Annotated in this window: 235 protein-coding genes, 1 pseudogene and 1 riboswitch (2 of these 237 only partly in view); of the genes and pseudogenes, 60 read left to right on the top strand and 176 right to left on the bottom strand. The window is 42.3% G+C overall.

What is annotated here, in order from left to right; translation table 11 throughout:
* On the bottom strand, window positions 1–376 hold the 5' end (the start) of the coding sequence (locus ACFQWC_RS09565) for a phytoene desaturase family protein (RefSeq protein ID WP_341357793.1). The gene continues 1148 nt to the left of window position 1, outside the view; only the first 376 of its 1524 coding nucleotides appear in the window; it begins with the start codon at window positions 374–376; the stop codon falls past the left edge of the window.
* Between the two features lie 604 nt (window positions 377–980).
* Window positions 981–2837: an asparagine synthase (glutamine-hydrolyzing) gene (gene asnB, locus ACFQWC_RS09570; protein ID WP_377106996.1), complete on the bottom strand. Its 1857-nt coding sequence runs from the start codon at window positions 2835–2837 to the stop codon at window positions 981–983.
* Between the two features lie 148 nt (window positions 2838–2985).
* On the opposite strand from asnB, the gene ACFQWC_RS09575 reads away from it, so the two are divergent.
* Window positions 2986–3549 (top strand): DUF2777 family protein, encoded by a 564-nt coding sequence (locus ACFQWC_RS09575; RefSeq protein ID WP_299740149.1) that lies wholly within the window; start codon window positions 2986–2988, stop codon window positions 3547–3549.
* Window positions 3550–3627: 78 nt separating this feature from the next.
* Here the strand turns inward: ACFQWC_RS09575 and ACFQWC_RS09580 are convergent, their stop codons facing one another.
* The 3 genes from ACFQWC_RS09580 to ACFQWC_RS09590 all read right to left on the bottom strand — a co-directional run bounded on the left by ACFQWC_RS09580 (window position 3628) and on the right by ACFQWC_RS09590 (window position 6161).
* The gene (locus ACFQWC_RS09580) at window positions 3628–3999 is read right to left on the bottom strand and encodes a YisL family protein (RefSeq protein ID WP_044337728.1); all 372 of its coding nucleotides are present in this window, start codon (window positions 3997–3999) and stop codon (window positions 3628–3630) included.
* 72 nt (window positions 4000–4071) lie between these two features.
* On the bottom strand, window positions 4072–4941 hold the full coding sequence (locus tag ACFQWC_RS09585; RefSeq protein WP_377106998.1) for a fumarylacetoacetate hydrolase family protein: 870 nt from the start codon (window positions 4939–4941) through the stop codon (window positions 4072–4074).
* Between the two features lie 32 nt (window positions 4942–4973).
* Entirely contained in the window at window positions 4974–6161 is a 1188-nt protein-coding gene (locus ACFQWC_RS09590; protein WP_377107000.1) for a DUF418 domain-containing protein, read from the bottom strand.
* A gap of 130 nt (window positions 6162–6291) precedes the next feature.
* Between ACFQWC_RS09590 and ACFQWC_RS09595 the strand changes: the two genes are divergently transcribed.
* The 6 genes from ACFQWC_RS09595 to ACFQWC_RS09620 all read left to right on the top strand — a co-directional run bounded on the left by ACFQWC_RS09595 (window position 6292) and on the right by ACFQWC_RS09620 (window position 8259).
* Entirely contained in the window at window positions 6292–6513 is a 222-nt protein-coding gene (locus ACFQWC_RS09595) for a spore germination protein (protein ID WP_138777268.1), read from the top strand.
* 12 nt (window positions 6514–6525) lie between these two features.
* Window positions 6526–6753 carry a spore germination protein GerPB gene (locus tag ACFQWC_RS09600; protein ID WP_377107003.1) on the top strand — a complete coding sequence of 76 codons (228 nt, stop codon included), beginning with the start codon at window positions 6526–6528 and terminating at the stop codon, window positions 6751–6753.
* A gap of 32 nt (window positions 6754–6785) precedes the next feature.
* Window positions 6786–7415 (top strand): spore germination protein GerPC, encoded by a 630-nt coding sequence (gerPC, locus tag ACFQWC_RS09605; RefSeq protein ID WP_299740136.1) that lies wholly within the window; start codon window positions 6786–6788, stop codon window positions 7413–7415.
* Window positions 7390–7566, top strand: a complete 177-nt coding sequence (locus ACFQWC_RS09610) for a hypothetical protein (protein ID WP_044337734.1) — start codon at window positions 7390–7392, stop codon at window positions 7564–7566. Before gerPC ends, ACFQWC_RS09610 begins: the two co-directional genes overlap by 26 nt.
* A complete protein-coding gene (locus ACFQWC_RS09615; RefSeq protein ID WP_299740133.1) occupies window positions 7566–7973 on the top strand; it encodes a spore germination protein GerPE in 408 nt (135 codons plus the stop codon). Before ACFQWC_RS09610 ends, ACFQWC_RS09615 begins: the two co-directional genes overlap by 1 nt.
* A gap of 67 nt (window positions 7974–8040) precedes the next feature.
* Window positions 8041–8259, top strand: a complete 219-nt coding sequence (locus ACFQWC_RS09620) for a spore germination protein (RefSeq protein ID WP_044337736.1) — start codon at window positions 8041–8043, stop codon at window positions 8257–8259.
* Window positions 8260–8302: 43 nt separating this feature from the next.
* Here ACFQWC_RS09620 and ACFQWC_RS09625 read toward each other — a convergent pair whose 3' ends face one another.
* The 3 genes from ACFQWC_RS09625 to addB all read right to left on the bottom strand — a co-directional run bounded on the left by ACFQWC_RS09625 (window position 8303) and on the right by addB (window position 15947).
* The gene (locus ACFQWC_RS09625; protein WP_341357791.1) at window positions 8303–8605 is read right to left on the bottom strand and encodes an HNH endonuclease; all 303 of its coding nucleotides are present in this window, start codon (window positions 8603–8605) and stop codon (window positions 8303–8305) included.
* Window positions 8606–8701: 96 nt separating this feature from the next.
* On the bottom strand, window positions 8702–12469 hold the full coding sequence (gene addA / locus ACFQWC_RS09630; protein WP_377107007.1) for a helicase-exonuclease AddAB subunit AddA: 3768 nt from the start codon (window positions 12467–12469) through the stop codon (window positions 8702–8704).
* Window positions 12462–15947 carry a helicase-exonuclease AddAB subunit AddB gene (gene addB / locus ACFQWC_RS09635; protein WP_377107009.1) on the bottom strand — a complete coding sequence of 1162 codons (3486 nt, stop codon included), beginning with the start codon at window positions 15945–15947 and terminating at the stop codon, window positions 12462–12464. Before addB ends, addA begins: the two co-directional genes overlap by 8 nt.
* 164 nt (window positions 15948–16111) lie before the next feature.
* Here addB and ACFQWC_RS09640 point away from each other — a divergent pair, with 164 nt between their 5' ends.
* Window positions 16112–17269: an MFS transporter gene (locus ACFQWC_RS09640; RefSeq protein WP_377107011.1), complete on the top strand. Its 1158-nt coding sequence runs from the start codon at window positions 16112–16114 to the stop codon at window positions 17267–17269.
* Here the strand turns inward: ACFQWC_RS09640 and ACFQWC_RS09645 are convergent.
* The 13 genes from ACFQWC_RS09645 to ACFQWC_RS09705 form a co-directional block, all read right to left on the bottom strand.
* On the bottom strand, window positions 17266–17652 hold the full coding sequence (locus ACFQWC_RS09645) for a VOC family protein (RefSeq protein WP_377107013.1): 387 nt from the start codon (window positions 17650–17652) through the stop codon (window positions 17266–17268). The two genes, ACFQWC_RS09640 and ACFQWC_RS09645, sit on opposite strands and share 4 nt — an antisense overlap.
* Window positions 17653–17945: 293 nt before the next feature.
* Window positions 17946–18482 (bottom strand): GNAT family N-acetyltransferase, encoded by a 537-nt coding sequence (locus tag ACFQWC_RS09650; protein ID WP_377107015.1) that lies wholly within the window; start codon window positions 18480–18482, stop codon window positions 17946–17948.
* A gap of 50 nt (window positions 18483–18532) precedes the next feature.
* Window positions 18533–20020 (bottom strand): class I adenylate-forming enzyme family protein, encoded by a 1488-nt coding sequence (locus ACFQWC_RS09655; protein WP_299740117.1) that lies wholly within the window; start codon window positions 20018–20020, stop codon window positions 18533–18535.
* A 123-nt stretch (window positions 20021–20143) separates the two neighbouring features.
* Window positions 20144–21271: an endonuclease gene (locus ACFQWC_RS09660; RefSeq protein ID WP_299741276.1), complete on the bottom strand. Its 1128-nt coding sequence runs from the start codon at window positions 21269–21271 to the stop codon at window positions 20144–20146.
* Window positions 21272–21551: 280 nt separating this feature from the next.
* Window positions 21552–22730 carry a thiolase family protein gene (locus ACFQWC_RS09665; protein ID WP_299740115.1) on the bottom strand — a complete coding sequence of 393 codons (1179 nt, stop codon included), beginning with the start codon at window positions 22728–22730 and terminating at the stop codon, window positions 21552–21554.
* A 24-nt stretch (window positions 22731–22754) separates the two neighbouring features.
* Window positions 22755–23498, bottom strand: coding sequence for a 3-oxoacyl-ACP reductase FabG (gene fabG / locus ACFQWC_RS09670; RefSeq protein WP_299740113.1), 744 nt, complete (start codon window positions 23496–23498; stop codon window positions 22755–22757).
* Window positions 23495–24406 carry an intracellular short-chain-length polyhydroxyalkanoate depolymerase gene (gene phaZ, locus ACFQWC_RS09675; RefSeq protein WP_299740111.1) on the bottom strand — a complete coding sequence of 304 codons (912 nt, stop codon included), beginning with the start codon at window positions 24404–24406 and terminating at the stop codon, window positions 23495–23497. The genes fabG and phaZ overlap by 4 nt, the downstream gene beginning before the upstream one ends.
* Window positions 24407–24422: 16 nt before the next feature.
* Entirely contained in the window at window positions 24423–25427 is a 1005-nt protein-coding gene (locus ACFQWC_RS09680; RefSeq protein ID WP_299740109.1) for a 3-oxoacyl-ACP synthase, read from the bottom strand.
* Window positions 25428–25442: 15 nt separating this feature from the next.
* Window positions 25443–26438, bottom strand: a complete 996-nt coding sequence (locus ACFQWC_RS09685; RefSeq protein ID WP_377107018.1) for a branched-chain amino acid ABC transporter permease — start codon at window positions 26436–26438, stop codon at window positions 25443–25445.
* Between the two features lie 4 nt (window positions 26439–26442).
* Entirely contained in the window at window positions 26443–27303 is an 861-nt protein-coding gene (locus ACFQWC_RS09690) for a branched-chain amino acid ABC transporter permease (RefSeq protein WP_377107020.1), read from the bottom strand.
* A 12-nt stretch (window positions 27304–27315) separates the two neighbouring features.
* Entirely contained in the window at window positions 27316–28023 is a 708-nt protein-coding gene (locus ACFQWC_RS09695) for an ABC transporter ATP-binding protein (protein ID WP_299740104.1), read from the bottom strand.
* Window positions 28007–28771, bottom strand: a complete 765-nt coding sequence (locus ACFQWC_RS09700; RefSeq protein WP_299740102.1) for an ABC transporter ATP-binding protein — start codon at window positions 28769–28771, stop codon at window positions 28007–28009. Before ACFQWC_RS09700 ends, ACFQWC_RS09695 begins: the two co-directional genes overlap by 17 nt.
* 101 nt (window positions 28772–28872) lie before the next feature.
* The gene (locus tag ACFQWC_RS09705) at window positions 28873–30066 is read right to left on the bottom strand and encodes a substrate-binding domain-containing protein (protein WP_299741275.1); all 1194 of its coding nucleotides are present in this window, start codon (window positions 30064–30066) and stop codon (window positions 28873–28875) included.
* A gap of 195 nt (window positions 30067–30261) precedes the next feature.
* Between ACFQWC_RS09705 and ACFQWC_RS09710 the strand changes: the two genes are divergently transcribed.
* Window positions 30262–30480, top strand: coding sequence for a hypothetical protein (locus ACFQWC_RS09710; RefSeq protein WP_377107023.1), 219 nt, complete (start codon window positions 30262–30264; stop codon window positions 30478–30480).
* A gap of 166 nt (window positions 30481–30646) precedes the next feature.
* On the opposite strand, the gene ACFQWC_RS09715 is transcribed toward ACFQWC_RS09710, so the two are convergent.
* The 4 genes from ACFQWC_RS09715 to ACFQWC_RS09730 form a co-directional block, all read right to left on the bottom strand.
* A complete protein-coding gene (locus tag ACFQWC_RS09715; protein WP_299740098.1) occupies window positions 30647–33877 on the bottom strand; it encodes an AfsR/SARP family transcriptional regulator in 3231 nt (1076 codons plus the stop codon).
* A gap of 140 nt (window positions 33878–34017) precedes the next feature.
* Complete coding sequence (lepB, locus tag ACFQWC_RS09720; RefSeq protein ID WP_299740096.1) at window positions 34018–34578, bottom strand: signal peptidase I; 561 nt, start codon at window positions 34576–34578, stop codon at window positions 34018–34020.
* On the bottom strand, window positions 34575–35216 hold the full coding sequence (locus ACFQWC_RS09725; RefSeq protein ID WP_299740094.1) for a TVP38/TMEM64 family protein: 642 nt from the start codon (window positions 35214–35216) through the stop codon (window positions 34575–34577). The genes lepB and ACFQWC_RS09725 overlap by 4 nt, the downstream gene beginning before the upstream one ends.
* 523 nt (window positions 35217–35739) lie before the next feature.
* Window positions 35740–37707 carry a S9 family peptidase gene (locus tag ACFQWC_RS09730; protein ID WP_377107026.1) on the bottom strand — a complete coding sequence of 656 codons (1968 nt, stop codon included), beginning with the start codon at window positions 37705–37707 and terminating at the stop codon, window positions 35740–35742.
* 206 nt (window positions 37708–37913) lie between these two features.
* On the opposite strand from ACFQWC_RS09730, the gene ACFQWC_RS09735 reads away from it, so the two are divergent.
* Entirely contained in the window at window positions 37914–38303 is a 390-nt protein-coding gene (locus tag ACFQWC_RS09735; protein ID WP_299740090.1) for a YhjD family protein, read from the top strand.
* A gap of 6 nt (window positions 38304–38309) precedes the next feature.
* Here the strand turns inward: ACFQWC_RS09735 and ACFQWC_RS09740 are convergent, their stop codons facing one another.
* Window positions 38310–38879, bottom strand: a complete 570-nt coding sequence (locus tag ACFQWC_RS09740; protein ID WP_377107028.1) for a competence protein ComK — start codon at window positions 38877–38879, stop codon at window positions 38310–38312.
* Between the two features lie 197 nt (window positions 38880–39076).
* Between ACFQWC_RS09740 and ACFQWC_RS09745 the strand changes: the two genes are divergently transcribed.
* Both ACFQWC_RS09745 and ACFQWC_RS09750 read left to right on the top strand, forming a co-directional pair.
* A complete protein-coding gene (locus ACFQWC_RS09745) occupies window positions 39077–39313 on the top strand; it encodes an IDEAL domain-containing protein (protein WP_299740086.1) in 237 nt (78 codons plus the stop codon).
* A gap of 137 nt (window positions 39314–39450) precedes the next feature.
* A complete protein-coding gene (locus ACFQWC_RS09750) occupies window positions 39451–40116 on the top strand; it encodes a DUF421 domain-containing protein (protein WP_377107030.1) in 666 nt (221 codons plus the stop codon).
* 169 nt (window positions 40117–40285) lie between these two features.
* Here the strand turns inward: ACFQWC_RS09750 and ACFQWC_RS09755 are convergent, their stop codons facing one another.
* The 4 genes from ACFQWC_RS09755 to ACFQWC_RS09770 form a co-directional block, all read right to left on the bottom strand.
* Window positions 40286–40522 carry a hypothetical protein gene (locus tag ACFQWC_RS09755; RefSeq protein WP_299740082.1) on the bottom strand — a complete coding sequence of 79 codons (237 nt, stop codon included), beginning with the start codon at window positions 40520–40522 and terminating at the stop codon, window positions 40286–40288.
* Between the two features lie 298 nt (window positions 40523–40820).
* Entirely contained in the window at window positions 40821–42092 is a 1272-nt protein-coding gene (locus ACFQWC_RS09760; protein WP_377107033.1) for a M48 family metallopeptidase, read from the bottom strand.
* Window positions 42093–42222: 130 nt separating this feature from the next.
* Complete coding sequence (locus tag ACFQWC_RS09765) at window positions 42223–42534, bottom strand: AzlD domain-containing protein (RefSeq protein ID WP_299740078.1); 312 nt, start codon at window positions 42532–42534, stop codon at window positions 42223–42225.
* A complete protein-coding gene (locus ACFQWC_RS09770; RefSeq protein ID WP_377107035.1) occupies window positions 42527–43249 on the bottom strand; it encodes an AzlC family ABC transporter permease in 723 nt (240 codons plus the stop codon). Before ACFQWC_RS09770 ends, ACFQWC_RS09765 begins: the two co-directional genes overlap by 8 nt.
* 102 nt (window positions 43250–43351) lie before the next feature.
* On the opposite strand from ACFQWC_RS09770, the gene ACFQWC_RS09775 reads away from it, so the two are divergent.
* On the top strand, window positions 43352–43909 hold the full coding sequence (locus ACFQWC_RS09775; RefSeq protein WP_377107037.1) for a helix-turn-helix domain-containing protein: 558 nt from the start codon (window positions 43352–43354) through the stop codon (window positions 43907–43909).
* A 55-nt stretch (window positions 43910–43964) separates the two neighbouring features.
* On the opposite strand, the gene ACFQWC_RS09780 is transcribed toward ACFQWC_RS09775, so the two are convergent.
* The 7 genes from ACFQWC_RS09780 to ACFQWC_RS09810 all read right to left on the bottom strand — a co-directional run bounded on the left by ACFQWC_RS09780 (window position 43965) and on the right by ACFQWC_RS09810 (window position 52319).
* Window positions 43965–45215, bottom strand: a complete 1251-nt coding sequence (locus ACFQWC_RS09780) for a YeeE/YedE family protein (protein ID WP_299740072.1) — start codon at window positions 45213–45215, stop codon at window positions 43965–43967.
* Window positions 45216–45360: 145 nt separating this feature from the next.
* The gene (locus tag ACFQWC_RS09785) at window positions 45361–46266 is read right to left on the bottom strand and encodes an AEC family transporter (RefSeq protein ID WP_377107039.1); all 906 of its coding nucleotides are present in this window, start codon (window positions 46264–46266) and stop codon (window positions 45361–45363) included.
* Between the two features lie 70 nt (window positions 46267–46336).
* Window positions 46337–47659: a 2-hydroxycarboxylate transporter family protein gene (locus ACFQWC_RS09790; protein ID WP_377107042.1), complete on the bottom strand. Its 1323-nt coding sequence runs from the start codon at window positions 47657–47659 to the stop codon at window positions 46337–46339.
* Between the two features lie 29 nt (window positions 47660–47688).
* Window positions 47689–48879, bottom strand: coding sequence for an NAD(P)-dependent malic enzyme (locus ACFQWC_RS09795; RefSeq protein ID WP_341357779.1), 1191 nt, complete (start codon window positions 48877–48879; stop codon window positions 47689–47691).
* A 123-nt stretch (window positions 48880–49002) separates the two neighbouring features.
* Window positions 49003–49710 carry a response regulator gene (locus tag ACFQWC_RS09800; protein WP_299740064.1) on the bottom strand — a complete coding sequence of 236 codons (708 nt, stop codon included), beginning with the start codon at window positions 49708–49710 and terminating at the stop codon, window positions 49003–49005.
* Window positions 49703–51304 (bottom strand): DcuS/MalK family sensor histidine kinase, encoded by a 1602-nt coding sequence (dcuS, locus tag ACFQWC_RS09805; protein ID WP_341357778.1) that lies wholly within the window; start codon window positions 51302–51304, stop codon window positions 49703–49705. The genes ACFQWC_RS09800 and dcuS overlap by 8 nt, the downstream gene beginning before the upstream one ends.
* A 238-nt stretch (window positions 51305–51542) precedes the next feature.
* A complete protein-coding gene (locus ACFQWC_RS09810; RefSeq protein ID WP_299740060.1) occupies window positions 51543–52319 on the bottom strand; it encodes an enoyl-CoA hydratase-related protein in 777 nt (258 codons plus the stop codon).
* 151 nt (window positions 52320–52470) lie between these two features.
* On the opposite strand from ACFQWC_RS09810, the gene ACFQWC_RS09815 reads away from it, so the two are divergent.
* Complete coding sequence (locus ACFQWC_RS09815; RefSeq protein WP_299740058.1) at window positions 52471–52803, top strand: hypothetical protein; 333 nt, start codon at window positions 52471–52473, stop codon at window positions 52801–52803.
* 42 nt (window positions 52804–52845) lie between these two features.
* Here ACFQWC_RS09815 and ACFQWC_RS09820 read toward each other — a convergent pair whose 3' ends face one another.
* The 20 genes from ACFQWC_RS09820 to ACFQWC_RS09915 all read right to left on the bottom strand — a co-directional run bounded on the left by ACFQWC_RS09820 (window position 52846) and on the right by ACFQWC_RS09915 (window position 72675).
* Complete coding sequence (locus ACFQWC_RS09820; protein ID WP_377107045.1) at window positions 52846–54402, bottom strand: fatty acid--CoA ligase family protein; 1557 nt, start codon at window positions 54400–54402, stop codon at window positions 52846–52848.
* 150 nt (window positions 54403–54552) lie between these two features.
* On the bottom strand, window positions 54553–56955 hold the full coding sequence (locus ACFQWC_RS09825; protein ID WP_299740054.1) for a M14 family zinc carboxypeptidase: 2403 nt from the start codon (window positions 56953–56955) through the stop codon (window positions 54553–54555).
* Between the two features lie 167 nt (window positions 56956–57122).
* Window positions 57123–58403 (bottom strand): TRAP transporter large permease, encoded by a 1281-nt coding sequence (locus ACFQWC_RS09830; RefSeq protein ID WP_377107048.1) that lies wholly within the window; start codon window positions 58401–58403, stop codon window positions 57123–57125.
* The gene (locus tag ACFQWC_RS09835) at window positions 58404–58877 is read right to left on the bottom strand and encodes a TRAP transporter small permease (RefSeq protein WP_341357773.1); all 474 of its coding nucleotides are present in this window, start codon (window positions 58875–58877) and stop codon (window positions 58404–58406) included.
* A gap of 26 nt (window positions 58878–58903) precedes the next feature.
* Complete coding sequence (locus tag ACFQWC_RS09840) at window positions 58904–59929, bottom strand: TRAP transporter substrate-binding protein (protein ID WP_377107050.1); 1026 nt, start codon at window positions 59927–59929, stop codon at window positions 58904–58906.
* A 65-nt stretch (window positions 59930–59994) separates the two neighbouring features.
* On the bottom strand, window positions 59995–60534 hold the full coding sequence (locus ACFQWC_RS09845; protein ID WP_341357771.1) for an FAD synthetase family protein: 540 nt from the start codon (window positions 60532–60534) through the stop codon (window positions 59995–59997).
* A gap of 35 nt (window positions 60535–60569) precedes the next feature.
* A complete protein-coding gene (locus ACFQWC_RS09850) occupies window positions 60570–60749 on the bottom strand; it encodes a tautomerase family protein (RefSeq protein WP_341357770.1) in 180 nt (59 codons plus the stop codon).
* Window positions 60750–60751: 2 nt separating this feature from the next.
* Window positions 60752–61552 (bottom strand): 2-keto-4-pentenoate hydratase, encoded by an 801-nt coding sequence (locus tag ACFQWC_RS09855; protein WP_341357769.1) that lies wholly within the window; start codon window positions 61550–61552, stop codon window positions 60752–60754.
* 13 nt (window positions 61553–61565) lie between these two features.
* Window positions 61566–62582 (bottom strand): 4-hydroxy-2-oxovalerate aldolase, encoded by a 1017-nt coding sequence (dmpG, locus tag ACFQWC_RS09860; RefSeq protein WP_341357768.1) that lies wholly within the window; start codon window positions 62580–62582, stop codon window positions 61566–61568.
* 36 nt (window positions 62583–62618) lie between these two features.
* On the bottom strand, window positions 62619–63494 hold the full coding sequence (locus tag ACFQWC_RS09865; protein ID WP_341357767.1) for an acetaldehyde dehydrogenase (acetylating): 876 nt from the start codon (window positions 63492–63494) through the stop codon (window positions 62619–62621).
* 12 nt (window positions 63495–63506) lie between these two features.
* Window positions 63507–64304 carry a 2-keto-4-pentenoate hydratase gene (locus ACFQWC_RS09870; protein WP_377107054.1) on the bottom strand — a complete coding sequence of 266 codons (798 nt, stop codon included), beginning with the start codon at window positions 64302–64304 and terminating at the stop codon, window positions 63507–63509.
* A gap of 16 nt (window positions 64305–64320) precedes the next feature.
* Window positions 64321–65796 carry an aldehyde dehydrogenase gene (locus ACFQWC_RS09875; RefSeq protein WP_341357766.1) on the bottom strand — a complete coding sequence of 492 codons (1476 nt, stop codon included), beginning with the start codon at window positions 65794–65796 and terminating at the stop codon, window positions 64321–64323.
* Window positions 65797–65875: 79 nt separating this feature from the next.
* On the bottom strand, window positions 65876–66346 hold the full coding sequence (locus ACFQWC_RS09880; RefSeq protein ID WP_341357765.1) for a RidA family protein: 471 nt from the start codon (window positions 66344–66346) through the stop codon (window positions 65876–65878).
* Window positions 66294–67352 carry an amidohydrolase family protein gene (locus ACFQWC_RS09885; RefSeq protein WP_377107057.1) on the bottom strand — a complete coding sequence of 353 codons (1059 nt, stop codon included), beginning with the start codon at window positions 67350–67352 and terminating at the stop codon, window positions 66294–66296. The genes ACFQWC_RS09880 and ACFQWC_RS09885 overlap by 53 nt, the downstream gene beginning before the upstream one ends.
* On the bottom strand, window positions 67343–67894 hold the full coding sequence (locus ACFQWC_RS09890) for a 3-hydroxyanthranilate 3,4-dioxygenase (protein WP_377107059.1): 552 nt from the start codon (window positions 67892–67894) through the stop codon (window positions 67343–67345). The genes ACFQWC_RS09885 and ACFQWC_RS09890 overlap by 10 nt, the downstream gene beginning before the upstream one ends.
* A 28-nt stretch (window positions 67895–67922) precedes the next feature.
* Window positions 67923–68675: an IclR family transcriptional regulator gene (locus ACFQWC_RS09895; RefSeq protein WP_377107061.1), complete on the bottom strand. Its 753-nt coding sequence runs from the start codon at window positions 68673–68675 to the stop codon at window positions 67923–67925.
* A 106-nt stretch (window positions 68676–68781) separates the two neighbouring features.
* Entirely contained in the window at window positions 68782–70260 is a 1479-nt protein-coding gene (locus tag ACFQWC_RS09900; protein ID WP_341357761.1) for a 4-hydroxyphenylacetate 3-hydroxylase family protein, read from the bottom strand.
* Window positions 70261–70280: 20 nt separating this feature from the next.
* Window positions 70281–70763 carry a flavin reductase family protein gene (locus tag ACFQWC_RS09905; RefSeq protein WP_341357760.1) on the bottom strand — a complete coding sequence of 161 codons (483 nt, stop codon included), beginning with the start codon at window positions 70761–70763 and terminating at the stop codon, window positions 70281–70283.
* 179 nt (window positions 70764–70942) lie between these two features.
* Window positions 70943–71929, bottom strand: a complete 987-nt coding sequence (gene lplA, locus ACFQWC_RS09910; protein WP_341357759.1) for a lipoate--protein ligase — start codon at window positions 71927–71929, stop codon at window positions 70943–70945.
* A gap of 11 nt (window positions 71930–71940) precedes the next feature.
* Window positions 71941–72675 (bottom strand): MBL fold metallo-hydrolase, encoded by a 735-nt coding sequence (locus ACFQWC_RS09915; protein WP_299740050.1) that lies wholly within the window; start codon window positions 72673–72675, stop codon window positions 71941–71943.
* Between the two features lie 192 nt (window positions 72676–72867).
* Here ACFQWC_RS09915 and yhfH point away from each other — a divergent pair, with 192 nt between their 5' ends.
* A complete protein-coding gene (gene yhfH / locus ACFQWC_RS09920; protein WP_079533738.1) occupies window positions 72868–73002 on the top strand; it encodes a protein YhfH in 135 nt (44 codons plus the stop codon).
* 62 nt (window positions 73003–73064) lie between these two features.
* On the opposite strand, the gene ACFQWC_RS09925 is transcribed toward yhfH, so the two are convergent.
* The 3 genes from ACFQWC_RS09925 to ACFQWC_RS09935 form a co-directional block, all read right to left on the bottom strand.
* Window positions 73065–73817, bottom strand: a complete 753-nt coding sequence (locus ACFQWC_RS09925; protein WP_299740040.1) for a FixH family protein — start codon at window positions 73815–73817, stop codon at window positions 73065–73067.
* A gap of 150 nt (window positions 73818–73967) precedes the next feature.
* The gene (locus ACFQWC_RS09930; RefSeq protein WP_299740038.1) at window positions 73968–76166 is read right to left on the bottom strand and encodes a YhgE/Pip domain-containing protein; all 2199 of its coding nucleotides are present in this window, start codon (window positions 76164–76166) and stop codon (window positions 73968–73970) included.
* Between the two features lie 121 nt (window positions 76167–76287).
* Window positions 76288–76863, bottom strand: coding sequence for a TetR/AcrR family transcriptional regulator (locus ACFQWC_RS09935; protein ID WP_299740036.1), 576 nt, complete (start codon window positions 76861–76863; stop codon window positions 76288–76290).
* A gap of 187 nt (window positions 76864–77050) precedes the next feature.
* Here ACFQWC_RS09935 and ACFQWC_RS09940 point away from each other — a divergent pair, with 187 nt between their 5' ends.
* Entirely contained in the window at window positions 77051–78457 is a 1407-nt protein-coding gene (locus ACFQWC_RS09940; RefSeq protein ID WP_341357758.1) for a LysM peptidoglycan-binding domain-containing protein, read from the top strand.
* Window positions 78458–78552: 95 nt separating this feature from the next.
* Here the strand turns inward: ACFQWC_RS09940 and hemY are convergent, their stop codons facing one another.
* From hemY to hemE, 3 genes are all read right to left on the bottom strand, one after another.
* Window positions 78553–79950 carry a protoporphyrinogen oxidase gene (hemY, locus tag ACFQWC_RS09945; RefSeq protein WP_341357981.1) on the bottom strand — a complete coding sequence of 466 codons (1398 nt, stop codon included), beginning with the start codon at window positions 79948–79950 and terminating at the stop codon, window positions 78553–78555.
* Between the two features lie 115 nt (window positions 79951–80065).
* Window positions 80066–80995 carry a ferrochelatase gene (hemH, locus tag ACFQWC_RS09950; RefSeq protein WP_299740032.1) on the bottom strand — a complete coding sequence of 310 codons (930 nt, stop codon included), beginning with the start codon at window positions 80993–80995 and terminating at the stop codon, window positions 80066–80068.
* Window positions 80996–81085: 90 nt separating this feature from the next.
* Entirely contained in the window at window positions 81086–82117 is a 1032-nt protein-coding gene (gene hemE / locus ACFQWC_RS09955) for a uroporphyrinogen decarboxylase (protein WP_377107065.1), read from the bottom strand.
* Window positions 82118–82392: 275 nt separating this feature from the next.
* Here hemE and ACFQWC_RS09960 point away from each other — a divergent pair, with 275 nt between their 5' ends.
* Both ACFQWC_RS09960 and ACFQWC_RS09965 read left to right on the top strand, forming a co-directional pair.
* The gene (locus ACFQWC_RS09960) at window positions 82393–82899 is read left to right on the top strand and encodes an antibiotic biosynthesis monooxygenase family protein (RefSeq protein ID WP_341357757.1); all 507 of its coding nucleotides are present in this window, start codon (window positions 82393–82395) and stop codon (window positions 82897–82899) included.
* A 175-nt stretch (window positions 82900–83074) separates the two neighbouring features.
* On the top strand, window positions 83075–83650 hold the full coding sequence (locus ACFQWC_RS09965; protein ID WP_299740026.1) for a cysteine hydrolase family protein: 576 nt from the start codon (window positions 83075–83077) through the stop codon (window positions 83648–83650).
* A 107-nt stretch (window positions 83651–83757) separates the two neighbouring features.
* Here the strand turns inward: ACFQWC_RS09965 and ACFQWC_RS09970 are convergent, their stop codons facing one another.
* From ACFQWC_RS09970 to liaF, 3 genes are read right to left on the bottom strand one after another with little or no spacing between them, the layout of a single operon-like run.
* Window positions 83758–84411: a response regulator gene (locus ACFQWC_RS09970; RefSeq protein WP_299740024.1), complete on the bottom strand. Its 654-nt coding sequence runs from the start codon at window positions 84409–84411 to the stop codon at window positions 83758–83760.
* 18 nt (window positions 84412–84429) lie between these two features.
* Window positions 84430–85458, bottom strand: a complete 1029-nt coding sequence (locus tag ACFQWC_RS09975) for a sensor histidine kinase (protein WP_341357756.1) — start codon at window positions 85456–85458, stop codon at window positions 84430–84432.
* Window positions 85459–85495: 37 nt separating this feature from the next.
* Window positions 85496–86311: a cell wall-active antibiotics response protein LiaF gene (gene liaF / locus ACFQWC_RS09980; RefSeq protein WP_299740020.1), complete on the bottom strand. Its 816-nt coding sequence runs from the start codon at window positions 86309–86311 to the stop codon at window positions 85496–85498.
* Window positions 86312–86553: 242 nt separating this feature from the next.
* Between liaF and ACFQWC_RS09985 the strand changes: the two genes are divergently transcribed.
* On the top strand, window positions 86554–87951 hold the full coding sequence (locus ACFQWC_RS09985) for a hypothetical protein (RefSeq protein WP_377107069.1): 1398 nt from the start codon (window positions 86554–86556) through the stop codon (window positions 87949–87951).
* A gap of 38 nt (window positions 87952–87989) precedes the next feature.
* Here the strand turns inward: ACFQWC_RS09985 and ACFQWC_RS09990 are convergent, their stop codons facing one another.
* On the bottom strand, window positions 87990–88589 hold the full coding sequence (locus ACFQWC_RS09990) for a phosphatase PAP2 family protein (RefSeq protein WP_299740016.1): 600 nt from the start codon (window positions 88587–88589) through the stop codon (window positions 87990–87992).
* Between the two features lie 95 nt (window positions 88590–88684).
* On the opposite strand from ACFQWC_RS09990, the gene ACFQWC_RS09995 reads away from it, so the two are divergent.
* The gene (locus ACFQWC_RS09995; protein ID WP_299740014.1) at window positions 88685–89890 is read left to right on the top strand and encodes a M20 family metallopeptidase; all 1206 of its coding nucleotides are present in this window, start codon (window positions 88685–88687) and stop codon (window positions 89888–89890) included.
* A gap of 50 nt (window positions 89891–89940) precedes the next feature.
* On the opposite strand, the gene ACFQWC_RS10000 is transcribed toward ACFQWC_RS09995, so the two are convergent.
* From ACFQWC_RS10000 to ACFQWC_RS10015, 4 genes are all read right to left on the bottom strand, one after another.
* Complete coding sequence (locus tag ACFQWC_RS10000) at window positions 89941–90348, bottom strand: DoxX family protein (protein ID WP_299740012.1); 408 nt, start codon at window positions 90346–90348, stop codon at window positions 89941–89943.
* Window positions 90349–90487: 139 nt separating this feature from the next.
* On the bottom strand, window positions 90488–91192 hold the full coding sequence (locus ACFQWC_RS10005) for an EcsC family protein (protein ID WP_299740010.1): 705 nt from the start codon (window positions 91190–91192) through the stop codon (window positions 90488–90490).
* Between the two features lie 66 nt (window positions 91193–91258).
* Entirely contained in the window at window positions 91259–92485 is a 1227-nt protein-coding gene (locus tag ACFQWC_RS10010; RefSeq protein ID WP_377107072.1) for an ABC transporter permease, read from the bottom strand.
* Window positions 92478–93221, bottom strand: coding sequence for an ABC transporter ATP-binding protein (locus ACFQWC_RS10015; protein WP_299740006.1), 744 nt, complete (start codon window positions 93219–93221; stop codon window positions 92478–92480). Before ACFQWC_RS10015 ends, ACFQWC_RS10010 begins: the two co-directional genes overlap by 8 nt.
* Before the next feature lie 708 nt (window positions 93222–93929).
* On the opposite strand from ACFQWC_RS10015, the gene ACFQWC_RS10020 reads away from it, so the two are divergent.
* Together ACFQWC_RS10020 and ACFQWC_RS10025 are read left to right on the top strand one after the other, a co-directional pair.
* Window positions 93930–94352: an HIT family protein gene (locus tag ACFQWC_RS10020; RefSeq protein ID WP_299740005.1), complete on the top strand. Its 423-nt coding sequence runs from the start codon at window positions 93930–93932 to the stop codon at window positions 94350–94352.
* Window positions 94353–94510: 158 nt separating this feature from the next.
* Window positions 94511–95047, top strand: coding sequence for a tryptophan transporter (locus ACFQWC_RS10025; RefSeq protein WP_299740003.1), 537 nt, complete (start codon window positions 94511–94513; stop codon window positions 95045–95047).
* Between the two features lie 67 nt (window positions 95048–95114).
* On the opposite strand, the gene yhzF is transcribed toward ACFQWC_RS10025, so the two are convergent.
* Entirely contained in the window at window positions 95115–95309 is a 195-nt protein-coding gene (gene yhzF / locus ACFQWC_RS10030) for a membrane protein YhzF (protein ID WP_044337786.1), read from the bottom strand.
* Between the two features lie 164 nt (window positions 95310–95473).
* On the opposite strand from yhzF, the gene ACFQWC_RS10035 reads away from it, so the two are divergent.
* Both ACFQWC_RS10035 and ACFQWC_RS10040 read left to right on the top strand, forming a co-directional pair.
* Window positions 95474–95845 carry a YtxH domain-containing protein gene (locus ACFQWC_RS10035; protein WP_299739997.1) on the top strand — a complete coding sequence of 124 codons (372 nt, stop codon included), beginning with the start codon at window positions 95474–95476 and terminating at the stop codon, window positions 95843–95845.
* Window positions 95846–96227: 382 nt separating this feature from the next.
* Window positions 96228–96803, top strand: coding sequence for an HTH-type transcriptional regulator Hpr (locus ACFQWC_RS10040; RefSeq protein ID WP_044337788.1), 576 nt, complete (start codon window positions 96228–96230; stop codon window positions 96801–96803).
* A 1-nt stretch (window position 96804) separates the two neighbouring features.
* On the opposite strand, the gene ACFQWC_RS10045 is transcribed toward ACFQWC_RS10040, so the two are convergent.
* Window positions 96805–97134, bottom strand: coding sequence for a DUF1878 family protein (locus ACFQWC_RS10045; RefSeq protein WP_299739993.1), 330 nt, complete (start codon window positions 97132–97134; stop codon window positions 96805–96807).
* Window positions 97135–97327: 193 nt separating this feature from the next.
* Between ACFQWC_RS10045 and ACFQWC_RS10050 the strand changes: the two genes are divergently transcribed.
* Complete coding sequence (locus ACFQWC_RS10050; RefSeq protein WP_299739991.1) at window positions 97328–97864, top strand: DUF3267 domain-containing protein; 537 nt, start codon at window positions 97328–97330, stop codon at window positions 97862–97864.
* 230 nt (window positions 97865–98094) lie between these two features.
* Window positions 98095–98274, top strand: a complete 180-nt coding sequence (locus tag ACFQWC_RS10055; protein WP_299739989.1) for a hypothetical protein — start codon at window positions 98095–98097, stop codon at window positions 98272–98274.
* 66 nt (window positions 98275–98340) lie between these two features.
* Here the strand turns inward: ACFQWC_RS10055 and ACFQWC_RS10060 are convergent, their stop codons facing one another.
* The 3 genes from ACFQWC_RS10060 to ACFQWC_RS10070 form a co-directional block, all read right to left on the bottom strand.
* The gene (locus ACFQWC_RS10060; protein WP_082051156.1) at window positions 98341–98427 is read right to left on the bottom strand and encodes a YjcZ family sporulation protein; all 87 of its coding nucleotides are present in this window, start codon (window positions 98425–98427) and stop codon (window positions 98341–98343) included.
* A gap of 125 nt (window positions 98428–98552) precedes the next feature.
* Complete coding sequence (locus ACFQWC_RS10065) at window positions 98553–98636, bottom strand: YjcZ family sporulation protein (RefSeq protein WP_060670486.1); 84 nt, start codon at window positions 98634–98636, stop codon at window positions 98553–98555.
* An 84-nt stretch (window positions 98637–98720) separates the two neighbouring features.
* Window positions 98721–98807, bottom strand: a complete 87-nt coding sequence (locus tag ACFQWC_RS10070; protein WP_299741273.1) for a YjcZ family sporulation protein — start codon at window positions 98805–98807, stop codon at window positions 98721–98723.
* A 187-nt stretch (window positions 98808–98994) separates the two neighbouring features.
* Between ACFQWC_RS10070 and ACFQWC_RS10075 the strand changes: the two genes are divergently transcribed.
* Window positions 98995–99951 carry a peptidylprolyl isomerase gene (locus ACFQWC_RS10075; protein ID WP_299739987.1) on the top strand — a complete coding sequence of 319 codons (957 nt, stop codon included), beginning with the start codon at window positions 98995–98997 and terminating at the stop codon, window positions 99949–99951.
* Between the two features lie 57 nt (window positions 99952–100008).
* On the opposite strand, the gene ACFQWC_RS10080 is transcribed toward ACFQWC_RS10075, so the two are convergent.
* From ACFQWC_RS10080 to ACFQWC_RS10110, 7 genes are all read right to left on the bottom strand, one after another.
* Window positions 100009–100188 carry a sporulation YhaL family protein gene (locus ACFQWC_RS10080; protein WP_299739985.1) on the bottom strand — a complete coding sequence of 60 codons (180 nt, stop codon included), beginning with the start codon at window positions 100186–100188 and terminating at the stop codon, window positions 100009–100011.
* A gap of 131 nt (window positions 100189–100319) precedes the next feature.
* On the bottom strand, window positions 100320–101261 hold the full coding sequence (gene yhaM, locus ACFQWC_RS10085) for a 3'-5' exoribonuclease YhaM (protein ID WP_044337794.1): 942 nt from the start codon (window positions 101259–101261) through the stop codon (window positions 100320–100322).
* Window positions 101262–101461: 200 nt separating this feature from the next.
* Window positions 101462–102667, bottom strand: a complete 1206-nt coding sequence (locus ACFQWC_RS10090) for an MFS transporter (RefSeq protein ID WP_299739981.1) — start codon at window positions 102665–102667, stop codon at window positions 101462–101464.
* A gap of 140 nt (window positions 102668–102807) precedes the next feature.
* Window positions 102808–105783, bottom strand: coding sequence for an AAA family ATPase (locus tag ACFQWC_RS10095; protein WP_377107078.1), 2976 nt, complete (start codon window positions 105781–105783; stop codon window positions 102808–102810).
* Between the two features lie 17 nt (window positions 105784–105800).
* Window positions 105801–107009, bottom strand: coding sequence for a metallophosphoesterase family protein (locus ACFQWC_RS10100; RefSeq protein ID WP_377107080.1), 1209 nt, complete (start codon window positions 107007–107009; stop codon window positions 105801–105803).
* Between the two features lie 147 nt (window positions 107010–107156).
* Window positions 107157–108407, bottom strand: a complete 1251-nt coding sequence (locus ACFQWC_RS10105) for an ABC transporter permease (RefSeq protein ID WP_299739975.1) — start codon at window positions 108405–108407, stop codon at window positions 107157–107159.
* On the bottom strand, window positions 108400–109299 hold the full coding sequence (locus ACFQWC_RS10110; RefSeq protein ID WP_299739973.1) for an ABC transporter ATP-binding protein: 900 nt from the start codon (window positions 109297–109299) through the stop codon (window positions 108400–108402). The genes ACFQWC_RS10105 and ACFQWC_RS10110 overlap by 8 nt, the downstream gene beginning before the upstream one ends.
* 184 nt (window positions 109300–109483) lie before the next feature.
* Here ACFQWC_RS10110 and ACFQWC_RS10115 point away from each other — a divergent pair, with 184 nt between their 5' ends.
* Window positions 109484–109669 carry a YhzD family protein gene (locus tag ACFQWC_RS10115; RefSeq protein ID WP_113971251.1) on the top strand — a complete coding sequence of 62 codons (186 nt, stop codon included), beginning with the start codon at window positions 109484–109486 and terminating at the stop codon, window positions 109667–109669.
* Between the two features lie 120 nt (window positions 109670–109789).
* Here the strand turns inward: ACFQWC_RS10115 and ACFQWC_RS10120 are convergent, their stop codons facing one another.
* The 6 genes from ACFQWC_RS10120 to ACFQWC_RS10145 form a co-directional block, all read right to left on the bottom strand.
* Window positions 109790–110584: an enoyl-CoA hydratase gene (locus ACFQWC_RS10120; RefSeq protein ID WP_299739967.1), complete on the bottom strand. Its 795-nt coding sequence runs from the start codon at window positions 110582–110584 to the stop codon at window positions 109790–109792.
* Window positions 110585–110700: 116 nt separating this feature from the next.
* Window positions 110701–112314: a long-chain fatty acid--CoA ligase gene (locus ACFQWC_RS10125; protein ID WP_377107083.1), complete on the bottom strand. Its 1614-nt coding sequence runs from the start codon at window positions 112312–112314 to the stop codon at window positions 110701–110703.
* A gap of 255 nt (window positions 112315–112569) precedes the next feature.
* Window positions 112570–114066: a coproporphyrinogen III oxidase gene (locus tag ACFQWC_RS10130; RefSeq protein ID WP_377107085.1), complete on the bottom strand. Its 1497-nt coding sequence runs from the start codon at window positions 114064–114066 to the stop codon at window positions 112570–112572.
* Window positions 114067–114202: 136 nt separating this feature from the next.
* Window positions 114203–115075, bottom strand: a complete 873-nt coding sequence (locus ACFQWC_RS10135) for an HAD-IIB family hydrolase (protein WP_366141282.1) — start codon at window positions 115073–115075, stop codon at window positions 114203–114205.
* Between the two features lie 176 nt (window positions 115076–115251).
* Window positions 115252–115605, bottom strand: a complete 354-nt coding sequence (locus ACFQWC_RS10140; RefSeq protein WP_299739960.1) for a YlbF/YmcA family competence regulator — start codon at window positions 115603–115605, stop codon at window positions 115252–115254.
* 95 nt (window positions 115606–115700) lie between these two features.
* Window positions 115701–116840: a DUF445 domain-containing protein gene (locus ACFQWC_RS10145; RefSeq protein WP_299739958.1), complete on the bottom strand. Its 1140-nt coding sequence runs from the start codon at window positions 116838–116840 to the stop codon at window positions 115701–115703.
* Window positions 116841–116971: 131 nt separating this feature from the next.
* On the opposite strand from ACFQWC_RS10145, the gene ACFQWC_RS10150 reads away from it, so the two are divergent.
* From ACFQWC_RS10150 to ACFQWC_RS10165, 4 genes are read left to right on the top strand one after another with little or no spacing between them, the layout of a single operon-like run.
* Window positions 116972–118309: a YheC/YheD family endospore coat-associated protein gene (locus ACFQWC_RS10150; protein WP_299739956.1), complete on the top strand. Its 1338-nt coding sequence runs from the start codon at window positions 116972–116974 to the stop codon at window positions 118307–118309.
* A gap of 4 nt (window positions 118310–118313) precedes the next feature.
* Window positions 118314–119402 carry a YheC/YheD family endospore coat-associated protein gene (locus ACFQWC_RS10155; RefSeq protein ID WP_377107089.1) on the top strand — a complete coding sequence of 363 codons (1089 nt, stop codon included), beginning with the start codon at window positions 118314–118316 and terminating at the stop codon, window positions 119400–119402.
* The gene (locus ACFQWC_RS10160; RefSeq protein WP_377107091.1) at window positions 119402–120775 is read left to right on the top strand and encodes a YheC/YheD family endospore coat-associated protein; all 1374 of its coding nucleotides are present in this window, start codon (window positions 119402–119404) and stop codon (window positions 120773–120775) included. Before ACFQWC_RS10155 ends, ACFQWC_RS10160 begins: the two co-directional genes overlap by 1 nt.
* Window positions 120772–121959 carry a YheC/YheD family endospore coat-associated protein gene (locus tag ACFQWC_RS10165; RefSeq protein ID WP_299739950.1) on the top strand — a complete coding sequence of 396 codons (1188 nt, stop codon included), beginning with the start codon at window positions 120772–120774 and terminating at the stop codon, window positions 121957–121959. Before ACFQWC_RS10160 ends, ACFQWC_RS10165 begins: the two co-directional genes overlap by 4 nt.
* Before the next feature lie 38 nt (window positions 121960–121997).
* On the opposite strand, the gene ACFQWC_RS10170 is transcribed toward ACFQWC_RS10165, so the two are convergent.
* Window positions 121998–122396, bottom strand: coding sequence for a ferritin-like domain-containing protein (locus tag ACFQWC_RS10170; protein ID WP_299739948.1), 399 nt, complete (start codon window positions 122394–122396; stop codon window positions 121998–122000).
* Window positions 122397–122523: 127 nt separating this feature from the next.
* Between ACFQWC_RS10170 and ACFQWC_RS10175 the strand changes: the two genes are divergently transcribed.
* Both ACFQWC_RS10175 and ACFQWC_RS10180 read left to right on the top strand, forming a co-directional pair.
* Window positions 122524–122733 carry a YheE family protein gene (locus ACFQWC_RS10175; protein ID WP_341357745.1) on the top strand — a complete coding sequence of 70 codons (210 nt, stop codon included), beginning with the start codon at window positions 122524–122526 and terminating at the stop codon, window positions 122731–122733.
* 101 nt (window positions 122734–122834) lie between these two features.
* Entirely contained in the window at window positions 122835–123023 is a 189-nt protein-coding gene (locus ACFQWC_RS10180) for a hypothetical protein (protein WP_341357744.1), read from the top strand.
* 418 nt (window positions 123024–123441) lie between these two features.
* Here the strand turns inward: ACFQWC_RS10180 and ACFQWC_RS10185 are convergent, their stop codons facing one another.
* Window positions 123442–123702 (bottom strand): metal-sensitive transcriptional regulator, encoded by a 261-nt coding sequence (locus tag ACFQWC_RS10185; RefSeq protein WP_299739942.1) that lies wholly within the window; start codon window positions 123700–123702, stop codon window positions 123442–123444.
* Window positions 123703–123850: 148 nt separating this feature from the next.
* Here ACFQWC_RS10185 and ACFQWC_RS10190 point away from each other — a divergent pair, with 148 nt between their 5' ends.
* Together ACFQWC_RS10190 and ACFQWC_RS10195 are read left to right on the top strand one after the other, a co-directional pair.
* Complete coding sequence (locus tag ACFQWC_RS10190; protein WP_377107094.1) at window positions 123851–124768, top strand: PucR family transcriptional regulator; 918 nt, start codon at window positions 123851–123853, stop codon at window positions 124766–124768.
* A gap of 96 nt (window positions 124769–124864) precedes the next feature.
* Complete coding sequence (locus tag ACFQWC_RS10195; RefSeq protein ID WP_299739938.1) at window positions 124865–125962, top strand: ABC transporter ATP-binding protein; 1098 nt, start codon at window positions 124865–124867, stop codon at window positions 125960–125962.
* A gap of 50 nt (window positions 125963–126012) precedes the next feature.
* Here the strand turns inward: ACFQWC_RS10195 and ACFQWC_RS10200 are convergent, their stop codons facing one another.
* The gene (locus ACFQWC_RS10200; RefSeq protein ID WP_299739936.1) at window positions 126013–126264 is read right to left on the bottom strand and encodes a hypothetical protein; all 252 of its coding nucleotides are present in this window, start codon (window positions 126262–126264) and stop codon (window positions 126013–126015) included.
* A 294-nt stretch (window positions 126265–126558) separates the two neighbouring features.
* On the opposite strand from ACFQWC_RS10200, the gene ACFQWC_RS10205 reads away from it, so the two are divergent.
* On the top strand, window positions 126559–126777 hold the full coding sequence (locus ACFQWC_RS10205; protein ID WP_064091756.1) for an alpha/beta-type small acid-soluble spore protein: 219 nt from the start codon (window positions 126559–126561) through the stop codon (window positions 126775–126777).
* Window positions 126778–126891: 114 nt separating this feature from the next.
* Here the strand turns inward: ACFQWC_RS10205 and fumC are convergent, their stop codons facing one another.
* The 4 genes from fumC to ACFQWC_RS10225 form a co-directional block, all read right to left on the bottom strand.
* Window positions 126892–128277: a class II fumarate hydratase gene (gene fumC / locus ACFQWC_RS10210; protein ID WP_377107097.1), complete on the bottom strand. Its 1386-nt coding sequence runs from the start codon at window positions 128275–128277 to the stop codon at window positions 126892–126894.
* Between the two features lie 183 nt (window positions 128278–128460).
* Complete coding sequence (locus tag ACFQWC_RS10215) at window positions 128461–129195, bottom strand: amino acid ABC transporter ATP-binding protein (protein WP_299739931.1); 735 nt, start codon at window positions 129193–129195, stop codon at window positions 128461–128463.
* Window positions 129196–129228: 33 nt separating this feature from the next.
* Window positions 129229–129924, bottom strand: a complete 696-nt coding sequence (locus ACFQWC_RS10220; RefSeq protein ID WP_113971234.1) for an amino acid ABC transporter permease — start codon at window positions 129922–129924, stop codon at window positions 129229–129231.
* Window positions 129908–130732 carry an amino acid ABC transporter substrate-binding protein gene (locus tag ACFQWC_RS10225; protein ID WP_299739926.1) on the bottom strand — a complete coding sequence of 275 codons (825 nt, stop codon included), beginning with the start codon at window positions 130730–130732 and terminating at the stop codon, window positions 129908–129910. The genes ACFQWC_RS10220 and ACFQWC_RS10225 overlap by 17 nt, the downstream gene beginning before the upstream one ends.
* A 207-nt stretch (window positions 130733–130939) precedes the next feature.
* On the opposite strand from ACFQWC_RS10225, the gene ACFQWC_RS10230 reads away from it, so the two are divergent.
* The gene (locus ACFQWC_RS10230; protein WP_299741271.1) at window positions 130940–131548 is read left to right on the top strand and encodes an NAD(P)-dependent oxidoreductase; all 609 of its coding nucleotides are present in this window, start codon (window positions 130940–130942) and stop codon (window positions 131546–131548) included.
* A gap of 75 nt (window positions 131549–131623) precedes the next feature.
* Here ACFQWC_RS10230 and ACFQWC_RS10235 read toward each other — a convergent pair whose 3' ends face one another.
* The 14 genes from ACFQWC_RS10235 to yfcC form a co-directional block, all read right to left on the bottom strand.
* Window positions 131624–132118, bottom strand: coding sequence for a hypothetical protein (locus ACFQWC_RS10235; RefSeq protein ID WP_377107100.1), 495 nt, complete (start codon window positions 132116–132118; stop codon window positions 131624–131626).
* On the bottom strand, window positions 132115–132492 hold the full coding sequence (locus ACFQWC_RS10240; protein WP_377107102.1) for a hypothetical protein: 378 nt from the start codon (window positions 132490–132492) through the stop codon (window positions 132115–132117). Before ACFQWC_RS10240 ends, ACFQWC_RS10235 begins: the two co-directional genes overlap by 4 nt.
* A gap of 40 nt (window positions 132493–132532) precedes the next feature.
* Window positions 132533–132763: a hypothetical protein gene (locus ACFQWC_RS10245; protein ID WP_299739920.1), complete on the bottom strand. Its 231-nt coding sequence runs from the start codon at window positions 132761–132763 to the stop codon at window positions 132533–132535.
* A gap of 3 nt (window positions 132764–132766) precedes the next feature.
* The gene (locus ACFQWC_RS10250) at window positions 132767–133786 is read right to left on the bottom strand and encodes an ABC transporter permease subunit (protein ID WP_299739918.1); all 1020 of its coding nucleotides are present in this window, start codon (window positions 133784–133786) and stop codon (window positions 132767–132769) included.
* Complete coding sequence (locus ACFQWC_RS10255; RefSeq protein WP_299739916.1) at window positions 133779–134681, bottom strand: ABC transporter permease subunit; 903 nt, start codon at window positions 134679–134681, stop codon at window positions 133779–133781. Before ACFQWC_RS10255 ends, ACFQWC_RS10250 begins: the two co-directional genes overlap by 8 nt.
* A gap of 124 nt (window positions 134682–134805) precedes the next feature.
* Entirely contained in the window at window positions 134806–136824 is a 2019-nt protein-coding gene (locus ACFQWC_RS10260) for an ABC transporter ATP-binding protein (protein ID WP_377107105.1), read from the bottom strand.
* Window positions 136821–138578 (bottom strand): ABC transporter ATP-binding protein, encoded by a 1758-nt coding sequence (locus tag ACFQWC_RS10265; RefSeq protein WP_299739912.1) that lies wholly within the window; start codon window positions 138576–138578, stop codon window positions 136821–136823. Before ACFQWC_RS10265 ends, ACFQWC_RS10260 begins: the two co-directional genes overlap by 4 nt.
* 552 nt (window positions 138579–139130) lie before the next feature.
* Window positions 139131–139445 carry a YbjQ family protein gene (locus tag ACFQWC_RS10270; protein ID WP_299739910.1) on the bottom strand — a complete coding sequence of 105 codons (315 nt, stop codon included), beginning with the start codon at window positions 139443–139445 and terminating at the stop codon, window positions 139131–139133.
* A complete protein-coding gene (locus ACFQWC_RS10275; protein WP_113971228.1) occupies window positions 139442–139654 on the bottom strand; it encodes a sigmaY antisigma factor component in 213 nt (70 codons plus the stop codon). Before ACFQWC_RS10275 ends, ACFQWC_RS10270 begins: the two co-directional genes overlap by 4 nt.
* Window positions 139651–139971 carry a YxlC family protein gene (locus ACFQWC_RS10280; RefSeq protein ID WP_299739908.1) on the bottom strand — a complete coding sequence of 107 codons (321 nt, stop codon included), beginning with the start codon at window positions 139969–139971 and terminating at the stop codon, window positions 139651–139653. The genes ACFQWC_RS10275 and ACFQWC_RS10280 overlap by 4 nt, the downstream gene beginning before the upstream one ends.
* Complete coding sequence (gene sigY / locus ACFQWC_RS10285; protein WP_299739906.1) at window positions 139949–140488, bottom strand: RNA polymerase sigma factor SigY; 540 nt, start codon at window positions 140486–140488, stop codon at window positions 139949–139951. The genes ACFQWC_RS10280 and sigY overlap by 23 nt, the downstream gene beginning before the upstream one ends.
* A gap of 369 nt (window positions 140489–140857) precedes the next feature.
* Window positions 140858–142129, bottom strand: coding sequence for an MFS transporter (locus tag ACFQWC_RS10290; protein ID WP_377107109.1), 1272 nt, complete (start codon window positions 142127–142129; stop codon window positions 140858–140860).
* A gap of 415 nt (window positions 142130–142544) precedes the next feature.
* Window positions 142545–143717 carry a beta-aspartyl-peptidase gene (iadA, locus tag ACFQWC_RS10295; protein WP_299739902.1) on the bottom strand — a complete coding sequence of 391 codons (1173 nt, stop codon included), beginning with the start codon at window positions 143715–143717 and terminating at the stop codon, window positions 142545–142547.
* Window positions 143718–143793: 76 nt separating this feature from the next.
* Window positions 143794–145296: a putative basic amino acid antiporter YfcC gene (gene yfcC, locus ACFQWC_RS10300; protein WP_299739900.1), complete on the bottom strand. Its 1503-nt coding sequence runs from the start codon at window positions 145294–145296 to the stop codon at window positions 143794–143796.
* 193 nt (window positions 145297–145489) lie between these two features.
* Here yfcC and ACFQWC_RS10305 point away from each other — a divergent pair, with 193 nt between their 5' ends.
* The gene (locus ACFQWC_RS10305) at window positions 145490–147547 is read left to right on the top strand and encodes a sigma-54 interaction domain-containing protein (protein WP_377107112.1); all 2058 of its coding nucleotides are present in this window, start codon (window positions 145490–145492) and stop codon (window positions 147545–147547) included.
* 245 nt (window positions 147548–147792) lie between these two features.
* Here the strand turns inward: ACFQWC_RS10305 and ACFQWC_RS10310 are convergent, their stop codons facing one another.
* Window positions 147793–148083 (bottom strand): hypothetical protein, encoded by a 291-nt coding sequence (locus ACFQWC_RS10310; RefSeq protein WP_299739897.1) that lies wholly within the window; start codon window positions 148081–148083, stop codon window positions 147793–147795.
* Between the two features lie 139 nt (window positions 148084–148222).
* On the opposite strand from ACFQWC_RS10310, the gene ACFQWC_RS10315 reads away from it, so the two are divergent.
* Window positions 148223–148747, top strand: coding sequence for a universal stress protein (locus ACFQWC_RS10315; RefSeq protein ID WP_299739895.1), 525 nt, complete (start codon window positions 148223–148225; stop codon window positions 148745–148747).
* Between the two features lie 55 nt (window positions 148748–148802).
* On the opposite strand, the gene ACFQWC_RS10320 is transcribed toward ACFQWC_RS10315, so the two are convergent.
* On the bottom strand, window positions 148803–149255 hold the full coding sequence (locus tag ACFQWC_RS10320) for a helix-turn-helix transcriptional regulator (RefSeq protein ID WP_299739893.1): 453 nt from the start codon (window positions 149253–149255) through the stop codon (window positions 148803–148805).
* Window positions 149256–149411: 156 nt separating this feature from the next.
* Here ACFQWC_RS10320 and ACFQWC_RS10325 point away from each other — a divergent pair, with 156 nt between their 5' ends.
* Complete coding sequence (locus ACFQWC_RS10325; protein WP_377107115.1) at window positions 149412–150818, top strand: cryptochrome/photolyase family protein; 1407 nt, start codon at window positions 149412–149414, stop codon at window positions 150816–150818.
* Between the two features lie 61 nt (window positions 150819–150879).
* Here the strand turns inward: ACFQWC_RS10325 and ACFQWC_RS10330 are convergent, their stop codons facing one another.
* Window positions 150880–152124, bottom strand: coding sequence for a dicarboxylate/amino acid:cation symporter (locus ACFQWC_RS10330; RefSeq protein WP_299739890.1), 1245 nt, complete (start codon window positions 152122–152124; stop codon window positions 150880–150882).
* A gap of 386 nt (window positions 152125–152510) precedes the next feature.
* On the opposite strand from ACFQWC_RS10330, the gene ACFQWC_RS10335 reads away from it, so the two are divergent.
* Entirely contained in the window at window positions 152511–152939 is a 429-nt protein-coding gene (locus ACFQWC_RS10335) for a low molecular weight phosphatase family protein (protein WP_299739888.1), read from the top strand.
* A 46-nt stretch (window positions 152940–152985) separates the two neighbouring features.
* On the opposite strand, the gene splB is transcribed toward ACFQWC_RS10335, so the two are convergent.
* The 8 genes from splB to ACFQWC_RS10375 all read right to left on the bottom strand — a co-directional run bounded on the left by splB (window position 152986) and on the right by ACFQWC_RS10375 (window position 159227).
* Entirely contained in the window at window positions 152986–154014 is a 1029-nt protein-coding gene (splB, locus tag ACFQWC_RS10340; protein WP_299739887.1) for a spore photoproduct lyase, read from the bottom strand.
* 12 nt (window positions 154015–154026) lie between these two features.
* On the bottom strand, window positions 154027–154272 hold the full coding sequence (locus ACFQWC_RS10345) for a transcriptional regulator SplA domain-containing protein (RefSeq protein ID WP_299739885.1): 246 nt from the start codon (window positions 154270–154272) through the stop codon (window positions 154027–154029).
* A 125-nt stretch (window positions 154273–154397) separates the two neighbouring features.
* Window positions 154398–155177: a TatD family hydrolase gene (locus ACFQWC_RS10350; RefSeq protein WP_341357735.1), complete on the bottom strand. Its 780-nt coding sequence runs from the start codon at window positions 155175–155177 to the stop codon at window positions 154398–154400.
* Window positions 155170–155907: an ABC transporter ATP-binding protein gene (locus tag ACFQWC_RS10355; RefSeq protein WP_299739881.1), complete on the bottom strand. Its 738-nt coding sequence runs from the start codon at window positions 155905–155907 to the stop codon at window positions 155170–155172. Before ACFQWC_RS10355 ends, ACFQWC_RS10350 begins: the two co-directional genes overlap by 8 nt.
* 1 nt (window position 155908) lies before the next feature.
* Window positions 155909–156670 carry an ABC transporter permease gene (locus tag ACFQWC_RS10360; RefSeq protein WP_299739879.1) on the bottom strand — a complete coding sequence of 254 codons (762 nt, stop codon included), beginning with the start codon at window positions 156668–156670 and terminating at the stop codon, window positions 155909–155911.
* Complete coding sequence (locus tag ACFQWC_RS10365) at window positions 156667–156960, bottom strand: thiamine-binding protein (protein WP_044337844.1); 294 nt, start codon at window positions 156958–156960, stop codon at window positions 156667–156669. The genes ACFQWC_RS10360 and ACFQWC_RS10365 overlap by 4 nt, the downstream gene beginning before the upstream one ends.
* Window positions 156961–156972: 12 nt before the next feature.
* Complete coding sequence (locus tag ACFQWC_RS10370; protein ID WP_299739875.1) at window positions 156973–157959, bottom strand: ABC transporter substrate-binding protein; 987 nt, start codon at window positions 157957–157959, stop codon at window positions 156973–156975.
* 175 nt (window positions 157960–158134) lie between these two features.
* Window positions 158135–158244, bottom strand: a riboswitch (TPP riboswitch).
* 77 nt (window positions 158245–158321) lie between these two features.
* Entirely contained in the window at window positions 158322–159227 is a 906-nt protein-coding gene (locus tag ACFQWC_RS10375) for a phosphotransferase enzyme family protein (protein ID WP_299739873.1), read from the bottom strand.
* An 86-nt stretch (window positions 159228–159313) separates the two neighbouring features.
* On the opposite strand from ACFQWC_RS10375, the gene ACFQWC_RS10380 reads away from it, so the two are divergent.
* Entirely contained in the window at window positions 159314–160216 is a 903-nt protein-coding gene (locus ACFQWC_RS10380; protein ID WP_299739871.1) for an aldo/keto reductase, read from the top strand.
* A 53-nt stretch (window positions 160217–160269) separates the two neighbouring features.
* Here the strand turns inward: ACFQWC_RS10380 and ACFQWC_RS10385 are convergent, their stop codons facing one another.
* From ACFQWC_RS10385 to ACFQWC_RS10405, 5 genes are all read right to left on the bottom strand, one after another.
* Complete coding sequence (locus tag ACFQWC_RS10385; RefSeq protein ID WP_299739869.1) at window positions 160270–160455, bottom strand: Fur-regulated basic protein FbpA; 186 nt, start codon at window positions 160453–160455, stop codon at window positions 160270–160272.
* 91 nt (window positions 160456–160546) lie between these two features.
* A complete protein-coding gene (locus ACFQWC_RS10390) occupies window positions 160547–161440 on the bottom strand; it encodes a cation diffusion facilitator family transporter (protein WP_299739867.1) in 894 nt (297 codons plus the stop codon).
* Window positions 161441–161450: 10 nt separating this feature from the next.
* Window positions 161451–163562 (bottom strand): heavy metal translocating P-type ATPase, encoded by a 2112-nt coding sequence (locus ACFQWC_RS10395; protein ID WP_299739865.1) that lies wholly within the window; start codon window positions 163560–163562, stop codon window positions 161451–161453.
* Complete coding sequence (locus ACFQWC_RS10400; protein WP_299739863.1) at window positions 163552–163923, bottom strand: ArsR/SmtB family transcription factor; 372 nt, start codon at window positions 163921–163923, stop codon at window positions 163552–163554. Before ACFQWC_RS10400 ends, ACFQWC_RS10395 begins: the two co-directional genes overlap by 11 nt.
* A 323-nt stretch (window positions 163924–164246) precedes the next feature.
* Window positions 164247–164576: a hypothetical protein gene (locus tag ACFQWC_RS10405; protein WP_299739861.1), complete on the bottom strand. Its 330-nt coding sequence runs from the start codon at window positions 164574–164576 to the stop codon at window positions 164247–164249.
* Window positions 164577–164884: 308 nt separating this feature from the next.
* Here ACFQWC_RS10405 and ACFQWC_RS10410 point away from each other — a divergent pair, with 308 nt between their 5' ends.
* From ACFQWC_RS10410 to ACFQWC_RS10420, 3 genes and pseudogenes are all read left to right on the top strand, one after another.
* Entirely contained in the window at window positions 164885–166180 is a 1296-nt protein-coding gene (locus ACFQWC_RS10410; RefSeq protein WP_377107276.1) for a hemolysin family protein, read from the top strand.
* 167 nt (window positions 166181–166347) lie between these two features.
* On the top strand, window positions 166348–167634 hold the full coding sequence (locus ACFQWC_RS10415) for a GntP family permease (RefSeq protein ID WP_299739859.1): 1287 nt from the start codon (window positions 166348–166350) through the stop codon (window positions 167632–167634).
* A gap of 18 nt (window positions 167635–167652) precedes the next feature.
* A pseudogene (locus ACFQWC_RS10420) lies at window positions 167653–168429 on the top strand (3-hydroxybutyrate dehydrogenase).
* A gap of 44 nt (window positions 168430–168473) precedes the next feature.
* Here the strand turns inward: ACFQWC_RS10420 and ACFQWC_RS10425 are convergent.
* Window positions 168474–170078, bottom strand: a complete 1605-nt coding sequence (locus tag ACFQWC_RS10425) for an SLC13 family permease (RefSeq protein ID WP_377107123.1) — start codon at window positions 170076–170078, stop codon at window positions 168474–168476.
* Between the two features lie 264 nt (window positions 170079–170342).
* Here ACFQWC_RS10425 and ACFQWC_RS10430 point away from each other — a divergent pair, with 264 nt between their 5' ends.
* On the top strand, window positions 170343–170972 hold the full coding sequence (locus ACFQWC_RS10430) for a YczE/YyaS/YitT family protein (RefSeq protein ID WP_377107126.1): 630 nt from the start codon (window positions 170343–170345) through the stop codon (window positions 170970–170972).
* 37 nt (window positions 170973–171009) lie between these two features.
* Here the strand turns inward: ACFQWC_RS10430 and ACFQWC_RS10435 are convergent, their stop codons facing one another.
* The 4 genes from ACFQWC_RS10435 to ACFQWC_RS10450 all read right to left on the bottom strand — a co-directional run bounded on the left by ACFQWC_RS10435 (window position 171010) and on the right by ACFQWC_RS10450 (window position 174972).
* On the bottom strand, window positions 171010–171354 hold the full coding sequence (locus tag ACFQWC_RS10435) for a hypothetical protein (RefSeq protein ID WP_299739850.1): 345 nt from the start codon (window positions 171352–171354) through the stop codon (window positions 171010–171012).
* Between the two features lie 135 nt (window positions 171355–171489).
* On the bottom strand, window positions 171490–172902 hold the full coding sequence (locus tag ACFQWC_RS10440) for a SpoVR family protein (RefSeq protein ID WP_341357730.1): 1413 nt from the start codon (window positions 172900–172902) through the stop codon (window positions 171490–171492).
* A gap of 161 nt (window positions 172903–173063) precedes the next feature.
* A complete protein-coding gene (locus ACFQWC_RS10445; RefSeq protein ID WP_377107129.1) occupies window positions 173064–174254 on the bottom strand; it encodes an MFS transporter in 1191 nt (396 codons plus the stop codon).
* A gap of 415 nt (window positions 174255–174669) precedes the next feature.
* Entirely contained in the window at window positions 174670–174972 is a 303-nt protein-coding gene (locus tag ACFQWC_RS10450; RefSeq protein WP_148968280.1) for a DUF3889 domain-containing protein, read from the bottom strand.
* Window positions 174973–175138: 166 nt separating this feature from the next.
* Here ACFQWC_RS10450 and ACFQWC_RS10455 point away from each other — a divergent pair, with 166 nt between their 5' ends.
* A complete protein-coding gene (locus ACFQWC_RS10455) occupies window positions 175139–175393 on the top strand; it encodes a YhdB family protein (protein WP_299739838.1) in 255 nt (84 codons plus the stop codon).
* Window positions 175394–175513: 120 nt separating this feature from the next.
* Here the strand turns inward: ACFQWC_RS10455 and ACFQWC_RS10460 are convergent, their stop codons facing one another.
* From ACFQWC_RS10460 to ACFQWC_RS10485, 6 genes are all read right to left on the bottom strand, one after another.
* Window positions 175514–176053, bottom strand: a complete 540-nt coding sequence (locus ACFQWC_RS10460; protein WP_377107131.1) for an NADPH-dependent FMN reductase — start codon at window positions 176051–176053, stop codon at window positions 175514–175516.
* Window positions 176054–176074: 21 nt separating this feature from the next.
* Window positions 176075–176710, bottom strand: coding sequence for a response regulator (locus tag ACFQWC_RS10465; protein ID WP_299739834.1), 636 nt, complete (start codon window positions 176708–176710; stop codon window positions 176075–176077).
* Between the two features lie 17 nt (window positions 176711–176727).
* Window positions 176728–177843, bottom strand: a complete 1116-nt coding sequence (locus ACFQWC_RS10470) for a GAF domain-containing sensor histidine kinase (RefSeq protein ID WP_377107134.1) — start codon at window positions 177841–177843, stop codon at window positions 176728–176730.
* 193 nt (window positions 177844–178036) lie between these two features.
* Window positions 178037–179788 carry a phospho-sugar mutase gene (locus ACFQWC_RS10475; RefSeq protein WP_341357726.1) on the bottom strand — a complete coding sequence of 584 codons (1752 nt, stop codon included), beginning with the start codon at window positions 179786–179788 and terminating at the stop codon, window positions 178037–178039.
* A gap of 191 nt (window positions 179789–179979) precedes the next feature.
* Window positions 179980–181521, bottom strand: a complete 1542-nt coding sequence (locus tag ACFQWC_RS10480; RefSeq protein WP_299739829.1) for a bifunctional GNAT family N-acetyltransferase/carbon-nitrogen hydrolase family protein — start codon at window positions 181519–181521, stop codon at window positions 179980–179982.
* Between the two features lie 235 nt (window positions 181522–181756).
* On the bottom strand, window positions 181757–183430 hold the full coding sequence (locus ACFQWC_RS10485) for a glycoside hydrolase family 13 protein (RefSeq protein ID WP_299739827.1): 1674 nt from the start codon (window positions 183428–183430) through the stop codon (window positions 181757–181759).
* 165 nt (window positions 183431–183595) lie between these two features.
* Here ACFQWC_RS10485 and ACFQWC_RS10490 point away from each other — a divergent pair, with 165 nt between their 5' ends.
* Complete coding sequence (locus tag ACFQWC_RS10490) at window positions 183596–184021, top strand: disulfide oxidoreductase (RefSeq protein WP_299739825.1); 426 nt, start codon at window positions 183596–183598, stop codon at window positions 184019–184021.
* A gap of 1 nt (window position 184022) precedes the next feature.
* On the top strand, window positions 184023–184496 hold the full coding sequence (locus tag ACFQWC_RS10495) for a thioredoxin family protein (RefSeq protein ID WP_299739823.1): 474 nt from the start codon (window positions 184023–184025) through the stop codon (window positions 184494–184496).
* Window positions 184497–184683: 187 nt separating this feature from the next.
* Here the strand turns inward: ACFQWC_RS10495 and ACFQWC_RS10500 are convergent, their stop codons facing one another.
* On the bottom strand, window positions 184684–185079 hold the full coding sequence (locus ACFQWC_RS10500; protein ID WP_377107137.1) for a YhcU family protein: 396 nt from the start codon (window positions 185077–185079) through the stop codon (window positions 184684–184686).
* A gap of 177 nt (window positions 185080–185256) precedes the next feature.
* Between ACFQWC_RS10500 and ACFQWC_RS10505 the strand changes: the two genes are divergently transcribed.
* Window positions 185257–186141, top strand: a complete 885-nt coding sequence (locus tag ACFQWC_RS10505) for an RluA family pseudouridine synthase (protein WP_377107139.1) — start codon at window positions 185257–185259, stop codon at window positions 186139–186141.
* Window positions 186142–186202: 61 nt separating this feature from the next.
* Here ACFQWC_RS10505 and wrbA read toward each other — a convergent pair whose 3' ends face one another.
* The 8 genes from wrbA to ACFQWC_RS10545 form a co-directional block, all read right to left on the bottom strand.
* Entirely contained in the window at window positions 186203–186817 is a 615-nt protein-coding gene (gene wrbA, locus ACFQWC_RS10510; RefSeq protein ID WP_299739818.1) for an NAD(P)H:quinone oxidoreductase, read from the bottom strand.
* 209 nt (window positions 186818–187026) lie between these two features.
* On the bottom strand, window positions 187027–187434 hold the full coding sequence (locus ACFQWC_RS10515) for a DoxX family protein (RefSeq protein ID WP_299739816.1): 408 nt from the start codon (window positions 187432–187434) through the stop codon (window positions 187027–187029).
* 282 nt (window positions 187435–187716) lie between these two features.
* Window positions 187717–188547, bottom strand: coding sequence for an aldo/keto reductase (locus ACFQWC_RS10520; RefSeq protein WP_299739814.1), 831 nt, complete (start codon window positions 188545–188547; stop codon window positions 187717–187719).
* 125 nt (window positions 188548–188672) lie between these two features.
* A complete protein-coding gene (helD, locus tag ACFQWC_RS10525; RefSeq protein WP_377107142.1) occupies window positions 188673–190940 on the bottom strand; it encodes an RNA polymerase recycling motor HelD in 2268 nt (755 codons plus the stop codon).
* 245 nt (window positions 190941–191185) lie between these two features.
* Window positions 191186–192454: an ATP-binding protein gene (locus tag ACFQWC_RS10530; protein ID WP_377107278.1), complete on the bottom strand. Its 1269-nt coding sequence runs from the start codon at window positions 192452–192454 to the stop codon at window positions 191186–191188.
* Between the two features lie 140 nt (window positions 192455–192594).
* The gene (locus ACFQWC_RS10535) at window positions 192595–193527 is read right to left on the bottom strand and encodes an ATP-grasp domain-containing protein (RefSeq protein WP_341357723.1); all 933 of its coding nucleotides are present in this window, start codon (window positions 193525–193527) and stop codon (window positions 192595–192597) included.
* 91 nt (window positions 193528–193618) lie between these two features.
* Window positions 193619–194080: a large conductance mechanosensitive channel protein MscL gene (mscL, locus tag ACFQWC_RS10540; RefSeq protein ID WP_299739806.1), complete on the bottom strand. Its 462-nt coding sequence runs from the start codon at window positions 194078–194080 to the stop codon at window positions 193619–193621.
* Window positions 194081–194285: 205 nt separating this feature from the next.
* Complete coding sequence (locus ACFQWC_RS10545; RefSeq protein WP_299739804.1) at window positions 194286–195245, bottom strand: LacI family DNA-binding transcriptional regulator; 960 nt, start codon at window positions 195243–195245, stop codon at window positions 194286–194288.
* Window positions 195246–195408: 163 nt separating this feature from the next.
* On the opposite strand from ACFQWC_RS10545, the gene ACFQWC_RS10550 reads away from it, so the two are divergent.
* A complete protein-coding gene (locus tag ACFQWC_RS10550) occupies window positions 195409–195549 on the top strand; it encodes a hypothetical protein (RefSeq protein ID WP_299739802.1) in 141 nt (46 codons plus the stop codon).
* Between the two features lie 27 nt (window positions 195550–195576).
* On the opposite strand, the gene ACFQWC_RS10555 is transcribed toward ACFQWC_RS10550, so the two are convergent.
* Complete coding sequence (locus ACFQWC_RS10555; protein WP_299739800.1) at window positions 195577–195885, bottom strand: winged helix-turn-helix transcriptional regulator; 309 nt, start codon at window positions 195883–195885, stop codon at window positions 195577–195579.
* 150 nt (window positions 195886–196035) lie between these two features.
* Between ACFQWC_RS10555 and ACFQWC_RS10560 the strand changes: the two genes are divergently transcribed.
* Window positions 196036–196647, top strand: coding sequence for a nitroreductase family protein (locus ACFQWC_RS10560; protein ID WP_299739798.1), 612 nt, complete (start codon window positions 196036–196038; stop codon window positions 196645–196647).
* 46 nt (window positions 196648–196693) lie between these two features.
* Here ACFQWC_RS10560 and cydC read toward each other — a convergent pair whose 3' ends face one another.
* Window positions 196694–198412 (bottom strand): thiol reductant ABC exporter subunit CydC, encoded by a 1719-nt coding sequence (gene cydC, locus ACFQWC_RS10565; RefSeq protein ID WP_341357721.1) that lies wholly within the window; start codon window positions 198410–198412, stop codon window positions 196694–196696.
* Window positions 198413–200143: a thiol reductant ABC exporter subunit CydD gene (gene cydD / locus ACFQWC_RS10570; protein ID WP_377107146.1), complete on the bottom strand. Its 1731-nt coding sequence runs from the start codon at window positions 200141–200143 to the stop codon at window positions 198413–198415.
* Between the two features lie 238 nt (window positions 200144–200381).
* On the opposite strand from cydD, the gene ACFQWC_RS10575 reads away from it, so the two are divergent.
* The gene (locus ACFQWC_RS10575; RefSeq protein WP_377107148.1) at window positions 200382–200513 is read left to right on the top strand and encodes a hypothetical protein; all 132 of its coding nucleotides are present in this window, start codon (window positions 200382–200384) and stop codon (window positions 200511–200513) included.
* A gap of 122 nt (window positions 200514–200635) precedes the next feature.
* Here ACFQWC_RS10575 and ACFQWC_RS10580 read toward each other — a convergent pair whose 3' ends face one another.
* Window positions 200636–202279: a M20/M25/M40 family metallo-hydrolase gene (locus ACFQWC_RS10580; RefSeq protein ID WP_299739791.1), complete on the bottom strand. Its 1644-nt coding sequence runs from the start codon at window positions 202277–202279 to the stop codon at window positions 200636–200638.
* 244 nt (window positions 202280–202523) lie between these two features.
* Between ACFQWC_RS10580 and ACFQWC_RS10585 the strand changes: the two genes are divergently transcribed.
* The gene (locus ACFQWC_RS10585; protein WP_341357719.1) at window positions 202524–203825 is read left to right on the top strand and encodes an NCS2 family permease; all 1302 of its coding nucleotides are present in this window, start codon (window positions 202524–202526) and stop codon (window positions 203823–203825) included.
* Window positions 203826–203851: 26 nt separating this feature from the next.
* On the opposite strand, the gene ACFQWC_RS10590 is transcribed toward ACFQWC_RS10585, so the two are convergent.
* The 3 genes from ACFQWC_RS10590 to ACFQWC_RS10600 all read right to left on the bottom strand — a co-directional run bounded on the left by ACFQWC_RS10590 (window position 203852) and on the right by ACFQWC_RS10600 (window position 205548).
* A complete protein-coding gene (locus tag ACFQWC_RS10590) occupies window positions 203852–204442 on the bottom strand; it encodes a histidine phosphatase family protein (RefSeq protein ID WP_299741269.1) in 591 nt (196 codons plus the stop codon).
* 68 nt (window positions 204443–204510) lie between these two features.
* On the bottom strand, window positions 204511–204996 hold the full coding sequence (locus ACFQWC_RS10595) for a tetratricopeptide repeat protein (RefSeq protein ID WP_299739787.1): 486 nt from the start codon (window positions 204994–204996) through the stop codon (window positions 204511–204513).
* A 15-nt stretch (window positions 204997–205011) separates the two neighbouring features.
* Complete coding sequence (locus ACFQWC_RS10600) at window positions 205012–205548, bottom strand: GNAT family N-acetyltransferase (RefSeq protein WP_299739785.1); 537 nt, start codon at window positions 205546–205548, stop codon at window positions 205012–205014.
* 315 nt (window positions 205549–205863) lie between these two features.
* Between ACFQWC_RS10600 and ACFQWC_RS10605 the strand changes: the two genes are divergently transcribed.
* The 3 genes from ACFQWC_RS10605 to ACFQWC_RS10615 all read left to right on the top strand — a co-directional run bounded on the left by ACFQWC_RS10605 (window position 205864) and on the right by ACFQWC_RS10615 (window position 208013).
* The gene (locus ACFQWC_RS10605) at window positions 205864–206814 is read left to right on the top strand and encodes an L-lactate dehydrogenase (protein WP_377107151.1); all 951 of its coding nucleotides are present in this window, start codon (window positions 205864–205866) and stop codon (window positions 206812–206814) included.
* An 87-nt stretch (window positions 206815–206901) separates the two neighbouring features.
* Window positions 206902–207351 (top strand): hypothetical protein, encoded by a 450-nt coding sequence (locus tag ACFQWC_RS10610; RefSeq protein ID WP_299739782.1) that lies wholly within the window; start codon window positions 206902–206904, stop codon window positions 207349–207351.
* 8 nt (window positions 207352–207359) lie between these two features.
* Window positions 207360–208013, top strand: coding sequence for an SIMPL domain-containing protein (locus tag ACFQWC_RS10615; RefSeq protein ID WP_299739780.1), 654 nt, complete (start codon window positions 207360–207362; stop codon window positions 208011–208013).
* A 172-nt stretch (window positions 208014–208185) separates the two neighbouring features.
* Here ACFQWC_RS10615 and ACFQWC_RS10620 read toward each other — a convergent pair whose 3' ends face one another.
* The 14 genes from ACFQWC_RS10620 to ACFQWC_RS10685 all read right to left on the bottom strand — a co-directional run bounded on the left by ACFQWC_RS10620 (window position 208186) and on the right by ACFQWC_RS10685 (window position 219679).
* Window positions 208186–208725, bottom strand: coding sequence for an NAD(P)H-dependent oxidoreductase (locus tag ACFQWC_RS10620; RefSeq protein ID WP_341357715.1), 540 nt, complete (start codon window positions 208723–208725; stop codon window positions 208186–208188).
* A gap of 75 nt (window positions 208726–208800) precedes the next feature.
* Window positions 208801–209226 carry a MarR family winged helix-turn-helix transcriptional regulator gene (locus ACFQWC_RS10625; RefSeq protein ID WP_299739776.1) on the bottom strand — a complete coding sequence of 142 codons (426 nt, stop codon included), beginning with the start codon at window positions 209224–209226 and terminating at the stop codon, window positions 208801–208803.
* 72 nt (window positions 209227–209298) lie between these two features.
* The gene (proC, locus tag ACFQWC_RS10630; protein WP_377107155.1) at window positions 209299–210105 is read right to left on the bottom strand and encodes a pyrroline-5-carboxylate reductase; all 807 of its coding nucleotides are present in this window, start codon (window positions 210103–210105) and stop codon (window positions 209299–209301) included.
* A 118-nt stretch (window positions 210106–210223) separates the two neighbouring features.
* A complete protein-coding gene (locus ACFQWC_RS10635; protein WP_299739772.1) occupies window positions 210224–210427 on the bottom strand; it encodes a hypothetical protein in 204 nt (67 codons plus the stop codon).
* On the bottom strand, window positions 210424–211446 hold the full coding sequence (locus ACFQWC_RS10640; RefSeq protein ID WP_377107158.1) for a phosphotransferase enzyme family protein: 1023 nt from the start codon (window positions 211444–211446) through the stop codon (window positions 210424–210426). The genes ACFQWC_RS10635 and ACFQWC_RS10640 overlap by 4 nt, the downstream gene beginning before the upstream one ends.
* An 11-nt stretch (window positions 211447–211457) precedes the next feature.
* The gene (locus tag ACFQWC_RS10645) at window positions 211458–211778 is read right to left on the bottom strand and encodes a YciI family protein (RefSeq protein WP_341357714.1); all 321 of its coding nucleotides are present in this window, start codon (window positions 211776–211778) and stop codon (window positions 211458–211460) included.
* 200 nt (window positions 211779–211978) lie between these two features.
* The gene (locus ACFQWC_RS10650) at window positions 211979–212695 is read right to left on the bottom strand and encodes a DUF421 domain-containing protein (RefSeq protein ID WP_377107161.1); all 717 of its coding nucleotides are present in this window, start codon (window positions 212693–212695) and stop codon (window positions 211979–211981) included.
* Between the two features lie 111 nt (window positions 212696–212806).
* Window positions 212807–213298 carry an STAS domain-containing protein gene (locus ACFQWC_RS10655; protein WP_299739764.1) on the bottom strand — a complete coding sequence of 164 codons (492 nt, stop codon included), beginning with the start codon at window positions 213296–213298 and terminating at the stop codon, window positions 212807–212809.
* Between the two features lie 150 nt (window positions 213299–213448).
* Window positions 213449–214609, bottom strand: a complete 1161-nt coding sequence (yhbH, locus tag ACFQWC_RS10660; RefSeq protein WP_377107280.1) for a sporulation protein YhbH — start codon at window positions 214607–214609, stop codon at window positions 213449–213451.
* A gap of 286 nt (window positions 214610–214895) precedes the next feature.
* Window positions 214896–215069 (bottom strand): multidrug ABC transporter ATPase, encoded by a 174-nt coding sequence (locus tag ACFQWC_RS10665; protein ID WP_299739760.1) that lies wholly within the window; start codon window positions 215067–215069, stop codon window positions 214896–214898.
* A gap of 78 nt (window positions 215070–215147) precedes the next feature.
* Window positions 215148–215330 carry a hypothetical protein gene (locus ACFQWC_RS10670; protein WP_299739758.1) on the bottom strand — a complete coding sequence of 61 codons (183 nt, stop codon included), beginning with the start codon at window positions 215328–215330 and terminating at the stop codon, window positions 215148–215150.
* A gap of 98 nt (window positions 215331–215428) precedes the next feature.
* Window positions 215429–217324, bottom strand: a complete 1896-nt coding sequence (locus tag ACFQWC_RS10675; protein WP_044337899.1) for a PrkA family serine protein kinase — start codon at window positions 217322–217324, stop codon at window positions 215429–215431.
* A 400-nt stretch (window positions 217325–217724) separates the two neighbouring features.
* Window positions 217725–219011 (bottom strand): purine/pyrimidine permease, encoded by a 1287-nt coding sequence (locus tag ACFQWC_RS10680; protein ID WP_377107164.1) that lies wholly within the window; start codon window positions 219009–219011, stop codon window positions 217725–217727.
* A complete protein-coding gene (locus tag ACFQWC_RS10685) occupies window positions 219008–219679 on the bottom strand; it encodes an ankyrin repeat domain-containing protein (RefSeq protein WP_341357711.1) in 672 nt (223 codons plus the stop codon). The genes ACFQWC_RS10680 and ACFQWC_RS10685 overlap by 4 nt, the downstream gene beginning before the upstream one ends.
* Before the next feature lie 105 nt (window positions 219680–219784).
* On the opposite strand from ACFQWC_RS10685, the gene ACFQWC_RS10690 reads away from it, so the two are divergent.
* Complete coding sequence (locus ACFQWC_RS10690; protein ID WP_377107167.1) at window positions 219785–220681, top strand: LysR family transcriptional regulator; 897 nt, start codon at window positions 219785–219787, stop codon at window positions 220679–220681.
* Between the two features lie 68 nt (window positions 220682–220749).
* Here ACFQWC_RS10690 and nfsA read toward each other — a convergent pair whose 3' ends face one another.
* The 4 genes from nfsA to queG all read right to left on the bottom strand — a co-directional run bounded on the left by nfsA (window position 220750) and on the right by queG (window position 224232).
* Window positions 220750–221499: an oxygen-insensitive NADPH nitroreductase gene (nfsA, locus tag ACFQWC_RS10695; RefSeq protein ID WP_377107169.1), complete on the bottom strand. Its 750-nt coding sequence runs from the start codon at window positions 221497–221499 to the stop codon at window positions 220750–220752.
* Between the two features lie 86 nt (window positions 221500–221585).
* Window positions 221586–222059, bottom strand: coding sequence for a tRNA (uridine(34)/cytosine(34)/5-carboxymethylaminomethyluridine(34)-2'-O)-methyltransferase TrmL (gene trmL / locus ACFQWC_RS10700; protein ID WP_299739745.1), 474 nt, complete (start codon window positions 222057–222059; stop codon window positions 221586–221588).
* Window positions 222060–222125: 66 nt separating this feature from the next.
* Window positions 222126–223004 carry an amidase domain-containing protein gene (locus tag ACFQWC_RS10705; RefSeq protein WP_377107171.1) on the bottom strand — a complete coding sequence of 293 codons (879 nt, stop codon included), beginning with the start codon at window positions 223002–223004 and terminating at the stop codon, window positions 222126–222128.
* 94 nt (window positions 223005–223098) lie between these two features.
* Window positions 223099–224232, bottom strand: coding sequence for a tRNA epoxyqueuosine(34) reductase QueG (queG, locus tag ACFQWC_RS10710; RefSeq protein ID WP_377107173.1), 1134 nt, complete (start codon window positions 224230–224232; stop codon window positions 223099–223101).
* 110 nt (window positions 224233–224342) lie between these two features.
* On the opposite strand from queG, the gene ACFQWC_RS10715 reads away from it, so the two are divergent.
* Window positions 224343–225014, top strand: coding sequence for a B3/B4 domain-containing protein (locus ACFQWC_RS10715; protein WP_299739740.1), 672 nt, complete (start codon window positions 224343–224345; stop codon window positions 225012–225014).
* A 379-nt stretch (window positions 225015–225393) separates the two neighbouring features.
* Here the strand turns inward: ACFQWC_RS10715 and ACFQWC_RS10720 are convergent, their stop codons facing one another.
* The 5 genes in view from ACFQWC_RS10720 to ACFQWC_RS10740 are tightly spaced (at most 21 nt apart) and all read right to left on the bottom strand, a layout consistent with a single transcriptional unit that may run on beyond the window.
* On the bottom strand, window positions 225394–226362 hold the full coding sequence (locus tag ACFQWC_RS10720; protein WP_299739738.1) for a sugar phosphate isomerase/epimerase family protein: 969 nt from the start codon (window positions 226360–226362) through the stop codon (window positions 225394–225396).
* 12 nt (window positions 226363–226374) lie between these two features.
* Window positions 226375–227415, bottom strand: a complete 1041-nt coding sequence (locus tag ACFQWC_RS10725) for a Gfo/Idh/MocA family protein (RefSeq protein ID WP_299739736.1) — start codon at window positions 227413–227415, stop codon at window positions 226375–226377.
* Between the two features lie 17 nt (window positions 227416–227432).
* The gene (locus tag ACFQWC_RS10730; protein ID WP_341357709.1) at window positions 227433–228458 is read right to left on the bottom strand and encodes a Gfo/Idh/MocA family protein; all 1026 of its coding nucleotides are present in this window, start codon (window positions 228456–228458) and stop codon (window positions 227433–227435) included.
* Window positions 228459–228479: 21 nt separating this feature from the next.
* Entirely contained in the window at window positions 228480–229205 is a 726-nt protein-coding gene (locus tag ACFQWC_RS10735; protein ID WP_299739732.1) for a ThuA domain-containing protein, read from the bottom strand.
* A gap of 15 nt (window positions 229206–229220) precedes the next feature.
* Window positions 229221–230686, bottom strand: partial view of a response regulator transcription factor gene (locus ACFQWC_RS10740; protein ID WP_377107177.1) — the 3' portion only. It continues 109 nt past the right edge of the window; 1466 of the gene's 1575 nt are visible here — the last part of the coding sequence; its start codon lies off the right edge, out of view; the stop codon is at window positions 229221–229223.

Raw genomic sequence — 230686 nt, forward strand, 5'->3', positions numbered from 1 at the left:
TCATAAAACGCGTATACCCTTCTGCATTCCCCGGATAATGACGTTCAATTTCCCGGGATAGTCTCTCCGGGTCTTTAAACATTTGCACTCTTTTATCTTTAAAAAGCAGTTCATACATCATTGAGAGCTCTTGTAAATCCACATAGTCGTGAAGATTTCTCCCTGCTGCCTCGAATAATTCTTCAGCAATTTCCGGCATGCTCAAGAACGTTGGACCAATATCGAACGTATACCCATCCATGGTGACAGACCCGTTTCGTCCCCCAATGAATGTTTGCTTTTCATATACTTCTACGTCGTACCCCTTGCCGGCTAAAAGCATCGCTGCCGCTAGACCTCCTGGACCAGCACCTATGACGATCATTTTTTTGGCCATCGTTACTGCCTCCGATATTTTTTATTTGTACATTTATTATACAATACTTATACAAATATAGTATACAATTCTTTTTTACTAGAAACAAAGTTTAAGCACTCATTTTCCAGAAAAATTTGATTCACAAAAAATGACTGGGCTTGTCTCTTATAAAATTTTCGCAAATCTTGAGTATTGAGATCCGTTTACCTTCGCTGTTTTACCATGGATAGATCACTACGATGAATTGATTGGAAATACAACAAGGAGACATATAAAAGGTACCCTCCTTTTACTATGCCTCCTTTTTAAATCATTATTACTTAAAATCTATGTTTGTACCTGTCTCTTAATTCTTATTGGTTTTTTAACCTGGAGTTTCTCGAGAAATTCCGGCCGTTTTAATGGAAAATCCAGCCACTTTCATGAAAAATGCGGCCGTTACGACCAAAAATCCGGCCATTACCAAATGTAATCCAGCCGAAATCAATAAAAATCCAGCCGTTTCACTTATTTTTCCAAAAGATACCGCATAGGAACCCCCTATCCAAATTCTCTTATCGTTCTAACTCACACAAAAAAGGTAAGCCCCTTTATAAAAGAAGCTCACCTTTTCAAATAGCTATTATTCTACAATTTGAACATTATAATCCTTAAACCAAACATGAATCTGTGCCAGGTGGGCAAGTAGTTGGGGACCGGTCATAAGTTGGCCATACCATGGTACCTCGAAGGCAGATCCACCTGTTGCAACGATTTCTTTCAGTTTTTCTTCATCGAACAATTCATAGAGAACACTTGATTTGTCTTCGAGTATTTCATTCAACCAGACACTTACCAGTTTCGTGTACACAGGGTGATGTGTTTTCGGGTAGGGACTCTTCTTCCGATAAAGGACTTCGTGTGGGAGCACTCCCTCAAGTGCCTTTCGCAGGATCCCCTTTTCTCTTCCTTCGTACATTTTCATCTCCCATGGAATGTTCCAGACATATTCTACGAGTCTGTGATCAGCAAATGGCACACGGACCTCCAAGCTTGCACCCATACTCATGCGATCCTTGCGATCTAACAATGTCGTCATGAACCATAGTAAATTCAGATAGAATAGTTGCCTTCTTTTCGTTTCAACTTCACTTTCCCCTTCTAATAATGGGGTTTCTGCCACTGTCCGATCATATTGCTCCAGCACATACTCTTCCAGATTTAATTTCTTACTCCATTCTTCCTTCAGAAGGCCTTGACGCTCAGCTGTGGAGCGCATCCATGGAAATCCTCTGCGGTCGAAATCTTCTGGACGGTGAAACCAAGGGTATCCCCCGAATATTTCATCCGCACATTCTCCTGATAATCCAACCGTGAAGTCCTGTTTAATTTCCCGGCAGAACCATAATAGGGATGAATCAACATCAGCCATTCCCGGTAAATCTCTTACATGAACCGCCTCAGTCAGATAGTCCTTCAATTGTTGTTGACTAATGATACTGCGATGATGCACTGTTTTAAATTCAGAAGTCATCTTATCAATCCACGGCGCATCGGAATTCGGCTGGAAATCGTTCGCTTTAAAGTATTGATCATTTTCTTCATAGTCGATGGAGTACGTATGAAGACTGCCTTTTCCCTCTTCTTTATAGCAATTCGCTGCTACCGCTGTAATTGCACTGGAATCAAGTCCGCCGGATAAGAAAGTACAGAGGGGTACATCGGAAACAAGCTGTCTTTGGATGGCATCGGTTACCAGGAAGCGAACTTTCGCAACTGTTTCAATAAAAGAATCTGTATGCTTTTCACTCTTCACATTCCAGTATCTCCATATTTTCAAGCCCTTTTTAGAGAATAGTAACGCATGAGCCGGACGGAGTTCCTTCACCCCTTTGAATACACCATTTCCAGGCGTACGGGATGGTCCGAGTCCCAATACCTCCGCTAATCCTTGATGATCCACCTGAGGCAAAACATCCGGATGAGCCAGTAACGCTTTAATTTCCGAACCGAAAAGGATTCCTTCTTCCTTTTCAAAATAAAATAAAGGCTTAACGCCCATTCGGTCCCTGCCTATAAACACGTGCTCCTGTTCACTGTCCCAAACCGCAAATGCGAAAATTCCATTTAAATGATGGACACATTCCTCTCGCCACTCAATATAAGACGTTAACAGGACCTCCGTATCAGAATGGCCTTTGAAGGTATAACCCTTAGAAATAAGTATCTTTCTTAAATCTTCTGTGTTGTAAAGTTCACCATTGTAGCAGATGGTGAAAAGGTGGTCGTTATGCTGAATGCTCATGGGCTGCCTGCCACCTGCAGGATCTACTACAATTAATCGTTTATGACCAAACGCAACATGTTCATCAATCCATACATTCGTTTCATCAGGTCCTCTTTTAGAAAGGGTTTCAGCCATTTTTTCTACTACTTCTTTTTGATCCGACAAATCTCGTTTATAATGGATCCAACCTGTAATTCCGCACATTGTGATCATCCTCACTTTCTAATCAAACAAACTGGGCTCACGGACACATAAATTATTCTATGCTCTGAGCTTTAAATGGTTAATTGTCTCAATCAATCTTTACATGAATGAAATATGATAATTATGACAAGAAATGTAGTTAAGGAGGGATATTCACTTGAGCAACATATTTCGATCAAACATTTTAAAATCCCAAAAAAGGTCCTTCTCCGAGGGCACTGCTCTTTTCGAAGAGGATACGTGGTACTTTTTCGAAATCGATGCCGAGGAAGAGTCCGAGCTCGAATTTTACCTCAATCATGAATTAAAAGTATATAGAGATGGGGACTGGCTTACAGGTGTTCTGTTGGAAGACGGAATTATCGTGACACCGTATGAGCGATTAAGAATCGAGAATGGCGATCGAATTCAAATAAAGAAGAATATATTGTATTCGTTGGAGAATTTATTGGAAGAGATTTCTGATGATGCTTTTCATCAGTTTACAACAGCCTTAAACAATCTGGGTTATTCTATTTATGATAGTATCTTTTGCCATAACCACCTGGTTTTCCTTGGAAATCAAAAGATTAAAGAAGGGGTTAACTTCATCACCTTCGATAACGGTGTAGAAGTATGTGCTGTCCAGCATCACTTCACCTATTACAAAAAGAAGCGGGACCGCTTTGAATTCACATTAAGTACGGGGAGACGAATTGTGATTGAGAGTTTTAATATTTAATCCATTCATAAACCCAAATAGAAAAAAGCAAATGCCTGCCGGTATCCGACAGACATTTGCTTTTTTTCTATTCCTTCTTTATCCAAGGAAATTCAAGCCCAAAGGCAATCGTAATCCCAAATAAAGAACAATGATTAAAGCGATGATCAATTGAATCCAGAACATCTTCGTACTCTTGCCTTTATTCATGCGAACCAGGACCATCTCGAACATCCCGATGACCCAAATACCAACCAATCCTTTAATGCCATATAGGGCAGGATTAATTCCCTGATGCTTCCAGAATAATAGGGCACCCGTTAAAATAATGAGCAGGTAGAATAACCGTAAAATCATATGTACAACTTTCATGCCTTTTTTCTTCCCTGCATTATGTAAGCCAACCGCTACAAAGAAAAGAATAATCGCAATCACCCAAGTTGTAATATGGGCATGTGTATTATCAAACATAATGAACCTCCTACATGTAGATAGTTTACGTTCATAATATTACCATAGTCTTAACTCCAACAGAAATTTTAACTAGGCCTGTAACTGATTTGTCAAAATTCCGAGAGATTCAATTTCGATTTCCACTCTGTCACCTTTCTTCAGGAAAAGCGGAGGCTTGAAGCCTTTTCCAACTCCAGCAGGGGTCCCGGTAGCAATGATATCACCAGGCTCAAGGGTCATCCCCTTTGATAATGTAGAAATGATGGTGGGGATGTTGAATATCATTTCACTTGTGTTTGAAGACTGACGGATTTCATCATTTACCCTCGTCTTGATTTCCAGATTCTGCGGGTCGGCGATTTCATCCTTCGTGACAAGATAAGGACCGATCGGACATGTTGTATCAAGGCTCTTACCGATAAAAAATTGGCCATGCTTTTTCTGCAGATCCCTGGCGGTTATATCATTGAGTATCGTATATCCAAATACGTAACCCAAGGCGTCTACCGGGGAAATCCCTTTCCCTCTCTTGCCAATCACAACAGCAAGCTCTCCTTCATAATCAAGCTGCTCCGTCACTTCACCATGATGCAGCACCGTTTCACCATGACCGATTACGGTATTGGTGGCTTTAGTGAAGATCATGATGTCTTTCGGGATATCCTGTTCGCTGCCCATTTCGATGGCATGATCACGATAATTTTTCCCTACACACATAATATTCCTCTGCACTTTCGGAAGCGGTGAAAGCCACTTTATCTCAGCATGCGAATAATAGCGGGGTTCTGCCGAATCTTCCTGAAGAACTCTTTTTACCTTTTGAAGAAAACCATCCCCCTCTTCTATCCCGCCAAGTAAATCCTGAGGCAAGCCGTGCAAACCTGCTAACTCTATAATTCCGGCATTTCGTTCCACACCATACGTCTGTCTATCCCCAACCTGAAAGCTAACAAATTTCATTCCTTACTCATCCCCTTCATTTAATTGATAAACTATAACTCTCCTTTTTTCACCACAGTGCTTCTTCCATAGCTAAATACACGCCACAGCTTCTCAACAGGACCGTATTTAAACTTGGATAACCAAATCTCTGATAGGATGACTTGAATGATATAAATCCCAACTGCCAGCATAGTCCCCGTCGTTAACGTCACTTCTCCGTATAGTCCAAATCCATACGAATAGAATATCAGGGTGCCGAGGATCGATTGCATAAGGTAGTTCGTCAAGGACATTTTCCCTACTGAGGCTAAAGGCTTGCTCCACTTCATGATTTTTTCATTCAACAATAATAATGAGAGGATTATTGCATAAGATACTGATAAGAACGGACCTCCCAAAAAGTCTTGAATGTATGCATATGCAAAATTGGACTGGATGAATAATGGCATTGTTTTAATGAAAATCCCCATCGCCAAAGTACAGATTCCTATTATAATCCATGCCTTCTTATAAGCTCTTACCTTTTCCAGTAGTTGCAGTTTACTAGCCCCTGCACCAATCATCATCATTGGCAATATAGAAAGTAATAAAAATATGAGATTACCAGGTGAATTCACAGCATACCAGTCCTGAAAACGCTGTTCCATTATACTGCCGAAGCTTCCTGATGCATAAGCGGCAACAGAATCCTGCAATGACTGGATATCAGTGAACTGCGTTACGCCAGTCGGATCTGCAAATGTCATTAAAACGAGCAGAATACTGAAAAATAATTGAGGCACCAGAAATAATAATCCTCCTAACCATAATAATCCCTTTCCAGACAGCCTCATAAAAACGAGCAGCAGCAGCCCGAATACGGCATAGTTGATTAAGATATCCCCAGACCAAATCAGGAAAGCATGGATACAGCCGATCACTAATAAGATAAGAAGCCTTCTGATTCCAAATAGATAGAAAGAAGTTCCTTTGGCAGTTGCCCTTTGCTGCTGAATCCCTAAACCATAACCAAACATCATGGCGAATAGAGGATAGAAGCTTGCTTGGACCAATACATCTATCCATGGATACAAGGCGACATCTTCAGGTGTTTTCCACCAGGAATAGGGGTCAAGATAAAGAAATGGTGAATGAAAGGAAATCATATTGATGATAAAGATCCCAAGCAATGAAAATCCTCTGATCACATCAAGACTTACAATACGTTCTGAATGTTCAGTTGGCGATAAAGAGTCCATTAATTGTTCCTCCGAAAAAATAATCTTAGTTCCATTTTAACTCTAAATGTGAAATTAGGCGATTATCACCTATTCGTTCTTCTCACATAGAATAACAATAATTAACTTTGTCTTAAAGGTGTGAGTCGATATGCCCGCAATCGTAGGAATTGCTCAAGTCGTAAGCGTCGGTTCAAGTGCCGTCTTCCATATTGGAGATGTATTTAACATTAGTCCGATTTCCACAGCCAAGACTTTCGCAGGGGCAGGTTCGTTCATAACAGGAAAGGGGATTTCTGTTTACAATGAAAGCTCCTTGACCTATACCGTGGACGATGATGGAATGGACCAAGGAATAAACTTTAACCTATGAGTGTGATGCCGAATGACGAATTATTATGTTCAACAATCCATACAGATTCAATTCATTAAAATCGGGGGGATGTCCAATTCTTCCATCTTTCAAATCGGAACATGCGGTCAAATCACAACAAATGACTTCCTTTATAATACAGGGGGCTTCACGGAGCCTGCTCCGGAAGCGGAGAAAAACGGCAATGGAAAACCGCCTCCCTCTATAACCCCCCTCGTCCCCCTGCAAACGCCAAGTTAACCTAAATCGCGACAAAAGAAAGAGGTGGCAGTATGAACAATTACTATATGACCCCACAACAACTTTATCAGTATATCGAGATGTTGAACACGAAAATTGTCGCGTTGGAAAAAAAAGTGAATGAGCTGTCACAAGAGGTAATAACTCTAAAGGATGCACCGAAAATCAATGTTGAAAGAATCGAATACAAATTTGATCAGCTCAAAGTGGAATCTCTTGATGGCACCTTGAATATTGGATTAAATCCAAATAACCTAAAAGAAACCATAGAGGATCTCGCCGTCGAGCAAAATGTGGATGTCAAATCAATCAAGGACATCAAGCCCTATAAAGAAAGAATTACTGCTGAAATTAAAGCGTATATCGATTCAGAATTACCAAGTCTTATTCAGGATAATGAAATGCAATTTCAGCGGTCTCTGGATCCATCTTATTACGAGATGATTCAGCAGGATTTATTGAACCAGATGCCACAAAGAATCGATTTCTATTTACAGAACATCCCCTATATTGAATCAAAACAACAAGAAGGAGAATGGGAACGGAAAATCATCAGCAAAATCAAAAAGGATATCGAAACGGCCCTCTTCTCCTTCATGTCACAAATCCCAAATAATATGGAAGGAATGAAGAACAATGAACCTCCAAGTAATCAATCGTGAACTATCGGTTGGGAATATTGAAATTGCCGGGGTTACGAGTTCCTCTCTCGTTCTCGTAGGTGATGCTGATGTCATTCAGCTCGCCTCAGCATTCGATACGCCACCTGAATCACTGATCATCGGTCCATTCGTTCCTCTTACACCTAAGTAATGCTTAAGCGTTACTCGATTGTTAATCATTTGGAAGGAATCACACTAGCCTTTAGCTCGCTTTATCAATTAGGGGATTCTCAAAACATTTATGCCGTGTCGAAGGCATTTGCGGTGCAGCGTGAAAGAGAGTTTTTCTTAACCAGTGAAGGAAGTTTTGATTCATCCGTATTTACCGGGCCAATCGACCTCCCTCGCATTAACCCGGATATCAGGGTAAACAGGCTAAATCTTTGTCCCATCAAAGTAAATAACATGTATATACGGGCAACGTCGTTCTCATCCATCATCCACGTCGGAAATACATCCAACGTATATATGGAAGCCAGGGTAAAAAATATCCGTCAGCTGGAAAAAGAAAAAGATACCGAACCACTCACGTTTGAGACGATTGAAAGTCCAAACTAGATGAAGAACCTTCCCCAGAAGTTCACATAGGCTAACATTATAGACAAATAAAAAGAGGATGTTGATTATGCCCGCTTTAGTAGGTCCTGTCGCTATTCTTAACGTTGGTGGAGGAAATGTCCAGTTTGGGGATACGGCGATTATTTCACCTAAGTCTGCTTCTAAGACATTCGGAGGTGCCGGCGGCTTCAATACTGGTCCATTTCAGTTAAGCTATAATGTATTCAGTGTAAGTACCACATTTGATTGTAATGTCGTCGATCAACCCATTACCGGAAATAATTAGAATAACAAAAAGCCCACATTGTGGCTTTTTGTCTTTTATACCCTTATCCCTTTTTCCGCCGCTCATTGCTTTTCTTTGTTTTCACCAATTTTGAGGAGGGCTGCTTTCGTATCCACTTAATGAACTTATGAATCTTTTCATCTCGTCGCAAGTCTTCGATGGTGTTCAACCTTATGCCCAATTCATCATTTGTATAGAGGGAATGAACTTGCTTATGACACGGTATACAAAGCTGTGCCGTGGGAAGGAAAGTTCCCCCAACCTCTTTGGGTGTCAGGTGATGAATCGTGGTTTCCACATTCTGCCGCGAACATAATTCACATGTACCAATCGACTTTTTACTCATCTAACCCACCCCCCTAAATATCATTAGTATAGGTATTCCCTAATTTTCACACCTTAAAAAACCACTTTGAAGACCAGGCTTCAAAGTGGTTTTCTATTATAGCTCCAACACATGCCCTCCATCGAAGAAGTAAAGATACTTTTCAGAAACTGTTTCTTTCCAAATGGATTCTAATGCACGGGTATATAATTCAATTTGCACCCTGTATCGTTCTTCAAGAACGGGCTTCGCCTCGGCAAACCCATCTTTATATCGGTCATGAATGCCGTCGGTTTTGTAATCCAGCAGTACGATTCCAAACTCATCCCGGAATACACAATCGATGACCCCTTGAACAAGAATCGTTTCTTCCGGGGCACCTTCCCCTGTTTCCGAAATCTCACTTAGAGGGACGCTCATGCTGAAAGGAATTTCCCGTTGTATATTCGTTGCACGGGCCATACGCTGACCGAGGTCGCTTTGGAAAAATCCAACGATGTTTTCTAATGAGATTGCCCTTTTCTGTTCTTCCGTCAGAATTTCTTTGTGTACCAGATTTAACAATAACTCTGCGACATCTTGTTCTGTGGGTACACCATCTGCAATAGAGATATGCTGCATGACGGTGTGCATGGCTGTTCCTCTTTCAGCAGGAGACAGCTCTTTAGACTGCATAAATTTTGGCCGGTTGTACACAGGCTTTTGATGGCGCCGAAGAATATCAATACTCGATGCTTCATCCCTTATTTCCACCATTCGCTTCAGCTCAGAAACCGACTGCTTCGAGCGAAGGTTAGTAGCGCTCAGATGTGGATACTTCCACGACAAACGGTGCAATACCTCTTCTTTATGTTTGGACTCCATTTCCACTTCCCCGCCATTCTTCACCTGCTCTTTCCAATTGTCATCTTCATCCAATGACTCATCGGCTTCTGCATCCATCTCAGACTTATGAATCGTCGTGATATTCCAACAAGAAGGATGCTTTAGAATTTCTTCATTGATCCCACTTCCTTCTAAAACCGCCTCTCCTCCAAGGTCTCCACAATGGGGGTGCCGCATGAGGGACGGACCTATCCAATCAAGATAAGAGCTGGCCCCGGCCCGGTCAAAGTCAGATAACAACCATTCTGTCTGTCCTAAAGCCCCCCTCCATTTCTTAAGTGATTTCTCTAAGCTTTTCACGGTTCCCACTAAGAATAGTTTCTCTTTTGCACGGGTTAACGCAACATAGAGCACCCGCATTTCCTCTGAGATGGCCTCCATGCGCTTCTTCCGCTTAAATGCCAGCTGGGGAAGGGATGGATAACTGATTCGCTTCCCCGGGTCTGTATACTTTGTAGCCAAACCTAGATCTTTATCTAATAAATAGGAAGCGTTCAAGTCCATAAGATTGAATTGCTTCGACGTGCCAGCGACAAAGACAACCGGGAACTCAAGCCCTTTACTGGAGTGAATGGTCATTAAGCGGACCACATCTTCCTGTTCACTGAGAGCTCTCGCAACCCCGAGGTCATCTCCTCTTTCCCTCATCCGATCAATGAATCGCAGGAAGCGGAATAACCCTCTGAAGGACGTTGATTCGTATTGGCGGGCACGGTCGTATAGTGCCCGAAGATTTGCCTGACGCTGTTTCCCGCCGGCCATTCCTCCGACATAATCATAGAATCGGGTGTCCCGGTACAATTGCCAGATCAGCTCCGTAACCGAACCTTGTCTAGCCTTTGTCCGCCAGTTTTGCAGATGATACAGAAACACTTTGACCTTTTCAAATGTTTCTTCTTCACGAGAGTTACTTGGTTTTTCACTTGCAAATTTCTTCAAGGCTTCGTAATACGTTCCCGCTCTAGAATGGATTCGAATGCTTGCAAGCCCCTGCTCATCCAGTCCAACAATCGGGGAACGAAGAACCGATGCCAGGGGGATATCCTGATAAGGATTGTCAATCACTTTCAGGAGTGAAAGCATAATCGCGATCTCGGTTGCTTCAAAATAGCCAGTAGACAGATTTGCATAAATCGGAATTCCCTGCCGTTTGAATTCTTCCATGATTTCTGCCGCCCAAGGCATGGAACGAAGCAAAATCACAATATCCTTGTACTGAATCGGACGCTCGGTTTTCGTTTTGGCATCATAGATCGGTGTACGCCCTTCAATCATGCTCTTCACTTTATTTGCCATATAGCGGGCTTCAAGTACGGATTTCTCAATATCACCCTCGTCAAAAATGGAGAGTTCCACTTCATTACCAGCCGATGAAGCTTCCTCTGATTCCTGATCAATGATCGCTACTTCGATCGGATACTCTTTCTCTTCAGGATAAGGAGCACCTTTCACAAGCTCTGCTTCCCGGTTGTATCCCATCTCACCAACCGAGGATCCCATTATTTGCTTAAATAAAAAATTTGTTCCCTCTAATACTTCCTTCCTGCTTCTGAAGTTTTGAGATAGATCGATCTTTAATCCCGCTTCCCCGCTTACTGGAAGAAAGCGGGTATACTTTCCTAAAAACAAATTCGGTTCAGCCAATCGGAAGCGATAAATGGACTGCTTTACATCTCCTACCATGAAACGGTTCCCTACTTCTTCCCGTTCTTCAGTGATTAGAAGAAGAATTGATTCCTGTACCATATTCGTATCCTGATATTCATCGACGAGTACTTCTTTGAATTTCTTTTTATATTGCTTTGCAGCCTCTGAAGGAAGTAAAGCATCTGATGCAGGGTCACGTAAAATATCGAGACAAAAATGCTCTAAATCGGCAAAGTCAACAAGTCCCTTCTCTTCTTTCACTTGCCGGAAACGTTTGCCGAATTCCACGACCACTTCTGCCAATGTGTGAATCACTTCCTTCATCTTTTTCATGTCTTCGATGAATGACTCCGGCCTTCTCGAAAAGAAATCCTCCTGGAGCTTCTCCAACGTCTTCTTTCCTTGATCGCGAAGTTTTTTCGCTTCATCAACGATATCCTTGTTATAATCGTCCCCCCGGCAAGCTTTTAGCTTGGTGAAGGGTAAGGTTTGAATGGTTTCATATATAGTATTCCAAGAAATGTGCAAGCTTTCCTCGAGGCTCTCGACAATCTCTATATCGCTTAGAAAGTTTTCCGCTCTCGGGCCCGGCCCTCCAGGAACCCGTGTCAGATCCATTGCACGCTGAAACAAGTTTTTCGCCCCATGAAGCTGTAAGCGAATATCTGTCAGAAGCGGCTGAATGAAGGAAAGCTGATCGATTTCTACACCTTCTTGGATGTCATACATCTCTTCCAGCCCTCTCAGCCATTCGTCCGGGTTCGGATGTGAGCGTGAAAAGTCATACAGCTTACGGATCATATCCTGTAGGGCCCCGTCACTTCTATCATTGGTAAATGTATCTACCAGTGTAAAGAAATCATGATTATGTTCTTTGCCGTATTCCTCCTCAAACAGCTCATCAAGCACTTCATCCCGGAGCAGATCGCCTTCTGTTTCATCGGCAATCCGAAAACCCGGGTCTATATCGATAAGATAATAATATTTACGAATCACTTCAAGGCAAAAAGAGTGAAGAGTCGAAATGGAAGCCCGGTTCAGTAAGCTCAGCTGCTTTCTTAAATGATGGGAATGGGGATCGTGATCAATCGCTTTTTCCAATGCCTGCCCGATCCGATGTCTCATCTCAGCGGCCGATGCATTGGTAAAAGTTACAACCAATAGTTCATCCACATCCATTCTGTCTTCTTCAGAAAGGATTTTCTGAATGATCCTCTCTACAAGAACCGCGGTTTTCCCTGATCCTGCAGCAGCTGCTACGAGAATGTCCTGGCCTTTCGCCCAAATTGCTTTCCACTGATCGTCTGTCCATGTAACATGATCAGGCTTCGCTGGAATCGTACCATTACTCATTGGACTCTACCTCCTCTCTTACTTTCTTTAATAGATCTTCTGGTTTTGCCGTTGGCAGCACTCTGTACTCATTTTCCTCCAGGGACTGATCGAATTGACAAACGGAACGGAACGAACAGAATTGACAAGGTGTCCGATCCTTAAGCTTGTAAGGTGTAATATTGGTCTCGCCTGAAATGATCCGGTTCCCCGACGCTTCGTAGAGCTTTCTCAGATGCTTGCGCATATAGTGAAAGTCTTCCTGTGAAGCAGCCTTCGAACGGGAGGATAATGATCCATCCTTCTTGATCCCGGCAGAGATGATATCTGAGTTCCCCGTATCTAGCGTTTGATCCATTAACCGAACGATGTCAGAGTCTCCCAGAACGAGTCCCTTCATCTTAAAACTCTTAAAGATTTCCTTTTCAATCTGATCCATCGTCAAGATTTTCTTACTATTGATCATAGGGTTATGAACGTGGAAATAGAGCACACCTGCAGGCTTTGCTTCCTTCCCTACAAATTGTTTAGAGTTCGTTAACACAATGTCTAAATACGTCAGCATCTGAAGCGCTAATCCATAGTACACTTCCGTCATATCCAAATCTCTCGCACTCGATTTGTAATCAACAATTCTAAGGTAAACTCCACTTGTATCCTCTGCTTTGTCTACCCGGTCGATTCTTCCCTGAAGCTCCATTTTCGTTCCATTCCTCAGTTGGAACTGGAACGGAGGGAGGGTCGCATGGGGACCAAATCCAAGCTCCACCCCGACAGGAACAAATCCACTCGCCTTCGCATGCTCACTAAGAATGAGGCTCGCACGGCTTATGATTTGCTCAAGCTTCTGAGCGATATAATAATGGCGGTTTGAGCTTAATAGAATCTGGTGCTGAAGCTTCGGTGCCAGCATCAAGACCGCTTCTTTAGCTAGCTTGAGACACTGTGCTTTTGATAAAGATGCCCAGGTCAGACCATGACGTTCGACTTCTTCTGATATCCATTTAAGAGCGGAGTGGAACATCTCCCCGATATCAGGAGCCTCCAGTTTAAAGAAATCCCGTTCTCTAAGCTTCAATCCGTGACTGGCGAAATGGGAAAACGGACAGCTATGGAAAAGCTCCATTCGGGATACACTCGCTAAAATATGGTCACCATACAGATCCCTGCTCGTATCCTCTGAAAGCTGATTCGCCCGATTCTGGTAGAAGAGACTGGATAAAATATGCTGTGAGTGCCATTTCCAATCGTTTGACGTTGCATAGAAATTATACACATCCCACCAGAAATCATAGATCGGATATTCCCGTTTCTTCATCTGTAATTGCGATGTTAAATGAGAAATCGTCACATTGGGATGACACACATAATGAAGCTGCTCTTCCTCAGAAAGCTCCGATGGTTCATTAAACAGAAGCTTCGTATTTGCATCCGGAAACATTTCATTCAGCCTTTTGATGAACGAGGATGCTAATAACGCTTTTCCTTCTTCATTGGCAATCGGATAGCTGACGAATAATCGTTCACTCGGAGTCGTAAAGGCTTTATATGCCACAAACTCCTCGTCCAGCAGCTTTGTCCTGTTACTGGGAGCTATCTTGAAGCCCCTATTGATCAACGATTCACGGTCTTCATCAGACAGGACTCCGTCTTCATTCATTTTCGCCGGCAGCACACCATCATTCACTCCGATGATGAAGGCTGCTTTAATGTCTCCGAGTCTTGATTTCTCAAGATCTGCAATAATGACCTGATCGATGGCAGGGGGAACTAACGAGAACTGCATCGTTTCGATTCCTGCATCCAAAATGGAAGAGAATTTCTTCATCGTTGTTTCCTCATCGCAGAGCATTTCTACATATTGATCAAGCAGGTCCATCACGGCTGACCACGCTTGATCGTGCTCCCTTGCCGCAATCAAGTCGCCTTTTTCTTCTGCTTCAATACGCATACGTTCAAGCTTAGCCGGAATATCCAACTCTTCCAGATACAGATAGAGAGTTTCACAGAATTCCCGTCCCGTGGATTGCTTTTTCAATCGTTTTCCGAGACGTATGATCGGCGCAGAAATAAATAAACGAAGCTCATTAATTTCATGCTCAAGTTCCTTTTCACGGTCGGTTTGTGGTGCATCTACATGCTCAAGACCACGGAAGCGACGGTATTTCCAGCGATCTTTCTTCGTCCAGCGGTCCCCTTTGATCCCATATGCCAGCACATAGTTCTCCAATCGGTCCATCTTTTCACGCAGATCGGTTGGATTTTTCTGATAAGGAAACAAGAGGTCTGTTTTCACCGCCCGGAAGACAGGCTCGTATCTCCAATTCGTGTTCATGATTTCCATAGTCGAACGAATCAACTCAATTAAAGGGTGATTCAACATCGTCCGCTTCTGGTCAAGGAAAAATGGAATACTATAGTCTTGAAAAATGGTTTCGACCTTATCACGGTAATCCTGACTGTTTCGAACCAGCACCGCGATATCCTTGTAGCGATATCCCTTTTCCCGGGCAAGCTTCCTTATTTCCCTTGCTATCCCTTCGACCTCTGCCCGGCGATTAGAGGCTTCCAGAAACTCAATGGATCCTTTTGCTTCTTCGCATGGAACAGTTGGCCGGTCCTCAAAATGACGTTCCAGATGCAGCATCGTGTCGTTATGATAACGAATCGGCTTCACTAACACATCTTCCTCTACGGATTTCCCTGCTCCATAGCAAATATCCTTAAGAGTGTGGTAGGTTTCGTTCGTCATCCGATACAAGCTTAATTGGTTCATAGCACCCAATTGCTGTTCCGGATCGGTGGTGAGGGCAACCGTCACCTTCTTGCTGTGCTGGATGAGCTGATCGATAATGAGATATTCCTGCGGTGTAAAACTATGAAAGCCGTCTATGTAGATCTCTGCCTTACTGAGAAGTTCAGAGTTTTTCACATTATCAGCCAACAATTGAAAGTAATCTTCTGAATCAATGTATTTGCCCAGGAGCTTCTCTTCAAAAGTTTCATAAATCAGTTCAAGATCATGAAGCTTATCCTTCAGCACCTTTGACTCCCGCTCATCTTCCCCATCAAGATGCCGGAGATCCTGTGGCGAAATACAATAGCGCTTAAATTCCGTCAACATAGTTTCTACATGATGAATGAAACCCGGCTTATCCGCGGCCTTCGAGAAAATAAGGAGTCGATCTTTGTTTTCATCTATAATCTTTCGAATCATCATATTTAAGCCAACATCGGATAGGTGATAGCGGCTCATTCCGCCCGTTTCCTGCAGAATCTTCCACGCGAGCCTGGTGAAACTGAACACTTGTCCACGAATCATCCCATTTAAACCGGGTGTATTGACAAGATCGTATTCCGATATAAATGACATCTGATCAGGTACGATATAGATGATGGGATCCCCATTCGGCTCTTCCAATAAGCTCTGCTTCATCTCATTTAATATGCGATGTGTTTTCCCCGTACCAGAGCGCCCGAGAATAAAACGTGCAGCCATCCTCTCACTCCCTTTCTTATTCTAATATCTATTGTAACCATGAGGCAGGTTGAATTTTTGTATAGGTTCATTATAGTACACAGGAACAAATCTTTCCCGTCTCAATCTTTATTGAAAAAATTTGGAACATCCGCATACAGTAAAAAGAGGTAGGTGATGGGATGATGAATCAATATTTTAACAGAATCGCCTCTGTTCTTGTTGTGATGGCGATTATGGTAGCCTGTAATATTTACACGTTCATTCCAATCTACAGGAATATCGCTTCCTCCCTGTCCATCGCACAAAGTGAAGTCGTTATTGCAGGAAGCTCATTTATCTTTTTTTACGCCTGTGGACTTCTTACCTTTGCGAATGGCGCAGATCGTTTTGGAAAGAAAGAGATTCTCGTTTGGGGAATGCTTGCCTCTGCAATTTCAACAGGCTTGGTGGGGATTGCAGGTGACTTCTGGAGTTTATTTTTCATACGGGGATTTCAAGGGTTTTGTTTGGGGAGTTTTGCCCCCGTCGCCTTTGCTTATACGTATGATTTGTTTTCTGAAAAAAAACGAACCCTGCTTCTAGCATTTATCAATTCCGGATTTCTTTTCGCAGGCATCCTCGGGCAATTGCTAAGTGAAGGAATCACCCGCTACAGCAACTGGACGACTGTGTTCTTCTTTTTCGCAGTGGTGTACGCCTCCTTATTTTTCATAGGAAAACAAACGCTACCTACAACGTCCACTCGATCCGTTTCCGTCACACACCAAATCGTCACGATTTATAAGCTCCTTTTGAGAAAGGAACTCCTTTACTGCTACGGTATCGTGTTCACCCTTCTTGCCTCTTTTGTTGCTTATTATGACAGCTTGACCAGATACTTGTTTGGAAGTCCCGATGTACTCTTCCTCATCAGGGCAGTCGGAATGATCGGTGTCGGCTTATCGCTCTTTACCGGTCGTCTTCTTGAAGCCATTGGGGTCTATAAAACTCTTTTTATGGGTGTAGCCATTTCCATTACGAGTTTATCCATCGCTTTCATTTATGTGTATATGAGCGAACCGTTTATCATCGTTGTATCTTCTGTCCTCTTTGTTTCCGGCATTTCATTGTTGATTCCAACGGTGATTACCCTAATTGGAGATATGAGTGGTGATGACCGAAGCCAGGCTCTTAGTCTTTACTCCTTTATTTTATTAGGAGGAACCAGCTTAGCTCCTTTAGTGATCATGCAGCTTACTTACGTTCAATCGTTGTTTCTGTTACTGGGATGCTTTTTGTTTCATGCCTGGATGGGAGTGTTGTTGTATGTTGAGCGGAGGAGACGGGGGACGGGGGATTAGTACCAGTCCTCCATTCTCTCCTGAAGATTTGAGGTGTGGAGCTCGAATTGGATATTGTCCGTGGCAAGGAAATTGACACTCCACCCTTTCCCTCTTCTTAAAGGTCCCCTTACAATACACACTTCCTTCTCCTTCAATCGTTGAACAGCCTTAAAAAACTCTTGTTCATTGATGGAAAAGGCGATGTGATCGACCCCATATCCCCTGGACGTTCCGAGGCTGTCTTTTTCCTGGAGACAGATCCAAATCGGACCCCATTCCAGATAAGCATCCATTCTCCCTTTATGTACAAGTACTGCCTGCAGGATTTCCATATAAAAAGTCAGCGATTCTTCTAAACTACTAACGTTGATTGTCAGATGATTAAAGCCGGTTATGTTCACATATTGTCCTCCTTTCGTTTGGATATGTCCGTTTATTATGTCAGCAGGATAAATTGAGGAACTTTGTAGTGAATTTATACCTACCGACCTATCCATCGGGTAGTTAATTGCGTCTTTTGGGAAGGGTATTGCGTCTTTTTTTGATTAATTGCGTCCTTTGGGAAGGGTATTGCGTCTTTTTTTGATTAATTGCGTCATTCCGTATGGTTATTGCGTTATTTAACAAATAAAGGAAGTTGACTGAGCGCTCGATCCCACCACCCCACCCACACACCAAAAAAAGAAGGACACCATCATCCTTCTTTCCACTCATCTACTAATAACCCATACAGGATCATGTCATAACGATTCCCGTCTCTTTGCAGGAACTGACGGAAACTTCCTTCTTTTGTGAATCCAAGTGATTCATATAAACGGATCGCTCTCTCATTATACGAAAATACCGTTAACTGAAGACGGTGTAAATTCAACTCATGAAAGGCATACGCCAAGAGACACTGCATGGCTTCCCTGCCGAATCCATTCCCCCATGACTGCTCGTCACCGATGGATATTGAAATCCAGCCCACACGATGGGTCCAGAGAATTCCGTCCAACTCAACAAATCCGATGATCCTTCCGTCATCCTTCAGCCGGACCGCAAAACGAAAGGCGTTGTCTCCCGGATCCCCCATCCATTTTTTAATCTCTTCATCTGTTTTAGGCTTATGGGGGAGAGCATCCAGTAATCTCTGAACTTCTTCATTTTGATTCCATTCCCTTATGGCCGTAACATCTTCTTCCTGAAATCCGGAAAGATAAATTCTTGTACCCGTCAATAACCGTTTCATGTCTTTTTCACCTCGACGTATGTATTTCGGGGCGTACCTCTCCGATTCCTTTATTGCCCTTGAAAAAGTTTCGTGAGTGCCTTTTTGTTTACTTTTCCCACATCGGTTTTAGGAAGTTCTTCGATGAAATGATAGTTTTTAGGAATCTTAAACTTCCCAAACTTCTGCAAGCAATACGTTCTCACATCCTCTGCTGTCATGGACTCGCCTTTTCGAATCCTGATATAGGCCGTGACCACCTCTCCCCACTTTTCATGAGGGAGTCCAATGACCGCACACTCAAGTATGGCTGGATGCTCACATAACCAATGCTCGATCTCTTGAGGATAAATATTTTCCCCCCCGGAAATGATCATGTCTTTTTTTCGACCAACAATATAATAATCTTCATCCACATCATATTTCGCCAGGTCACCTGTATGTAACCACCCGTCTTTGAGAACCTCTTTCGTCTGCTTAGGATTCTTCCAGTACTCCTTAAATAAATGGTCTCCTCCTAACAGCAGCTCCCCCACCTCTCCCTGACCGACAGGATTTCCGGCTTCATCAATCACCTTTACCCGATTCAACATCATCGCTTTACCCACAGAACCCTTTTTCATCCGGGAAGGATCAATATAAAAATTATTAGGTCCCGCTTCGGTTAAACCATATCCTTCTTTAAACGGTATCTTCTTTTCCTTAAAGAACTCATATACCTTTCCGGGGCAAGGGGCTCCTCCTGAAAGAAACACCTTCATTTTTGGAAATGGAGTATGTTTAAAATCCTCATTTTCCATAAGCAAGTGATACATTGTCGGGACAAGTAGAACAATGCTGCATCCGTATTCGTTCAGGACATGTATCACTTGGTCGGGGTCAAACCTTTCAGCAATCACGACCTTCCCTCCCACCATCAAAAGAGGGATTGACAGAGCATTTAACCCTCCCGTGTGAAAGGTAGGTAAATACGTCAGCGTGCAGTCTCCCTCTGTCAAGTTCCAGCTCACCACTGTGTTCAGGGCATTAGCAGTTACCGATCGATGAGAAAGAACCACTCCCTTGGGACATCCCGTCGTTCCACCTGTATAAATCATCACCCAAGGATCCGAGGCTGACAGAGTAGCAGATTGAGGTATACCCTGTTTTTGGGAGTAAACAAAGGTTGCGATTTTATCCATACAGTGTTGTTCTGCTACGTTTTCAAGGTCTGAAACAAGAGATTGAAAGTCTTTTTTATATAAAATCAGGCCGGGTGTACAATTGGCTATGATCGACCCAATCTCAGCAGCGGATAATCGCCAATTAAGAGGTACAAATACAGCCCCTATTTTTCCACAGGCAAATAAGAGCTCGAAGCAGACTGTATGATTAGTGGATATGAATACCACACGGTCCCCTTTCGATATTCCTGTATCATGCATATATTGAGCCCACTTAGACGCCCGTTCATCTAAGGTGCGGTAATCAATCGTTTCATTGGTAGGAGCATTGATTAAAGCAACGTGATCAGGAGAGATCATTGATCGCTTCTGCAACCAATCTGTTACACTTTCCATATTCATCTCCTCCTTTGGATGGTTGCTTTCATGATAGATGTCGGGGGTTACAAATGAGTTACAGAAAAGGAACCTAGCTTCCACATTAAAAAAGGGCCTGGAAGAGTCCAGGCCCCGTGCTGCTTACCAGATCATTTCCGCCCACTCGGGGTGGTCAATGAATGGATTTCGATTTCCTTGATATTGTTCAAAAATAATGTTGTTGCGTCTGATTTCCCTCGCATCGACAGGGTCTTGTTCATTCCATTGAAGGAGAACTGACATTTTCCCGTGGTACGGGGCACTTCCATTGTTGACGTTGTTATTGATTTCTAAATCGAGTTCTCCACTGTCCCCTTCATAGCGGACGGCCATGTAGAAGATCATACGGGCGACGTCACCTTTCACTTCATCACGAGGCTCCCAGGAATCGCCATCATAATAGTTGCCTGGCGCTTCGCTATGCTGAGTTCCACCATTGTCAAAATCAAGATTACTTCTTGTGGAATTGACCGTTACATCTGTTGGTCTTAAGTGATGAAGGTCCGTCCCCGGTCCTTGCGCTGTTCCGAAGTCACCGTGGGATTTCGCCCACACGTGCTCACGGTTCCAGTCGTCGACTCCACCGCCGTTTGTCGTTTTCGATTGGGAGCGTCCTGAGTACAGGAGTATCACATTATTGGGATTGTTCGGATCTTCATCTGTGTTACGCAATGCTCCCCATACATCACTGTAAGAAAGAGTTTGATGATCATCAATGATGTTATGTAGTGCTGTTTTTAAAGAAGACCCCGTCTTTCCTTCAGCGGTATTATAGTATTCTTCATAGGCTGGCGGGTCGGTTGGTTCAGTTGGAGGATCAGTCGGATCAGTGCCTCCATCTTCCACTGATTCAAATGCTGACGTAGACTTCACTCCCGGATGAGAGAAATATGCCGTTAAACTTCCAGTCACTTTGATTTTTTCGCCGATCAGGCCTGGGTTACTTTGCAGTCCATAGTTTGAGCGGTAGGAAGATGGAATTTGAACATATACCATATCATCCGTGTTGGATTCTGAAGGGGAATCTGCCAAAGCTAAAGCATAATCATTTGGAAAATTGCTCGTGACAACGGATGACGTAGAGGTCGGCTGCCCGACCACATATCCTTCCACCGACTGAGTGGAACCATCTTGATTGGACAATGCCTGATCAACAGTAAATGGCGAACTCCACGTCCCGTTTCCCGCTGCACTCATTTGACTCGGAGATACTTGACCACACGCAATCATAAAAATAATTAAAACAGAAAAAATGCTGATGATCTTTTTGTTTACAACCTTCAAATTGCTTCGCCTCCTCTAAAAATGACTATATATTTAGCGTACATTACATATTGTCAAAATAGGGTAAATTTTGTGTAAATGCGTGAAAATGAGTCTATTATCATAGGGTTGTGATTGGTCTTAACGGGGGGAGACGTTCTTTCCGTAATTGGTGAGGGTCTCCTTCCCACACTAAAAATCCCACAAAAAAAGCACTAGCCCCATCCAGAGCCAGCACTTCCTCTTCTTACATCCCTTCAACCAACACCGAAGCGCCCATTCCGCCGCCGACACATAATGAAGCAATTCCCTTTTTCAATTCACGACGCTTCAATTCATGCAGTAAAGACACAACGAGTCGTGCACCTGTGCAGCCAACTGGATGACCGATACTGATTCCACTTCCGTTCACATTTACCTTTTCCCGGTCGAGACCAAGCTCTTTTTCGACAGCTAAATACTGTGCTGCGAATGCTTCGTTAATCTCGAATAGATCGATCTCATCCAGAGACCAATTTTTCGCTGTATGTAGTCCTTTTTGAATGGCTGGTACAGGACCGATCCCCATCACTTTCGGATCCACGCCTGCTACTGAGTAGCCAACGATTCTTCCTAGGGGCTGAAGTCCTCTTCGCTCGGCTTCTTCTTCACTCATGAGGATCAGTGCCGCCCCTCCATCATTGAGACTTGAAGAATTCCCGGCAGTCACCGTGCCGCCTTCACGGAATGCAGGCTTTAATTTCTGCAGCTTTTCTACTTTCAGCCCGGCTCGGGGACTTTCATCTTTATCAATCACCTTTTCACTCTTACGTTCCTTTACTGTAAGTGGAAGGATCTGTGAATCGAAATATCCATTCTCCATCGCGGCGGCTGCCCGCTCATGGCTTAACACCGCATATTCGTCCTGCTCTTCCCGGGAGATCGAGTGAATTTCTGCTAGGTTCTCGGCTGTTTCTCCCATCATGATGCCGTGGATCGGATCTTCAAGCACCTCCCAAACGGAATCCCGAATTTCACCGTGTTGCAGCCTTTGACCGAAGCGGTGCTGCTTTAGAATATATGGACTGGAGCTCATCGCTTCTACTCCACCTGCCAGGACAATATCAGATAAGCCTGTTTGAATTTGCATGGCTGCTGAAATGATTGCCTGCATCCCGCTGGCACATTGTCGTTGAATCGTAAAGCCTGTCGTCGTGTCGTCAAACCCGGCAAGTAGCGCTGCCGTTCTTGCCGTGTTAGGCTGGTCGGTCCTCTGAATACAATGCCCGAGGATCACTTCATCAATATCACTTGCCGAGAGCCCGCTTTCTCTCGCCGCTTCTTTCATAACAGGTACAATCAGATCCGTCGGTAGCAGATCTTTAAATGCTCCACCAAATGCACCAACCGGCGTACGCAGGGCCGATGTAATCACTACATTTCTCATTTTGTCACTTCCCTTTCCTATCAGTTACATCATGATGCCGCCATCTACATGCAGGACTGTTCCATTTACATAGTCACTATCATCAGATGCCAAATACAAGTAAGCTTTTGCGATATCATCCGGTTTCCCTAGTCTGCCAAGCGGTATCATCGCCTTCATTTGATCGATGACTTTTTCCGGAACGGCTGCCACCATACTCGTTTCGGTGAATCCGGGCGCGACTGCGTTCACGTTGATACCTTTACGCCCCAATTCCTTCGCCCATGTTTTCGTCATTCCGACCACGGCAGCTTTTGTTGCCGCATAGTTGGTTTGTCCGACATTTCCGTAAACCCCACTTACAGAAGACGTGTTGATGATTTTCCCTTTTCCATTATCGATCAAATGGGGGAGAACCGCTTGGGTACAATTGAACACACCTGTCAAATTCACATCCAGCACCTTTTGAAAGTCTTCCGGTGATAACTTATGAATCATACCATCTCTTGTAATTCCAGCATTGTTTATTAAAATATCGATTTTACCAAATCGTTCTCTTACCTCTTTTACAAAAGAATCAACGGAAGATCGATCTGCTACATCCCCTTGAAAAAAGCATGCTTTCCCCGTTCCCAGTTCATTCAGCTGTCGGGCTTTTTCTTCGCCGACCTCCTGATTGAAGTCGACAAGTGCAACGTGGCATCCTTCTTCCACAAAAATTTTCGCTGCGGCATATCCTATTCCGTTCGCAGCACCCGTAATCAGGGCGACTTTACCTTCCAGTCTCATGCCGGTTCCTCCTTCATCTGCAAAAATGATGTCATTGCGCGAAGCAATTGATCTACATCATCGATGAGCGGTGAATGCCCACTATTCTTTAATTCAACAAATGTAGCGTTTTCTCCTATATCTTCGATGGTTTCCTCTGCCATTTCTTTTGTGATCACATAATCACGGTCTCCTCTTAATACAAGTACCGGAATCGAGATGGAGCTCGCCTGGTTCGTTCCATCAACGAGACCATTGTAAGCACTGCTAACATTAAACGTGTTTAAGGCTTGATAAATATGAGCCAGGTTCCGCTGTGTTCTCATATCATCAATGTACGCTTCGTAGCGTTCATCATCGGGCTGGTTGTGCGAATAGATCAGTGAATTCCACAGGGTGCGGAGAAATTCCCGGTTGTTCCCGTCGTATGCTGCTTGGACCGGGACGGTTTTGCCGCTGTCCATCATTATTTCTTCTATCCTACGAAGGCGATTTCCCATATCAGGTGTGCCGTCTGATTTAGTGCCGAAGAATGGGTAACCTCTTGTGGAAGCTGAAGCTAGTAAAATAAGGTTCTTGCAATAGTCTGGATAATCGATGGCAAATTGCATGGCGACTGCACCACCAGTCGACCATCCTACCATTGAAAAGTCACGGAGGCCCAATTCGTCAACCCAATCCTTAATATCGTCGGACAAATCTTTTATACTCGTAATTTCCCGATGATAGCTTGATTCACCAAATCCTCTCATATCAACGGCGTAAATTTTATAACTTTCATCCATTTTATCCAAAACAACATCCCAATGTTTGGATGAGGTCATATTCCCGTGGATAAGCACCAGTGGAATATGTCCCCCGTTTCTTTCCCGATAAGCTAACGTTTCTCCATTCCCAAGCAATACTTTCTTTAGTTGAACCGCTGCCATTTCGTTATCCCCCTTTTTATGAATTCCCCCAAATCATGGTCGTCGCTCCCCAGGCGTACCCAATCCCCGCACTGACCAGCACGACAACATCGCCCTCATTCAGCTTGCCTCTTTCTTCTGCCAGTTCCAGTGACAAAATTTGATCGAATTGGCCGATATGTCCGTATTCTTCCAGATAGATAGACTGCTTTTCAGTGAGTCCCAATTCCTTTAATACATAGCGATGGGCGGACTTTTTCATATGAAGCATGGCTACGTATGAAATGTCCTTTTCTGAGTATCCGCTTTTATATACCGATTCACGTACAACCTTTAAGAAGTGATCCATGGATTTCTGCTCGAGCCTTTTCTTCATTCCTTCCGGATCGGTGACATCCAGCTTATATCGTCCGATAGACTCTCCTGTCAGAGGCTCCTTCGTTCCACCCACCGGGACAATGACATCTTCTGAAAACGAGCCATCGGTGATGATGGACGTTTCCAATACGGCATTTTTCTTAAGACCTTTTTGAAGGATCATCGCTCCGCCGCCTGCTGCCAGGTTGAACATAAAGCGGGTCCTGCTGTTTCGGTAATCGATAAAATCGTTGTTGCGGTACCCTCCTGCAAGGAGCACGGTTTTAACGGAGGGATCCGTTTCCAGTAAGCTTTTGGCAAGCTTCATCGCCATGATCGTGGTACCGCACCGTAACGCCACGTCAAAAGCCCAGGCCCGATAAGCACCGATTTCTTCCTGGAGCTTGATTCCCGCTGTCCAAAGGGGATATTCTTTATGTTCTTCACCAATGTAGATGACTACATCAATATCCTTGGGATCGATACCTGCTTTTTCGATGGCCCGCCTTGCCGCTTGAATGCCCATGGCACATGTATGATCTTCCGGTCCTGGAACCGTTTTCTTTTTGATTCCCATTTTGTTTTCTACAACCTCTAATGGAAGTCCTGCTTTTTCAGCAATTTCCCCGCTTGTCATAGTAGTTGAGGGTAAATATAATCCTGTGCTAAGAATGCCGATCGTCATGAAAGATCCTCCCTTTTAGCTTGCGATGTTTTTCTCTTCCCTGTGCTCTCGTTTCCCTCGTTTTCTTTTCTTGATTTTCTTGAATGACCCCACAATACCCGCCGGGAAGAACATAACCGCCAGGATATAAAGAATTCCGAAGAAAATGATCCAGCGTTCAAAGATCGGATAGGTTTTGGCGAGCTCGGTCAACCAGTGATGGGCAAATTCAATCAGTCCTGCTCCGACGATCGGTCCCACCAGGGTGCCCACTCCGCCAATGATGGTCATCAATAACGCATCAAGGGTGACATCCATCGTGAATACACTCGTGTTCACGAACCGTAGAGACAAGCCGTACAATGAACCTGCGAAACTCGCAATCACTCCGGCAATCACACTGGCTAAAATTTTGTAATGAAGGACCTGGAACCCAAGTGATTCTGCCCTCTGCTCGTTTTCACGAATGGCCTGAAGTACGGACCCGGCAGGAGAATGGGTAAATCTTCTTAATAAAAGAAAGATGACGGCCATGACACCTAGGCATATGAAGTAAAATACGAGACGATCTTTCATTAAATCCGGTGTTCGAAACGTAAACCCATCATTCCCAAACGTCAAGCTTCTCCATTTTTCAGCCCCGACGAGGAATAATCCTGCAAAGGCAAGGGTCAACATCGCATAGAAATGACTTTTAAGTCGTAACGTCAAGAGTCCGACGATATAGCTGACCAATCCTGCTATGACGGAAGCGACCAGGATGGAGACCGTGAGCCAAAACATGGTAGGCTCCATTCGGTCGAGAAAAATGCCTGTAGAATAGGCTCCGATACCAAAGAACATGGCATGCCCAAAGGAAACGATCCCTGTATATCCGAGAAGGAGATCGTAGCTCATGGCAAATACGCCGAAGATGAAGACCTGGGTCAGGAGGATCATCATGCTTCTTGAATCATTGAAAAACGGATAGATGATCAGGATCCCTAATGCTATTCCTAAAAATGCGTTCGATCGCTGCTTGAGAATCTTCATTCTGTCACCCCTTTACTGTAAATAGTCCCTGTGGCCTGAAAATCAGTACAAGCGCCATTAATATCATATTGACTGCCAGGGATAATTCGGGCACATAATACGTCATGAACGAGCCTGACAGACCGACTAAGATAGCCGCAAACAACGAACCCGGAAAACTTCCCATTCCCCCGATCACCACAACGATGAAAGCGAGGATCGCAAATTCCATGCCCATCTCTGCATAAATGACACCTGAGTACGGGGCAAGAAGAATTCCTCCGAGGGCAGCCAGGGAAGAACCAACCATAAAGACGTACATAAACATTTTCTTAATATTGATACCAAAGGCTTCCACCATTTCTTTATTCATGACCCCTGCCCGGACGATCAAGCCGATTCTTGTTTTATTCAAAATCAGCTGGATAATCGTGAAAATCAATAATCCAACAAGGATAATGAAGACACGATATTTAATGACAATGATATCCCCGATTTCCCAGCTCCCCGCTAAATAGTCAGGCGCTTTCGCGGATAGCTGGTTCGGTCCCCACACGACTTTCAACATCTCTGAAAGAACGAGCATGAACCCTAACGTAATGAGAATCTGTTGAACATGATTTCCGTAAACCGGCTGTATAATGAATTTTTCTGTCACGAGTCCCAGCACCAATCCGGTTGCAATCGCTCCGACAATGCCTACCATAAAGCTGTCTGTTACGGTATAAACCCAGACGCCGCTGTATGCTCCCCATGCAAATAAGCCTCCGTGAGCAAAGTTCAATACATCCATTAATCCAAATATGAGCGTCAAACCTGCTGCCAGCAGAAAGATCAGCATCCCTGTGGCCAATCCATTAAGTGCCAAGTTAATGATGAGGTCCATCCTCTTCCCTCCTCACGCAATTCCTAAGTATTTCTTCTTCAATTCTTCATCTTTGACCAACGATTGCATTTGCCCATCGTGAACGGTGGTTCCATCGTCGATAATATAGAAACGATCCCCGATTTGACTGGCCATCATAAAGTTTTGCTCAACAAGAAGGATCGTCGTTCTTTCTTTCATTTCTTCAATGGAATGCATCACTTTCTCGACGACAATCGGAGCGAGCCCCTTACTCGGTTCATCGATTAAGATAAGGTCATTATTATTTAAGTACGCCCTTGCAATGGAAAGCATCTGCTTCTGCCCTCCGCTTAAATTCCCGCCGGCCTTTTTCCAGAATTTTTTCAAATCGGGAAACAGATCAATGATCCAATTCATTCGATCCCCGGTCTCTTGATCTTGCGTTTTCATGGCTACCTTCATATTCTCTTCCACTGTCAGGTCTCCAAATATCCCCTGATCCTCCGGGACATATCCGATTCCTTTATTGGCTACTTTAAAGGTGGGAAGCGTGTGAATCTCCTCCTCTTTATAGATGACTTTTCCTGACGAGGGCGGGGTCAGTCCCATGATGCTCCGGAGACTGGTCGTTTTCCCAGCCCCGTTTCTTCCTAGCAGTACGGTTACTTCGCCTTTTTTCACCTCAAAGGAAACTCCTTGCAAAATGTGATACTGACCGATATATGTTTCGATGTTTTCTACTTTAAGCAGTGTGCTCATCGTAAAGTCCCCCTAAATAAGCCGATTGCACTTGTTCATTCTTCATGATTTCCTTTGGATGATCATCAGCAAGCATTCGACCATTGAATAACACCATGATGCTGTCAGACAGATCCATGATCATATCCATTTTGTGTTCAATGAGGACAATGGTTTTATCCCCTTGAGATTTGATGGTACGGATCACTTCCAGGATCGCCGGTACTTCTTCCAGGGACATTCCTGCAGTAGGTTCATCCAATAGCAAAATTTCCGTATCCAGTGCAAGGAGCATGGCGATCTCTAGCTTTCTTTTTTCTCCGTGTGCAAGGTTTACGGCAAGAGAGTCCGCTTTATTCGAGAGCATGACGAGCTTCAATAAGTCATAGGCTTCACTCATGACATCACTGAACGCTTTGATATTCCTGTGCATCACATAGCGGATTCCAAGCTTTGACTGCACGGCCAATCTCACATTCTCTAAAACCGTCAGATTCGGGAACACATTCGTCATTTGAAAGGAGCGACCGATTCCAAGCCTGGCCCTTTTTGTAGGAGAGAGTCTCGTAATCTTTTGTCCTTTCAAAAACACATCTCCGCCAGTTGGCTTTAACTGACCGCTCAGAAGATTAAACAGCGTCGTTTTCCCGGCACCATTCGGTCCGATGATCGACTTGAATTTCCTTTCAGGTACCGAGAACGTTACATCATCGACGGCAATATGACCTCCGAACTTAATCGTTAGATTCTTTGTTTCTAAAATACTCAAGCTTCTTCACCCCGCTTAGATTTCATGAAAGGGGCTGACTGATAACAAAGTGCCAAAACACCCAGTCAGTCACCCCCCTTTTCATTCCTTTAAGTTCGATTTTAGTTACGGATCGGAGGAGCCGTTTCTTCCGGCGAAAGCTCTCTGATCAATACCGGAACAGGATATGGAACTCCCTCTTTCTTCTCGAGCTTGATGGCATATAGCGTTTGTAATGCCTGATGATCTTCTTCCCGGAAGGTCATCGTTCCCTTCGGTGTTTCGAAGCTCATTCCCTCCATCGTTTCAATGAGGGTATCAGGATCTAAATCCCCTTCTGTTTTCTTGATCGCCTCCACAATGGAAATCGCCGAGCTCATCCCACCTGGGGTAAAGAGATCCGGAACGTCCCCGTCATATTTCTTCTTGTGTTCTTCCACTAACCAGTCGTTAATGTCATTGTCCGGCAGTTCATGGTAATAGACACTGAACCCTTCCATCCCCACAAGTGGTTCCATAGCTGATAGAGCAGCAATATCTGGTGCCCCTGTAGAAATTTTGATCCCTTTTTCCTGGAGCTTCATATCCCCGATTTGATTCCATGGAGAGTTCGCACCTGCCCAGATGACAAATAGATAATCCGGTTTACTATCAATGACCTTTTGGATATTCGATGTAAAATCTGTAGCCGCCGGATCTGCATATTCTTCAAGTACAATTTCAGCTCCAAGACCTTCAGCCGCTTCTTTAAAGGCTGCCACCCCGTCGCGGCCAAATGAATAATCCGGTGCCAGTGTAGCGATCTTCACTCCATCCTTCGCAATCGCAGCAGCCCCTGCAACAGCATCCTGTGAAGAGTTACGGGCTGTACGGAAGATATAAGGATTAAACTCTGAACCTGTAATACTATCGGCAACCGCCGGCTCGACAATCATGATCTTTTCGTATTCTTCTGCAAGTGGCAGCACGGCCAGTGTGTCACCTGAGCTTGATGATCCAACCAGGAAATCCACTCCATCTTCTTCTAAAAGCTTCGTCGCTTTTTGAACAGCAACCTCTGGCTTCGTTTCTGTATCTTCAAACACAACTTCTATTTTCTTCCCCGCCACTTCCATCGTTCCATCCGTGGCATACTCGAGGCCTAATTCAAATCCGCGCTGCGTTTGCTTCCCATATGACTCCAGTGCTCCTGTAAGGGAAGCAAGCACCCCGATCTTCACCGTTTCCTGTTCTTTCTCATCTGTATCCCCCGACCCGCCACTGCTTTCTGAGCTGCAGGCACTCGCAGCAATAAGCATGCATGACATCAACATCATTAAAGTCGTCCATCTAAACGATCGTTTCACATTTTCTCCCCCTCGGAATATGAACTAAAGCGATAATAGCTTTGAATTCATCTTAGGTGAGGTGAGTTACAAATGAGTTACATGGGAGTGGGGCGATGTTTTTGAATGGGTTGCGTGCAAATAAGGATTGCAATTGGATAATTATGTTAATCGGCCGGTTTTTTGATGCTTTCGGCCGGATTAAGTGGAAAAACGGCTGAATTCCATGCTATTTCGGCTGGATTATTCGATAACACGGCTGGATTCCATGCTATTTCCGCTGGATTATTCGATATTACTGCCGGCTTTCATGCTATTTCCCCCGGATTATTCGATAAAACGGCCGGTTTCCTTGATATTTCGCTGGATTATTCGATAAAACGACTGGATTATTCAAAACTCTAATCGAATATCCTGCGATAATAACCAATGTTCCTACGGTAAATATGATCATGACCCAAGTTCTCATAAAAGCAATTGAGTTCCTGGCATTCTTCGACCGAATCTCGCAATGTAAATCCATCTCAAAATAAAAAAGGATCAGATCCCCAAAGTGGATCTGACCCTTTCCTTATTCAAATAGCCTTCCTCTTACCTTCGCACCAATGACCATTTCATACATTTGCTGTGTCGCTGTCATGGGATCGACGCCCAGTTCGGATTCGAGGATGTCTTTGCAGCGCTGAAACCACTTAACGGCTTGGGGACGGTTATTCTTTTGATAATAGCCGTACATGAGGATGCGGTAGGCTTCCTCCCAAAGGGGATCATGTTCGATAATCGTCAGGCAGTAATCGATGGCTTCATCGACCCGTTCCATTCTCACTGCGATCTGAGCCCGTTTCTCCAGTCCTCTCAAGTATAGGAGATGAAGTCGCTCCCTTTCCTTCTCGGTCCACCACGCCCCTTTCCGGTCCGGCAAGAACATCCCTTTATAATAGTGGAATCCCCGTTCGAGGAATTGAATGGATTTCTCCACATCGTTTTCTTTTAATCCCTCTGTGATCCAGCTGGTGAATTGATCGGCATCGTATTCGATGTTGGCCATTGGATTCAATCCATACCCTTCCTGATGGCGACCGATAAAGAAAGCTTTTCCCCTTGCTTGACGATTGGGTTCTAATACATTGTTCAGGGCGTTGAGTGCCACCTTGAAGTCACGGTCCGAACCTGTCCCCTCTGGCCACAGTTCTTCAATGATTTCTTCTTTCCGTTTTAATTGGTTCCGTTGAATCAGGAAGTATTGAAATAATTCTTTCGCCTTCTCCCTCTGCCACTGCTTCTCTATGACTTTATGATCGCCTAACCGGATTTCAAAGCGTCCGAGGGTTTGAACTTTGATTGTGTACCCCGGATGGGAGGTGATCGAATCATATCCTGATTTGGTTAAAAGCTGATGACAAAATGAGGCATGAATGCTCTCCTGGTAAGCTTTGACTAATAATGGAATCAGGCTTTGCAGGTCTTTCGGCCCGAATGTAGTCGGCTTGAAAAAGATAAACTCATATTCTCCCATTTGGACTTCATTTAAGCAGGAGGTCATATTTTCAACGAATCTATCGTGATCACCTGTTTTGTAGGCAATTGCGCTTTTCCACAAATCTGTCACCATTTTGCCGTAACGGTCTCCGCACGATTGAAAATGACTGCTCGCCCGTTCAAAGCTTTTCCTCGCCTCTTCAAATTCTTCTTTGTAAAAGTCCGTTATCCCTACGCTCAGAAGTATGAGTGAATATAGCCACATATCCTCTACCTTTTCCGTTTCATGCAAAGCCTCTTCGGCTAATTCCTTTGCACTCTGGAAATCTCCTGATCTGGCATAAAGAATCGACAGTCCCATATATGGTTCTGCTTTTCCCCTTGAAACATTGATCTGACTCATTAATTCTAACGATGTTTCATAGCAGCTTTTTGCAAGCTCTGTGTCGTAATCACTGATGAGCTGAACGGCATGACCCATGCGAATCCAACCGCATGCTTCCACAAAAGGAGACTTCCCTTTGATTCCCTGACTGATCCCCTGCTGAGCTAATGATTTGGCTTCGCTGCCATTCCCCATGAACGATTGAATAAGCGACAGAAGCAATTCTTTTTCCCGATGGGATTGTGGAAGCCGGTCTTCTCCTTCTTTGTAGAGAAGAACCTGTTTTGCTTCTTGAAGCTTCCCTGTTCGGAGAAGCATCCTTGCCTCAAGGTTGCCTTCTTCCTTCATGAAACCGCTCTTCTTTCCTTTGTCATACCAGATTTTCGCCTGAATTGCCTTTCCAGAGTTCACCAAATTCTCTGCTATCAGAACATATAAATGATTTTTTTCGAAAAGGTATTCTTGATCTTCAACCTCTAAACATTCAATGGCTTTGAGTAAAAACCGCTGTGCTTTTCCCGGCTGAATCGTGTCTAAATAGATTCTGCCGATTCCTTCATATGCTTTGCTCAGCATGAGCGCGTCACTCTTTTCCTCTGCCAGTTGAATTCCATGGGTATAGGCTTTTTCTGCTTTTTCGTAGAATGACCGATAACGAAAGAACTCACCTTGATAAAACCAAAGAGGATAATATTGATCCTTTAAGGAGTCTGGAACCTCCCCCAAGTAGTCACCAAGTGTTTCGAGCTGTCCACTTTTCATCATCGCATCCGCTTCACGAACAAGAATAGCGGACACCGCCTCAATGTTTTCCATTTTCATATAATGATGAATCGCTTTTTCCCACTTCCCGTTCTGTTCATAGAATCGAGCACATTTCAGCTGTAATTCCTTATAGAGCCCTATGCTTTCTTCTTTAAATTTCCGTTCTAAAAAAGTTTGGAAAAGGGCGTGAAGTCGATAATGATGTGATCCTTTCATTTCTTGAATAAGGGCATTTTTCTCTGACAGCTGGTTTAACATTTGCCCGGATCCCGGCAGTTCAAAGATGGCTTCGCATGTACGTCCATTTATTTCATCGAGAATCGAGATTTGCTTCAAGAACTGCTGCACGATCGGTGTTTGCTTAGAAAACACCTCATGTGCCAAATAATGAAAGAGCTCTTCAAGGGAGGAATGCTGCTTTTCCACCATGAGAATATCAGGATTCTCTTGAAGCTGCGAATGAATCATACTGACAGCAATGACCCAGCCTTCGGTTAATTCACAAATCGCATCAAGCTGGGATTCGGGAATGACCGTTTCATGAAAGTCCGTTAGAAGTACTTCCACCTCTTCTTTCGTGAGGCACAAATCATTTTCTGTTATCTCTAATAATTGTCGGGATATTTTCAGCTGGATAAATGTGGCCCATGAAGGCTTGGTTCGTGTAGATAGAAAGAAATGAATGTGACCCGGTAAGTGCTCAATGACCTTCTCCATCCATTGATTTATAAGGAAGGAATGGTCCACTAAATGATAGTCGTCGACGATAATGGTGAATGTGTGGGGGATTTTCATGCATTCGTTAATAAACAATGCACTTAATCTGTAGATATCATCATCCTTCATATATTGCCCCATGGACAGAATGGTTTCCCTCAACTCTTCTCCAAAATGAGGGATTTGCTTCTGGATGCTATACACAATATTTGTGACAAACGGAACCAGTCCGTCATCGGTTTGCGTAATCGAGTACCAGCAATGGTTCGGCTTTACATCTTGAAGAAACTGACTGATCGCAGTACTCTTTCCGTAGCCTGCCCCCGAATGAACGATCACCAATTTATAATCTGTAACCGTTCTCATTTTTTTCATTAAGCTTGGCCGCCTAATATATGAATCCTTGACAACAGGCGGCACAAATTTGGTTTCAATGATTGGAATTTCTGTTGTCACACAACCACCCTCAAAACGAACGAATTTTCTTACTATTCTATCATATTTATATTGGGCGATGGAGGACAACTAGTACTTAAGTGGAGAATCTTTTACAAAAAAAAGAATACTGCTCAAGTATTGAACAGCATTCAGGATCGTTAGTTTCTAAATTGTACATCCCATTCGTTGATAGGCCAGTAACGAAGATCCACCTTCCCGACGATCTGTTCACGGTCTATGAACCCGAAGTAGCGACTATCCATGCTTCCCCGGCGGTTATCTCCAAGAACAAATACTTTTCCTTTGGGAACCGTTTGCTCATCTGTGATTTCTTCCAGAGTAAAGTCACCCGTCAGCTTATTTCCGATATACTCTTGCTTGAATTTCTCTAAATAAGGTTCAGGATAGTACTCTCCGTTAATATATAGCTTATCGTCCTTATAAACGACCTTATCACCGGGCAGTCCGATGATGCGTTTCACATAATCCTCATTTTCATTTGCATGAAAGACGACAACATCAAAGCGATCCAAGTCTCCAATATGATAACCGATTTTGTTCACAACAAGCTTATTTCCATCCTGTAGTGTCGGCATCATCGATTCACCTTCGACTACATAGTTGGAGAAGAGAAAGGTTCGAATGATGATAAAGATGATCAGTCCAATCCCTAAGGCTTTAATCCATTCGAGTCCTTCTCTTTTTACCTCTTCTCTCAATTTGATTCCTCCTGCTTTTTCCGTTCAATTCGTTGGTCTATTTCCATTTTCTTATTCAGATGTATCTCAATTCGTTTCCCTACAAACCATAGCACAAAGATAATGGCTGCAACGATCACAGTACGTATTGGCTGTCTTACTAATGATATGATATCATATCCGATAAAACTTATGGTAAAAATCATCACCATTTTCCCTGTTACCACCGCGAGCATATATTGAGCGATGCTGATCGACGACAAACCCGCCACTACATTCACCACGGCAGACGGCGTAAAGGGAAAGCATAAGAGAATGAACAACGGGCCAAACCCATGCTTGTCTACCCATTTCGTCAATCGTTTCACTTGGCGGTTCTTTCTCAGGAAACGAAAAAATCGGGTCTCCCCATACCTTCTTACCAACAAGAATACAATAAGAGCTCCAAGAGTAGCCCCGATCCACGAAAACAGAAACCCCCACCATAACCCGAATGCATTGGCATTCGCCGTCACAAACACAACCAGTGGCAGGAACGGAAGAAATGCTTCCAGCAGCGGCAGCAGGATCCCTGGAATGGGTCCAAACGAACGATACTGCTGAATCAGGTCCATCATATTTTCAAGTGTAAACCATTCTTTTATCGACTTTATATCCATATTATATGTTTCCCCTTAAACGACCATGAACAAATAAACTCATTTCGTTATATCGTTACTTATATTTTCATCATATCACACCAAATCAGGATTTCCATATTGTTATCTCTCGGGTCGTTTTATTAATATAACTTTGCCTAATGAGGGGGGATGTAAACGTTTTGGGGTGGGTTATTTTTGGGGGTGCGTTCTGGAATAGGTTTTGGATTAGGATTCGTTCGTTGGTTCGTCTTTCGTTCGCAAAATTTGTCGGATTTTGTACATTACCAGATATATTGAATCTTTAGCAGATAAAAGTGTTTTTGAGGATGTTAAAATCGGGGAACGGTAGATAAATTCCTTCTCCAAACAATCCAGTCAAGGATTCCTCAACTCCGTCCGGTTGATATTATCGACTTCGCCCCATTTATTATCGACTTTCACAATAGTGCTCCACACTCGTCAAATTTCATTTTTTTATTCTTCATTCCCCATTTCCCCTAAAAAAACAGCCATCCCCATCCAGGAATGACAGCTCTCTCCTCTATAAATGCTCCCCAAACCAACCCACAATCTCTTGTAATCTTGCTTCCCTCAAGGAAGGTTTTCCATTCCGTGACAAATTGTGATTGGATTCCGGGAAACGCACGAATCTTACATCTTTTTTCTCTCGCTTTAATGCGATGAATAACTGTTCCGCCTGCTCGATTGGACAACGGTAGTCCTTTTCGCTGTGAAGTATTAATAGGGGGGTGTTCATATTCTTCACATAAGCAAGGGGTGAATGCTTCCAAAGGGTTTCGATGTCGCCGAGGTCGCTTTGGATTTGCCACTCCGAGAAGTAGTAGCCGATATCGCTCACTCCGTAAAAACTGATCCAATTGCTGATGGAGCGCTGGGTGGCCGCCGCTTTAAACTTGTCGCTATGACCGATGATCCAGTTGGTCATGAACCCTCCGTAGCTTCCACCGGTCACACCTAAGCGGGTTTCATCAATAAACGAAAATTCCTCAAGGGCATACTCGACTGCTGCCATGATATCTTCGTAATCCCCGCCGCCGTAATCGCCTCTTACGGCATCCACGAACTCTTGCCCGTAGCCATGGCTTCCTCTTGGATTCACATATAAAACAGCATATCCTTTACTTGCCAGTACTTGGAATTCGTGAAAGAACGTGTTCCCATACATGGTGTGGGGGCCTCCGTGGATTTCGACGATTAGTGGATATTTCTTTCCTTCCTCATAGTCGACTGGCTTCATGATCCAGCCTTGTACCTGCCAGCCTTTCGCACCATTGTACATAAAGGCTTGAGGAGAGGATATTTCACGATCCGCCAGGCCCCCGTTCAGGTTGGTCACTTTCTTCAGGTCTCCGGTAGGAACATGAAGAGTATACAATTCACCAGGTTCTGTCGGTTTACTCATGGCAACGAGCATTACTTGGCGATCAGAATCGAAGTCGAATCCATATATATGCTGCTGCTCCTGCAGCAATGCAGGGTAGATGGCTCCTTCAATGTGAGCGTAGTAAAGGACCGTGTTTCCTGAATCAGACGCCAGGAAATAGAAACTTTCATTGTCCTTTGACCACAGGATTCCTGCTTGAGATGAGCCTTGGATACTGTCAGTATTGAGATAATCTCCTACAGGTACATCCATGCTTTCTGTCAGGCAAACGGAGTGACCGGTTTCAAGGTGATGCAACCACACCTTATTGTGTGTCGCATTCTCATATTCACGTCCATGTCCTAAATAGGAGAGACGCTTTCCATCGGGAGACCAGCTTGCTTCTCCGTAGTACCCCGATTCTCCATTAATCTTCTTATATTCGTTCGTTTCAAGATGATAAATAAATAAATCAGACTGGAAGGAGAAATCTTTGTCTTCTGTTCTGTCCACTGAAAACGCAATGTGCTTACCATCGGGGGACCAGGAGTGAAGAGTGTAATCATGGACATCATCCGTGATTCTTCTCATTTCCTTCGACACCACCCCCACCATTACTATCTGCGAGTGGCAGTTGTCATCGAAACCTCGGTCATCACTTTTATATTTCATGCTTGTCGCAACAAATGGCTTTAATTTCTCTTCTTCGCCATCCTTCTTTTCAAACGTCTCCCCTTTTTCCAATCGCATCGAGAAAGCGATCTTTTCACCACAAGGAGACCATACAGGATTCGAAACGCCTTTTTGATAATCCGTCAGCTGCTCTGCTTCCCCTCCATCACGATGAATGACATAAAGCTGATTCACGCCGGAACGATTTGAGACAAAGGCAATCGTCCCCCCATCAGGTGACCATCTCGGAGATGAAATCGTTTGTTCTCCGAAAGTCCATTGGCGAGTGGTTTGGTCTTGCAGACGAATGCTATGTAAGGTTGAGAAATATTCATTTTTTTCTTCACACATGATGGTTTGGACAAATACGGCTTCTTCTCCGCTTGGAGACAATCTTGGATCGGATACGGCCTTTATTTCGTAGAGGTCCTGAATTTCAATTCCTTTATTCATGTTCTGATACCATCCTTTCTTCTGTTCCCCATATGATTTCGACGTCAGAAATACTTTTCCCTTTATGGATAAAAACTCGAACTGCCCTTCATAATAGAAACAAATTCAAATTCTACAACTTTCCCTATTGAAAGTAAATCGAATTCCACGTAAAATGAAAATACGAACATTCGTTCTATATCAAAAATGAAAAGGAGTCTTTTCATATGACAAGGATCCCGGAGAATGACAGGAATATATTAGAACAGGCGATTTATTTACCGATGGTGCTGACCATATTGAATCGTGATCTGCAAATCGTGGATAGCAGTCCTTTTAAATTAAAACGACCGTATCTGGAATTGGTCGAGGAGACGATGAAGGTCATCCAAGGAGAACTCGCTCATGTAAAAAAGTACATGAGGACCAATAAGATGAAGGTTGAGCGAATTCAATCAGACGATGCTTTTACGATGTATATGTTTCTTTATAAGGGTTATGAAGAACACCATAACTACTTTAATCCGCGCCTTCGCAACCGGGTGGAGGATCTAATGAGACATTATTTGTATCGCCGTTTCCTGGAAACGAAAACAGACACAACAAAAGAAGCGTGATTGATCTCACGCATCAGCTTTTTTGATAGTTGGATTGAGATAAAACGTTTTTATGTTACTCGCTTCAGTGTGAACCTTCGTATTATATTTACTTTCCATTTCTGCCACCCGCTGTGTATATGCAATACGCAAATCAGAGGTGCGAAGCATTTGATTTTCAAAGGAACTATATGAAATCGGAACCGTGCAGGACTCATTGTTTTGAAGATATACCTTCGTTGATCCATTTGTCGATCGTTCATACCCACGAACATGGGAGTGGGAAACCCAGGCACATTCTTGCTTGACAGGAGATGATGTTGGAAAAAGATAAATGGACATCTGAGGATTCACCATGATGGGAGCTTTGTAGATAATACCCGTAAGTCTCTTGGTGCCTTCTTTTCTTCCTTCATAGGAGGAACCAAAGAATTCACAGCTCTTCTTCAAAATTTCAAACGGTTTAAATGGGGAGACTAGCACGTCATCTACCTCTATGATCTTGGTAAATGTCCTGGCACCGTACTCAATAGGCTGCAGGATCATCGTATGGGGATTCACTTCATATTCTTCTATAATTCGAGATTTTTCTCTCATTTCATCGCCTCCATTTACATTTTTCACCAAAATAATACCACAAATTCCGAGGGTTGTCTCCTATATTTTTAAAAATTCTGAAATTTACTGCACGCCACCCGTTTATGAGTAAAAAATTATCAGAATATTTAATTTTTTAGTTGAATTTTTACTACTTACCCCATATACTAATAAAAAGAATTCAGGGGTGACCGTATATGGAAAACAAAAAGTCCTATACCGAAATGATGAAAGCTTCTGCGATGACCCGGAAGAAAGCCGCTGAGAGAAGTGTAATGGAGATCTATATTGACATGGTGTTGCATGAAAGCATTCTGACGACCCGTAAGACAAAACTCCTGACAGACATTGACGCCGCCCTGGATAAGAAAAATAAACCTTTGTTCATGAAATTAACAAAAGAATTAAACGAACTGAACCTAAGCTATGGATGATAAATAATAGCTGACTCTCCACAGAGTCAGCTATTCCTTTTTTAATGGACGGGCCATTGGACCCCCTCCATTTCATGAATTACTTCAATTTAAATAGTACATCCTAAAGCTAACCTATACACTTTGGAGCGAATATGATGATCCTGCTAATAAAAGTACTTGTCCTCTACTTAATTACCATTGCCGCTATGCGACTGATGGGAAAATCCACAATTGTACAAATGACCCCTTATGATCTTGTGGCGATTATCATTGTCGGGACCATTGCCTCTGAGCCCTTAATCTCTACAGAATTCTGGCCGACGATTGCATCTCTCGTCATTTTAGTAGGACTGCATGTACTGTTTTCATTCATGACCTTAAGTCAATGGGGAAACCGTTTCTTTCTTGGAGAACCTACCTTGCTGATTAAAAATGGTGAAATTCTAGAGGACAACCTTGAGAAATCTAAGATATCGCTGATTCAGTTGACGTCCATTCTACGCTCACAAGGTTACCCGAAGATTTCAGACGTGGACTACGCCATGCTCGAGCCGATAGGTGAAGTAAGCATCATTCCAAAGGTGGAAAACACCCCTGTTACCGTCCAGCATCTCGGCCTTAAAATCGATGACGAGGGATTGCCGATTTCAGTGATTGTGGATGGTAAAATCCAAACGCGGAACCTGGTGCTCCTTGGGAAATCGCAAGAATGGCTGGAAGCTCAACTAACGAACTCCGGACTTCATTACAAAGATGTAATTTTCGCTTATATGACAGAGAAAGCGAAGAACCTGATTATCAGTAAAAGAGAAAAAGCCTAGTCTTTTTAAGAACCAGGATTTTTCATTATTCCTTTATTAAAAATAAACGTATGGTCGGGTCTCCTCAAAGTGACGGACCGTTTCACTTGATACATTTCACCTATTCTATTTGTAAAAGACGGACTGGCGGCTTCTTCCTCATCATATTGAAATTCCATTCAAGGAAGATCTAATGTAGTAAATTCCCATAAGTTTTAATCGTAAAGTATAATGCTACGGCGGTATAAACAAAAGCCGTCCAGAAAGAAATGGAATGATAAAACCTCTTCTTTTTTTCTTTGATCAAATGCTGCCCCTTTTTGTAAAAATATCCATCTCCGTTTACGTAGATGATGATCAGGGTAACTAATATCCCAATGATCAAAGACCACTCCATCATCGGGCGGCCAGTTTCAAGATAACTCAAAAAAGGTAAACCGATTAACGCTAAAACGGTAAACATAAAACGAATAAATAATATCCAAGCTTTTTGATACTTGATTTTCCCCGCCCCCTGCCAGTTTTAATAAACTGAAAAACCCAACTATACAATTCCTTATTTTACCATATTTACGAGGATTGTGCACTGAAATTTGGAATTTCAGGAATAGGATTTAGAAATAGACACAATAAAAAAACGACTCGCTTCCTACCACAAGTCGTCCTTCATGTCATGCACACTCTTTCAATTTATAGAGGGAGAACCTATCCTCAGTATTACCCCTTTACTCTGTATCTTTCTCTGTTTCATACTCTTCAAGCATCGTCAATCGTTCAAGCATCGTCGGATGGCCGTAACGGAAAATCTTCACAAGTAAAGGCGGATTGACCTGAGATAATCCCACCTTGGATAACTTCTGGAAAGATGAAATGGCGGCTTCTTTGTCGCTCGTCATTTCTATTGCATATCGGTCAGCCCTCGTTTCCTGGTAGCGGGAGATCCAGTTACTAAGGGGACTGACAGTGAACAGCAGCATGGACGTAATCATCAAGAACAGAGGTAATGAGCTCAAGTTCGACACGTTCGATACTTTCATGTCCTCTTTATGATTGGCGACGATCCCTCTCATCAGCTTGGCCGTCAGGAATAATCCAAAAAAGGATAGGATCAGGTATATCGCAATGCCTAAATAGATATGCTTCTCCACATAGTGAGCCATTTCATGAGCCATTACAAACAGAATTTCCTCGTCTGTTAATTTTTCAAGTGTCGTATCCCAGAGGACAATCCGGGAATTGGATCCTACACCGGTAACATAGGCGTTCAGGGAGTTCGTCTTCTCCGACATATCGACTTCAAACACGTGGTCTGCAGGGATTTTCGCCTTGTCTGCAAGAGTCAGGATTTGCTCTTCTAACGCTTTATCTTTCAGTGGATAGAAGTCATTGTATAACGGATCGATCAATACAGGCTGCACGAACATCATGAAAACCGTAAATGGCACAGACAATGCCCAGGCTGCCAGCCACCAGCGCTGTTTGAATCGTTTCATCAAACCATATAACACAGAAACAATGATGAACATAAGCAGGTAATTCACCCAGAAATCCGTGACCTCATCCTTCATCCACATGGCAAAGGTTTGGGTGGAAATATTGTAGCTCTTCGAAATTTTATAGGAAATATACTGAAGAGGAAAAATCGCTACAAAAGAAGCAATCGATAACCAGAATAAATAAATGGCCGTTTGCAGGAAACCATTTTTCACTGTGCCCCTCGCCCACTTCTCAAACACACGCGAGACCCCGAGGATCAGGATCAGGAAATAAAACAACCATTCATAAGGAGTGGATAAGAAAAACAGGAGATTCTTGATTTTAGAAAAATCCTCACTCAGCATAATTTCTTTATCATTCATAAAGGTGGCTGGATCAGCACTGCTTCCGTTGTACATGTCAGGCAAAGTAGAATCCGCCAAGAAAAATAAATACACATATAGAAACAAGCCTAATAGCAAATAAGCCAGGATTGAACGAAGTGCCCATTTTTTAGCCAACATATTTCCTCCCTTCAATGTCTTCATTACTATATGTAATACCCTGTCCAAAGATTTAGAACCTAAACACATTACGGCAGAAATCGCGAAATCCCCCTCCAATTAAAAAAGCCGCGACCCGAATCGCGGCTTACATCAAGAACACCGAATACAAAGACAGTACTGAAATCGCCCCAATCACCACAAGGATGACGTTGGCACCAAGAAAGGCGATGACAAATGCGGCTGCCGTCCCGACGGCTCCAAACATAAGATTCCCCTCTTGAATCAAAAGGATGCTCGGAAAAATTAAAGCGCCTAATACGGCGAAGGGAACATTCTTTAATACCCCTTGAAGAAATGGAGGCAGCTCTTTCCCTTTAAATACGAGGAAAGGAAGCATTCTGGGAATATACGTGACAATCGCCATACCGATGATCATCAACACAATCGCGCTATTCATTCGCTCTCTCTCCTCCCTTCATCATGACCACCAATTCCACAATCACGGCTGATACGAGGGTAGCAAGTACAATCGACCATCCGTTTGAAAGGTTGGTCGTGAAAAGCAGGATGCTATTCAACGCACCGGCCACTACAGCTAAAAACGTGACCTTGACACTTTTTTTCATGGAAGGAACGAGGAGTCCCACAAACATGGCATAAAGAGCGATCGTCATACTCGCTTGTAGAAACTCGGGAAGGATTTCCCCAATGAAGTAGCCTACACCAGAGTTCACGACCCAGCTCCCGTATGAAATGAGCATCACCCCGACGGCAAAACCCGTTCTTACTTTGCCATCTTTGACGCTGATGACCGTGAAGGTTTCATCCGTAATCCCAAACGCATAAAAAAGCTTTTTAAACAAACGGTCTTCCTCGAGCTTTTCACTTAAAGAAGCCGACATCAGGAAGTGACGGATGTTTACGATGAACGTTGTAAGAATAATTTCAATGATACCAGTACCAACCGCTATCAGACTCAGTGATATGTATTGAGCAGCCCCTGCAAACACGAGCATGCTCATCAGTACCGTTTCCGTGACCGTGAGGCCGGTTGTCCGTGCCAACAACCCAAAGGTTAACGCAACCGGCATATATCCGATGGCAATGCTGAGTCCTCCCTGCAGGCCCAGACGAAAATCACTCACTTTTTTCGTAGAAAGCAGTGCCTCCATCCTCTCACATCCTTTATAATAGAAGTAATTTACTATTTTAATTTTTTGATAATTTATTATATTATACATATAGACGCTATAGTATACAAGAGGAGTTTTAGCATGGAAAATTTCCCGATTCAAATTGGTGATAATATACGGAAGATCCGCAGGGAGCGCGGCTTCAGCCTTGAGCAGATGGCAGAGCGCACCGGTGTAAGCAAGGCGATGATCGGTCAAATTGAACGAGGTGATTCGAATCCGACGGTCGCGATTCTATGGAAGATCGCCAATGGCTTGAAGGTATCCTTCTCTTCACTGATTGAAAAGCCAAGCAATCAAATATCCATCATTCATTATCAAGACGTTCAGCCTGTTCTTGAAGATAACGGCAATTACATCGTGTATCCCATCTTCCCCTTCGATCCCCTGAAAAAATGGGAAAGCTACCGGGTTGAAATGAAACCGGGCTGCTTGTATCGGAATGAAGGCCATACGAAGGGGGTAGAGGAATATATCACGGTGCTGTTGGGGAAGATTGCCCTTAAAATTGGCGAAGAAACCTATGAGCTGACAGAAGGAAGTTCGATTCGTTTTGCCGCTGACTCAGGGCATGAATATGTAAATGATTCAGGAGAAACAGCTGTGTGCCAGATGGTTATTTATTATGGCGGTGAATAATCCCAAAAAAGTCCTGCATGTGAAACTACATGCAGGACTTTTTCAAACTATCCAGCTAGCAAAATGTATCCTTCGGTTTCGGCACCGACAATCCGAATAGCGGACGAAGATATAGTGCCAGGAACGTACCGCCAAGGGCAAGGATCCCCCAAATATAACCGTGAAGACTGAAGGAAGCAATCCCTCCGAAATAAGCACCAATGTTACATCCGAATGCCAAACGTGCACCGTATCCCATCAGCAGTCCACCAATGACGGACGCCATGGCATTTTTCCCGGTGATTTTATTAAAACGGAACAGGCCTCCTGCAGCAGATGCAAGAAATGCTCCAAGGATGACACCGAAGTTTAATACCGTTGTGGAATCAGCCAAGATCGATGCTTGAAGAGCTTCAGCATTGGCTCCTGTCCAGTAGCCCCAGCCTGCTACGTCGACCCCGAACATTCCGGCAACCTTTGATCCCCATAGAGCAAAGGCAGAAGTGATTCCCCAAGGATTCCCCCGTGTCATTAGAGTAAGAGCATTTAACACAGCCAATACAATCGCTGCTGCCAAAAGGGGCCAGGATCCACGTAAAATCCGTTTCCATCCCTTTGATGTTGGAAGTGTCGCCATGCGGGGCGGTTTTTTCTTCTTCTCCACCCGCAGTGTAATCCACGCAATGAATCCAAAGAATAAAATCGAAACGACCCACGCCCCGAAATAACCTAATCCGGTAGAAGTTGCTAATGAAATAGGTTTGAAGGACGGCAATTCCTCTGTCCAAAATGGAAGATGATAGGCTCCGACTGTGGCACCGACAATAAAGAATAGCAATGTGATAAACATAACCGAGCGGCCGCCGCCGATTGCGTAAAGGGTACCTGAAGCACAGCCTCCTCCAAGCTGCATCCCAATCCCAAACAGGAAGGCACCTACCAGTAAACTTACCCCAACAGGTGATACATAACCTGCCGCTTCACCCCCAAAGAATGTGTACCCTGTCGCAAGGATCGGAGCAAACAGCGTTACGGCAACGGCAAGCATCACCATATGTGCCCGCAGTGCCTGCCCGTTCCCTACAGACATCACTCTTCGGAAAGCAGAAGTGAATCCGAATCTTGCATGAAATAATGTATATCCTAACAACAGCCCCAGCAACAGTAACACGGTTTGGGCAATTTCTTGTGTAAAGAGTAAATATAGACTAAGAATCACTGTAACGATTAAACCGCCAGCCACTAAAGATGTCTGTGGCGGGTTCAATTCGGTACTCGCTTTCTCTGGACCCTTTTGTTCATTAATCGGTTGCACATAGCCAGCCATGCATATTCCTCCTTAATCTGATTGAATTAGTTGGAATTTATTTTACAATAGTAATAGATTCGAGAACAGTTGTCAAAAAGAGAGACTTCTACTTCCTTTCTTCTATTTAAAAAAGCTGCTTGATACATCTCAAGCAGCTTCGCTTCTATAAGGATACAAGAGCCAACATAATCGGAATCGTCACAATGCTCATAAGTGTAGTGACAAGGGTACTTGTCGACACTAAATCAGGCTCTGTGTTGAACTGCAATGAAAACATCGTCGTATTCGCAGCAGTCGGCATGCTTGCCAAAATAATGAGGATCGATCCCAGCATAGTAGAAATAGGAAGGAACGAAACGACGACCAGAGCTATGATGGGTGAAGCTACCATTCGCATGATCACAATAAAGGAAAGGGCGCCTCTTTCCACCTTCTTCCCTCCCAATGTCGCTAATTGCATTCCTAACACCACCATAATCGTAGGAATCGTTGCCTGGGAAATCAGATCAATGGTCTGACTCATAAACACCGGCACATCAAGATGAAACAATTGAAAACCCAGCCCAAGAAAAGCACCATGCAGAATCGGCATCTTGACGATCTTCATCCAGATTTCGCTCGTTTCCCTCTCTTTATCACTGCCACTGACAGCATAATAGAGGCCGATTGTATTCATCAGAAATGACTGGATCACCATCATTATGACCGCATAGCGAAAACCGAGCTCACCGAAAGCGAATAGGATGATCGGTACTCCATAGTTGCCGCTGTTCATGAATACCCCGGATAAAATCATGGCCGATACTTTCGGTTTAGAATAGTTTTTAAACCTCGCCACTATTTTAATAGAAACAATCAGGATCACACAAAGCGCGATACAAAAAAGAAAAATATAAAGATAATCCATATTCAGTTCATTCTCGTAAAATGTCTTGAATGCCAGAAATGGATACATTAAGTAAATGGCCATCTTCGAAATCGAATTGATCTCGAAACCAAGTTTCTTTTGGCCGATATATCCAACAGCAAAGACCAGTAATGCAGGCAGTACAATCAATATTACGTCCATTTACGTCACCACAATCTATTAATATGAAAGATAGGCTTGACTACTAGAGTCAAGCCTAAGTGTACCATATTTACAACAGCGGGATAATTAATCCGGCTAACAGCAGGATCAATGCGCCGCCTAATCGGGAAGAGATTTGAGCGAAAGGCATAAGCTCCATTCGTTTCGATGCTGACAACACAGCAACATCTCCCGTTCCCCCCATATTCGCCATGCATAGTCCCGCAGTGATCGCAGCTTCAATCGGGTAAAAGCCAACGACTTTGCCAAGGATCGCCGCACCGAGGATCGCTCCTAAAACGACTCCGAATACAGTCAAGATATATTGCAGCGTCAACGCAGCAAGAACGGTATCTAAGTCCGTGTACGCGACACCGATCCCAAATAATAAAGCGAACGTCCAGTTGCTGGCTACAAATTGATACCACTGACTGGCTCCCTCTACGACATTTTGAGGAATGATATTTGAAATCTTGGCCACAGCTACCAGAATGATCATGATCGCATAAGGGTGAAGGGGCAGAACAGATCCCAGCAATGTCCCCACCGTGAAGAATGTCAGGGCAGCGAGTAAGCCCACTCCCATCTTTTCAATATTATACTTCTGCTTTGTCTTCTCATAAGTGAAGCCTTTCATAAGCTGTCCGTTTCCACTTAGGGAAGGTACTTTCTTTCCGATAATATCAAGAACTGATGCTAAAATGATGGCAAATACATTCCCTAATGCCAGTGCAGGCACGAGCATGGAGATATAATAGCTTGGATCATTCCCCATCATTTCAGAATAGATTTGACTCATGGGAACAGCTCCAGCTCCCATTCCGCCACCCATGATCGGCATCGTAATGACGAGGATGGCTTCTTGAAGGGTAAATCCGACAAGAGATCCAAAGATTCCTGCTACTATCACGGCTCCGGCTACCGCTCCGAAAATCGGTAGGAAATAGCGCAGACCCACTTTAACCAAAACCTTTGAATTCATTCCTAAAATACTTCCCGTAATTAATGCAGCAATATAGAAATTCAAAAAACCGCCTGATTTCATAAAGTCAGTCATGGACGTGACGGTGGCTTCCGGAAGTAAACCTGCGTAAACCATAAAAGCAGATCCAAAGATCGCAATGATGGCACCTCCGCCAAGGAATGTTTTCACAATCGGCGTACGGTCTCCTACCCATCCGAATAATTCCCCAAGAACCATCATGACGAGAAGACTACCGACCATTCCCCCTGGAAGGTTCCCCGTATACAAGCTGGCCAACGTAATTCCCGTAAAGATCAGGAACCAAAGAATCGGCATATTGAAAATCTGAAGCGATCGATCTTTCGTAAGCGTCACATTCTCTTTTGTTTTCTCCTTCTTATATGAAAGTGTTGATGCTGCTTGTCCCATCTTGATCATCCCCTTTGTCATTATAAAAATTACGAAACTGAACTGTTTGCTTTGCTTTCCTTACATGCAATCTTTCGCACGGACTCCCCGACTTTTTCTGCCACACGGGAATCAAGCGCGTTCGGAATAATATATTGAGGGTTCAATTCAGAAGAGCTGATCACATCGGCTATGGCATAGGAAGCGGCCACTTTCATTTCCATTGTGATATCCTTTGCTTTCGCATCCAGCGCTCCTCTGAATATCCCAGGGAAAGCGAGAAGATTATTGACCTGGTTCGGATAATCCGATCTTCCCGTCCCTACTACCGCTGCGCCTGCTTCCAATGCTTCCTCCGGATAAATTTCAGGAATCGGATTGGCCATGGCAAACACAATCGGCTGCTCATTCATCGTTTTAATATACTCTTTCTTGAGGGCTCCAGGCCCGGATACACCGATAAATACATCGGCTCCTTTTATCGCATCCGATAATTCACCCCGCACCCCCAGCAGGTTCGTGCGTGTAGAAATTTTCGCCTGGGTAGCATTCATCCATTTCTCCCCCTTGCACAGTACACCTTCTAAACTTACGAGAGTAATATTTTCATAACCTGCGAATAAAAGGAGTTCGGCAATCGCGATTCCAGCTGCCCCCGCCCCATTGATGACAATTTTCACTTTCTTATATGATTTGTTTACGACCTTCAGCGCATTGACTAACGCGCCTAGGACGACTATGGCCGTACCATGCTGATCATCATGGAAAACGGGAATATCCAACTCTTTTTTTAACCGGTTTTCAATTTCAAAGCAGCGCGGCGCTGAAATATCCTCCAGATTGATCCCTCCAAAAGAAGGAGACAAGGCTTTAATAATCGTGACGATTTCATCTACATCCTTCGTATCCAAACTAAGGGGGAAGGCATCTATTCCGGCGAACTTCTTAAACAACATGCTTTTCCCTTCCATGACCGGGATCGCGGCTTCTGGACCGATATCACCAAGACCCAATACAGCTGTACCGTCTGTGATGATGGCCACCATGTTTCCTTTCGATGTCAGCGTATTGGCGTGCCTGGGATCCTCGGCTATCGTCTTACATACATCGGCGACACCCGGTGTATAGACAAGACTAAGATCTTCTTCAGATGAAATATCAATCTTACTCACCACTTCAATTTTCCCTGCATGAGATTCATGTATGGATAATGCTTCTTCCTTTAAATTCTTTCGAGTCATCCAATCGCTCCTAACGTAATCGCTTACAATGTATACCCATCATATGAAAACGCTTTACCTTTTCATAGATTATGAAACTATTGTTTGACTTTTAAAATTAAAAAAAGCAGCCGGATAGGCTGCTTACAAATAGCTTTGAATGCGTGAGCTATTCAGTTTGTTCCTTGTATATTGATAGACCGGCCTTCCGACACCATAGATCAGGGTCTCATCCACCACGCCGATACTTTTTAAAAACCTGAGGTACTTTCTGATCGACACCCGTGAAATGGACGTCACGTCTGCAATATCATCTGTTGAAAACGACTCTTCCTCGAAACTCACAATCTCGTCGTAGATAGACGATAATGTACTGCTCGTCAATCCTTTAGGGAGGGGTGCCTTCTCCCCGGCTTGCACATCCCTAAGTAAAAGTAAATCGAGTTCACTTTGATCGATGGTAGATTGCTTTTGAAGCATCCGATTACTCTCCCGATAAGTCGTCAATGCTTTTTTAAACCGTTCAAATTCAAAAGGCTTGATCAAATAATCCACTACCCCCATGCGAAGTGCGCTCTGGATATTATCGACTTCTGATGCGGCTGTGATGAGGATGACATCTGTCTCCCGCTGTTCCTTCCGTATTTGCTCTAACAAATCCATCCCGGTTTGTTTCCCAGGCATATAAACATCCAATAAAACCAGATCAATCTTATACTCACTTACTTTCGCCGAGGCATCTTCAATCGAATTAGAGATTCCTATTAAATGAAACCCTTTGATCTCTTCCAGATACTTTTGATTAAACCGTGCCACCATCGGATCATCTTCCACGATCAATACATTAATCAATCTTCTTCCCCTCCTTATATGAAGCTTGAACAATCATCGTCGTTCCCGAGCCTACCTTTGATTCGACGTGCAGGGTTCCATTCAATTTACGGAGACTTTCTTTCACTAAGAAGAGACCGTATCCTCTTCCTTCCCCTTTAGAAGAGTATCCTTTGATGAAGATATCCTCTGCTATTTCATCCGCCATTCCTTCTCCTGTATCCGTCACGACCATTTCAAATTGCTCGTCCTCATAGAATAGCTCCATCAGCACTTCCTTTTCATCACTATTTGTCGTTGCTTCAACACTATTATCCAATAGGTTTCCAATCACGGTAATCAGTTCATGTGTTACAGTAGGATCTTTGGGTTCCGGGATAAAGTCGTGGCATTCAATGGTCAATGCAACGTTCTTTTCCCTCGCATAGCTCAGTTTCCCCATGATAAAACCAGCCAAAGCAGGATCTTTCACTTTTGACGTCACCGTGCTCACTTCATCGACCCGTAGGGAAACAAGTTCTTTCACGTAGCGATTTAAATGATTGTAATCCTTCATCTTCACCAATCCCAGAATCACATGCATCTTATTCATAAATTCATGCGACTGGGCCCGGAGCGTTTCCGCATACGATTTGACACCCGTTAACTGCTCAGCCAATTGATTCACTTCCGTTTTATCACGGAAGGTGGATATCGCCCCGACTACTTCATCATTGACGATTAACGGAACACGGTTTACCAGGATAGATACCCCATTGATCGTTTGCTCCTCGTCAAGCTCAGGTTTCCCCGTAGCGATGACTCTTTCCAACCGGGTGTGTGGCATGTATTCTTTGATGGGCATTCCAATCGGATCCGAGCTTAGTCCCGCTTTATTAAATATTTTCAGGGCAGACTTATTCACTAATGAGATGGTCGTATCTTTATTGACAGCCACCACCCCCTCATGAACCGACTGGAGCATCGTATTTCGCTCTTCCAATATTTTCGCAATCGTAATCGGCTCCAACCCAAACAACATATTCTTTATGTACCTGGCTATAATAATGGCCCCAATGACTCCAACAATAATCCCGATCATAGATCCCACTAAAATATTCCAATGACTCTGGTCCAATGCTTCCTCCACGCTACCCAGGGAAATCCCTACTGCGACAGCCCCTATCTGTTGATTTTCATTATTAAAGACAGGAGAAAATGCCCTGACGGATTTGCCCAAAGTCCCTTCTGAAATAGACAATGTTTCCTTCCCTTGGAGTACATCTTTCTCATCCCCGCCGACAAAATGCTTGCCGATACGATCAGGATCAGGGTGAGACTTACGTATCCCTTCCATATCCATGACCACTACAAACAGAACCTCTGCTGATTTCTGGATATCAAGGGTGTACTCCTGAATCCGATCTGCATTCCCTTCCCCCTCTAAACCGCTCTTCACAATCGTGGAATGAGCGACCGTCCGGGAAACGATTTTCGCCTTTTCTTCAATATTAGACTCAATGTTGTCATTAATCGTCCTGGAAATAAGCAAGTCGGTTATTACAAGTGATACCAGGACAACGATGCATACGAAGAGAATGATGATGGTACTTAGTTTAAGCTGTTTCTTTTTCACAGGAGTCACTCCAGTGTTTTTTAGTATGATTCTTTATTTTACATGATTTTTGGTGTTTAAAAAGGGCCATGTGAAAAAGAGGCTCCAAAGTTGGAACCTCTTGATTAAATGAAGATTTTCATTTGTTTGTAATACCGTTTTTTCAAGTTGCGTACTATGTTTTGCTTTCTGGTTTTACCCTTCAAGCACCGAAAACAAAAAGAACCCCCAAAAAAGAGTTCTTTTCAGCCACTCTGTATCACTTCCCCTTAAACTCCGGCTTCCGCTTCTGACTAAACGCCAACAAAGCCTCCACCCGGTCTTCCGTAGGAATGGTAATCTCATATGCTTTTCTCTCAATCTGTAATCCGGTCTGCAGGTCTACGTTCATACCATTCTTTACGGCAAACTTAGCCTGCTGCAGGGCAATCGGGCCATTAGCCAGCATGGGTTCCACGAATGCATGGACTTCACCCAAGAAGTTCTCTTTTTCTACTACTCTTGTGACCAGTCCGATGTCCAATGCTTCTTCTGACGTTAATCGTTTAGCCGTCAGAATTAGTTCCAGCGCTTTTGATTCCCCTACTAATCGTGGCAGACGCTGGGTTCCCCCTGCTCCCGGGATGATGGCCAGGCTCGTTTCGGTCAGTCCCATTGTCGTGCCTGCTACTGCGATTCTGAAGTCACAGGCGAGGGCAAGTTCCATTCCTCCGCCGAATGCGTAGCCATTCATAGCGGCGATGGTCGGTTGTGGGAGGGTAGCGACGGATTGAAAGACTTCGCCTATTTTGTAGACGTTGCGGATGACTTGCTGTTCAGTCAGAGTCTTGCGCTCTTTTAAATCGGCTCCAACCGAGAAGGCTTTTTCTCCACTTCCTGTGAAGATGACGACTCTGACGTCCGGGTTGATGCGGAGTGCTTCGACTACCTGCTGGAGTTCGTTCAGCGTATCGTAATTAAAGGCGTTCATTGCCTCAGATCGGTTGATGGTTACAGTGGCGACATTGCCCTTTTGTTCTAGTAAGATTGATTCCATGTTTGTTCTCCCCTTTTTTTAACTGATTCCTCCCTATGTATGATTCGACACAAACCGAGAAAACCCTTTCATTTTTTAACGAGGTTGAACATATCTTGGTTGGGTGCATAGACTAAATGTGACATATACCCATAAAGGAGCTGTATTTCTTTTGTATAATCCTTCAAATCAAAACCCTTACCTTCAGCATCAACAGGTGAATCCCTATTCAAACCAATATGCAAACGATATTGCCTGGCTGCACCACTACTACCGTGAAACCCAAAGCCTTCCCGATCAATGGGTTGAGTATATTCAACCACTTGTAACCCGAGCCCTGTCTGAAGTGGAAGAAGGCATCAACCTTACCCACCTCTTCCAGGAGTTCATCCTGTCAGGTGTACTGGTCGGGCAGGGATTCACACCCGAGCAGGCGATCGAACAGGTTGAAACGTGGGAAAAAGGTGAATCGAAGCTCTTACAGGCTAGTAAGGCGATGAAATAACGTAAAAAAGATGCTCAGTGATCCACTGAACATCTTCTTTTTTTATGATTGAAGCACTTGTTCTTTCAGCGCTCTTCTTAAAATTTTCCCTGTTGTATTCTTCGGCAGCTCATCAATGAACTCGATCGATGCTGGCAGCTTGTACTTGGCAAGATGCTCTTTACAATACTTAAGTACGTCCTGTTCCGTTAAGGATGGTTCACTTTTCACAACATAGCTGCTGACGACTTCACCCAGTTCCGGATGTGGGACACCGATGACCGCTGCTTCCACGATTCCAGGATGATTGTATAGCACTTCTTCGACCTCGCGTGGGTAGACATTGTACCCCCCGACGATGATCAGTTCTTTCTTTCGGTCCACAATATAGAAGTAGCCTTCTTCATCCATCCGGGCAAGGTCACCTGTGTATAACCAGCCATCTCGGATCGTTGCCGCTGTTTCTTCTTCCATTTTGTAATAGCCCTTCATGACATTCGGGCCTTTGACGATCAGTTCGCCCACTTGTCCGACTGGTACTTCTTCACCCAGTTCATCGACGACTTTATTCTCCAGGTTCATGATTGAAGTTCCGATGGATCCTGGTTTTCTCGGTCGATCCAGCGGGTTGAAACATGTCACAGGAGACGCTTCGGATAGGCCATAGCCTTCAGAAATCATGACGTTGAATTTCTTTTCAAAGTTTTTTAGTAAGGCCACCGGCAGGGAAGCTCCGCCTGAAATGCAGAGACGGAGAGATGATAGATCTTCCGGATTTCCTTCAGGATACTGGAACAGGAAGTTGTACATGGTTGGTACGCCGGCAAATACGGTTGGCTGATAGGCCCTCGACAGTTCAAAAATGGCTTTTGGACTGAAGCGTGGAACGATTAAAAGGGTCGCCCCTGTCATCAATGGCGCATTCAGGACCACTGTCAGACAGAAGACGTGAAACATAGGCAGAGCTGTAATGACGGTGTCGTCTTCATTCATTCGTAAATAGCTGCCGACATCGGTTGCATTGGAATAAATATTTTTGTGTGTCAGCATTGCGCCTTTCGGTTTCCCCGTCGTTCCCGAGGTGTAAAGGATGATGGCTACTTCATTTTCATCCACTTCCTCCCCCTTAAACGCAGGATCGCCCTTCCCAAGAACGCTTGTAAACGATTTCATTTTAGGGTATGCAAGCGAGATTTTCTCTAAATCAATGTCCTTTGCCCGTTCATCCCCTGATTCACACAGGATAAATTGCTCGACATCGGATAATAGATGCTGCATCTTTTCGATTAATGGGAATAGCAAATCAAGAGTGACAATGGCTTTCACGTCACCATTTTTCAGAATGTAGCCAATTTCATCCGGTGTGTAGATCGGATTGATTGGTATAACCTTTAACCCCATTCGTAATGCCCCATATAATCCAATGACGAAATGTGGTGAATTCCCTAATACAAGCGCGATGTGATCCCCTTTTTTCAGACCCGATTGCTCTAGGCCACTTGCAAATTTCGATACAGCTGCATTTAATTCCCCGTATGTACTAGAGGTATTTAAGAAATGATAGGCTGTTTTATCTGCTTTCTCTTGAGCGATTTGGTCTAACCGTGTTGCGATATTCAATTGTATCCCTCCCCTTTTCAGTTAAACTGAATGAATGGTCATTCATCAAACTATTAAAAGTATTCAAAATATATTCTATATAAAGAATAGTATTAATACAAGTATGATGATGAAAAAAAGCCGCCCAATTTGGACGACTCTTCCATTTTCTTATTGTGCAAAAATCGCATTTGAAACGAGTCTGAACAGATAATCCGTATGATCACGGAAAGTTGGTTCGAGTCCGATCAATAATACATTTTCATCCTTCACGATAACAGGCTTTCCTTGAGCTGCTTCACTGTCTTTCCAGTGTCCGGCCAGGAAGAAGTCACTGCTGTTTTGATAGCTTGATAGAATTTCTGCATTACCTGTGTTCGTGTACCATGTTGGTTGATAAACAAATCCAATGTCTGCTGTTTCGTAACCAGCTGTGTAAGTAGAATCCGTGTGTGATAATTGGACGATTCCGTTGCTGTTGGAGCCGCCTGTTTCCACTTTCACATCACTTATTCCAAGCTTTGTCGTGGCTTGAGATGCACCTGCACCGACGGCAAGATATTGTCCACCATCCGCTACAAAACCTTCCACATTCGCTTTGAATGCTTCGTATTGTGCTGCATCCTTCAATCCGAATTCCGAATTGGCCACACTATTTTGATAGGAAATGAGGTTCGATCTCCCGTTATAAATAAACACATCTGTTGAACCCAGACCCTCTTCTGCTACCTGTCCGGGAGTCTTTTCTTCCACCGCGAAGCCAAGACGCTCCAGGGCAAGCTTCGTTCCAGAGTGGGATTGAGCTTTGTTCATTCCTCCATCTTTCAAGAGGGTTACATGCCGGGACGTCATTTCTTTCGCTCCTACAGGAACAGATTGGGAAGAAATCGTGACAGCAGAATTTTTCACAAGGTCGGAAAGTTTTGCTTTTGCATCGGCACCTGCATACATTGTTCCATCTTCACCTCTGTGAAGAGTGTGTCCGCTATTTAATAATTGATTGGCAATCGCTATCGATTCCACGGAGGTATTCGGGATCGCATATGGTCCGTCCCCAATGACGTCTCCACTTTCATTAAGTGCTCTTACTTGTTTCGATTTAACATTCAGTTCAGTGTCACTGCTTACTTCCACTGCATCGAAGCCCCATAATTCCGGCAGATTCCAGGCAGAGATATCATACATACTCGGTGTATCTTCAGTGATGTCTTCCCCGTCCCAAAGCATGGTGTTCGCGAGGCCGGCTTTTGCTTGCTCCATCGGTACGATATACGTTCCTTTCGGATATGTCACGCCATCAAACGTGAAATCCTTCTGAGCTTCTTCTACGACAATATCATTATCTTGAAGATGAAGGACGGCTTTCAAAGTAGCCGTTTGATCCTGTTCATCATTCGGCAGAATATAAGCAGATGGGAAATGGCCTTCCGTATGGAACGGATGGTCGAACTGGACACCACGTTTAAAGACTTCGATCTGATCTTTTACCATATCCACTTTGTTCTCGCTCGCATAGCCCAGTGCACCCATCACGGCATCATAGGTCCATTGAACCCCGTCCCAATCATTGGTCGGCGCTTCAAGTGTATACCCATATGCCCCGTGGTACATGGCATACATTGGAGTGAAGATCGGCGGATAATCATCCCATCCGGCAGAATCATCACGTTGCGGGATATAAGTCCCTTCCATATTCTGATAATCTACTTTTGACGATTCCGTATGAGTATTTTCATAGTTTTCTTTATTCGAAACGATATTGGATTCCATCGCCTCTGCTTGATTCATTGCCCACTTCGAATACAGATCATATTCATAGTTTGGATTATGAGGAGGCGTACAAGGCTCAATCAAACCTGGCTTTGTCGGGCCGCCATATCCTCTCACATATCCATGGAGATCAAGGAATACCATTGGATTCCATTCTGTGATCAGGTCTACCATATGCTCTGTTTCAGGCTGGGATTGAGTGATAAAATCACGGTTGAGGTCAATTCCATTTCCGTTGAAACGCGTAGCATCAATACGCCCATCCGGGTTCGCTACCACATTGAAAATCAGGATATGATCTTCGAGAATCCCTTTCGTTTGTTCGTCATTATCCGAGGCAAAGCGCTCGATTAATTGCAAAGCTGCGTCTGTTCCAACAAATTCTGTTCCGTGAATCGATGCATTGATCATCACCGGAACCTTTAGATCAGGGTGCTTATCGATAAAGTCCTGTGCTTTATCAGGCGACTGGATCATTTTCTTACGCAGACCTTTATAGTAACCATACTTCCCTTTCGCTTTCGCATCCGAAACGGTCACTACATACATATCATGACCTGCTGCTGATTTTGTTTCGCTCTTCTCGACAGTTACACGATTGCTTTCCTGTGCGATCGCATCAAGCTTCCCTTCAATCTCAGAGTACTTCACAAAGTCATAGTGCTCGCTATTAAACAAGCTTTTATCTTTCTCATCGAGTTGAGTACTTTGAATCGTCGTTTGTGGAGATTCTGCTAAAACGTTGAATGGTGCGGTGGATAGTAGAGTAAAACTGGCAATTCCTGCAATAATCTTTTGCTTCATTTATGTACCTCCAAATTCTGTAATAGTATAATGATAGAATAAATATTCATAACGGTACATAAATATTTAGTCCTATATTTTGATTGGTAGGATTTTCCTACAAAACCAAACAGGGCAGCGATCTTTTAGAGAAAGCTGCCCTTCAATTCAAATTTATTCATAATTACCTATAGCCCAAGTTTATTCGGAATCCACATCACTGCCCCTTCCCAGTAGGTGATGATAAATAAAATGAAGATTCCCATCATGAGAAATGGCATGGTTGCCTTAACCAGTCTTTCAAATTTCACATCTGCAATCGAGGAAACAATGAATAAACCGGTCCCAACAGGTGGTGTGAGAAGGCCTATAGTCAGGTTGATACATATGATAACGCCAAAATGAATCGGGTCGATTTCAAATGCAGTGATCAGCGGCATAAAGACTGGGACTAATATGATTAAAGCCGCAATTCCATCCAGTACCGCGCCTAGTAATAGCAATAGTATATTCACCAATAACAGGAATACAAATGGGTTATCAGACAAGGATGTCATTTGCGTTACGATCGCTTGAGGGATTTGTTCAAATGCTACCATCCAGCCAAAGATATTGGCCATTGCAATTAAAAAAGTAACCGTCGCTGTTGCCGTCACCGTATTCACTAAAATACCAGGGATTTTTCTCCACTTTAATTCCCTGTAGAATAACATTCCCACAATAAAGGCTACCAGAGAGGCGATAGCAGCAGACTCCGTAGCTGTGAATGCTCCACTTAATATACCAAATATAATAATAAACGGAACAAGTAATGCCGGGAGTACACTGAAAGAACTCGTCATAATTTCTTTAGCAGAAGCTCTTTTCGACTTCTTAAAATTATATTTATATCCAAGGAAGGCAATCAAGCTGATAAAACCGATTCCATACATGATACCTGGAATGATTCCCGCCATGAACAAACCACCAATCGAAGTACCAGATAGAGTTCCATAGATGATAAAGATCATGCTGGGCGGAATGATGGGGGCTACTATAGAAGAGGCTAATGTTAATGCTGACGAAAACTCTCTATCATAACCTTCTTTTTCCATTTCGGGAACCATGACTTTACTCATCATGGCAGCCTGAGCATTAGCTGATCCCAGTATGGAAGCTAAAAACATGTTAGCAATAATCGTGACATACGCGAGACCACCCCTGACATGACCGATTAAGACTCTTGCAAACTTTACTAATCTTGTGGTGATACCACCACCATTCATTAACTCTCCAGCCAGCATAAATAAAGGAATAGCCAATAAACCGAAATTATCCAATCCTGAGTAAAGCCTCATGGGAGTAGAGGACAAAAGTGTTACGTTTCCTACTACTAGGAAATAGAGTACGGTTGTGATTCCCAATACAAGGGAGATAGGTACAGACATAAAGAGGAGGATAAAGAAACAAAAGACCACTAATATTGTCAATTACTTACCCTCCCTTACCAAATCAAAGAGGTTAGATAATACATGGATACCTGCAAATGAAAGACCCAATGGCACTGCAGAATAAGGAATCCACATTGGTATTAACATGGCTGTGGATTTTTGATAGGCAACACTAGGTGATAAAATCCAACTAGTGCTGTAATAGATTAAGAGAACGAGAAAAACGAGCATTATCATATGCCCTAAAATAAGAATGATCCTTTTAACTTTTGAAGAGACATATTCTAATACGATTGTGACGGAGGCTTGGGACTTATACTTCAGCCCCAAGCTCCCTCCTATAAAACTAATCCAAATTAGGAGAAATATAGAAACTTCTCCTGCCCATGATAATGGGGAATTAAGGATATAACGAAAACCGACTGCTAACGTTACGATAACGGCCATCGAAAACATCAGGATCATTGATAGTATCTTTTCTATAGAAGAAATGCCGTTACTTATCGCTCTCATGATTTTTACCCCCTATTGCTAATCTATTATTTACGGAAGGTATCAATAAACTCTTGAATAAGTGGATCTGTCGGACCATATTTCTCATCATACTGTTTCATCTGTTCTTTAAATACTTTAGAATCAAGCTCGTAGATTTTCATACCTTCATCTTTTAGAGTCTGTTTAAATTCTTCCTCTTGTCCAGCTCTTGTAGTGGCTGCGAAATCTGCGGCTGCCGCCATGGATTCACGGACAATTTTCTGGTCTTCTTCAGACAGTCCTTCGAATGTTCCTTTATTCATCATCGCCACCGCAGGCCAAACCATGTGATTAGTCACCGCTCCATATTTAACTACTTCATGATATTTATTGGTGATGGCTGCATCCAAATCCATGTCCATTCCATCAATTACACCTGTTTGAACGGCTGAATATACTTCCGGTAATGGAAGCCCCTCGGTAGAAGCGCCAGAGAAATGATAGAAATCCTGCATCGGTGGACTAGGTGTAACACGCAGTTTTAACCCCTTCATATCTGATGGGTCCTTCACTTCTTTATCTTTAAACAACATCACACGTTGTCCGGCGAATAAATAGTCCAGGCCGACTAAACCTTGCTTATCGATCGTATTGAGAATTTTCTTTGCTACCTCTGAATCTCTTGCTTCATTTGCCGCATTTAAATCTTCAAACGCATAAGGAGTAAACCACGCAGCAAATGAAGGTTCTCTTGAGCTCATATATGCAGCTGTTATCAGACCAAAATCGACTGAGCCAGCAGCGATTTGTTCTACCATATCTGCTTCCGTTCCCAACTGACTTGATGGATAAATTTCTACTTTCATACGACCTTCTGATCTCTTTTCGAGCTCTTCTTTAAATTTTTCTGCCCCTTTATGCCACATATGACTCGGTGGTGTAATATGAGCTAATTTAAAGGTATAAGTTTTGCCCTTATTATCTTCAGATCCACTGCTTTTTTCTGATTCTCCGGAACCGCAAGCACTCAATACACCTAATACAAGAAGAAGACTCAACAAGTTTAATCCCCATTTTCTCAAACTTTTCACGTTCATTTCCCCCTCATTCATTATTAAAGCGTTTTCAAATATTGAAAATTCAATGAATGCTTTCTCTAACGTTGCAGATGTACACCTAACAGATTACTAGCTTCAAAATTTTCCCCTTGCTCGATAAGCTTTCTTATTCTTGTTGAGGAAATTACTGTTCCTTTCTCGCAACAAACAGGATTCAACATGCTCACCTTAAAAAATTGTCTGAGCGTTTTCACATTACCTTCCCTGCCATTACCAAATCTAAAATCGTTCCCAACAAATATTTCTTCCGGGTGGAAACTCATTAGAGTATTTATAAATTGGGAAGAAGATTGTTTAAGATACTCTTTATTGAAACTGGCTATAACGGCATAATCAACACCCAGGGACTCTATACGTTCCAACTTCTCATCTAGGGTGGTAAGCATTTTAGCTCCTTTGAAATAAGTACGAGGTGGTGGATCAAACGTATACACTACGCTTGGAATACTTCTTTTTCTGCTTTCATGTACGACATGAGTAATCACAGATTGATGTCCTTTGTGTACACCGTCAAATGCCCCAATTGTTATAATGGACTGAGGCAATGTTAATGACTGACCATGAAGTGTTTGCACCATAAGCACCTCCAACAAATAAAAACCTTAAATACTTACTATTCTTTCAACGTTCCACCAACAGACCAATTTCCATTTGGAACTTCATTTATTAAAATTCTTACTTGTTCTGGTTTTGTTTGTAAACATTCACAAATTGAAAGAGTAAGAGATTTTACAAGCTCTTCTTTTACTTCGGGACTCCTGCCTTCGAGAATATGAAGATGAGCAATCGGCACCTTTATACATCCTTCCCATTACACGCATTAAAACCAATGAATCCAAGTGGGCCAAAATCAACCTTTAAAGAGTCACCATCATAAATATTAATTGCTTCGGTTATTCCTCCCGTTAAAATAACCATCCCTGCTTCGATTCCAAGGCCATCTCGATCCAACATTTTGGCTAATTCAATAATGGATTTGACGGGGTGGCCTAAAACAGCAGAACCCAGACCAGATTGGACTTTTTCTCCATTTCTAAACATGGAAACTTCCAGATTTCCAAGTGAATGGTTCAAAGGGGAATATGCTTGATCACTCAGTATAAAACGAGAAGAAGAGGCATTATCTGCCACAACATCCACTAAAGTGAAAGAGAAATTTTTATACCGGCTATCAATAACCTCAACTGCAGGCATGATAAATTCTGTAGCACTCCAAACATCACGAGGTGTTAAGTGGCTTCCCTTTAAAGCTTTCTTCATTACAAATGCAATTTCTGGTTCTACTCTGGGATGGATCAATCCTTGAAGAGAGAGAGAATCTTGATTGATCTCCATTGATTGAGTTAGTCTCCCATAAATTGGTTCATTCACACCAACCGATTGTTGTTTAGCGATACTCGTTAACCCCATTTTCCATCCAATTTTATGATCTCCCCTTTGAAGGGCACATTGTTCCCATAATTTCTGAATTTCATAGGATTCTTCAACCGTTAAGTTGGGATAAGCCAGTGTAATCTTATCCATTTCAATTCCTTTTACCTGATGAAAATCAATGGTTTTCGCTAATTCTATTAAGTTCTGTGTTTTAGTCTCCATTTTTGGCTCCTTTCTACCTTACAGTAGCTTTCTTTGATAATTCGCTGGCGACGTCGACAATCATATCTTCTTGTCCCCCTACGACACCCCTTCTGCCTAATTCCACTAAAATATCTCTTGGATCAACATTGAATTTCCTGGCCGCTTTTTGTGCATGAAGTAAGAAGCTAGAATAGACACCTGCATAACCCAGAATTAAACTCCCTTTTGTAATTTCTTGTGGTTTTTCTAAAATCGGTGCAACAATATCCTCTGCCAGATCCATCATTTTATAATGATCGATCCCAGTCTCAATGTTCATGCGAGCCAGTATCGAGATCAAGACTTCTGTTTGTGTATTTCCAGCACCTGCACCTAAACACCGGACACTCCCATCGACCCAGGTTGCTCCTTCTTCTATCGCTGCAAGAGTATTGGCCATTGCCAGTGAAAGATTGTTATGGGCATGAAATCCAATATTTGCATGGATGCTTTGCTTTAATACTTTCACTCTTTCCCTTACTTCATGAGGAAGCATGGCCCCTGCAGAATCTACAATATAAATGGTATCCGCTCCATAGCTTTCCATTAATTTCGCCTGCTGTATCAATTTGTCCATGGGTGCCATGTGAGCCATCATCAAGAAACCGACCGTTTCCATACCCAATTCTTTCGCCGTTTGGATATGTTGCTTTGATACATCAGCTTCTGTCACATGAGTAGCAATACGAGCGAGCCTAGCACCTGCTTGCTCTGCCTTTTTCAATTCTTTAACCGTTCCTATTCCAGGTAAGAGCAGAATCCCTATCTTTGCTTGTCTGCATACCGAGACAGCAGCTGAAATCAAATCAAATTCATTTGTTTTTGAAAGCCCGTATTGCAGGGAGGAACCCCCTAATCCATCTCCATGGGAGACTTCAATGTAAGGAATATTTGCTTCATCTAAGGCTTTTGCTACATTTATTACTTGATCCACTGTATAGCTGTGACCGATAGCATGACTTCCGTCTCTTAAAGCTACCTCTGTCACAGTAATATCCCGATTTGTCACACTCATTCTCCTTTCTCATTTACTCGAGGTGAAGTATTATGCCCGCTGAGTCATTACATATTTAGCTAGTTCTTCCCCTACTTTCACTGCAGATGAAGTCATGATATCCAGGTTTCCGGCATAACTCGGTAAGTAGTCACCAGAGCCCTCCACTTCAAGGAAAACCGTCACTTTATTGTCTTCAAAAATAGGATCGGTTCGAAGGCGATATCCAGGAACATATTCACTCACTCTATTTACCATGTTTTTGATAGATTGAGTAATCTCTTTTTGATTCACATTTCCTTTCACTAAACAATAAACCGTGTCCCTCATTAAGATTGGAGGTTCAGCTGGATTAAGAATGATAATCGCTTTTCCATTTTCAGCTCCTCCAATCACTTCAAGACCTTTGGCTGTTGTTACTGTAAATTCATCAATATTAGCTCTTGTGCCCGGACCGGCACTTCTACTGGAAATGGTGGCAACAATTTCTGCATACTCCACTTCAGCTACTGAATTTATACTGTGCACGATCGGAATGGTCGCTTGCCCTCCACAAGTGATCATATTTACATTTTGTTCATGTAGATACTCGTGTAAGTTTACAGGTGGAACAACAAAGGGGCCGATGGCAGCAGGTGTAAGATCAATCACTTTCTTACCGAGATTTTTTAATACTTCAGCATGATGACGATGGGCTTTTGCAGATGTTGCATCAAATAAAACATCTGCCAATTCATGTTTTTCTAAGAACCCATCCAACCCATTTGAAAATGTTGAAAGACCATGTTCCTGTGCCATTCTTAATCCTTCTGAATTTGAGTCAATACCAATCATTGCCGTTAATTCCAATACATCTGAACGAAGCAATTTCTTCATTAAATCTGTACCTATATTCCCAGACCCGATTATGGCAACTTTCGTTTTCATTTCTTTTCCTCCTTACCTTTCAAACGTACATGAAACCTGTCCTAGACCATCAAACACGGCAGAGAACCCATCACCGGGGTGTGCGTATACAGCTGCTGATAAAGCTCCTGATAAGATCAACTCCCCAGGTTCCAGAGTCAAATTAAACTCATGCAGTTTATTGGCAAGCCACGCTACACAATATGCTGGATCTCCTAGTGCTGCTGAACCCTTCCCCGTATTCATCAGTTCACCATTACGATAGAAGTTCATCCCTACTTCTTTTAAATCGACGTCCTCTATTGATACTGGTCGATCCCCTAATACAAATAACCCTGATGAAGCATTATCGGCAATCGTGTCTTGTAATTTAATCTTCCAATCTGTAATTCTGCTATCAACAATTTCTAATGCGGGTAATACATAATCTGTAGCCTTCAATACATCTTCTACAGTTACGTTTGGACCTCGCAATTCTTCTTTAAGGACAAAGGCGATTTCCCCCTCCACTCTAGGTTGAAGAACTTGAGTCTTCAACACTGTTCCATTGTTCTCAATGGCCATTTCATCAAGAAGGTGTCCATAATCTGGTTCATCGACACCAAGTAGTTCCTGCATGGCGATGGACGTGAGACCAATTTTTTTGCCCACTATGGTCGCACCCGTTTCGACTTTCCTTGCGATCGTTTTCAGTTGGACGTGATAGGCTTCTTGAATGGTGATGGATGGTTTTAATTCTGTTAAAGGTTTACTCCCCTCTCTATTTCTCTCAGCTTCTATAAGTTGATTTGAAAAGTTCTTGATCTCTTCACTCATCATTTTCTCTAACATGATCAGCCCACCTTTCCTATAATTTAATCGTGATATTGGAAAGCTCACTATAAAATTCGAAACTATGCATGCCTCCCTCTCTGCCAATACCGCTTTGTTTCATTCCTCCAAATGGAGTGCGCAGATCTCGCAAATACCAGGTGTTCACCCAAATGATTCCTGCTTCTATTTGGTGAGCTACTCGATGGGCTCTTCTTAAATCATTTGTCCAAATCGTCGTTCCTAATCCATAATGAGTATCGTTTGCTTGTTCAATGACTTCATCTTCCGTTTCAAAAGGCAGTACCGTCACCACTGGCCCAAATATTTCTTCGCGTACACATGTTGCATCCTTATCAAGGCCAACAATGATTGTCGGCATGATAAAATACCCTTTGTCTTCTTCCTGGAGTCTACCTCCCCCGGCGAGGATGGTTCCGCCTTCATCTCTGGCTGATTGTATGTAGCCCAACACTCGATTATAGTGTTCTTTACTTATTACTGCGCCAACTTTAGTTTCATCATGGAATGGATCACCTACAGTGAGCTCTTTTGTTCTGGCAACGAACTTCTCTAAAAAGGATTCATACATCGAACTTTCAACATAAATTCTGGAACCACACAGACATACTTCCCCTTGATTCATAAAACTTGATTTAAGTGTCGTCTCGATCACTTCATCCAGGTCGGAGTCTGCAAAGATGATGTTAGGGTTTTTTCCACCAAGTTCATATGATAGTTTCTTTAAAGATGGGGCAGCGGCTTTCATGATTGCGGTTCCTGTCTTGGTTTCCCCTGTGAACGTAACAGCATCAACGTCAGGATGTTCGGTAATGGCAGCCCCTGCCGAGCCAGGTCCAAAACCATGAACAAGATTCACTACCCCGTCTGGTACTCCTGCATCTTTACATATTTCTGCCAGTACCGTAGCTGTCATGGGAGTCCACTCAGCAGGCTTCATAACTGCTGTATTTCCAGCTGCAAGACAAGGTGCCATCTTCCACGTAAGAAGTAATAATGGCAGATTCCAAGGATTGATCATCCCCACTACACCAACCGGCCGGCGAATGGAGTAATGAAGGGCTTGTTGATCTTGCTGATATGCCTCTGTTCCCATAGAGGTCAAGTAGTCGGCAAAGAAATGAAAGTTATAGGCAGCTCTAGGAATATCAATTTCAAGTGCCATTTGATATGGTTTTCCCGTATCCATTGATTCAAGTGCAGCTAATTCTTCTTTACGTTCAAGAATCAGGTCGCCAATACGTCTTAAAACGGCAGAACGTTTGCTTGAAGTGAAGGTTTTCCAAGGTCCCTTTAAAGCGGTTTTTGCCGCTTTTACAGCTTCATCTACTTCCTTCTTCCCACCTTCCGATACCCTTCCCATTATTTCCTCTGTAGCTGGATTCATATTTTCGAAGGTTTTCATATCAAATGAATCTCTATATTCACCATTAATGAAATGTCTGCAATCTATTGGTCTAACTTTCTGATTGGATTTTTCTTTTAAATGCACTGAAAGTCCCCCCCGCTACTATTCACACGTTATTGTTTTTGAAAAAAGGTGACAAACATGTCACCTTTTTTCATTTCATTTAAGTTAATGGGTCTTCAAATTCTACAATCATTTCTATTTCAATGGCTGTTCCTCCAGGTAATTGTGCCATCCCCACAGCTGACCTGGCGTGCTTGCCCTTTTCACCAAAAACCTCTACTAATAAATCAGACGCACCATTCATTACTTTTGGCTGTTCCGTAAAATTCTCTGTGCAATTGACAAATCCTAACATTTTCACGATCCTCTTAACTCTAGAAAGTTCTCCAAGTTCATCCTTCAACACGTTTAATAGATTCATCATGGATTGACGTGCAGCCAGATAACCTTCCTGTACATCAAAGTCAGTGCCAATCTTTCCACGATACTCATCGACTCCTTGACCAGAAGTGAAAATCAGGTTGCCAACACGAACTCTACTAACATAATTCCCCACAACAGGGCGTACAGGAGAAAGCTTAAGTCCCAGACTTTGAAGTTTCTCCTCTGGTGTCATTAGTTTTTGTTCCATAGTCAGATTTTAACTCCTTTATATTTAAGAATTTCAACGCATTTTCACCTAAGATCATTCGTCTTTGAACGTCTGTTAATTCGTTCATTCCATCTATTACTCTTCCTGGTGGAACCTCTCTTAATAAAAATGGATAATCGGACCCCATCATTACTTTCTCATGACCAAATCGATCAATTAGGTAGTTCACATTTAAAGAATCATAGTTTAAGGAGTCAAAATAGAAATTCTTCACATAATGACTAGGTGGATGCGTTGTTAATCGTAATTGCGGCCATACTTTCCACCCTTGATCCAATCTTGGTAAGATGTACGGGAATGACCCTCCACCATGGGCAAAACAAATTTTTAAATCAGGAAATCTCTCTATCACACCGCTCCAAACAAGACTGGCAGCGGCAAGAGCTGTCTCACTCGGCATTCCGATGGTATACATAAAGTTATGTCGTGGTGTTCGATCCTTAGCCATCGTCTCCCACGGATGAATAAATAAAGGTACATTCCATTTTTCGGCCATCTCAAAAAACTCCAGGAATTCAGGTGCATCTAAATTTTCACCATTTACATTTGTACCTATTTCAATTCCATATAAATTTAATTCATTAATGCAACGATCCATTTCAGCTACTGCTGTTGCTGCATCCTGCATGGGCACAGTCCCTAATCCTACAAAACGGGAAGGATACTCTTGAACGGTTTTTGAAATAAAGTCATTTTGAATCCGTGCCATTTCAAGTGCTGCATTCTTATTTGCCCAGTAAGAGAACGTGACGGGAATGGGAGATAGCACCTGAATGTCTACACCTTCTCTATCCATATCCTGAATTCTCTTTTTTGGACTCCACACTTGATCGGTCACTTCTCTAAATATCTTTCCTTCTACTAAAATATTAGCTCCACACGCACATGTTTGATGAAGAACCGGCCATTTCCCTCCGTATTTTTCAGCAAAATCCGGAAGGTCCTTCGGAATGATATGGGTATGAAAATCTACTCTCATTTCCATTCCTCAGCTTCAGGGGGCATTTTATACCCACAATTTTCACATATACGCAGATCTTCACTTGAATTAAAATGTTCTATCGCTTCTTTCACCTGAGTTTCTATATTTGTCAGTTGAACAGTCGCCCGGTGCATTTCATGGTCACATTTATCACAGAACCATACAAAGCTTTCAAGTTCTCCCTGATCCCTTTTTCTTTCTAAAACAATTCCATATGAATCTGCTACTCTATGAGGAGAGTGGGGTACATTTGCCGGCAGCATAAATATCTCACCTTCGCCTACAGTTACCACTTCACGTTTCCCTTCATCATTAATGCATTCTACGTATGCATTGCCTTTAATTTGATAGAAGAATTCATCAGATGGATCCACATGGAAATCACGACGTTTATTGGGACCTCCAAGTAGCATGGCAATAAATTCAGAGTCTTCCCAAAGCACTTTATTGTTCACAGGCGGCTTCAATAGATCTTTGTTATCTTCAATTGTTTTTAATAAATCCAGAACCCTTGTTTTTAAAAATGATTTTGATTGAGTCGTCATTTAATAACCTCCTGAATGATTTTAGTTGTTACAATACACTGCTTATATAGCCGATATCTTTTGAGATTTTTTCAGCTGTATTTACCACACTTCTAATCATTTCATTACGATTGCTGCCATTCATATATGAGATCGGTCCAACCATATTAAGCGCAGCGATCGTTTGACCCGTATATGATCGAATAGGTGCCGCTATACCATATAGCCCCAGTTCATTCTCATTATTGCTAATCGCAAAACCTTGGGCTTTTATTTGCTTTAATTCCTCTTTTAATTTTGAAATACAGGTAATTGTGTTAGGTGCACGTTGTAAAAGCCCCTTGGCAATCGTAGGTTTAATTAACGAAGGGTTATAAGCCAACAAAATCTTTCCCGTACTCGTACAATAAGCCGGTTTCGTTGCCCCGACATATGTGGGTACTGGAAGTGATGTTTTAGATTTCACCTTTAACACGAATCGAACTTCTCCTGTATCGAACATACCAATATGGACGGTACCGTGAAATTTTCGTATAAGACTCTCACAGAATGGTGTTGCCTCGCTATAAATATCCTGCTGATACATAACGTGATTGCTCCATTCTAATAGCTTCCAGCCTAATCGGTATTTTTTTCGGCTATCTTGAATCAGCATTCCCTCTTCACAGAGAGTACGCACTAAATGATGGACAGTACTTGGATTCATCCCTAGTCTTTCGGCAATTTCATTGTTGCCTAGTGCCGGTTCGTCATTGGTAAAGCAATTCAGAATTTTGGAAATCTTTTTCACAGAAGAAATCACTTATTATCCCCCTCATCCTACTATTGGCCAACAGCACCAATTTAAGAACTTTGACAAATCTTGTTGAATTACCTGCTTCCATCCAATTAAAATAAAGCGCTTACATTTATGGAGTCGGTTGTCCTTGAAGGTCTTTTGATCCCTTTAATGCCTCGTCAACCATTTCAAAAGAGTGATTCCGTTTAAATCCTGCATAGAAACGACCCAGTCTTCTTAGAGGATCTCCTGAATAATAACGTTCATATTGCAGTAACCTCTGTCCAAATGCTTCACCACATAAATCCCAAGCAAGTTTAAATAATCGAACCCGTTCTTCTGAAGTTACCCCTTCACGTCCTACATAATATTTCTGAGCATCTTCCCTAAGTTCAGGTTGTTCAAAATCAGCGAATGTTGGTGACATCAATAATCCACCAGCACCGACAGTTTGCATCACTTCAATGGCGCGAGGATATAGCTTAGGCAACATTCCGCGAATGGTCTCAAGAGGGGTACCGGCCGGTCTCACTTCACCGCTGGACGTCGTTTCAAATTCATATTCTGCCACTCTTAACAGGGCGCGCACTGCTTCAACAGACTGCATAAGCTCCCCTAATTGTGTTTGAACGTTTAAATATCCGTCCACACCAATGGAATCTGCCACCCTTGCTGCTACTTCAGAAGCAAATTGCAGTTTTACTAACCCTCTTACCCCTGATTGGTGAGCAGGCTGCTGGCCAATTCCAGTCTTTGGATATAAAAGATTAGCAGCTTCAATATTTTGATTGATAAAAATACGGTCACTTGGCACAAATACATCATTAAAGACAAGTAAGGCATCCATTTCTTCATATCTGGATGCGAGTGGATGGTCTAACACAGATCGTTTTCCATCTTGCATCGGCTCTCTACAAATAATTCGCAGCCCCGGTGTATCTATAGGCAAAGCAAAAGCAATGGCATGCTTTTCATCGCCTGGCTGAAACCCTGGGAATGAATAAATGATCACTTCATCAGTTATTGGAGCTAGTGTGGCTAACATCTTGGCTCCTCTTACGATAAAACCATCAGGTCTTTCTTCAACAACCCCTAGATGTGTAAACTCTTTTTCCTGCTCATGAGAAGCTTTACTGCGGTCATTTTGAGGATTAATAATGGCATGAGTCAAGAATAAGTCGTTGGTCCGAATATATTCGTAGTAGTTCACCATATTCTTTGCCCATTCCGGATTATATTGTTCTAGAAACCACTTATTGCTGGCCATTGCAGTAATCGTTACATTAAGAAAGTCGGGTGTTCTTCCCATAAGCCCAAAGGTTGCTTTAGCCCAAACTTCAAAAAGCTTGCTTCTTGCCTTTAAATCTTCATACGATTTTGGAACTTTAAATGCGTGAGAATATCGCTCACCTGTTTCTTCACATATGTAGGTGATTTCCTCTTTGATTTTTGGATCATTTTGAATATCGTAGAGATTTGCAATTTCATGGATTGGCTGGCGGAATACTTCTTCTTCATAAACGTTCTCTACTTTCTTTCCTCCTAGCCAGACCTCTGGTTGACGTGCTTTCAAACCTTCTATATACTGAGCCCCAGTACGAATTGTCATTTAAACATCCCCCTTTACTACTACTTTTTCACGTAGTTTTCGATTGAATTGGTTTCTAAAAACTTACCTTGGAAAAAGACTAAACTATTACCCTCTTCGTAATGGTAATTCTGAACTTCACCCACAAATAGAACATGATCCCCGCCTTCATATTCCTTCCAGGGATTGCATTCAATTGTAGCTAGTGAACCTTTAATAAGAGGACCACATTCGGTATCTTCCCATTCGATTTGCAATCCTTGTTGTTCTTTTCCGGCAAATTGCCATGCCACTGCTTCCTGACCGGCTGCCAATATATTAATAACAAAAGGCTTATCTTTCATTCTTTCGTAGGCTTTGGCTTTTTTATCAATAGATACCAACACTAATGGAGGATCCAAAGAAACAGACGTAAACGAATTTACCGTAATTCCATGATTCTGATTGTTATCACCTTTCCAAGTCACAACCGTTACTCCCGTGGCAAACTTACCAAAACAACTTCTTAAATCGCGAATATCCATTTTACATGCCACCTCCTCATTTCTTAATCTGACTCCATACTAAAGCTTTTTAAAAGATAAAACTTATGATAATTTCATAATGTGAAATACTAAAAGTATTTTTTGAAAAATCTGATACTTTTTGTAGTTTTTTTTTAAAACCAAAAAAACCCTCCTTTTAAAAGGAGAGTTATTAATTATTAGTACACCAAATCCACAAATTCATCCTTCGTCACATTCCCGAAATAGTGTTGAATATCAACACCTTCCAAAGCCCTGGCAATGTCTTTTCGTTCGTAGCGGGTGCCTGTTAGTTTTTCTTCGATGTCATCAACATTCCCGACTCCGAAGAAATCACCGAAAATTTTACAGTTATCAATTTTCCCTTTGTTCACTTCCAGACGGACGTCAATGGATCCGACCGGGAAGCGGTGGGAATGCTGGAGATTGAATTTCGGTGATTTACCGTAGTTCCAATCCCAGTTCTGATAGCGCTCTTTTGAAAGCTCATGGATCTTCTTCCAGTCTTCTTCCGTCAGGACATATTCTTCTACGTCGCTTCCGTCGAAAATATAATCCAGAAGGGTTGAACGAAATTGTTCGATGGTCATTTTTTCTGACAGGAATTCAGAAATGTTGGCCACACGGCTTCGAATCGATTTGATCCCTTTTGATTCAATCTTGTCCTTTTTCACCCGTAGAGCCGACACGACGTTTTCCATTTCGGAATCGAACAGCAGCGTTCCGTGGCTGAACATCCGGCCCTTAGTGGAGAACTGTGCGTTACCGGAGATCTTTCTGCCTTCTGCGATTATATCGTTACGTCCGCTAAGCTCCGCCTTTACCCCCAGCTTATGAAGGGCTGTTACAACAGGCTCGGTGAATTTTTTGAAGTTGTGGAAGCTCTCTCCGTCATCTTTCGTGATAAAGCTGAAGTTCAGATTCCCTAAGTCATGATAAACCGCTCCCCCGCCGGAAAGGCGGCGAACGACATGGAGACCCTGCTTCTCCACATAGTCTGTATTGATCTCTTCAATCGTATTTTGGTTCTTCCCGATGATGATGGAAGGTTCATTGATATAAAACAATAAGTAACTCTCATTAATATCTAAGTTCTTCAGTGCATATTCTTCTATTGCAAGATTGATCCTGGGATCTGTAATTCCTTTATTATCGATAAATAACATCTTTCTTCCTCCTAAATATCTATTTCCATATCTTTTTTCGCTAATAGTACCTCGCCGTCATACATGGTTTTCGCTTCCGTTACCAATTGGTCCAGTTCGCCGAAATGAGGTAAATGTGTCAGTATGAGCTTTCCGGCATTCGTTTTCTTAGCAAGATTCCCGGCGTCAAGACTCGTCATATGACCAGCGTTAGAGGCATCCATTTCTCCATAAAAATTACATTCACACAGAAGCACGTCAGCACCCTGCCCGAATGAAACGAATTCTTCTTTAAAGGCGGAATCTGCTGTATAGAACAAGGATTTCCCATCGGCTTCGATTCTCATTCCGTAGCACGGCACGGGATGCTTGGTTTTCACAAACCTCACCGTGAAAGGACCAATCGATAATGATGTATCCTCCTTATATTCATGGGCTTTCATTAAATCTTTATATGTAATCGTATCGTAACCCCGTTGGTCCTCCCTATGGGCAAATACAGGTAATGTTCCTTTATTTTTCCCCAGGAAGAATTGAATCAACAAAGCGTGTTGTAGTACACCTATATCTGCTACATGATCTGGATGATAGTGGGACAGAAGGACCGCATCTAAATCGGTAGCCTCTACGTGATGTTGCAGATGGGATAGTACACCACTGCCACAGTCAATAAGCAGTTTAAAGTCTTTATGCTGGAGTAAATACCCGGTGCTCGCTTCTCCTGCCTTCGGATAGCCGCCCCATTGTCCAATAACGGTTAGCTTCAAATTTGAACATCCTTTCACTTTAGTATGTACCCCTACTATACTTCATTGTGCCTATTTTTTCATTTTTTTCGCCTATTTTTGAATTAATCGTTGACGAAATACATACTGTTATAATACAATAAAATAAATTAACACATCAGTTATATAACACAAACAATTGATGGGTGAAAAAATTTACGGAGGGTGATTAACATGGTAAAAAATATTGTGGAGTTCTTTCGAAATTTGCCGCCTAAGTCTTGTGCACAATGTGGAGATACAATTGAGGAGCAGCATGAATGCTACGGCATTTATTGCGAAAAATGTACGACTGACTACGAGTATTAATATTGAAGAATAAGGGGTAATAAAAAGGATGCTCTTCAAAGTGAAGAGCATCCTTTTTATGTTTATTGTACTTCCACAGTTTGCATTGTGTGTTCGTGAATTTCCTCACCTTTGGTCACGTGAACCTGTACATTATACGTCCCCGTTTCCGGGAAAGCATACGAACCATTATACTTACCAGCTTCACCCTCTGTTAAATCCACCCATTCGTGTTTTTCCTGACCCTCTTTGTAAATTTCCAGACGCACTTCTGCTTTTTCAAGTGCTGCTTCTTCATTTTCTACATGTACGTTCATTTCCGCTTCTTGATTCATTGTAATCGTATCAGGTTTGTTTAAGTGGATGGATACATTACTTTCGTGATGGCCATGGTGACCGTCTTCGCTTTCCACTCCATGTTCCCCTGCCTCCACTTCACCAATCGCAATTTCAGCTTTCGGCATGGTGTGCATATCACGGGCTGTTACATGGACCTGCACAGTATACATGCCGTCTTCTTCGAATGTTTTTTCTGCTTTGTATACACCATCTTTATCATGTTTTGCTTCGATCATTTCACTTTCTTCTTTATGGTCATTTTTCCAAATCTCATATTTGACTTCACCGGCGTCCTCTACATTGTCCTCACCTTGAGTGACTTTAGTGGAAAGAGAAATGGTTTCTCCCTTTTCTCCCTTTTCAGGCACGTCTAACTTTGCATCAATCGCTTCCAATTTCTTATCTTCTTTTTCTCCGTTATCCTCATTTGAATTACCGCAGGCAGCAATAAACAACGCCAGAAAGGCTACCAGAACAAACAAGCTTACCTTCTTCATCCCAAACTCTCCTTTAAACAATCTTCTTTTTTAAGTGTCTCACCATTATGTACTTCTCACCAATAAGTATACACTCTTATGGTTACGGATGGTTTGTCCATTTTATGAAGAAAAAACGGGAGATTTGTGTGGCATCTCCCGTTTTTTCCCTTATGCTTCTACTGTTTTCGTATATTGTTTCTTGAATAGTCCTACAAAGAATACTGATGTCATTGCGACAAACACAATGAAGTAACCCAGCAGGATAAAGAGGTTCTGCCACATGAAGGCAAAGTCTCCGCTTGAGATGACCGCTTTGAATGCTGACACTGAATATGTCATCGGTAACAATGCACTGATTGGCTGCAGAGCAGTCGGAATTAATTCCAGTGGGAATGTACCTGCACTCGTCGTTAGTTGCAGAATCAAGATGATGATCGCTACAAATCGTCCCGGATCACCAAGGATCGTCACCAGCATCTGAATCAATGCCAAGAATGTAAGGCTTGTAATAATAGTAGAAAGTAAGAATAATGGTACACTTTCCACTTCAAGACCCAATCCCAGGAGTAAAATGGCTGCTGCAATCAGTGATTGGATGATCCCGACTGAAGTAAGGACAGCGAATTTACCAAAGAACCAACTCATTCCGCTTGATGGGCGATCAGACGGTTCTCTCAGTGGATATACTATGGAGATTAATAAAGCCCCTACGAATAGTCCAAGAGATAAGAAATATGGTGCAAACCCTGTTCCGTAGTTTGGAACATGATTGATTTTCTCATTTTTCACATCGACTGGACCAGCCATCATATCATACGTATCGCCATCCGCTTTGACACTGTTTGCTTCATTTGCTGCATCTTTTAATTTTGTTTCATATTCTGTTGTTCCATCAGATAGTTTCGTTGAACCCTCTGCTAATTCCGTTGAACCATCGGCAAGTTTCTTAGAACCATCAGTTAATTGAGTGGAACCATTGTATACTTTATTTAGACCTGAACTTAGTTCGCTTGCTCCTGAAGCAACGCTTACTGTTCCTTGATATACTTCACCGAGCTTATCATTTAATAAGGCAAAGTTTTTCACAACTTCCCCCTGACCTGCTTGAAGCTGGTTGGATCCTTCATCCAGTTGGGCAGATCCGTCTACTAATTGGCCGACTCCGGCATGAAGCTCCATTTGGCCCAGATTCAGTTTCTCAATAGCGCCAGTAAGGTCATCGGCCCCGTTTTTAAGGTCCCCTGCTCCCTTACTTAATGCACCTGTACCTGTTTGAAGACCGGTCGCCCCCTGCTTGATCTGATCGATGGCAGCCTGTAATTCTGCCTGTTTATCTTCCGGAAGGCTGCCCATAAATGGTGCCAGTTGTTCTTCAAGCTTTGTAGCCCCTGCTCCAATTGCTTGAGCGCCTGCTTTCGCATTATCCGCTCCACCCTGGAGAGCACCGATTTTTTCTGCAAGGTTTTGAGATCCGGCGTGCAGTTTTGCTGTATTGTCCACTGCGCTATTTAGACCTGCATCCACCTGCTCCAATCCAGCCTTGCTTTTATCGATTCCGGCTGCAAGGGCATCAATACCTGACTGGACATCCTGTGTTCCTTTATATAGTTGTTGGGATTTATCCGTCATGACTCCGACTCCGTCAGATAGTTCCTGAGAACCTTTTGCCAGTTTCTCAGCACCTGCCCTCGTTTTCGCCACACCGTCATTCATCTCAACATTCTTTTCTGCTAAGACGGCTAAATTATCCTTTAACTTATTGGCACCCTGAGATAAATCGATGGCACCATTATTGATTTCGCCAGCTTTGTCACTGGCCGTCTGGTAGCCGTCTCCCATTTCTTTGATTTTATCAAACATCGTCTCAGCATATGTTTCAGAGACAGACTTCGAAAGACTTGCCTTGATCTCTTTCATCGCTGTGTCACCAATTTGGGCTGACAGGAAGTTAAAGCTCTCGTTCGGAACATATTTCAGAGAAAGCTTTTTAGGGTTATCTTCTAGTAACGTTGTTCCGTTTTCAGAGAAATCCTCCGGAATCTCAACAAGCATGTAATAATCCTGCTTCTCTAAATTTTTGTATCCTTCATCCTTATCGACAAAGTGAAAGTCGAATTGCTCACTATCCTTCAGTTTATCAACCAGTTCATCCCCGATATGCAATTCCTTTCCGTCAAACTCTGCTCCCTGGTCGCTATTTACAACCGCAACCGGTAAGTCAGTAAGCTGTTCATATGGATCCCAAAACGCCCATAGAAACATGCCACTGTATAGAACAGGAATAAAGAGCACTGCTAGTATTGGAATGAGCAACTTTTTATTACGAAAAATCGCTTTGAATTCTGAACCAATAAATGAATTTTTCATATTTATCCTCCTATTATTTTTCTGGAATTGAATTAATGACCAATTATCCCAACTGGTCATTTTGGTGTAAAAATAAATGACTATTTCATTCATTTAGTCATTTACTGCCAAAAATGAAGGACTATCGATTCGATAACCCTTTAATTAAATATAGTTCAAAGAGATTGGCAATTTCATCTTTATCAAGTGGACCATGTGCACGTTCCCAATCAAAAATAAGTGAAACGTACATCTTTAACATTACAAAGGCGGTCATTTCAGGATTACATGGCTTAATCGCTTCTGAGGCAATCGCTTTTTCAATTCGTTGACTCAAGAATTCAATGACCGCTTTCTCCATGCGATCAATGACTTCTGATACAGCAGGAGTTCCCATTTCCCGGGCTTCTTGATAAAGCTTGATGGTCAGCTTATGCTCTTTCCTGAATTCAAGCATGCGGAACAATGCACGATGAACATTTTCTGAAAAGGTGTCCTGCGGATCAATCACTTCTTCCGCTTCCCGTTTCATTTCAATGATTAGCGATGATACAATTTCATCAAACAGTTCTTCCTTATTTTTGAAAAACGTATAAATCGTTCCTTTTCCCACATTCGCTAATTTTGCCACTTGATCCATTGTGGTGGCTTTATACCCAAACAATGAAAACGAATTTGTCGCAGCCTCCAAAACCTGTTTCTTTCGGTCGATCGCCATGAATACACCCCTCAATATGACCTTTTGACCAATTTTGTAATTTAGTCACTTTATTAACATTAATTAATTTATCATATCCCTTGCCAATACACAAGTGATTTTTTTCTTTTCGTATACCATTCATCCTTCATATAGAATAAGCCCTTCTGAATAGGCTATAAAGATAAGGTTTGTTTGGAGGTGTCTTATGAATATTTATGTTGTTAAGAGCGGGGATTCTCTTTGGTCGATTGCACAGAGATATGGTGTCGAAGTCAATCAAATTTCTTACGGAAATCAATTAAAAAACCCCAATATTCTCGTGATTGGACAAAGTCTTCTCATTCCGGAACCTTTAAAAGAATATATCGTGCAACCAGGAGACACTTTGTATAGCATTAGCCAAAAGTACAATATAAGTTTAAAAGAATTGATCGATTTCAATCAAATTTCAGATCCTTCAATGCTATTCGTTGGTCAATTGATTGTTATGCCTTCCTTTATCCATACAGTAAAATCGGGTGAGACACTTTATGTCATTTCTTATAATTATAAGGTTCCTCTTCAGGACATTTTGAAGGCAAATTCTATCTCGAATCCTTCTCTCATTTATCCAAACCAGCAAATCAGGATTCCAAACACGAAACTCACGACGGAAGTAAATGCCTATATTACCCGGACAGACAGTGAAGGGGTAGCGGAAGTGAACGGTTTGGGCAGCTATTTCACCTACCTGACTCCCTTTACGTACTCTATTACAAAAGACGGTTCGGTCACTGAGTTAAATGATAGTGCTCTTATTTCAGCCTCATATAACCAAAACGTCGACCCTTTACTGGTTCTCACAAATTTCACAGGTGGAAAATTCGACTCTGATCTTGTTGCCACCATTCTAAGAAGTGAAACTCTGCAAAACACCTTAATCTCTTCCATCTTAAAGAAGATGGAGTCGAAGGGCTATAAAGGTGTAAATTTTGATTTCGAATATGTATATCCCGAGGACCGGGAAAATTATAATACTTTCTTAAGAAGAACCGTTGCAGCACTAAAACCTAAAGGATACTCTGTGTCGACGGCCCTTGCACCTAAAATTAAAGCTGATCAAAAAGGACTTTTATATGAAGCCCATGACTATAAAGCACACGGAGAAATTGTCGACTTTGTAGTACTCATGACATACGAATGGGGATGGGCAGGCGGCAAACCCTGGGCGATTGCCCCGATCAATGAAGTGAAGAAAGTGCTTGATTACGCCGTCACCGTCATCCCGAGAAACAAAATCATGATGGGGGCCCCCCTCTACGGACGCGACTGGAAAGTTCCATGGGTCGACGGAACCATCGCGAAAACCGTCTCCCCTCAAGGAGCACTTGATCTCGCGAGCAAATACGGCGTGAGGATTCAATACAATGACGTATATCAATCCCCCTATTTTACCTATTGGGACGAAACCGGTCAAAAGCATGAAGTTTGGTTTGAAGACGCCAGAAGCATGCTGGCCAAACAGAAAACGGTGGATGAATATAGACTGCGAGGCTTAAGCTACTGGGTACTCGGTTCTGCCTTCCCCCAGAATTGGATGTTGCAGCATTCCAGGTATCGGGTCGTGAAATGAGTGATGCACCTCCTGTTGTAAGCAGGAGGTTTTTTGTAGTTTCCGCTTAAAGGAAATTCGACAAAAAGACCGCCATCCAGGCGGCCTCCATGAACCTATTCCAAAAATTCCAATACCTTCAATACAGTCTTTTCCCCCTGCTCGATACAGTCCGGGATACTTACTCCTTCATATGAGCTCCCTGCTATAAAAAGTCCAGGCAGACTTGCTTCAGCCTGTTTATACATGTCCCGGATACGTTCCCTGTGGCCTACTGTATATTGAGGCATGGAGTTCTTATAACGGGACACGATTGTAAACTCAGGTTCACCCTCTATATCCATGACCTTGCTCAGATCTTCAAGGACAATCTGCTCAATTTCATCATCGGATAAATCGACGATGGTTTCGTCACCGGATTTACCCAGGTAACATCGCAATAGTGCCTTTCCTTCCGGTGCAGTGTGTGGCCATTTTTTATGAGTCCAGGTTCCCGCCGTCAAGGAATAGTCACTGTTTCTTGATACAAGGAATTCCGTGCCGGCGATGTCTTTTTTTATGGCATCTCGTGCAAACCCCATTGCTACGGTTGCCACGGATGTAGCCGGCATTTCTTTTAAAAAGGTTAAGAAAGGATACGTGGGAAACATGGATTGTACTACATGGTGAGGTGTGGTGACGATTACGCTGTCGGCTTCCAACTGCTCACCGTTTGTGAAGGTAATCGTGTAAACATTGGTGTCTTCTTTTTCTATGCTGGTTACTTTCATGCTTTTGTATACCGTGTTCGGATCCAGTCCCGCCTCCATGGCGTCGATCAAGGATTGAAGCCCTCCTGTGAATGTAAGGAAGTTTCCTTTTTCATCCGTGTTGGCAGAGTGGCCACTCTTTTTGATACCTGCAATTAAACTACGATGTTTTTGTTCCAATTCATAAAGTTGCGGGAAAGTTGACATTAAGCTTAATTGATCGATATCTCCGGCAAAAATTCCCGTTAAGAGTGGTTCAATCAAATGGTCAACGACTTCATCCCCCATTCTTCTTCTAAAGAATTTCCCCAGTGACTGATCTTCTGTTTTCTGTGAGCGGGGAAGCACGAAATCGGCGGCAGCCCTCATCTTCCCTGTCAATGAAAACAAACTGGTCGTAATAAATGGGGCGATCTGGGTTGGAATACCTACGATGGACCCACCTGGTATAGGGTACAGCTCACCTCCCGCTATCACAAAGGACGTGCCTTTACGGTTATGGATGAGTGTATCCTCGATTCCCAGTCGTTCCGCTAAGCGGGAGACTTCTGGTTTGCTGGCTAAACATGAATCCGGTCCCTTTTCGATCACATAACCGTCCCTTTTCAAGGTATGTACTTTTCCACCGAGTCGATGGGTTGCTTCCAAAAGCTTCACTTCGATGGGAAGGTTTTTATCTTTTATTTCCTGTTGCAGGTAGTACGCAGTCGTTAATCCGGTGATCCCTCCACCTATGATAACGACTCTTTTATTTTGTTGTTCCAACACGTTCATCGCCTTCTTTAACAATAGATCTTATTGAACAATAGAGAAGGACTAAAGCGGTGAGAGTGAACTCATATGCTTCAGTCCTTCCTTTGGTTCAGCCAAAAACGAGAAATTATTTAAGGTGTTTTAACACGACATCTGCCATTGCATCGATGAATTCAGGTTTGGCATTCGGCATTTCCGGACGATAGTACGAAGCTCCAATATCATCTGTTACCACTTTACATTCATAATCGTTGTCAAATAGAACTTCAAGATGATCGGATACGAAGCCTACAGGCGTATAGACGAATGTCTTGTATCCATTTTCTTTATAAAGATCACGGGTTAAATCCTGAACGTCAGGACCTAACCATGGATCAGGAGTGTTTCCTTCACTTTGCCAGCCTACTGCATATTCCTTCACGCCTGCTCCCTCAGCAATCATCTTCGCTGTTTCCTCTAATTGCATTGGATACGGATCGCCTGATTGCAGGATGCGTTCGGGAAGGCTGTGAGCAGATACGATCAGGACAGCATTGCTACGCTCTTCTTCAGACATGCTTGCATAGGTTTCTTTCACTCTATCCACCCAATACTGAATGAATTTAGGTTCATCATACCAGCTTTCAACCGATGTAATGTGAGGCCCGCCCAGCTTTTCTGCCGTTTCCTTCGCGCGTCCATTGTAGGATTTAACACTGAACGTTGAAAAATGAGGGGCAAGTACAATCGAAACGGCTTCTTGAATGCCGTCTTTATGCATCTGTTCAACAGCGTCTTCCACGAAAGGTTCGATATGTTTCAGACCAAGATACATTTTAAACTCAATGTCATCCTGAATGCTGTTTAAATGTTCTTCAAGACTCTTCGCTTGATCCAGGGTGATTTTTGCCAGTGGAGAAATCCCACCAATGGCTTCATAGCGTCCACGGAGGTCTTCCAGCAGTTCAGCAGAGGGAGCTCTTCCATGTCGGATGTGAGTATAGTAACGTTCCAAATCTTCTTCTTTATATGGAGTTCCATAGGCCATCACCAATAGACCCATTTTCTTCTTTGTCATACCATTTCACCTCGTTATCAGTATCATACATTCCATTATTGTGCCATGTTTCTTCATATGAATCCATGGTTACACACGTATGAATGTGCTCTACCTGGCACTGTATTCATGTACGAAAGCTGCCAGACGCTTTAATGTGTCCGGATTAACTTGCGGGAATACCCCGTGTCCTAAGTTAAAGATGTGAGAAGGAAGCTCCATTCCCTGATCAAGGATCTCTTTGGCTCTTTCTTCGATCACTTCCCAGGGGGCTAACAGAATCGCAGGATCCAGATTTCCCATTACCGTTTTGGAAATGCCTCTTTCCCTTGCTTCTTTAATCGGCAGGCGCCAGTCTAAACCAACTACATCAAGAGGAAGGTCATGCCATTCATTCGCCAAGTGACTTGCACCAACACCGAACATAATCAATGGTACGTTCTCTTCCTTCAATTCTGTAAAGATCTTCTCCATGACCGGCTTAATGAATGTACGATAATCTTGTATATTCAATGCCCCGACCCATGAGTCGAAAATTTGGAAAGCAGACGCCCCTGCTTTGATTTGAGCTTTCGCATACGTCACTGTCATAGCTGCCAGTTTATCCATTAAAGCAAACCAGGCTTGTGGCTCTGCATACATGAACGCTTTTGTTTTATTATAGTTTTTCGACGGACCGCCTTCAATCATGTAGCTTGCCATTGTAAAAGGTGCACCGGCAAAACCGATCAACGGCACGGACAGTTGCTCAACAGTCAATAATTTAATGGTATCTAATACGTAAGGAACATCATTTTCAGGGTCGATTTCTCCCAGCTTCTCAACATCCGCTGTCGTACGAATCGGATTATCGATCACGGGCCCGATTCCTGATTTGATTTCTACATCCACTCCTATAGACGGAAGTGGTGACATAATGTCTTTATAAAGGATCGCTGCATCTACATCATATTGTTCCACCGGCAGCCTTGTCACATATGCGCAAAGCTCAGGTTGGTGTGTAATTTCAAACAGAGAATACTTCTCTTTGATTTTGCGGTATTCAGGTTGTGAACGCCCAGCTTGTCTCATATACCAAACCGGAGTATAGTCCGTCTTCTCTCCCCTTGCTGCTCGTAAAAATGTATCATTCATTTGTTTCATACCTTTGTTCGTCCACCTTTCTATGTAACTCCATTATTCCCATTGTATACTAACTTGAGTAGATTCTGAAATTGTCTTATTTATAATATGACCGTACGAATTGTAACCCTTTTAAACTATAGACGTTTTAAAGAGAATTGTATAGTTATCAAGGGAAAATGTCATAAATTTGCCGATTTTCAGGGGGGATGAAAAAATATCCATAAATCATGTTACATGAGCTAAGGATTAGGGAAGAGTATACTAGAGATAACTAACTAATTGAGGTGATTTGGATGAAGGTTTATATAACAACGGGAACCCATGAATTTCTAAAAAAATTAATGGATCGGCATTCAGATGAAAAGATGATCTTAATGCAGGGAAAAGATGCCATGCTGCTCCATGAGACAAAAGGAGAGAGTGTCTTTGAATCCCCCCGCAAATATGAAATTGTCGATCAATCCGGTGAGCTTGAAAATAAAGGATATGTGGTTTTCAATAACATTCCTGTTACAGATGAAGGTCGCCCACTATTTGAGTACCGCTTTAAAAATCGTGCAGGATTGATCGAAGAAGTTCCAGGCTTTACGGCTATCCGGGTTCTTCGCCCATTAGACACGGATACATATGTGATTATGACACTATGGGAAGACGAGAGAAACTTCATTGCCTGGCAGGAGTCAGATCAATACAAAAAAGCTCATGAAAAGCGGGGCACGGAAGAAGGAATTGATAATAAGAAAGACATCTTTCCCCGCGCTTCCTATGTTAGTGACTATCATGTAACAGAAGAAGAGTAAGAACCAAGCTGCCATATTTCTGGCAGCTTATTTATTATCCTGATATTCAAACCTTTCAATCTTAACAATTACACTTAAGGTGTACATACATAATTACAAATTATTAACAGTATACTTTATCGTATTGGATAGATATTTACTTTACATTACCCTATATGAAAGGAGTTGAGTACCGGTGAGTCAAACGTGTTTGCTTCTGATTGACTTTCAAAAGGCATTTGGTCATCCTTCATGGGGAAAGCGGAATAATCCGGGTATGGAAGAAAACGCCTATCAGCTTCTTCGCGCATGGAGAGAAAAGGCATGGCCCGTCGTTCACGTACAGCATTCTTCCAATGATATGGAATCACAACTGCATTCAAGCTGCTCAGGTTTCGATTTTATAGACGAATTCCGTCCTTTACGAAATGAAAAGCAAATCATTAAGCACGTTAACAGCGCCTTTATCGATACGGACCTGGATTTATATTTAAAAAGGGAAAAATTCACATCCCTTGTAGTGATGGGCTTCACGACGAATCACTGTGTATCCACAACGGTTCGCATGGCTCAGAACTTAGGGTATGATGTGACGGTTCCTTTTGATGCCACAGCATGCTTTGAAACATATTCCTATGACGGTTCCTTATTTTCCGCAGAAATTGTTCACGGTCTGTCACTGGCTAATCTTCATCATGAATTCGCCACCATCGCTTCAACAGAATCCATTCTATCTTCTCGATTAAAATTAAGTAAACCTGTTACATTCTAAGAAATGTTTTGTTTTCGCAAAGGGGCTTAGTCAAGGGGAATCATTCCATTCCCCTTGACTAAGCCCCCTTGCTTTTTTCAATATAGATTCTTCTCGCAAAAGCTTCTCTACTCTTTACTACCAGCTTTATACAAGATTCCGTTTCGATTTGCATAAATGGCTGCCTGCGTACGATCGGCCACTCCAAGCTTGCTCAGGATATTACTTACATGTGTTTTGACAGTCTTGACCCCTATGAAAAGCTCTTCAGATATTTCCTGATTCGTCATCCCTTCTCCCAGGCATTTCAATACATCCATTTCTCTCGACGTCAGCTCTTCATGAGGCAATACTTCCTGAGGGCGGAATCGGTTCATCATTTTATCTGCCACTTTGGAGGCAATGACAGACTCCCCCTTCACCGCTTTATAAACAGCCGATGTCACTTCTTCGGCACTTGCCGTTTTCAATAAATAACTATGTGCTCCTGCTTCAATGGCGGGAAACACTTTTTCATCATCATAATAGCTTGTAAGTATGATAATTTTACAGTCAGGATGAAAAGTTAGGATTTTCTTGGTTGCCTCGATACCATTCCCGTTCTCCATCAATAAATCCATCAGAATCACATCAGGCATATACAGCTTCGCAAGCTGAGCCGCTTCATTTCCGCTTTTTGCTTCCCCAAGGAATTCGATCCGATCTTCTGTCAGCAAATAGGTTTTCATTCCTAATCGAACCATTTCGTGATCATCTACAATCATCACCTTTACCTTATCCACCTGTTTTCCCCCTTTGATTTAGACTGGAATTCTCAGGTCAATATACGTTCCTTCTTTCTCTTTAGAACGTATTTGAAACAATCCCCCGATTTCCTCGGCCCGCTCTCTCATTGTCTGAAGTCCGTAAGATGTCATCTTGTTTTCTCTCAGGTTAAAACCTCTTCCATTGTCACTAATGTACAACGTGACATACCCGTCCTTTTTCTCCGTCACAATCTTTACTTTCGTTGCCTCAGAGTGACGAAGGATATTGGAGAGGCTTTCCTGAATAATTCTGAACATATGGGTTTCCGTTCCCTTTGAAAGATTCTCAATCCCATCTAGACTTGCTTCGATTTCGATTTGTGTTTTTTCCTTTAATTCTCTAATTAAAATGGTTAAGGCTTCACAAAGACTTTCACCTTTTAAATCGATCGGTCGTAAATGAAGAAGAAGAGCCCTCATCTCCCCTTGCGCTTTTCCCGCAATGTCTGCTACTTGTTTAACGATCATTTCAACCTTCTTAGAGTCTGTCCCGATACTTTTTTGCGCGGCAGAAGATAGCATATTTAATGCGAATAATTGCTGACTGACTGAATCATGCAAATCCCTCGCCAGTCTTTGCCGTTCTTCCATGACAGCTGCTTGATGAGCCTGGTCGGCAAGCTCGGATTTTTCATCGGCTAACCTCTGGAGTGATTTCACCTGTTCTTGAATGAACACAGCAAGTTGATTTAATTCATCCGATAAGACCCCAAGCTCATCGTGTTCGAATCGGTCCACCCTGGCAGAAAACTTCCCGCTTCTTAACAGCGTTACAAAGGTGGAAATATCATCAATTCTTCCTTTAAATGTATATCCTGTGCGAAATCCGAAATATATGCTTAATAATAGAAGAATGCTTGCCAGCCAAATGGTTAAATATAGTGAAACCTGAAGGGAAAAGCTTGGGTTTTCAGCTAAGTACAGATAGACCTGCAAGGAAATAAAGAAAAGCAAGACAGCCATGGTGGACATCATGAAAAAGCTTTTAAAAATCCAGTTGCGAATATTTGATGACTTTTCCACGTTCTCCCCTCCTTTCACTGGATAAATCGGTCTCTGATCACACTCGGCTGATTCGAATCGATCCTATTTTTACATTAACGTTCAGTTTGATCTTTTTGCTTGCGTGCTCGTATTCAGGCGAACGGTAATAAAGCTCGGAACGAATATCAGCAGACTTTTGGTCGAATAATTTAATATCCCCTACCTGCACTTTCAAGGTGATCTCCACTGGAACGTTTTCTGGAATGATCATCTTTACATCACCAATCCAGCCCTTAATATCAATGGGAGTTTCCCCTTCTGGTATAAAAGCCTTACTAAAGTCAAAATAGTAATCTCCAATGGCATTGTAAAGATTCATTGATTCCAGCGGCCAGTTAGGCTCAGAAAAACGTATATCCCCGACAATAAACCCTTTGTTCATTTTATTCTTCTTTTGAAGGAATTTCTCCCCCAACGGCTGATTTTCAAAACCTATGTGAGATGTCTCCTCTTTATTTGGCGATTCATTGCTTATGCTAATCTTGATGGGTTTATTTCTTCCCACTCTATTAATGGCAATGGCAATAATAAAGAGAGGCCATAGTTTCCACCAGCTTCCATAGTCGAAATCCACTACATCGTACCCATCGAGTATAATGAGCCCCCCTAACACCATACTGAATAGTCCAAACAGTAATTTCCAAAAGCTTTCCTTCAAAAAACTGTCTACCGTCCACTTCAAGCCAAGGAGTAACAACAAAATCGGAATAATATTGACAAATATCTGCGTTATTTCCAAGGAAATGACACCAATATTCAATAGTAATAACAACAATCCTATCGCCATCAACATGAACGAGAAAAACCATTGTTTTCTTCCCTTATACCTCATCCCAACACCACCTTTACATCTACTATTAGTTTCGCTATTAATGGATAAATTCCTGTTACTTCTTTCATTATAGATTGGTTTCTCAACGTATTTGAGGAGCATCGGCATGATTTTGCCTCAGTCTCGAGACGGAAAAAAATGTTTCTACTTTGCATCACACCTTTTCACTATTTTCATAATCTATAGTACAGATCAGGGCATATGCCTAAGTTTGAGGAACGATTTAGAGGAGGTTTTTTCTAATGGGGATTGATTTAACAGCTCTTCATTGGATTTATTTAGCTTTCATAGGATTCATCATCCTATTCATGATTTTTCGGAAAGACACCACGATCGTATGTATCCTGGGGATCTTCAGTATTGCCCTGGTGGCAACAGGGTCTCTAAGCGGATCGATTAGTAGTATATTTAATAGCTTTATATTCGCCATCACCGAACTGCTGTCTACCATTCTCGTGATATCCATTATCGTAGCGATGAGTAAAGGACTGACGACCACCGGTATTAACGATGTCATGATCCGCCCGTTTACAAAGTTCATCCGGACACCGGCCCTGGCTTACTGGACAATCGGTCTTGTGATGATGTTTATTTCTTGGTTTTTTTGGCCGTCGCCTGCAGTAGCCCTCTTGGGTGCAGTATTAGTACCAGTCGCCCTTAGAGTCGGATTACCTGCTCTTGGAATCGCCATGGCCATGAACTTATTCGGTCACGGTATAGCCCTTTCAGGTGACTTTGTCATTCAGGCTGCTCCGAAGTTAACTGCCGACGCAGCAGGCATACCTGTATCAGATGTTATTTCTGCAAGTATCCCCCTTATTATCGTGATGGGTGTCGTCACAACTGTTACTGCGTTCCTTTTCCTTAAAAGAGATATGAAGCGGGGAATCCTTTCGGTGGATTCGAGCTCCCTGGCGTCCATCGGCCAGGTTCAGGAGGAGTCACCTAACCTGTTATCTACAGGATGGAAAAGAACGTTTGCCATTCTTATCCCTATTTTATTTGCCCTGGATATTACCGCTATGGTTTTATTTGACCTTCAAGGAGGAGATGCAACCGCACTGATCGGTGGAACATCCATCATCATACTTCTCTTGATTTCATTGGCTGCCTTTAAAGGAAAGGGATTGGAGAAAACGACGAGCTTCATGATTGACGGTTTTCAGTTTGGATTTAAAGTCTTTGGTCCCGTGATTCCAATCGCTGCTTTCTTCTACTTGGGAGACTCTGGGTTTCAAACGATTATCGGCGATTTCCTACCTTCAACATCACAAGGAATCGTCAATGACCTCGGGGCATCCCTTGCTGCCATCGTTCCCCTTTCTACAGCAGTCGGAGCGATCACCCTTACGACCGTTGGAGCGATCACGGGTCTCGACGGATCCGGCTTTTCCGGCATCTCCCTTGCTGGTTCCGTAGCCAATCTATTCGCAGATAGCATTGGGTCCGGTGTCGCTACCCTAACCGCCCTCGGGCAAGTGGCAGCCATCTGGGTCGGCGGCGGAACACTTGTCCCATGGGCCCTCATCCCAGCTGCCGCCATCTGTGGAGTCGATCCATTCGAACTCGCACGGCGTAACATGCTTCCTGTTACCATCGGATTAATAGCAACTACAATTGTGGCGATGTTCTTGATTTGAACATAGTGAGGGACGGACCTTGTATAAGGTCCGTCCCTCTATTTATCTTGTTTCGGCCGCTTCTCATAGAGAAAGATGCACAGTACGAAAAAGGAGTATCCGAGCAGGTATCCGGCTGCGACATCTGATGGATAATGAGCCTGTTCCACTATTCTGCTGAGCCCTGTCAACATGGAAAGGATGATGGACAGGATAAAGAGGCTCACTTTCATTCCAGTTGAAGAGATCTCTCTACTAATGAAGTATGCAATGACGAGTAAGAAGACCAGTCCTACCATGGCATGGCCGCTGGGAAAACTGAACCCTTCCTCGCCATGTGAAAATGGAGGTCTTTCTCTTTCCATCAAGCCTTTGATGGTTTTATTTAGCACGTTACTTCCAGCTACCAGCACAACAACGGTGATGATTCCAACATAGTCCTTCTTGACCCACCAAAGATATAAAATAAGGGCGATGGATGCGATCCCGATCACTATTTCAGTACCGATTACGGAAAACGATTCTATTAAGTGAAGGTTGCTCATGCTGGACAAGAGATACTCATCACCTAAAATCTCCATCTCATAAAAAACAAAATGTGCGATAGTCATAAACAGTACAAATGAAATGATGGCCGTTATGTATCGAAACTTCTTCATCTTGATCCTCCTTGAATTTCACTCTGACTACTTCCCTCTCAATATTTAGTGTTATAATATTCGTAATATTCATCAAATACTAGGAGGTTGTGCACTTGCTGAATGAATTATATCAGAAATTAGAAGAACGTTGGATAGAAATGGTTGAGATCAGAAGATATCTTCATCAACATCCTGAATTATCCTTCCAAGAAAAAAATACAGCTGCATACATAGCTGATTACTACAAAAGCATCGGCGTACCGGTTAAGGAACAAGTCGGCGGCAATGGGGTAGTCGCAAGAATCGAAGGGGCTCTCCCAGGTAAAACGGTGGCCCTCCGTGCAGATTTTGACGCCCTTCCCATCCAGGATGAAAAGGATGTGGAATATCGCTCCACCGTTCCAGGAGTCATGCATGCATGTGGTCATGACGGCCATACAGCAACCCTGTTAGTATTGGGTAAAACCCTCCATGAAATGCGTAGTAAGCTTTCAGGTACTGTGGTTCTCATTCATCAGCATGCGGAAGAATATGCTCCGGGCGGAGCGAAACCCATGATTGAAGCGGGCTGCCTCGATGGAGTGGATGTTATTTTCGGAACTCATTTATGGTCCAGTGAACCGCTTGGAAAGGTTTTATATCGAACAGGTCCAATAATGGCTGCTGCTGATAGATTTGAAATTGTAATCAAGGGGTCCGGCGGTCACGGGGCACAACCTCATAAAACAAAGGATTCCATCGTGATAGGAGCTCAAGTCGTTTCAGAGCTTCAACAAATTGTCAGCAGAAGAGTGAATCCGATTGAATCTGCCGTTGTGACAATCGGTTCGTTTATGGCAGAAAACGCATTTAATGTGATTGCCGATTCCGCTAAACTCATTGGAACAGTCCGTACATTCAATCCTGAGGTCAGAGACTTTATTGAAGAAGAAATCGAACAGATCTTGAAAGGTGCATGTCTTTCAGCCCGTTGTGAGTATGAATATGTGTATGAACGCGGATATCCTGCTGTCGTTAATCACGCTGAAGAAACGGATCTATTGATTCAAAGTGTGGATACAGTCGATGAAGTTCATGTAGTGGAAGAAATTGAAATGCAAATGGGCGGGGAGGATTTCTCTCATTACTTAGAACATGTAAAGGGTACCTTCTTTTTTACGGGAGCCAAGCCGGAAAATGTTGAAGTTGCCTTCCCCCACCATCATCCAAAGTTTGATATTAACGAAAAAGCTCTTCTTATAGCCGCTAAATCACTGGCGTCTGCTGTCATTCAATATCAACAAAGACATTCTGTCACAGAATCGACGCTGACAAATTAACACATAAAAAAGGATCAGGTGCCATATGATAAGGGCCTGATCCTTTACTCTTAGTAAAAGCGATGATTTTTCTCGATCTTACTTACCACCAATACCCACCAGATCAGGAGCGGTTGAAACAATAACCTCACCCATAGCAGCACTACATTCGCTTCTTCATTCCCTGGAGCTGGAATTCCTTTAATGGCCGCATAGATGTTGGCAGGAAAGATGAGAACTAAATAAATCGCTGTGATGATTCCGGCTTTTTCCCGTGTCTTTGGAATGAGCAGCAGCACAGCTAATATAAATTCAATCATTCCCGTAATATAAACGATTTCTTCTCTTAGGGGGATGATTTCAGGAATCATTCGGGCAAATCCTTGAGCTTCAATAAAGTGAAACACCCCGGCTAAAAAGAAGAAGAATGAGAATAGAATAAGTCCTAACAGCTTCAATCCCTTTTTACGTTTGTTCATCTAAACACCTCTCTAAATCAATGTAACCGTACTTCCTAACTATACCTGAATATTCAAAGGAAATAAAAAAAGCGTTCATTTCCCGTAAAGCCCAGCTCACAAAAAAAGATCGACCATCACGATCGACCTTCCCTCACTACTATTCTAATTCATTAAAGTACCGAATCCGATAAGCAAATTTTGCCACTTCCCCCAGTTGATCAAGAAGCTGATAGTTTGCATAGGCCCCAACGACAGCTCCTACTCCCGGAATGAGTTGAAACAATTTCACGAAATCAATGTAATCCCGATACTCCTGTTGAAAGGTTCGCCAGTCCAATTCCATTAGCTTTTCTTTTTCCTCATCCCAGTTTTCGATGATGTACAGGACATGTTTTTTATGAGAATCACTGGAGAATGCCAGTTGAAACACATACAAAAGAAACAGTCGTTCTTCATATTGTTTTACATCATACCCATGAATGGCAGAGCATTCGCTTAGGAATTTCATTTTGATTGATAAAAGCAACGGAAAATCTGCCAAACCGAGAAAGATTCCACCTGCACCAGTTCCTGCTCCTTCAATCGTCGCAGCTTTTCGGTAAAATTCCATTCGTTCCATCATTAGCCTTTCTCTTCCCTCTAATGAAGGCCTCAATGATATCTGATGAAGAGGTACCCACTCACTGCCCTTTAACGTAACTTCTACCATTCTCTTAATGCTTTCCGTTACCAATTTGTGCGCTTTCTCAGGTATCAATTGATTCACTTTTGTTTGAGCTTGTTTAGAAACCCGTTGAAAGATAGACGATTTTCTACTGAACTTACGTTTCCAGGAATCGAGCTCTTCTTTTTCATGGTTCACACTGAACCACCGTCCTTTTTTATCGGCTTACTCATTCTATACGTTTCTTCCTACTGGATTGTTTCACTAAAATAATGTTTCTTCCATCTTTTTCAATCGCTGAACTAAGTAAAATTGGCTAAACAATATGGAGAATGACAGCCCAACGAGTAGGGTAATCACTCCTTCCACCCAAGCCCCCTTAATGAATAAAGGAAGGCAAAATACAACCGCTTGGATCATCATCGCCTGATTCATGATTTTTTGGAAGGATGATTTCTTCAATTCCCTTGAGACGGGATAAATGAGCACCCAGATTTTATAATCAAACCGTTTAAACATTGGTATGAGCTGAAAAGCGGTTAAATACAGAAACACCAAAGCAGTCAGAATGCTGAAAATAAAGGACGAATTTGAATAAATCAGCAAAACGCCGATCAAGGTCAAACGAAGATAAAGACCTGAATATTCACTTGTTCTCACCAATGAGCGAAGATACAAATAGCGATAGGTTGATGCTTGGGTGAATGATGTTTTCACAATTCCATCAAGCCATTTTCTCCTGTGCACCTTTCCTTTCAGCTTAGGGACATCAGTGAACATATTGGCGATCCGGTAAAAGATCAGCATCCGCTGCTCCTCCAAGTTGATTAACAAATCCCATTTAAGATTTTTTCCTTTTGTTGATTGATAAAAGTAGAGCGCATATCCGAGCATAATGAAGACAACGACCGTGATCATCCAAATGTCAGCTCCTGATAATACTAAGAACACGAGAGTACCGCTTAATAAAAAACGCAAAAAGCTGTCCTGCAGGTGAGCTTCCCTTTCCTGAAAGCGCAGCATAAACCAGCGTACATATAGGTTCCATACCTTTAAGGCTAATACAAAGCCAAGTAACGGAAAGAAGCTTCCAAAGCTGCTGTCTGATACCGCTACATACATCGGCATGAGTGCAGCCAGTACGAGCAGTTGAATATACGATTGAAACATGAAACTAATCCAGATGCATTTGGTGAAATAGCTTGATAAGCGCCCCTCTAATGGCAGAAGAAACACGGCATCCGCTTCCCTCAAAAACGTATAAACGGGACTCCATGCCAATAAGAGACCCAGAATCACCGCCATGATGAGTGGTGCAGGAAAAGCCGGATCCAGGGTTTTCACCCACTGATTATACGTATACGCTGCTCCTCCCAATGCAAAAATCAGGACGAATAATAAATGATCGTTAAACATGTATTTCAAGTACTTTTGAAGCTCTTGATTATACTCTACGATTCGTTTCTTCCAAATACTTTCAACATTATTCATCATGAGATTCTTCCTTTGTCAGCTGGATATAAATATCATCTAAGGTCGCATCCGGCATGAAGAATTCGGTACGAAGTTCCTGAAGCGTACCTTTTGCGCGAATTTTCCCTTCATGAAGAATGATGAATGAGTCACAATATCTCTCTGCCGTTGCTAAAATATGCGTCGACATCAGTATTCCGGCACCGTTTTGCTTCATCTCCTGCATCCAGTCAAGCAGTGACTGAATTCCGAGTGGATCTAATCCAACAAACGGCTCGTCAATGATATAGAGACTGGGCTGAATTAGAAAAGCGCACATGATCATCACCTTTTGTTTCATCCCTTTTGAAAAGTGTGCAGGAAACCAGCTCATCTTCTTCTCCATACGAAAGGCCTTCAACAGTTTATCAATTCTTCCTTTATACTCAGACTCCGATAAGCCGTAGGCCATGGCCGTCAGTTTTAAATGCTCTTCAAGGGTAAGCTCATCATAAAGAATCGGTGTTTCCGGTATGTATGAAAACTGCTTTCGATACTGATCGGCATCACTCTTCAAGGTATGACCATTAATGGACACTTCTCCTTGCTTTGCTTCCATGAGACCGATTATATGCTTGATAGTCGTACTTTTCCCTGCCCCGTTCAGGCCGATTAATCCGACAATTTCATTTGAATGTATGGAAAATGATATATCCTTTAAGACCGGTTTTCGGGTATATCCGCCAACCAGGTGTTTGATTTCTAATAATGACACGAGCAGCAACGTCCTTTCTCTTCTAATGGTTTTCTCTATTTTATCAAAATTTCATGGTAAAGGCATTGTTAATCCAATTTCTCATTCCACATTTTAACATTCATAATAATACACGATTTGCACATCATAATATTTGAAGGGGCCAGCAATAAGAAAAAGGGGATGGTTGTTAAAGACCAGCTAACCGATTTCACTATTGTTTGCGACTGTAAGGATTGTCGTCTTCTATAGTGAATGACACACACACCATATTCATTTGTTCAAAAAATTGATAAATGAGGTGTTTGTTAAAGCACATTTTGACTGAATCAACTTACTTTATTAGCTGATTAAGCTTAGGAGATAAGGGGATGGTCACATTGCACAAAGTCATTCATGTTTCTAATGGTTTACACATATCATCCTTATAGCAAATGAGGTGTTTGTCCAAGACGGCTAACAGTTTCTATTGTCTGAATTGCTTAAATAGCGAAAAGATAAGGGGATGGTCGCATTGAACAATTTTCATTCTAACTTAAGAATGTATCACTACAGAAGCTACTAGCGAATGAGGTGTTTATCAAGGAGAATGAAGCCTGACATATAAACCTTTATAGTATTACCCCTTCAAGAAGAGAGGCAGGAAAATCGTTCCTGTCTCTTCTTCATTTATTTTCTCTTTCATGATAAAATACATAAAAATGCCATTATTGAAAGGTGGAGTAAACAATGAGTGACTGTATTTTTTGCAAGATTATCGACGGTGAAATCCCTGCAATGAAAGTGTACGAGGATGAGCATGTCCTTGCTTTTCTTGATATTAGCCAAGTGACAAAAGGCCATACATTACTTATTCCTAAAGTACATAAAGAAAATATCTATGAACTGACTCCTGATATAGCAAGCCACCTCTTCTCCGTTGCTCCTAAGATTGCTGACAGTATCAAGGCCGAGTTTACCCCCGTCGGAATGAACCTGTTAAGCAATGCAGGTGAAGAAGCAGGACAATCGGTCTTCCATTTCCACATGCATTTCATTCCCCGCTACGGCCATGGAGATGGCTTCGGAGCCGTCTGGAAGACACATAATGATGACTACACTCAAGAAGATCTGAAAGGAATTGCTGAATCCATTGCACAGCATCTGTCATAAAGCAGAGTGCCTGATCCCCTTAGATCAGGCTTTTTTTCAGAATAATTAATCTTTGACAACAACTCTCGGTATGTTATAATGTACCTATCTTTTCGCTAATGGCAACAGTGCACATTAGGAGAAGCAAATAGTATAGTTTAGTTGAGGAGAGATGAGAAATGAATACAAAAACACTTGTATCCCTGTCATTATTAGTAGGGATCGGAGCCGTCCTGCACACAGTGATCCCGGGAATATTCTTAGGGATGAAGCCTGATATGATGCTGACAATGATGTTTCTAGGCATTATATTATTTCCAGCTAAGAAAAACGTATTACTATTAGGTTTATTAACAGGGGTCATTTCAGGATTAACAACACAGTTCCCTGGTGGATTCTTACCTAACCTGATCGATAAACCGATCACGGCATTCGTTTTTTACGGACTTTTCCTGGCTACTAAAAAAATCACTCGTTCACTTGTAGGAGCTTCTATATTAACAGCTATTGGTACACTCGTATCAGGAAGTGTTTTCTTACTTTCTGCTTATGTGATTGTCGGTCTGCCTGGAGCATTCTTTGCTTTATTTGCAGCAGTCGTACTTCCGGCTACACTTGTTAACGCTGGAGCAATGTTTGTGGTGTATCCAATCATTAACGGGATTTTAAAACGTTCAACCATTCGAGAAGCTGTTACAACAGAACAGCTATCCTAAATTAAATTATAGTAAAGCCCTCCATTTAATGTGCTACCATCATTAAATGGAGGGCTTTTTCTATTCCTTACTTGACTGCAACCCACAAGAGTACCCCAATTAAAAAGGTGATCACCCCACCGGACCCCAAGATGGCAGCACGCTTTTTCAATATATTCTTAGGAGGATACATTCCCGGCCTTTGAATGGTAATGAAGTTATACACCATACTTAGAAATAGTACGCCACAGAGAGCAAAGAACCCAAAGATTATCCCGTCCATTACTTAGAACCTCCTCCTTTACTCCACCTCTTACCTTTATTTTTATGCTGAAGATAAGCAGGTTATGAATTCACTTGTTTTAATCTGTTCTAAAAGGGAAAAGGAGAATACATGTTGATTGTAGAAATAGAGTATTATAGAAATAGAAGAACGAGGTGATCATAGTGAACAAAAAATCTCTTGCTTACGGACTTTTAATTGGTGGAGTGGTTGGAGGAGTAGCATCCCTTCTCACGTCTCCTTCATCAGGGAAAGAAATCCGGGCACAAATTAAAGACAAGAAGGATGATTGGACAGGAGTAATCGAGGAGATGAAGCTCCATATTGGTGAACTGAAAGAATCCATCGGCACCCTGTCTCAAGAAGGAAAAGAAACGGTCCTGCAGCTTTCAAAGGATCTTCAAGCTTCATTCAAGCAATGGCAGGCTTCAACAGAACCAAATAATCGACGACTTCAAGAAGAGATTCAATCCATTCAAAGAACCATTGAAGACTTGGAAAGATCGATTAACTCAGCAAATACGACGAATCAATAACTAGAACCCCGTATCCCTCCATTTACTTATGATGATGGAAGGCTGCGGGGCTTTTCTTTTAATTGGATTAGGGGGATTAAAACGTTTCTGCAGAAAAATAAAAAAATTTATATATTCTCCTTTCTTTTCTTTCAATATAATGATTACACGTACAAATCCCGTCATCACAGTATTCATTCACCCATCAACCACTGTTTTTCAAAGGATGTAGCAGCCAAAAATTATATACTTCTAAAAATTTTGTCAATTTAACCTTTATTAATTATTACTTTATTGGCATAATAAAATATAAGCGCTTTCTTTTTTATGATAGTTGTTTTGGTGAGTTATTTTCGTACTACTTAAATTCAAAAAAGATTTTCTAGCAAAGTGGGTGAATGAGATGAAGGAAAGAGAATTTACTTTGAAAGAGGCTATGCTCTTCAGTCAAAGAATGGCCCAGCTCAGTAAAGCTCTGTGGAAGGCCATAGAAAAGGACTGGCAGCAATGGATAAAGCCATACGACTTAAATATTAACGAACATCATATTCTCTGGATTGCGTATCATTTAAAGGGTGCTTCCATTTCAGATGTAGCCAAGTTTGGTGTCATGCATGTTTCGACTGCATTTAACTTCTCCAAGAAATTAGAAGAACGGGAATTACTGCAGTTTTCTAAACGGGAGAACGATAAACGGAACACCTATATTCAATTGACGGATAAAGGGGAAAAGATCCTTCTCGAACTAATGAAGAACTATAAGCCTGAGAGTCACTCAATCTTCCAAGGAGTTTCTCCATTAAGAGAATTATATGGAAAGTTCCCTGAAATGATCGAGATGATGACCGTCGTACGAAATATATATGGAAATGATTTTATGGAGATATTTGAAAAATCGTTTCATAATATTGAAAATGATTTTTCTGATGATAACGGAAAACTGGGAGAACTATTTCAAGATGAAGAAGAACTGGCTTGATCTACAAGCTCTTCTTTAACAGTTTCATCAAAGCTGGATATAGGTCTTGAGCTAAACAGCCATCCACCACTTCCTGAACCTTCAGCTTTGAATGAAGCTCTTCTTCAAACTCTTTGAAAAGCGGAGTATTGTACACGAATCCTTCCGCTTTTTGCTTTTCAAGTTTCATGCTCAATCTATCACAAGTAAGAAAGAACTCCTTCACTTCTCTCTCCGACAAACCATTACGAATGATTAATCGATGAAATGGAAAGCCATTTTCGGGAATCATATCCGCCATCAATCGTTGATAATACTCAAGTTTCTCTAAACGTTTCATTAATTCATTCATATTCATCACCCTTCAATCATTGCACAAATTCTCATACTCTCATTGTACAAAACTATAACATACCTGTCCCAAAAACTCCGCTTAAAAAATAAGAAAAAATCATAGCAAAATGTATTGATTTTTTCCGGCAATCGTAATAAAGTATGTAAAGCACTTATCTAAGATTTACTCGTCTAATGGAGGCGATTTTTTTATGCATTGCTGGAAAACAATTAATCTGGAAAGACAATTCGGATTTTACCGAGTCTTTTTACTTTCATCCATTATCATGATGATGGTATTCTCATTAATATACGTACCAATTAACTTACTATTTCCAAGCGCGTTCTATGATAACCATTTCCTTGGATTCTTAATAGGACTGTTGAGTATATATCCATTGCATAAGTTTTTTCACATTGTACCCATTCTGCCCTTTGTGAAAAAAATAAAGTGTAGATGCAATCGAAAATTATATCTATTACCGATTGTTTCATTGCGGGTGGATCAGCCTATTTCAAAATTCCGTTATATGCTTGCACTGGTGGCACCATTCTTCATACTGAACGGCATTTTGCTATACGGATGCATCTATTTCCCACACTACTCTCATTACTTTTCAATGCTGCTTGCATTCCATTCAGGAATCTGCGCCATTGACTTCATCTATGCGAGACAACTAATGGATTCACCAAAGAATGCATTGATTGAAGAGAATGATGATGGATACGAAATATTGATTTATCAGTAAGGATGATGGATGACCATTGAAACATACACTCGATGGAGGAAATCATCCTTCTATTTTTATTAGGAGATTCTTCGTTTTACGTGCTCAAAAATACCTACTTGCACTTGGGCGTAATGGAACAAATCATGCGAAAAAGTCTTTTTCGCACGATTTCAGCAATACTCTCGCTACCATTTAGAGAAATAATTTGGTAATGTATAGCTTATAGGAGATAACGGGGAGGGGTTTGGATGATCTCCATGTTTTTAGTGTTTGCAGTTTTCATCTTATTTTATATAAATAAAATGACAAATGCATTATGTTTACAAAAAGAAATACCTGAAGAACGCCAACCTAAGGTGTTTAGAACCATCAATATTCTAATCACCATCTTACTGGTTTCTTCTTATATAGAAATACTATATACATAGAACATGAAAATGGATAAAACAAAGCCGATCCGGATTTTACGGATCGGCTTTGCTTAACTATTCAAATTAGCAAACGTATGCTGCACCAATGATGATTAACAAAATGAATAGAACAACGATTAACGCAAATCCTCCGCCGTAAGCACCTGACATCTGCGCTTCCTCCTTTCATGTATGAAAAAGCCGCCTAAATAGGAATAAAGCAAAAGGGGCCGCCTATCGTAAGGTATTGCCCCCTCTACAGTCTTTATCCGAAAACTTTAAACCCTGAGGCTAAATTATAGCCATGCTGCACCTACAATAATTAACAGGATGAACAGTACTACGATTAACGCGAAACCTCCGCCGTATGCGTGACCCATAACTTTCCACCTCCTTTGAAGCGCTACTTTATCTTATTCAAGTTAGCTGCCATTTGTTTTAGGCTAATGTCATAAATTTATTTTTTAGCAAATAAATGCGGCACCAACGATGATTAATAAGATGAACAGCACTACGATTAACGCGAATCCGGAATTGTGTCCACAGCTCATATTTATTACCTCCTTTTCTCTCTTCGCTCTTATCATATGAAAGTACCTAGGAAATGGGTGTGTAAAATGCCCATTTTTCTGAAGATTAGTTTGGAAAATATTTTTTTTCATGGAAAAAGTATGTTATAGTATATTTTGTGGAAATTTGACAAGCCATCAAACGAATATATTGTAGGAGTTGGTCACCATGAAAAAATGGATCATTACAGTATCATTGGCTGCGGGAGTCGTTGGACTTGCAGGATGCAGCGGAGACGGTGCTGAAGGTAACAGTGACGTTGTTGCAACAACAAAAGCTGGAGACGTAACAAAAGATGAACTTTACAAATCAATGAAGCAAAAATTCACTCCACAAATGGAACAAGCCCTTCAGGAACTGGTTTACACTAAAGTACTTGAAGAAAAGTATGACGTGTCAAAAGAGGAAGTTGATGAAAAGCTGAATGAAGCCAAAGATCAATTGGGACCTCAATTTGAAATGTTCTTACAACAATATAATCTTGATGAAAAATCGTTTAAAGAATACTTAAAGCTTCAATTACTTCAAGAAAAAGCGGCGATTTCTGACGTGAAAGTAACAGATGAAGAAGTAAAGGAATACTACGAGACATGGAAGCCTGACATTCAAGTCCGTCACATTCTTGTGGATGATGAAAAAACCGCCAAAGAAGTAAAACAAAAATTGGCTGATGGTGGAAAGTTTGAAGAACTTGCAAAAGAATACTCCAAAGATCCTGGATCTGCTGAAAATGGCGGAAGCTTAGGCTGGGTAGACAATGCAGGTCGCAAAAACTTCGTACCTGAATTCTCTAAAGCTCTGGACACTTTAGAAAAAGGAAAAGTGAGTGAGCCGATCAAGACAGAATATGGCTACCACATCATTGAAGTGACAGATAAAAAAGAAAAGAAATCCTTTGACGAGATGAAAAAGGAAATCGAAAAAGAATTGAAGCTTTCAAAAGTGGATCCTCAAAAAATCCAGGAAGCCATGAAAGCTGAAATCGAAAAAGCTGACTTAAACATTAAAGATGAAGATCTCAAAAAAGCATTTGATCAAGTGCTCAATCCTCCTGCTGCACCTGAAGGCGGAGAGGCTCCTGCTGCACCTGAAGGAGAAGAAGCTCCGGCACCTGCGGAGGAATAGACCAAAAAGGACTGACGGATTAAATCCGCCAGTCCTTTTCATTTATGTGTGTGATAATCAAGACAATAATTGACGTCTTCGCTGCTTCTCCTCTTCCATACGATGAATGTAGACTTCTCCTTCTTTCTCAATCCACTCGTCTTCCATGTTCTTTTCTTCCTTAGCTGATTTAATCGTCATAAAGGCACTCCCGAAAATCCCTGCTACAACCAAGTACATCCAGATAGGTAGTGTCATTTGCTTCATCTCCTTATAGGTTTGTCCTCTTTTATTTACACTATATGTGGTGAAGAGATGAAACATAACCAGATTTAAACTTTTATTCTGCTGTAAAAGGCCCCGATCCATCCACCGGGGCCAATTATTACCTATTTATGAAAAGTTGGTTTATAGAATGAACGATTATCAAGGGCAAATACCCTTTCTGTATATTCCCCTGGTTTCACCCGTTCCAATGCGCGGTCCAACATATTCATCTTTGCATCCACATTATCGATGTAATGAAGGATTTCTGCTTCACGAATGAGTGGCGGCTTAGGACTTCCCCACTCCGCTTTCCCATGATGACTCAGTACCAGATGTTGAAGGATCATCACTTCTTCTCCTTCAATTCCAAGCTCGTCTGCAGCTTTTCCGATCTCATTCACCATGATCGAAATATGGCCAATCAGATTTCCTTCGATCGTATATGTTGTCGAGGTTGGACCTGAAAGCTCAATGACTTTCCCTAAGTCATGTAGGATCACTCCCGCATAGAGCAGATCCGAATCAAGGGAAGGATACAATCCTGCAATCGCCTTTGAAAGATCCAGCATCGAGACAACGTGATACGCAAGTCCTGATACAAATTCGTGATGGTTCTTAGTAGCCGCAGGATATTCCAGGAAAGGCTTTTGGTATTTTTTAATCAAGTGTCTTGTGATGCGTTGAATATTCGGGTTTCTCATTTCAAATATATACTGAGTGATCTTACTCGTCATTTCATCTATGCTCACCGGCGCAGTTTCCAGGAAGTCGGAAATGGCATAACCATCTGCCGGGGAAGCGGGGCGAATCTGCTTGATCTTGAGCTGACTCTTTCCACGGTAACTATGTATGTCTCCAACAACCTTTACGATCGTTTCAGGCTGATATGCCTTCTCATCCTGCTCAGAAGCATCCCAAAGCTTAGCTTCCATATCTCCACTCTTATCTTGCAGAATCAGCGTTAAGAACGGCTTTCCTGTATTTGTCGTACCTTTGGTCATTTGTTTAATTAAAAGGGGTAAATCGATTGTTTCTCCGACATTAAAATGGGTAATCCCAGACATCTCTTCTCCTCCGTCCAACTATATTAGTAGTTTAAGTATATCATATTTCAGGAGAAAACACGGATGGAAAGGGCTGGGGAGAATTTTGTTGTTGTTGTGCCAGAATCCGTCTTTGTTGTGCCCAATTCTGGACACCCTTCGAAGGTCCGTCCCTCTCCTTTTACAACAAAAAACCGCCCCTCACCGGAGACGGTTCCAACCTAGTTCACTAATGCTCTCTTCTCTTTCTTGCTAATCCAAACCTTCGTCGCTACCAGCCCTACGAGCATAATGAATGCGCCAAAGTAGTATGGAATATGTATGTTCCATTCAAACAGCGTCCCTGCAAGTAATGGTCCAGCAACGTTCCCGAGACTGAGAAACGAGTTGTTCAGCCCCATGACAGTCCCTTGACGTTCACCCGCTAATTTTGAAATAAGGGAGTTTAACGACGGACGGAGCATGGAATTTCCGACGAAGAAAACGGCGGTTGTGATCAAAATCCCTGCAAAGCTGGTGGCAAATGTCATGATGACGAATCCCAGTGCACTGAGGAGCAAAGAGCCGGTTACGACTTTTTCTTCACCGAATCTCTTCGTTGCCCTTCCCACTCCCACTCCTTGAACGAGGGTTCCGATAATCCCGATAATCAGAATGATGATTCCCACTTGCTGCGGACCATATCCATAACGCTCAAGTGCATAGTAGCTGAAAATGGATTGGAAATTCGCCAATCCGAAGCTCATGATGAACACGAGAATCAATAGAAATCCGACAGGACTCATAACTGCATTCTTCATGGTCACAAAGCGGTTTTCACGTTTCTCGTCCGGATCGAACGTTCTTTTTTCCTTAGGATAAGATTCCGGTAATATGATGACCGAGACGATAGCTGCAATAGTGGCTGCGATCCCTGCAAATATAAATGGATAGGAGAGATTGATTTCTGCAAGCCATCCTCCGATTCCAGGCCCTATGACGATACCTAGACCCATGGCTGCACCCAGTATCCCCATCCCTTGACCTCGATTATCCTCATCTGTTACATCTGATACATAAGCCATTGCAGTTGGCATTAATGCTGAACCGAAAACACCTGCCAGTATTCTCGACAGGAATAGCATCCATAACCCTACAGCGAAGGCAAAAATGAATTCAGCTATGGCAAAGCCTATCAGGCCAATGGTGATTAATGGTTTCCTCCCGATTCGATCGGATAACCGTCCCCAAATAGGAGCAAATAAAAACTGCATAAATGCAAATACAGCCACCAACGCTCCGAGCGTTTGAGCATTGGCGTTGAATTTTTCTACGTAGAAAGGAAGAATGGGGATGACCAGCCCGATTCCGACCATGACGATAAATAAGTTAAAGCTGAGTAGTGCCAGTGGCCCCCGATTTCGTTTCCACCCTTTTGTTTTTGTCATACTATGTGTTCCTTCTTTCTAGCACTCAATTCTTTCCCATGCGACTCCTTTTCATTATCAGCCGTCATGAATGATTAAACAACTCCTTGTAGTATTGTAACGAATCCAGGAGATTTTTGCTAATTCTAATGGACAAAAAATCAGGAAGTGCGTATCGCTTCCTTTTCCATCCGCTTTAACACAATCATTTCCTCACCGGAGAACGTATTTTTAATATGAGGATGACAGGTAAAGAACAGAATTTGATGCTTCTTTGCCATTTTCCTCAGCAGCTTTAAAAATGCGTTCGTTCTCTCTCGATCAAAGTTGACTACCCCATCATCGATCAGTACCGGCAATGGGTACTTGTCGCGGAAAGATTGTATAAGGGCAAAGCGAATAGCGATGTAAAGCTGCTCTTTCGTTCCTTGACTGAGCTCAACTGCGTGAAAGACTGCACCGTCCTTCCTCTCAACCCTGATCATCTCATCTTCTTGCAAGAAAATGCGAAGATAGTGATCTTCTGTAAGCTCTCTGAAATTTTCTTCTGCAAGTTTCATCACTTTAGGCATCTTGGTTTTCTGGTAGAGATCCATTGTTTTGCTTAAGGACACTTGTGCTAACGTATACTTTGACCATTCGTAAGCAAGCTCCTGAAGCTCCGCTTTCTTGCCTTGAAACTCCTGTAGGATGCTGGAGTAACTCTTTCCTTCTTCTAACACCTTTATTTCATACGAAATGGAAGCGAGCTCTTTTTGATGAGCGGACAGCTCTGCCGAAAGCTTATCAATTCTTTGTGACACGCGTGTTAATTCTTTCCTGATTTCTTCCTGGGAATCGAACCGGAGAAATGTATCGAAAGTTCGTTTCGTCATTCGTGTTTTTATTCCACTATATTGAGCAGATAGCTCGTTTCTTTCTTCGACGTGAAGTGCTTTTTCGCGAAATTCAGCTTCGTTCAGGCAGCCAGCAGACTCAATAAGAGTTTGGCTTTCATCACGGATCTTTCTCAATTCAATGGAAAGTTTCTCTATCTCAAGAGAAAGAGGCTCGAGTTCCGATTGGATACTATTGATTATAAGCTTTCTCTTTTCAATATCCTGGGTGATCCCCTTCAGTTTTATCAGAGCCTCCTCGACTGTCGTAAACGTGAGAGAATGTCGATGGAACCATTCCTGGCAGTCTTCCTTATACTCATTCATTTTGTTGAAGACATAGGCTTGTTCTTCTTTTAAATGGATATAAGCTTCATAGTTAGAGACCGCTTCTTTCATTTTGGCAAACGCATCACGCAGCCACTTCCAGTGAAAGTCAGGAGGTAAACAAAGCTCTGATATCAAGTGGGATACTCTTTCCTCTCCTAGAACAATTTCTTTTTCTATTCCCTTCTGTTTCTCATGGAGCTTCTGAAGTTTTGCTTGCTGCTCTTCTAATGAAAGAATACGCTGCTTCCACTCGCTCCTCAGTTCCATTTGCTGCTTTAAGCTTTGCTCAGCTCTTTCGGGAGAGTTGAATTCCAACTTCCCTTCAGGCTGGAGCTCTTCTGCTCTTGCTTTTGCTTTTTGAAGGCTCCTTGATTCTTCCTGCAGATTCCCCCTGGCCTGCATGCCCATTGCTCCGACCACCATTAGGAGCAGCAGGCTGATCCCTGTAACCAGCCAATTCCCGGTCACAATTGCCCACGCACCGAACCCGGATAAAAGGAGGAGTGCTGCACCGATTAATAGGAGCTGTTGAGAAAGGGATGCCTTATTTCTGCTGAATCGTTCTTCTGCCTCTTTCACTTGCATGTTCATCCAGTGTGCCTGATCACGTGAAACTTGCCGGGAAGATTGGCTTTTCACCGTCCTTTGTAATTCCTGATACTCATCTTCTTCCATCAGTCGCTCTTCTAAGTCATCACATTTGCTTTCAATGCGGTGAAGTTCTTCTTTTTCCTCTTCGTAATGCTTATGCAAGCTATCACGTTCATGAAGGAGCTTTGATTGCTGATCTAGCGCATTTTGAATACGGTCGGACATCATTAAGCTTGTATCCAGTGACTGGATTTCCTCCATTTCAACTGTTAATCCTAATTCCCGGATCGTATCATTGATTTTACTACGCACCGTTTTCAGTTCTCTGCTCCGTTCGCTGCTTTCTTCTTTCCATTTCAGATAAAAGGATTGTTGAGACATTATCTTTTCCATAAATGGAAGGTCTTCATTTATGGAAGTATCAATTTCTTCGGATTCTAATTTGTTTTGGAGTTTTTCTTGTTTCGCCATCAAGGATTCAAGGTACGCTGATACCTGTCTTTCTTCGGTTTTAAGCTCATTTAAGAGTTCTAATCCTTTTGCAGGAAACTCGATTGCTTCCAGCTGTGCAAGCCGCTCTTTCACTCTTTTGAAGCCAGATAGTGAGTCCCAGTTTTCATTAACCGAAACCAGGTTCTGTTTTTTTTCAGTCAGATCCGCCTTCTCTGCCTCCATGGATGAAACACGGGTTTCCAACGATTGTTGCTTTGCTATAAGCGGACGGTATTGTTCATTTTTTTCTTTTCCTTCCCTTACTTGTTTTTCAAGGGATTTTAGTTGTGTCAACACCGTATTGATCATCGGTTTTCTACCTGATTTCTTAAACAGCTGCTCCCTTTCTTTTTGCCAGTTTTGTTCCAGCTGTAAAAGCAGGTCCGTCCCTGTAGAGCCTGCAGAGAAGAGGTAACGGTTCAAGTCTTCTTTTTTGAGGCGCTGGATGTTTTGGAGTCCTTCCAGGTTGAACGAGAATATGTTTTGGTAGGTTGCTCTGTCCATATGCCCCAGCAATTGTTGAAGGGTTTCTTCTCCTTCCATTCTTCCGTCTTCGAATTGGACGGTTACATCGCCTGTCGCCTTGCCCTTGATGCGCTCGATACTTACGGTACCATGACCATCCATTTGGCAAAGAATTTTCCCGCCATACTCTGTCGATGATTTCGGTTCATACCTCAGGAGTGATTGCTGCTTAGTCGGAAAACCGAATAAAATGCTATGAATGAAAGACATGATCGTTGATTTACCAGCTTCATTTTCCCCATAAAATAATTGAAGGTCCTTTAGGGAAAAACGCTTATTTTCTATTTTTCCGTATCCGTAAATATGAAGTTCGAGTAGTTTCACCTCATTCACCTCCACGTTCAGCCTTTATTTTGTAACAAGTGCTCTGTTTCTTCTATTAAAGATTTCTTCTCTTCTTCCTTTAAGGGATCCAGGAAGCGGTAAATTGAAGGGTGCTCATACAGCTCTGCCAAGGCATCCTCCCACTCTTCTTCATTCATCCCCTCCAGGGTCGCCATAACCTCCTGTTTAAACGGATCCTGTTCAATGCCCCGACTCGCTTGTGCTTGATTCCACCGTATTGAATGAATCCACTTCACCCCCTCTTGACCCTCATAATCTGACTGCAATGCTTCCAGCAGATCACCATTTTCTATTTTTCCCACCACGTCTTGAGGAAGTGACTCATCATGGTTCAGGACGACCTCTATTAGCATATCCCCGTCGTTCAGGGGTTCAAGGGCTTGCTGGATACGCTGAAACATTTCTCCAAAGCGGTGGACACCTTGGAGGGATACTGTGCATGTCTTCCACATCATGTCGTGAGTCGGAATAAAACTTAACTCTGTATGGTGTTGATCAAGCTCCACTACATAACATCCCTTCATCCCGGTTTCTTTCCTGTGCCTTCCCTGGATGTTTCCTGGGTAGACGATAAAAGGATCTTCATGTAGAATCTGTCGCTCATGAATATGCCCGAGGGCCCAGTAATGGTAATTCTTCTCCAATAGTTCACTGATAGTAAAAGGAGCGTATGTTTCATGAGAAGAGTGAACACTTCCTTCGCTGCCATGAAGGATACCGATTGTATAGCGGTCCTCGGATCGTTTAGGAAAGCCTTCTATCCTTCGTTCTCTAATATGTCTGGTACCATAGCTAAATCCCACAATATCGACGGTTTCTCCACTTTGAGTGGTAACTTGCTTCACTTCGGTATCCTTGTTAAAAATATGTATATTCTCCGGCATATCGAGCTCTAATCGATAGCTTCCAAGATGATCATGATTGCCATGCACGACGTATACAGGAATGTTGTGTGCGTGCAATTGATTAAATTGCTTCAATAATTTCGCTTGCGCCCGAATACTTCGATCTTCTTCGTCAAACAGATCCCCGCTGATGATCATAAAGTCAATTTGTCTATGAATCGCTTCCCTGACCACTCTTTCAAATGAAGCGAAAGTACTATTATGAATACGTTCAAACACTTCTTTCGGTAAATGTTTAAGGCCAATAAACGGACTATCCAGATGTAAATCTGCTACATGAAAAAAACGGATTTTATCCATGAAGTTTCCTCCTCGCACTACGAATATATGTTCTAATATTCTTTCATTATATCCTAAAACCGGGGATAATTTCAGTATGTATTCACAATTTGTACGATTCACAGAGAAAGGCTGCCCCGAGCGACGGAGACAGCCTTTCGTTCCAGATTATTTTTTCGATGTTAAATCGATTGCTTTCTTAATATCTTTATAGGAATTGGACTTTCCATAAAGAAGCACTCCACCACGATACACACGTGCCCCAAATACCCCGAGAATAATGATCGTCGCAAGAAGGACCACAATCCCGATGATCGGTTCATACACCGGAAGATTCAGCATCCCTACGCGCAGGAACATCACCATCGGTGTGAAAAACGGGATATAAGATGTAATCGTGACAAAGCCCGCTTCCGGATTTCCAAGACCGAACATGGAGATGAAGAATCCGATCATGATCAGGAAGGTCATCGGCATAATCATCTGCTGCACATCTTCAATTCTACTGACAAGGGATCCCAGTAATGCTGCAAGGGTCGCATACAGGAAATATCCTAATAAGAAGAAGATGATCGCGTAGATAACGACACTCAAGGACAGAGACTCAAATCCGAATCCTTCAAAGAAGCCCCCGACTAGTTCATCTTTCTTGCGAATCATAGTAAAATAGCCTACTGCCAGGATAACGGCTAATTGAGTCAAGCCGGCGAGACCGATTCCAATGATCTTTGCAAACATTTGTTTTACCGGAGACACACTGGATATCAGGATTTCCATGACTCTCGAGCTTTTTTCTGTCGCGACCTCCATGGCCGTCATGTTAGCGTAAGCAATGACAGAGAAATAAATAAAGAACAATAGAACATACACAATGCCTCTCGCCTGACTCAGTTCTTCTTCAGACTTGGCTCCTTCGACAAGGGCTTCCTTTTCAAAAGCAACAGGACCGCTTAACAGGGCCAGTTCATCGCCTGAAAGCTCCAGTTGACTGGCAGCCAGTGAGGATTTTACATTTTGCAGGGCGATTTGCAATTCCCCTGTCACGTTAGACTCTGATAATGAATTGGATTTATAAAGAGCTTGTGGAAGTCCTTCCGGGCTTTCACTTAATACCAGTAATCCCTTTATCTCTTCAGATTCTATTTTCTTCTCGATTTCTCCGGTAGGTTGGGAGGTTGATTCCAGCTTTATATCACTATCCATGACCTCCAGCTGTTGCAGTAGCGGATCGAACATCTTACCTGTTTCGTCCTGAACTGCTACCCTACTTGTATCATCATTACTGAAGTTCGATATGACACTTTCAAAATTGGCCAGTAATACAATGGCAGCGGCTATGATGACCGTGGATATGATAAATGACTTTGCCTTTAGCTTCGACAGATAGGAGTGACCCAGGATCAAGAAGAAATTATTCATAAGAAGTCCCCACCTTTTCTATAAAAATATCGTTCAGGGAAGGTTCCTCTAATTCGAATTTTCGAAGGAATCCTTTTTGTACGACATCATGAAATACTCTTTCAGCCGCAGCCTCAGATTCAACTTGAAGAAGAACTCCTTCCGTTGTTTCCACAAGCTTTGTCACACCCTGCAAGTCCTTCAAGTAGAGAAGGTCAAAGTCTGCATGAATCACGACATTTTTCTTCCCAAAGGAACGCTTGATCTCCTTCAAGCCTCCATGGACCACAGGACGTCCTTTATGCATGATGCATAAGCTTTCACAAAGCTCCTCTACGTGTTCCATGCGATGACTGGAAAACACAATTGTCGTTCCATTTTTCTTTATTTCCCGGACGGCATCCTTCAACAGCTCGACATTTACAGGGTCCAGACCGCTGAAAGGCTCGTCTAAGATCAATAATTTGGGTTTATGAATGACCGATGCGATAAATTGAATTTTTTGCTGATTCCCTTTTGAAAGCTCTTCTACTTTTTTATTCATATATTGGGGAACATTGAATCGCTCCAACCAATACTCCAATTCCTTCAGTATCGCCTTTTTCTCCATTCCGCGAAGACGGGCCAGATAGACGATCTGATCGCTTACCTTCATTTTCGGATATAACCCTCTTTCTTCCGGAAGATATCCGATCTCTGGACTTGTGGTATAATCTATCCCTTTCCCATTCCACGTAATCTGCCCTTCAGTTGCATCTAACAAACCTAACACCATTCGAAATGTCGTCGTCTTCCCGGCTCCATTCGCCCCGAGGAATCCGAACATTTCACTCGGTGGAATTTCAAGTGACAGCTCATCCACTGCTGTGAAATTTCCAAACCTCTTGGTTACCTGTTGAATACGCAAACTCATATCAGCATTCCCTCCTGTACCCATAAACGAGCATCCTTTTTCTCTCTAGTACTCTACGATTTTATCCACAAAAGGTTTCATTTCCCAACTCTTTTTCATTATCAAATTATTTAGACTTTCCAAAAAAAAGATAATATGAAAAAATAAAAGAGTAAATGAATTCTATACAAAGGGGTAAATTACTATGAAAGTCTACAAACTGACAGTCTTTGAAAAAGACGGCAAAAAGATTCTCGATGAATCATTTGAAGCTTCATCCGATAGTGATGCAAAGAAAATGGGAGAATCCATGTTAGAGGAAAAAGGCTATTCCGATCATACTCACCGCTGCACTTCTCCTCTGGGGAAACTATTGTTGTTTCATGTGTAAGATGAACATCCTGCATTGCGGGTCACCCCGAGTGGCCTGCGGTGCATTTTTTTGTTAGAGAGGGATGATTCATTGAACGAAAAAAGAACCAACCCCCATCAGGTCAGTCCTTATTAACCATTATTCCCCCTTGAATTCAGGTCTTCTTTTTTCCACGAATGCACGAATGCCTTCTTGGTGATCGGAGGTTTGACGCATGAGCCATTGACCCTCTTTTTCGAGATCAAGTGCACGCTGAAGCCTGTCTTTGTTTAAATTGACATACACTTCTTTCGTTTTCAGCATCGCTTTCGTCGGTGCACTTAACACTTGTTTCGTGTAGCGCTCGATGCCTTCCTCTAATTTACCCGAAGGTATCGCTTCATCGACCAGGCCTTTCATAAGGGCTTCTTGTCCCTCGAAAACTTTTCCGTTCCAGATCATTCGTTTTGCTTTATGCGTTCCCAGGCGCTCTTGTAAGAGAAAGTGACTTCCTCCATCTGGTATCAGGGCGATGCCGATAAAGTTCATGGCGAGTTTGCTGTCTTCCTCACATAAGATATAGTCAGAAGCAAGAGCGAGGCTGAACCCAAGGCCAGCAGCCGCTCCATGAATGCCTGTCAGAACTATTTTCGGCATAGAGTACAACGTCATGACCAATTCATTGATGGTGTCCATAATACTTGAGAACTGCTCTTCACCGCTTAATGAAAGCATGGATTTAATATCTCCACCAGAGGAAAACCCCTTCCCTTCCCCTGTCAGGACCAATAAAGAAATCGCTGGATCATTTTTCACTTCCTTTAAAGCAGCCAGTAGCTCACTCATGAGCCCGGCGTCCAATGCGTTCAGGGATTGAGGCCGGTTCAACTGAAGCCTCGCCACCTTACCTTCTTTATGTAATTTCACTGTTTCGTATTGATTTGACACTGTCAAAAAAATCCCTCCCCTTTCTCCTAGCATAGCGTATTTTCCTATTTTTAGAAATGATTATTTAGAATAGTACAATAACTCAAAGGGGAGATCGACCCTTTGCCAACCTCCCACTTGATTTACAATTGCTTCATTTTATCCTGTACTTGGTCTCGAAGGGCCCTTTTTAGAAATTTCCCTACTGACGTTTTGGGAATTTCATCAAGGAACAGGATTTCATCAGGCAGCCACCATTTGGCAAACTGAGGTTTCAGGAAGTCCATGATTTCTTCTTGGGTCACGTTTCCTTTTCCAGATTCTTTTAAGACCACACAAGCAATCGGCCGTTCCTGCCATTCTTCATGGGGAACAGCTACTACCGCTGCTTCAAATATATGTTCGTGGGCCATGAGTGCATTTTCAAGATCCACTGAAGAAATCCATTCTCCACCTGATTTAATCAGATCCTTTGTGCGGTCCACGATTTTAATATAGCCCTCTTCATCAATGGTGACGACATCACCCGTATACAGCCAGCCATCACGGAACGCTTCCTGAGTTCTTTCATCTTCATAGTATTCAGAAGCAATCCAAGGACCTCTCAGGGCAAGCTCTCCCATTTCAATACCATCCCAAGCCACCTCCCCGTCTTTCCCGACAATCTTCATGTCTAATCCAGGTACGAGGATCCCTTGCTTTGCTTTCAAATCAAGCTTTTCTTCAGCAGAAAGATCATCATGATAGCTTTTCGATGCAGCAATCACGGCAAGTGGACTTGTTTCTGTCATTCCATATGCATGCATGAACGGAATCCCGAATTTCTCTTCAAAGGATCGAATCATCCCTTTAGGAGCCGCTGAACCCCCACATAAAACGGATCTAAGACTCGAGAGGTCATATTCATTCTTTTCCAATTCATTTAATAAGCCAAGCCAAATTGTCGGTACACCTGCAGAAATGGTCACTTTTTCGTCCTGCATTAACTGAGCCAGCAATCCGGGAGTGAAATATGATCCAGGTAGAACCTGCTTCGTTCCAAACCAAACCGATGCGAACGGAAGTCCCCATGCGTTCACATGAAACATAGGTACGACAGGAAGGGCAACATCGCGCTCACAAACTCCAGTCGTATCAGCAAGCCCTAAAGCCATGGCATGTAATACGATTCCACGATGAGAATAGATGACTCCTTTGGGGTTGCCGGTGGTGGCGGAAGTGTAACACATTCCTGCCGGTGCATTTTCATCAATGTCTGTGCGGAATTTGAAAGAAGGATCTCCTTCTTCCAGTAATCTTTCATAATGATAAACTGGTTCTAAAGACGTCTCGGGCAAGTCTCCATCGGTCATCACAATGAAGGCTTTAACCGTTGGAATCTGATCTTGGATCTTTTCAATGAGTGGAACAATGTCTGAATCAATGAGCAATACTTGATCCTTGGCATGATTGATAATATAAACGATGTGCTGTGGAGATAAGCGAATATTGATCGTATGTAGCACGGCACCACTACAAGGAATCGCAAAGTACGCTTCAAGATGCCGGTGATGATTCCAAGCCAGTGTACCGACCTTATCCCCTTCTTCCACCCCAAGTTCAGAAAGGGAGCTTGCAAGTCTGCGTGTCCTTTCCCCCCACTGTTTATAAGTGAAGCGGTTAATTCCGGACTCCGTACGTGAAACAATTTCTTTCTTAGGAAAATACTTTTCAGCTCGTTCAATCATTTGTGTCAGAAGCAGAGGTGTTTGCATCATATTCGATCTCTCCCCTCAATATGGTAAGCGTTTACAAAAAGTTCTAATTTCTATGTCTATCTTAACTAATTCTACCTTTTTACGATTAATCCTTTATGTAATGTTGAAAAATTCCGTTAATTGATGGTATACCTGTTGTAACAACCAAATATGCTATGAGACGACTTCTGTCAAGTCCATTTCATGTGGTCAACGGTGCAAATGATCACATAAAAACACGCTGTACAGGAACCTTCTCCCGAACAGCGTGTTTTCTTATGAAAATAAATCATCAAGAATCTTGATTTTCTTTTCCGTATATTCTTTAAATCCAAGGTTATAGGCGTTAGGCTCTTTTGGATTGGCAAAGTGAGTGATCTTTCCGGTCTTCGGATCGATGAATTTACTTGCCGCCCCACATCCTATTCCAATTATCGTCTGGACTTCTTCCATGATCATGATGTTATAGATACTATCCTGTGAGGGCAGAGCATAACCGACATTTTCCAGGTTACCGAGGATGTTCTTCTGACGGTATAAATAGTACGGCTCGTAACCATGCTCCTTTGTCCACTCTTCAGCGAGGTTCATCATCTTCTCGATTTCCAATCGGTCTGCCACCTTGTACTTGTCTTTGTTCTTCGTCATTTCAGACGCCCTCTTAAAGGACAAGGTGTGAACCGTCAACGATTCCGGCATGAGCTTCTCAGTTTCATCCAAAGAATGCTGAAGCTCTGGAAGTTCTTCACCAGGAAGACCGATGATCAAATCCATATTGATGTTATTCATTCCCATGTCCCGGGATAAATGAAATTTATCAATTGTCTCTTCCACTGTATGATGACGGCCGATCGCTTTTAATGTTTCCTGAGTGTACGATTGAGGGTTGATGGAAATGCGATCGATATTCCATTTATTGAGTACCTCGAGTTTATCAGTGGAGATTGTATCGGGTCTCCCTGCTTCCACCGTCACTTCCCTTACCTTGTCCACATCAGGGAAGGAGCGATACATTTCTTCGTATAAGTCATCCATTTCTTCGGCGGTGATGGACGTCGGTGTACCGCCACCGTAATAAATGGTCGTAATCTTGACATTATTTTCTTTCAACCACCGTCCCATTTCCTGGATTTCATAGTGAAGTCCGGCCAGGAAGGAATCGACCCGTCCTTGTTTACCGAGAATTGCGTATGCTGGAAAAGTACAATAGGCACATTTGGTCGGACAAAATGGGATCCCGATATAAATGCTCACTTCATGCTGCAGGTCATAGAGGTCTGGTACAACAGATAACTGACGGTCTACTATATTTTGCATCAGCTGAATTTTTTCATCGGTAATGAGGTATTCTTCCTTCAATTTCGCATGAATTTCTTCCTTGGGCATTCCCAACTGCGTCTGCTTATGCAAGAGCTTGGTTGGACGGATTCCCGTTAAAATACCCCACTTTTGCCTGATTCCCGTCAAGTCTTGAAGAACATTTAAATACACATGAGATACGGCTGTTTTCAACTGTTTGACTCGTTCTTTCTCATTTTCATACGATGCCCAATCATGTTCATACTTCGCAGTGTATGACTGTTCAGAAGACGGTTTTGTTAATATGGCTTCCGCTCTAATCTCTTCTTCTATCGAAAGTTCTATATGGACTTGAAGATCAGCGCTATCACAAGCACCAAAGTAAATCACGGACTCTTCAAAAAATAAATTCGCAATCAATCTCAGAGGGCGCTCATAACGCTCATCCTCGATCCCTTTTATCAAAACATTCACGTTCTAATCACCTTTTCCCAAATCTGATAAGCTTTTATAAGTGTACAGAAAGGGGTGGGAATGGTCAATGTCTGGCGGGCTTAACTCATATAAAATAACCCCCCGCATTTCCAAAGGAAATGCGGGGGGTATCCGTTTATGATTTAATGATGTTCATTTTCTTCAGGAATGGGATGGGGTGCTGCTTGCGGAAAAGCTCTGTTACAAAGTATGGGATGCCTTTTTCGCTTTGGCTGCGTGTAATCCAGTTCGCTGCTTCTCTCACCTGTCTAGGGGCATCTCCCATAGCAACCCCAAGACCGCAGCATTCCATGGAATCGATGTCATCCAGCCCCGATCCGACCATCACGATTTGGTCCTTCTTCACTCCAAGGCGTTCAGACAGATACATTAGTCCCCGGAGCTTCGATACGCCTTTTGGTACAATATCCAGTTTATAGTCAGATATAGGAATGGCATCCACTTCTTCATACATCCCTCTTATAGAGGCGACAACGTCCCACACATCTTCCCGATGCTCCATAACCACCGATATCTTCGGAACCGACATCGGATTCTCTAAGAGATGATCACTCACACGGTCCACAAATTGCTTACTATATAGTAATTTGGACTCTCTTTGCCATGAGATTTTCGCCATATCCCTTGCCTGGGAATTGGCTTTGCCAACGATTGAGCGCTTCTCATGGGACAGGTGTACCTGACTTGAGAAGCCTTCAAGGAATTGAGCAATTTCATACGTAATGTCTTCGGCAATCTTTTTTACATACATCGGTTTTTCCAGCTCACCAGCAATATATGCCCCACTATGTGTGACGAGCGGGGTTTTGAGCTTTAGGGCTTTGGCTACTTTCTTTGCTGAAGAAAAGCTCCTGCTTGTAACCAATGTGACCGGTACCCCTTTATCTTGAACGTACTCAATTGCATCCTTTGTTTCCTTCGCAATTTTTCCGTTTTCATTTACAATCGTTCCATCGATATTTAACGCTAACATTCTATAGATCATCATTGGTGTCCCCCCTATATGTTGTCTACTCCCTTTCTTTACTTTTATGAAGGAAGGGAGACAAATATGACAAGAGGGGATTGGAAATCATGGGGGGGACTTCTGAAGGGAGGTTCTGAGTGAAAAACAAACCAAAAAACCGACTCCCCATCAGGAAGTCGGTCCCTTTTAAACACCTATTATTTCTGCATTGAACCATAAAGTTCTTCAAGAGGCTTCATGATGACTTTGTTTAAGTCATTGATGACCATGCTCATGCGTTGCTCAGCTTCCATAAGCTTTGCGATTACTTCATGTTGTTGAACAAGTTGAGCTGTCTTTTGAGCTTGTTCTACTTCTTCTTGAGAGATTTCTTCACCGCTCATTTGTTTTTGTTGAAGTGTCATTTGGATGTTTCTGAAGTTTTCAAACATCTTGTTAGCAGATTCGTCATTGTTTACTTCGTCATACATCTTCTTCAGTTGTAGAAATTCATCGCTTTGACGTAAAGCACTTTCCAATTCGTTCGCTTGATCGTATAAGTTAATAGCCAAAATACGTACCTCCTATAATTTCACTCTATGTTTCCTACACCACTATAACAAACTATAGAGTGAAATTCTAGGAAGGACCCTTAGGACCTGCTGAATTAAGAGATAAAGAGGGCTATGACCCCTTGAACGATACCGATCACTCCACCAAGTAATGCCCCTAAGTAAGTGATCATCTTGAATTCACGACGGGAAATGCCGAGAACCAATTCTTCCAATCTTCCAACTGAAAAAGATTCGACCTGTTCCTGCACAATATGCTGCAGGTGCATCTTCTCCATCAGATTCGGAATCTTCTTCGATAAGAGGTCCGTCCCTCTGTCCACCCATTTCGGGAGCTGAAGGTTGAAGAAGGAATCCTTATGCGGCTCAAGAAAGTTTCTTAACGGCTTCTCCAGGTGGCCTTCGATGTTGACGAGTTTGACCAGGGATGCCTGGACGGATTGAATCAAGTCTTCTTCAGGTAATCGATCGATAAATTCATCAAGCTTCATTTGTTTCAGTTTGGACCATTCTTTTGTCAGCAGATTGTAAAGGATTTCCTGCGTTCCTTCATGCTTGATAAACTTTACGATTTCAGGTTGTACTTTGTCAGCTACCGATGTGTTACCCAGGAACATTCCCAGCATGTTCCCAAGCATGCCCCGTTCTTTAAGAAAATCGTCGATCATGATTTTCACTTTCAGCTTCCCTTCAGGACTTGTGAAATAAGTTTCCGCCCGGTTTGCGATAAAGTCAACAAGCTTCGGAATACTTTCTTCCACTCTTTCCTGCCACTTTTCAGGAAGAGCCTCTTCAAGCTTTTTAGATGTGTAGGCTGCCTTCGTATCTTTCATCTTTACAGCTACCCACTCTTCAAGCCATTCATTAAGACGATCGGAGGAAACAGGGATTTGCAGGATGTCCAGCCATTCATTCACGGTTTTGTCCGATGTGAAGACAGGCTGTAGTTCTTCCGCTAGCCAGTGGGTTACATCCCTTTGAAAATCATCGTTCATCACTTTTTTCTGAAGGCTTTCAGGCGTGATTAAATGATCGACCACCATTTTCCCGAGTTGTTCTGCCAATTCTCCCCGGCGTTTTGGAATCAACCCTGGTGTGAATGGTACTTTAAATTTCCCGATATAGTAAGCCTTATAAGGTCTGAATAACATTTTTATGGCTAATGAATTGGTGACTCCTCCAATGAGTGCTCCAATCAAAACCATGAACAGTATTAGGATGAAAGCATCCAGCATGATTGCACCTTCCTTTTCTACTTCTCCGGTTTGAACATTTTGCCCGAGTTTACATAGAATGCTATATCAACATTAGCCCAATAAATCATTATAGAATTATTCTTACGGGTTATGCAAACGGGGAATGCCGGATGAAGATAAAATGTTCATTTAGTTCGCATAAAAATAATCATGATCATCATCACTTATATATCCCAAAGCAGATGATGAATCGATACCCTTTTCAACGGAGCATGACGCTGAAATGTGGAAACTCCCTTCTTAACGTTACATGTAAGGAGGCTTCGACTGATTCTTTACAGATTATGTTAGATACTAGCGATTCATTATTCTCTTCTATACCGAACCTGGAAAATATATGGATATCCATCGATTCAAGGAATAACATCATTCACATGGGACCGGTTGTGGCCCTATTAATCAACCAATTTTCCTTGAATGCATTACATTCACACTCTTTAAAAGAATATTTTACAGAGTGTCAGAGCTGGTTTCAACGAAAAGGTGGACTTTTTTACCTGCTTCCCCTCTCAAACTTTGTTGGAGACCTCCCTGAAGGGGTCGCATATCTCTATCAAGACTGGCAGTCCACAACGCTTCCTGCTCCTCACGTCATTTACAATCGTTGTCATTCCCGGAAGGTAGAAAGAACCCCTTCCTATGAAAAAGCCCTTACCCGCTCTGAACATCGCCAAATTCATGTTTTCAATTCTGGATTTCTTTCGAAAGACGAGGTTTACAATGCGCTGAAAGACAGCCCGTCCTTAGCACATCACTTGCCCAAAACCATGCACGGAATCGATTCATTGGAGGAAATGCTTTCCTTGTATAAGGATGTTTTCGTCAAAGGGATAAACGGGAGCAAGGGACGTTACATCATGCGCATTCAAAAAAGAGACAACGGATTTACCATGTACCAAAATTCATTCTCCTCTCATAGTCCACTTACTTTCCCAACTTACTCTGCACTCTATAAACAAATTCGGTCCTGGTGTAAACCTTCCTCTTATATCATTCAGGAAACCATTCCTTTCCTTACAGTGAAAGGTCAGCCATTGGACTTTCGGTTTCTATGTCATTTCAATGGAAAAGAAAGCTGGGAAATCGTTTCTTCTGTTGCCCGTGTTGCATCACAGGATCAATTCGTTGCAAACGTCGATCAGGGAGGAAGCATCGAAAGACCTCTTTCCATCTTGCATACTCTTTTTCCATCTAAGAAATGCGTAGCGATTCTAACTGAAATGAAGGAGTTATGTACGACATCTGCCAAGCTTCTTTCTGAGACTGTAGATGGGCATTACGCAGAGCTTGGCATTGATGTCGGCATCGATGAAAGCGGGAAGCCATGGCTGATCGAAGTCAATTCCAAACCTTCTAAACGAACATATCTGGAAAACGACCGGATCCGTCCGTCGGTTAAAGCCCTCTATGAATATAGTTTCACAAAATGGATGAACAAGGAGGATTAAAACGATGAACCATTCATTGGGCATTATGACCCTTACCCCACAAGTAGCGAACAGCTACTTTCTAGAAATTGCGAAGCAGTCCCTCTCTTATCCTATTGATCTGTATCTGTTCTCTCCCAAAGGAATATCTCCTTTACACGAAACGGTGGACGGATACTATTTCAATAAGGAGTCACAAACATGGGAAACTGAAGCCTTTGAAATTCCCGAATATATCTATGACCGTACGTATTATCAGAAGGATATTCAGTCCCGTCAAGCAAAGGCCGTCGTTCAGTGGTTAAAAAACCAGAAGCATATTCGATTTCTCGGGTATGGATTACCAAATAAATGGCATCTTTACGAAAAACTTAAAAAGACTCCTCTCTCCCCTTATTTACCTGAAACGTACCTTGTGACCGATGAAAATCATTTATTAAATCTTCTTACCGAGTATAAAGATATAATCATCAAACCAGTCGATGGGGCGCATGGATATGCCGTTTACCATCTCGTGATAAGCAAACAGGGCATAGTCGTCCGAACAACGAAAAAGCAAGGGATCATGGAACAATCCTTTCCTAACAAAGAGATCTTTCTTAAGTGGCTGAACCGAATTCTTCAGAAACACACATTCATTTGTCAAAAGCGCCTCCTCAATCTGACGAAAGAGGATGCCCCTTTTGATCTTCGCATTCTTCTGAATAAAGACGCTTATGGAGACTGGAGAGAATTTCAACGGGCGATCCGAATAGGGGAAGAGAAAGGAATTCTGACCAATATCAGCCGGGGGGCTTCTTATAGATCATATAGTGATTGGAAGGCTTTGCAGGATTCCTCATGGGACTTTATTGAAGAAGAACTCACAGACATATTGAAAGAAATGCCTTTAATACTAGAAGAACAGTTTTCATCTCTTTTTGAAATTGGGGTGGATCTCATTATTGCTGAAGATCGGTCACTGTGGATACTGGATATGAACTCTAAGCCAGGACATAAAATAGTCGATGAATTATGCCCTGAGAAGCTTTCTTCTCTATTCCAAGCTCCTTTAGATTATTGTGATTTCATGGCATCGCAATGTCTCTCATCACTAAAACGAGGTGATTTCTAATGCTTAAAACGTACAAAATAGAACAATTTCAAGATGAAGAATGCCTTCTCTACCTTCCCTCTGGTTTCAAGCTGGAGGGAAAAACGCTCCCTCATACGGTGATCCTTGGAACTGCAAGGCAATCCGCCGAATGTAAGCGTCATCCGAACGGACGTAACGTGATAGGCATTAGCTCGGGTTTAGCTGCGAAGATCCATCTTCCTTCGAAAGTAAAGTCCCTTTCACTCTTGTGTAAAGAGGATTGTTTATATGCAGGGGTGCTCATAGGAATATTCACCTCTGGATTCACAAGCTTTCGCTTAAGTCCCATTGGTGAGCGCTCCTATTTTTTCAAAAAACTCTTATCTGTTCAATCATCCCTGGGAGTCATTCCCTTTGTGTTCGGGGAGCGACATATTGATTGGGAGAATGGGCTCGTAAAGGGGTATTTTCATTTCGGAGAAGGATGGGAAATCGAGGAGATCCCTTTTCCCAATGTCATTTATGACAGACTGCCAAACCGCCGCAGTGAAAAACGGAAAACATATCAAAACATCAAAGAGAGGTTACAGAGGGAGTACGGTATTCCCTGGTACAATCCAGGGTTCTTTAATAAGCTTGATTTGTTTGAACGACTGGAAAACGACTCTTCTGTCCAGCATTTCCTCCCAGAAACACACCCATTCCAATCTTTTGATGAGATGGAACGCATGCTAGCCATATACCATAATATTTACTTAAAACCAAAAAACGGCAGTCTTGGGAACGGCATTCACAAGATTACGTTTAGCCGCTCAACCCAGGAGTATTACTGTCGGTTCAGAGATCAAGAACACAAAAACCGTTTACTGAGATTCAAAACCTTGGAGCAACTTGCCAATACAGTCTTTAAACATCGAAACCTTGACACCTTTATCGTTCAACAAGGGATTTCTTTATTGCATGAAAACAATCGTCCAATCGACTTCCGGGTGCATACGAACAAAGATGAAGAAGGTGCCTGGCAGGTAAGCGCAATGGCTGGAAAAGTTGCCGGATCCGGGAGTGTGACAACCCATGCCAATAACGGAGGAGAAGTGAAGATTCTATCCGAGCTGTTTACTGATGAAGCGGATCGACAATCTATTGAAGATGCACTTAAGGACGCTGCTATAAAACTTTCTCATGCCATTGAAAGAAATCTGGAAGGATATATTGGAGAAATCGGCTTTGACTTCGGAGTGGACGAAAATCACCGTATTTGGATGTTCGAAGCAAACTCTAAGCCGGGAAGATCGATCTTTTCCCACCCGCACTTAAAAAGCTTTGACTTACTAACAAGAAAGCTCGCCTTATCATTCGGAATCTTTCTTACTCAGCAAAGCTTGAATCATCCAGAGGAAATGATTCCATGAATATCCTGTATGATCGGGTAAAGAAAACCTTTTTTCATGAGGAAAAATCCATTACGACATTTGGATTTGCGAAGAATTCATTTCTTCTTTCTTCCAAAGATTCAAAGGACTGCTATCAATTTACAATCACCTCTCAGCAAAAGAACATCCCGGCGATCCCGTTGATCGGGATCGTCGCAAGTAAGGAAGAAAGCAATAAATACAAGGGGAACTTTGAATTGTTCAGGTCGATTCAACAAGACGTAGAACAGGCTGGGGGGATTTGCTTCGTCTTTTCCCCCCAGGATGTATTCGGAGAAACCATTTCGGGGATTATGTACAATCAGCCTTTGAACAAATGGGTAAAATGCTTATTCCCTGTTCCGAACGTCATTTACAATCGGGTGCCCTCGAGGCATGCAGAGGAAAATCAAGCGTATGAAAAGCTGATTCATTTCATCAACAAACACAAGATCCCCTTCTTCAACCCCCATTTCTTTAATAAATGGAAAATTCACGAGCTTCTTTCCAGGAGCCTTGAACTCGCACCTTACCTGCCTAAAACTGAACTTGTAGCAAATGAAGAGTCCTTTACCCGCTTTCTTACAACACATAAAAAAGTGTATGTGAAACACTCACTTGCCTCTCAAGGAAAAGGAATCAGACTTATTGAGGTGGATTCCAAAGGACGTATTCTATGCAAAAGCATCAAGAAAATGGAGAGGTTTTTGAACGTATCCCGCCTACTACAATCCTATAGCGAATGGTTTAAGAGTAATCAATGGATCATGCAGGAAGCGGTTTCCTGTAAAACATTGCATGATCACCGTTATGACTTCCGGATTTTAGTGCTTCACACGGGAGAAGATTTTCGTTTAATCGGTATCGGTGTCCGCATGTCCCAGCGGCAGGAAGTCACAACTCATGTACCTACTGGAGGAAAGATTATTTCACTCAAAGAAGTGGCGGACTCTCAAACAAAAAAGGAGATCTCATTGATCGTTCAAGCCTGTGGAGAAGAGCTGGCTAAATCCTTTGGGTATGTAGGAGAATTTTCCATCGACTTAGCTCCGAGGGAACAAGGGGGATTTGTATTATTTGAAATCAATTCAAAGCCCATGAGCTTTGATGAAGAAGAAATTGAAAACAAACGGAGACAACAGCTTGTCCGCACATTTCTCACACTCAGCGCAAAAAATACCTAAGGTTGAATCCCGTTGGTTCAACCTTTTTCATTTTTTCCCTATCGTAATGAATTATAGATGGTAGAAAACCGCGTAGCATGTTCCATTTCATCTGTCATGGCAATAAACAGGGGCTTATATGCTTGTTGATTCGGAATTTCCAGCAGCATGTCCCGATAGAATTCTGCAGCCTCAAGCTCATCCTTCAATGCCCGGAGGACACCTTCTTTAAAAGTAGTAAACCCTACCTTCTCTTTCTTATGCTCGTAATACTCCCCCGTTAATAAATAATGGAGATATTGAAACATTTCATAATGCTCTTTTTCATCCTTCTGGGCATGATCGATAAACTCTACATATAATGGATTATTCGTCCGCCCTTTTAACTCTTTATAGAAATAATAGGCTGTCCATTCATCACTTATCGCCTTTTGCAAATCACGAATAAACGAATTCATTCTTCGTCCCTCCTCCATCTCTTCAGTAAATTCTATTAGAGGGGAATTCCATTTATGATACATTTAACAACCAATCCTACACACCTTGGATTAAAACGTTTACAATTAATAATGGAGGTGATGAACAATGATCCAACATTTTCAATACAAAAGCATGTTCGAAAATAAACAGCTGCCCGGCTGGACCTTTTCCTTTTATTTCAGCGGGTTGAAATACCAGGGAAATTACCATAAAGACGGGAGGATTGAATGGACCGGTCCCACTCCACCGACGGAGAAGGAAGAAACCCTCAAAAAGCAACTTCATGAACTGATGCTTTTCCATGTTTATGATTAATAAAATGTACATAACCCAAATGAGATAATAAATAAATTATTTCGTACATCATGCATAACTTCAGCCCCCTTTCCAAAACTAAAGAAAGGAGGCTGATAGGCATGAAAAAGGATAATATAGACGATCAATTCCTTCCAGATACGAATTATGAAGGAAAAGAAAAAGCATTTCTCGATGTTGACCGCTTCATCAACGAAGGAATGTCCGGCGGTTCCGTCCACATGAGGGAAAACACAACCAATATCGAAGAAGCAATCGAAATCACCGACCACGAAGAACCACCGAAATAGAAAAGCGGAGGGGGCTTGCCCAGAGGCGACAAGCATAAGATGAGAATGCCGGAAAGGCGCTTTTTTTGGCATTCTCATCTTATGACCTCGAGCCTCTAGTCACCGGAGCTGGACAATAGAAAAGCGAAAGCGCCTTGTTCAGCCCCGACAAGCATAAGGCGGGCTTGCTGGAAAGGCGTTCTTTGCCTTTTTAGCAAGACTGACTCATGACCTCGAGGGGCTAGGCGCTGGAGCTGGACAAATAGAAAAGCGGAGGGGGCTTGCCCAGAAGCGACAAGCATAAGACGAGAATGCCGGAAAGGCGCTTTTTGCCTTTTTGGCATTCTCGTCTTATGACCTCGAGCCTCTAGCCACCGGAGCTGGACAAACAAAAAAGCTGCCAATCAAGGAGTCTTTCCCTGAGGCAGCTTTTTACCATTTATCGACTTCTGACAAGCATATTGACGGCTTCTTGAATAGCATCTTCTGCATTGATGCCCTCTTCTTCCGATTCACGTATGCAAGCTTCCAGGTTTTTGGCTACGATGAGGCCGATTGTACGGTCAACGGCAGTACGTACGGCAGATAATTGAGTCACAACATCTTTACAATGTTTTTCCTCTTCCATCATTTTCAACACGCCGCGGACTTGTCCTTCAAGACGTTTCATTCGATTCGTAACTTCTCTATTATATTCCATTTTGGACACCTCATAATGATTTATTCATTCTACAATAGTATTAAAATTAGTGAATTTTTGCAATCCTGCACCCTTTGATTACTCGGACTATTTCAGTACAATATCATTATAACCTTTTTTACTATAATAATGAACAAAGAGGGATGACATGTTTACATCTTTACGTAAAAAATTTCCTGATGCTATAATCCAACACCATTATCCAACCAATCTTGAAGCTACAAAGATTTGGTTTACAAATGAAGCAGAAGATGAATACATAGGCATTGATAAAAGTGAGATCACTCCGGAGGAAATGGAGTTATTGCATTGCTTGTTCAAAGAAATTAGGAACCCGTCGGGACCCGGCAATGATTCTCCCCACTCTATGGAATGGTTCTCTTATTTATTTAAGAACGGACCAATCCCTTCAAATATAGCAGGAGAATTTCGTATCATTCAATTCTCCATGAAGGAAAGTTTGGACCAGCTTCTATTAAAAGAGGCGTTTCAACATCTTTTACCTCTCAACACGACTCTTGTATTACTAGATGACAATATGGGGTTGCTCATTGAAGAGAAAAATGAATGGAATATGGATGAAGAGCAATTGCTGTCGATTTCACATGTGATTGAATCGGACTTTTTCGTCAGCCTTTCATTTTTCATAGGTCAATTTCATGTAATGGATTCCTATTTCCCTCTCACTTTTAAATATGAGCAGGAGTTATTTTCGTTTTCCAGAACGGTTCAGAAGCAGTCATTCATTCATACCGTCGTGACAGTGCTGCCTGCATTCACCCTGCATCATTTACCTCAGGAGTGGAAAACACAGCTATTCTCGAAGGTTACCGAAACCTTCAGGGAAGATGCTGAACTGATTTATACCGTGAAGGCTTTTCTTGAAAACCAATCAAATATCAGTCAAACAGCCAAGAAATTATTCATGCACCGAAACAGCGTTCAGTATCGAATTGATAAGTTTATTGAAAAAACCACTATTGATATTAAAACATTTCAAGGCGGTATATTAGCCTATTTCGCCTGCTTGAACTTTCAATCTGACAACCTGCCTAAAAAGGAGTAAGGAACTTTGTGCAGGTTGACCATATCGTTTTGAATCCGCTTTCTCTACAATGAAGCTATAGATGAAAACGATTGCATTTCAAGGAGGAGAAAGAAAATGGCTGAATTAAAATTAGATCATATCCACAAAATTTATGATGGGAAGGTAACGGCAGTAAATGACTTTAACCTTCACATTCAAGATAAAGAATTTATCGTATTTGTTGGACCATCGGGCTGCGGAAAATCAACTACCCTGCGCATGATTGCAGGACTTGAAGAAATTTCAAAAGGAGATTTCTCCATTGACGGAAAACGAGTGAATGATGTGGCGCCAAAAGACCGTGACATCGCCATGGTTTTCCAGAACTATGCCCTTTACCCACATATGAGCGTATATGATAATATGGCATTTGGCCTTAAATTACGTAAGTTCGATAAACAGGAAATTGACCGTCGTGTTCAAGAAGCGGCTAAGATCCTTGGCCTTGAAGCACTGCTTGATCGTAAACCGAAAGCACTATCAGGCGGTCAGCGTCAGCGTGTAGCACTTGGCCGTGCCATCGTCCGTGATGCGAAAGTGTTCTTAATGGATGAGCCATTATCCAACCTTGATGCTAAGCTTCGTGTGCAAATGCGTGCAGAAATCGCCAAGCTTCACCAACGTTTACAAACTACAACGATCTACGTAACACATGACCAAACAGAAGCCATGACAATGGCAACACGTATCGTTGTCATGAAGGATGGAGTCATTCAACAAGTTGGTTCTCCTAAAGAAGTATACGATAAGCCTGAAAATGTTTTCGTAGGCGGATTCATTGGATCACCTGCTATGAACTTCTTCCACGGATCCCTTGAAGAGGGGAAATTCGTTATCGGCAATGCTAAGGTATCGGTACCTGAAGGAAAAATGAAAGTACTTCGCGAGCAAGGTCATGTAGGCAAGAGCATCGTCCTGGGAGTGCGTCCTGAAGATATTCATGATGAGCCCCTTTTCTTAGATACTGCTGAAGGTGCCAAAATCACGGCGAAAATTGAAGTATCTGAATTGACAGGTGCTGAAACAATGCTTTACTCTCAATTAGAAGGACAAGAATTTGTAGCCCGCGTTGATTCCCGTACAGATATCGTGGCTGGTCAAACGATTGAACTTGCTTTTGACATGAACAAAGCCCACTTCTTTGATTCAGAAACTGAGTCAAGAATCCGATAAGAACATAAAAATGCCGCACTCATTTACGAGTGCGGCATTTTTTATATCGTTTAAAACTCTGTCAAATCAATGCTTTTCCCCTCTTCTTCCCCACATCGTACACATGTAAACAGATGCAGGCAAGTATCCGAGCAGCTGCTATTTGGTATGCCATCGGCTAATTGAACATGCTGTATATCCATGTACGCACTGTACTCATCGTAAAAATCATAATATCTTCCCTGATCCGTTGTAGAGTCACCACACTTCTTGCAAAGCCCCCTATATTCAACGATTCCATTACATAATGCGCAAGCTTTCATGCTGTGTCACCATACTTTCAATCTAATCATTGTATAGTGTTATCCTTTTTACATTCATGATGATTTATGTAGAAAAATTATAGGTATTTAACAGGAATAAATTCCCTGTCCTCACTTTGAATATAATTCCCCGGAAAAACCATAATACCTAGTAACAAGGCAGCAACAAGCCTTCTTACACCCAACACGATGGGTTACACCATACTAAAGATGGTCGCTCATGGAATAGCGGGCTGGTGCAAATCCAGCTAACCCAACCAAAAAAACTTATACATTTTAAGGAGATGACAGATTATGCAACAGCAACAATCTCGCAGCAATTCATCTAACCAATTAGTAGCTCCAGGAGCTCAACAAGCAATCGACCAAATGAAGTACGAAATCGCTTCTGAATTTGGCGTACAATTAGGGCCAGATGCAACAGCTCGTGCTAACGGTTCTGTAGGTGGAGAAATCACTAAACGCCTAGTTCAAATGGCTGAACAACAAATCGGTGGCGGGTACCAACAATAATTAGCAATTTCATATGAATGGATCAAGCCCCCGGTTTTTGACTGGGGGTTTTAATTATGTCTGTTTGGCGTTATGAAAAGAACTGGCCCATTTTATTAGAGCCAGTTCTTACTGTTATTTATTATGAACCATGTTCGCGGGATCGATCCATTCGTCATATTGCTCTTCTGTTAAGTAGCCAGATTCTATGGCTGCTTCCTTTAATGTAGAGCCATTATTGTGAGCTTTCTTAGCAATTTCAGCCGCTTTTTCATACCCGATATGAGGATTTAATGCCGTTACCAGCATAAGGGACCTTTGAACAAAGTCTTCTATTACCTCTACGTTCGCTTCAAGTCCTTTCACACACTTATAGTTAAATGACTTTATGCCATCTGTAAGCAGGCGTACGGATTGCAGCATATTATAGATGATGACTGGTTTAAATACATTAAGCTCGAAGTTACCTTGACTTGCGGCAAACCCTATAGCCGCATCATTTCCGAAAACTTGTGTCACTACCATCGTCACTGCTTCACTTTGGGTCGGATTCACTTTACCTGGCATGATTGAACTTCCTGGTTCATTCGCAGGTATCGTAATTTCTCCGATTCCACTTCTGGGACCGCTCGCTAACCACCTTACATCATTCGCTATTTTCATAAGATCAGCAGCGAGGGCCTTTACAGCACCATGTACGTACACGATTTCATCATGGGACGTTAAGGCATGAAACTTATTATCAGATGAGACAAACTTGATGCCTGTTTGATTTTCTAATTGTCTTGCCACTTTGTCGCCGAATTTTGGATCGGCGTTAATCCCCGTCCCTACAGCCGTTCCCCCGATAGCCAGATTGACTAATCGATGAACGCTTTCTCTTAGCATGCTATAGGATCTTTCCATCATGGCCCGCCAACCGCTGATTTCCTGTCCCAGCGTCAATGGTGTTGCATCTTGAAGATGGGTACGGCCTATTTTAATGATGGATTGAAATTGGTTTTCTTTTTCTTTCAGTGTCGAGGTAAATTCCTGAAGGATCGGAAATAGCTTTGATTCGATTTCCTGATAAGCTGCGATATGCATCGCTGTCGGAAATGTATCATTGGAACTTTGGGACATGTTCACATCATCGTTGGGATGAACTTTTTCATCCACACTTTTTTCTTCAAGGATTTCATTCGCACGAAAGGCAATTACTTCATTTACATTCATATTGGATTGAGTACCGCTACCTGTTTGCCATACGACAAGCGGGAAATGATCATCCCATGTTCCTTCCAGTATTTCATCACATGCTGTACTGATCGCCTGCTGTTTCGCTTCTGAAAGCTTTCCAAGTGAATGGTTAACAACCGCAGCCGCTTTCTTTAGCTGGGCGAAGGCATATGTAACCTCAATGGGCATTTTCTCTGTACCGATTTGGAAGTTTTCTTTACTCCGTTGAGTCTGGGCACCCCAATATTTTTCTTTCGGCACCTTCATTTCTCCGATTGTGTCACGTTCAATACGATATTCCATTCTGGTTCCTCCCTTGTTTTGATCTTGTTATTACCATATTTCCACTAATCCTGGTGAACTAACCTTTTTCTGAGAAGTTTATTTGAGACTCATCAATTTATTCTTAGAAATTGTAACGTTGAGGTGTTCCTTCATGAATATAAAAAAGATGAATGAGCATCTGTCCCATTCATCTTTTACACTCTATTGTATTAAATTCAGGAATTGTTTCGTACGTTCATTCGTAGGGTTTTCGAAGACCTCCTGTGGCGTGCCTTCTTCTACGATATATCCGCCATCCATGAAGATGACCTTATCGGCTGCTTCTTTCGCGAATCTCATTTCGTGAGTAACGACAACCATGGTCATCCCTTCTTCGGCAAGATCCTTCATTACCTTCAGAACTTCTCCTACCAGTTCAGGATCGAGTGCAGAGGTGGGTTCATCGAAGAGCATCACTTCCGGCTCGATAGCGAGTGCTCTTGCGATTCCGACCCTTTGCTGCTGTCCACCTGAAAGCTGGAACGGATAGTAGTCAACTTTGTCACCCAATCCTACTTTTTCAAGCAATCTGATGGCTTTTTCCCTAGTTTCAGACTTGTTACGCCTCTGTACAATAGTAGGTCCTTCCATGACGTTTTCCAGGGCTGTCATGTGAGGGAACAAATTGTAGTTTTGGAACACCATCCCTGTCTTTCTTCTTAGTTTAATAAGCTCTTGCTTGGATACTTTTTTATTGAAATCAACGGAGGTACCGCCTATTGAAACGGTTCCGTCATTAGGGATTTCGAGGGCATTCAAACAACGCAGGAAGGTTGTTTTCCCAGAACCTGAAGGGCCGATCAGGACGATTACCTGTCCTTTATTCACCTCAACATTCATTCCCTTTAACACTTCTAATTGATCAAATCGTTTCGTTAATCCTTTGATGGAAATCATATTCAATCTCCTTTAATTTGTTGCGGCATATAATTACTTGGCAATATATCGATCTAGTCGTGTTTCGATACGGCCTTGAATGATGGATAAGATAAAGCAAATGATCCAGTACAAGAGGGCAGCTTCCATGTACATAAGCAGGAACTCATAGTTGGTCGCAGCAATCTCCTGTGCTTTTCTGAACATTTCTGTTACAAGAATCAATGAAGCCAGCGACGTGTCCTTCACCAGACTAATGAATGAATTCGATAACGGCGGGATGGATACACGAGTAGCTTGGGGCAGGATGATTCTCTTTAAAGCTTGTGAATACGTCATACCGATGGAATAGCCTGCTTCCCATTGACCCTTGGGAATCGATTGAATCGCTGCACGGACGATTTCAGAGGAGTAGGCACCTTTATTTAATGAGAAAGCAATGATGGCAGACGGGAACGGATCAAACTTTATTCCAAGTGTCGGTAAGCCGTAGAAAATAATGAACAATTGAACAAGTAATGGTGTTCCCCTAATGGCAGATACATAAAATCGGGCAATTCCTCTTAAAATCGATACATTGGACAAACGGGCAAGTGCAGTAAGGACGGCCAGGATCATTCCTAAAGCAAAAGAAATCAGCGTCAGAGGGATAGAATAATACAAAGCTCCCTCTAGCATTGGAAGCAGGGAGCTTTGTAGTATATCAATCATTGCTTCGGGATCCTGGTAGATACTACTTAGGAGATACATCTTCTCCGAACCATTTCTCAGAAATCTCTTTGTACGTACCGTCTTTCTTCATTTCCTCTAACGCTTTGTTAACTTCTTCTACTAACTTGTCGTTTCCTTTACGGAACATCAGACCACTTTGTCCGGCCTCTTCAGCTTCAGCAGCTATTTTGACATTTGCGTTCGGCTGTTTCTTTAAATAGTCAAGAATTGAAATTTTATCGTTTACAGTTACATCTACTCTGCCTTGCTCAAGAAGTTGGATAGATTGTGCCAAGCCTTCAACGGGCTGAATTTCCGCCCCATTTTTTTCAGCGATATCTCTATAGTTACTTGTCAGAGATTGAGCAGAAGTTAATCCTTTAATATCTTCAAATGTCTTCACATCGTTATTGTCTTTGGATACAACCACTACTGCACTTGATTCGATATATGGTGTTGAGAAATCATATTTCTCCTGGCGATCTTCACGAATCCCCACTTGGTTTGCAATTACGTCAAAACGCTTAGAGTTCAAGCCTTCAAACATCGCGTCCCATTGTGTTTCCTGGAATTTCGCTTCAACGCCCAGACGCTTTGCTACTTCACGGGCAATCTCTACATCAAATCCAGTCAGTTCCCCGGATTCGTCGTGGAATGTGAAAGGAGGGTATGTACCTTCCGTTCCAACAAGTAATTCTCCTTCTTCCATGACTTGGTCGTATAGTGATGTTTTAGAGTCTTCTTTAGAATCACCACTTGATTCTTCTTTATCATTAGATTGACCACACGCAGCTAATACCATGGATAAAGCTATTAGCATGATGATGGATAATTTCCATTTTTGCATCGTATAACCCCCACTATTCTTATCGGATTTAAATTCGTTACGATTGTCATCATAAAACGAGACAAGAAATAAGTCAACATAAAAGTTTTCAATTCGAGACTTTTTTTATTCTTCTCCTTCCTAGTATGTAACCTGAGATGCAGATTCATGTAAATAATAACGGTTTTGCGGTACACTATTTCCATAGTGAGACTGGAGGTCATAATGATGAAAATCGCTTTATTCGGAAGCACCGGGCGGGTCGGTTCTGTTGTCTTTCAACAAGTAAAATCTGTACATGAGGTAAACCGTCTGATAAGGAGCGAAACTGATAGAGAAGCGTGCAGCAATGATATTGTAGGCGATGTACTGAACGAAGAAGATGTGATGAGAACCATTGAAGGCTGTGACACGGTAATCAGCTGCTTGAATACAGATAAAAACGACGTACTCACAAGGAGTATGCCCAACCTCTTAAAAGCCATGAGATATCATGGAGTGAAAAGAATCATTACCTGTGGTACCGCAGGGATCCTTCAATCCCGAAAAGATTCAGCAGTATTTCGATTCCAGTCAAGTGAATCTAAACGAAGAAGCACAACTGCTGCCGAAGACCATTTAAGAGCCTATTTCATCTTAAAAGCCTCAGAGATGGACTGGACGATTGTCTGTCCAACCTATTTACCTGATGGAGAAAGACTGGGAATATACCGAACGGAAAAGGAAGTCCTGCCTCCTGAAGGAAAAAGCATCTCCATGTATGACACCGGGGATTTTATCTACCAACAGCTCGAGGATGATAGATATATCAGAACTCGTGTGGGGATTTGTTATTGAGTGTTTGGGACGCAGGTCTCTTGTCTCAGGCTCTACCAAAAAGAAATAGGGACAGTCCCCTGTCCCTACTACTCATTATTTGAAAATAGTTGAAATGATTTCGTCTGTTGTCATTCCGCTCTCCACTTCGAAAGTACCCGGACGCAAATCATTTTCAAGTCCGCGCTTTTCAACTTCTTTGTAGAAGTCGAGGCCGCTTTTGATGATGTTTGCGTTCTCCAGGGCATTCCCGACGTCAATGCTGGTCATTCCGGTAGACACGGTCAACATTGTACGATAAACGACACTGTCATCGTTTTTCCGCTCTTTAATGTCTTCCTTTTCTTCTTCCTGCTTCTCGTTCATGGCAGCGAGCTGCTTATTCCATTCATTTTCGGTATGTATAACAAAGCCATTGGAAGTAAGTTGTTTTACCATTTCTTCTTCTGTGAGTTTCTCCGTTTTAACGGTTTCCGCTTTCCCTGTGCTTTCGGCTTCAGTAGGACCAAACATATATACAGACCCAATTACAGTGGTTGCAATTAATAGACCTGCAGCAAAACTGCGCAATGAATTAGGTGTCACTCTCATTGTGCTACTAAGCCCCTTTCAGCCTTTTGGGCCCTAAATGGCGCAAGCAGATGTTCTACTTCATTAGGCTTCAGCTTTGTTTTTCCCGCTATGCTTTCAATGGAATAGCCCCTTTTATACAAATCAAGCATCTCACGCAGCAGGGTGCGCTCCTCAGATCCCGCTAATGCAACCCCTGCCTGCTGGGCTGTAATTTCGGCATCCAATTGAATATTTCGTAACTGCTTCTCCAGTTCATGAACCTCATTCAACACAGAAATCGATACATGCTCTATCTGTTGCTCAAGCTGCGAGTTGGTTTGTGTCGTTTTAATAAACGATAAAATGAGCAGCACAACTGCTGTCCCAAATAAAATGGCGATTGCCCATCCCATCATAGGATCCTCCCTTTATGAAACTTTTTTATCAATTAAATTATACATTGATAAAGGGAGAAATTCGATTTAAAACGACAAAATCCCACGAAAGTCCTGTTTTCTTAACAGGAAATAGTATTTTTGCTTGAATGACAGGGTATAATTGGTGACCCCTTTGGCGTTTTTCTACCAAAAAGAGTCCGTTTTTATCCAAAAACACAAAATTTGTTGGGATTTTGGGATTTTGGGAATTTATTTTCAAATTCCCAACTTTTATTTTCAAACGCACATCCTACCCCCTATATGTCTCCTCGGACTCCATCACAAACATTTCACCTTCCACACGCTCCACAGATCCCCTCTGCTTCCCATCCCCTTTCCTGATTCTCTTCACTCTCCCCTTGTCACCCAACAGTACCCGTTGAAGCGATGTCGCCATAAGATTATAGGAAAGCACAGTGAATGATAATGCAATAAGGGGCACAAAAAGAATCCACGGTGCCACCATCAGTTCAAAGTAGGCTTTCCCGATATTTCCTGCCCATTCATTGGAAAGAGAAAACAATCGCGTTACTCCCATCATGATTTCCCTTTCTACAGCCCCTCCCAGGAAAATCTCAAGAAAGCCGAGATGAGCAAATAATATCAGTACCGCCACATTTCGCTGAAAAAACAACAAGATCAGACGCGGGAATAAATTTCTCAGGATATGCCTCCGATACAAAGATAAGCCACTTGCTCCCAACGTTCTGGCACTCAGGACAAACTCTTCCTGGAGCACTTTCTTAATCTCTTTGGATAGGACTACAATCAATGGCGGAATGCCGATCAGCGTCAGGATGAAGATCTGAATACTTATCACTTTCACAAATGCCTTTTCCGGTTCATCGATGACGAAACTGATTGGTGAAAGGAGCATGAAGGCGATGACAGCCATGGGGATATAGACCATGGACTCTACCAACTCTTCAAATACCCTTTGCACTTTTTTAAAGAAGTTTATAAAGATCACTGATAATGAAAAAGCCAGTACCACCTGAAGAAGGCTGATGATCAATCCAATGATGATGGTAAACTTCGCCCCCTGAATGACATATGACCATAAGGGTAGACCCAATCGATCTGACCCGAACGGAGGCAGCTCAGCCGGTGTGAACGGCGGCCCCACTGTTTCGCCGTTATAGTTAAAGAAACTATACATCTTCACCTTTTCTTCTATAAATGGTTCATACAAAAAACTCAGCACTAATAGGCCCGTAATGAATAGGAACCCAATGAGAAACTGTGGCTGCTTCCAGAGATCTTTAAGCATAGGTCCCGTCCTCCTTTAGTCCGATGCTCTTCTTCATGCGCATCTCAATCAAAGTAAAGACCAGATAGAATGGGAGGAAGATGACAGTGGAAATAATCACAAAAGTGAATCCACTCGACCAGATCAGTAAATCCATTATCCCCCTCATATTGAACAATCTTTCTAATATAAACAAATTGGATAGCATAAAGGAGAAAATGATTTTGGATCGGTAGAATAGGCTGTAGACTACGTTCCTGAAACCATGTGTCACTATGACTTGAAATGCATTGAGACCTTTCCCCCTGGCGAGCTCTATGTACGGTTTCCGGTCTTCCTCTTTCAGCAGGAGAACGATGGTTTTAATTAAGAATACGGTCGGCACGATCGTTAAGCAGGTGACCGGCAACAGGTATAATTCTTCACCCGTCATGGCAATATCCCCTATTAACACACCGGTATGACGGAAATACATCACTACAGCCAGTTGAATACCGATGATGATGAATACATCGGGAAGCGATTCGAGGATATTCACCAGACTTAAGAACGCACGTTGCATCCATTTGGAAGAAAGAGAGATGAATAAACTGATTAAAAATGAAATTCCAACCGCCAATCCCAGAGAAAATACGAATACCTTCATGGAGTAGAAATATCGTTCAGCCAGAACATCCTGAAGCGGATATTCCTTACTCAGAACAAACAAGATCCACTGATCCTGTTGAAAGATTCGTGAGAATACATGATAAATTCCTAGGAAATATTCTTTCGGATAAAAGCCAAATGAGCTTCCTTGATCATTCATCATCAAATAATATAATTCCGTGTTTCCTCCTCCATAGAATAAGACGGGCAGCACGCTTATCAGTATAAAGCCCACAATAATAAGTACGAGTTTACGAAGTGCCTTCATGATTTCCCCCTTGTGATTGTCTCTATCTATTTACTGTTCTTGTAAGAGGTGACAAAATCCTTTTTCTGGATAAATTTTAAAAAAGAAAAGCACCCGACTCTATCAGTCGGATGCTTCCCGTGTCCTATCCTGCCTTATCACCTTTTGCCCCCTGCTGGAGCTGGTACATTTGATGGTATCGTCCCATCCGCTTCATCAATTCGTCATGATTGCCCCGTTCGACGATTTCCCCTCGATCTAAAACCAGTATTTGATCGGCATTCTTAATCGTAGAAAGTCGATGAGCGATGATGAAGGTCGTTCTTCCCTTTTTCAACACTTCCATCGCTTCTTGAATGATGGCTTCCGTCTCTGTATCAATACTCGACGTCGCTTCATCCAAAATCAGGATCGCTGGATTAAAGGCGAGAGCCCGTGCAAAGGAAATCAATTGACGCTGCCCTGAAGAAAGAGTGCTTCCTTTCTCGATCACGGGTTCGTCATAGCCGTTCTCAAGGTTTTTGAACACCTTTTCCGCACCAACGGCCTTGAGTGCTTCTTCCACCTGTTCCCTCGAAATCCGAGGATCATCAAGACTTACGTTGGATGCGATTGTACCCGTAAACAAATAAGGATCCTGTAAGACAATCCCCATATGCTCGCGAATTGTTTGATAGGGAATATCGACAATGTCTTTTCCGTCAATCAGGATTTTTCCTTCATTGCTATCGTAGAAACGGAATAATAGATTCATGATCGAGCTTTTCCCTGAACCTGTGTGTCCCACCAGGGCAACAGTTTCGCCTCTGCTTGCGGTAAACGTGATATCCTTCAATACATATTCATTTTCCTTGTACCCAAAGAAAACATTCTCAAAGCTGACATTTCCCTCATAACGATTCATTTTCTCATCTTCAACAGAAGTTCCACTCTCTTCTAGCAGTCGGAAAACCCGCTCCCCTGCCACTAGTGCCTGTTCAAGGTTCGCAAGCTGATTTACGATTCCTGTCACCGGCTGGAACAAACGGTTGATGTAATCGACAAAGGCATATAGTACGCCCAATGTTACCACCGATCCTACTCCGGTAGAGGCTCCTCCGAAATACCATATGAATGCCACGAAGGTGATATTTCTTAATACCCCTACAAGGTTATGGGAGGTCATTGAATTTAAGCTTAAAAGTTTATTTTGATATTTGAAGTGAGTTTCGTTCAAGTCTTCGAATTCTTCGTTTGTTTTCTTCTCTCTGCTGAAAGCCTGAATGATGTTCATGCCCTGTATCGATTCATTGATCATGGCATTGATATCGCTCACTTTCGATCTGATGATGTGATTGTATTTAGACGCATAAATACGGTACAGGTACGTCCATACAACCAGAATCGGGATCAGGATCAAGCAGATGGCCGCCAATTTCGCATCAAGTATAAAGAGTGCTATATAAATTCCAATAATATAAATCGTACTTGAGAAAAAAGTCGATAAAACTGTTACATACAGGTCTCTGATCGCTTCGGTGTCGTTTGTGATCCTCGCTACGACCTTCCCTGCCGGCAGATTATCAAAATAACGGATCGGCAGCTTCTGGATATGCTGAAAAACGTCATTACGCATTTTCTGAATCACACGGTTTGCAGCTTTCTGAAGGTAGAATCGCTGACCGTATTGGAAAAAGGCGGCGATTACCAATAAGCCAAAATAAAAGGCAATCAATTTGATAATTTTCGGGATTTCCGGATTATAAAAACGCAGCAGCTCGTTTCCCTTCAATTTTTGGGCGGGATAAGTTGCTGACTCATCCCCTTTTGTAATGGTCATTTCCCCTGCTGTGACAGATCGTTCACCATCAAAGGAAACACTAGAAGGAACGAAATAAAATGCTCTTCCCACTTGAAGAATACGGATGTCTTCCCCTTTGCTCTCCCCTTCAGAGAAATATTGATCACGCTTATACCAATTGCCCTCATAGGAAACAGCTTCTTTTCCCTCCACTGTTTTATACCAGGTTGATTCTATTCCAAGAATATGATCATCGATCAGTTTTTTTGCAATGAAAGGTCCTGCAAGTTCTGCCGCTACTGACACACTAAGCATCAAAAGGGCAGCAATAATGATTTTTTTGTAAATAAGGGCATAATCGACTAGTTTTCTTCCGACGTTCATGCGCCCACCTCCTCTAGTGAGGAATCTTCAACTTGTTGGCGATCGAATTGTTCTTTATACCAACCACCGTTTTCAAGGAGTCGTTCATGTACCCCTTCTTCTACCACTTTTCCATCTTCAAATACGATGATCCAATCTGCATGCTGAACCGCCGAGAGACGATGAGTCGTAATAATCGTTGTTTTTCCATCACGTTCTTTTCTTATATTGTCAATGATCTTTGCTTCTGTCTTGGCGTCAACAGCGGATAGCGAGTCATCAAGGATCAGTATTTCCGGATTTTTGATAAGTGCCCGGGCTATCGAAATCCGTTGCTTCTGACCACCTGAAAGCGCCACACCCTTTTCTCCTACAAGAGTGGTCAATCCGTCCGGAAGCATTTCAAGATCTTTTTTGAAATCAGCCAGTTCAATGGCTTGTTCCAGGTCTTGTTCAGTCGCATCATGTCTACCGAACAGAATGTTTTCTCTAACGGTCCTTGAGAAAAGGACATGATCCTGGGGTACGTAGCCGATCCAGTCCCTTACCTGCTGGATGGTCAAGTCACTGATCGGGACACCTCCTATGGATAAAGCCCCTTTTCCGGCAGGGTATTCACGGAGGAGCTGCTTGATAAAGGTCGTTTTTCCACTTCCAGTCTTCCCGACGATTCCAAGAGTGCTTCCTTGATGGATATTCACATTAATATGGGACAGATTTAACACTTGTGAGGATGGATATTGAAAGTCCACATCCTTAAACCCTATGCGATCAGGAGAATCTATCCATTGAGGAGTCTCAGAATCCTGGACGTCCTGAACATAATCAAGGGTCTCCTGAACCCGGTCAAGTGAGGCATTTCCGCGCTGCATGACATTTATTAACTCACCAATGGCAAACATCGGCCAAATCAGCATACCGAGATACACATTAAAGGAAACAAGCTCTCCCAATGTGATCGACTGATGAAACACAAGATATGCCCCGTAGCCGAGTCCAATTAAATAACTTAGCCCTACAAGTACTTTTATGGTAGGTTCAAAGAGTGAGTCAATCTTTGCCACTCCTATATTCTTGTTATATACATCTTCTGTCATATCAGCGAAACGCTTCTCATCAGCTCTTTCCTGGACGTACGCACGAATGACACGAACGCCCGCAATGGACTCAAGCACTTTATCATTCAAGTCCCCGAATGAATCCTGAGCTTCCGTAAATCTCTTATGAATTCTCGCACCGTACACCTTCATCAACATTGCCATGATCGGCAATGGCAGTATAGCCGCTATGGTCAGTTTCCAGCTGATAAGAAATCCCATTGTAAAAAGGATCGTTAACATAAAGACACTGGAATCGATTAAGGTCAACACTCCGAAACCGGCTGTGACCGAGATGGCCTTCAGGTCATTCGTTGCCCTTGCCATTAAATCTCCCGTACGATTTTTCTCGAAAAACGTCGGTGTCATCTTTAACAAATGTCCCATGAATTTACTGCGGAGCTTCCGTTCAACCAGAAAGGCCCCTCCAAATAATTGATACATCCACACATACGTCATTGCGTACGATATGATAGCGATCCCGGCGATCAACCACAGATATTCCCCTACGACATCCCACGTCATCGCACCCAGGTGAATGTCATCAATGGCATTTCCGACAAGCTTAGGGGGAATCACATCAAGGATTCCGACAATCGTCAATAGAACGATCGCCACCGTATATCTCTTCCAATTTTCAATAAAAAACCATGATAATTTCTTAAAAATACTAAACATTCCACATTACCTCCTCTTGTTGATTTTCTTCACTATCCGCCTTCTGTCTCCACAGCAGACATCATCTTCTTCATTTGAATGATTAACATATTCATTTCCTCCTTCTAAATTAGGTATATATGTGATCAAGGATGGTCCTTGGGTACACCTAAACGAAAAAAAGACAGACGCTTAAGGCTTTTAACACTAGATCTGATAGAGGTTTCCTTTCGAATCCCCACCAATCTGTTGCGCCTTAAAACGTCCGTCTTTGTTTTTGGACATACAAAAGCACAGATTATATGCATAACCTGTGCCATTAATATTCATATTTCAGAATGATTAAGGAGTTACTGGTTATGTGATGATATGAAATTGGCTGCTGGTACTCCATGAATTGTATACACTTTCATCATCACAAACCCTCCATTCATTTTTATTATTAATTCCATTAATAACCATACTATACGCTTGAAATTGTGTCAATATTATTTTTATTATTAATTTTCTATATACTATATGTGATACCACATTAATAGTGAACCACCATTATTCTACGCTTTCACTTTTCATTTATTCCACGACGACAGCCGTTCCGTAAGCAATAATTTCTGAAGCATTCTGCATGACGGCAGAGGTTTCTAAACGAACGGCAATAACGGCATTTGCACCTTTTTGAGAAGCTTCTTCCATCATACGATCTATCGCCTGTTTCCTTGCCTCCTCCATCAACTCACTGTATTCGCTTATTTCTCCACCAATAATGGTTTTAAGACCGGCAATAATGTCTTTGCCAATATGCTTGGCTTGTACGGTACTACCCCTTACAAATCCTTTTAATTCTTTTACTTCTTTACCTGGTACAAAATCGGTTGTCACAATAATCATGATTCCCTCTCCCCTGCCTTGAATTTTCTCCAAATCTTCTTTGCAAATATGAAATAAAAGATAAGTGGAAACGGGCACTGAATCAATCCCCAGATCCCCCAGAACCAATAGTTATGTCCGTTCTTCCGGGCATCGATAAACAGGTAAATACTTTGAGTCAGAAGGATCGGAATGACAAGGGGTAAAATATATAGTTCTTCTTTCGTCATATCCTTTTCACCTTTTTCGTATATGTTATGCCAGTAAAGATCGAGGCTCCCACAAAGATGGCGACTTGAAGGAGAAGAAATAGAATTGGCATTTGAAATAACGTAAGGGAAAACACAGTCAAGATACAACAGGCCAGAAGAAGAAAGATGGTGAGATCTCGTTTAAACCTTGCTTTAAGCTCCACTTGCTTATCCTCTACTAATTGCTCGAACCACTGCAGGGACGGGGTGCTTTCGTCAATGTCTTCATCAATTGACTGGAATCCCTCCTCCAGTAATTTCTTTAATTCATCGTTATGTTCCTGATGATTGTTCATCTATTTTCAACTCCTTCCTCAGCCGGATGATCCCATGATGAACACGGGATTTCACTGTCCCAGGTGGCACTTCTGTCATTTGACCAATCTCTTCATAGGAATAACCGTAGTAATGTTTAAGGATGATAGGGAGCCTGATATCTTCTGATAGTGTGGATAGGGCTGCCAGCACATCATTCCATTCTTCATTCCTTGACTCCATCTCCCATTTTAATTTTCTAACGTTCACTTCTTCATTCTGCCAGTTCTGTTCTCTTTTCTTTTTACGCTGCAGATCAATATAACGATTGGTTGCGATGGAAATCAGCCATGATGAAAATTTTGATTTCCCATTGTATTGATGAATCTTCTCTACACATTTTGCCATTGTATCCTGAGCAAGCTCCTCTGCCTGATCCCGATTCATTGTCACTTTCATTAAGTATTTCACTAGAAAAGGATAATGCTCTCGAAAAAGAATAGCAAAGGCTTCGTGATTCCCTTTTTTCGCCCGTTTGATCAGATCTCTCTCTTCCATCCTTTACTGTCCTTTCTTTCCACCCCAGCCTGCGAGTTCATTAATAAGACGCACAAGAAGAAAAATCGTTCATAAAATCATTATACTTTTTTTGAAATATTTTCATTCTATTTTCAAAAGCCTTTTTTCGCAAAGATTGTTTCTTTATAACATTGGATCTGCCAGGGCTCTGTCAATCAGTGTGTGCTGGATGGTGAGGAGAACCGCTCCGCTTGCAGCTAGCGTTCGGCCGAGCCAGCCCCGCGGAAAGCGAGCATCCTGTAGCGGAAATCAACTACTTCTTCTCTAAAATAGCAACAAACTTTTCGGGAAATCCCACAATAAAGCCCTCTATGAATAGCCCTTTTCTATTCATAGAGGGAATCTCACTTAGCCATTCAGAACAGCAGGCTGAGCATTCTTTTCTTCTTTCACATATTTAGGTAGAATGATGGTGTAGAAGATACCTACTATGATTAGGCATCCTCCAACGAGCCAGTAGAGCATTTCAACGGTTACGACGGTAGGGAATGTCAAGGCAATCACTCCCAGTGTAATCGATTGTGACAGCATCATAAGAGGATTGATCCACCCTTGCACCCTGCCCATCATTTTTGGATCAATGATGCTCGGCATCCATCCTCCGATGGCAATATTCACAAGGGGTAACCCCAATGCGGCAAAAAAGATGATCGTGAGGAAGATCCAAGTCGCAGGCGCAAAAGATGCTGCGATGATAAATGTTCCGGAAATAACCAGCCCTGCAACGATCAACACATGAAACTTATACTTCTGAGCAAGCATCGAAGAGAAGATACTGCCGATCAATACACCCGCGCCGAATGCGACACCTAATAGAATCGAATATTCTTCATAAGACTCTGGGGCTAATTTATATTTCAATATAAAAATAGGAATGACCGAGAATCCGCCGTTCACAATTCCAAATACGACAAACCCTCCAATTAAGGATAACAACAGCTTGTGATTCAGAATATAATTCACCCCCGCTGTAAAATCCTTCCTCACAGACTGAATGTTCAAGTCTGTCCATGTATGCTTGCCGTTTGGAAGACGAACCTCTTCAGGAATGATACATTTCCTGATTAAGATGGCAGAAATAACGAATGTAACAAAATCGACTGCAATCGCACCGTAGATCCCCGCCGTCCAATATACAAAGATGGCCACTGCATTTCCAAGTAACATAAACAAGCTCATCACCATCTGATTCAAGCCGGCGGCCGTTGAATAATCATCTTTCGAAAGCACTCCTTGCAATATCCCCTGTTCAGCAGGAAAGAAAAACTTCTGAACGCCGCTTCGTAGAAACAAGATCGTAAATATGAGGGGCAGCCAGCCAATGTAGATGGCCCCGAATAATAAAAGTGTAAGGAACGCACTGATTGTATCACAGTGATAGGCGATTTTTTGCCGGTCCATTCTGTCAGCGAATACTCCAACAAGAAAGAAGACGAGAAGAGTGGGTAATGAGTACATCATTTCAGTCAGGGAAGCATACATGGGTTGCTCGGAAAACCGATCCAGCAGATAAAACATAAAGGCAGTCAAACCAATCACACTTCCCATATGCGAAGTGAAATTAGCAAAAAATAACTTTAGAAATATTGGATTCTTAAAGATTTCAATCATTTTTTTCATGAATAACCGTCTCCCATCAATGATTAACTATCTTTATCATATAAGGAAGGTTAAGTGAACTTGAGGGTCTATTGGTGGTTTTTTCCTCCGTCTGTAGTCGGATGTGGATCGGGAGGCTGGAAGTCTAACAAAAAAAGCGTAGGAATCTACATACCCCATTGTGTATTATAGTCATTTCAGTAACCCACTTGTGCCAAAATCGGGGGTTGTTGTGCCAGTTTTGTTGTTTATTGAGCCACTTTTGGTATTTGTTGTGCCAAATTGTGAACCTCTCTCTGAGTTCAACCAACAATACCCTGCCACTTTACCATCTATTGGCCAAACCAGCACACTAAATCGCCACGTATTTAATCCATACATACACAAAAAAAATAGCCCAGAGCCCCACGGCTCCAAGCTATTTAAAACCAAACAATTATTCAAACGTGCCCTTCACTATTGCTTCCCCGTTCTCTACCATCAACTTCCCCTTGGCAAACACCGTGTTTACTTCAAGTGTATTTTTATCCAACAGCACCAGATCAGCGTCTTTTTCAGCCTCAACGTGACCTTTTTGCTTTAATTTCAGGATTTTGGCAGGATTTGATGTAATGACTTTAATGGCTGTTTCCAAAGGAATCCCTTCTTCCAGAACAGCGTCTTTCACTTCACAGTATAAACTGGAAACCTGGCCAATCTGTAATCCTATCAGCTCGCCGTCCCCATCAAAATTAGGCAGGCTTGCTTGTCCATCCGAGGTGTATGTGATTTGTTCAACCGGCACACCTGCATCCAGCATGCGTTTTAGCGCTTTACTGCATTTCACTTCGCCATCTTCGAGAAATTGTGGAATCGTACTGGTCGTAAAGTCTACATAACCACCCCTTTGAGCATATTGAATCCCTGCTTCAAATAGATGGGCATTTCGATTAATATGAGTTGGATAGAATTGTTTAATCGGAATATCCGTTGTGTCGACTATTTCCTCTAGAAGCTTTAAATGGTCATGACTATCTCCTACATGAACATTGACAATTCCCGATTTGCCTGACAGCATGCCGCCAATTCGGGCAGCAGAAGCAATTTTCGTTAATTCATTTACCGTGGGTTGAGATGAGCGGTGGTCAGCAATTGCCACTTCGCCTACTCCTATGATGCGGTCTACTAAAATAATATCGTCTTCAATTTTTCCAGTAAGCGTTTTTAATGGTACTTGATAAGAACCGGTTTGCGCGTAGCAGGTAATTCCCTCTTCTTCAAGACCCTTTGCTTTCGCTACAAGGCTCGCCATCGTTCTTGTCGTTCCATCTGTTCCTATCACACCAACAAGCGTCGTGATACCGGCAAGTGTGGCCTGAGTCAGTTGAATTTCCGGTGTTCTTGTACGAAAGCTGCCCTCGCCGCCTCCACCCATAATATGTACGTGTGAGTCTATGAATCCAGGTACAACATACTTTCCAGTTGCATCCACAATCTTTATATCCACAAATTGATGAGGAGGTTCAATCTTATCTTCAATAAAACCTATTTTATTATCTACTATTAATATATCCTTTTTCCCTAAATATTCTGGAGCATAAACTTCTCCGTTTTGAATTAATGTCAGCATGATGTTTGCTCCCTTCATTTCTTATTCATACAATCGTACCGAACCTTTCGATAAAGGTTCGGCACTATAAATCAAATCAGAAACCGATGAATGTTGCCGTTATCACAAAGATCGATGAAAGAACGAATAGAATCAGCATGAATTTAATAATAAATTTCGCCCATATTCCCCAATCGACACGGGCTGCTCCAAGTGTACCAAGTAAGGCAGCAGAGGTCGGCACAAGAATATTGGTTAATCCATCTCCTAATTGGAAGGCAAGGACCGCTACTTGACGAGAGACTCCGGCAATATCTGCAAGTGGAGCCATTAAAGGCATTGTTAAAGCGGCTTGACCGGAACCAGATACAACAAAGAAATTGAATACAGACTGGAATAAATACATACACCAGGCAGAAATGGCTTCAGGGAAATCCCCAACCACTTGCCCTGCTCCATATAACATCGTATTTAATACAGATGGTGCGTCAGGTGAATCTCCACCAAGGATAATGACGATTCCTTTTGCCATACCTACAACTAAGGCAGCCGGCAATAAATCCTTCGCCCCGTCGATGAATCCATCTGCTATATCATCCCATGACATTCCATTCAATTTAAACAGAACGCCAATGATTCCTGCTACTAATCCAATCGTAAAGAATTGGCTCGCAATCTCCGGAATATAGTAAGCGTGTTCCACTACTCCCCAAATGATCCAAGCAATACCTACTGCAACCGTTAATATGACAAGTGAATGACCCAAAGTAAATTTCGTATTTAGGTCTTGTACTCTGCCTTCTTTACGGAAGTATTCATCAGAAGCGTAAGAAAGACTCCGTTTAGGTTCCTTTCGAATCGCTACAGCATATCTCCATGTGTAAATGATCCCCACAAGTGTAAAGACAATCCACATCACAATACGGAAACCTGATCCCGAAAGAACCGGTACACCTGAAACACCTTGTGCGATAGCCACTCCGAATGGATTCATCCATGAAGTGGCGAAACCGATTTGAGTCGCCACGTAAGTGATCATGATTCCAGTGATGGCATCATACCCAATCGCAATCATGATTGGAACGAGTATCATGGCAAAGGCAATGGCCTCTTCCCCCATCCCGAACACGGCTCCCCCTAATGAGAACAAGAAGAACATAATTGGGATGATGAGAGATTCCTTTCCTTTCGTCCTCTCAATGACCTTTAGGATCCCTTCCTCAATGGCCCTTGTCTTCATAATGATGCCAAAGGCACCACCAATGATTAAGATAAAGGCCACAACACCTACAGCGGACCCCCATTTATCCCCTGATACAAGACCTTCAAATACATAATTAAGGAATCCAATTCCGCCACCCGGCTCGAAAAGACTGGTTCCTTCTCTAATTAGATTTCCATCATCATCCTTTAAATAACTGAACGAATCAGGATTTAATACCGTTTTGGTTTGTTCTTCTCCATCCTGCATAAATGTGATTTCTTCTGTCGTGAATTGCCCCTTTGGTACGACATACGTTAAAATTGCAGCTGCCAGTACAACGAAAAAAACAATAATAAATGTATGCGGCACCTTCCAGGCTTTTTGTTCTTTCTCCATTTCTTTCCCCCCGTTTGACAGTATGATTTGTTTCACATATGTACATGCAAGTTCCGTGCCAATCTATAATTATCTGAAAATACAAACTTTGGGTGCACTAATGGTTATTATCGGTTAAAATATACTTAACCAATAAAACACTTATCAACCAATAAAACACTTATCAACCAATTAAACCATAAGGGGGAGACGTATGAAACATGAATTAATTCTATTAGCTGGAACAAAGGAAACAGAAAGAGCTCTTAAGGAACAATTACAATCCGTTTTTGGAGAACTGATCAATATTACGAGTTATGCTTGTGATGAAGGAATTCCTACGTATTTCACCAATAAATTGATTGTTTATTCTTCTGCGCTCATCGCGCCAGAAGTGAAAGAATATATCGATTTCGATTCATGCACCATCATTAAAGCTCGCCGCACCGTCAATTATGAATACATAGATCGTATTTTCGAGTTACCTCCGGGAAAAAAGATTTTATATGTGAATGACTTTATCGAGACGGCTCAAGAAGCTGTCTCTACATTGAAACGATTAGGAATAGATCACGTCGATTACATTCCATACTCCCCAACCGGAGACTACCCTAGACAAATTGATATTGCCATCTCACCAGGAGAAACGGCAAGCATACCACCTTCCATTCCCAGCAAAATCGATATCGGTGTAAGACTGATCGATTTGAATACCATTATGAAAATCATCTACCACTTTCAGTTGTCAGAGCAGTTAACCTTTGATATTACCGACCGCTATACGAGAAAGATCATCGAGCTCAGTCAAAAACTGGGCGCAATCAATCGACGGGCAAAAACGTTAAATAAATTTTTAAATAAAGTAGTGGATGGTGTAAATGATGGTATCCTCGCCTTTCAGGAAGACGGAGAAATTACCGTATTCAATGAAGTGCTTGAACGAATGGTCGGGATTACAGCTGCCCATGCGAAAGGAAAAAAACTAAACAGGGTGTTCAAGAATATCGAGCTCAATCACTTTTTGACATCGCAACAGGATGAAGATCAACAATATTTCACTCTCCGTCAGCAGAATGTAATGGTCTATCGTTTCCGTTTGAAGGCAGAAGGAGTCATCGTTGCAACGTTTAAAGATATGGAAGAGACCATTGAGATGGAAAAGGTCCGTAAACGGGAGCTTCAGCGAAGAGGGTATATTGCGAAATATACATTTGACAGCATACTGGGTAACAGCGCAATCATTAATGAAACAAAAATGATTGCCAAAAAACTCGCACAAAGTGAGCTCCCGGTTCTAATCTATGGGGAAACAGGCACAGGGAAAGAGTTGTTTTCAAGCGCTATGCACAATGATTCTTCCCGAAAAAACAGTCCGTATCTTGCCGTTAACTGCAGCGCCCTGCCCGAGGATCTATTAGAAAGTGAATTATTCGGCTATGAGGACGGAGCATTCACAGGCGCAAAAAAAGGAGGTAAAAAAGGATTGTTTGAACAAGCTGATGGCGGGACCTTGTTTCTTGATGAGATCGGTGATATTAGCCTAAAGCTTCAAGCCAGACTCCTGAGGGTTCTTCAGGAAATGGAAATCAGACGGATCGGAGGAAACAAAAACATCCCTGTTGATGTCAGGATCATTGCTGCAACGAACAGGGATCTCCAAGCCTTAATAATTGAAGGAACGTTTCGTGAAGATCTCTATCACCGTCTGAAAGTTCTATCTTTGCAGCTGCCAAGTCTGCAGGATCGCAGCGAAGATATCCCCCTCCTCATTGAGAATTTCCTCCGAATGGAACAAAGCAAAATCTCTACAATCGACGTAGCTGTATTAGATGCATTGAAGAAAGCACCATGGAGTGGGAATATACGCGAACTTAAAAATACGCTGCTTTACATGATCACCGTTGCAGAACAAAATCGTCTAACGGTACATCAATTACCGAAAAATGATAATAATTTTAAAGGTAAAGTGCATACTAAGGATAACCTATCTCCTCCGGCCATCACCATGTCAAAATCAGGAGAGTATGTAAATATCCTTTCCGCTTTAGTTGAATTTTTCGAAGAAGGAAAACGAGCCAGCAGACAAAAGATTTATTCTTGCCTGCAACGAAGCTCCACTCCTCTATCCGTTCAACAAATTAGGACAAGACTAAACGAACTCCAGGATTTAGGCTATGTATGTATCCAGAGAGGGAGAATTGGAACAGAAATAACGCCTGAAGGAGTAGCCTGGCTAAATAATAATGTGGAGAAGGTTTTAACTATTCGTTAACAGGGTAACTTTACATTAACCGGTTAGAAATACAAAGCATATTTCATTGATACGATAAGTCGAGGTGATTTTAATGATACGTACAATCTTAATGGTCGTTGGAGCAATTGTTGTCATTGGTTGGATTATCAGCATGCTGTAATCAGAACCATTCAAACTGAACATTATTCCTGCTATTATATGAATTTTAATCAAATAGAAAGAGCAGAAAGGATCTTCCTCCGTTCTGCTCTTTCTTTTTGTTATTAAGCCAATGTTGAATCTGCACCTATATATTCTGCATTCCATTCACCGTTTTCCTGAATAGCTTTCATATAGGTAAATACAACCTGACAGGTTTGATCATCAGCGTTTAATACCTTTAAATGCTGAATACATTTTCGAATGGTTGGATCGTAGTTTCCATGGGATTCTTCTTCATTTAAAGTTTGAAGAGATTTCAAATACATATACACGATTTGCCGTGTTTTCTCATCAGTATTGATTTTCGTTAAGTGTTCAATACACTTTCTGATGATTGGATGCATTTTATCCATATCCTTTTCTCTCCTTAGTAGAAATAATTTACCATAATATTTCGTGTGATTGTCTCGATTTATGAGGGATTTTCCTGAAAAAGATTATAATTCATATATTGGGGTAAATAGTAGATATCCCAATATTGAGGTGATTTTAATGTATAGACATATTTTGTTAGCCTACGATGAAACAGATGGAAGCAAGAAAGCATTGGATGAAGTGCAGAAATTAATAAAAGGTTCTATAGATACAAAATTAACCGTACTCCATATATCAGATGAAAAGATAGCCAATCAAACCCATGATAACTATACTCCCACCCATGCACTGGCAGATACATCACCAGGGTTTGATAATAATTATATGGGGAATTTATCGGTTTCACCGGACAACAAAACTCATTCGACGGAGGAAGAACGTCATGAAATCAAGACCCCCTCCTCTACACATCACTTTTTAAAAAATGCAAAGGAAAAACTTTCTCCTTACGGGATTGAAGCAAACTATATTCACCTATCCGGTTCAGAAGCAAAACGCATATGTGAATATGCCAAAGAAATCCAGGCAGACCTGGTAGTGGTCGGAAGCAGCGGTAAGTCCGGTATGAAAAAATGGGTACTCGGAAGCGTCAGTGAAAAAGTCACTCAAAACTGTGAATCCAGTGTATTGGTTGTAAAATAAAATTAAATATCAGAAAGGGAGGGACGGACCTTGCAAGGTCCGTCCCTCCCTTTCTTTACTCACCTGTTAACTCATCAAAACGTTTATGGGCATTTTCTTCATCAAAGCTGCTATAAATTCGGTAGTCATCAAAATCTAATATTCGATAGTGCTTACTGAAAAGGTTCTGTTGAAGTATGTATTCATCATCCTTCTTCAAATCCTTCCACCAGACCTTCCCGCCTAACGTCTTTTCCTTCCGGTAATCAATCCCTTCCCGAGCAATTGTCTCTATGATTTCAAGAGGTTCCCCCCCAAGACTCGTGGTTAAGGTTTCACTATCTTTAAACAATGCACAGACGGCAATGACCGCGGTCCAGCTGGCCATGACTCTGCCTTTTTCTATTTGGACAAGGGTTTTTTTGGATAATCCGATGATGTTCGCCATCTTGTCCTGTGTATACCCTGCTTCTGTGCGTATTAGCCTTAATTTATCTGAAATGATTAAAACGATTTCTTCTTTTGTCATCGATTCACACCTTATTTCCGTTTTAGTGTAATATTACACTAATCTCAAAATTATTAAAACATATTTGATTGAACCCATTGATTTTTGTATCACTCTGTCCATTTTACTATACTTTAGATTAAGAATAGACGCATTCGAATCAACGGAGGGAAAATCATGACAAAAAGCATCATTGTCCTTATTAGGCAAGACCTTCGCCTTCACGATCACCCAGCTCTCTACAAAGCTTCTCAAGAAGGAAAAGTGATTCCTCTCTATATCTTGGATGAGGAAACTTCTCCTGCTTCAACCGGAGAAGCCAAGAAGTGGTGGCTGCATCAAAATTTAGAAGCCTTTCAAACATCTCTTCAAACGATTAACGGAAGACTATGGATGGATAGAGGAAAAGTAGAAAATGTTCTCCCTCAGTGGGTTAAGAAAACCGATGCACAAGCAGTTTACTGGAATCGGGTATATGATCCAAGGGTGTATGAACGGGATCTCACATTAGCCCGTTCTTTGTCCTCACAAGGAATAGATGTTCAAACATTTGAAGGTACACTTCTCCTCCCGCCTTGGAAGGTCAAAAAGGAGGACGGCACCCCTTATAAAGTGTACTCGGCATTTTATAAATCATTAAGGAAGGAAGAAATCCCGAAACCCCTCGCACCTGTTAAGAAACTAGAGGTCCCTAGGCTCGGTGCCGAGGGTCTATCACTTATCGATTTAAGTCTAAAACCCTCTATACCCTGGTTTCACATCATGGAAAGCATTTGGGACCCCGGCGAAGAAGCTGCTATTAAAAGGTATCATTCATTCGTTCAAAAAAGCATCGAGGACTATGCAGAAAGAAGAAACATGCCTGCAGAAGGACATCATTCCACTTTATCCCCATACTTAGCTCTTGGTGTCATTTCTGTGAGAAGCTTGTATCATTCACTCCTTGAAATGGGAGGTACACAAGTGGAGCCGTTCATTAAACAATTGATTTGGAGAGAATTCTCCTACTCCGTCCTCCTTCAGTTTCCTGAGTCCACCACACGGCCAGTAAATGAGAAGTTCAAGAAATTCCGATGGAAGAAGGAAAAGGAGCATTGGAATATATGGACAAGAGGAGAGACAGGCTATCCAATCGTTGATGCAGGAATGAGAGAATTATGGGCAACGGGGTTCATGCACAACCGTGTCAGAATGATCGTCGCATCGTTCCTGACCAAGCATTTACTGATTCCTTGGCAAGAAGGCGCAAGGTGGTTTTCGAATACACTCATCGATGCAGACCTCGCCAATAATTCAATGGGGTGGCAGTGGGTTGCAGGCTCCGGCTTTGATTCAGCCCCCTACTTTCGCATTTTCAATCCAACCCTCCAAAGTGAAAAATTCGATAAAGAAGGCACTTATATCCGGATGTGGGTTCCTGAATTAAAAGATGTTCCCAGTAAACATATCCACAAACCTTCAGAAGCTTCCGTGGAGATTCTGGAAGGGGCCGGGGTCATCCTGGGGGAAGATTACCCCTATCCAATCGTGGACCATAAAGCCGCCAGGGATCGGGCATTAGATCGCTACCACGAAATAAAATAGATATAAAAAATCGAGTCTATCGCCTTTACAGGCCATAGACTCGATTTAATTTATGAGGAGATCACGCCTCTCCTCTTTGTTCCTTAATTGTACGTTTCTTCTCAGATTCTGATACAAACAGCGCACACGCTGCATCTCCTGAAATATTGATCGACGTCCTTGCCATATCAAGCAGGCGGTCAATCCCCAGAATTAATCCAATTCCTTCTACAGGCAGGTTTACACTGCTTAATACCATGGCAAGAAGGATTAATCCTACACCAGGAACCCCTGCTGTACCGATGCTGGCTAAAACAGCCGTTAGTACAACCGTAATCAGTTGTTCCAATGATAAATCGACACCATACACCTGAGCGATAAAGACGGTCGCAACCCCCTGCATGATGGCAGTACCATCCATGTTGATGGTGGCTCCTAATGGTTGGACGAAAGAGCTTACTGATTTCGATACGCCTAAACGCTGCTGTGCAACATCCATTGAGATGGGAAGCGTCGCGTTACTGCTTGATGTACTGAATCCTACACTCATCGCAGGACTGAAATTCTTGAAGAACCATAGCGGATTCTTCTTTGCCAGGAGGAGAATCGTTCCACCATAGGTAACGATGGCGTGAATGATCAATGCTGCAAGAACGACGACAAAATACAGCCACATCGCCTTCAAAGCACTGAAACCCTGGCTCCCTATTGCTGAAGCGATTAATCCGAATGTGCCGTATGGAGCGAATTTCATAACGAGTGTCACAAGGTACATCATAAGATCATTACCTTGTTCAACAAGCTTCAATATTCCTTTTGTTTTATCCCCTAAAGCTGTTAATCCAAATCCAATAAAGATGGCAAATGCAATGATTTGCAGCATATTTCCCTCTGTCATCGCCGTGAGTGGATTTTTTGGAATAATGTTCATGAGAGTCTCTCCCACAGGAGGAGCTTCTTTGGTTTCAAAACCTTCTGATTGTGTTTTGTCGATTCCCTCTACCAGGCCGGGATCAATGACATAAGCCAGAGATAGACCAATCACGATGGCTATACAGGTAGTCACCAAGAAGAATACAATGGTCTTCAATCCTATTCTCCCCAGTTTCTTAGGGTCACCCAGACCTGCAGATCCAAGGACGATGGATAGAAACACAATTGGCACGACAAGCATGCTGATGAGGTTAAGGAAAATCTTCCCTAACGGAGTAAATAGATAAGGATCTAATATATCAAATATATCTTTAGCAAAAATATTGAGCAGTAATCCCACAATCGCCCCCAAGATCAAGGCGATGATAATCTTCGTTGTTAAATTAAACTTCATAGATGTCCCTCCCCATAAAAAATACAAAATAATTAAAAGATGTTTACCCTAAATTAAAGCTTGCAAAACCATTCTCTCTTCTTCCTTCAAAAAAACAGTCTGCAATTCGTGCCAAGCTGCCTTCCCATTCAGATTTCATCCCTCTAGCTTCTTCATTCTCCCTCCCCTATTATACTGATTTTTTTAATAATTGAAGAAGTTTATGGGAGATTTAAAACATATTTACTATATTTCATCCCACTACACCCACAATAACAGGGAGAAACATGATTCAATCTTACTATGAATTGAATTCCAATCTTTTCTTTTTTACATTTAATGATTAAATACTACGTGGTTGGGTAAATAGTAATAACAGCATGAAAATAGAAAGGAAAATACCTAAAATGAATAAAACAGTCTATTTTCTTTCAAGTAGTCAACAGCGCAGCTTGATAGCTGAAGGGTGGGCCGAGAAGCTCGATGTGTCGGATTGGTCGTTCAAAAGTGCAGGTTGGGTTGCCGAGAGTCGTGCTGAATTCAGCGTTTTAGCAATGAAAGAGTTATGTATCGACATTAGTACCTTCCCGCTTTCGCGCATCGAGATGAATGAACTTGGTGATGCTTCGGTTATTGTTGCGATTCAGGATACAGAATTTGATGATAAGATTGAGATTCCATCTGAATTAGAAGATAAGGTCATCTATTGGAATTTGCCTAATCCAAGGAAGCGTTCCAAGACACCTATTGAAGAATGGGTACACTATCAAGAAATTTGTGATGAAATTGCCATGCGAGTGAAAGATTTAGAAAACATCCTTCCACAACTACATTAAGAGGACTGATTACAACTGAAATTCTATTGTAATCAGTCCCTTTTTTTTATGTGAAATACTCCAGCTTCGCTTTCGGAAAATGCTTCTCCATATACGCATACAGATGATCTTTCATTTCCTGCTCCTCATCCTTCTGATAAATATACTTGCCTATCCCGTATTTCCCCCACTTATATCGACGTTCTTCTTCGTTTAGTTCAAGTTTAGTCATCGGATAATTTTTCTCTATGACCCTTTTAGCCGGTTTTGTGAAACGATGTTGAATAAATTCAAAGGTCAGATCCTTTTTCGCTTCTTCCGGCAGGTGAGCTTCCAAATGTTCAAACATTTGCTTATACCCTTCCTGCCATCCTTCATGGATATAGATAGGTGCCACAATGAATCCTAATGGATACCCTGCTCTCGCTACCTTTCCTGCTGCCTCAAGTCGCTTATCCAGGGGAGATGTACCAGGCTCGAAATTCTTGATCACATAATCTGCGTTGATGCTGAACCGGAACCTTGTTTTCCCGTTATGCTTTGCATCAAGCAGATGGTCGACGTGATGGAATTTCGTTACAAAACGAAGCTTGCCATACTCGGATTCACCAAAATGTTCGATGGCTCGTTTCAGTGTATGAGTGAGATGATCAATCCCTACGATATCGGACGTACAAGCAGCTTCAAAGCGAGTGAATTCAGGAGCTCTTTCCGCGATATACTTGTCCGCCGACTCAAAGATTTCATCCACATTGACATAGGTCCGGATATACGGCTTACTTCCCATCGTTGTTTGCAGATAGCAGTAGTGACAGTGTCCCATGCACCCTGTTGCAAAAGGGATGGCATATTCAGCAGACGGCTTGGATGTATCAAATTTCAACGTTTTTCTTACTCCAACTACTAATGTGGATTTAGCAATGCGATATTTCTGAAAGTGGTTATCCCCAGGCAGATTACGAACCTGGTTATGCGAAGTTGTGTACCGGATTTCCACCTCCATTTTTTCAAACTTTTCTTTGAGCTCTTTACCGAGGGGATATTCCAAGGCATTCGGTTCAAAGTAGACCAATTGTGGCACGAACGGTTTAACCATGCTTCATCCCTCCTACATGTCTCCAAATGATTGAGTATAGGCTTGCTCCGCTTCTGCTTCTGAAGAATAGACCGCAATTTCATGTGTTAACGGATAATAGGTTTCATATAGAAATAATGCCAGTTCATTCGGATTTTCCGGATCATGTACTATGGCTGCTTCCTGCACGTTGGCTACACTTTGTGTGTGGGGGTTTCGATAAATCACATATACGACATCCCCTGCTTGATAGGGCATATATTGATCATTCAGTTCCATTCTTTTCACCTTTTTCCTAAACGTCATTACTATCATTTTTTGTTATCTTCCCGATAAATATGATGGTAAAAGATGTTTATAAAAAAAACTTCTCCTGCACCTACTATGCAAGAGAAGTCACTCTTTTAAATACCATATAAATCATTCGTATTTTTGAATAGTTGTTTATATACATCTGCTTCTGGAATGCCTTTTATCTCTGCTATTTTTTCAATGGTTCGATGCATCATTCCAGGATGGGTCATCCTCCCTTGAAATTCTCCTTCAAACCGCCAAGGACCATCCGTTTCCACCATTATTCCTTCAACAGGATACTTTCTTACAAGCTTCTGTATCTCAATTTCATAAAGGACATCAGGTGTAATGGAGATTGAATAGCCATTTTCAATCATTCTATCAACGGTCTCATCATCTCCTTTAAACCAATGAAAATGAGCTTTCCCTATGGAGTGCTTTTCTAACAGGGCACAAACGATGGGTGCGTGTTCATACACCGCATGAAGGATAATCGGTTTGTTCATCCTCTTTGATTCAATCATGAACCGTTCCAACAGATCGATATACCGCTCAACTTCAACATCAGGATCTTCTTTCATTTTGTAATAAGGCAATCCTACTTCTCCAATCGCCACTATTTCCTGTTGATGCAGCTCAATGAATGATAGTAGTTCCTCAACTTCTCCTTCAGAGGGCAGTTCCTGCTCCGGATGGAACCCTGCAGCTGGTTTGACCCTAGCATCTCTTCTTGAGAGATCTATATTTGTCCTGGAAGACTGAAGGTTGGAAGATACAGTTATGAGCGCTTCAACAGCATACAGTTCAAGTTCCTGCAGAATCTTATCACGTTCATACCCATCGTATAAATCCAAGTGTATGTGAGCATCGATCAAGGAAGGTTTACACATATTGAGAAAGCTCCTCAAAAATGCTCGTTTTCCATTTCAGAAACTCCTCTGTTAAGAGAATCTCTTTGTCCCGGGGTCGGGGAAATGGTACTTTGAACTCTTTCTGTACACGGGCAGGCCGAGTCGATAAAACAATAATCCGATCTGAAAGGAATAGGGCTTCGTCAATATTATGAGTGACAAATAGAACGGAACTCAAATCTTCCTCCCAAATGGAAAGGAGCCACTTCTGCATGTCTAATCGTGTGAATTCATCCAGGGCAGAAAACGGCTCATCCAAACATAAAAAGGATTGAGGACTGACCAGGGCACGAATAAAGGCAACTCTCTGCTTCATCCCTCCAGAAAGATCACCGGGATAAGCATGCTCATATCCCTTCAAACCCGCCCGTTCAATCATACTCATTGCTTTTTCTCTATCCCTTTTTCCGTGCAGCTCCTGACCCAGCATCACATTCTCAATCACCGTTCTCCATGGAAGGAGGGACGGACTTTGAGGCATATAACTGATGGTTCCTCTCTGACCATTAATCGACCTTCCATCTAGTTGAATATCTCCTGAATCGGGTGTGAATAATCCGCCGATGACATGAAACAGCGTGCTCTTCCCGCTTCCAGAAGGACCAAGGATCGAGACAAACTCACCTTCTTCCACATGTATGGAAAGGTTATCCAGGATCAGTTCTCCGTCAAAGTATTTGGACATATTTTGAATGGATAAGGTTGTCATGCTATTTGTCCTCCTTCCGATTCCACTTAATCATGATTTTTTCTAATAACAAGATGATGCCAAAGAAAGCCAGGCTGAGCAGCATAATCATAAAGATGGCAACAAATACCCTGTCTGTCCTGAAGGAAGAAGAGGCAAGTGTCATGTAGACCCCGATTCCTTTCTGAGCACCTAACCATTCCGAGATGACTGCCCCCATCACACTATAGGTAGCTGAAATTTTCAGTCCTGAGAAGATGGACGGTAGTGCATGCGGCCATTCAACTTTTCGAAAGATTTGCCCCTTTGATGCTCCTGACATTTTCATGTAAAGAATATACTCGGGGTTCGTCTGTCTGAACCCATCCAGCGCCGAGACCGCGACCGGAAAAAAGCAGATCAACGTAATCACAATGATTTTCGGCAATAGTCCAAATCCAAACCAGATAACAAGTAAAGGAGCCAGGACGATGATCGGAATATTTTGAGACAAAATCATAAGTGGATATATCGCTTCTCTTACTTTAGGGAGGAGATGCAGACCCACTGCAGTCCCGATGCCAATCGTACATCCAATCACAAACCCTCCGATCGTAAGGAGTGTTGTCGAAGCAAGATGTGTTGTAAACGTGGACCATGAGGCGACTCCTTCCGCCCATATTTCTGAAGGTGAAGGCATTAGCCATGCCGGCACCTCAAATACTCTAATGGTGGATTCCCAAATGATGAATAAAAGGATGATGACCAAGAAGGGTCTCCATCCTTTCGATATCCATGCTTTCATCCTTTATACTTCTCCGTTAATTGATCCATTTCAATCCCGGCCGGCTGATATAATACCTTGATTTGAGAAATGACGTTTGAGCTGCCCATTTCAATCATTCGTTCATTCATTTGTTCAATCACCTTAAATAAGTCAGATAGATTTCCTTCCATTGTCGTTTCTAATGGATGGACTTCATAACGGACACCAGATTTATCAATGATCGCGATGGCTTCATCCACGTAAGGTATAACGTCTTCACCATTTTTCGTCTTCGGAATAATTTGTATGCTTACGAGTGCGTTCCCCATTTTGTTCACCTCTTAATTTGGTAAAAATTCGTTTGTAAAAGCTTTTTTACTGTCCAGTTCCTTATCTAATAAATTGTTCTCATACATCCATGAAGCATAGTTTTCCCATACCTCAAGCTTCTGCTCTCCCCATCTGTCAGCATCATCCTTGTATTTAGGAGCCAGCCATTCCTGGCTCTTCATGACTAATTCTTCATCAAGATCCGGAGCTGCCTCTAAAAGAATTTCACCTGCATCCTTCGGTTTGTCGATTGCAAACTGATACCCTTTTGAAGCAGCTGCCAAGAAGGCTTTAACCGTATCGGGATCTGATTCAATCATTTTTTCATTTGTTGTCAGGACAGGAGTGTAATAATCCAGTTTTTCAGAGTAGTCCTTTACGTACATCATGTTCAATTCCTCACCCCGAAGCTCTGCTTCAATACCTGTCCATCCATAGTAGATCCATGCAAAGTCAACATCCCGTTTCACGGCAGTAAAGAAATCTGTATCTCCCATGTTTACAAAATCCACTTTCTCTACATCTGCGTTTTCTTGTTTCATAATCGATGTCATGACAGCTTTTTCAACAGGGGAACCCCAACCGCCATAACTTTTACCTTCAAAATCCTTTGGTGTCGTAATATCCTTGCTCTTAGGTGATGCAAACCCCGAGGTATTATGCTGTATAACCGCAGCGATTGATACGAGGGGAACATCCTGTACCCTGGCCTGTGTGACACTTTCCTGGTATCCAACCCCGAACTCAGTTTTACCCGAGGCAACGAGTTGATCTGCCCCAGCCTCACCTGGTAAGATGATATCCACATCCAGCCCCTTCTCTTCGAAGTATCCTTTTTCTTTCGCAACGTATAATCCAGTGTGATTGGTATTCGGTGTCCAGTCCAGTACGACCGATACCTTTTTAAGATCATCCTTTTGTTCATCTGCCGTATTTCCTCCACCGCTGCAGGCAGTTAAAAGAAAGACAGCACAGATGATGACCATCCATTTTTTCATCTTGATTCCTCCTCAAATCCTCATATGTAGTTGTAACGTTTATTCGTTATTCTTCACTTAATAAGGTGAATGAATGTAAAACAAAAGGCAGATGGAACCTAAAAAGCTTTGGGACACTATAACAAAAAGCGCCCCAAGCCTTCAGCCCGGGACGCATCGTTAAACATGATCATGTATTGTTTAAGAGAATGTTTCCTACGCTGGTATCAGCCAGTTCAGGTTCAAAGGGTCAGTATCTACAGGATACAATCTCAACCGGCCATACCGGTTCCCCTACACTTTTACTATGAAATTAAACGTTATCTTCTACCCTACTTTGCCACAGAGTAGATGGATATTCAAGCATTTCCTATTAAAGTTAATTAAATTTGAAAGGCTCGTTCGTAATCACCGTTATCTACAAGTCCGTTAATGAACGGTATATAGGTAGATACAAGATGTGAATACCCTTTTTGATTGTAAAAAAACGTATATTGGACAAGGAAGATAATGACTAAGAATGGCAGCAGTCTCTTCTCATCTTGCGTTAAGGCAGCATCGAAGTGATACCCCGCCAAAAAGGTATGGATACATTCGAAATGCTCTTTCTTATCTTGCTGTACCAGGTCTTTGAGGATCCCTGCGATAAAGTAACCCATATCTGCTATACGGGGGGCTTTTCGTATCCTTTCAAAATCGATGACCCCGGTCACCCTTTCCTCATTTATGAGGATATTCCGCGGGTGGCAGTCACCATGTACGAGTTGATGAGGCAATTTGCTATAGGAGAAAGACCACTCATTTAGCCTGCCTATAAACCCTTTCCCCCATATTTCAATCGATGTCGGATCTTGCCCGGCTATCCACTCTCTCAAATGTGTGTCAACTTTCCATTCTTCTACCTCGTATTTACAGACATATTGCTTTAGTCTGCCATGGAGTTGAAAGAGATACGTTCCCGCCTTTTTAAGAGAAGCTAAGGAATAGACTTGTACTGGCTTTCCTTCGAGGGCTGGATACAGGGAGTAGAAATCTTGATGCTGTTGTACATAAGACTGGTGTGAGACCGTTAGCAATGGCCTTTCAACGGTAAGTCCGCTTTCCTGTAAATAGGTCGTTAAGAGATACTCTTCTTCTAGCATCTTCACAGAAGAATTGAATCTTTTTTTCAAATAATATGTCTTCCCAAGATTCTTTACCTTATAAACATTCGGATGACTGTCCACAGTCTCTATGCAGGAAGGATGAACCTTCCAGTTCAATAATAGATCATGAAGAGGTTCAATCATTTTTAATTCCCTTCCAAACATAGTAATATACGTTTAGTATGACTATGAAAGAATGTCTACATACCATATGAAAAGAGGTTGCATCCATGCAAAGAATACAAATGACGGAAGACTTATCATTCTCAAGAATCATTCATGGGTTGTGGAGACTTGCAGACTGGAATCAATCAAAGGAAGAAACCCTTGCTTTGATCCAGGAAAATATTGAAAATGGAATCACAACTTTTGATCACGCAGATATTTATGGCTCGTACATGTGTGAAGCCTTATTTGGTGAAGCCCTTGCCCTTCAGCCTTCCTTACGTGAGAAAATGGAGATTGTGACGAAATGCGGTATTGTCCTCCCTTCTGAAAATCGTCCGGAACATAAAACACATCATTACAACACGAGTAAAAAGCATATTTTGACATCTGTTGAAAACTCCCTGCAGAATCTAAAAACGGACTACATCGATTTATTATTGATTCACAGGCCAGATCCATTTATGAATGGAGAAGAAGTGGCTGAAGCCTTCACTCAATTGAAGGAAGAAGGAAAGGTACGTCACTTTGGAGTATCAAACTTTAAAGATCATCAATGGAATATGCTTCAATCCTATTTGCCGTTTCCATTGATCACGAATCAAATCGAATTATCTGCCTATCACTTAGAAAACTTCGAAGACGGTACATTAAACCTTTGTCAGGAGAAACGTGTCGCGCCGATGGCCTGGTCTCCACTCGCAGGCGGTGCGATTTTCAAGGGAGAGGATGAGAAAGCCATTCGTCTTCAACATACATTGAAGAAGATAAAAGAAGAAACAGGTGCAAAGGGAATTGATGAAGTTCTATATGCCTGGCTTCTTAATCACCCTTCAAACATTATGCCTATTGTCGGTTCCGGTAAAAAAGAACGCATTCAACATGCAATCGACTCTCTTTCTATTTCTTTAAACCACGATCAATGGTTTGAAATCCTGCAAACTTCTATGGGACATGATGTGCCGTAATAGAACTTAGTACAGCAAAAAAGACGATCCTTTTTCTAAAAGGTTCGTCTTTTTTAATTCGCTATATCGCCACCAACGTAATATTCCAGATAGACATCTTGTAGTTCATTCATGGAGAGCTCATAAAGCTGCTTACCAAAATATTTATATACGCCAATCCTTAATAATTGTTGAATATAGAAATCCTTCTTAAATTCAGGTGTCTTTTGCTTCTCTGATTTATTTTCTTGATGTAACATGTTCATCCCTCCAGTTGAGGATATACCCCAAATCGAGACTGAACTAAACATCCTCTTACACATTGGTAATATTAGGATAAAGCGACAGCTGTTACGTACAAACGTGATGATGTCCCTCTGTGACACTTTTTCCCTCCACTTGAATCGTAGAGTGATGAATAGCAAATTCCTCTTCAAGATAGGCTGAGAGCCGTAATAAAATCGTATCTCGATTCACTTCGCTTCCCACCACCACATGACAGCTTAGAGCTGTGAATCCCGACGTGATGCACCATACATGAAGATCATGGACTTCAATGACTCCCGGGATAGCTGCCAGGCCATTCATCACTTGTTCCGTATCGATACCTTTTGGGGATCCCTCCATTAAGATATGAATGGAATCCTTCGTTACTCTCCATCCGGAAATGACGATTAGAATGGCAACCATGACAGAAGCAATAGGATCCGCCAAGTTCCAATTAAAGAAATAGATCAAGAGTCCGGCTGCGATGGCCCCGACCGATCCCAACATATCACCAAGTACATGAAGAAAGGCACTTCGGACATTCAAGTTATGTTCTGTATCCCCTCTCATTAAGATCCATGCCACGATCATGTTTACAACCAGACCTGTGATGGCGATCACCATCATACCTGGTGAAACTACAGGAGTATCTATAAAACGGTGATACGCTTCCCAGAAAATATAGAGTGAAACGAGAATCAACGTGATGCCATTCATAAACGCCGCCAGTATTTCGAATCTCTTGTACCCATACGTCTTCCCTTTATCCGAAACCTTCTCACCTATATAAAAAGCTGCCAAACTAAGACCTAAAGCGGCTGCATCACTAAGCATGTGTCCCGCATCGGAAAGAAGAGCAAGACTATTTGTGACGATTCCACCTATGACTTCTACGATCATAAAGGTGAAAATAAATAGGAAACTGATTAATAATGCTTTTTTATTCTGATTGTGTCCATGACTGTGGTCGTGACCCACTTGACATCCCTCACTTCCGGTCTCTTACTCTTAATAATCTAAGACCATTCAATGTAACGAGTAATGTCGCTCCCATATCGGCAAAAATCGCAATCCATAGAGTAAGCCAACCGGGAATGACAAGTAATAATGCAAGGAGCTTGATACCGATGGCAAATGAGATATTTTGCTTGATGATGGTAAGCGTTTTTCGACTTAAGCGAATGATATATGGCAGTTTTGAAAGGTCATCGTTCATTAGCGCGATATCGGCCGTTTCCAGTGCTGTATCGGTTCCTGCCCCACCCATGGCGATTCCTACATTTGAAGCAGCAAGTGCTGGGGCATCATTGATTCCATCCCCAACCATGGAGACTTTTCCATAAGTGTTCATGTATTGCTTAACAAAGTCTAATTTATTCTGGGGAAGCAAACCTGCTTTGATTTCTTTGACTCCTACCCTTTTTCCGATCGATCTTGCCGTATTTTCATGGTCTCCTGTAAGCATCATTGTTTGCTCAATACCCAATTGATGAAGGCTGTCGATGATTTCGCGACTTGTTTCCCGCACTTCATCTGCTACGGCTACAAGAGCCAAAGCAGTATCCTCGACTCCGAACACCATGACCGTTTTCCCTTCCCGTTGAAGCATTTCAATTTCAGCTGAAGGAGTATTTACAAAGAAGCTATCGGATCCCAGGAAGTATTTGTTGTCACCTATTCGGCCACTGATTCCTTTACCCGTATGGGATTGAAACTCAAGCACTTCACAGTCCCCATACTCAATGTTCAGCTCCTTCGCCCTTTTTAGAAAAGCGTGAGCGAGGGGATGCTGGGAGTGAAATTCCAGTGCAGCCATCTTCATCCACAGCTCTTCTTCTTCTACATCTCTTAATCGTATAAAATCCGTTACTTCAGGCTCTCCTTTAGTAAGAGTTCCTGTTTTGTCAAAGGCGATGGCCTTTAAACGCCCTAATTCTTCTAAATACACGCCGCCTTTAATAAGAATGCCATTCTTGGCTGCGTTCCCGATGGCCGTTACGATGGCTACGGGAGTCGAAATAACCAGTGCACAAGGACACCCCACTACCAGGACGGATAGTCCCTGATACACCCAGGTTGACCATTCTGCTCCAAAAAGCAGGGGTGGTATGATCGCAACAAGGAAAGCGATGACCATAATAATGGGCGTATAATACTTTGCAAATACATCCACAAATGCTTGAGAAGGGGCCCTTTCTCCCTGTGCTTCTTCCACCAGATGAATAATCCTGGCGAGAGTCGTGTCTTCAATACGCTTTGTCACCTTAACCTTTAGATACCCTTCTTCGTTTAATGTTCCTGCAAATACAGCATCACCCTGGTGTTTCTCCACTGGTACCGATTCTCCTGTGATCGCTGCCTGATTGACAAATGAAGAGCCTTCGAGGATGTCACCATCCATGGCAAACTTCTGACCAGGTTTGACCACCATGATGTCCCCGATTTCAATATCCTCGGCATCAACGGCAAGCTCCATTCCATTTCGTATGATGATGGCTTGAGGAGGGGCAATGTCCATCAGTGAACGAATGGACTCACGAGCCTTATCCATAGAGTACGATTCCAGAACTTCACTGATGGCAAAAAGGAGAACGACGATCGCTCCTTCACCCCATTCACCAATAAACGCAGCTCCAATAATCGCAATGGTCATTAAGGTTCTCATATCGAATTCTAATTTAAGTAAGTTTTTGAATCCCGTTTGAAATAATCGATACCCGCCTACAGCAATCGCTGCTGCAAATGAAACAGTAGAAAAAATGTCACTGTTCTCGATTTTCATAAGTGGGACAGAGTAAGCAAGAAGGATAAAAAGAACAGAAAAAAGTAAATGCTTATATTTCGTGTAAAACGGGTCTTTTTTTTCCTCTCTCTTTCTGATTCCGTCTTCTTTAATGCGAAGCCCTTCAAAGGCTCCTGCTTTTTCTACCGCTTCCTGAGTGGTTTCTCCGTATACGGTAATCTTCGCCGCTCCAAAGTTCACCTTCGCATCTACTACTCCGTCGAGATGCTGAACGTTCTTTTCGAACTTTGCCGCGCACCCGGCACACGTAAACCCCTCGACCCGGTAAGTTTGTTTATGGGCCGCTTTACTGGTCACGTTCCTCCACCTCCATTTGATGCGTTACAGCAATTTCGATTAACTGTTTTACATGATGATCATCCAAGGAATAATATACGAGCTTGCCTTTTTTTCTGAATTTGGCTAACCCCTGCTTTTTTAATAAGCGTAAATGATGGGATGCTGTTGCTGTTGAAGAACCCGCAATATTGGCCACATCGCATACACACAGTTCGTCCTCGATGGTAAGTGCATACGCAATTTTCATTCTTGTTTGATCAGAAAGTGCTTTAAAGATCTCGGCTACCTTAGAGGTATTTTGTGTTAACATCATTGATTTTAAGCGATTGACCTTTTCATCTTCCACACACGCTACTTCACATACATCCGTCTCTTTCATCTCTTCACCCCTCTAACATTCAAATACTCTTTTGAATATAGTATAGAAGAAATGCCAATAATGTTCAAACATTCTTTTGAATGTATGGGATTTTTCGAAAATTCTAAGTAATGATATTCTGCGTACCAGGAAATTGGTTAGATTAATACCCATTTTCAGGAAAACTTTTTGCGTGCAGAGGAGGCTCATCGCCGTACAGTGCAAAGCGGGTATCCTGGACCGGAAATCAACTACTCCTTTCTTCCTTAAGATCGCCACAAACTTTTGGGAAAGAGCCAAATAAAAAAAGCCCTGGAATGATTCCTGGGCTTATAAGTAACATATTAATTTTGTTGTAGCTTTTTCCGATCACGTTTCATAAAGAGATCCAATGTTACCCAGAAAACGACAGATGTAATCGCAAAGATTGCGATTCCGAAGTAAATGTCTTCTGTTTTCCAGTCCAATCGTGGAATAAGCAGGCCAAGTACGCCTGATAATATATAGTAGCCACCAATTAATTGCAGGTATAATCGTCCAGTTTGGGACTGATTATTTTCCAGATAGCCTTTCCCTGCTTTGCCAAAGAAAATAGCTATTCCTCTTAAAATGACATAAACCGAAAAGGCAATGATAAGGGCTACAACAAGCTCTTGATTAAACACGTCTGCCATAATCGTTCTCCTTCCCATTATCCACTATTTGAAACCTAAATGGTTGTATTGTCCATTCCTATTCTCTATGATGAATCCATACATCATTTGGTAAATAGTTATTACTTAGAATAACCGAATTATGTACACATTGCAACGAACATTTGGGCATGGATAAGAATGTGATACTTTTAAAAGGATATACTCAATGGAAACGGATTTCAAGTGTTATCTTGCTTCAATTTTCACGGAACCATGACTTTTTATACAGGAGGTGTTTGAAGCGAAGAGTGGTGCATGTCTCACGTTCACTCCTCAGCTTCCGCTCATTGGACATTCTACTTAATTTATTTCTTGTTGTTGTTTTAATTGCACTGACTGCTTTCTTCGTGGCTTCTGAGTTTGCCATCGTCAAGGTAAGAAGCTCCCGGATCGATCAGTTGGTATCTGAAGGAAATCAAACGGCCATTGCTGCTAAAAGGGTCATTTCACATTTAGACGAATACCTTTCAGCCTGCCAATTGGGCATTACCATCACAGCCCTCGGACTTGGGTGGTTAGGTGAGCCGACTATTGAAACATTGCTTCATCCCGTGTTTGAGAAACTTGATTTGAATGCTTCCATCACAAGTATCATTTCATTTGGACTCGCATTTTCCGTCATTACCTTTTTGCATGTGGTGATTGGAGAATTGGCACCCAAAACCTTTGCTATACAAAAAGCAGAGAAAGTCACTCTATTATTTGCACGACCATTGATATGGTTTTATCGGCTCGCTTATCCATTCATTTGGACATTAAACGGCTCTGCTCGAGTGTTCACGGGGTTATTCGGTTTAAAACCCGCTTCTGAACATGAAATTGCCCATTCAGAGGAAGAGCTTAGAATCATTCTTTCCGACAGCTACAAAAGTGGGGAAATCAATTCATCTGAATTCAAGTACGTAAACAAAATTTTTGAATTCGACGAACGAATCGCAAAAGAAATCATGGTTCCGAGAACGAATATCGTGACTCTATCCGCAGAGTCCACCATCGATGAAGTATTAGCCATTATCAAAGAAGAACGCTATACAAGATATCCTGTCGTGGACGGTGATAAAGACAATATTCTCGGTATAGTGAATGTGAAAGAATTGCTGACAACACTTGTGAACCACAAGGCGGAACACGAAGACTTAACTTCCTTTATCAAGCCTGTGATCCGAGTCATTGAAACCATCCCCATTCAAGCCTTACTCGTCAAACTTCAGAAGGAACGGTCGCCAATGGCCGTACTCCTGGATGAATACGGTGGCACTGCCGGCCTTGTTACTGTAGAAGATATCATTGAAGAGATCGTCGGGGAGATTCGGGATGAATTTGATATCGATGAAATTCCTGAAGTCCGGAAGGTGAAAGAAGATCATTATATCTTTGACGCTGTAATGCTCATTGAAGATGTGAATGACCTTCTTGGAATCACCCTTGAAGAAGATGAGGTCGACACGATCGGAGGCTGGTTCCTGACTCAGAAGTACGAAGTGAAGTTGAATGACAAGATCGAGGAACAAGGATATTGCTTTAGAGTGAAAGAAATCGATGGTCATCATATTCAATATTTAGAGGTTACAAAAATGGCATAGGCAGCCATGATGAAAAGAACGAGTCCGATTAACGGCTCGTTCTTTTTCTCTCAGTGAATGCAGTCATACGGAATGTCTGCATTCAAATCCCACTAAACAGATTTCCCTATAGAATAAATCCTTTCATAAATGGAAAAATAACCTCAAACATTTATGAGAGGTGAGTTATGACTAGCATCATTGTCGGATTAATCCTGCTTATGGTCTTAGCGTATTTAGGCTGGTCAATCATTTGGATCGCTCCACTGGTAGCAGGTTTAGTGGCATTAATGAGTGGACTTGAACTGCTTCCTGCGTATACAGAAACGTATATGACCGGCTTTGTGGATTTTGCTAAAGAATGGTTTCCTGTATTCCTTTTTGGAGCCATTTTCGGAAAGCTGATGGAAGACGTTGGAGCAGCGCAATCCGTCGCATACAAAATCACGAATATCATCGGAAAAGACCGCGCAATTCTTGGCGTGTTAATTGCCGCGGCCGTTCTAACTTATGGTGGTGTCAGTTTATTCGTTGTAGTATTTGCTATTTACCCTCTTGCCATCGCCATGTTCAGAGAAGCAGATATCACACGAAAATTGCTGCCCCCCACGTTCGTATTAGGGGCTTTCACATTTACAATGACAGCCATTCCGGGTACCCCTCAGATCCAAAACTTAATACCGATCGATTATTTCAAGACTTCCCCCACTGCCGCACCGATCATCGGTATCGTCGGCGGATTAATCATGGCGGTTGGAGGATATTTTTATTTAAGATGGCGTCAAAAGCAATTTACAAGTAAAGGAGATACGTTTACCGAGCCTAAAGGTGGAAACGATGTAAAGGAAATTAAAGAATCAGAGCTTCCTAATTTCTACTTATCATTTCTTCCTCTTGTCATTGTCGTCGTTACATTGAATGTCTTTAAGTGGAACATCCTGACCGCTCTTCTTGTAGGAATACTTTCGATATTATTCATTAACTTCAAACATTATAAAAAATTCATCCCTGCTGTCAATGGCGGAGCAAAGGGCTCAGTCATGGCAGTCATTAACACAAGCGCTGCCGTTGGTTTCGGAGCGGTTGTCACAGCGGCACCCGGTTTCAAGACGTTAACGAAGCTTATTCTTGGTATCAAAGGTAACCCCGTCATATCTGAAGCCATAGCTGTTCAAACTCTTGCAGCTATCACTGGATCTGCTTCAGGAGGAATGGGGATTGCCCTGGAGGCTTTGGGAGATAAATATTATGAGCTCTCTCAAACGAGTGGTATCAGTGCAGAAGCTTTCCATAGAATTGCTTCCATTTCATCAGGAGCCTCGATTCTGCCACATAACGGTGCACTGCTGACCTTATTTGCCGTAACGGGACTAACCCATAAAGATTCGTATTTGGATGTAGCTGTTGTCGGGCTGCTTATTCCTACGATTGCAGAAATCGTTTCAATCATCCTTGCCAATATGGGAATTTATTAATTAGAGGAGGAAAAGAAGATGGTCAATGATAAAGTTGTATTTATTACTGGTGCTGCAAGGGGAATTGGTTTTGAAATCGGGGAACACTTTGCTCAAAATGGTGCGAAAGTCGTTCTCTCTGATATCAATCAAGAAGGATTGGATGAAGCGGTTGAAGAACTGAAAGACAGAGGCTTCGATTGCCTGGGCATTAAATGCGACGTTACCAGTGAAAAAGAAGTGAAAGCGGGAATTGATAAGACAGTTGACCACTATGGCCGGATAGACGTTTTGATTAATAACGCAGGTATTCAACACGTAGCTCCAATTGAAGAATTCCCTATTGAAAAATTTGAGCTCCTGATCAAAATTATGCTGACCGCTCCCTTTATCGCAACAAAATTTGCTTTCCCTTATATGAAGAAGCAAAAATTTGGTCGTATCATTAATATGGCATCCATTAATGGACTGATCGGGTTTGCCGGTAAAGCGGCATACAACAGCGCCAAGCACGGTGTCATTGGTCTGACAAAGGTATCTGCTTTAGAAGGTGCCGAGCATGGGATTACTGTCAATGCCCTATGCCCCGGATACGTGGATACCCCCCTTGTCCGTAACCAACTAAAGGATATTTCAACCACTCGCGGAGTGGAACTTGAAAAAGTATTAAAGGATGTCATCTACCCTCTTGTTCCACAAAAGAGATTGTTATAAGTAGAAGAAATTGCAGACTACACCATTTTCCTATCCAGTGACAAAGCAAAAGGTGTAACTGGTCAGGCCGTTGTTTTAGATGGTGGATATACTGCTCAATAATAAGCACCCGAAAAATCGGATCAGGAAACTGATCCGATTTTTCTTCAGTTCATATTTTCAGGTAAGACACCTAAATCGATTCCCCACACGAGTGGCATGAAAAAATAAATCAAAAGTGCAATACATACGATACTAATCAGATTTAACCATATACCCGCCTTGACCATGTCTCCCATTTTGATATAACCTGATCCGAATACGACAGCATTCGGAGGTGTAGCCACCGGCAGCATGAAAGCACATGACGCAGCTAAGCCCGCCGCCACCATCAGACTATAAGGGTGAACATTCAAGGCAGCTGCAAGAGCAGCCATTATCGGAAACATCATCGTGGCTGTTGCCGTATTGGACGTAATTTCCGTTAAGAAAATAACAAAGGTCGTCACTGCAAGCAAGATGATAATGAAGGATATTCCTTCAAGAATCGTTAGTTGCTGTCCGATCCACTCTGCCAACCCCGTCTCTTTGAAACCTTTGGCAATGGCAAGACCTCCACCGAATAAGAGCAGGATTCCCCATGGAAGCTTCTTCGCATCATCCCAATTGATCAATCGCGATTCTTTTCTTCCTGGAAGAAGGAATAAAAAGAGTGCCCCTGTAATCGCTATGATGGTGTCGTCTAATGACGGAATCCATTGGTTCAATAGAAACGATCGGGTGATCCAGCATAGGGCTGTAGCGACAAAGACCGTAAGAACAAGCTTTTCTTCAAATGAAATGCGACCAAGAGACCGGTTCTCTTTCTCTACAATCTCCCTTCCCCCCGGCAATTCTTTAATCTTTAATGGAAAAGCCACCTTGATTAAATACCACCAAGTAACAAATAGAAGAATAGCAGCAAGTGGAACCCCAAAAAGCATCCATTTCGCAAACGAGAAATCAATCCCATACAACTGTTTCACCACTGCAGCAAATATCGTGTTTGGAGGCGTTCCGATCAACGTTCCCAAGCCGCCGATCGATGCACTATAGGCAATCCCCAGCATGATCACTTTACTGAAGTGACCTGTTCTTTTAGCCCCCTCCTTTTCTAGACTTTGATTCACTTGATAAATCACGGCTGTTCCAATCGGAAGCATCATCATAGCCGTTGCCGTATTCGAGATCCACATAGATAAAAAACCAGTAGCCAGCATGAATCCAAGTACAATTCTTTCAGTGCCTGTACCAATCAACAAAATGATGTTCATGGCAATGCGCTTATGTAAGTTCCACTTTTCCATCGCAATTGCAATGATAAACCCACCCATAAAAAGAAAAATCGTACTATCACCATAGGCAGACGTGACATCCCCGGATTGAAGAGCTCCCGTTAGTGGAAACAAAATGATAGGCAACAAAGCAGTAGCCGGAATTGGTATTGCTTCTGTTATCCACCATACCGCTATCCATGTTGTACCTGCAAGGACAGCAACAGCCTCCTTCGCTAAACCTTCAGGAGAGAAAAATAACATGATAAGAATAAATAGGAGTGGTCCCAAAATAAACCCGATTTTCTGTCTTGGGTTTGCATTAGGCTCCGGAACAAGATTTGTATCCACCGTGTCTGAAGCAGCAGGCGTACTTCCGGAAGTGAAAAATTGCAAAGTATCCATCACATCTCCATGCCATTTCCAAAGTGTCCCCCATGCGTTTTTCACAATTAGCATCTACTCATTCCCCCATTACTCGTCTTACTAAAACTCTATCGACCATCGAAAGCGCTGTCAATTTATCCACTCCAAATAATATAAATAACTGAATATTCATTTCTTTCTTCCTACTCTCCTCACGCTTTCTCCTTCAAAGGATGTACATCTTCTTCAGGACATTCGCCCTCTCCCTACTAAACAAAAAACAAACCATATCTTCATAAACCTTTTCGTTGTAAAATATTGTTATAGAGTGATGACTGTTATTTCAAAGGAGACAATATGAAAATCTATTGGCAAATAAGCTATTTTGTAATAGGATTACTTATTTTCAGCTATGGGATCAGTATGTCCATTAAAGTGCAATATTTAGGGATCCATCCATGGGATGTGTTAAACATTGCCATGTTTGAGAAGTTCGGCTTAACGATTGGAACATGGAATATAATTGTCGGTGCCACCCTGATTTCAGGCACCCTTGTTCTGAAAGGGAAGTATGTTCGTATCGGGACAATCCTTAACGGAGTAATGGTTGGCATGTTGGTCGACTTCTTTCTATTTTACGATCTACTTCCGCCTCAAACGAACATAGTCGCAGATATCCTGATTCTATTATCAGCGATTATTTTAATGGGGATTGGCGGAGGATTGTATTCAGCGGCTCACCTTGGTACAGGTCCGCGTGACGGGTTTATGCTTACCATTTCGGACCTGACCAACTTATCAATCAGCAGAGTCCGGATCATGTGTGAGTGTGCGGTGTTACTAATCGGACTGCTTCTTTCCGGTCCAGTCTTCGTTTTCACCTTTATTTATACGTTTATTCAAAGTCCCATCTTTCAAAAATCCTTTTTATTTTTTACCGATAGACTCAATACCCGATTCACCAGTCGAAATAATGTAAGTTTGTAAAAAGGACAAATGCCTCAGGCATTTGTCCTTTTCTGCGTTATGACATCTCGCATGCCACTAAGCCGTATTGTTGATGGGGATTCAATTGCTTTATAAACTGAAATAATTGCTGCACCTGTTCATTTTCCATATCCCGCTTATAGTATTCTTCCAAGACCGACAGCATTTCATCAGGATACATCAAACAGGTATGACTTCCCCAGTCTGTTTGCCTGCCTTCTAATTTCTTATAATAAATGCCATCCAATAGGGAGAAAAAGAGTTCATACCCTTTCGGAAAAAACGGACTGATCCTTTTCGGGTAATTATGATTCCAGTCTCCCCCTTCATAATGAAATGTCTGGTCCGTTAAATCACCGATAAAGACTTCAACATCTGCCAAGCTATCTCCTCCTCTAGATAAATTTTAACCTTTATTATTATGTATAAGCCCGTCCTGTTATTTAGAACTGATTCGTTATTATTAAACTAGAAAAGAGCCGCTTCAGGATCTTCACCTGAAAACGGCTCCGTATTTTCACAAATATTTTCTTTGAACACTTCTGCCGTCATACGTAAATAACATATCACGGTTCTCCACACGGGTTTCGATATGCACCGGTCTTCCCCACAGCTGATGCAGATACGGTAAAACCTTTTCTAAATACTTAATATCGAGCTCCACGTCTTCAAACCAGTGCTTAAGATAAAGCTCCCCGCTCTTCATATAATCCCCATCATTCACCGTAATGTAAGGGAACCCGCCATTAACCCTCATGCCTACCAGCTGGTCCCGTACATGAGTCCATTCTTTATCGACGATTTTATAGTCCTTCCCTTGCTTCTGGAACAAATACATATCTTCTCTCGTAACAAGATCCTTTGTTAAATAGTTCCGTAAGAAAGAAATGTCAGATTCAATCTCACGAACCTCAAACATTTTTTCACGGCCGGAATTCGGTTTCGCCCCACGCTTTTTCATTTCATCCGTAGGGTTGTCGAAACGATCTTCAATATCCTCAAAAATCTTCAATCCTAAATAATACGGATTAATCTGCGTACGGGAAGGCTGTACAACACCTGCATTCAGCTTTGCAAACTCAATGGACTCACCACTCGTCAGATCCATTTCACGGATGATTCGCTGGTGCCAATACGAAGCCCATCCTTCATTCATGATTTTCGTTTCAAGCTGTGGCCAGAAATACAGCATCTCTTCCCTCATCATCGTCAATATATCCCGCTGCCAATCAGACAACTCCCTGCTGTACTGCTCGATAAAGAGAAGAATATCTTTTTCCGGCTGAGGAGGGAACTTCTTCTTCACCTTTTTCTTTTCTCTGCTCTTCGGCTTTTCATCCAATGACCACAGATCATCATAAGGTGTCGCATGGATCACTTCTTCCTCTACCCATTCCACATCATCCATCGTCCACGACAGCTTCGGGCGCATTAATGACGGATCAATATGCTCATCCACGGCAAGCACGGCATCCAGGAAGTTTTCAACCTCCTGCTTCCCATGTTCTATCTCATATCTTCGCACTCGTTCCGCAGTAGCCGCCATGCTCTCTACCATATCCCGCTTCGTGTTCTGGAATCGGACATTATTCTTAAAGAAATCACAATGGGCCAACACATGTGCCACAATCAACTTATTCTGAATAAGCGAATTCGAGTCCAATAAAAAAGCATAACAAGGATCAGAATTAATCACGAGTTCATAAATCTTGCTTAAACCCAAATCATATTGAAGCTTCATCTTATGAAACTGTTTACCAAAACTCCAGTGAGAAAAACGAGTCGGCATCCCATAAGCACCAAATGTATAAATAATCTCAGCAGGACAAATCTCATAACGCATCGGATAAAAATCAAGACCAAACCCGGCTGCAATCTCAGTAATTTCCCCTATAGCATTTTGTAACTGCCTTTGCTCCTCTAAATTCATCGTCATCCCCCTCTTTATTCTCTTATCTAAATGTATGAAAAGAAAAGGGATTTGATGAGAAGAAAAGCGGAGGCGGGTTGGGCAGGCCAGACAAGTATAGGATGAAGTCGACAAAAAAAGCTGCTCCCTATCGTTAATTGGGAACAGCTCTTCAACAAATATTACATTCTTATATTCTTTTGCAGGATCATTACTGGAATGAGAGTACCCAGCAGTAAGAGCGCTGATAGTGAGAAAATCATTGAAATACTCAGTATTTCAAGAAGCAGCCCTACTCCAACAGAGGATAACCCAAACAGCAATGTGGTTAACGCTCCTTGTGCAGCATAGATTTTCCCAAGCTCTTCAGGTGGTGCACTTTCCTGCAAATACGTCTGAAGAACGACATTTTTAATTTGATCAAACAAACCGAACACAAAGGATAAAACGAGTGCAAGGAGAGCAACCTTATTCCAGGCAAAGACGAGTGTCACACTTGATGTAAAGACCATGCAAAGCGGGAGCCATCTATGCCTGAACTTTGAAAACAAGCCGTGAAGCTTAAAAATCAAATACGAAGCAAGAACCAAGCCTACAAAGAAGCTGGAGTTGATGAACCCCCACCATTCTTCCCCTCGCTGCAATTGCAGATCAACATACAAATACAAAACAGCCGCAATCCAAACGGTGCCAGAAATCGACTCTAACCCATAGATCCAAAACACGGGAACTAATCCCTTTCTCTTTCTAACCTCTGACCACCCTTCTCCAAGCTGTTGCCACCAAACTTTTCTCACTTCTAAGCTGGTGCTTGGGATAACAGGCAGCTTCATCATAAACAACGTACTTGCAAGAAACAAAACAATGATCACGATAAAAAGATTCGTTTCATTTATAAGCGATAATAGGATTCCACCTAATGCCCAGCTTGAGAATTGTATCGTCTGATCCACGGTAGAAAGGAATCCGTTCGCCCCCATCAACTCTTCCCGTTTCACAAGAAAAGGCACATAAGAGTTCCTGGCAGGCAATGCCCAGCCATCTAAAAATGAAATGATACTCGCACACCCTAAAAAGAACCACACATTTTCAATATTGAGTACCATTAACAAGAGAAAAAAACATAGGAAGAATGTTTTCCCCATTTGAGAGTAAGCAATCAAACTCTTCATTTGCGTGCGATTCAACAGAAGAGGTGCCGCCATACTACTGATGAAACGCGAAAACGTAATCACCAAAGGAACGGCCGTCATATAAACAGCAGAACCCGTTATATTGTATACAAGGGAGATTAACCCAACAATGTACAAAATATCTCCCATATTGGCTAACGCTTGACCGAACCAAAGATTTCTAAATGCAGTGGAATGCATATCTTTTCCTCCCTCTATTCAGTTTTTATTTAGGTGAGAAAAGATGGCATCACATGGGAATAAAGATCCCCTTTCAAATTATGTATAGGTTTATTTTAGCAAATCGTTTCAATTTTTGCAGTGAATACTTTATTTTATTAACAATACGGTGTTTTGGTGTTAGATTGTGACGCATTCTAACATACACCACGTGGTATATTAGGTGTTTTGCTAGGGTTATTGTGCCAAATCTGGTTTGTTGTGCCATATTTACGCTTTGTTGTGCCACTTTGGCCATTTGTTGTGCCACTTTTGGAGAAACTTGTGCCAAATTGTGAACACAGCATCATTGCAATGACAAAATACCCTCCTTTAGATATCCGTTCACAAGCCGAACAAAAAAAGCCTTCTCTTAAGAAGACTTTATCTGTTGCACCTATTCCTGCACCGTAATGTTCAGTATTTTTTCATTATCAAGATCGTGTACGACGACTACAAGTACCTTTTTCTCTGCATTGTTCTCTTGAACGGTAAATTCAAATGAATCAGCCACTTTGTTTTCAGTCATTTTCTTTCTACCTTGATATTGATAATCCTTCACAGGCTGACCAGGATAATCTTCTTTAATAACGGCTGTGGCAATCCGGCCAAATTTTTGATAATCCGTTGGTTGAGCATTTGCATGACTTGAAAATAACAGAAAAAATACGGTTGATGCAATCACTATGACTTTCTTCATTATCATCACCTCTGTTTACGTTTCATTAATAGGATGAATTAAATTCACTGATTTATTCACCCAATAGTAGGAAAGCCAGCATTTGCAACATAACCAACTTTTACAGAGAAATAAATGCGGTTTTCTCCATACAATATGATTACCCCTTCAAAAGGAGGGAAACCAAGTGAACAAAGTCGATTACGATCGGGCCTTGTATTACACTCACCGATCAGAATGGGATAACCTGTTGATCCTCATGGTGAGAACGAAGGATGACCTTCTTTCGAAAAGAATTGAACACTTCTTACATGCGTACCATTTTTCAAATGATTACACGATTGTAGAGCGTAACCTATATACGCTTTTACGATATATTGAACATGCAAACTTCACCTATAGTGTAGAGCAACCACTTGAGGAAACCTTTGCAGAGATGTAGCTACAAGAGAATTCCACCTACGGCTGATCCAATTAGTATGCGCTATTGGATCAGCTTTTATTATTTTGAATTGTTTAAATTGAACCTAAAAAAAAACCGGCACAATGCCGATTTTCGCGACTAAGAAGATATTTCACTTTTCACCAGTTCAGCCGCTTTCACATACACCTTCAGTTCCCTCAACAAGTCATCGACTAATTTAGCTGGTTCTTCTAAGAGTCCGTCCCCTTCATAATCAAAACAGTGTGGATCAAGGATGAGCTGCTTTGGAATGACGTTTGCGTACACTCCACGGCCGACGATGCGAAGGTTGTTCAAGCAGTTGATCCCCCCCTTTCCTCCACCGGCACATGCAAGTAGTGCCACTGGTTTGTGGGCAAATTGCTCGCTGCTCAGAAAATCGAGTGCATTTTTCAATGTCCCGCTCATACCGCTGTGATATTCAGGGGAAGCTAAAATGACGGCGTCTGCTTCCGTCACTTTTTGTTTAAGTGCTCGAACGGATTCAAGCTCTGATTGATCCTGCTCCCCATTGTACAAGGGGAGTGATCCCTCACTTAAGTCGATAAGGTCACAGTCATATGTCCGGGCAATGAATCGTGATGCAATTCCAGTACGCCCGCGTTTTCTTGGACTTCCATTAATAATTACAATACTCATATTAGAAAAATCCTTTCCTGTTTAGTTTGATGTCAATTGATGTTTAACGGCATACAATGCCGCTTGGGTTCGATCCGTTACTTCCAGCTTGGAAAAAATGTTTGAAATATGAGTCTTGACGGTTTTTTCCGTTATAAAAAGGCTGGAAGCAATCTCTTTGTTACTCTTCCCTTTCGTAAGCTCAATCAAAACATCCTTCTCCCGTTTGGTAAGCTCATGGATTTTGTGGGGTGGTTCTTTTCTGGAAATACGGGTGAGTAAATGGTTGGTTGCCTTAGGATGGAGAGAGTTTTCCCCGGATAAAAGCTTCCGGATACTATTCACTAATTCATCGGGTTCAATATCTTTTAATTGGTACCCGGCTGCTCCTGCTTCAATGGCCGGAATCACGTGATTCTGATCGGAAAAGCTGGTGAGCATGAGTATTTGAATAGCGGGATGATTCTTTTTAATTTCCTTTGTTGCTTGAATTCCGTCCATGACCGGCATCATTAAATCCATCAAGATGATATCGGGTTCCAATGTTTCAGCTAATTGAACGGCTTCTGCACCATTCTTCGCTTCTCCCACGATGTCCAGGTCCTTTTGTGTTTTCAGAAAGAAGACGAGGCCTCTACGTACGACATGGTGGTCATCTACTATTAACACTCTGATCATGCATGGCACCTCCTATCCTAATAGGGTATTTGAACTGATATACTCGTTCCTTTTCCGAGTTGACTGTTTATCGTTAGTTCTCCACCAATGCTTTTCACACGTTCCTTCATACTCTGTATCCCCACAGAAGGCAGAGCATGTTTGGTGTCATATTGAAACCCGTAGCCTCTATCTTCAATCATTAAATGAATGAAATGGGATTCACTTTTTAATGTATAAAAAATGTACTTCTCACCAGAATGCTTTTTACAATTACTAAGGGCTTCCTGGCTTACCCGCCACAGGACTTCTTCTATCCTGGAACTAAGGGAAATGACGCCCTCTACTTTCGTTTCAAGGGTCAAGCCCAGCATTTCTGCGTATCCTTTCACGGCTTCGACTATTCCATTTTCCAAACCATGGGGTCTTAATTGCCAGATGAGGGCCCTCATTTCCGATAGAGCTTCCTGGGCAAGATTCTGAATGGTCTTGAAGGTGCCATTCACTTCCTCTTCCCCGGTCATCTCCGCCCCGCCTCTTGCAGTTAGCGTAAGTGAGAACAACAGTTGATTCACAGAGTCATGAAGATCCCTTGCCAATCGGTTCCTTTCACCAATAAGAGCAACTTCCTGCTCTTTCTTTGTCAGTGTAATTCTCTTGATGGCGGAACCGATTTGGAAGGCAACCGATTCGAGAAGAGCAAGTTCAGCGGTTGAAAAGTGGGTTTTATTCGGAGCTGCAACATTTAATAACCCAAAGGATTCATTTCCGGACTGCAGAGGGACCGTTGCATGGTACGTGATTTCATCTGTATCCCCTCTGTTTTCTTCAATGGCCTGCTCAATGCGCTGACATTCGATGATATTGGAGGCTTTCGTAAGCTTTCCATTTCGAAAGCGATTGACACACCAGCAGCCGCCCCTTTTCATCAGCTCACATTTCCGGTCAGATAGTGACTCCGGGAGATTCTCATGGGAGACAAGCTCGTGACTGCCTTCCTTTTCAATAAAGAAAATCCATCCCGTTGTGAAGCTTGTGCCTCTGATCAGCTTCTTCAATGCACCTGAAAGCATAGAAGAAAGCTCTGTTTCATTGTTCAGCAATTCGGCTATCTCTTTCAAAAGCTCGATATTTGAAAGGGATTCTTGATTCATCTTCATCGTCCTCCCCGATCCTTCACTACTATTATATAGATTTCACACAAAACCGGTATTCTCAAAAAGAATGAAACACTCTACGACCTTTGACTGAAAACGTATGTTCTTTTTCAATCCAAAAAAACAAGAGATGTACCAGCACATCTCTTGTTTTTTTATTACGCAATCCAATGCAATACTGCTGTTTGTTTTACGCCTCACCTACAGATGAACTGATCATCGTTTCTACTTTCGCCATGATGGCTTTTTGCAGAGCATGTAATTTATTATCGCTATCGCTTTGTGTCTTACCAATTACACTGAAATAGAATTTGATCTTCGGCTCTGTTCCTGATGGACGCAGGCAAATCCATGATCCGTCTTCAAGATGATATTTCAGAACATTGGATGACGGTAATTGAATGGTTGATTCTTCACCGGATTGCAGGTCAACCTTTTTACTTACTTTATAGTCTTCCGATGATACGACCTTCAAGCCAGCTACTTCTTTCAGTGGCTCGTTTCTGAAATCCTTCAGAATTCCCTGAATTTGTTCAGCGCCTTCTTTTCCTTTTAGAGTTAAGCTCTTAAGCCCCTCTTGATAGAAGCCATGCTGCTCGAATAAATCATTCAGCACATTATAGAGAGTTTTCCCCTGCTTCTTATAGTATGCAGCCGCTTCTGCTGCCATCAGTACGGCTTGTATCGCATCTTTATCGCGGGCAAAGTCGCCGATTAAGTACCCATAGCTTTCTTCGTATCCGAATAAGAATGAGTATTCGCCTGTTTCTTCATATTTTTTTATTTTTTCACCTATGAATTTAAAGCCTGTTAGTACATCTTCCACTGAAGCCCCGTAATGTTCAGCCACTTTACGGCCAAGTTCAGATGTAACGATCGTTTTAAATACACGCCCATTCTCAGGAATCATATTTTTTTCCTGTTTACGTGCCAGAATATAATCAAGTAGAATCGCACCTGTTTGGTTTCCAGTGAGAAGAATATACTCGCCTGATTCTCCTTTTACAGCTACGCCTAAGCGATCTGCATCGGGATCTGTCGCAATCAGGATATCTGCGTCGATTTCCTTCCCGTCACGGATGGCATATTCAAAGGCCGCTTTATCTTCCGGGTTCGGGGATTTCACAGTCGTAAACTCAGGATCCGGAATCGCCTGCTCCTTTACGATGTGAACAGACTCATACCCTAAAGCTTTCAGACCCTTTTCAGCCATCTTTAAAGCTGTTCCATGTAATGGAGAAAACACGATTTTCAAATCGACTTCCTTGGCGATTTGCGGTTTTTCAGAAATCGAAATCAGATGCTCCAGGTAAGATTGATCGATCTCTTCGCCAATCAATTTAATCAGGCCGGATGATTTCAATTCTTCTTCAGGTTTAACTTCAATTTCCAGCTCATTTTCCACTTCATTCACTTTATCGATAACGGCATCGGCTATGTGTGGAGGCAGCTGAGCTCCATCCTCACCGTATACTTTGTATCCATTATATTCAGGTGGATTATGGCTTGCCGTTACCACGATTCCAGAGAACGCCTTTAATTGTCTAAGGGCAAATGAAAGCTCCGGAGTCGGCTTGAGTTCGTCGAACACATATGTTTGAATACCATGTGTAGCCAATGTCTTAGCTGATTCCATGGCAAATTCAGGTGATTTATAACGGGAATCGTAAGCGATTACAACTCCGCGCTTTTTAGCCTCTTCGCCTTGTTCTTCTATGTATCGTGCTAATCCTTCAGAGGCCTTTCTAACTGTATAAATGTTCATCCGGTTGGTTCCGGGACCAATTTCTCCTCTCATTCCACCAGTACCAAATTCAAGGTTTTTGTAGAATGCGTCTTCTAAGGTTTTTTCGTCGTCTTTCATTGCTCCTAAAAGCTCGTTGATCTCTTCATCTAGATGCAAGTAGTCGCTCCATTTTTCCCATGATGTTTTCCAACTCAAAACGATCCCCTCCTAATGCTGTATAATAATAAATTCTATCACAAATTGTAGAAATCCTGCTAAAACAATCCGTCACATGTCGACAAGATTCGTTCAGTCCTTATTTTAGCATAATTTTTCTTAAAAGAATTTGTCTTTTTTTCTTAAATAAAGCCCCACTGAATAAATCAGCGGGGCTTTATATTTCAGCATTACTTCTTATAATTCACTCCATATACATCATGTCGTCGATCTTTCAGCTGACGGACCGTTCCCGATTGACGCTGGCGTCGCAGGACTTCGAGATCGACGTCTCCGATCATGACCATTTCAATGTTCGGATTGGTTTCGCCGACGATTCCGTCACGTGCAAATTCAAAGTCGGACGGAGCAAAGATACCTGATTGAGCATATTGAATGTCCATATTTTCCGTTTGTGGAAGATTTCCGACCGTACCGGAAATGACTGTATAGATTTGGTTCTCAACAGCACGGGCTTGTGCACAGTATCTGACACGAAGATACCCTTGGCGATCTTCTGTACAGAATGGGGTAAAAATGATTTTCGCCCCTTTGTCTGTTGCGATACGGGCAAGCTCAGGGAATTCAATATCATAGCAGATTTGGATCGCAATCTTACCGCAATCCGTATCAAAGACCCTTACAGAATCTCCAGGGCTGATTCCCCACCACTTGCGTTCATTTGGTGTGATATGAATCTTGTACTGCTTCTCAATCGTTCCATCACGGCGGAAGAGATACGCGATATTATAAATTTCATCGTCTTCTTCCTTAACGAAGTGAGACCCTCCAATAATATTGACGTTGTAACGAACGGCTAAATCCGTGAATAATTCAATGTATTCCTCTGTAAAATCCGTTAACTTTCTTACAGCGAGGCTCGGTGATTGAATATTCAGGAATGACATGAGCTGTGTAGTGAAGATTTCAGGGAACACGACGAAATCTGATTTCGCATCTGATGCTACATCTGTGAAATATTCAACCTGATTCGCGAATTCCTCGAAGGAATTGATTTTACGCATCATGTATTGAACAACACAGATTCTGACAGGATAACTTGTTTTGAAATGCCGCTTGCTTGACGGACGGTAATCGACGTTATTCCACTCCATTAAAGTGGCATATTTATGTGATCGTTTGTCGTCAGGTAAATAGTTCGGGTTGATCCGCATCAGGGTGAAGCCGTTTAATAATTGGAAGGATAGTACAGGGTCATAGATCTTATGACGCCCGACTGAATCCACGTACTCCCTTGGAGACATCTCCTCTGAGTGTTTATGGTAGTTAGGGATGCGTCCCCCAATGATGATACTCTTTAAATTCCATTGTCGTGCAAGATCCTTCCTTGCTTCATATAAACGGTGTCCTACCTTCATGCGTCGATATTCAGGGTGCACCATGACTTCGATTCCGTACAGGTTATAGCCATCAGGATTGTGATTCGTTATGTAACCATTATCCGTTACATCATCCCACGTATGGCGGTCGTCATACTCGTCAAAGTTAATGATCAGGCTCGAGCATGATGCAATAATTTCCCCTTCTAATTCGGCGACAAGCTGACCTTCCGGAAAAACGTCCAAATGACTTTCCAGATGCTCTACCTTCCAGGGATCCATCCCTGGGAAACAAACAGACTGCATGTTGATAATATCTCGAATGTCCTTATGTTCCATTGGACGAATGATCATTTTCTTTTCAAACTGTGATAAGTCTAGTTTTTCTGCCATCTATGATCTACTCCTTCATAAAATACCTGAATTATATACCCTTATAGTGCACTGTTGAAACGAAGTTCATGACAGTCCATCCCTTTTATTTTAGCAAAGGGGGGTGTATGAATTGAAGAAATTTGATTTGTCTGTAAATGTTCTGCAGTGGTGGTTGATTTGTTCAAGTTCTTTAACAACAAACAAATCCCCTTAAAAATAGAAGCACCCGATGATATGGGTGCTTCCTTTCATTTTATCCTCTAAAATAATATGCCGTTGCTTCCCATGGGTTTAAAGTAAACTCATCTTTCTCCTGCTTTTCTTCGTTTGTTATGAGGACTTCAGCCTGATTGATATCAAAAGAAGCGACGTTATCGATGACTTGCTTTTCTCCTGATACATTGCAAAGAACCAAGATTTTCTCACATCCATACGTTCTTGTATAAGCATACACGGAAGGATGATCTGCATAATGAAGTTCGAATGATCCGTATGGGATAATTTCATACTCCTTGCGAAGAGCGATCAATTTTTGATAGTAGTAAAAAATGGACTCGGAATCATTCAGTGCCTTTTCTGCATTAATTTCTTTGTAGTTCGGGTTAAGGGCAATCCACGGTTCTCCTTCAGTGAACCCTCCCTGGTCACCGCTGTTCCACTGCATAGGGGTTCTGGCGTTGTCCCTTCCCTTTACGTAAATGGACTTCATGATATCTTCCGGATTCATGCCTTCCGCTACTTTTTCACGATACATGTTCAGGGTTTCAATATCTTTGTACTCTTCAATGGAAGAAAATCGGACATTCGTCATTCCGATTTCTTCCCCTTGATAAATGTAAGGCGTCCCCTGCATCAGATGAAGAAGTGTTGCCAGCATTTTCGCAGATTTTATGCGGTACTCTCCATCGTCACCAAGTCGTGACACAATCCTTGGCTGATCGTGGTTGTTCCAGTACAAACTGTTCCAGCCCTTTCCGTGAAGTTCCGTCTGCCACTTTGTTAAAATGGTTTTCAATTTTACAAGGTCGAAAGGAATGACATCCCATTTCCCTCCTGGGCCCGAGTCCACATCCATATGCTCAAACTGAAATACCATATTCACTTCATTGCGATCCTTACCTGTGTAAAGGACGGCTTCATCCGGCGACACACCCGGCATTTCACCAACCGTCATCGCATCATAATGTGAAAGGACCTCTTGATTCATTTCCTGTAGGAACTCATGAATACGTGGACCGTTCATAAAGTAATCATGACCTGAAGCATACGTTTTGCCTTCAGGATTCGGCGCATCAGGCAATGTTGGCTCTTTGGAAATGAAGTTGATGACATCCATACGGAAACCATCGATCCCTTTGTCCAGCCAGAATTTCATCATGTCATAGATTTCCTGGCGCAGCTTCGGATTCTCCCAGTTTAGATCCGGTTGTTTTTTCGAGAAGAGATGCAGGAAATATTCCTCTGTCGTTTCATCATATTCCCAAGCAGAACCGCTAAATACAGACTCCCAGTTATTCGGCTCTATTCCGTCTTTTCCTTCACGCCAAATATAATAATCGCGATATGGATTGTCCTTCGATTTCCTCGATTCCACAAACCAGCCGTGCTCATCGGAAGAGTGATTCACCACTAAGTCCATCACAAGCTTTATACCACGATTATGCATTTCCGCAAGCATTTCTTCCCAATCAGCCATCGTTCCGAACTCATCCATAATCTTTTTATAATCGCTTATATCGTACCCATTGTCATCATTAGGAGATTCATACACAGGAGATAACCAGACCACATCGATCCCCAATTCTTTCAAATAATCCAATTTTGAAATGATTCCTCTAATATCCCCGACACCATCCCCGTTCGAATCCATGAAGCTGCGAGGATAAATTTGATAGACGACCGATTCTTTCCACCATTGTTTTGTCATGTGTGTTTTCCTCCTATAAAATCAATTTAAAAATAGAGCGCTTTCTGCAAACGCTTGCACAAATCGTTAAAAAAATATCATATTTGCTCATAAAGATTTCTTATTTTACTTTTATAATAATAACATACTATAATTTGATAGAATATACGAAGAAAGGAATTCTATATGAACAAAAAAGCAGATTCTCTGTTATTCCTGGCATGGGCTTCCTCTCTTGTGGCATCTCTGGGGAGTTTATATTTCTCTGAAATCATGAAATATGAGCCATGTGAATTATGCTGGTATCAGCGTATTTTAATGTATCCAATGGTCATTCTATTAGGTGTGGCTTATGTTCGCAAAGATTTTCAAGCGGCACTATATTCTACGAGTTTATCTGGAATCGGTATCCTCGTTTCCTTGTATCACTACTCTATTCAAAAAGTATCATTCCTATCAGAGAGTGCACCTGCCTGCGGACGTGTCCCATGTACAGGCGAATACATTAACCTGTTCGGCTTTATCACCATCCCGTTCTTGGCATTGACCGGTTTCATCATCATCTTCATCGCAAGTGTAATGGTATTAAAAGCATTAAAGGAGGACAAATAGATTGAAGAAAATCATCATATTTCTTGTAGCGATTGTCGCATTATTTGCTAGCATCGCGCTCATCACAAGCATGCAAAACAGTCAAAAGGCAGAGGGAAATAAGTTCAAAAAAGCGAATCTTAACCCGGCCACTGTAGAACTGCTGGACGACCCTAACTATCAAAATGTAATCTTACCAGAGGAATTAGAAGAAAAATTAAAGAATAACGAAGACGTGACTGTGTATTTCTATAGTTCAACATGTGTTCACTGTAAGAGAACCACTCCTACCCTGGCACCTCTCGCAGAAGACATGGGAGTCGATATGGTTCAGTACAATTTACTTGAATTCGAACAAGGATGGGATCAATACCGAATCGAAGCTACACCGACACTGGTACATTTCAAAAATGGTAAAGAAGTAGCGAGAATCGTAGGAGAACAGCCTGAAGAAGAATTCGAGAAGTTTTTTGAAGAGAACGTTACGAAAGAATAAGTAAGCAAAAAAAAGAGGGGCTGACTTTTCTACGAGTCAGCCCCTTTCAAGTGAGGAGGAATTTCAAGATGAAGACACAGTGTATCTTCAAATTAACTTATTACAAGCTATTTTCCCCTCACTTGAATCTTCTAAACATTTTTATGCGAATTTTCTAAAGTATCAAACTTTTCCCGGCGTGATTTTTCTATACAAGCAACTGGTTATCCGCTCTCGAATAAATACTTAAATTATGCTTACAATCCGATTCTTCACTGAATTGATCATACGACAGTGGGAAAAACATACCAAAGCCTTGAAGAATTTCAGCATTGTGGTAAAACATTTCTTCATACACATCTTCTTTTGATCCGCTCTCCACAATGGAAATCAATGTTTGTAAGCTTGAAATCACCTGAAATGCTTCCTTAAGGGTTCCAAAGTATTCAAAGTTTCTCGTCGTCGTATGTAATACTTGCATATCATCAAATTGTTCAATTTCATCATCTGTGAAATAATCAGGGAAAATAGTACAATACATGTACTGTATAAGCTCTTGAATTTTGTCTTCCTGTTCATGTGTTGATGCTAGTAAAACTTTCACCGTCATAACCCACCTTTGTAATGGTTGTAATCTCTCTGTAATAGATATATTAAGGATAACATAGAAGTAGAACCAACAGCGTGGTAATTATACCCATGAAATGGGTTGAACAGGAGTTAAATTAGGTTTAAATACCCACATAAGTATAAGATTATTGTCATTTGAAGGAGTTTTTTGATGAAAACACAGAAAAAAGGAGAACTATTTGAACTACTCATTCCAGATAAATGGAAAAATATAACGATTGAAACAATTCTTGGAAATCACTGGCAAGCACCTAAGAAACTAATTCATTCCATGAGGATGAAGGGTGATATTAAAGTGAACGGGGCATCGATTTCCTGGACCCAGCCCCTATCCCCGGGAGATGTGCTACAGCTTCATTTATTTAAAGGAGTTGAATACGATGTCCCTCCGACATACGGAGAAATCGATGTGTTATTTGAAGATGACCACCTGATTGTCGTCAACAAACCTGCCGGGATCGATACTCACCCAAACCATCCTGATGAGACGGATTCCCTTGCAAATCTGGTGGCCTTTCACTATCAAGCCCGGGGAGAAAGCTGCCGCGTCATGCACATTCATCGTTTGGACCATGACACGTCGGGTGCAATTATTTTTGCCAAACATCCGTTAAGTAAAGCGATTCTTGACCGCCTCCTCACTGAGAGGCAGATCAAGCGTACATACCACGCTCTCGTTCATGGTCGATTGAAGCAGAAAAATGGCACCATCTCTGAACCGATAGGGAGGGACCGCCACCACAATACAAGAAGAAGAGTTTCACCTTCAGGTAAGGATGCAGTCACCCACTACAAGGTGCTGGAATATAAAAATACTTATACATTAGTGGAGGTCCAGCTTGATACGGGACGTACCCATCAGATTCGCGTCCATATGAGTCACATCGGTCATCCTCTGGTTGGCGACACATTATATGGAGGAAAACCGATTTTCAAAAGGCAGGCCCTGCATGCAGCACGAATTTCATTTCTCCATCCGCTGACGGACGAGTGGATCGAATGTGAGGCTGAGTGTGTGGATGATGTTGGGCTGTGAGAACACAATAAAAAAACGAGACACTCTCAATCGCGAGTGTCTCGTTTTTTTCATATGTTGATTACTTCAATCCGTTTTTAACCGCTTCAGCGATTTGGATCGTACGGCGAGTTTGGTGTTTCACTGCAGGCTCTACGGATTCAACCATATTGCCCTCTTGATCGACTGTTACACTCGTTCCGTACGGGTTTCCTCCTGTAGTAAAGCTTGATTGATCTGTGTATCCAGGAGCTGCGATGATTGCACCCCAGTGCATCATCGTTGTGTATAGAGCTAGAACCGTCTGCTCCTGTCCACCGTGTGAGTTGCTTGCAGATGACGTGGCGCTGACTACTTTGTTTGCCAGCTTCCCATTGAACCAAAGACCTCCAGTGGTATCCAGAAAAGCTTTGACTTGAGAAGGAACGTTACCGAATCGTGTTGGGACATTGAAAAGGTATGCGTCTGCCCATTCAAGATCGTCAAGTGTCGCAACAGGTACACTATCTTTTGTTTCATTATAATGCTTCTCCCAAGCAGGGTTTGAAGCAATTGCTGCTTCAGGTGCTGTTTCTTCAAAACGGAGTACCTTCACTTCAGCTCCAGCTTCTTTCGCAGCCTCTTCTGCCCATTTCGCCATTTGATAATTGGTTCCTGTTGAACTGTAATACATGATTGCTAATTTTACGTTAGACATAGTCGAAATCTCTCCTTTAAATATGGTTGATTTATAATAAATAAGTGAAACACAGAATCAGACTGCAGGTAAATCAATCAACGTGCACCTGCAATATTCATTTGCTACCTAATTGGAAGTAGTGATGTTGGATTGCATGCCGAGTTTCTGTGTTGAATTTCCACATCATATATGTGAACATTTGAATTCCTATTGAAAAATGAACTTATTTAAAATAAAAGTGCGTCTATAGAGAATGATCCTGCCCCTACCAATGCTACTCCAAGAGCAACAACAATGAGCATCACATTATATTCTGTACCATTTTGTGTTACCCAATAACCATTTGGTCCGTGAACTTTTACGATCGCTACAATCATCGTTCCAATGATAAGCAAAGCGGCCAGTGGTGTCAGGAAACCTGCTGCGAATAGTATTCCCCCTGCAACTTCAGAAAGTCCTGCAAGTAATGCCATCGTTTTTCCAGGCTTGATTCCAATGGACTCAAAGAAACCACCTGTTCCTTGTAGCCCGTGTCCTCCAAACCAACCAAATAATTTCTGTGCTCCGTGAGCAGCGAATGTTAACCCCACTACTAAACGAATAACCAATAAACCGAACGCAGCTAATGCTGTCATCTTACTTCCTCCTCTTTGTTTTCCCTTCGAGATTTATCTTCAAACATTTCAAATTCAATTATTCTCAAATCATTTATCTTGAATTTGAGATATACGTGTAAAAAAAGAGTACTTGTTATCTCGAATATGATTATTTTGATTTCGAGATAATTGTATACTACTCCTCACAACTCTGTCAATACTATTTTACAAATTTTATTAAAATGGGAACCGGAGGAAGGAGGGTAAAAAAAAGAGGTCCGTCCCTCATCTGGAGGGACGGACCTCTTACATATATATCAATCAGAAATCGAAGTTGTCTGGATCGGGTCCAAAACGTTCGTCGAGATTCAGTTGATTGATTTGGTTCATTTCTTCCAGTGATAGTTCGAAGTTGAATAGATCTGCGTTTTCTTTGATGCGGCTTTCATGAACAGATTTAGGAATGATGATAACATCATTCTGAAGATGCCAGCGCAGAATCACTTGGGCAGCCGATTTTTCATGCTTTTCAGCAATGTGATTCAGTGTTGGTTCATCCAGTACACGCCCTTGAGCGATTGGTGACCATGCTTCCACTGCAATATTTTGTGATGCACAGAATTCTCTTATTTTTTCCTGATTCAGACGAGGGTGTAATTCGATTTGATTTAATACAGGCTTTTCATTGCTGTTCTGCATTAAATCTTCAAGGTGATGCTGATGGAAGTTACTTACACCGATGGATTTCACTAAGCCTTCGCTAGACAACCTTTCAAGAGCCTTCCATGTATCGTTGTACTTTCCTTCTACCGGCCAGTGAATTAAATAAAGATCCAGATAGTCCATATCAAGCTTTCTCAAACTGGTTTCAAATGCTTTTAATGTTGTATCGTAGCCCTGATCACTATTCCATACTTTCGAGGTAATGAAGAGTTCTTCTCTCGCTACTCCACCGTCTTTCACACCTTGACCTACACTTTCTTCGTTGTCGTAGATCGCCGCTGTATCGATGGAACGGTACCCTGACTCAATCGCTGTTCGAACAGCTTGTACCGTTTCAGACGGATCTTTCATTTGGTAAACTCCTAAACCGACATAAGGAATTTCGATTCCGTTATGTAATGTCTTCGTACTCTTTAAGTTTTTTAACATATTGCATCCCTCCTGATTTATTATTTTACAAATCCACTCAGCTTTTTGCTAATATTATGATTGTGAAATTCGTTTTTTACTAAATTAAGGTCCGTCCCTCACCGTGAGGGACGGACCTATTTTGATCATCGGCCGATAAATTGCTCCCTTCTCTTCCCGATAAAGGCGAGCTTATGAAGGGGGCGTGTCATGGCCACGTATTGGAGCTTGATGTCGAGTTCGTTTTCCGGATTGAAAGCTTCATCCACCGCTGCAATGATGACCACATCGAATTCAAGCCCTTTTGACAGATAAGATGGAACGACGACGATTTGATCTTTCGGGATAGATTCCTGTTCTTCCAACAACTTCACTTTCCCTGGCTGCCGCTCTTGAAGGACTTCACTGATTTTCACACAATCTTTCATGCTTTTTCCGATCACAGCGAATGTATGGAATCCTTCTTCTCGTCCAGCATTCACCTTCTCCTCGATTATGGCAGCCAATTCTTCCAATCCCACATACTCATCGAAGCCGGGAGCATCCCCATGTCTCACCACTGGATTCACTTTAGGAAAATCATAGGGTAAGAGATTCAGCAATTTATTTGCTTCCTCCATGATTTCAATTGTGGTTCGATAGCTTTTTTGGAGCTCGGTATACGTAGCCCTCGGAAACACATCTCTATACACCGGTTCCCATGACTGAAGTCCACGATAGGAATGAATCCCCTGGGCAAGATCCCCTACCAGTGTAAACATGTCGGTTTCAAGTGCCCTCTTCAACGAATAAAGCTGCATGTAACTATAATCCTGTGCTTCATCAATCACGATATTTTTTGCTTTATAAAATTTATCGATTCCAAACAAGTGAGTTTGCAAGTAAAGAAGGATGGCTAAGTCTTCTACCTCATACTGTTTTTTCTTCGCGTATTTCAACGTATAATGACTAAGCTGTTCTGCCTGCTGCATACTTAGCTCACCTTTCGAGTAAGAAGCCAGCCGTTTCGGATCTGAGAACAATTCTATGAAGTATTGATCCAGGTTTTTCTTTTCAAACTGCTTCATGTAGGCCGTAACGCTTGTTCGGATCGCCTTCTTAATTTCTTCAACCCGCTCACTTTTCTTGTCCAATGCTTTGGACACATAGTCCTTCCGGTTTGCTGCCTGTGTCCGTTGAAAAAGCGCTGTTTCGATCCGTTCATCGAAAAACTTCTCTACCTTCTCCACCATCTGCTTCTTGTTCGTCCGAACATAACTCTGTAAGAGAGACTTGAGCTTTTCCATCCGGTGATAGATTGGCATATACGTATATTCATCTTTAAAAAGATGAGTGAACTTTTTGGCGGTGTAGAGCTTGTATTTATCCACATAGAAGTCTTTAGACGTATAAAAGCGTTGTTCAATTTCTTCTATATAATAATCAAGTATTCTCCTGAATGCTTTGGAGCCTTTGAACCCAGATATCCACGAGGCAGTCGCTACGTCTTCATCATGGGTTTCTATCAACTGGGTGAGCTTGTTATCTTCTACTAAATTCAGCTTTTTCTCTAAGCAGGTCATGACATAATCTGTGAACGTCGTTTGTCTAACACGTTCTACTCCAAGTTCCGGCAATGCCTCTGAAATATAGTCGATAAACAAATTACTTGGTGCAAGGATCATCAGTTGTTTCGGGTCAAAATGCTGTTTGTAGTTGTAAATAAAGTATGAAATCCGATGAAGGGCGATGGTTGTCTTTCCACTTCCTGCGGCCCCTTGTACAATGATGGGCTTGTTTAAATCGGCCCGGATGATCCTATTTTGTTCTTCTTGAATGGTGGAAATGATCTCAGTTAAACGATTGCTGGAGCTTTTGGCTAATGAATCCTGAAGCAGTTCATCTGTGGTCGTTAAGTCAATATCCCTGATTTCTTCTAACAAACCATCCTCGATCATGTACTGACGCTTTAATGAAAGATCTCCTTCATATGTCTCGTCTTCCGCAACATACGAAACGTCACCAATCCTTCCTTCGTAGTATAGATTTGCTATGGGAGAACGCCAGTCCACAATGATTTGCTCTTGATTTTCACGCTGATACAAGGAGGTCTTGCCAATATAGTGCTTCTCCACCTTGTCCGATCCCTCGTGTTGAAAATCAATCCTGGCAAAATACGGTTTCGTTTTCGCTTTCGTTAGGGACTCCTGTTCTTCTTTGGACATCTCAAAAAAGCTTGAGTTCGTCAGGATATCGATGTACGCAGCACTCGATTCGCCCCAATCAATATCTCCAAAAGCTTTTTCCATGTTTTCCTTATACTTTTCCTTACTCGTCTGGGATGTGCTGATGACTACATCAATGTAGCGCTTCGTAAACTCCAGGCGTTCTGATTCAGTTGAAAAATCGGGATGAATAGTTGATTCCTTCGTCATACATTTCTCCTTCCAAATGTTTTAGCCGCAATGGAGAAAAAAACGTCTCATCACTAGTACTGAGGTAACGACTCTCATTGGATGAAACGTTTAAAAAAGACTTATCGAAATCTGGATAAATTATGTAGGCGTTTGGGAGCAGGAATATATATTATCAGATAATTAGGGAAAGTTCAATAGAAAAGCGGAAGGGCTTTGCTCAGAGGCGACAAGCATATGGCTTCAACAAAAAAATAACCCTCCACCTATAAAGATGAAGGGTCTTTTATAAGATCCACAGGAAACACAATCTGAAAACTCGTCCCCTTGCCTACTCGACTTTCAACTGTAATGACGCCTCTCATCGCTTCAATGATGCGATAAGAAACCATTAGCCCCAGTCCGGTTCCTTTTTCCTTCGTAGAAAAATAAGGTTCACCCAGTCTGGATTGTTGTTCAGAGGTCATACCGACTCCATTGTCAGTAATGGTTATGCTGACGTTCCCCTTTTGAACCTTCGAAAGTATCGTGAGAGTACCTCCTTTTGGCATGGATTCAATCGCATTTTTAATGATGTTGAGAAATGCTTGCTGAAAGCTCCGTGTATTGCCGACGATGGTGGCGTCGATGATGTGATTATGTACAACCACCGATTGCTGGTTGCTCAATGGTTCCACCATATCAATGAGCTTATTGAGTTGTTCAGAAATTGAGATGTTCTCCACATGATCAGGGTCCGGCTTGGCGAATGTAAGATAGTCGTTGATGATATCTTCTGCCCGTTTCAGTTCTGATGATGCGATTTCTAAGTACTGCTCTTTTTTTCCAACTGGAAGATTTTCTTGATTGAGCAGTCTCAGAAACCCTTTAATAACGGTTAAAGGATTCTTTACTTCGTGTGAGATGCTGGCTGCCAGCTGAGACAGTACTTCCATTTTTTCTATTTTCACGAGTGCTTGTTTGATTTGGATCTGTTTTAGTAATGTTTCACAAATGTAAGTCAGGATAAGCATTCCCAATGAAGGGAGTAAGATGAAATTAATGAGATAGCTTTCATCAATCACAAACACGGTCATCGCATTTGCAATAAGAGCTGCTACTATGGAATGAGTGGTAAAGAGAATCACTGAGAATATGATCTTCTTACGGCTCGTTAACCGGTCGAAATCGAACCACTTCATCCCGATAACTGTCAAGAGGTAGATCACCACATAAATAACAAATGCTACTATACTCCAACCATATATCATTGTCCTGGAAACCATTAAGACAACTAAAAGTGCAAACCCCGTATAGGGCCCTCCATACATAATTCCGAGTACAAAAGGAATCATCCGTAAATCATGTACACAGTATGGATTTTGATAAATAGGGGAAAGCATGCACAGGATAATGGCCGTACTCAAAGAAACAAGGGTTGCTAACCTTGTATACCAGCCCTGTATCATTTTTCTTTCAAGAAGGAAAAAAATTAAAAAAATACTCAAAATGATATAAAAGAAATTATTAATAACATCCTGATTAAAGATAATCATACTTACCCTTTGACCTTTCAAAGATATTGTCTACTTTATAGAAATTCTACCACACTACTACAAAAATCGTTACAATTATATATGTAATTCTACATTTACATAAGACAACTCTCCCGTAATTGTACAGGAGAGTCATCAACTTACACAGTTTTCAATTGTTCACCAAGATAGTTTGCTAACTCAAGCATCCCGTATTGTCCGTACTTCGCCTCGGCATCCTTGTTGTAATTTGTATTGGTGTTCACATCATATGTGTAGATGGTGCCTTCATTGTCTTGAATGAATTCAATCCCGGCTACATCAATCCGGTTCTCTTTTAAAAATGCTTCGTAAGACGAGATGATACCACAGGAAAAGTTTTCCCTTATTTGGAATTTAGGCTTCTCCTCTTGCTCCCCCACTGGACAGAATAGATCATCGACCTGACAGACATCAGCCGGACATAGTTCAAATCCTTTTGACGTATCCACCTTCACAGCATAAATGAATTTGCCGCCAATGAACTCACACCGTGTAATCGAAGCGTCTGGTGCTTCAATGTATTCCTGGATAAGCGTCGTTCCGTCTAACGGTTCTTCAAACGTATCACTGCATACATAGTTTTTCAAAGCATCAACTGAATGAAACAACTGAACTCCCAATCCTTTTCCTGCACGATTATGCTTGGTGATAAAGGAAGGTTTATTAAGCTTTTCAGCCGCTTCAATTATTTGCTCATTTCCAACAGCTGCAATGGTTTTCGGTGTCTTGATGCCTGCAGCGTTCAAGGCCATATACTGATTCACCTTACTCACTTCCAACCGAAGGGCACGGCTTCCGTTCAGTACCTTTCTATCGTACCTCTCTAACCAAGAAAGAACGCTTTCCGTTAACTCAGGCGCAAAACGATGGTCTCGTGTATGGGAAGATGCACTGATTCGATTATAGAAAACACCTTCTGGCGGCTCTGATGATAAATCGACGAGTCCTTGGTCCAGGAACCATTCCTCATAAGGCAATTGAAGCTCGTTGAGACGAGTCGTTAAATGATTGGTCCATTCACTGTTTTCATGAATAATATGAATTTTCTTCACGATCATTACCCCATTTGTTTGTAGGAATTTTAAAATAGTCTCACAACACAAAGTAATCCTACTATAAAAGTAGGATTTAGGTCAACGATCATCACCTTGTTTTTCTCTCGGTTCTCATTTGAATTTTCATACCACTTTTGGTGAGCTGATCGCTCGGTCTCTGAATGTCATGTCTAATGGAAGGTCTTTGATCATCCTTCAATATATCCCTGATTTCCTGTAAGACTTCAAGGTTGGTCGTTTGCTTCACCTTGTATGGCTGCTCCCCGCCTTTCAAGCGGTTGACCACCTTTATCATCAGAAAAATGCTCATGGCCACGAGAAGAAAGTCTACAAGGGCTTGTAGGAACTTTCCCAATTCAATCACCTCTGCTCCAATTCGAAGGTGCAGGCCTTCTAAGTTAATGCCACCAAATAAAATTCCGATTGCCGGCATCATCATGTCCTGAACGAGAGACTCCACAATCTTGCCAAACGCTGAACCAATGATGACAGCAATCGCTAAGTCAACTACATTCCCCCTTGAAATGAATTGCTTGAATTCAGACCACATGATACATTCACCTACCGCTTCACTTACTCTTAACATATGGCAGAAACAAATGAGATATGAAGACAAGGTCAAAAAAGCCTAAAGAAGATATTTCCCTACAATAGCAAGCAACACAATAAAAGCAACAACGACCATTAAGATGATCAACATTTTTTCATCTTTATTCCCTAGCATTCTTTTCTCCTCCTCTTATCCCTTGAGGAACTTATACGGTCCCTCTATCAAATAATTTCGTTTCCAGTATCACCGGTTGAGGATCCGCCTTTTCGAGAAATAGCTTAAACGATTCTTCTCCTACTTTTCGTATCGGGACTTCAAATGACGTAATGTCCAGTGCATCGGCAATGGGATGATTATCAAAGCTTAGTATAGCCAAATCATCGGGTATCCTGATTCCTCTTTTAGCTGCCTCTGTCACCATTCCGGCTGAAACCTGATCACTTGTTACGATAAGGGCTGAGGGCTTTTCTCTCAGGTGTTCCCATGCTTTCACCACATCTCTCCCATCTTGCAGATGATAGCAGTCATTGAAGATCCACTCATCACGCACAGGATGGCCGGCAGCTTCTGAGCTATCGTAGAACCCCCGGATCCTTTCCTCACTATTCGTCCCGAACGTCCGATGCAAACACAGTCCGATCCGTGAATGACTTTTTGAATAGAGGTATTCGAGTCCATTCCTTATTCCCTGGTAGTGATCGATGAACACCTTTTTATACGAGGGATCATACACATTTTCACAAAAAACCACATTGGGACCGACGAATGGGGCAAGAACATCCAGTGAATTGGAGCGCGACGTCAGGATCAATCCATCCACTTCCTTCATTTGCAGTCGATGAAATGCATCAAGTTCTGCTCCCCTGTCATAATTCGTTTGGAAAAGCTGAATATGGTATCCATGTTTTAACGCTTCCCCTGCTATGCCTTGAAGAATCTCTCCGAAGTAAGGAAGATTCAAGTAGGGCAAAACAACTCCTATGCTATAGGTCTTGCCTTTTGATAAATGGACAGCATTCGCGTTTTTTATATAATTTAATTGCTCGACGGCCTCTAGAACCTTCTTACGTTTTTCTTCTTTCACATATGGATGTTCATTTAATACCCTTGAAACCGTTGAAACTGAGACTCCCGCCAATTTGGCGATACTGCGAATATTTGTCATACCCATACCCCTCATGAAATATTCTGAATGGTCCACCTATCCCTTTTACACAAATAATCAAATAAAACGCTTGCTCTGAAACGCGTTTCACACTTTAGAGTTAATCATGCAAGGGGTCTTAAGTGGCATACCGAACCCCTAAAACCGATAAGGAGGCTATACTATGCTCGGTATTTTATTCTTACCCGTTCTTTGTATCATCATCATCGGAGGAAGCTACGCCGCATTAAAGCCCATCCATTTCTACACTCCTCACGATCAAGAAGATCCATTTGAGCATATATTCAATAATAAACTCAACTAACCGCCTGCCTGCAATGACGCAGGCTTTTTATTTTACCCATTTCACTGCCCAATTCTGGACGGCATCCATCACCTGCTCTAGTTCTCTACCTTTTTTCGTCAGGCTATAGAGTACCTTGACCGGCTTTTCGTCGAGAACTTCCCGAAACACTATGCCATGTTCCTCCAATTCCTTCAATCTGTCCGTCAACACCTTTTGACTGATATTTGGTATTTCTTCATTTAAATCTTTAAAACGGCATGTGCCTTCAAATAATACCTTTATAATCATCCCGATCCAGCGCTTACCTAATAATTCAAAAGCAGCTGCATATTTCGGACAAAGTTTTGTTTCCATCGCTCTCAACACATCCTAAATATTTATCCCTTGACGCATACTAAAACGTCGGGTATATTGTTCATATTGCTTATACACTTACAAAAAGTAAGTAACATACAAATATATACCATATTATAACACTTTTTTAAACATCAAGGAGGCTTTATCATGGATAATTTCTTTCAAGTAGTCGAAGAACGGCGCTCAACGAAAGTGTACGACCCTCAAGTGGAGATCCCTCGCGAGGAATTAGTCAGCCTGCTCGAAACAGCAGGGAAGGCTCCATCTGCCTGGAATCTTCAACAGTGGAAATTCCTGGTATTCGATAACAAAGAAGTTCAAGAACGCTTACTCCCGATAGCCTATCACCAGCAGCAAGTACATGATGCTTCTGCAGTTGTGGCTATACTTGGTGACTTGGAAGCCAACAAGAACGTCGATCCTGTCTTTGACCCTGCCATTGAAAAGGGGGAAATGACGGCTGAAATCAAAGAGGTACTTAAGAAACAAATCGACGGAGCCTACAGCCGTGACGAATACCCAAGAGACGCAGCTTTCAGCAATGCTTCCCTGGCTGCTATGCAATTCATGCTTGCTGCGAAGGCGAAGGGCTGGGATACTTGCCCGATCGGCGGCTTCAATCCGGCAGCTCTCGCAAGCGAATTCAATGTGTCGGAGCGCTATATTCCGATTATGCTGATTACAATCGGAAAACCGCTTCAAGAAGCACGAAAATCAGGTCGTTTAGATATCCGCAACTTAATTGATTGGGCAGAATAAGCCTATGAAAAAGCCGCATCCAAGGGGATGCGGCTTTTTCAGGTTCTTAAAAGAGTACGCTCTTTTCAATCTGTTTCATTTCATAGAAGTAGCCTTTTTTCCTCATGAGCTCATCAAAACTTCCTGCTTCTACAACCTTTCCCTGATCCATGACGACGATTTGGTCCATTTCTTCAAGACCTGTCAATCGGTGACTAATCAGAATCAGTGTATCACCATCCGCTACGGTATAAAGATGCTTGAAAATCTCTTTTTCCATCAAAGCATCAACAGAAGATGTCGGTTCATCCAGCATCCATAAGGGTGAACCTTTCAATAGGGCCCTGGCAATCGCTAATCGCTGCTTCTCTCCACCAGAAAGATTCTCTCCTTTTTCTAATATAGCGTCCTCTAAAGAAAAGTGATCCAGCTTCACTATTTCTAATGCCGTTTCCATTTCCTCATCTGTCAGATCGTCACGTACCAGCATTAGATTATCCTTCATTGTGCCGTAGAAGAAATGATTTTCTTGAAGAACCACATTGGCTTGCCCCCACAACGACTCTTTATCGATATCTTTAATTGAAAGATCATTCACGTAAATCGATCCTTGATCCGTTGAGTAAAAGTTTAATAACAATTGAAGCAATGTTGACTTCCCTGATCCCGAAGGTCCTACAATCGCCGTTTTCGAACCTGCAGGCAGCTCAATTCTTACCTCGTCCAAGGTCTTCCTTTCCTCTCCATTAAAGGAAAAGCTCACATCCTTCATACTGAAGGAAGGTGCGTGCCCACTCAGACCCCAGCCTAAGGAAGGTCCGTCCCCGAAGGTCCTCTCTTCTGGAATAATGGAAGACAGACGGCTTGCCCCGCGGCGTGAGTCTTCATAGTGTGTAGGTAGTACTGCCATTGGTGTGGCATTTTCGAATACGGTTAGCGAGATCATGACAAGCATCGCAAGGTATATCCCGTCCAAATGACCTGCTGCGACTGAATACGCCCCTAATGCTAAAACGATCCATGAAATGAGTTGGGAAACCAGGATGTTCGTTGAATGACTAAAGAGAGAATAGATGCTCTCCCGTTCTTGCTCACTCACATAACCTGTTGCTGCATGAACGAGACTCCTCTTTTTATCCTCCAGTCTTTGATATATCTTCAGGTCTCTGAACCCATAAAGAAATTCTGTTACCTCTGTGGATAAATCCCCTCGACTTTCTCGTAAGGTCGTTTCAATTTCCCTCTGTTTATAAGCAAAATAGACTGGGACAATAAATCCCGTTAATAGAAGCCCCCCGAGAAGGATCAACGCAATAGAAACAGAATAAAACATCGTAAACAAGATCGTACTTAAGAACACCATCACCAGGATAATCGGTGGATAAAAGACGCGAAGAAAGAAATTCTGTAAGCTCTCTACGTCTCCTACGATTCTTGAAAGAAGATCTCCACTTCGATATCGCCAGAAAATTCTCGGTGCTAACGGCTCGATTTTTTCATAGATGGAAACCCGCAAGTTCGCCAAAATCGTGAACGTAGCCCTATGGGAAAAATAGCGTTCCCCATACCGGCTTAACGCCTTCGTAAAGCCAAACAGCTTCAAGAGAGCAATCATTACCGTAAGAGCATAAAGAGGTACCTCCAATGCCGCTTTAGAGATTAAATAGCCACTGGAAGCAAATAGTCCGACCGAGGTTATTCCAGCCAGAAAGCCAAAAAGAATAGAGTACACCATATCCTTCTTTTCCTTCATCATCAGCTTTACGACAAACCCTAACTCCTTCATCTAAAGCTTCACTCCTTGTTGTGCAGTCACCATATCACGATAGTGAGAAGTAGACTTCCTTAATTCCTCATGATTTCCTATGCCCGCTAATTTCCCATTTTCTAAAAATAGGATTAGATCCGCTTCTCGAATCGTATGAAGACGGTGAGCTACTGTAATCACCGTTGAATTCTTTGATAATTCCTGTATGGATGATTGTAGGATCCTCTCCGTTTGAAGATCCAATCCCGTTGTTGGTTCGTCGAAGAGAATAAGAGACGGTTTTTTAAGAAAGGCCCTGGCTATGGCCATACGCTGCTTTTCTCCACCAGAAAGCCCTCTCCCTGCTTCACCAATCGGGGTCTCATATCCTTTATCGAGGCCTGCAATCATTTGTGAGATTCCCGCTTTTTCAGCAGCGTATTCGATCTCTTCCAGGGTGACGCCCTCTCTTCCGCCAACCGCAATATTCTCGGCAATCGTGCCTGAGAATAAGTAAGGACTCTGTGAAATATAACTCAATTGATCAAACCAGTCTCTTTCCCCATATTCACATCTCGAAAGTCCATCAATCACAATGTCACCATCAGAGGGATCAAGAAGGCCGGCTAATAGATGAAGGAGGGTTGTTTTCCCTGCTCCACTCTGACCCACGATCGCCACTTGGCTTCTGGGAGGAAAAGCAGCCGTAATGCCTCGAAGATCAAATCCCTTATCCTCGTAGGAAAACCCTACATTACATAGCTTAATTGTTGGAGGAGTCCCATTTGTTTCGAACTTCTTCTCTCCCCATCTTACAGGTTGATCCTTCTCTTCAAGCTCCTCCATGACTTTCTTCGCGGCTCCCACACTACCTCGCCCAGTATGAAAGGCATGCCCCAGCTCTTTTAATGAAAGATAGAACTCTGGTGCAAGAACGAGAACAAAGAAAGCTGTGAAGAATGAAATACTTTCAAAGACGACTAATCTGAGCCCCACTTCCAGGGCAATCAATCCAATACTTAACATAGAGATAAACTCTAACATCAAGGAAGATAAGAAGGCAGTCTTTAACACTTCCATCGTGGCTTCACGAAAATCAAGACTGGCAGAACGTATCCCCTCTTTTTGTTGCTCCCCTCTTCCAAGCAGCTTCAAGGTAGTCAATCCCTGCAGTGTATCGAGAAATCGTCCAGAAAAAGCCGTCAGTTTGTCCATTTGCTTCTCGGATTTATTCTTTGTCATGACTCCGATAATCGCCATAAACAAAGGAATGAATGGGGCTGTTATCACCATGATCAGACCCGTATACACATGCTCAGTAAAAATAATGATTAAAAGAATCAACGGGACGATGGTCGTTTGAATTCTTTGGGGTACGTATTGACTGTAATACCCGTCCAGTCCATCAACGGCATCCATCATCGTACTGACCTTTTGTCCAGACTGTCCTTGAAGGGATGCTTGCAGTGGATTTTTTGCCCACTTAATTAAAAGCCGTTTTCTCAAGTCGACCTTTACCTTCGAAGCCATCCTGATTCCTGTTCGTCCGTTTACATAAGAAAGTGCCGCTCTCCCCACTAGAATAAGAAGCAAAGCACCCAGCATTGGGAGGATGTCTTGAAACCCAGCTTCCTCTATAAACATTTTATCTACAACGCTAACCAGTAAGTAAGCTTGTCCAATAACGACTCCCCCCATTAATAGGGATGTTCCGTAAAGCGCCATCATGGATGATCTCTGCTGCTTAGCCAATCGATTCAGCTCTTTCATAACTTCTCTCAACTCCAAAAGTTAAAAGTTAGTGAAATACTTCACAAATTCAATAACTCTATTATAGTAAACTTGTTCCCTTTATGCATCTTTTAGGATTGACCTTTTTGTGACAATTCCAGAACACAGGTAGTTTTGAATGCGGCGGAAGTGGATATTCCCACAAAGTCTACTATATTAACAGGAAATATGGATACTTCATTTTGAAATCTACTTTTACAAGGGATTTGTGACGGTCATGGTCTGGTATTTCTATGATGTCCTAACGAATCCAGCCGAAATCACCAATAATCCGGCCGTTTTTCTGGATAATCCGGCGGAAATCATCAATAATCTAGCCGATTCTGATAAAATCCAGCCGTTTTCTTAATTAACCCAGCCGTATTACAATAATTGTAAAAAAAGAGCACAAAATAATTTCAAATCAATAAAAAGAGAGAGGCGCATCCCTAAGCGAATGACCTCTCTCTTTGTTCAGCTATACTCGGCACATCATATCTTCAATAAATCCTTCGTCACACGCTGGATAATCTCCGGCAGTACTGAGAATGTGTAAGGTTTATACACTCTCTCTGTCCACTGATGGCCATCCTTTCCATAAACTCCTATATTAATCGAAGGGATGTTCAGCTTTCTGATCATTTCGATAGGGACAGGATACAACTGATCGATCAGCGGCAGGTTCTTTTTGAATACCTCGATATCCTCGTCTTCTTCATGAAGAGAGAGAAAACTGCCGTCTGCTAGATAAGGGAAAAACCGTTTAATGACAAATTCTTCGCCGGTTTCTTTGGCTATATCATTTAAGCATTTTCCTAACGCTTCTCTTACCCTCTTGCCATACTCATTTTCTTCATTTACAAAGTTGTGAGGTAAAAATGGCGGTGCGAAGAAAATGATCACTCTGGGTGTTCGATCGGGATCCAGGTGCTGTAAGGCTTCCACCATCGTATATGCAATCGTTCTTCTATCTTCTCCTTCCATATCATGAAGAATCTTTTTCATGACAGGATCCGGATCAATGCCTCTTTCCTTTAGCCAGAAGATATACTCCCGTAATGTCAGCACCTCCACTTCCCAGGAAAACTCCCTTTCCGGGAAACCATGATAGCTCCGATATTGCTCAAACTGCTTTTTGCTCCGTTCTTCCAGTTCACTCACTGCCTTTAATGCTGCCTTTTTCATATCGTAGAGCACTTCTCTGGCGGTTCTCTCGTAGACAAAATAGTTGAAGTAAAGAGAAGCGCTAAGAGGGGTTTGGACATTATACGTATGCTTATCATCTTTGAAATACAAGCACGATGGCGGCAGGGTGAATTCTCCAGGTATATCCTCCAGATAATCCAGGTTCTGATTGATTTCGAGATTGATTTTTGAAGCAATCACAGTAGGATCGATGGATGTCAGCACATCCCCTACATGCGCTTCTCTTCCATATATATAAAAACTTGGCAGAAGCTTCCCTGCAGCACCTGTGTAAATATATCGTTTACAGTCCCCGTCATAGATCGGAGAAATGAAATCCGTATTGATCGCTGCCAAATAATCAAAGCCCTCTTTCTTTAAACGATAGAGATCACTTAAAGCAGCAATCATTCCGGCATGTTCACTTTCTTCGTCACCATTAAACAGGAAGAGTAAATTTCCTTCCGGGGCTGCTTGATCCGTATGGTGTAAAAGATTGGCTATGTGGACGGCAATCCCGCTCTGCATATCCAAGGCCCCTCTTCCAAATAGCCAGTTTCCAGAAAGTGCATCTTCCCTAACCTTTTCCTCTCCTTCATAATCCATAAAGAATTTCTGAAGAAAGTCGGGATCATGAGCCATATCTTGAAGTGCCCCATAATCATCCGTCCCTACCGTATCATAGTGGGCATGGAATAATACGGTTTTCGAAGACGTTCCTTTCACGAGGGCAAACACGTTTTTCCTTCCTGTGGGATCGTTCGGGACTTCTTGCAGCCAGACCCGATCAGGATGCTCCTGAAAATAAGGAAATGAGGAAATCATTTCATATATATACTGGGCTTTTTCACTTTCGCCTGTTGTTCCGTTATAGCTTTTCAGAGCGACTAAGGATCGTGTGATCTGCTCAATCTGCTCGGAGATTGAGTTGTTTTTCAATTGAGTATACACGTTAGTACCGCTCCTTTCCTTATGAAATGTTACTTCCTGCGTGGTAAATCGTTTACTGACTGGGCATTATAGAGACTGATTCTTCTATAATTGATAACATCTTATCGAAAACAAAAGGGGTTTGGAAGGGGTTTCAAGATATTTTCTTAAAAAAATTTCGGTATCCCCTATTGAAATCCAATCTATTACCGAATATTATAGAAGTTGCGTGTTTTTAATGTTCGTTTTTATTGGAGGTATTACGATGTTTAAATTGAAGGAACACGGCACTAATCCTAAAACTGAAATACTGGCAGGTATTACAACATTTTTAACAATGGTGTACATTGTCGTTGTGAATCCCATTATTTTAGCTGATGCAGGTGTCCCATTTGATCAAGTCTTCTTAGCAACCATTATTTCAGCCGTAGCCGGAACGTTATGGATGGCCTTGTTCGCAAACTACCCGATCGCCATCGCACCAGGGATGGGATTAAATGCTTATTTTACGTACTCAGTAGTCGGTGCGAATGATGATATTTCTTATATCGTTGCGTTTTCTGCCGTTTTTGTAGCAGGTATCATCTTTATCATTCTCTCTTTAACACCGTTTAGAAAAAAATTAATCGAAGCCATTCCTCAAAATCTAAAGCACGGCATAACAGCAGGAATCGGTTTGTTTATTGCGTTTATTGGATTACGATTGACAGGACTCATCCAAGCTCACCCAACAAATTTAGTACAGTTGGGGGATCTTCATTCATCCTCTGCGATCTTAGCGTTAATCGGGCTGGCTGTTACCCTGATCCTCATGGTCTTACGTGTCCATGGAGCATTATTTATCGGAATGATTGTCACTGGACTCGTTGCATTCTTTACAGGAGAATTATCATTCAAGGAAGGGTTTGTGGCCCTCCCACATCTTCCAGAAGGACTGATCGTAGCAAATCCGGTAACTGCTTTTGCTGATGTTTTCCAGTATGGATTATATGCGGTAGTCTTCTCTTTCTTGCTTGTGACCATCTTTGACACAACGGGAACAATGATCGGAGTGGCTCAACAAGCAGGTCTTATGAAAGGCAACACGATGCCAAGAGCACGTGAAGCACTATTGGCTGATTCCATTGCAACGACTGTTGGAGCTATGTTTGGAACAAGTCCTACGTCCGCTTATATTGAATCTTCAGCCGGTGTTTCCGCTGGAGGAAGAACAGGACTGACAACATTAACGGTTTCTGTTTTGTTCATCGCTGCTGCATTCTTCGGTCCTCTTGTAAGTGCCGTATCGGGAATTTCAGCTATTACTGCTCCAGCACTTATCATCGTTGGAAGCCTGATGATGGGAAGCATCTCCCAAATTAAATGGGATCAATTAGATGAAGCCTTCCCTGCTTTCTTAATCATCCTAAGCATGCCATTAACATCAAGCATCGCAACGGGGATTGCACTGGGATTCATTTCTTATCCATTATTAAAAGTAGTAAAAGGACAATGGAAGCAGGTACATCCACTCGTGTATATCTTTGCCGTCCTGTTCTTCTATCAGCTGGCATTCCTGCCTCATTAAACCGATATAGATACTTGAAAGACCGTTCATAATGAACGGTCTTTTTGTAGTGCAAATTCAGCTGGTTGTGTCCATATTCTCTTGACACTTTTTAGATTTTCATCATCAAAAGTTAAACAATATATATCCGGCATTTCAAGCTTTCTCCAAAACCTGATATCATATTGAGGATCAAAGTAACTCATGATCAAAACCATAATATTACCATGTGTTCCAATCACAACGTTTTTCCCATTATATTCTTCAATGATCTTAAATATCCCTTGTACGCCCCTTTTTTGAGCAGTGAGATTCGACTCTCCGCCTTCCAAGGAAAAAGCAGGATCCTCCCACACCATTGAGATTGCCTCTTCAAAGTTTTGAACAGGTTTTCCAGAGAGAGTTCGTTCTCTCAATTCTTCATATAAATTGATTCCCTTCCCAATATGGCGGGCTGTCCCTTCAACGGTTTCCACCGCCCTTTTATATGGACTGGAACATACTGCATCAATCTTTTCCTTCTTTAATAATTCCGTTACATTCTCAGCACCCACCTTACCTTTCTCAGAAAGGGGTCTGGTTAATTCCTCGGGGGTATATTTTGAGTGAGCATGCCTCACCAGATACAGTTGAGTCATTGCCAACTTCAATCACTCCTTTTTACTTTCCAACCACAAAAAAGAGCTGTCATGGAGAACAGCTACTCTTATTTCCACACAACGTCCAATTGACTAGCATAAAATGTTATCGCCTTTTTATAAGGTTCGATGGTGGATTCTTGTGACGATTCTCCAATACATGTCAGCAGTAGCTCCATTGCTTGACTATGTTCGTTCAAATTATAGAGGGTCATGGAATAAAAGACCGTCAACGCTTTATTTTCAGGAAATCGTCCGATTGCTTTCTCGAACACGGTTTTGCTTTTATCATACTCTCCCAATGTCCGATATGTACTCCCTAATCCAAGATAGGCGCCTTGTAAATCTTTATCATCCAGTCCCAATTGAATCGAACTTTCGTAATAAGGAACGGCTTCGCTTTCGAGTCCCATTGCGTCATGGCTCCATGCACATTGGTAATGCAGAAAACCATTATCTGGTTCTTCCCCAATCAATCGCTTCCACCTTTCAATGGAAGCTGCGTATTCTCCCGACTCTCTCAGTTCAATGGCTTCTTCTATTTTTCTATTCATTTTAAAGTCTCCCATTCACTCTGGAATGAACTCCATCAGCCAGGAATCATGATGTTCGCCTTCATGAAGCTCATGCTCCCGTAGTATTCTCGCTTTACTATATCCACATTTCTCATAGCAGCGGATCGCTCTGGTGTTCCAAGTCATGGGATCCACCACGAGGCGGTGGACCCCCTCTTTCTTGAGCAAGTACTCTACTACAGCTCGAATGAGTTCCGTCCCTAAACCCCTGTTCCAATATGCCGCTTCTCCGATGAATTGATCCGTACCATAAATCACTTCATCTAAATTCGTGTAACCATACCGGATCATCGTTTCTTCATCAAGCTGATAATACTGGAGATAACCGATTTCATTCCCCTCATACTCAACCAGACAACCTGAGACGGCCCTCTCTGCAAGGAATTTCTCCTCCACCATCTGAAGAGTGAAGGGACGGTCCCTCCCTTCATAAAACTCCAGTACCTCCGGATCCTGCAACCACCTTGCCAACGTGTATTTATCCCCCTCCACTAAAGGACGGATAAATAAATCCCCACTCCTGACATTCATACACACACCTCCCATAGCTCTCTTCTTCCTCTATACATTCATCACTCACCAGAAAAAACCCTTTTTTTTATTTGAGGGACGGGCATAGGTACGTTCCTCTGTATGACAAGTTTGTGAATTAATTCACATTTATGTATGTTATGCTATATTTCAGAGTAGAATATCAATGTGTTTCGTGTTATCATTTGGTTGTGAATTACTTCACAATATCTCCGCTCATATTCTGAAAGCTTTATTACTTTCTCTTAATCTCACCATTGTTAGATTCATGTGACCAATTTTTTTTACAAATAATTAGTGAATAGGTGATGACGTATGACAATCAAATGCACAAACAAAGTAGCTTTAATCGGTACAGGATTTGTAGGTTCAAGTTATGCCTTTGCTCTCCTCAATCAAGGAATCGCACATGAACTTGTGATGATTGATTTGAATAAGGAGAAAGCTGACGGAGACGCACGTGATTTAAACCATGGTCTTGCTTTCGCTTCTCCTATGAAAATATCTGCAGGAGATTACAGTGATTGTAAGGATGCTGACCTTGTCGTGATTACGGCAGGAGCTAACCAGCAGCCAGGCGAAACCCGTCTGGATCTGGTGGAAAAGAATGTGAAAATCTTCAAAAATATTGTAGACTCTGTCATGAATAGTGGATTCAACGGCATTTTCCTTGTGGCGACGAACCCTGTCGACATCTTAACGTATGCAACGTGGAAATTTTCCGGACTGCCGAAAGAAAGAGTCATCGGATCAGGAACGATTCTCGACACAGCCAGACTTCGTTACTTAGTCGGCGAGCACTTTGATATTGATACACGGAATATTCACGCCTATATTATGGGAGAACACGGAGACACGGAATTTCCCGTTTGGAGCCACACAACTGTAGGAGCAAGTCATTTAAGTGAGTTGATTGACCTCCACCAGGATGACGTCCAGAAACATCTTGATGATATATTCGTTAATGTAAGAGATGCAGCCTATCACATCATTGAACGGAAAGGCGCAACCTATTATGGTATTGCCATGGGTCTTGCCAGGATTACCAAAGCGGTCTTTAACAATGAAAATAGCATTTTAACCGTTTCTGCCCTCCTTGAAGGGGAGTATCATCAGGACGATATCTACATCGGTGTTCCTGCGATTATTAATCGTGAGGGCATCAGAAAAGTCGTCGAGCTTCCATTAAATGATAAAGAAAAAGCTCAATTCGCCCACTCTGCAGAAACACTCAAACATGTGATGAAAAAAGCGATGGAGACTTGATCCATTCCCTTCGCTAACTTAATAGACACGCACGCCCACCCAACCTCCTCATAAGATAAAGAGAATTCTTTATGAGGAGGTTCTTCTATGTACGATCACAGACAATTATTCCCTGGATTTCCTGGCGGCGGAGGCGGCGGCTTTCCCGGATTCCCTGGAGGTGGCCAAGGATCAGGGGGCGGCGGCTTTGGCATCCCAGGTTTTCCTGGTGGAGGACAAGGCGCACCAAGCTCACCACCACCTACTGGCGGGCAAGGCGGACAAAATCAACCACCACCCGGACCACCACCGAACTTCCAACCGCAAAAAACGGTGATGCAAGGAACACAAGGTGGACCAAGTGTTTTTGCAGTAGACCCAGGTGCCATCAGAAGATGTTTATTCCGTTACACGTATATTTGGTTAAGAAGGGATGCTTTCTGGTTCTATCCTGTCTTTGTTGGACGCCGTTCCATTGCCGGATGGAGATGGATTGGATTCACATGGGTATACTTCGGCATCGACTTGGATAAAATTGAATCCTTTACGTGCGTGTAGGACTGCTCATGTATTCATATCCATACTATAGGACCGGCAACACCAAGGGGACGATTACTGTAACAGGTGAGCATACCCTTTATACCGATCCTGATCAAGCCATTGTCTCTGTCGGTGTTGTCACTAAAGATGAAGAGCTTGAAGCGGCCCAAAACCAGAACCAGCAACAATCGAGTCAAGTCGTTCAATCACTATTAAACAACGGAGTGTCACAAAAGGATATCCAGACCTCCACCTATCAAGTGTTCCCACAGTACAACTATGAGGACGGAAAGCAAATTTTCACAGGATATGAGGTTCGCCAAGTATTCCGAGTTACCATTCAGAACATTGAAAAAGTCGGTACGATTATTGATGATGCCATTAAGAGCGGTGCGAATCGTGTAGAAAACATTTCATTTGTCAATTCCAACCCCATCGAATCCTATCAGCAGGCCCTTGCTATGGCATATCAAAAGGCGTATCAAAAAGCACTCACATTATCCAGCCAATCGGGGCAGCAGCTCGATCCCCAGCCAAAGTCCATCACAGAGCAATCAAGCCCAATCGTCACCCCCTTTATGACCACCGGGTTTGTAAAAGCCGCTGAAGAGAGTGCAGCCGTCCAACCAGGACAAATCGCCGTCACAGCCATCTTGACAGTAGAATACCAAACCCGATAAACGACAAACTGCCAAAACAATTCAGTACTTTGGCAGTTTGAATAACGTATTAGAGGGACGGACCTCCAGGTTTGGTGGTTTATGCGTCGATTTCTACTTTCATGCGTTAAAAATCCTTTCACTCATGACTAATACTAAAGAGCCCATCCCGAAAACGAATGAGCTCCCCCTGCTATCGCCCAAACCTCAGCTCAGGATTCACCACATGCGCTGCCACTTTTTCAGCAGACGCAACCACTTCATCGTCACTCATCATTCGAACCCCATGCTCTACATAAGCAGGCAAGAATGTCATTCCCGTTAAATTAGCAGTAGCCTGCAGTGGTTTCAGCAGTTCACTCATGGAGTAGTGATTAAAGCCTCCTGATCGGTAAGCTCCACCCGGACCACCGGTTGAAGTCACGACTAAGAATTCTTTTCCGTGAAGCTTCGTCCCCTCTGCTCCATAAGCCCATCCATATTCTAACACCTTATCCTGCCATTCTTTTAAAATCGCCGGTGTGCTGTACCAGAAGAATGGAAATTGGAAGACGATTCGGTCATGTTCTAATAAAAGATTTTGTTCTCTCTTAACATCAAAATTCATGTTCGGATATTCTTTATATAAATCATGTACAATAACGTTCTCTTCTTTTTCCAAACGTTCTGACCAAGCTTTGTTCATTCTTGATTCTTGTAAATTTGGATGTCCTACTAACACTAGTGTTTTCATTTCAACTACTCCTTATTTGTATGTACAAATAATATCATCATTTGTTTGTACACACAACTAACATGTTAAAAAATTTTATTTTTTATTTTCCAATATCGAATTGGCTTCGTTCACATCACGCGTCAGCTTGCGAGCCTGTTCCTCCCCCATGATTTCAGCATAGCGTTTAAATAGGTTCTTCCAGCACTGAGAAATGTCACCCTGCATGCTATAGCCTTTATCCGTCAGGGCAATGATTGCTAACTTTCCTTTGTTCTTTCGTGTAACAAGTCCCTTCATCTCTAATTTATCAACAAATCGGGTACTTGTTGAAGGAGCGATATTTAAAGCACCACTAAGCTCTTTTTGTGTTAGACCGTCTTTATCCTTTAAGGTCATCAACAAAAATGCATAAGTGGGAGACAAACCGATCGGCGCAAACTCTTCCTCCGCCATCTTGTTCATCATTCTTGCCAAGTGATTGGCAGAAAAATAGAGACAGTTACAGAATTGATCTTCCACTATCCTCGACCTCCGTTAATGTTTGTATGTACAAACTACATCAGTCATGAGGATTTGTCAATGGTTTCCACTCTACTCACCCAGGGATTTCGATTTACGGCTGCATGCGTCCATTGCTGTTAAGATGGCTCCTTTAAAATTATTTTTCTCCAGGGCTGACACAGCTTCAATCGTTGCTCCGCCCGGTGAACATACGGCATCCTTCAATTCCCCCGGATGAGTGCCTGTTTCAAGGACCATCTTCGCCGCTCCAAGTACAGCCTGTGCTGCCAGCTGATAGGCTTGTTTTCTTGGAACGCCTTGCAGAACCGCTCCATCGGCCAGTGCTTCTATGAACATAAATACATATGCAGGAGATGATCCGCTCACAGCCGGAATGGCATCCATCAAGCTTTCCTCTACCATTTCAGACTTTCCGAAGCTATCTAAGATCGCTTTCACATCTTCAAGATCAGCGTCGGTTAATTCGCCATTTACACAGTACGTTGTCATACCTTCACCTACAAGAGACGGTGTATTTGGCATGGTTCGGACAATTTTAACAGACTTAGAAAGCTGACTCTCCATCCAATCAATCGTGATTCCTGCAGCAATGGTAATGATGATGGCGTCCTTTTTCAGAGAATCCTTTATTGATTCAACAATGTTCCGATATTGATCTGGTTTCACTGCTAAAAACACTATGTCTGAAAAAGCTGCTACGCTCTTATTATCACTAATAACCCCCACTCCAAATTCCTCTGCTACTTTTTCCTGCGTCTCTTGTGTTCTGGCGCTGGCTTTAACCGAATGATTCTCTACTAAACCGGACTTCAATATTCCCCCCATGATCGCTTGTGCCATATTTCCGCACCCTATAAATCCAATGGTTTTATTCATTTTTTCACCTCGTCAGTTTGTATGTAAACAGTCTTTAGCATCATACCAAATTTTTCTCCACATATAAAATAAACGCCATTAAAAAAGGCTCAAAGGAGAAATCCTTCAAACCTTTCCATCATTCCACCAGCTTCCCGCAATGGGGGCAAAGAGATTTTTGATAATCCTTTGGAATCTTCCTGTGACAATGAATACATGTCTTTACATACACAGGCTGTTCAAATAAATCCTCTGACATTCCGTATCCGCTTTTAAATGTGGTCCTCATCAAACGGACTAATAATCCGATGATCACACCTGTAATAAGGAGTGCCCAAATCATTTTTCTCTCGCTTTTTCAAGAATTTCACTGTAGTGCAAATCGACGATTGGCTCATCATGGAGCAATCTGTCCCTGATCTCTGAAAGCAAGGACTCCTCGACCTCTGATAAATTCTCTAGATCCCACTTTTTATGGAAAACAGAATAAAGTGTTAAATCCCTGAGGAGCAGAAAATGGGGAATGCGGTCCACCCATTCTTTCTCTAAATCACACTCCGTCAAATATCCTTTTAAAAACGAAATGAGGAACCTTCTGCCAAATTGACTACGGGTATCTAAGTTCTCATTACGAAGCTTCCACCACACGGAATAGTATAGGGGAATGGCGACATCACTTATAAAAAAGAACTGTGTACTATCATCAAAGTCAAACACATGAATATCACCCTTATGGTAAAAAAAGTTCCCTGGATGGATGTCAGAGTGAATCAGTCCAAAGGTATCTTTCGTTTCCTCATAGCTTTTGATCGTTTTTTTATTTATCTCACCTTTTTCGATGATGTACTCATCTTTCACAGAAGATAAATACTTCCCATACTTCAACACGTCATCCTCATCCCAACGATCACGACGATTGATACCCTGAACATATCCTTTTGTCACTCGATGCATATGTCCTGTGATTTTCCCCCATTTGTAAAAGAGTTCCTCATCGAACAATGGGTCATTTATCTTAACCGGACTTCCTGGAGCTTTATCAAACAAACAAACATAAAAATACGTGTCCCCTGCTTTGATAATTTCTACGAGCTTCCCTTTATCAGAATGTTTGACTAATGATACATTCACTCCGTGTTTATGTAAGTAGTTAATCCATTTCAGTTCAGCTTCCACTTCTCTTTCTGAACGATGAGAACTGTGAGTGAGGCGGAGGATATAGGGGCTGTCTCCCTTATGAACCTCATACACATAGTTTTCAAAGTCTCCGAGCTTCTTCGCTTGAGCAGTGTTACAGCCATATCGTGAGGCAGCTTCCGCAAATAGCTCCTCTGTAAAAAGTTCTTCGATCCAATTTTCCATTGTACCTTCTCCTACTCCACTAAAGTATTGGTCTCTTTTCTCAGGAGAGCCACTCGATACGGAAACAGCTCTGCTGTCATAATCCCCTCTTTTACGGTAGGATCTTCCTTCATGAACGCTCTGGCCTTTTCCGCATCTTCCGCTTCAAAAATAACGATTCCAAAAGCATTTTCTTCTTCATTTAACGTTCTGCCGGCAAGGATCACCACTCCAGAGTCCGTAAGCTCCTTCAACCTCTCAAAATGACGATGAACAATCCCCTCATCCCCGGTTGTCCAATTTTCTTCTTTATGTAAGCGCGGAATCAGCTTTAATACATAGATAAATTCCATCGTGATCGAACCTCCTTCTCCACTATATATACGACTTCACTTACCGGGATTCCTTTTTAAGTAAATCAAGTAAACGCAAAAAAGCGATTGAACCCTGTTCAACAGCTTACATGGTTATTTAAGAATCCATGCTCCCTCATCCATTCATCCATCGCCCGATTTGAGTATCTTTTTCACAGGCATCACCTTTTTATGAATGCTCAGTTAAAGAAATCAGGATACGAATGAATATCAGGTGTTTTCACAATATGGATTTCTTTCCTTGCATTGATGGAGGCATAGAACACCTCATCGATTGAAGAGAATCCCGCTTTCCCGATTTCTTCCCATACCCGTTTTTCCTCCACGTTTAATTTATCTAAAACGCTTGTATGCAATACTCCATCTACAATAAGAGGGAACGCAAGGCTCGTTCGCTTCATGACTCCCGCATCTTCAGCTGTAACGGTTTGTTTTGAAGGCATCTTTTGAATCGATAAACTTCCGTTAGGCTCAATGATTCCGATTTGTATATCTTCCAGCAGGAAAACTTCTTTTTCCCGAAGGAGCATCAAGATATTATCAATCGTATAACCGGTTTTCTTTAATTCTTCTTTTAGAATCTGACCGTTTTCAATGACAACAGTAGGTTCAAAGGAAAGAACTTTACCCATTTTTCTTGAAGAAATTTTCATTTTGGTCAAGATTTTTTGTAATATGGCGATAAGAATCATTGCGACGATGGTATGGATGTGTTCGATGTTGGGATCGGCAATATCTGCCCCTACAACAGAACCGAATACAAGGACCACTAAAAAGTCAAACACCGGTAATTCTCCAATTGACCGCTTTCCCATATATAGTGTCACAAATATCATAAATGGAAGGATCGTAAAGATTCTTAATGCTACGATACCTAAGTCTTTAAAATCTACCATAAGCAGCTCAAATCCTTTATGTCTCAGATAAGGATAGTTTCCCCTATCTTAGATCAAACATGAAAGGTGTTTTCAGTCACGAAAAAGAACCAACCATTGGGGAAGGTTCTTCTACTCACTTATCTTTTGAAATTCAAGGTCCTTTTCACTCATCAAGTACTGCAATGCCGTGCGGAATGTGAGGAAGCTTTTGATTCCTTGAAGTTCTCTTACTCCTGAATTGATCATCACTTGAGTCAGAGCCGGGGTAAATCCGACGAAAAGGGTTTCGATCCCCATCAACCCAATAGCTTTGACCATGTTATGTATATAAGTGCCGAAGATGTCAATTTCCCCGATTTCATTTTCTGATATGGCTGAAAAGTCTATAATAATCGTACTAATATCTTCTCCATATGACACGTCCAGTATCTTTGAAATGATCCGCTCAAAGCGTTCAGGGTTGAGTCTTCCAGTAACAGGAATCAATATGGTTTCAGGGATGATGGATGGGATAATGGGTGCAGAAATATCCATGATGATTTGTTCCGATTGAGCTAACTGTTCTTGTAATTCCTTAATTTCCTGTTTTAATCGTTGGATTTCTTGCTTTTCATCTGTCATGATAAACCTCATCGCTTATAGAATGTTTTTATTTGTAAAACGATTTCTTCCTTTCTATTTTAGCACTTTGGTTATAGAATCACCTAATTATTTAATATGTCATTAGATTAATAGATTCCAGTGAAAAACCAGCCTCATCGGCTGGTTTTCTCATGCGAATGCTTTTTCCTGTTCCTTGTGGAAGAAACTTTTCATGGCGTGGAACACATCGGCTTTTTGTTTGAGAATATAGTAACGGAAATCGTCGTTTTTAATGTTCTTGTAGGCAGACATGAGAGTGGAATGACGGTTATACTGGTTTACTTCCCCGTATCCGAACATGCTGGATACTTTCATTAATTCTTCTACAAGCTTGACACATCGCACGTTATCAGACGTTAAATTATCTCCATCAGAGAAGTGGAACGGATAGATATTGTAGCGGCTCGGAGCGTACTTTCCATCGATGAGTTCCAACGCTTTACGATAAGCTGATGAACAGATGGTTCCTCCGCTTTCCCCTTTAGAGAAGAAATGTTCTTCTGACACCACTTTGGCTTCGGTATGATGAGCGATGAATTCAATTTCCACCGTTTCATATTTAGTGCGTAAGAAGCGGGTCATCCAGAAGAAAAAGCTTCTTGCCATATATTTCTCCCATACTCCCATACTTCCACTCGTATCCATCATGGCCAAGACGACCGCTTTGGATTCAGGTTTCAACACTTCATTCCATGTTCTGAACTTCAAGTCTTCGGTATATATCGGATGAAAGCTTGGTGCTCCTTTCATGGCATTTCTCTTGAAGGCAGACATCATCGTCTTCTTTTTATCTATATTCCCCATTAGGCCTGTTTTACGGATATCATTGAATTCAATGTGCTCGACGGTTTGAACATCTTGCTCCTTCTTCTTTAGGTTCGGAAGTTCCAATTGGCTAAATAAGGCTTCTTCAATCTCCAGCATCGACACTTCTGCTTCATAGTAGTCTTCACCGGCTTTATCTCCGGCCCCTTGACCTTTTCCAGGACCCTTCTGCTGTGGTGTGCCGTCTCTTGCAATGACGTCCCCTACCTGACTCTCACCGTCTCCTTGCCCGACATGTTTATTCTTATCATAGTTGTAACGAATTTTATATTCATCTAAAGAACGAATCGGTATCTTGACGACGTCTCGACCATTGGACATGACAATATTTTCTTCTGTAATCAAATCAGGTAAGTTATTTCGAATCGCATCCTGTACTTTCTCTTGATGTCTTTGTTGATCATCGTGACCTTTGCGGTGGAGGGCCCAATCTTCCTTGGAAATGACAAACTGATGATTATCCATTTGACTCAAATTATTCCCCTCCTTAAAATTTTTCACAATTTTTCGTTTTCCTGCATACACTATGTTGACTGTCTAAACTACATGTATCCCATGAAGTGAAACGGGGATTACTCTATCCTATGCAGAAGTATTGATAAATTTACAAATAATTTCGACAATTAAACGTTCTTTTTTGATTGGACAAGCCTATTTTTCTGACAGGTTGTGTAGAGGTCATTGATCGTTCTATAGAAATGACTCCATAGCACGTTCAGTCAAAAAAAAATAACCAGGCAGAAACACCTGATTAAGCTTCTTCTTCATATTGAGCCGGGTCTGATACTCGATTGTGTATCTTTAATTCGCCACTGGAACGTAACTTTTCCATTTGCTTCCCTAGCTTAATGACTTCCTCCATATTGGAGGCCATGCTTCCGTTAAGAGGTTCTGCATCTTCTGGCCGATGAGGTTTAGAAGACATCCTCTCCACCCACTTTCATATTAGATAATGGGCCCAGCTCTCTATCTATAGACTATTATATTCAGACTTTTCCGTCAACTATTCCTTGTCTTTCTCTTTAAATTGAACAGGGTCGGGTTGTTTCTTGTCTTCTTTCAGCTCTTCATTCGTTCTGAGTTTGTCCATTTGCTTCCCTAGCTGCTCCATCTCTTCCATATCATGTGCCATGGATCCATTTTCAGGTTCATAGTTTTTATCCAGTTCATATTTGTTTTTGGTCAATATTCTCACCTCTTGGCTACTACTTTTCCCTGTAGGTAAGAGATTTAAACTTTAAAGAAAAATCGGGAGGTGCCCGGCACCTCCCGATTTCACTTCTATTAACGATTCAACAGGCTGCCCACATAGCGCAGTAATTCGTTGGCGGATGTAGAGTTGTAGCCGTGTTCATCGATGAGGCGGGCAACCACTTCGTTGACTTTCTTCAGCTGCTGTTCGTCTGGCGTTTTAGATGAAGTCGTGATTTTCACAACGTCCTTCAAGTCAGCGAATAGCTTCTTCTGAATGGCTTCTCTCAAGCGATCATGTGAATTGTAGTCGAAACGTTTTCCTTTGCGGGCATAGGCAGAGATACGGATAAGAATTTCTTCACGGAATGCTTTTTTCGCATTTTCTGAAATGCCGATTTGCTCTTCAATGGAGCGCATCAGCTTTTCATCCGGATTGATTTCTTCACCGGTTAATGGATCATGAAGCTTAGCCTTATTGCAGTATGCTTCAACGTTATCAAGATAGTTATCCATAAGCGTCTTCGCAGACTCTTCATATGAATACACGAAGGCTTTCTGAACTTCTTTCTTGGCAATATCATCGTATTCCTTACGGGCGAGGGAGATAAAGTTCAAATACTTATCACGAAGCTCATTTGTAATCGATGGATGCTGATCCAGTCCTTCTTTCAAAGCACGTAGCACATCTAACGCGTTAATGGTCGGTATCTCTTTACGAATGATCGTAGATGAGATTCGGTTAATGACATAACGCGGATCGATTCCGCTCATTCCTTCATCCTGATATTCCTTCTTCATTTCATCCACATCTGCGGAGTTAAAGCCTTCGACATTCTCACCGTCGTACAAGCGCATTTTCTTGATTAAATCAATATCACCACGCTTTGGTTCTTTCAATCGGGTTAAAATGGTGAACATCGCCGCTACCCGTAACGTATGAGGAGCCACGTGGACGTTCGACACATCACTTTCGTTGATCATTTTCTCATATATTTTCTCTTCTTGAGTGACTTTCAGGTTATATGGAACCGGCATGACAATAATACGGGAATGTAAGGCTTCATTCTTCTTATTAGAAATGAAGGATCTATACTCAGTTTCATTCGTATGAGCCACAATCAACTCGTCGGCTGAAATAAGGGCAAATCGGCCTGCCTTGAAGTTTCCTTCCTGAGTAAGGGATAATAAGTGCCATAAGAACTTTTCATCACACTTAAGCATTTCCTGGAATTCCATCAATCCACGGTTTGCTTTATTTAATTCTCCATCAAATCGGTAAGCCCTCGGATCTGACTCAGAACCAAACTCGGCAATCGTGGAAAAGTCGATACTTCCTGTTAAATCAGCGATATCCTGTGATTTTGGATCAGATGGACTGAACGTACCAATTCCGACACGTTTATCTTCAGAGAAAAAGACTCTTTCGACCTGAACGTCTTCTATGCGGCCATGATATTCTTTCTCCAAACGCATAGTATTTAACGGAGAGAGATTTCCTTCAATGCGAATGCCATATTCGTTGTAAAAATCTTCACGTAAATGTTGAGGAATCAAATGCAGTGGATCTTCATGCATCGGACAGCCTTTGATTGAAAAGACGCCTCCTCTTTCAGTCCGGGAATACTGCTCCAACCCGCGTTTAAGCATCGACACAAGGGTTGATTTCCCTCCACTAACAGGGCCCATCAGTAACAAGATTCTCTTTCGGACATCTAATCGCTTCGCAGCAGGATGAAAGTATTCTTCAACGAGTCTTTCCAGCGCCTCTTCTAAGCCAAATAATTGATTGCTGAAGAACTTATACTTTCGTTTCCCCTCGACCTCCTCAACCCCGGCATCCTTAATCATATTAAAGACTCTTGAATGAGCGGATTGCCCAACCCAAGGCTTCTCTTTCAGCAGGTCTAAATACTGAGCAAACGTCCCTTCCCATTTCAGTTTCTCTTCTTCTTCTCGGTAATGTTCGATTTTTTTTAAAATATCCATAAGGACCTCCCCCTGTCGCTTAATGAGAGACGATTAATATACTGTATGCGCTTGGTCAACTGAACATGTTAACAAGATATATTTATTACAGACAAAGGTCCGATATTCACGGGAAACAATAGGGCATGCCTGTAAGATACAAGGGTTTTCATTTTCATTTCGTCAAGCTGCCATAGATTCAGTAAAAAAATAACTGATTTCATTCACATCAAATAAAAAATAGGCTATACTAAAGACAGACTGTGGAATAAGTGAAACTGGGAGGTTACCAAACATGGGTACTATAATGATTATAGGTGTATCTTTAGCATTCTTAGTAGCGATTTTCACTGCTGGATATAATGATAAACCCGGCTCCAACTAATTCATAAACTAAAAAAACTGGCCCGGGCCAGTTTTTTTAGTTATTACGCCATATTAAATTAAGAGCAATCACTACAACTGTCCCCACGATCAACCCATTACTCATTACAATTTGAAGCGAACTCGGAAGGTCTTTGAAAAGATCCGAAGATTGAAAGAAAAGCGTGCCACTCAAAAGTGAAATACCAATGATTGATAATTCCCTTTGTTTCAACTGAATCGAAGTTATCTTCTTTACCGAAATGATAAACATATTCACGATTGTTGAAAGCAGCGCTGCACTTGCGACGGCTACAGGCAAAGTAGACACGACATGGACCACCTGTGGCATAAAGGATATGAGTAATAAACTGCCTGCTGCTATAAGAAATGGCAGACCGCTTCTTTGTTTCGTCGTTTGTACAAAACCGGATGTAACCGGTAAGGGCACAATGGCAAGAGCAGAGAAAATGGATGATAACCAATGATTGATTCCTCCGACGACAAACCCTCTTCTTATACTGTCTTGTTTATTGATCTTCTCTCCATCATAAACATCATACATCGAATCAATGGCTGCAATATTGTTTAGAATCAGGGTAAACGAAAACAGAATAGTCGCAGTGATGATACTACCGTTGATTGCAGGGGGTCCCCATGAAAATAGTTCTGGCACAGCTAGACTATTAAGATCCCTCTGTCCAATAGGGGTAGAAGCCCCACCGAAAATGGCGAACACACCCCAGCCAACAATGATGCCTATTAAGAGTGAAAACTGCTTTCCCCAACCTTTTGCTTTAATTGATAGAATCACAATAAAGATAAAAACGAATATGGCAAGCATCGTCAGTTTCCAATCAACGTTTCCTTCTTCTTGTACGATCATCCCATTAAAAAAGATACCACTAAGCTGAATCGCTAGAAGAAACAAAAATACACCTGAAACCAAAGGTGGAAATACTCTTTGGTAAAATAATTTATTTTTCACTAATCCCATAAGGATCAGTATACATCCTGCTAAAGCAAGTGAGCCCATACCAAGTGATAAAGATTCTTCAACCGACAGACCATTTTGCTTAGAAAAGGCTGCCAAAATAACAAACACACTTACCCAGGATCCAGCCGGTCCTTCAATAATCGGAAGGGAATGTCCAATTACTTTCTGAAGAATGGAGCCGAGAGCAACCAGGAAAAGCGTTCTTTGCATTAACCCTGAAATCTCGGTCTCACTTAAACCAAACACACTACCAATCACAATGGGAAGAGCAATCGACGTTCCAATTAAAAACATGAGCCATTGAAAGCTTTGTAGGGCGGTTCCTACGGTCTGCCCTTTGTATTTCATGATACTTTAACCGCTCCGGCTTTAAGCAGCATCTCCTCAATTTCTACAAAACCTCTTTCCCTCGCACGCTCAATTGGTGATTTACCTTCCCGATCAGGAATGGTTACATCCGCACCATACTCGATTAATGTGGCAATAATCTCTTGATGTCCCTCTCCACCGTCACTCAATACAATGGCTTCCATCAACGCCGTCCAGCCAAGATCGTTAACATGATTGATATCGACGTTTGTTTTATCCAGTAAAAGTTTCACGGTCTCCCCGTGGCCTTTTTCCGCAGCTGGAATTAGAGCGGTTCCGCCATATCGATTCACTAAAGCAGGATCTGCTCCTGCTTCGATTGTGAGAAGAAGAATGTCATTCATTCCTTCTGCACCGGCGTACAGAAAAGGATTGTTTTTTAATTCATCCTGTAAATGAATATCGGCTCCCTTATCAATCAGTAAACGGACCATATCCGTATTATTTTGATATGTCGCCAGCATAACAGGCGTTCTACCAAGGGCATCCTGTTGATTAATATCGGTCCCTTCATCAATTAACGTTTCTACCTCTTCAATATATCCTTCTTTTATATAGGTGAAAATCACTTCTTTTTCCTCCTTTTGAGCATTAAACGAACATCCCGCTAGAGTACTGATAAAAATAGCAATGAGCATCTTCTTCATTTTCACTCCCCCTAACAACTTTTAGGGTATCACGGCTTGATATATATGGATAATATCTATTAAATTGTATTATTATATATTTATCATATAAGGAAGGGGAATACCATGCTGGACCTTAAACAACTGCGTTACTTTTTGGCGATTGTGGAAGAAAAAACAATACTCGCTGCAGCAAAGCGACTACATATGTCTCAGCCCCCCCTAAGTCAGCAGCTGCGCACGATGGAAGAGGATCTCGGTGTGAGCTTGTTTTACCGGAAAGGAAGAAAACTGGTGATTACAGAGGCTGGTAAAGCCCTTTATCAGCATGCTTATCAGATGATCAAGCTGCTGGAGGCTGCTGAAGCAGAAGTGAAAGAAATTGGTTCAGGGGAAAAAGGCAAGCTGAGGGTTGGTGTAAATACATTATCAGACATTGATTTACCATATATTTTGAAAGAGTATGAAAAGAACTTCCCGAACATCACCTATAACATTCATCAAAACGAATCCTCACAGCTCATTCATCTTTTAGAATTACGTGAGATTGATGCTGCTCTGATTCGACTGCCATTTTCAGCAGACAATATGGAGACGGTGACCCTTCAAGAAGAGCCATTTTACTACATTACGAATGTCCCGATTTCAAGTGATGGCACGATTGCATTAGAAGATATTGTTCACCAGCCATTAATCCTTCCAAGTACACGAAGTTTGGGCTTGTACGAAATGATTGTTCAGTCATTTACTTCAATCGGGTTGACGCCGTATGTAAAGGCAGAATGTTCGGATACCGTTCTTCTTGCCAATCTTGTGGAACAAGGATTCGCTTCCTCCATCGTTCCCCATAGTGCTCTGCAAGTATTTAAGCATAAAGACGTTCAACAATTGGAAATTGAGAACATGAACAACGCAAGCTACGGTATCGTATGGAAAAAAGACTTCTATCTTCCCAAAACAACGAGGGAGTTTATCCGGTTAGTCACAGAACATTTTAAAGTCGGGTTTCCGGAGATGGATTAGGAAAAAGCCCGAAAAAGATTTGATCTTTTCGGGCATATTTTTTTAGATTCTTTATCTACACGCGGGTGCTACCTTTTATTAAATCCTTTCTTCTCCACAAATTCCTTCATATACATGCGTTTCTTACCTGACAGCATGTTGGCCATTTGCTCGGTCCATCGATCCGAACGTTTGCCGTCCGTTCGTGCATGATAATAGGAAGAAATGGTTTCGTCATAGCGATCGAGTCCCTCTTTCATGTACCCTTCATCATGTTGATATGAATCCTCATGGTAAATGGCTTCCATTGGCAACCTCGGCTTCACATCAGAATTTCCTTCAGGGAAACCGACAGCCAGCCCGAATAAAGGAATGACGCGATCAGGAAGCTCCAGCAGTTCACTTACTGATTCCAGATCATTCCGAATCCCACCAATATAGCAAATGCCCATTCCCATGGATTCAGCAGCAATGGACGCATTTTGGGCCGCCAGTGAAGCATCAATCAATGCCACCATGAATTTCTCCGTGCTTTCAAGTGTTGGAATGACATCAGCATTTTCCCATTCACCTATCTTCTCGTGGCGGTACAAATCGGCACAGAATATAAAGAAATGTCCATTTTCTTCTACATATAATTGTGGACCGGCAAGCTCCGCCAACTTCTTCTTTTTAGCAGGATCCTTCACCCCAATGATTGAATACGCTTGAATGTAACTGGACGTACTGGCAGCCTGGGCACTCGAGACAATTGTCCGGATTTGCTCCTCGGTTAACGGCTCACTCTTGAATTTCCGTATGGATCGATGCTTAAGAATCGTTTCAATGGTTTCATTCATTATGTACTCTCTCCTTCACATTCTTTCCCTTAGTATAAGCCAAATAAAAAAAGGAATGAAAATCATATGATTCTCATTCCTTTTTTTTATAACAGACCCGGATATTTTCTTTGTCTTAATGCTTCATAAATCAGAATCGCCGCTGTATTGGAAAGGTTCAATGAACGCACGTTTTCGTTCATTGGTATGCGCAGGGCGCGATCCAAATTATTTTGGATGATGTCATCCGGTAGTCCTGAAGTTTCCCTGCCAAAAATGAAGAAGTAATCCTTCTCTTCTACACTGTAGTCAAAATCAGTGTGAGGGATCTTTCCGTATTTTGTTAAGTAGAAAAATTCTCCACCGTCATTTTTCTCGAAGAACTCTTCAATTGAATCATAGTATACAATGTTTACAAACTGCCAATAATCAAGGCCTGCCCGCTTTAACATTTTATCATCTGTTGAGAACCCGAGTGGACGGATCAAGTGCAGAGTTGTGTCCGTTGCTGCACACGTTCTCGCAATATTCCCTGTATTAGCAGGGATTTCTGGTTGATATAATACAACATGTACTCCCATGTTCCTGTCACCTCATTCATAAAACTCTAAGTGACATTATACCATTTCCTCCCCATAGAACAAGACTTAGCCGTCATCTACTATGGTAAAAAATCTATACTTGATATTGGGTGTATAAGCAGTCGAGTCCTCATACTTCCAATACCGCATTCTGCTGTTGAACGTATGGGCATTCACGAGAGGCTCTCCTGCAGCATCTTTACCGGTTACGATCGTAGTATGGTCAAAACGACCATCCCCTTCAAAGTCATAGCAGATGACATCTCCAAGCTTCAACTCTTTAGCGTCATTTACCTGTCTTCCCCTTAACCCGACCGTCGAATTGGGGATATACCATCTCATGGAATTCGCAACCGTCCAGCTATAGCTCCAGTTCTGATTTCTCATCCACCAGCCTTTCCCTTTCGTCGGATACCCCCGCATGGGAGCGTCCCCGGCATGGAGGCACTGTGAAATATAGTTCGTGCAATCATTCTCAAACTTCTTATATGCAGGGTTATAGCTGTTCCACCATCGCTCAGCATATTGCACCGCGCTAAGCCGATCATATTGATACGTCACTCTAGCCTCTTTCCCGTCGAAGTTTGAACTCTCTTCACGTACAACATTCTCTTCATAGAGAATCGGAATCTCGCCGTCTTCATAGATTTTACCCTTATAAAATGCTGAACGCCTATTCTCTACTTCTTCTTCTAAATAAAGAAGATCCCCCTGCTTAATAAGATATTTATAGTGAACATCGTATAAAATGGTTTGTGTTTCATTACGCTGGGGTGTCATGCTTTGGATTTTCCCTGCTGCATCCACCTTTACAATTTCCGCATTCCGTCGAAGACAAGATTCCTTCTTGCTTCTCACTTTGTCACTGTGATAATCTGACTGACTGCGGGATGTATATTCATCAATCACATGTTGAACCTTTTCCATTAACAGCTTTCTGATCATTGTCTTCCCTCCTCCCTAATTGTTATGCGGGGAGAAGACTGTTCAAAACAAAAAAGGATAAACTCAGGTGGATATGTGAGTTTATCCTTTTGGACTATTTGGTTATCAGGCTAAGGCCCTTTTTGATTTCGTTTAATACATCGTCATCTGTTTCTACTGACTGCTGTTTCAGTAACGCCTGTTGTGCTTCTTCTCCGCCGATTTTGCCAAGTGCCCATGCAGAGGTACCTCGGATCACCGGTCTAACATCCTTTTTCATCACGTCAACGAGATCTTTAATGGCTGTTGTATCCTTATAATGAGCGAGTGCAATGATCGCGTTTCGCTGGATCGGCTTCTTACCTCTCCATGAACCGGATACATGACCATACTTTTCTTTAAACTCACGGTTACTGATCGTTAGAAGCGGCTTTAATAGCGGCTTTGCAATTTCTGGATCCGGCTCCATCTCTTCGTGAAAATGAAAGTCCATCCCTTTATTTTCAGGACATACGGTCTGGCAGGTGTCACATCCATAAAGGCGGTTCCCAAGCTTTACCCGGTATTCATCGGCAAGAAAGCCCTTTGTTTGCGTCAAAAAGGCAATGCATTTCTGAGCATCCAGCTGTCCTCCTTCGATAAGAGCTCCCGTTGGGCAGACATCCACGCATTTATTGCATGTGCCACATTGGTCCTCCATCTGTGTATCAGGGGCAAAGGGAAGATTTGTCACCATTTCCCCGAGATACACATAGGATCCGAACTCAGGTGTTATAATCGAACAGTTTTTTCCGCTCCAGCCAATCCCGGCACGCTCAGCCACGGCACGGTCAACGAGTTCACCCGTATCCACCATGGATTTGAAACGTGCCTGGGGAACCCTTGATACGATATATTCTTCCAGCTTTGAAAGACGATCCCTAAGCACATGGTGATAATCCGTCCCCCATGATGCCCGGCAAAAGATCCCCCGTCTCTCTCCCCGTTTACTTTGTGGAGCGTTCTTCATTTTGGAAGGGTAGGCGAGAGCAATGGCGATGATCGATTTCGGCTTATCAAATATCAAAGAAGGATCAACCCGCTTTTCTATGTCCTTTTCCTCAAACCCGGATTGATACCCGAGCATCTCCTGGCGCAGGAGCCTGTTTTTCATTTCCGAGAACGTATCCGCCGTTGTAAAGCCAATCTTATCAATGCCGATTTCCTTGCTATACTCGATGATATCCTGTTTTAATTGATCGATATCCATTGCCCTGTCCTCCTTTCTATCTATATATTCAACACTTACAATTAAGCTTACGTGAAATAGGAACGTGTATTATGATAAACTATTTTAAAACAAATGTGGAGGGAAAATAAGTGGAAATCACGATTGATTCATCCATTACAAGCAAAATCCCCGATTTCAAAGTGGGATTCATTCAATATCATGATATCGAAGTCGGCACTTCTCCTCAAATGCTGAAAGGAAGGCTTCAGCTGTTCCAGGAATCCATCTTCTTTGATCTTCACGATAAAAATGTGACGGAAATTGAAGGAATTGTCGCGTGGCGGGACATCTTCAGGAAAACAGGAAAGGACCCCAATCGCTACCGTCATTCTGCCGAAGCCCTTTTTCGCCGGGTTAAAAAACAGAATTATTTGAGCACCATTAACTCAAGCATCGATCTCAATAACTTCTTCTCCCTTCAATACGAAGTGCCCATCGGCATTTACGACAGGGATCAACTTAACGGAGACACCATTCAATTGAAAATTGGTGAAACCGGACAATCATACATAGGGCTCAACGGCCGGGAAAACTCCCTGGAAAACCTGATCGTCGCATGTGACGGGGACGGACCTTTCGGAAGTCCATTCGTCGACTCAGACCGAGCACCCGTCGGGGAAGAAACCAAAAATTCCGTTCAGATCATCTTTCTGAAGCCTTCCCTTTCTATAGAAGAAAGCGAGAAACTCACGAAATCGTTAATGGATATGTTCCTCGGTGTCCATGGTGGAGAAGGATCATTTGAAGTGGTGGGTGGATAGAAGTTTGTGCAGGATCCCTGTTTCACGGGATCCTGTTTTTTATTGAGAATCTTGTACGAGAACCATAGCCATTTCCAAGAAATCTCAGCCTCTAAAGCATACGAATGGCTTATTCCTTAGATGAAAGGGAATATACAGCCCGCTTTCGGCTGTGGCCGGAGTCAATCCGGCCGAAATTCACGATAATCCGGCCATTTTTTCCGATAATCCAGCCGAAAACACGATTAATCCGGCCATTTCTTGTGAAAATCCAGCCATTTTGGCAAATAATCCAGCCGTTTCATATTAAATGTAAATTAAACACTACTAATTTGAGACTAACACATCACGCAACTACTCCACAAAAAAAGAGAGCCCAATGGACTCCCTTCTTACCAACCTACACCCACCACATATCCGACGGCTGTTCTTCGATCAGTATCGACTTCAGATTCTTCACGGCACGCCCGAAGCCTTCTTCAATCGACATGATCGGATCCTCATGCTCGATGCTTACCACATAATCATATCCGAATGTGCGCAGTGCACTCATCATATCAGACCACTCCTGCAAGGAATGTCCACAGCCCACTGAACGGAAGGACCACGCTCTTGTTTGGATGCTTCCGTAAGGCTGCATATCCGTCAGACCGTACATGTTGACGTTGTCTTGGTCGATATACGTATCTTTCGCATGGAAATGGTGAATCGCATTTTCTTTACCCAGGATTTTGATCGCGGCAACCGGATCGATTCCTTGCCACCACAGATGACTCGGATCAAGGTTTGCACCGATTGCGTCACATGTTTCTTCACGAAGCTTCAATAACGTATAAGGAGTGTGTACAAGGAAACCTCCATGCAGCTCGAGACCGATCTTCACATTATGATCCTGAGCGAGCCTGCCCATCTCTTTCCAGTAAGGAATCAACTTTTCTTCCCATTGCCATTTGAGAATATCCCCATATTCATTCGGCCAAGGGGATACTGGCCAGTTCGGATGCTTTGCTCCTTCATGGTCGCCCGCTGTTCCAGAAAAACAGTTCACAACCGGTACATTCATCAAGCTTGCGAGCTTTATTGTTTTCTGAAGTGCTACATGGGATTCTTCCGCAAACGCTGCATCAGGCGAGATCGGATTTCCGTGACAGCTGAAGGCACTGATTTCCAAGCCTCTTGATGTTACTTTCTCTACGTATTCGTTTCTCTTCTCTTCGCTTTCTAAAAGAGCGTCCAGGTCACAGTGAGCATTTCCGGGATAACCTCCCGTGCCGATTTCCACTGCGTGTAGCCCGGCTCCTTTTACATAATCAAGCATTTCATCAAGATTCTTTTGTGAAAATAATACAGTAAATACGCCTAGTTTCATTTGTGCTTCCTCCTATTTCAATCGGATGCTCTGTCCGGTTTCACTGCTTTTATAAATGGCATCAATTATTTGAGACACTTGCATGGCTTCCTGGGGCTTCACAACCAGCTCCTCTAAACCGAGACAGCTGTTGATAAAGTTCCGGGCTTGTGGAAGACTTGGATCATCTTCACCGGGAACCCAATCCGCTTCACTATTCAGAAGCATGCCGTGTTTCATTTGGTTCATTTGGAACGGGAATAGATCGATCCCCCCCGTTTCCCCTGATATGCTCATGCTTTCTTCATCACCCTTGACATTTGCAGACCATGACGTTTCGAAGAGCATGGATGCACCGTTATCGAACTTGATATAAGCCGTCACATGGTCATCGACTTCAAATTTCTCTTTATCAAAATCTCCCCACTGATTCACTTGATCTGGCATTCTACTAAGCTTGTTGTAGGTCGTCCCGGTTACTTCAACAGGCGCCGGGTTCCCAAGGAGCCATAGGGATAGATCCAGGAAGTGACATCCGTAGTCGATCAGGCTGCCGCCTCCTTGAAGTTCCTTGTTGGTAAACACTCCCCAGCCAGGAACTTTGCGGCGGCGGATCGCCCTTGCCCTGGCCACCATTGGTTCACCGATTTCATCTTCCAGGATGACACGCTTTGCCGCACGTGAATCCTTCATGAAACGATAATGATAGGCGATAGCCAGAACCTTCCCTGACTGTTCCGCAGCTTCGATCATCAATTCACATTCTTCAGGAGTCATGGCCATCGGTTTCTCACAAAACACATGGATCCCGGCTTTGAGCGCTGCAATCGTGATTTCCGCATGAAATTTATTTGGAGTACAGATCGTCACAGCATCCACATGTCCGAACATGTCCCGATAGTCACTGAACACGTTCGGAATGCTAAAGGTTTCTGCCACGGTTTGAGCAGTGACAGGATTGATATCACTGATCGCTTCAATGGATACAGAATCTGATAGTTTCATAAAAGTAGGGATGTGGCGCGTTTGGGCAATGCCCCCTACGCCGATCACTCCCATCCGAAGTTTAGTCATTGCTGCATTCACCTCTATTACAATTTTACGATCCGTTTTGTTTCACTTGATTCCAGGGCAGATAAAACCACTTCTAACGATTTCTTTCCTTCTTCACCTGGAACAGGAGGCTCTGCATCATGAAGGATGCTGTCGACAAATTGATCGATTACACGGGAATTCGTCTGGCCGCCCTCGTCATTTGTCTGAATGCCGCCAAGCTCATACTTCACTACTTCTCCGCTTAAGTATTGAACGATAAGGGAGTTGACCGGATCATCCTCTAAACGCAGGATGGCCTTCTCTCCATAAATGATCGTAGAGTTGTCTTCTTTCGAAACATAAGACCAGCTTGCTGCAAGGGTACCGATTGTACCGCTTTCGGTTTTCAATACACAGACAGCCGTATCATCCACATCTGCATTTTCCTTTGCACTTGTTTCAACAAAGGCACCGACTTCGGCAAATTCTTCCCCTAAGATGTACCGAAGGAGATCGGTTTTGTGTACCCCAAGGTCACCCATGGCACCGATGAATGCTTCATTCTTTTTAAAGAACCAGCTGTCTTTCCCGTCAGCACTCCACCCTTCAGGTCCACCGTGACCAAATGCAGAACGGAAACTGTAGATTTTACCTACTTCACCACTTTCAATCAGCTGCTTCGCTTTTTGGTGAGAAGGGACAAAACGCTGGTTATGAGCGATCATCAATTTTTTACCGTTTTTACTAGCTGCATCGATCATTCTTTGAGCTTCTTCACTTGAAGTGGCCATCGGCTTTTCACATAATACATGTTTTCCGGCGTTTAGGGCATCGATGGAAATCGGTGCATGCAGGTAGTTCGGTGTACACACACTCACGGCTTCCACTTCAGCGTTCGCCAGTAGTTCTTTATAATTGGTATACGCTTTCGCTCCGACTGCATCGGCTATTTTCCATGCCCGTTCTTCCACGATGTCACACACCGCTACCACTTCAACGTTTTCATTGTTTGCATATTCCGGCAAATGACGATGCTGTGCGATGCTTCCACACCCGATAACCCCGATTTTTAATTTACTCATGATTTTTCCTCCTCTTGTTCTTTAGTTAGATCCTTTGATTTCTTCTAACGGCTGTGCGTTTCCGTATACCGGTCTTGCATGATCTACAGGGGATGCCCATTTCACTGCATTGACGATGACCTTCTGAACGTCTTCATTGTAATAGGTTGGATACGTTTCATGTCCAGGACGGAAGTAGAATACTTTTCCGTTGCCACGCTGATACGTACACCCGCTTCTAAACACTTCCCCACCTTCGAACCAGCTCACCATCACAAGCTGATCAGGAGTCGGAATGTCAAAATGCTCTCCATACATTTCTTCCTTCTCAAGCTCGATGTATTCCCTTAAGCCTGCTGTAATCGGATGACTTGGATCGACTATCCAGATGCGTTCTTTCTCATCAGCTTCACGCCATTTCAGGTCACAGGAAGTACCCATCAATGTTTTGAAGATTTTAGAGAAATGACCTGAATGAAGGACGATCAATCCCATTCCATCAAGGACACGCTGTTTCACTCTTTCAACTACTTCATCAGTGACTTCATCATGGGCGATATGTCCCCACCACAGCAATACGTCTGTACTATCCAGCACATCTTCCGTCAATCCATGCTCACTTTCGTCTAATGTAGCCGTTTTCACATTGAATGATGCTTCTCCCAGGAAGGAGGCAATGGCACCATGAATTCCTTCAGGGTACACCTCTCTCACTTTCGGATTCTTCTGCTCATGACGATTTTCATTCCATACAGTAACGTTTAACATTGTAAAACCTCCAAGTTATGTGTTTGATTGTAAGTGCCGATATTCATTTGGTGTCATACCGACGTGCTTTTTAAATACTTTGCTGAAATATTTTTCATTCCCATACCCTACACCATAGGCGACTTCATATATCTTCAAATATGGATTTTCAAGCAGTTTCCTTGCCTTTTCCATCCGAATATTCGTGATGTAATCCGTGATGGTAGATCCATGATCCTGTTTGAACTTACGTGAAATGTATTCCCTGCTTAGGTAAAAGCGATCGGCAATGTCCTGAAGATTGATATCCTCTTGATAATGCTGCTGAAGGTATTCTTCAATGTGCTGCATATTGTTCTTTTCCCGTTGGTACTTTACCTTTGAAAGGGTTTGAATTAATTCTCTGAACTCTTTCGCCTTTTCCTCTTTAAATTTCCTGAACGAAAACGAGCCGTCTTCATTCCAATAATCAAGGCCCCGATAGAGTGGTTCTGGATGCTGAATCTCATACTCTTTCAACCAATTATTCCGTAATAACTCAAATTGATTTTCCCAAACCTGGAGCTGCTCAAGTGAGAGTGCATGCCCTGTTTTCAACTGTGCAAGTATCCCGTCCAACTGGGACTGAACCTGCTCCCGGCTCCCTGAACGGATTGCCCATTTCAATTCATTTGAGTGATCCAACAAATGCAGCAGGGGCTGTCTTTTCACATCTTTATGGGTGACGATTTTCTTTTGATCAAGCAGAGAATGCTTAAGATAAACCTGTAAAGCAGATTCATACGCTTCGTTTATTTTCTTAGACTTCTGTCCAATTGCAATGATCGTAAAGAGTTTACTATATTGATAGATCAATGAGTAGATTTCCTCTAACAGATACGTCACATTTTTATCATTCCAGAAGAGAATCACAAGCTCTTCTTCTTTGTTCCCATTCCGGAAGCAAACTCCATCATTTTGCTTTCGCAGCAATTCATTGCAAATGTTGATAAGTGTAAAGAAGGCAAGGTCGCGGTCTCCTTGAAAGGACTTCATCACAATCGGTTTTATGGGGATGAGGGCAACGGTCTTTGCAAGCTTTGTAATGGTAATCCCAAACTCCTGATCAACCTTTTCTACCATCTCTGTGGTAATGTTCTCCTTCGCACAGAGACTTGAAAACAACCGATCCCAATAGAGGGGCTTTGCCTCATTCATCACTCGATTTTCCTCGACCTGGGATTTTCTTGATCGAGCCTGCTCATTCCACTCTTTTACCGCTTTATCCAGTGTTTCATTTAACACATCCGGTTCAATCGGCTTCAGAATATAATCAAAGCTTTTGTAGAAGATCGCGTTTCTCATATACTCGAAATCATCATACCCGCTTACAACGATGGTTTTGCTTTTAAGGTCAGAGGCATGAAGCCATTTTAAAAGGTTAATGCCATCCCGCTTCGGCATCCTCATATCAGTGAAAATGATTTCCGGCCGGTGCTCTCTGATCATTTCGATGGCTTGGT

It is taken from the genome of Rossellomorea sp. GCM10028870, assembly GCF_042666755.1.
GTDB lineage: Bacteria > Bacillota > Bacilli > Bacillales > Bacillaceae_B > Rossellomorea.

What these genes read in the sequence shown, in the direction of transcription:
- yhzF (WP_044337786.1), bottom strand. Translation starts at nt 95,309, where the DNA reads ATGGACGGGATAATCTTTGGGTTCTTTGCTCTCTGTGGCGTACTATTT.
- ACFQWC_RS09870 (WP_377107054.1), bottom strand. Translation starts at nt 64,304, where the DNA reads ATGTTAGAGAAAATGATGAGTGAAGAGATCAAGAACTTTTCAAATCAA.
- ACFQWC_RS09650 (WP_377107015.1), bottom strand. Translation starts at nt 18,482, where the DNA reads ATGAAACGGTTATTGACGGGTACAAGAATTTATCTTTCCGGATTTCAG.
- ACFQWC_RS10185 (WP_299739942.1), bottom strand. Translation starts at nt 123,702, where the DNA reads ATGGAATATAATAGAGAAGTTACGAATCGAATGAAACGTCTTGAAGGA.
- ACFQWC_RS10640 (WP_377107158.1), bottom strand. Translation starts at nt 211,446, where the DNA reads ATGGAAAATTGGATCGAAGAACTTTTTACAGAGGAGCTATTTGCGGAA.
- ACFQWC_RS09740 (WP_377107028.1), bottom strand. Translation starts at nt 38,879, where the DNA reads ATGAGAGAAAAATCTCGAATTATAGAAGAATATGAAGTGAATCCCCAT.
- ACFQWC_RS10105 (WP_299739975.1), bottom strand. Translation starts at nt 108,407, where the DNA reads ATGAATAATTTCTTCTTGATCCTGGGTCACTCCTATCTGTCGAAGCTA.
- ACFQWC_RS10145 (WP_299739958.1), bottom strand. Translation starts at nt 116,840, where the DNA reads ATGCTGGATGCTTTCATCCTAATACTGTTCATGGTTTTGATTGGAGCA.
- ACFQWC_RS10705 (WP_377107171.1), bottom strand. Translation starts at nt 223,004, where the DNA reads ATGATCAGAAAGCTGTTAATGGAAAAGGTTCAACATGTGATTGATGAA.
- ACFQWC_RS10480 (WP_299739829.1), bottom strand. Translation starts at nt 181,521, where the DNA reads ATGGCAGAAAAACTAGACTTATCACAGTTTGAAAAGAAAATGATCATT.
- ACFQWC_RS10055 (WP_299739989.1), top strand. Translation starts at nt 98,095, where the DNA reads ATGATCTCCATGTTTTTAGTGTTTGCAGTTTTCATCTTATTTTATATA.
- cydD (WP_377107146.1), bottom strand. Translation starts at nt 200,143, where the DNA reads ATGAAAGAGCTGAATCGATTGGCTAAGCAGCAGAGATCATCCATGATG.
- ACFQWC_RS09745 (WP_299740086.1), top strand. Translation starts at nt 39,077, where the DNA reads ATGGAAAACAAAAAGTCCTATACCGAAATGATGAAAGCTTCTGCGATG.
- ACFQWC_RS10485 (WP_299739827.1), bottom strand. Translation starts at nt 183,430, where the DNA reads ATGACAAAACAATGGTGGAAAGAATCGGTCGTCTATCAAATTTATCCT.
- ACFQWC_RS09960 (WP_341357757.1), top strand. Translation starts at nt 82,393, where the DNA reads ATGAAGGTTTATATAACAACGGGAACCCATGAATTTCTAAAAAAATTA.
- ACFQWC_RS10430 (WP_377107126.1), top strand. Translation starts at nt 170,343, where the DNA reads ATGAAAATCTATTGGCAAATAAGCTATTTTGTAATAGGATTACTTATT.
- ACFQWC_RS09640 (WP_377107011.1), top strand. Translation starts at nt 16,112, where the DNA reads ATGAATCAATATTTTAACAGAATCGCCTCTGTTCTTGTTGTGATGGCG.
- ACFQWC_RS10320 (WP_299739893.1), bottom strand. Translation starts at nt 149,255, where the DNA reads ATGACAAAAGAAGAAATCGTTTTAATCATTTCAGATAAATTAAGGCTA.
- ACFQWC_RS09725 (WP_299740094.1), bottom strand. Translation starts at nt 35,216, where the DNA reads ATGGATATAAAGTCGATAAAAGAATGGTTTACACTTGAAAATATGATG.
- ACFQWC_RS10280 (WP_299739908.1), bottom strand. Translation starts at nt 139,971, where the DNA reads ATGAACAATCATCAGGAACATAACGATGAATTAAAGAAATTACTGGAG.
- ACFQWC_RS10135 (WP_366141282.1), bottom strand. Translation starts at nt 115,075, where the DNA reads ATGATGATCTATAGAATGTTAGCGTTAAATATCGATGGAACGATTGTA.
- addB (WP_377107009.1), bottom strand. Translation starts at nt 15,947, where the DNA reads ATGGCTGCACGTTTTATTCTCGGGCGCTCTGGTACGGGGAAAACACAT.
- ACFQWC_RS10555 (WP_299739800.1), bottom strand. Translation starts at nt 195,885, where the DNA reads ATGGAAACAAAACTTTGTCCGAAATATGCAGCTGCTTTTGAATTATTA.
- ACFQWC_RS09930 (WP_299740038.1), bottom strand. Translation starts at nt 76,166, where the DNA reads ATGAAAAATTCATTTATTGGTTCAGAATTCAAAGCGATTTTTCGTAAT.
- addA (WP_377107007.1), bottom strand. Translation starts at nt 12,469, where the DNA reads ATGAGTAATGGTACGATTCCAGCGAAGCCTGATCATGTTACATGGACA.
- ACFQWC_RS10195 (WP_299739938.1), top strand. Translation starts at nt 124,865, where the DNA reads ATGGCTGAATTAAAATTAGATCATATCCACAAAATTTATGATGGGAAG.
- ACFQWC_RS10610 (WP_299739782.1), top strand. Translation starts at nt 206,902, where the DNA reads ATGTACGATCACAGACAATTATTCCCTGGATTTCCTGGCGGCGGAGGC.
- ACFQWC_RS09610 (WP_044337734.1), top strand. Translation starts at nt 7,390, where the DNA reads ATGAACCTCCAAGTAATCAATCGTGAACTATCGGTTGGGAATATTGAA.
- ACFQWC_RS10530 (WP_377107278.1), bottom strand. Translation starts at nt 192,454, where the DNA reads ATGATTATCTTTAATCAGGATGTTATTAATAATTTCTTTTATATCATT.
- ACFQWC_RS10315 (WP_299739895.1), top strand. Translation starts at nt 148,223, where the DNA reads ATGTATAGACATATTTTGTTAGCCTACGATGAAACAGATGGAAGCAAG.
- ACFQWC_RS10255 (WP_299739916.1), bottom strand. Translation starts at nt 134,681, where the DNA reads ATGAAGGCACTTCGTAAACTCGTACTTATTATTGTGGGCTTTATACTG.
- ACFQWC_RS10325 (WP_377107115.1), top strand. Translation starts at nt 149,412, where the DNA reads ATGACAAAAAGCATCATTGTCCTTATTAGGCAAGACCTTCGCCTTCAC.
- ACFQWC_RS10665 (WP_299739760.1), bottom strand. Translation starts at nt 215,069, where the DNA reads ATGTCTTCTAAACCTCATCGGCCAGAAGATGCAGAACCTCTTAACGGA.
- ACFQWC_RS09835 (WP_341357773.1), bottom strand. Translation starts at nt 58,877, where the DNA reads ATGAGAGCGATAAGTAACGGCATTTCTTCTATAGAAAAGATACTATCA.
- ACFQWC_RS09600 (WP_377107003.1), top strand. Translation starts at nt 6,526, where the DNA reads ATGACGAATTATTATGTTCAACAATCCATACAGATTCAATTCATTAAA.
- liaF (WP_299740020.1), bottom strand. Translation starts at nt 86,311, where the DNA reads ATGAGGTATAAGGGAAGAAAACAATGGTTTTTCTCGTTCATGTTGATG.
- ACFQWC_RS10635 (WP_299739772.1), bottom strand. Translation starts at nt 210,427, where the DNA reads ATGATTTGGGCACTCCTTATTACAGGTGTGATCATCGGATTATTAGTC.
- ACFQWC_RS10350 (WP_341357735.1), bottom strand. Translation starts at nt 155,177, where the DNA reads ATGTGTAAACCTTCCTTGATCGATGCTCACATACACTTGGATTTATAC.
- ACFQWC_RS10400 (WP_299739863.1), bottom strand. Translation starts at nt 163,923, where the DNA reads ATGAAAGAGACGGATGTATGTGAAGTAGCGTGTGTGGAAGATGAAAAG.
- ACFQWC_RS10080 (WP_299739985.1), bottom strand. Translation starts at nt 100,188, where the DNA reads ATGACACTACCTATCTGGATGTACTTGGTTGTAGCAGGGATTTTCGGG.
- trmL (WP_299739745.1), bottom strand. Translation starts at nt 222,059, where the DNA reads ATGGGAGTACATGTTGTATTATATCAACCAGAAATCCCTGCTAATACA.
- ACFQWC_RS09690 (WP_377107020.1), bottom strand. Translation starts at nt 27,303, where the DNA reads ATGGACCTCATCATTAACTTGGCACTTAATGGATTGGCCACAGGGATG.
- ACFQWC_RS10020 (WP_299740005.1), top strand. Translation starts at nt 93,930, where the DNA reads ATGAGTGACTGTATTTTTTGCAAGATTATCGACGGTGAAATCCCTGCA.
- ACFQWC_RS09615 (WP_299740133.1), top strand. Translation starts at nt 7,566, where the DNA reads ATGCTTAAGCGTTACTCGATTGTTAATCATTTGGAAGGAATCACACTA.
- ACFQWC_RS10275 (WP_113971228.1), bottom strand. Translation starts at nt 139,654, where the DNA reads ATGACGAAAGAAGAACTATATATTTTACCCCTTGTCATTCCGATCCTT.
- ACFQWC_RS09935 (WP_299740036.1), bottom strand. Translation starts at nt 76,863, where the DNA reads ATGGCGATCGACCGAAAGAAACAGGTTTTGGAGGCTGCGACAAATTCG.
- yfcC (WP_299739900.1), bottom strand. Translation starts at nt 145,296, where the DNA reads ATGGAGAAAGAACAAAAAGCCTGGAAGGTGCCGCATACATTTATTATT.
- ACFQWC_RS10680 (WP_377107164.1), bottom strand. Translation starts at nt 219,011, where the DNA reads ATGAAATACAAAGGGCAGACCGTAGGAACCGCCCTACAAAGCTTTCAA.
- gerPC (WP_299740136.1), top strand. Translation starts at nt 6,786, where the DNA reads ATGAACAATTACTATATGACCCCACAACAACTTTATCAGTATATCGAG.
- ACFQWC_RS09985 (WP_377107069.1), top strand. Translation starts at nt 86,554, where the DNA reads ATGGGGATTGATTTAACAGCTCTTCATTGGATTTATTTAGCTTTCATA.
- ACFQWC_RS09595 (WP_138777268.1), top strand. Translation starts at nt 6,292, where the DNA reads ATGCCCGCAATCGTAGGAATTGCTCAAGTCGTAAGCGTCGGTTCAAGT.
- ACFQWC_RS10590 (WP_299741269.1), bottom strand. Translation starts at nt 204,442, where the DNA reads ATGACTCAACTGTATCTGGTGAGGCATGCTCACTCAAAATATACCCCC.
- ACFQWC_RS10305 (WP_377107112.1), top strand. Translation starts at nt 145,490, where the DNA reads ATGAAACATGAATTAATTCTATTAGCTGGAACAAAGGAAACAGAAAGA.
- ACFQWC_RS10450 (WP_148968280.1), bottom strand. Translation starts at nt 174,972, where the DNA reads ATGAAGAAAGTCATAGTGATTGCATCAACCGTATTTTTTCTGTTATTT.
- yhfH (WP_079533738.1), top strand. Translation starts at nt 72,868, where the DNA reads ATGGTAAAAAATATTGTGGAGTTCTTTCGAAATTTGCCGCCTAAGTCT.
- ACFQWC_RS10385 (WP_299739869.1), bottom strand. Translation starts at nt 160,455, where the DNA reads ATGTTACATCAAGAAAATAAATCAGAGAAGCAAAAGACACCTGAATTT.
- ACFQWC_RS10355 (WP_299739881.1), bottom strand. Translation starts at nt 155,907, where the DNA reads ATGACAACCTTATCCATTCAAAATATGTCCAAATACTTTGACGGAGAA.
- sigY (WP_299739906.1), bottom strand. Translation starts at nt 140,488, where the DNA reads ATGGAAGAGAGAGATCTGATCAAACGGGCGAAAAAAGGGAATCACGAA.
- ACFQWC_RS10025 (WP_299740003.1), top strand. Translation starts at nt 94,511, where the DNA reads ATGAATACAAAAACACTTGTATCCCTGTCATTATTAGTAGGGATCGGA.
- ACFQWC_RS10050 (WP_299739991.1), top strand. Translation starts at nt 97,328, where the DNA reads ATGCATTGCTGGAAAACAATTAATCTGGAAAGACAATTCGGATTTTAC.
- ACFQWC_RS10170 (WP_299739948.1), bottom strand. Translation starts at nt 122,396, where the DNA reads ATGAATTCGTTTATTCGTGATTTGCAAAAGGCGATAAGTGATGAATGG.
- asnB (WP_377106996.1), bottom strand. Translation starts at nt 2,837, where the DNA reads ATGATCACAATGTGCGGAATTACAGGTTGGATCCATTATAAACGAGAT.
- hemE (WP_377107065.1), bottom strand. Translation starts at nt 82,117, where the DNA reads ATGAAACAAATGAATGATACATTTTTACGAGCAGCAAGGGGAGAGAAG.
- ACFQWC_RS09990 (WP_299740016.1), bottom strand. Translation starts at nt 88,589, where the DNA reads ATGAAGAAGTTTCGATACATAACGGCCATCATTTCATTTGTACTGTTT.
- cydC (WP_341357721.1), bottom strand. Translation starts at nt 198,412, where the DNA reads ATGAAGGAGTTAGGGTTTGTCGTAAAGCTGATGATGAAGGAAAAGAAG.
- proC (WP_377107155.1), bottom strand. Translation starts at nt 210,105, where the DNA reads ATGAATAAAACCATTGGATTTATAGGGTGCGGAAATATGGCACAAGCG.
- ACFQWC_RS09790 (WP_377107042.1), bottom strand. Translation starts at nt 47,659, where the DNA reads ATGGGACAAGCAGCATCAACACTTTCATATAAGAAGGAGAAAACAAAA.
- ACFQWC_RS10735 (WP_299739732.1), bottom strand. Translation starts at nt 229,205, where the DNA reads ATGTTAAACGTTACTGTATGGAATGAAAATCGTCATGAGCAGAAGAAT.
- ACFQWC_RS09665 (WP_299740115.1), bottom strand. Translation starts at nt 22,730, where the DNA reads ATGAGAAATGTAGTGATTACATCGGCCCTGCGTACGCCGGTTGGTGCA.
- ACFQWC_RS09655 (WP_299740117.1), bottom strand. Translation starts at nt 20,020, where the DNA reads ATGGAAAGTGTAACAGATTGGTTGCAGAAGCGATCAATGATCTCTCCT.
- ACFQWC_RS09775 (WP_377107037.1), top strand. Translation starts at nt 43,352, where the DNA reads ATGGAAAATTTCCCGATTCAAATTGGTGATAATATACGGAAGATCCGC.
- ACFQWC_RS10560 (WP_299739798.1), top strand. Translation starts at nt 196,036, where the DNA reads ATGGATAATTTCTTTCAAGTAGTCGAAGAACGGCGCTCAACGAAAGTG.
- ACFQWC_RS10655 (WP_299739764.1), bottom strand. Translation starts at nt 213,298, where the DNA reads ATGACAGATGAAAAGCAAGAAATCCAACGATTAAAACAGGAAATTAAG.
- ACFQWC_RS10215 (WP_299739931.1), bottom strand. Translation starts at nt 129,195, where the DNA reads ATGATTTCCATCAAAGGATTAACGAAACGATTTGATCAATTAGAAGTG.
- ACFQWC_RS10595 (WP_299739787.1), bottom strand. Translation starts at nt 204,996, where the DNA reads ATGAATAGAAAAATAGAAGAAGCCATTGAACTGAGAGAGTCGGGAGAA.
- ACFQWC_RS10060 (WP_082051156.1), bottom strand. Translation starts at nt 98,427, where the DNA reads ATGTCAGGTGCTTACGGCGGAGGATTTGCGTTAATCGTTGTTCTATTC.
- ACFQWC_RS10040 (WP_044337788.1), top strand. Translation starts at nt 96,228, where the DNA reads ATGAAGGAAAGAGAATTTACTTTGAAAGAGGCTATGCTCTTCAGTCAA.
- ACFQWC_RS09925 (WP_299740040.1), bottom strand. Translation starts at nt 73,817, where the DNA reads ATGAAGAAGGTAAGCTTGTTTGTTCTGGTAGCCTTTCTGGCGTTGTTT.
- ACFQWC_RS10070 (WP_299741273.1), bottom strand. Translation starts at nt 98,807, where the DNA reads ATGAGCTGTGGACACAATTCCGGATTCGCGTTAATCGTAGTGCTGTTC.
- ACFQWC_RS10675 (WP_044337899.1), bottom strand. Translation starts at nt 217,324, where the DNA reads ATGGATATTTTAAAAAAAATCGAACATTACCGAGAAGAAGAAGAGAAA.
- ACFQWC_RS09730 (WP_377107026.1), bottom strand. Translation starts at nt 37,707, where the DNA reads ATGAATAAAGGAATTGAAATTCAGGACCTCTACGAAATAAAGGCCGTA.
- ACFQWC_RS10220 (WP_113971234.1), bottom strand. Translation starts at nt 129,924, where the DNA reads ATGTATCTCCTAAGTAGTATCTACCAGGATCCCGAAGCAATGATTGAT.
- ACFQWC_RS10190 (WP_377107094.1), top strand. Translation starts at nt 123,851, where the DNA reads ATGTTTACATCTTTACGTAAAAAATTTCCTGATGCTATAATCCAACAC.
- ACFQWC_RS09590 (WP_377107000.1), bottom strand. Translation starts at nt 6,161, where the DNA reads ATGGACTCTTTATCGCCAACTGAACATTCAGAACGTATTGTAAGTCTT.
- splB (WP_299739887.1), bottom strand. Translation starts at nt 154,014, where the DNA reads ATGGTTAAACCGTTCGTGCCACAATTGGTCTACTTTGAACCGAATGCC.
- helD (WP_377107142.1), bottom strand. Translation starts at nt 190,940, where the DNA reads ATGACGAAGGAATCAACTATTCATCCCGATTTTTCAACTGAATCAGAA.
- ACFQWC_RS09900 (WP_341357761.1), bottom strand. Translation starts at nt 70,260, where the DNA reads ATGACAATTCGTACTGGGGCTCAGTATATAGAAGGTTTGAAAGCACGT.
- ACFQWC_RS10290 (WP_377107109.1), bottom strand. Translation starts at nt 142,129, where the DNA reads ATGAAAAAAATGATTGAAATCTTTAAGAATCCAATATTTCTAAAGTTA.
- ACFQWC_RS10265 (WP_299739912.1), bottom strand. Translation starts at nt 138,578, where the DNA reads ATGTTTAGTATTTTTAAGAAATTATCATGGTTTTTTATTGAAAATTGG.
- ACFQWC_RS09865 (WP_341357767.1), bottom strand. Translation starts at nt 63,494, where the DNA reads ATGAAAACGAAAGTTGCCATAATCGGGTCTGGGAATATAGGTACAGAT.
- ACFQWC_RS09735 (WP_299740090.1), top strand. Translation starts at nt 37,914, where the DNA reads ATGACAAGGATCCCGGAGAATGACAGGAATATATTAGAACAGGCGATT.
- ACFQWC_RS10490 (WP_299739825.1), top strand. Translation starts at nt 183,596, where the DNA reads ATGAACAAAAAAGCAGATTCTCTGTTATTCCTGGCATGGGCTTCCTCT.
- ACFQWC_RS10460 (WP_377107131.1), bottom strand. Translation starts at nt 176,053, where the DNA reads ATGAGTATTGTAATTATTAATGGAAGTCCAAGAAAACGCGGGCGTACT.
- ACFQWC_RS10260 (WP_377107105.1), bottom strand. Translation starts at nt 136,824, where the DNA reads ATGAACGTCGGAAGAAAACTAGTCGATTATGCCCTTATTTACAAAAAA.
- ACFQWC_RS10270 (WP_299739910.1), bottom strand. Translation starts at nt 139,445, where the DNA reads ATGATTATTGTGACAACCGATTTTGTACCAGGTAAAGAAGTAAAAGAA.
- ACFQWC_RS09880 (WP_341357765.1), bottom strand. Translation starts at nt 66,346, where the DNA reads ATGGAACAAAAACTAATGACACCAGAGGAGAAACTTCAAAGTCTGGGA.
- ACFQWC_RS09710 (WP_377107023.1), top strand. Translation starts at nt 30,262, where the DNA reads ATGCTTTCGGCCGGATTAAGTGGAAAAACGGCTGAATTCCATGCTATT.
- ACFQWC_RS10155 (WP_377107089.1), top strand. Translation starts at nt 118,314, where the DNA reads ATGAACCATTCATTGGGCATTATGACCCTTACCCCACAAGTAGCGAAC.
- ACFQWC_RS10545 (WP_299739804.1), bottom strand. Translation starts at nt 195,245, where the DNA reads ATGACAAATATTCGCAGTATCGCCAAATTGGCGGGAGTCTCAGTTTCA.
- ACFQWC_RS10585 (WP_341357719.1), top strand. Translation starts at nt 202,524, where the DNA reads ATGTTTAAATTGAAGGAACACGGCACTAATCCTAAAACTGAAATACTG.
- ACFQWC_RS10225 (WP_299739926.1), bottom strand. Translation starts at nt 130,732, where the DNA reads ATGCAAAAATGGAAATTATCCATCATCATGCTAATAGCTTTATCCATG.
- yhbH (WP_377107280.1), bottom strand. Translation starts at nt 214,609, where the DNA reads ATGGATAATCATCAGTTTGTCATTTCCAAGGAAGATTGGGCCCTCCAC.
- ACFQWC_RS10175 (WP_341357745.1), top strand. Translation starts at nt 122,524, where the DNA reads ATGATCCAACATTTTCAATACAAAAGCATGTTCGAAAATAAACAGCTG.
- ACFQWC_RS09765 (WP_299740078.1), bottom strand. Translation starts at nt 42,534, where the DNA reads ATGAATAGCGCGATTGTGTTGATGATCATCGGTATGGCGATTGTCACG.
- ACFQWC_RS10370 (WP_299739875.1), bottom strand. Translation starts at nt 157,959, where the DNA reads ATGAAAAAATGGATGGTCATCATCTGTGCTGTCTTTCTTTTAACTGCC.
- ACFQWC_RS10550 (WP_299739802.1), top strand. Translation starts at nt 195,409, where the DNA reads ATGCTCGGTATTTTATTCTTACCCGTTCTTTGTATCATCATCATCGGA.
- ACFQWC_RS09685 (WP_377107018.1), bottom strand. Translation starts at nt 26,438, where the DNA reads ATGAAGATTCTCAAGCAGCGATCGAACGCATTTTTAGGAATAGCATTA.
- ACFQWC_RS09580 (WP_044337728.1), bottom strand. Translation starts at nt 3,999, where the DNA reads ATGTTTGATAATACACATGCCCATATTACAACTTGGGTGATTGCGATT.
- fabG (WP_299740113.1), bottom strand. Translation starts at nt 23,498, where the DNA reads ATGAGACTGGAAGGTAAAGTCGCCCTGATTACGGGTGCTGCGAACGGA.
- ACFQWC_RS10180 (WP_341357744.1), top strand. Translation starts at nt 122,835, where the DNA reads ATGAAAAAGGATAATATAGACGATCAATTCCTTCCAGATACGAATTAT.
- ACFQWC_RS10575 (WP_377107148.1), top strand. Translation starts at nt 200,382, where the DNA reads ATGGTCTGGTATTTCTATGATGTCCTAACGAATCCAGCCGAAATCACC.
- queG (WP_377107173.1), bottom strand. Translation starts at nt 224,232, where the DNA reads ATGGATATCGATCAATTAAAACAGGATATCATCGAGTATAGCAAGGAA.
- ACFQWC_RS10505 (WP_377107139.1), top strand. Translation starts at nt 185,257, where the DNA reads ATGAAAACACAGAAAAAAGGAGAACTATTTGAACTACTCATTCCAGAT.
- ACFQWC_RS09825 (WP_299740054.1), bottom strand. Translation starts at nt 56,955, where the DNA reads ATGAAGCAAAAGATTATTGCAGGAATTGCCAGTTTTACTCTACTATCC.
- ACFQWC_RS10230 (WP_299741271.1), top strand. Translation starts at nt 130,940, where the DNA reads ATGAAAATCGCTTTATTCGGAAGCACCGGGCGGGTCGGTTCTGTTGTC.
- ACFQWC_RS10445 (WP_377107129.1), bottom strand. Translation starts at nt 174,254, where the DNA reads ATGCATTCCACTGCATTTAGAAATCTTTGGTTCGGTCAAGCGTTAGCC.
- ACFQWC_RS10360 (WP_299739879.1), bottom strand. Translation starts at nt 156,670, where the DNA reads ATGAAAGCATGGATATCGAAAGGATGGAGACCCTTCTTGGTCATCATC.
- ACFQWC_RS09795 (WP_341357779.1), bottom strand. Translation starts at nt 48,879, where the DNA reads ATGACTCGAAAGAATTTAAAGGAAGAAGCATTATCCATACATGAATCT.
- ACFQWC_RS10365 (WP_044337844.1), bottom strand. Translation starts at nt 156,960, where the DNA reads ATGGGGAACGCACTCGTAAGCATACAAATTATTCCGAAGACGAAAAAT.
- ACFQWC_RS10725 (WP_299739736.1), bottom strand. Translation starts at nt 227,415, where the DNA reads ATGACTAAACTTCGGATGGGAGTGATCGGCGTAGGGGGCATTGCCCAA.
- ACFQWC_RS09855 (WP_341357769.1), bottom strand. Translation starts at nt 61,552, where the DNA reads ATGGAGACTAAAACACAGAACTTAATAGAATTAGCGAAAACCATTGAT.
- ACFQWC_RS09780 (WP_299740072.1), bottom strand. Translation starts at nt 45,215, where the DNA reads ATGGCTGGCTATGTGCAACCGATTAATGAACAAAAGGGTCCAGAGAAA.
- phaZ (WP_299740111.1), bottom strand. Translation starts at nt 24,406, where the DNA reads ATGGCAGCGGTTCAACTAAAGAAAGTATTGCTTGGGAATGGAGAAACG.
- ACFQWC_RS10200 (WP_299739936.1), bottom strand. Translation starts at nt 126,264, where the DNA reads ATGAAAGCTTGCGCATTATGTAATGGAATCGTTGAATATAGGGGGCTT.
- ACFQWC_RS10605 (WP_377107151.1), top strand. Translation starts at nt 205,864, where the DNA reads ATGACAATCAAATGCACAAACAAAGTAGCTTTAATCGGTACAGGATTT.
- ACFQWC_RS10335 (WP_299739888.1), top strand. Translation starts at nt 152,511, where the DNA reads ATGAATAAAACAGTCTATTTTCTTTCAAGTAGTCAACAGCGCAGCTTG.
- ACFQWC_RS10345 (WP_299739885.1), bottom strand. Translation starts at nt 154,272, where the DNA reads ATGGAACTGAATGATCAATATATGCCCTATCAAGCAGGGGATGTCGTA.
- ACFQWC_RS10110 (WP_299739973.1), bottom strand. Translation starts at nt 109,299, where the DNA reads ATGAGTTTGCGTATTCAACAGGTAACCAAGAGGTTTGGAAATTTCACA.
- ACFQWC_RS10330 (WP_299739890.1), bottom strand. Translation starts at nt 152,124, where the DNA reads ATGAAGTTTAATTTAACAACGAAGATTATCATCGCCTTGATCTTGGGG.
- ACFQWC_RS09750 (WP_377107030.1), top strand. Translation starts at nt 39,451, where the DNA reads ATGATCCTGCTAATAAAAGTACTTGTCCTCTACTTAATTACCATTGCC.
- ACFQWC_RS09885 (WP_377107057.1), bottom strand. Translation starts at nt 67,352, where the DNA reads ATGGAAATGAGAGTAGATTTTCATACCCATATCATTCCGAAGGACCTT.
- wrbA (WP_299739818.1), bottom strand. Translation starts at nt 186,817, where the DNA reads ATGTCTAACGTAAAATTAGCAATCATGTATTACAGTTCAACAGGAACC.
- ACFQWC_RS10690 (WP_377107167.1), top strand. Translation starts at nt 219,785, where the DNA reads ATGCTGGACCTTAAACAACTGCGTTACTTTTTGGCGATTGTGGAAGAA.
- hemH (WP_299740032.1), bottom strand. Translation starts at nt 80,995, where the DNA reads ATGACAAAGAAGAAAATGGGTCTATTGGTGATGGCCTATGGAACTCCA.
- ACFQWC_RS09845 (WP_341357771.1), bottom strand. Translation starts at nt 60,534, where the DNA reads ATGGTGCAAACACTTCATGGTCAGTCATTAACATTGCCTCAGTCCATT.
- ACFQWC_RS10470 (WP_377107134.1), bottom strand. Translation starts at nt 177,843, where the DNA reads ATGAATCAAGAATCCCTTTCAAATATCGAGCTTTTGAAAGAGATAGCC.
- ACFQWC_RS10405 (WP_299739861.1), bottom strand. Translation starts at nt 164,576, where the DNA reads ATGGCAGACGTGTTTAATCAAGAGCTTGTTGTAGCCCTTATCATTGCC.
- ACFQWC_RS10045 (WP_299739993.1), bottom strand. Translation starts at nt 97,134, where the DNA reads ATGAATGAATTAATGAAACGTTTAGAGAAACTTGAGTATTATCAACGA.
- yhaM (WP_044337794.1), bottom strand. Translation starts at nt 101,261, where the DNA reads ATGTCTGGGATTACCCATTTTAATGTCGGAGAAACAATCGATTTACCC.
- ACFQWC_RS10115 (WP_113971251.1), top strand. Translation starts at nt 109,484, where the DNA reads ATGAAAGTCTACAAACTGACAGTCTTTGAAAAAGACGGCAAAAAGATT.
- ACFQWC_RS10650 (WP_377107161.1), bottom strand. Translation starts at nt 212,695, where the DNA reads ATGGTAGATTTTAAAGACTTAGGTATCGTAGCATTAAGAATCTTTACG.
- ACFQWC_RS10010 (WP_377107072.1), bottom strand. Translation starts at nt 92,485, where the DNA reads ATGAATAATGTTGAAAGTATTTGGAAGAAACGAATCGTAGAGTATAAT.
- nfsA (WP_377107169.1), bottom strand. Translation starts at nt 221,499, where the DNA reads ATGAATGAAACCATTGAAACGATTCTTAAGCATCGATCCATACGGAAA.
- ACFQWC_RS10730 (WP_341357709.1), bottom strand. Translation starts at nt 228,458, where the DNA reads ATGAGTAAATTAAAAATCGGGGTTATCGGGTGTGGAAGCATCGCACAG.
- ACFQWC_RS10240 (WP_377107102.1), bottom strand. Translation starts at nt 132,492, where the DNA reads ATGGGATGGGCAATCGCCATTTTATTTGGGACAGCAGTTGTGCTGCTC.
- ACFQWC_RS09680 (WP_299740109.1), bottom strand. Translation starts at nt 25,427, where the DNA reads ATGACGATCGGCATTCTTAGCACAGGATTATATTTACCCTCAACTACT.
- ACFQWC_RS10600 (WP_299739785.1), bottom strand. Translation starts at nt 205,548, where the DNA reads ATGAATGTCAGGAGTGGGGATTTATTTATCCGTCCTTTAGTGGAGGGG.
- ACFQWC_RS10205 (WP_064091756.1), top strand. Translation starts at nt 126,559, where the DNA reads ATGCAACAGCAACAATCTCGCAGCAATTCATCTAACCAATTAGTAGCT.
- ACFQWC_RS10250 (WP_299739918.1), bottom strand. Translation starts at nt 133,786, where the DNA reads ATGCTTAAAGATCTCTGGAAGCAGCCACAGTTTCTCATTGGGTTCCTA.
- ACFQWC_RS10415 (WP_299739859.1), top strand. Translation starts at nt 166,348, where the DNA reads ATGACTAGCATCATTGTCGGATTAATCCTGCTTATGGTCTTAGCGTAT.
- ACFQWC_RS10310 (WP_299739897.1), bottom strand. Translation starts at nt 148,083, where the DNA reads ATGGATAAAATGCATCCAATCATCAGAAAGTGTATTGAACACTTAACG.
- fumC (WP_377107097.1), bottom strand. Translation starts at nt 128,277, where the DNA reads ATGGAATATCGTATTGAACGTGACACAATCGGAGAAATGAAGGTGCCG.
- ACFQWC_RS10620 (WP_341357715.1), bottom strand. Translation starts at nt 208,725, where the DNA reads ATGAAAACACTAGTGTTAGTAGGACATCCAAATTTACAAGAATCAAGA.
- ACFQWC_RS10375 (WP_299739873.1), bottom strand. Translation starts at nt 159,227, where the DNA reads ATGATTGAACCTCTTCATGATCTATTATTGAACTGGAAGGTTCATCCT.
- ACFQWC_RS09695 (WP_299740104.1), bottom strand. Translation starts at nt 28,023, where the DNA reads ATGAGCACACTGCTTAAAGTAGAAAACATCGAAACATATATCGGTCAG.
- ACFQWC_RS09890 (WP_377107059.1), bottom strand. Translation starts at nt 67,894, where the DNA reads ATGACGACTCAATCAAAATCATTTTTAAAAACAAGGGTTCTGGATTTA.
- ACFQWC_RS10425 (WP_377107123.1), bottom strand. Translation starts at nt 170,078, where the DNA reads ATGCTAATTGTGAAAAACGCATGGGGGACACTTTGGAAATGGCATGGA.
- ACFQWC_RS09905 (WP_341357760.1), bottom strand. Translation starts at nt 70,763, where the DNA reads ATGGATATTCGCGATTTAAGAAGTTGTTTTGGTAAGTTTGCCACGGGA.
- ACFQWC_RS09625 (WP_341357791.1), bottom strand. Translation starts at nt 8,605, where the DNA reads ATGAGTAAAAAGTCGATTGGTACATGTGAATTATGTTCGCGGCAGAAT.
- ACFQWC_RS10160 (WP_377107091.1), top strand. Translation starts at nt 119,402, where the DNA reads ATGCTTAAAACGTACAAAATAGAACAATTTCAAGATGAAGAATGCCTT.
- ACFQWC_RS10150 (WP_299739956.1), top strand. Translation starts at nt 116,972, where the DNA reads ATGAAGATAAAATGTTCATTTAGTTCGCATAAAAATAATCATGATCAT.
- ACFQWC_RS10065 (WP_060670486.1), bottom strand. Translation starts at nt 98,636, where the DNA reads ATGGGTCACGCATACGGCGGAGGTTTCGCGTTAATCGTAGTACTGTTC.
- ACFQWC_RS10380 (WP_299739871.1), top strand. Translation starts at nt 159,314, where the DNA reads ATGCAAAGAATACAAATGACGGAAGACTTATCATTCTCAAGAATCATT.
- ACFQWC_RS09785 (WP_377107039.1), bottom strand. Translation starts at nt 46,266, where the DNA reads ATGGACGTAATATTGATTGTACTGCCTGCATTACTGGTCTTTGCTGTT.
- ACFQWC_RS09940 (WP_341357758.1), top strand. Translation starts at nt 77,051, where the DNA reads ATGAATATTTATGTTGTTAAGAGCGGGGATTCTCTTTGGTCGATTGCA.
- iadA (WP_299739902.1), bottom strand. Translation starts at nt 143,717, where the DNA reads ATGCTGACATTAATTCAAAACGGAGAAGTTTATGCTCCAGAATATTTA.
- ACFQWC_RS10235 (WP_377107100.1), bottom strand. Translation starts at nt 132,118, where the DNA reads ATGAGAGTGACACCTAATTCATTGCGCAGTTTTGCTGCAGGTCTATTA.
- ACFQWC_RS09705 (WP_299741275.1), bottom strand. Translation starts at nt 30,066, where the DNA reads ATGATGTTGATGTCATGCATGCTTATTGCTGCGAGTGCCTGCAGCTCA.
- ACFQWC_RS10000 (WP_299740012.1), bottom strand. Translation starts at nt 90,348, where the DNA reads ATGAACAAACGTAAAAAGGGATTGAAGCTGTTAGGACTTATTCTATTC.
- ACFQWC_RS10720 (WP_299739738.1), bottom strand. Translation starts at nt 226,362, where the DNA reads ATGAAACTAGGCGTATTTACTGTATTATTTTCACAAAAGAATCTTGAT.
- lplA (WP_341357759.1), bottom strand. Translation starts at nt 71,929, where the DNA reads ATGTTATTTATCGATAATAAAGGAATTACAGATCCCAGGATCAATCTT.
- ACFQWC_RS10515 (WP_299739816.1), bottom strand. Translation starts at nt 187,434, where the DNA reads ATGACAGCATTAGCTGCGTTCGGTTTATTGGTTATTCGTTTAGTAGTG.
- ACFQWC_RS10090 (WP_299739981.1), bottom strand. Translation starts at nt 102,667, where the DNA reads ATGACAAAAACAAAAGGGTGGAAACGAAATCGGGGGCCACTGGCACTA.
- ACFQWC_RS10520 (WP_299739814.1), bottom strand. Translation starts at nt 188,547, where the DNA reads ATGTTAAAAAACTTAAAGAGTACGAAGACATTACATAACGGAATCGAA.
- ACFQWC_RS09585 (WP_377106998.1), bottom strand. Translation starts at nt 4,941, where the DNA reads ATGAAATTTGTTAGCTTTCAGGTTGGGGATAGACAGACGTATGGTGTG.
- ACFQWC_RS10075 (WP_299739987.1), top strand. Translation starts at nt 98,995, where the DNA reads ATGAAAAAATGGATCATTACAGTATCATTGGCTGCGGGAGTCGTTGGA.
- ACFQWC_RS09620 (WP_044337736.1), top strand. Translation starts at nt 8,041, where the DNA reads ATGCCCGCTTTAGTAGGTCCTGTCGCTATTCTTAACGTTGGTGGAGGA.
- mscL (WP_299739806.1), bottom strand. Translation starts at nt 194,080, where the DNA reads ATGTGGTCTGAATTCAAGCAATTCATTTCAAGGGGGAATGTAGTTGAC.
- ACFQWC_RS10615 (WP_299739780.1), top strand. Translation starts at nt 207,360, where the DNA reads ATGTATTCATATCCATACTATAGGACCGGCAACACCAAGGGGACGATT.
- ACFQWC_RS10125 (WP_377107083.1), bottom strand. Translation starts at nt 112,314, where the DNA reads ATGATGCAAACACCTCTGCTTCTGACACAAATGATTGAACGAGCTGAA.
- ACFQWC_RS10440 (WP_341357730.1), bottom strand. Translation starts at nt 172,902, where the DNA reads ATGAATTTAGAGGAGCAAAGGCAGTTACAAAATGCTATAGGGGAAATT.
- ACFQWC_RS10100 (WP_377107080.1), bottom strand. Translation starts at nt 107,009, where the DNA reads ATGGATAAAATCCGTTTTTTTCATGTAGCAGATTTACATCTGGATAGT.
- ACFQWC_RS10685 (WP_341357711.1), bottom strand. Translation starts at nt 219,679, where the DNA reads ATGAAGAAGATGCTCATTGCTATTTTTATCAGTACTCTAGCGGGATGT.
- ACFQWC_RS09770 (WP_377107035.1), bottom strand. Translation starts at nt 43,249, where the DNA reads ATGGAGGCACTGCTTTCTACGAAAAAAGTGAGTGATTTTCGTCTGGGC.
- ACFQWC_RS09810 (WP_299740060.1), bottom strand. Translation starts at nt 52,319, where the DNA reads ATGGAATCAATCTTACTAGAACAAAAGGGCAATGTCGCCACTGTAACC.
- ACFQWC_RS10645 (WP_341357714.1), bottom strand. Translation starts at nt 211,778, where the DNA reads ATGGAATTTATCTATGTATTAAAGCTGATTCCGCGCTTACATAAAGAA.
- ACFQWC_RS10465 (WP_299739834.1), bottom strand. Translation starts at nt 176,710, where the DNA reads ATGATCAGAGTGTTAATAGTAGATGACCACCATGTCGTACGTAGAGGC.
- ACFQWC_RS10165 (WP_299739950.1), top strand. Translation starts at nt 120,772, where the DNA reads ATGAATATCCTGTATGATCGGGTAAAGAAAACCTTTTTTCATGAGGAA.
- ACFQWC_RS09660 (WP_299741276.1), bottom strand. Translation starts at nt 21,271, where the DNA reads ATGATTGCGTGTGGTCAAGTATCTCCGAGTCAAATGAGTGCAGCGGGA.